This is a genomic window from Humidesulfovibrio mexicanus (assembly GCF_900188225.1).
Lineage (GTDB): Bacteria > Desulfobacterota > Desulfovibrionia > Desulfovibrionales > Desulfovibrionaceae > Humidesulfovibrio > Humidesulfovibrio mexicanus.
On the sequence record NZ_FZOC01000004.1, the window covers coordinates 253,286 to 461,166 of the forward strand.

Here is a 207,881-nt window from a genome sequence, read left to right on the forward strand (position 1 = left end):
GCGTGGATGACGCCAGATTCGTTCCACTAAGGCGTCGGTGTGTGTTTCGCGCTCATGTTTTGCCCCCCTACTCCGCGCTGGCGCGCGGTTTGATGTCCGAAACGTCCACACACACGTCGCCAACATGGCGAAGGCCATCCCAGAGACGCACCTCGTACATTCGGCAAGAGTATTCCCCGAGGACGACAGCCTCGCGGTTGCCGTTGACCTCCACCCTGTCGCCCCGCTTGAACTTGTGCGGGGGGCAATCTGTGCGAGTGCTCATGCGTGCTCCGGCCTCGCGCAACGGGGCAGGAAGCAGTCTTCGAGCTGGCCCGTCTCGCGGTTGAGGTGTCGTCCAATGCCCAAGACATCGTGCATGAAGTCAAAGTCGGGGGCCTTCAGCAGCTTCTGGAGGTCCAGCGGGCAGGCGTGGTTGTGGCAGGCCGTCAGGTCCATGTGCAGGTTGATCTTCTCGCCCGTGGGGATGTCATGCTTGATGGCCAAGTCCCACATACGGTTTACGATCTGCTCTACGGCCAAGAGGTCGTTCGGGTTCAGGTGCCAGTTGAATTCCATCTTATGCCCCCTTCACTTCGCGCACCCTGCGCGGCTCAAAGTGCAGGTCCAGCTCCACGTTGCAGGCGGCCAACTCCGCGATGCTGATGTAGCCCAGCTCCGGCTCGCCACCGTTCAGGCTGGACAGGCCGAACGCCTGGTTCTGGTCCAGCTCCGTGTCCTTCTCGGTGATGTAGAAGTCGGAGCCGCCCCGGAAGTAGTGCAGGGACACCAGGGCATCGTCGCCCTTGCCGTCCTGCTCGTAGGTCTTGGGCATGGCCTGGATGCGCTCCGCGTATTCCTGGAGCTTGGCGAAGAAGAAGTCCTTCTCCGGGCTCCGGCAGCCGTCGACCAGGGCCGACAACTGCGATTGCGGAACGAACGGGCGAATGATTTTGACGTGCTCTACGGCTTGCATCATGCGGCTCATTTCTTCTCTCCACCCTTGCGGTTTAAGGTGCTTCCCTTCTCCATTCCCTCAACACCTAAACCATATACCATCTACACAATTAATGCAACAATTCGTACAAAAAAATGTTCCTCTACCGCTAGTTAGCCAGCACAAGTCCCCATCGACGCAGTCACAACGGGAACACCCCTGGCCATGTACTGGATCAGCAGGTCGGCGTTGTCGATGTGGAAAGCCTTCACCCCACGGCCACGGAATTGTCCTCTCAAAAACTCCTCAAAAGTGAGAGGATAGGGGATGCGGATGCCCCACGCTGCGGCCTTGTCCGCGATGTCCTTGGCCTCCCGCCGCCCAGGGCAGACGATATACCCGCCGTGCTTCCGGCACTCCTCGATGACCTTGGCTGTTTTGCCAGCGCCGCGCTCAAGCATGATGATCTGCATTACAGACCTTCCTTCTCGGCGAACCAGGTGTCTACCTCCAGGGTGACGCCGTCGCCGCGGTCAAGCCCTTTCCAGGCGTCGTCACACACGCTCTTGGGAATCCACACGTCCTCGCCATCGACCTTGACGCAGACGGCCTTGCCGCTCTCACACTGGAAAACGCCATCAACTCTCGTGGTGTCGTCATCGTCGAAGAAACCCATGTTAGCCCCCCGGGTAGGTGAAGATTTCGTGCATAACGCGAGAGTGCAGATAGGACACGGCCCCAGCCGCCGCGTAGATGTTGTCGGGGAATGTCCCGGCCCAGCCGATTCCCGTGTAGTCCTGGGCGCCGCATGTGGCGTAGGCAATGCCGGTGATCCGGCCAGCCTTCGCTTCTTCGAGAAGCTGTTCCAGCAGCTCAACTGTGTCCGGATTCGGCTGGCCCGTTTGTGGAAGCAAGAAAAGCTCGGCCATGGCTAGGAGTCTGCCTTGGCCGCTTCGCGCTCGGCCTTCTTGGCCAGGTACTTCTTGCAGATCGGACAGGTCTTGGGGTTCTTCTCGTCTGCGCAATGGAATGGAAAGCCGGTGCTCCATCTTGCACAGTGCCCGCGCGGGCAGAAATGGCCGTCCAAAAGCTTGATGCAGGTCCAAATAGCATCGCGCAGAGCGGCCTTGTCGCCTCGAGTGCGGCATTTGTCGCCTAGGTGTTGAAACAACCACTTCACCGTCACGTTTGGCTCCGCAGGGTTCAACCGCTTTGGGCGTTGCCTGTTCTGGCTCGCGGCGTACGATCGAACGATGTGCGGGATATCAATGGCGTAATAGGGATCGGACATGGTGCCTCCTACCGGCCCAGCGCGGCCAGGGCTTCGGACTCCTTGCAGGGCACCAGCCAGGGCGGCGGGGTCGGCATGTCCCCGTTCTGGGGGTCGCCGTTGCCCGTGGGCACCTTGACGACGATGACGCCGTCGCGGAAGCCCGCCACGGTGCGCCCAATCACCCTCCCGCAGTAGACCTCGTGCCGCATGTCGAGCTTCTTTACGACGAACTGTCCCCGGTCGATGGAGCTCTTGCTCAACTCGTCTAGGGCCGTGTTCAGTTCCGTCCCCAGCTTGGTCCCTAGGTGCGGGGCGTAGCCGTATCCCTCGGTGACGTAGCAATCCATCTTGAGCCCCTTGGACTTTGCGTCCTTGCCGCTCAACTTCTCCTTGAACACCGGGCCGCCGACGCTGGTCCCGCGCATCCAGATGTTTTCGTAGCCACGCGCCTGTTTGAAGGCATTCGCCGCCTCAATGAACGCGTCGTATTTGGCGTTGGCCTCCGCGATGATGGCCTCGGCCTCCGGCCCCCTGCCGATGAAATGCTGGTAGATGATCTCGCTCACATTGCCTCCTAGATGCGAAATTCGCGGTTGATGGCGGTGAGGGCTTCCAGGTAGCCGTTGACCTTTTCGAGCACGATGGAGGCGGCGTAGACACGGTTCACCGTGATGAACTTGATCTGGTCGCCACCCCTTCGCGTCGCCAACGCGGCCATCTGCGGCGCGTCCTTCACGCCCCAGCTCACGGCCTGAGCGAAGCTGCCAACGACATAGGCGTCGCCGCTCACGACCAAGAACATCCCGTGATTCTCGTCGCAGACCATGATGTTCTGACCGACCAGGGCCCGGCTCTCAAGGATGTCCTCGGCGCGCTCAACGTCCTTCCAGAATCCGGCGACGATGCGCTCCAAAATCTCTTGCCTCGTTTTCATCTCCACCCCCGCTTGTTGATGTTCAACCTCTACTCAACCAACGGCTAAAACATACCACAAACGCTAAAAAAGGTCCACAATAAATACAACAATCACGACACAAAAAAGACCTGGCGAACTACCCTTCTTCATCCGCGAGTCTCCGACCTTCGTTCGCCCGTTCGATCGTGTAGTTGTCCAGAGCGCAACGCAGGGTCATCGCAACCCCTCTGGGGATGGTGAAGTCCCAGCCGTCCATGCTGACGCGCACCTCCTCAACCAAGCGGCTTCCCCGCTGGTCCTGAAGCTCGGTCAAGTGAAAACAGTCGGTCAGGGTGTCGTTGATTTCCTCTTCGGTGATTCCCTCGGGAACAGCCACGCTGGGGTCCGCCGGGCGGTCCGGGTAGCCGTCGATGATCTTGGCGATGCGCTCGGCGCGCTCGATGTTCTCATGGCGCATGGCTAGGCCTCCTCGTCGGGTTCTTTAGCAGTTTCGCGCGGCACCCAAACCCAGGCGCTCACCCAGCAGCCGTCCTCGCCGTCTGAGAAGCATGGCCCGTCGTCGATCTCCAGTTCATCGGTGCAAAGCGCGCGGGCGCTCTCCTCGATGGCGTCGGCGTATTCCGGGCGCTCGGTCATCTGGCGCAGAATCGCTGCGGCTTCTTCCGGCTTGCCCGCGTCCAGCAGGGCCAGGGCGTTGTGTACGGCATTCATGATTTGCTCTCGCTGTCGCTGGTGAATGCTCCCACGATGCCCATATGGCCGCACTCGACGCACGTGCATTGGCTGTCGTCGTCCCACTCCGCGTGCTCCATGTCCCCGCTCCCGTTGTCGTAAACAGTCACGGTGGTCTTGACCTCGATGTCGAAGGGCTCATAGCTGCCGCATTCCGGGCAGCGGAAGCCTTCCAAGCAATTACTGTTGCTCATTCTGGCGCTCCTCTGCTGACTTACCACCAGCTATCGTAATAGACTTCCAGGCCCTCATCCAGAGCCGCCTTGGCCTTGGCGACGAACTCCAGGTGCATCGGCTTGTCCGCCTCGGTGTCGCTGGCCCCGAAGAAGAAGCCCCCGGTCTTGGGCAGACTGTCGGACAAGATGTCCGCCTCCAGGCGCTCAATGTCCTCCATGGTGAGCTGCACCGGAGCGCAGTTGAAGTCTTGGTCCCGCCCTCCCTTCTCCCGGTAAAGCTTCTCCATCCAGCCGTGCAGGTCCGGGCACTTACGCCAGTAGAACAACCCTTGAACGCACTCTCTTGATTCGCGGCACTCGTCCTTGTCCATGACCGTGATGTCATCCACGAAGTCCACAGGCTTTGAAATGGTCCCAGCCGGAACGGTGCAGGCATACATATCGAGTCCCATAGCATTTCCTCCTGGGGGCCTCGCGGCCCCCGGCTGTTGTTGGTTCCTAGTGAATTTCCGCGTTGGACATGGTCCCGCTGGATTCCAAGTACTGCTTGGCCAACGCGCTGTGCAGGCGGGGCAGAAAGGGCTTGTCCAGGCTCATGTCGATGCTGTTGCGCTCGTCCATCATCGGCATGACGATGCCCAAAAATTCAGGATGGGAGCTGACGGTGACGAACACCGGGGATCCGAGACCGGTCGGGTGGAAGGAGACAACGCGGGAGCTACCGTCCCCGAAATCATACTGCCCGACATGGTCCACCGGGAGCATGATGTCCTCCAGTGTGGTTTCCGACGCCATGGCCGACTCGCGCTTTGCCCAAAAGCCCTCAGAGTTCGGCCACTGGAATGATTTCAAGCAATCCTCCGGCCTGGGGTCGATGTAGAGCACCACATTGTGCCCGTTCTCGACGCGCACCGCATGAGAAACATGCTCGACCAGGGGTTCCCAACCTTCGCCGCGCTCCATGATCTTCTCGGCGTGTTCAATGACCAGCTCCGGCTCAACCGTAACCGTCGTGCGCCCGACTTTCATCTTGCTGGGCTTGAAGGCCTTGAGAAGTCCCGGCGTGGGCTTGAACACCGCGCTGGGGATGTCGCACACGCCGTCCTTGTCGTGGAACACCCCGTACTGGTGGCCGTTTAGGGCCTCGATGAGCACCCCCTCGGTGCCTTCGCAGGGGCGGATGTGGAAGCACGCGATGGCGTCCATCGCGTCCTCGTTGGACCGGAAGCGGTTGAGCAACCAAAGGTACTTCGCCTTCACCCGAACCATATTCGTCTCCTTGCTGTTATAATTGACTTTATCCACACCAAAACCAACAAACAAACACTACAATACATACACAATAAATACAACAATTATCTTCAAATTGTTGCCCCCTCCGCTTGCCTGGGCGTTCTTTTCCTGAGCCCAAGACAAATCCCGTCAAGTCCCCCGCTGGCCCCCCACCTGACCCCCTCCTGACCCCGCTTTGACCCGGCGTGCGCGCAGGACCGCTGATACCTTGCGCGCAACTCTGGGGGGACTCCCCCAGGTCGTCGGCGAGAAGCCAAGGCAATGAACCTGGCGAGAAGCCAAAACCTCGAACGGGAGAACCGTGATGAAGCTCAAGCTCGATGAAAAAGGCGCGGTGGTCTTGCAGGACGGGAAACCCGTCTATGTGGCCGCCGATGGCAAGGAAGTGGCCTACGATGTGCCCAAACTCGTGAGCGACCTGGAGCGCGTAAACGGCGAGAGCGCCGGGCGGCGCAAGGAGCTTGAGTCCCTTGAGACCAAGCTCAAGGTGTTTGATGGCCTGGACCCGGAAGAGGCGCGCAAGGCGCTGGAACTGGCCAAGAACCTGAAGGACGGCGACCTCATCAAGGCCGACAAGGCGAAGGAGCTTGAGGCCCAGCTCAAGCGGAGCATCGAGGACGCCTACTCCGCGAAGGAAAAGGGCTATGCGGAGAAAATCTCCGGCCTTGAGCAGTCCCTGGCCGACAAGGACGCCAGCTTCCGCCGCCTGCTCATCAAGAGCGACTTCGGCACCAGCAAATTCCTCGCGGAGAAGACCTTCCTGACGCCGGACATCGCCTACGATTTCCTCGGGAAGTCCTTCGACATCGAGGAGCAGGGCGGAGAGCCGCGCGTCGTCGCCAAGCTCAACGGGCAGCCCATCTTCAGTCGGGCGAACCCTAGCCAGTACGCCACGACCGACGAGGCCATCGAAGTCCTCATCGAGCATTACCCGCTCAAAGACCGCATCCTGAAGTCCGCCCCCGGCGGCGCTGGCTCCCCGCCCAACAACAGCGGTGGTGGCGGCGCTCAGGGCTCCGAGGGCCTTTCCTCCACCCAGAAAATCGCGGCCGGCTTGAAGGCTATGCAGCGGTAAAGCCAACCGCAGAAGGAGTTGCCCATGGCTTCCCAGACTCTCGCTGAAGCGAAAAAGCTCATCAACAACCAGATCGTGGTAGGGATCGTTGAGGACATCATCTCCGTCAACCCCTGGTACGACGTGCTGCCGTTCACGGGCTACGACGGCCAGGGCCTCGTCGTGAACCGCGAGAATGCCCTGGGCGACGCAGGCTTCTACGGCGTGGATGCCACCATTACCCACAAAGCCGCTGCGACCTTCACCCAGGCGACTTTCACCGCGACCAAGATCATCGGCGACGCCGAGATGGACGGCCTGGTCAAGGTGCAGTCGACTTCTGCTGGCGTGGACCAGGTCGCCGTCGAGATCAGCTCCAAGGCCAAGAGCATCGGCCGCCTGTTCCAGACCGGCATGGCCATTGGCGACGGCATCAGCCCCAACATGTACTCCCTGCACTCCCTGTGCGACTCCGGCCAGTACACCGCGGCCAGCGCCGGGCAGGCCATCTCCTTCGCCCTGCTGGATGAGCTTCTGGACCTCGTGAAAGCCAAGGACGGCCAGGTGGACTTTATCCTGATGCCGGAGCGCACCGTCCGCAGTTACAAAACGCTCCTTCGCGCCTTGGGCGGCACCCCCGCGGAGTGGGTGGTCGATTTGCCCGGCGGGCGCAAAACCATCGGCTACGAGAGCATCCCCATCTTCAAGAACGAGTTCCTGTCCACGACCGAGACCGCCAACGGCGCCGCCCTCACCGGCGGCGCGCTGACCTCCGTGTGGGCTGGCTGCTTCGACGACGGCAGCCAGAAAATCGGCGTGTCCGGCATCCACCCGTCCGGCGCTCCGGCTGGCATTGATGTCCGGTTCATCGGCGAGCAGGAGGCCAAGGACTCCGAAATCTGGCGCGTGAAGCAGTACGCGAACTTCGTGAGCTTCAACCGCCGCGGCCTGGCCCGCCTCACCAGCATCAACAACTAACCGCCGCGCAAGATCAGAGGGGGAGTCGACTCCCCCTCTCAGCGCGCAGGAGAAGCCCCATGGCAAAAGTCCGTTTCATCAGCAGCGCCACCGTTCCTGTGGGACAGATCGAGCGCCACTTCGGCCACGACTTCGTGGCTCAGGAGGACGGTACTCTGATCGCCGACATCCTTGACGAACTGTTCGACACCGAGGTCGCTGCTGGCCGCGTCGTGCCCATCGAAGACACGCCGAAGACCCTGGAGGAAATGACCAAGGCGGAACTGCTCAAGTACGCCGAGGTCAAGGCCATTCCCGTGCCCGCTGGCCCGGTTAACAAGCCGGAACTCCTCGCGGTCATCAAGGCCGCTGAGGAAGGCAAGCGCCTGGGCGAATAGGGCGACGCGGCGATGGCACTCACAATCGAAAACGGGGTCGTTGTGCCCAACGCGAACACATACGCGGACCTCGCGACCGTGACGGCCTACCACGCCGCGCGCGGCAATTCCGGCTGGCTGGCCTCAAGCGAGGACGCCGAACCCGCGATCCTGCGCGCCATGAATTACATCGAGTCACGCCCCTGGAAGGGCCAGAAGACGGCCTACAGCAACCCGCTGTGCTGGCCCAGGACCGGAGTTGTGGACCGGGAGCAGTTCGATGTCCCGGCGGACACGGTACCCGCCGGGGTCATCTCCGCCCTGTGCGAGGCCGCGCTGCGCGAGCTGGTCAAGCCCGGCTGCCTTGCCCCGGACCTGGAGCGCGGTGGGCGCATCCTGTCCGACTCCATCGCGGGCGTGAGCACCAGCTACGAGCAAGGCGCTCCGGCCGGAACCACGTTTGCCTCAATCACCAATGCGCTGGCCGGGCTCGTAAAGGGTTCCGCGTGCGTTGAAATCGGGAGGGGGTAGCCCATGGGTGGAGGATACGAACCAACGCTGACCACACTGACGGGCATGTGCCCGAAGGCCACGGAGAAGCTGCTGAATCTGGGCTACATCATGCCCCTGTATCTCCCCGAGGGCGGTGCGGTCATAGGCAGCTACGTGCTCACCAGTGAGGGCCGCACGGCTCTTGGTGGCATGATCTCCAGCATCCCGGCCCGGCAGGAGTAGCCCGCGTGGACTACGCCGCGAAAGCAGCCAGCGCCGAGGCCACGCTGAAGGCCAAAGGCCGCAGCATGACGCTCAAGGTCGTGACTGCCGGGGCCTACGACCCGGAGACGGGAACGGACCCCGGTAGCTCGACGGCCAGCTACCCCTGCTGGGGCATCAAGGGCAGCTTTGCACTCGCGCAGATCGACGGCACGAACATCATCGCCGGGGACTGCCGGGCCACCATCGGCGCGCACAGCCTCCCCGTTGCCCCGCAGCCCGGAAACGGCCTGATGATCGGGGAGGACGAGTGGTCAGTGGTGAACGTCGACACCGTTTCGCCCGCCGACGTGGCCATCCTGCACAACCTGCATCTGCGGAGGGCGTGATGAGCGGGGGCTTCGTCATCGACCTCCGGCGCTTCAAGGCCAAGACGGAAGAGCGCGCGCAATTGATCGTGAAAAAGATCGCCTTCGAGCTGTTCACGCTGGTGGTCCTGCGCTCCCCCGTCGATACTGGCCGCTTCCGGGCGAACAACCAGATTTCCATCAACGAGTTGACGCCAAGCTCCATCATCGAGTTTTCCAGCAGGGGGGGCACAGGCGCCACCGTGGGCATTCCCGGCCGCGAGCGGGGGAAGCTCGAAAGCTATCGTCTGGGCGACATCATCTTCGTCCACAACAACGTGAAATATGGGCTGGAGCTCGAAATGGGCAGCTCTGGGCAGGCCCCGCAGGGCATCTACCGGCTGTCGGTGCAAGACCTCGTCACCCACCTGGATTCGCTCGTCGCCGGGGTGAAGTCGTGAGCCAGCACCTCATCTACCCCTTGCTGGCTGGCCGCCTGAAGGCCTTTGCGGCGGCGCAGTCCCCGGCCCTGCCTGTGGCCTGGACGAACACGCCGTTCAGGCCCCCCTGCGGCGGCACTTATCTGCGCGAGCATCTGATGTTGAGCACGCCGCGTGCGGCCGCAGTTGGCGACGATGCCAAAGACTACCAGCCGGGCATCTACCAGATCGACATCATGAGCGAGGCCGGGAAGGGCCTGAAGCCGACTTCGGACGTTTCCAAAGCGCTCAAGGCGCTGTTCCCTCGCGGGCTCCGGCTGGTCGCCACCGACGTGGCCCTCACGGTCAAGAGCGTGAGCGTCATGCCCGGCGCGACCGACGACACCCGCTACAAAGTCCCCGTCTCCATCAACTTCTACGCCTACGTGAGCCCGGCCTAGCGGCGGGCAAAGGAGAACGCCATGTCGCTTTACGGTTCGGGCAGCAAGAAAGGGTACTCCTACTGCGAGGAGACCTCGTTCGGGGTCACTCCGGCCAGCCCCAGCATGAAGAAGGCCCGCCTTGTCGAGGGCGTGAGTTTCGACTTCAAGCGGGACACCATCGTGAGCAAGGAGCGCTCGGACACCGCGCAGGTCATGGGCATCGGCTACGGCAACGGCAACGGCACCTGCGCGCTCCCCTTCGAGTTCTCCTACGGGAGTTTCGACGACTTCATGGAGGCTGTCCTACGCAGCACGTGGAACTCCCACGCTCTGAAGCTCGGAATCACCGACCGCAGCTTCACTTTCGAGAGCGCTTCGCCGGACGTGCATGTCTACGAGCACAACAAGGGCGTGGTCCTGACCAGCTTTGCGCTGGACATCAAGCCCAACGCGAACATCACCGGCTCGTTCGGCGGTATGTTCCAGGACCAGCGCGTGGCGCAGACCACCGGGGCCACCCTGGCTTTCGACTCTGTGGCCAAGACCATCACGCGCAGCGCCGGTTCCTTCATCGACGACGGCTTCAGGGTCGGCGACCCGGTGCTCATCACCGGGGCCGCTGACGCCGGGAACAACCTTTCCGACATCATCAGCGCCCTGACCGCCACGGTCATCACCGTCGAGGACGGCACGGGCATGGTCACGGAGCCCGCCACAGTCGGGGCCACGGTTGGCCTGGGCTCGTTCGGCACTGCCGCCGTGATTTCCAGCGCGGAAGTCTTCGACGCCTTCACCGGAGAAATTCTCATCGACGGGGCACCGTTCGGAGACCTCTTGGCCCTGAACCTGACGGCGTCCACCACGGGAACCCCGGCCTTTGCGGTCTTTAACCCCCGGATGAAAAACATCACGACCAGCACCCTTGAGATCAAGGGCAGCATGTCCGTCTACTTCGTGAACCAGAACCTGAAGAAGAAGTTCCTGAACGGCATCGGCTCCAGTATCCAGTTCACGCTCGGCGAAGGCTCCGGCAGCTACACGTTCAAGATGGGCTCTCTCAAGTTTTTGAGCAACGGGCGCGACGACGCGGCCACCAGCATCACCGAGAGCATCGAATTCCAGGCGACCTACGACACCACGGACGCCTCCACCCTGAAGATCACCCGCATTCCCTAAGGAGCGAGCAGCATGAGCGAGAAAGAGAAGAAATTCCTGGACCTTTCCGCGCTGGACACCAAGACCATGGCCGACCAGGGCGTGGAAATGGAAATCCTCACCGTTGACAGCGGCAAGCCCACCGGCGTGTTCCTCACCTTGGCCGGGTATGATTCCGACATCTACCGCAACCAAGAACGCGCGACGCTCAACAGGCGCTTGGCGAAGAAGGTGCGGAAGACCCCCACGGCTGAAGACTTCGACGACGATAGCATGGTGACTCTCGTCCGCTGCACCCTTGGCTGGCGCAATGTCGAGGTCGGCGGCAAACCGCTGGAGTTCACCCCGGCGAATGTCCGCATGGTCTACGAGCAGTATCCGGAGATAAAGCGCCAGGCCAACGCCTTCATCCTGGACGGTGCGAACTTCCTCCGGGACTGACCATCGCCCTTTGCGCGGCCGTTGAGCGCTTCATAGAGTTCGACACGCCGAACAAGGACGGAGTGACCAAGCGGGCGCTGGTGGAGAAGGCCGAGGAGCGCTCAGGGCAGCTCATTGAAGAAGACGAAGTGCCGGTCGCGGGGGAACACCTCTGGGCCTGGTTTTGGACGCTGGACGGGGGGCGCGGCTACGGAATCGCGGGGCCGCTCCCGCTCACCTACAGCGACCTTGCCGCATGGGCCAGCCTGCACGGGATAGATATCCAGCCGTCGGAAGTCGAGATCATCAAGGCCATGGACGCTGCGCGCATTCGGGCAACGCACAAGCTGCTGAACAAGCTGAACAAGAAGTGAGGGAACCATGCCCGATCTCGCAACTCTCGACATCGCCATCAAGACCAAGGCCGTCGAAGACGGTGTGAAGCAGCTTGATGGGCTGACAGCGGCTGGCGGGCGAGCCGAAAAGTCTACGCAGGGCCTTGCGTCCAGCATGTCCAACCTCACTGGGATCGCGCAACGCCTCGCGGCCGCCTTCGCCCTGTATAAGCTCGCTGACTTCACTCGTGAGGCCGTGCAAGCCGCAGCCCGCTACGACACGCTGGGCGTGGTGATGAACGTCGTTGGCCGCAACGCCGGATACACCGCGGCCGAAATGCAGAAGTACGCCGACGGAGTTCGGAAGCAGGGCATCACCATGACGGAGTCGCGTGACGCCGTCATCAAACTCGCCCAGGCGAAAATCGACCTATCCAAGGCCGAGGGCTTGGCCCGCATTGCACAGGATGCCGCAGTCATCGGCAACACCAACTCCAGTGACGCCTTCATGCGCCTCATTTACGGCGTGCAGACCGCGCAGACCGAGGTGCTCCGCAGCATCGGCATCAACGTCAGCTTCGAGCAGAGCTACGCCAAACTCGCTCAACAGCTCCACAAGAGCACGAGCGCGCTCTCCGAGCAGGAGAAGATGCAGGCCCGGCTCAACGCCGTCATGGCATCTGGCGACGGCATTGCTGGCACCTACGCGGCCTCCATGGGCACCGTGGGCAAGCTGATGACTTCGCTGCAACGGTTCTGGGACAACCTCAAGGTCCACATCGGCCATGGCGCCCAAGGGCCGCTCGCGGACTTTATCGACGGGCTCATCAAGAAAATCGAGGAGCTTGACCAGGCGTCGCAGGCCCCAGGCTTCCGAGATAGCATGACGAACATCGCTGGCGCCGTGTCCAGCATCGCCAGCATGAGCATGGACGCCGCCGTTGGCGGGGCAAAGACTCTCGTCGGGCTGCTTGGGGAGATTTCCAGTTGGTTCAACAGCATATCTTCGGAAGACAAAGCGATACTGCTCGGCTTAGCCGCGGGAGGGAAGTTTGGGGGGCTCTACGGCGCTGCGGCTGGCGGGCTAGCGGGCTGGGCCGCAGGCAGCACTTCGACTCGCGCCATCATCGGGAATGCGTGGTTTGACCGTCAACCACAGACCTCGGAGGAGGCCCGCGCACTTGCAGACGACGCCAAGAGCTACCTCGACGCCTTCGGCTCCGACCCGGCGTCGGCGTCAATTTTGCGAGTCATGGACTCCTCGTATGCCCGGCAAGAGGAAGCCTACCAAAAATGGAGCGCCCTCGCAGACATCCTGTTGAAGCAGGAGAATGAAGCTGGGCAGAAGGCAAAAGAGTCGGCCCGCGACGCCGACCGCCGCGCCTGGGGCGCGCAGTACCTCGACGAGTCCGGCTACCACAAGCGCAAAGCCGACGAAGAGAAGGCCAGACAGGAAGCGGAAAGCAAACGCCAGCAAGCCGTCAAGGACCGCCCGCAAATTCTCGCCGCGCAGTCCGCCCTGGCTGGTGCGCGCGCGGACAATCGCATTTACGATCTGGAGCGGGCTGGCGAGACCATCGCGGTGGCCCTGGCCCAACTCGACAAGGCATACATGGCATCGGTGGCAAGCCACCAGGCAAAGTTGGCCAACCCCAGCATCTCCGGTGGCGTCGCAAGCGCAGTCCGCCAGCAGATGGCCGAGGAAGAGAAGCTGTACCAGAAGAAGCGGGAGTGGACTCTCCAGAGCGGAAAGCTGGAACAGGCGGTTGAGCAAGACGCCGTCAACCTGAAGATCGCAAACCTCAAGGGTCTCGAAACCTACGACCTTGAGATGAAACAGGCCAGATCACAGCGCGACAAGTCGTTAAGCAGCGATAATTACGTCGAGCGCTCCAACGCCTTGCAGGTCTACGCGGCCACGCTCCAATCCATCAATGAGAAGCAGGAGCAGGCCAACCGACAGGCGCGCGGCGAACTCGCCACGCTCAATCACGACCTGAACGCGAACCTCCAGACCCAGATCGAAGAGCTCCAGGTGCTCCGGGAGAAGACCAAGGAATTCGACAAACAAGCACTCTACGACAAGAAGATCGAGGGCCTTCAGGCTCACCAGAAAGGCGACCTGTGGTACGCGGCGAAGAACTCCCTCGCGGAGTACGCCTCGTCCGCCCAGGATAAGTTTGCGAACATGACCACGTTCGCCACCAACTTTGCTTCCAAGACGGAGGACGCGCTTGTTGGGGCCTTCATGGGCGCTGAAACGGCCTTCAGCGACTTTGCCGAAGGCGTTTTGTCTGACCTCATCCGAATGCAGGTCCGGGCGAGCGTCACCGGCCCGTTGTTCAACATGCTCAGCGGCGGGAGCAACGGCGGGTTGTTCTCCACCATCGGAAGCTGGTTCGGCTTTAACCACGGCGGCGGCATGGTCGGCGAACCGACATTCTACGGCCAAGTGTCCCCGCTGGCCTTCGCTGGCGCCCCGCGCTTCCACGGCGGCGGATGGCCGGGCTTGGCTTCAGACGAAGTCCCAATCATAGCCCAGAGGGGCGAGCGCGTCCTGTCCCGCGAGGAAGTCGCGGCCGGGGTAGGCAGCGGCGGCTCTTCCGTACAGATCGTCATTCAGAATTACACCGGAGCGCAGGTCCAGACCAAGGAAACGGCGGGTTCCGGAGGCCAGCGCCAGCTTCAGGTTGTCATTGGAGAGGTAGTCAAGGGCGCGTTCGACAGCGGGCAGATGGACAACACCATGTCCAAAAACTACGGCCTTCGCCGCAAGGGGTACTAGCCTATGGCGCTCGCTCTTTGGCCGCTTGGCCTGCCCCAGACGCTTCAGCAGGACGGCTTCTCCTTGCAGCCGCCGCAGAACTTCATCGCAACCCCTATGGAAGTAGGGCCGCGCAAAACGCGACGGCGCGATGTCGTCGCCACCTACCCCGTGCAGGGCCAAATTGTCGTCACCTCGGCCCAGCTCGACATCCTCTGGGCGTTCTTCCGCGTGACCATCGCCGATGGGTCGCTCCCGTTCGAGTGGGTCGAGCCCAGAACCGGCGACGCCGCGGAGTTCACGTTCAAAGAGCCCTTCACGGTCTCGGACCTTGGCGGCGGGAACAGCCGCATCAGCCTGTCCTTTGAGGTGACGGCATGAGCCTGAGCCCCGAAGGCATCAAGGCTGTCCTGGCCCAGCATACGGACGAGGTGTTCCTCAACTGCCTGCGCATCTCCCATCCGAACCTCACGGATGACATTCGCCTGGTGTGCAGCAAGCGGAACCTGACACACGCTGGCAAGGAATACATCGCCTACGCTTTCACCGTGCGTCTGCCCAACGACTCTGAAGAGGGCGTGGCGCAGTTTGCTGTGGAGTTAGACAACACGGATCGACGCATCGTGGAAGCCGCACGCAGCATGGCAGGGGGGCAGCCCGCGACGGCGGTGTTTTTCGCGGTTCTGGCCAGCGACCCGGAAAGTGTTGAGGTCGGCCCTTATGAGGCCACAATGCGCGAAATTTCCTACGACTTCCAGAAAGTCACGGCCGCGTGCAACTTCGAGGACCACCTCAACCAGGCCTACCCGGCACACTCTTTCACCCCCAACCGCTTTCCGGGGCTTTTCTGATGCCGCCCGCCTGGGTCAACGGGTACGTCGGCGTGCCCTACCTGGAAGAAGGCCGCACAGCTTCCGGATGCGACTGCTACGGCCTAGTGCGCCTGGTGCAATGGCAAGAGCGGGGCATCGCCATGCCCGAACTTTCGCACTTGGCCTACCGTAAGCGGGCAACGCCAGAAGAGCGCATCGCGCTCGGCGAGAGCATCAAGGCCTACGATGCGGCGGCCGTCGGGTGGACGCTGCTCCAACCCGGCGAACCCATGCGCGAGTTCGATGTGATCTGGCTTCGGCACGGTGGGCCGATCCACTTCGGCGTCGCCATCGACCGCAGAACGATGCTGCACGTTGAAGAAGGCGCGGACGCCGTGCTTGAGCGCCTCGACACCGTGCAGTGGAAGAACCGCATCCTGGGGGTCTACCGACATGCGTAAGCCCCATGAGGCGGAAGCCGAATACCTGCCCCCGGCCCCGGTGCTTTCGATTTGCCCACATCCGCTCAAGGCGGCGGCGACAACGGAAGTGGCCCCAGCGGGCATGACCGTGGCCGAGATGCTGTACCACTTTGGCTACGGCTACGTGCTGCTCCCCTCGTGCCGCGTGAACCTCGTCATCGAGCGGCTTGATGGAAGCTCCGTGGAGCTGTCCAAGGCGCAGGCCTTCGAATTCGCCCCCCTGCCGGGCGATGTCATCGGCGTGCGCGTGCTGCCCGGCAAAGGCGGTGGAAAGAACCCGCTGTCGACGATCATTTCCATCGCTACAATCGCCGCGTCATTCTATATTCCTCCTTCCTGGGGAATGACTGTCGGGGCAGGGATATTCAATACGTTCGGCGGGATGAGCATGGGGACGGCTCTCCTGCTTGGGAATGTCGTTGTTTCCGGCGGCATCATGCTGGCCGGAACCCTGATCAACAGCTTCCTCGTGTCCCCGCCCACCTCGGACATCGCCAGCGCCGGTGGCACAACGACAGAATCCACGAGCACGACGTACTCCATAGCAGGCTCGCAGAACAAGATGAACCGCTGGGGGGTCGTCCCACAGCTTCTGGGCGGCACTTTCCGCATCTACCCGTGCCACGGCGCGGAACCATACACGGAAGTCCGTGGCGAAGACACCTATCTACGCCAATTGTTTGTCATGTACGGCCCGGTCAAGGTCGAAGACATGCGCATCGGCGAGACGCCGCTGACCGACTACACGGACTACAAAATCGAGGTGCGCGAAGGGTGGATGGACGACGCCCCCGTGACGCTCTACAGCGACGGCAAGGACGTGCATCAGGAATCACTTTCTCTGGCCCTGCCCGCATCAGCCGGATGGGTCTCGCGACGCTCCAACCCTGATGCGGACGAACTGATTTTTGATGTAGCCTTCGCCCGTTTCTATCGGGTGAACCAAAGCACCGGAAAGTACGAAGAGCTCACCGTAGACTTTGAGGTCGAAATCAGTCTGGCCGGGGCCGCCGACTGGAAGCCCTGGAACGACGCCGCTACCAACGCCCTATCCATCAGCGGGAAATTCACCAGCGCTTACACCAAGAGCTTCCACATGGCCGTGAAACACGGCCAGTATGATGTACGCTGGCGCCGCATCACCGCTGACGACACGACGAACTATACCTTCGACACCATGACGATCGCGACTCTGCGCACCATCACCTCGCGTGACCCGATTTCCACCACGAGCGACCTCCCGCCGCTGTGCAAGATTGCGCTGGTCATCAAGGGTAGTGGGCAGCTCAACGGAATCATCAACCAATTCAATTTTCTCGGAACGGCCTACCTGCCGGTTTGGAACGAGGCCACGGCCGCCTTTGAGATGAAGACCAGCAACGTGCCCGCCTGGGCCTACGTGAACGTCCTGCGCGGCCCAGCCAACAAGAAGCCCACGCCTGACGCGCTTATCGACACCCAGGCCATGCTGGATTGGGCAGCATGGACGGAAGCCAAGGGGCTACACATCAATGCCATGGTGGACACCGAGACCACCGTGCGGGAAATCCTGCTCAAGATTGCCCGCGTCGGTCGGGCCAGCTCTGGCAAGCGGGACAACCTCTACGCCGTGGTCGTAGATAACGAAAAGACCACCTACGATCAGGTTCTCTCCCCTCGGAACTCCTGGGGCTTTGAAGGCAAGGTGCAGCTCCCGGACATCACGCACGGCGTGCGCTGCGTATTCAACAATAAGGAAAAAAACTACGTCCAGGACGAGAGGTTGGTCTACGCGCCCGGCTACGACGAATCCACGGCCAGCGAGTTCGAGGAATTGCAACTTTGGGGTGTGGACAACGCCGCCGAAGCGTGGATGTCCGGCCAGTTCCACATGGCCAACGTGCGGCTGCGCCCTGAGCAATTCAATGCCTGGATGGATTGGGAATCCCTGCGGTGCAGGCGTGGCAGCCTCATCAAGTGTGTGCACGACGTGCCGATGCTCGGCAACGGGCAGGGGCGCATCAAGGCCCTGGAATACAAAGATGCGGAGGCCAATCCCCCGGACATGCGTGTTACGGCCATCACCATCGACAGCAAGGTGACGATGGAGGCCGGGAAGGTCTATGCCGCAGCCGTGCGCCTGTATACCGGTGCGCTGATGACAACCGCCGTGGTCACGGAGCCCGGCGACGTTTCGCGCTTAGTCATGCCGGGCACCGAGCCCATCCTCGCCAGCGCAGCCCCGGCCGTGGGCGACCTGCTCATCTTCTCCGAGGCCGAACGCCTGGGCGAGGATTTTGTCGTCACCAATATCGAGCGTGGCGACGACTACACCGCGCGGCTCACCTTGCGGCACTATGCTCCGGGCGTCCAGACCGCGGATAGTGGGACGATTCCGGCCTTCAACTCGAACATCACGCGCACTGTGCCCACTGCGCAGGCCGCGCCGGGTGTACCCGTCATAGATGCCGCTGCCTCAGATGAGTCGGCTATGCTGCGCCTGGCCGATGGAACCTACGTGCCGGGCATCGCCGTGAGCGTTCATCCCGGGGACGGGCTGGCCCAGACATCAGCGTACCAAGTCCGAGCCCGCGAGGTCGGAGGGGCATGGGGGCAGCCGTTCTCAATCGGGGGGGACGCCAGGACCATCCACGTCGATAACGTGGCGGAAGGCAACGCCTACGATGTGCATATTCGAGCCGTTTCTGCCGAAGGCATCGCAAGCGCCTGGGCAGAACTCGCGGGGCTCGATGTCGTGGGCAACACCACGCCGCCGCCCGCGCCGCGAGACCTCGCTGTCCAGACGACCCAAACCGGGCTTTCCGCAACCTGGACGGCGGCCCCGGCGCCCTGGGTCAGTGGCTACGACATTGAACTCGACGGGGCGATAATCGAATCCGGCTACGCCGGAGACTCAAAGCCCCTGCCCGCGCAAACCGAAGGGGTTCACGCGGTACGAGTTCGCAGCCGTGATGCGAGCGGGCTTCTGAGCCCCTGGGTGGGCGCGGAAGTAGTTGTCGTTGCCCCCTCGGCCCCGTTGGTGACGGCCAGCATCTCCGGCGGGAACATCCGTCTCGCATGGGAACATCGCTTGGGGAGTTTCGCGTTGGCCAGCTCTGAAATCCTGCACGGCGACTCGCTGGAAACCTCCACCCCGCTGGGTTCCGGGCTTTCGGACACGTCAATTCAGGTGCCCGGCGCGGCTGGCGCGCATAAGTTCTGGGTTCGCGATACCGACACAGCCGGAAACACCGGCCCGGCAGGAATGGTGGAATTGGTCATCAGAGCGCCCGGTGCGGTCGCAATCACGCCCCAGGTCATCGACAACAATGTGCTCTTGGCCTGGACAGAAAACGCGGGCACATTGCCTGTTGTGGACTGTGAACTCCGGCGCGGAGGAACCTATCCGGCCTCGACCCCCATCGGCCGCATCAGCGGTCAGTTCACTACCATCTTCGAAAGCGCTGGCGGCAACTACACCTACTGGATCACCCAGCGGGACAAGGCGGGGAATGACGGCACCCCGGCCAGCATCACCGTGCAGGTGAGCCAGCCGCCGGACTACGTGCTGCACGCGGATACGGCCAGCACTTTCGGCGGAACCCTGGCGAATGCGCTGCTCGACGGCGGCGCGCTGCTCCTGCCGGTGGACACCACATCCACCGTAGCGGCGAAAATGACCGTCGGAGGCTGGGCCAGCAGGCAGGCCAAGGCCGACGCGGGCTTCCCGTACCGCCTGGAGCCGACCCCGGCCGTGGCCAGCTACCAGGAGGTCATCGACTACGGCACCATCCTGGCCGGGACAAAAATCACCGTCACACAGACCTCGCAGGCCATCCACGGCAGCGTGGCTCTTTCGTGCAACCTCAAGGTGCGCGCGAGCGAGGCTGACGCCTGGACGGACCTGGGCGACGTATGGGGCGCCTACGGAACGGCCTTCCGCTATCTCCAGGTGACGATTACGGCCACACCGGACGGCGGTAGCAACGACCTACTCCGACTCACCGAGCTGCGCGTGCGGCTGGACGTGAAGCTCAAAAGCGATGCAGGCTCGGCCATATGCGACGCCAGCGACAGCGGCGGAACGCAGGTCGATTTCAACGTAAGCTTCGTGGACGTGCAGAGCATCACGCTCACGCCGGCTGCGGGGGGGGCTGCGCGCTATGCGCTCTACAACTTCTCCGACGTTGTGAACCCGACCGGGTTCAAGATTTTGCTGTATGACGCCAGCGGCAACCGCGTCTCCGGCACCTGTAGTTGGAGCTCCAAGGGGGTTTAAATGGGCACGCCCGACTTTAATGTTCCACTGTTGACCGCCACGGAGGCAGGTTACGCCGCCGCGCTGTTGGATTTGTTCCGGGGTCTGGCGCTTGGGCTGGACACCTCCGCGAACAACCCGCCCACCGGGGCCATCCGTTGGAACAGCGCCAACGGTAGGTGGGAAAAATTCGACGGAACGAGTTGGGGAGCACTGGCCAGCCGGTACTTCATCGACGTGGATACCTTGGACGGCCTGCACGCCAACGACCTGGCGCTTGCAGGGCACAACCACAGCGGCACTTACCAGCCGCTAGCTTCCGTGCTGACTCTGTTGGGGGGACTCACGCCTGCCGCCGACACCATCGGGTATTTTGCCGGGCCGAGTGCAGCTGCTCGCACGGCGTTCACCGCCCTCGCGCGCACGCTGCTCGGCTGCACGGACACGGCGAACATGCGCGCGACGCTGGGCTTGGTCATCGGGACCAACGTGCAGGCCCAGGATGCGACTCTGGCCGCTCTGGCCGCGCTGACCACGGCGGCGGACAAGCTCATCTACGCGACGGGCTCGGACGCCTTCGCTACCTGCGACTTCCCGGCGGCGGCGCGCACGCTGCTGGCCGCGACTACCGTTGCCTTGCAGCGCAGTGCGCTGGGCTTAGGGGGCGCGGCCTTGCTGACAGCCGGGGCTGCGGCGGGGAACGTGCCCGTCCTTGATGCCAGCGGCAAGTTGTCCAGCGCCCTCATCCCTGGCGGCGTTGGCGGCGTGGACACCCTCGCGCGCGACACAGCCATCCGCAATGCAATACGTCTTGGTGTGCAAATCGCTGATGCGTCCAGCTCTATTCCCTGGGGGTATCTGTTCCTTTTCGCCACTGACGAACTGGCGACCAAAACTGGTGCAACCTATCAAGGCACCAACAAACTTTATGATTACCAAACCACGGCCAACGTAGATAACCCCACGACCCCGACTACCGGTACTCCTTCTCTGAACGGCTATACCTTCGCAGACAGACAAGTTGCGGTGGAGAATGGCGCATACATCACGCATATTCGCATTCGTTCGAGCAGCTCATTCAGCGGAACGGCCTATATATTCAGCCGTTCTGGCACAACGTATACTGTGGTTGCATCTGTGGCGGTCAGCCATACTGGCGGCGGGTGGCAATCATTTGCGCTTGCTAGCGCATACACTGTGCCGACCACTGGGACGTATTTCTTGGGTGCCTATTCCGCGAATTTTGGCAGTGCTCCCGGCTACACGGGCGGCTACCGCTCGTACGTAGGCGGGCAAATCAGTGGATCGGCGACCATGACGGAGGACAGCAATAACGTCATCCCCATGGGCTATACAAAGGGGGCGGCAACCGCAGGCATGACACTCATCTCCGCAGCCATCAGCGTGGGCTCTGCTCCGTCCAGCGTGGACGCCTATTTCCTCCATAGGGCCATTGATTCGGTGACGCTGAATACCGACATCAAGGCGCGCGTGAGCCGCGATGGTGGGTCCACTTGGAGCGGCTATGTCACCCTGGCCGAGGTTTGCGCGGTGGGCGACTACAAGCTCCTCAAGGGTACTGCGGACCTCTCGCCCACAAACAGCGGGGCGTCTCTTACGTGGGAGGCAACAACGCACAATTTCAAGTCGCAACAACTCCGCGCTGCCGCGCTGCAAATCGCCGCCTAGGAGGCACGATGTACGCGAGAATCATTGATGGTCGCGTGGCCGAACGGACTGAGAAAATGCCCGCCCTGGGCGAAACTGAGTGCGCGCTCATCGTGGAGGTGGACGCGGATGTGCAAGTGGGCTGGCTGTGGACACCGGAGGGCTGCGTCGCGCCGACAGCGCCGCCCGCGCCGGATCCCAACGCCGCCATTGACGCTGAAATCCTGGCTCTTGAGGCCACCGTGACACAGCGCCGCCTGCGCGAGGCGCTCCTTACAGACGAAGGCAAGACGTGGTTGGCGGAGGTGGAGGCGCGGATAGCGGCCCTGCGGACTGCGAGGGCGTAGAGAATCTGTAGGCAACTGCCCGGGCGCTGGTCACGCGCGTGGGCCACAGGGGGCGGCATGGGCCGCCCCTTTTCCGTTGTTTCACGGAACCAGAAAAACGACTATGCGCCTACAAATGCGCCTACAAGAAAAAACGGCTTGCAGTTTTTATACTGCAAGCCGTTGTATTTTCTGGTCGGGGCGACTGGATTTGAACCAGCGACATCCTGCTCCCAAAGCAGGCGCGCTACCGAGCTGCGCTACGCCCCGAAAAGGAGGTTCCTTCCCTACGGCAAACCGAGGCCACAGGCAAGCCTTCAGCTCCGGTCCGGCGCGCTCCCCTTCCAGGACGCCACAGGAACGGCCTCCTCGACAAGCATGACGGGGATCTCGTCACGGATGGGATACACGAGCAAACAGGCCGCACAGAGCAGGCCGTCCTGCCCGGTCAGCAGCTCAAGCCCGCCGTGGCATTTGGGACAGGCAAGCAGATCAAGCAATTCCGCATTCAACGCCATGGGCACCTCCGCTCTGTTGGCAGGCACAGCTATACCCGACAGCACGCCGCGGCACAAGGGCCGCCCCCCTTGACGCCGCCATGCCTTTGACGGATAGGTGGAGGTCGATACACACGAATCTCAAGTCCGAGGCCCCCCATGCGCCAACGCATTGACCTGCATACCCATTCCACTGCTTCGGACGGCACCTACACGCCCAAGGAGCTCATGCGCGCGGCCGCAGACATTGGCCTTGCCGCCATCGCCCTCACGGACCACGACACCTTTGACGGATTGCCGGAAGCACGGTGCGAGGCGGAACAACTGGGCCTGGAACTGGTGCCGGGCTGCGAGCTCTCGCTGGATTATGGCGGAATGCCCACGCATTTGCTGGCGCTCTTTGTGGACGAGCGGCCCGGCAATGTGAACGCCGAACTGGAGCGGGTGCGCAGCGCCCGCACCCTGCGCAACGAGCTGATGCTGCAGAAGCTCAAAACCGTGGGCGTGCATCTGCGCATGGAGGACGTGAAACGCCGCGCCGCGGGCGTCGTGGGCCGTCCGCACATGGCCCAGGCCATGTTGGAGGGCGGCGTTGTCCGAAGCTTCGAGGAAGCCTTTGCGCGCTTTCTGGGCGCGGGCGGTCTCGCCTACGTGCCCAAGGCCAAGCTCACCCCGCGCGAGGCCATAGAGGCCATCCACGCGGACAAGGGCCTGGCCGTCCTGGCGCACCCGTACGTGCTCTCGCAGCAACCCGCCCGCATACGCGCCATTCTGGCCGATCTTGCGTCCATGGGCCTGGACGGAGTCGAAGTGTACTACACCGAGCATTCCGACAAATACACGGGGTTGGTGGCTGCGCTGGCGCGGGAGCTGGGCCTGCTCATGAGCGGCGGGTCCGATTTCCACGGGGCTGTGAAGCCCGGCGTGGCCCTTGGGCGCGGGCGCGGCGGACTCTTCGTGGACGGGGAGCTTCTGGACCGCATGAAGGAAACCCTGGCCGCGCGCGCCTGATCCCCATTTTTCCCTTGCCAAGCCTTCGTGCACGTGGCAAACTACGTATCGTAGTGCGTGGTGTCTTTTCCGCACGCGCCAGTCACAAGCACAGGAGCAACTCGGCATGAATGTCCAGGAAGAACCGGTCCAGCCCGCCATGACCGCCGGAGAAGCGGAACACGCGCAGGAGACGGCGGCTGCCGCGGAGGCTCCGCCGGAATCGGCGCGCAGGGTGGAGCGCCTCCCCGGCGTGCATCTCAAGCTCAAGCTGGGCAATCAGCTCATCCTGCGCTTCTTGTGCGTTGACAAGCGCTACGAGGCCAAGGTCGTTGGGTACGAGCCCTACGCCTACAGCATCGCGCAGGTGCGGCTTCCCCAGGAAGTGCTGGCCAAGCTCGGACAAAATCCGGGAGTCGTGGCGCAGTTGAACGCCGGGGGAACCCTGTACGGCTTCAAGACCGAAGTGGTGAACAAGGTGAACGTGCCCGCGCCGCTGGTGTTCCTTTCCCACCCTGCAAGCGTGGAGCGCCTGGTGCTGCGCCGAACCGAACGCCTGGACGTGACGCTTCCGGCAAAAATCCATGGCGCGTACGGCGAGCACGATGTGCTCCTGCTCGACATTGCCCCGAGCGGATGCAGCTTCACGGCGCGCTGCACCCTCAAAAGCCCCCTGCGCGAGGCCAAGCCCGGAGACCGCGTGGTGCTGCACTGCGACCTGGCCTGCGGCCAGCCCCTCATGGCGCCGATACACCTGCGCCGCGTGGCCGAGCACAACGGACGCGTCACCATGGGCGGCCAGTTCGTGGACCTGACCGACGACGCCGCGCAAGTGCTTGCGGAATATCTGGAGCGCCTGCAGCCTCTGATGGGCGAATAGGCCGCCCGGCTAGACAAACACCCGGCGGTTCATGCCCAGCAGGCAGAACACCTCGTAGGAAATGGTCCCCCACCAGCCGGCCAGCTCCTCGGCGGAGATGGCCAACGAGCCGCCACCGCCCAGCAGCACGGCCCAGTCGCCGGGGCGCACGTCGGGAATGCCGGTAACGTCTGCGGCGCACAGCTGCATACACACGCGGCCCACCTGCGGCGCACGACGCCCGGCGATGAGCATCTGCGCGCCCTTGCCGGAAAGCCCCCGGCTGTACGCGTCGGCATAGCCCGCGGCCACGATAGCCACGCGCATGTCGCGCTCCGCGGTGTAGGTTCCGCCGTAGCTGATGCTCTGGCCTTTTTTCAGGGCGTGCACGGCCACGATCTTCGTGCGCACCTCCATGGCCGGGGAAAGCCCGCGGCCCAGATGCTCCCAGGCTGTGCCCGCAAAGGGGTTGGCCCCGTACAGGGCGATGCCGCCGCGCTGGCTCTGGTGGCGCAGTTTCTGATGGGCGAGGATTCCGGCTGAATTGGCCAGGTTGGCCTCCACCTGGAACCCGGCCTCGGCCAAGGCGGCCAGGGCCGCCTCGAAACGTTCGGCCTGGGCCAGCACCTTGTCCACGGAAGCGGGGTCGTCGGCCGTGGCCAGGTGCGAGCTGGCCATGACCGGGCGCACGAGAGGGGCCTCGCGCAGGCGTTCCACAAGGCGGGGCAAATCGTCCTGGGTGAAGCCCAGGCGCGCCATGCCGGTGTCGAACTTCACGGAAACGGGCAGGCCCTTGCCCATGCGCGCAGCGTGCCCGGCCAGGGTCTCCAGCTGGCGAAAACTGCCCACAAACGGAATGATCTCGTACTCCCACAGCAGGGGGTAGTCCTCGCTGTCCACGGGGCCGAGCAGGGACACGATGCGGGCCTTGATCCCCTCCGCGCGCAAAAAACCGCGCAGGGCGGCACCCTCCTCCACCGAGCCGATGGCGAAGGTCTCGCAGCCTTCCTGGGACAAGGCGCGGGCCACTTCGCACAGCCCATGGCCGTAAGCGTCGGCTTTGACAACGCCGATGACGCGGCCGCCGTGGCCGGACAGCAGGCGATAGTTGGCCCGGATGGCCGCAAGATTGACGCGGACTTCCAACTTGTTGTGCACAATGCTCATGGAACTGAATGCTCCTCCATGCTGCCCGCTATAGGGATGGGGCGGCGCGGGGGGAATTTGGCAGACAATGCGCCGCTACGCAAGCTAAGTAATCCCGGCGCGCCCAAATTACGTACCTCGGCCACCCCTTACGTGCGCTTGAACAGCCGCTCCAATTCGCTCTCGCCAAAGCTCGCCACCACAGGGCGTCCGTGGGGGCAATGCTCACGCTCCGGGGCGTCGAGCCAGGCCTCCAGAAGCGCCAACGCCTCGTCCGTCGCCAAGGGCTGCCCGGCCTTGATGGCCGACTTGCACGACAGCAACGTCCACAACGAGGTGAGCCCGTCGGACTGTTCGGCCAGAATCTCGCGCAGGTGCTGCACCGCGCGGCCCGTGGCCAGGGTGGGCGGCACCCCGCTCAGCAGCAGGACATCGCCGTCGCGCTCCAGCAGGTAGCCCACCTCGCGCAGTTCGCCCGCAAGCTCCTCCAGACGCAGGGCCTCCGACGGGTGCAGGGAGAGCGGCAGCGGCACGGCCAGCGGCTGGGTGTGGCCTGCTGCGCGCGCCCGGCGCATCCCCTCCAGAATCACCCGCTCGTGCGCGGCGTGCTGGTCCACGATGACCAGCCGACCATGCGCCCCGCCCTGGCGCAGCACCAGGTAGGTGTCGGCAACCTGCCCCAGGTACTCCAGGTTCTCCCGTTGCAGGGCGCGGGGCGCGGCTGCTCCCAGCGAAGCCGCGGCCTGGTCTGCGGCAGCGCCGGACCGGTCGCTCGGAAAGCGCTCGACAGAAGGCGCGGGCGGGGTCAGGGGCAGGGGCACCTCGCGCTCGGCCTCCGGCGAAAGAAAGCTGGCGTAGGCGCGCAAGCGCGCAGGCGCGGATTCGTCCCCCCGGCCAAGCCAGGGAGACGTTCCGCCCGGTGCGGCGGAAGGCCTGGAAGCGCCTGCCCCTCCCCAGGCCGGGGAAGCCCCTGCGGCCGCATAGCCTCCGCCGGGCTCGGCCAGGGCCGCGGAACCGGCCACGGGCTCCAGCGCCCAGCGCACCAGGGAGAACACCGCGCTCTCGTCGCGGAAGCGCACCTCGGTCTTGGCCGGATGCACGTTCACGTCCACCTCTTCCGGCGGCAATTCCAGAAACAGCGCCAACTGCGGGTATTCGCCGGAGAGCAGGCGGCCTTTGTAGGCCTCGCGCGCGGCGCGCATGAGCAGCCGGTCCTGCACGGGCCGGGAGTTGACATAGAAGAACATGCGGTCGGCGCGGTTCTGGGCGTGGCAGGGACTGCCCGCAAGCCCGTGGGCGGTCATGCCGTCCTTTTCGCGGCGAAACTTCACCAGGCCTTCGGTCACCTGGGGCGGCCAGAAGCGGGCCAGGCGACCGGCAAGGTCCTGCCCGCCGGGCAGGCGGAACAGCTCGCGCCCGCCGCTGACCAGGGAGAAGGCCACGTCCGGACGGGCCAGGGCCATGCGCATGAGGGCTTCCTGGCAGCGCTTGGCCTCGGTGGCCTCGCTGCGCAAGAACTTCAGGCGCGCGGGCGTGCCCGAAAAAAGGCGGCGCATCTCCACGCGGGTGCCGCAGGCCAGGGCCGCAGGGCCTTCGGCCTTCAGCACGCCCTGGTCCACCTCAAGGCTCGCGGCCTCGGCCGCTTCCCGCGCGCGGGAGGTGAGCAGCAGGTGCGACACCGAGGCGATGCTCGGCAACGCCTCACCCCGGAAGCCGAAGCTGGTGACGGTGAAAAGGTCCGCTGCGGTCTTGAGCTTGCTGGTGGCGTGCCGGGTCACGGCAAGGGCCAGCTCCCCGGCCGGGATGCCCTGGCCGTCGTCGGTGACTTGCAGCACGCTCGCCCCGCCGCCCTCGATGACCACGTCGATGCGCGTGGCCCCGGCGTCGAGGCTGTTTTCCACGAGTTCCTTGAGCACGCTGGCCGGGCGCTCCACAACCTCGCCGGCGGCGATCTGGTTGCGCAGGGTATCGGGCAGCAGGGTGATGGGCTGGCGCGTCATGCGCGCAAGGATGCCCCTAGGGCTTGCCGAAATCAAGCAGGTTGAAGCGCAGTTCGATGCTCTGGTCGCTGGGCTTGCGGGAGTACTTGAGCTGGACCTCGTAGCACTGGTCGGTCCACACCAGCCCTGCGCTCTTCTCCAGGTCGGAGTGGGCGGCGATGTCCAGCCGGTAGTCGCTGGTGACCTTGAGCTTGTCGGTGATCTTGTAGTCCGCGCCGATGCGCAGCACCTGCACGTCGCTGGTGCGCGTCCTGGTGTACTCGCTGATGGGGTACAGGTAGTCGTGGCCGAAGCGCAGTTCGCCCAGGTCGTCCTTGTGGAGGGTGAGCAGGTGCTCGTGCTCGGTGGGGCGCTTGAGGTAGGGCGAATAATAAGTGCGCGAGGAGAGGGTCACGAACTTTTCCGGCCGCACGTCGGCTTGCAGCATGATGTCCGAGAAGGGGCGCTTGGGGTACCTGGCCAAATCCTCGGTGCGGGCGGCCTCGTCGCGGTCGAAGGACTGTTCCAGGCGCAGGCTGAGGAAGTCCAGATAATCGGTGCTGACCACGGGCACGGCGGTGTTGCTCCCGGCCGGGCCCGGGGCCGCCACCACGCTGGTGCGCTTGCGGTCCAGGACGTTGGTCACGGAGTAGGTGATCTTGTTCTGCCGGGTGATGCGGTCCAGGGAGTCGAAATACGGCAGGCGCTCCTGCGACTTGGGCGCGGGCACGTAGGCGAACTCCAGCCGGGGCATGACGCTGTGGCGCAGGGCGCCCCACTGGGTCTTGCCGATGTTCTCGGCCGAGGCGGAGAGGGGCGCGGCGTCGAGCTTGAACACGCGGGAGAATTCCGTAAACCCGGTGAAGCCCAGCTCGTACATGGTGCGGGCAGGGGTCTTGTTCGTGGTGGTGCTGCTGGGCTCGTTGGTGTAGCCGCCCACGGTGTAGGCGGTGTTGCGCAGGCCCGCGCTGGGCACCAGGGTCACCGGCCCCCAGTTGAGCGGCAGGCTCACCGTGGGGTGAATGTCCGTCCGTATGCCGCGGGTGCCGAATTCGCGCCAGAAGTAGTTGAAGCGGCCCGCGGCCTCGAAATCCAGGGGGGTGCCGGGGATGGCGTTCTTGAAGGCGAAGGCGTTGATCTCCGGCAAACTTTGGGTGGTTGGGTTCCTGGACGAGGAATTGTTGCCGTTCATGTAAGCCAGGTTCTGCACCCAGGCCACCTTGGCCGTAACGCCGAACGCGTCCCAGCTGCGGGAAAGAAAGGCCGTGCTGGTGCGGGTCAGGGAGTCCGACACCTCGATATCGCGGCCGAAGTCCTTGAGGAAATTCTTGCGGCTGCTCTCGTAGCCCGAAGCGCCGGGGTTGAACTCGCGCAGATAGTTCTGGTCGCTCACCATGTCCAGGTCGATTTTGAGGGCCCATTCGGGCTCGGCAACGAAGCCGTCGTACTTGCTGCGCAACCACCAGCGGTTGCGGTTGGGCCGCAGGAGCCCGTCGCTCTGCTGGTACAGTTCTTCCTGGTGCTGGTTCGCGGCCACCTTGCTGTCGTGCAGGTAGTCGATGCGCCAGTCGCCCTTGGTGCGGCTGTTCTCCGAGTGGCGGTACTCCAGCCCCTGCATGAGCCCGTGCTTGGTCATGTAGTATTCGTAGAAGGTGAGGTCGCGTTCCTCGTCGATGACGTGGTAGTAGGGCTGGTTGATGGTGTAGCCGCGCTGGCTGCTGCGCGAGATGTCCGGAATGAGCAGGCCGCTCTGCCGCTTGCCGCTGCCGGGCAGCAGCAGATAGGGCGAATACAGCACGGGCTGGTCCAACACGTTGAAACGCGTGCCCCACAGCCGGGTGCGGCCGGTAAGGTCCAGGTCGCCTTCCTCGGCGGTGAAGGACCAGGCGGGCTTTTCGCCGTCGCAGGCGGTGAACTTGGCGTTCTGGAACCGGTAGCTGGAGGTCGCGTACTTCTTGGCGTAGGCGGTCTCCACGTGCACATTGCTCTTGGCCACAAAGATCTTGCCGTGCTTGAGCCAGCCCTGCATGTTGGAGAGGTCGAACTCGGCTTCCTGGGCCTCCAGCACGTCGCCCTCCCAGAGCACGCGCACATTGCCGCGCAGCACCACCCAGCGGCTGGCGTTGTAGTAGCGTATGGAGTCGGCGCGCAGGCTGTTGAAGCCGCGCACCAGGGTGGCGGACCCCAGGGCCTCCAGATACTCGCTGCCGTGCTGCCCGATGATGCGGTCCGCGGCCAGGCTCCAGGGCTGCTCGCCGCCCACCGCCGCAGCGCCGCGCGCAGGGGCCGCGCCGCCTGCTCCTGCGGCCTGGGGCGGGGTGACGCCCAGGCGCAACTCGGGCCCGTTGGAGTTCACGCCCGGAAAACTGGGCGGCTGCGGCGGCGCGGCGATCTGCTGCAGCAGCTGCTTTTCGTCGAACACGGGCAGGGCGGGCTGGTTCGCTGTCGGAATCTCGACGGCCTTGAGCGGAGCCGGGGCCGCTGGGCTGGCCGTGACGGGCAGTTCCAGGCGCACCTGCCGCGTCGTTCCGGACGCCTTGGGCGGAGGCGGCGCGGTCACGGGCAGACGCACCTCGTTGCCTCCGCTGGCGGAGTCCTCCGAGGGGGTCTGCGCAAGTCCCGCCAGGGGGCAAAAGAACAGCCCCAAGGCCAGGAACGTGACGAGCCGTTTGCGCTTCAAGCGTTTCTCTTTGTTTACGTTTTCTAGCCGTGCCGCGCGTCGAGGTAGAGGTCGTCCGCAGCCAGGTACCCGGTCACGTAGTCGCGCACGGCGTCCTCCAGGGTGCTGAAGGGGGCCGTGTAGCCAAGGGCCCGGAGCTTGCCCATGTCCGCGCGGGTAAGGTACTGGTACTTGTCGCGGATGCTCTCGGGCATGTCGATGTACTCGATCTCCGGCCGTCTTCCCATCGCCAGGAACACCGCCCTGGCCAAATCATTCCATGTCCGAGCAATTCCGGTGCCAACATTGATGACGCCCCCGGCCTCCGGGTGTTCAAGCAGCCACCACATGATGTCCACGCAGTCCTTCACGTACACGAAATCGCGCATCTGGCCGCCATCGGGAAACTCCGACCGGTAGGAGCGGAACAGGCGCATCCGGCCCTGCTCCGAAATCTGCGCATGGGCCTTGCAGATGACGCTCTTCATGTCGCCCTTGTGGTACTCGTTTGGGCCGAAGACGTTGAAGAACTTGATGCTGGCGATGGAGTCCAGCAGACCGGCGCGCTGGGCCCACAGGTCAAAGAGGTGCTTGGAGTAGCCGTACATGTTGAGCGGCCTGAGCCGCCCCAGCCCGGCATGGTCGTCGCCGAAGCCGAATTCGCCCCCGCCGTAGGTCGCCGCGCTGGAGGCGTTCAGAAAACGGGCCTTGCGTTCAAGGGCGTACCGGCACACCACCTGGGTGTAACGGGTGTTGTTCTCCATCAAGAAGTCGGCATCGCGCTCCGTGGTGCTGGAGCAGGCGCCCATATGCACCACGGCCGTCACCCCGAAGGGATCCTCCCCCCCCGCGATCATCTTGATGAACCGGTCGCGGTGCAGGTAGTCTGTGTAGCGCAGGTTGACGAGATTCTTCCACTTCTCGGTGCTGGCCAGATTGTCCACCACAAGGATGTCGTCGATGCCCATCCGGTTCAGCTTCCAGATCATGGCGCTGCCGATGAAACCCGCGCCGCCTGTGACGATGTACATGAGTCGGCTCCTTGACGGTTGTGCCCGTGGGCTGGCGCGCATCCGCACCCCGGAGATCGGAGGCGGGATGCGCCGTGGAAACTCTAAACAGTATCCAGAGAATGCGCGCTTGGCAACAGCCCGCAAGCCTCCCCGGCAGATTGAAACAAACACGGCGGAATCGGTTGCCAATGCCAGGATATTTTCATACATAGACTGAAAAACACAGTACGATACGCAAAACGGCAGTGTTTCCTTTTCAAATGGTCGAAATCAAAGGAGATCTACAGATGAGCATACGCAAACGCCTTCTGACCGGAACCCTGCTCGCCGCCATGATGGCCCTTGTGCTGGCCGTTGGCGCCCAGGCCGAAACCTTAAGGCCCAAGGTCGACAACTTTATTCTGTTCGTCGACTATTCCGGCTCCATGGCCATGACCAGCGACTCGCTCAACTCTGTGAAAATCAAGCACGCCAAAGAGCTTATCGAGCGCATGAACGCCGAGATTCCCGCCCTTGGCTACAAGAGCAGCGTGGCCACCTTCGCCCCCTACAGCCAGCTCTCGGCTCCGGCCACCTACAACAAGGCCGCCGTGTCCAAGGCCGCCAGCGCCATCAAGACCGACTACGACATCTACGGCCGCAACACCCCCATGGGCATCGGCCTCAAGGATCTGGACCCGACCCTCGCCCAGTTCTCCGGCAAGACCGCGCTGATCATCTTCACCGACGGCGACTCCAACTACGGCGCCGACCCCGTGGCCGAGGCCAAGGCCCTGTACGCCAAGTATCCCAACGTCTGCATCCACGTCGTGTCCTACGCCGACAACGCCCGCGGCCGCGCGGTGGTGGACGAGATTCGCGCCATCAGCAGTTGCACCGTGGTGGGCGACCCCAAGGCCCTTGGCGACGCCGCCGCCCTCAAGAAGTACGTCAAGGACGTGTTCTATGAGGTGGTTCCCGACGCCCCCGTCGCCCGCTCCGTCGAGCCCGTGAAGGACGAATGCGAGACCATCACCTTCGGCAACCTGAACTTCGGCTTCGACAAGTACCAGATCACCAAGGAGATGGAGCCCGCCCTGGAGCAGGCCCTCGTCATCCTCAAGGACTCCAAGTGCAAGCGCTTCACGGTTGAGGGCCACACCGACTCCGTGGGCACCGTGCCTTACAACCAGAAGCTCTCCGAGCGCCGCGCCAACTCCGTGGCCAGCTGGCTGTCCAGCCACGGCTTCAACGCCTCCAAGCTCAACGTGGTCGGCAAGGGCAAGCTTGAGCCCAAGTACGACAACAAGACCGAGGAAGGACGCCACCTGAACCGCCGCGTGGAAATCCGCAGCAACTAGCCACTTGACCCTGGCGGGGCTGCGGGGCACAATGCTCCGCAGCCCCGTATCCCCAGACCCGTCACGCGGAGAATCGCCATGTTCAGCAAAAAAAACCTGTGCTCCCTGGCCCTGGCCTGCCTTTTGCCGCTTTCCCTGGGGGCCACCGGCGCGCAGGCCGAGCACGGAACACAACTCGCCGCCCCGGAAGTGCCCCAGCCCACCCTGGCCGTGGCCCCGGCCCAGGAGCCCACGCCCGTCTACCTGGACCCCGAGGTTATCCGCGAGCACGAAAGCTTTTCCCACTTCGCCCACCGCCGCGTGCGGAGCATGAACGAGGTCATGATCGGCGGCAGGCACAGCATGCAGGTGCACAAGGGGGCCGACGGCCTCTACCGCGCCAGTTTCCGCGCTATCGATCTGGACGGCGTGGTCTGCCAGGTGCGCCGCTCCGAGAGCAACCCGCACTTCTTCGTGGGCAACCTCATCTACAAGGAGCAGGTGCTGCAGAGCGTAGCCAAAAGCGCCGAGGCCTGCCGCCAGGGCCCCTTCGAACCCGTGAGCGAAAAGCCCAACCGCCTGATCTTCACCTCTGGCCGCGGCGGCGGCTGGCGCTAGCCCGGCTGTGTCCGGCGCCCCTCTGCACGACGAGGTGCGCTTCTGGCGCGACAAAGCCCTCCCCGGAGTGGAGGCGCGCAGTTCCACCTACACAAGCAACGCCTTCCGCACCCACACCCACCGCGCCTGCCTCGTTTCCCTGGTGGACAACGGCCGCACCCGCTTCACCCTTGAGGGCCAAACGCGCATCGTACAGGCGGGGCAGATGGCCGTCATCGAGGCCGGACGCCCACACTCCTGCAATCCTGTGTCCGGGTCCGGCTTCTCCTACCGCGTGCTGGCCGTAAGCCCAGGCTGGCTGGCCGGGGCCGCGCAGGAGGCCCAACGCCCCCCCCGCTTCGCCAGCCCGGTGCTGGACGACCCCGAACTCTTCGCCGCCTGGGCGGAGCTGCACGCGGCCTTTGTGCAGTGCGCGCCCGCCACGGACAAAGAGGCCCTGCTCATGGCCTGCCTGCGGGAACTTCTGGCCCGCCACGCCGCGCCGTGCGCCGCCGCCGAGCGGACTGCAAGCCCCGCGGTGGAGGCCGCCCGCCGCCACATGACGGACAACGCCGGAGCCAGGGCGCCTCTGGACGAACTGGCGCGCGCGGCCGGGCTTTCGCCGCATCATTTCCTGCGGGTGTTCAAGGCCGAAACCGGGCTGCCGCCCCATGCCTTCCAGATCCAGCAGGCCATAGAGCACGCCAAGACCCTGCTGGCGGAAGGCGCGCCCATCAGCCAGGCCGCCCTGGACGCGGGCTTCGCCGACCAGAGCCATTTTTCGCGATTGTTCCGCGCGTTCACAGGGGCCACCCCCGGCCAGTACCTCTCCGGCGGCGCGCAAGGCCGCGAGCCGGCCTCCCGCACCTGACACCCCAGCGCCAGCCCCCCGCCAGGCCGCGCAACGGCAATTTCATTCCATACGCGCGCCAGGCGTTGGGGCATTCTGCCGCCATGGACACGCCACGCCTTTCCCTTGCTCCGTATCTGTGCCTGGCCGGAGCCGTGCTCCTCTGGGGCACCAGCTTCACGGCCATGAAGTACGCCCTCATGGGCTTTGCGCCCATGGTGGTGGTCTTTCTGCGCATGGCCCTGGCCTCCCTGCTGCTGCTTCCCGCCTGGGGCCATGTGCCCAAGGCCGGACGCCGCCCCGGAGACCTCAAATGGCTGGCGCTCATGTGCCTGCTGCAGCCCTGCCTGTACTTCCTGCTGGAGGGCTTCGCCATGAGCCTGACCACCTCGGCCCAGGCGGGCATGATCTCCTCCCTGGTGCCGCTGCTGGTGGCGGCCGGGGCGTACGCCTTCCTTGGCGAGCCGCTGGGGCCGCGCATGGTTCTCGGCGTGTGCCTGTCGCTGGGGGGCGTGGTCTGGCTGTCCCTGTGCGGGGCGGCGGAACAGGCCGCGCCCAATCCGCCCCTGGGCAACCTGCTGGAGCTCTTCGCCATGTGCTGCGCCAGCGGCTACATGGTGGTGATCAAGCATCTGTCGCGGCGCTACGATTCCTGGCATCTGACGGAGCTGCAGGTCTTCGCCGGGGCGGTGTTCTTTCTGCCAACGGCGCTGGCCACGGACACCCGCTGGCTGGCCGATCCGGCCGGAGCCCTGGCAGTTGTCCCGCTCGAAGCCTGGTTGGGCGTGGCCTATCTTGGCGGGGTGGTGACCCTGGGCGCCTTCGGCATGTACCACAGGGCCGTGGTCAGCCTGCCCTCGGCCCAGGCGGCGGCCAGCATCAATCTGGTGCCGCTGGTGGCGGTGCTGGCGGGCTGGGCCATGCTGGGCGAGCGCCTGGCCCTGGGGCAGGTCTTGGCTTGCGGGCTGATTCTCTGCGGCGTGCTGCTGGGGCAGACCAGGGGCGGACGCAGGGCACAGGACGCCTCCCCAACCGGCGCGCCAACGGCCGACGCCTGAGCCTGCCCTATTCCGTGCGGGACCGGCGACCCGGCCGTCCGCCCCGCGCAGCGCATTCCCTGCCGCGGCCCATGCAGCCGCGCCGCAGGCCGCCGCCAGGCCCGAAGCCAAGGCCGTCTCCAAGCCCCGAGGGCTCCCGCTCCAGTGTCTCCACAAGCCGCGACAACAACCCGGCAAGCTGTCGGCGCTCGTCCTCGCCAAGGCAGGCAAAGACGGACTCCGCACCCTCCCGGTCCATGTCCGGGCCTGGCGCGACCGCCCCGGCTTCCCCGCCCGCGACGGACACAAGGAAGCCGCGCCGGTCCTGCTCGTTGCGGGTGCGCGTGATGAGCCCGGCCCGCTCCAGCTTGCCCAGAAGCTCGCTCAAGGAGGACGAGCGCACGTCGAGCAGGTCGAGCAGCTCGGCCTGGCTGATGGATCCCCGCTCCCGCACGATGCCCAGCACGCGGGCCTGGGCGTGGTGCGCGTGGTCGCAACGGTGCGAAATCCTGGACATGAACCGCGAGACCCGGCGAAACAGCAGGGCCAGCTCCTGGCCGGAAACCGGCGGCGCGTCCGCGCCGGGCAGGCTCACGATTGCCCCCCTGCCGCGTGGCTGGCGGCGTAGGCCCGGCCCTTGCGGCAGCTGGGCGCGCTGAGCGGGCAGTGCTTGTCGCACAAGGGGCACAGGTCTTCGTCCGGCCGCGCCGCAGCAGTCGAAGAAGCGGCCACGCCCGTTGCCGCGGCGGCAAACTGGGCCGTCGCCATGGTCGGCGCGTTCATGGCGGGCGCGCCTAAGGCGTAGGGATCTGCGACGGCCGCGCCTGGCACGGGAACCCAGGCGACGCCGCCACCCATTCCCCGCCCAAAGCCGCGTCCTGTTCCGCCACCAGCTCCACCACCAGTTCCGCGCCCAGGGCGGCCGCCACGGCCACAGCCCCGGCCAGCTCCACCACGACCGCAATGATTCCGCAATCCGTTCTGTTCTCTCATGATGTCTCCTTTTCTGGCGCCTACATTTATGAAGGCACCTTCCTTTTGTCGAAAAGATACCCACTTCTTCAGCCGTGTCAAGATGCAAAGGTACCTCTATTTATGACGCCCCTTCGTTGGGCTGTGCGGCCTCTGTACGCCGGAACCAAGACGGGCTAGCATGGGCCAAAGACGGAGGACCGCTCCGCCCGCGCCGCAACCCGGAGGCCGCAAGCATGTTCGATTCCCTGCACCGTCGCATCCGCAAAAAGGGGCTGCCGCCCGGCACCGTGGCCTACGTGGGGCCGGAGCAAAGCGCCCAGGTGGCCATCGAGCTCATTCACGCGGACGCTGGCGGCGTGCGCCATGATCGCGCCGCCAGCCCGGAGGACTGCCTGAAGGCCGCGCAGACCCCGGGCCTCACCTGGATCAACGTGGACGGCCTGCATGACCCGGCCTGCGTCACGCGCCTGGGCGAGTTGTTCCACCTGCACCCCCTTGTGCTGGAGGACATCGTCCACACGGGCCAGCGCCCCAAGCTCGACGAACTGGACAGCGCGCTCTTCGCGGTGCTCAAAATGCTGCGCTACAACGAAGACGCGCGCACCATCGCCGACGAACAGGTAAGCTTTGTGCTCATGCCCGGCGTGCTGCTGACTTTTCAGGAAAAGGGCGGCGGCGACGTGTTCGGCGAGGTGCGCAAACGGCTGGTTTCCGGCACGGGCAAGCTGGCGAAAAGCGGGCCGGACTACCTTCTGTACGCCTTGGTGGACGCCATGGTGGACAACTACTTCGTGGTTCTGGAGCGCATGGGCGAGGACATCGAGGAGGTGGAGGAGGCGCTGCTCAGCGCGCCCTCGCCCAGGGACATCGCCACCATCCACGGCCTGCGTCGCGAAGCCCTGTTCCTGCGGCGCTTCGTGTGGCCCCTGCGCGAGGTGCTGGCCCGACTGGAGAAACTCGGCCCGCCGTTGGTGGAGGACGCCACCGTGCTCTACCTGCGCGACCTCTACGACCACACCATCCAGGTGATGGACACGGTGGAGACTTTCCGCGACATGCTCTCCGGAATGCTGGACCTGTACCTCTCCAACGCCAGCCTGAAGCTGAACGAGACCATGAAGGTGCTGACCATGATCAGCACCATCTTCATCCCCTTGAGCTTTCTGGCCTCGCTCTACGGCATGAACTTCCGGCACATGCCGGAACTGGAGACCGCGTACGGCTATTATGTGGTGCTCGCGGTGATGGCGCTCACCGTGGCGGGCATGGTGTTGTTCTTCCGGCGCAAGGGCTGGCTCGGCTCCAGCGCTTCCGGCGCGGACGGCGGGGCCGAAGGCGACCGGGACGGCGGCTAAGGCGCGGCGCGGCGGATGGACCGGGCGGTTCCGCCGCCGTCATGCGGATCGCAATGGGAAATCCCGGCATCGCCCCTTTCATTATCAGGATTCATTCCTATAGTATCGACTGCGCCCAACCGCACCGTTGCCCCTGCCCGTCCGGAGTGCTACCGTTACGGAAACGTACGGCGGGCGGCACGAATATGCCCGGCCACAGCGCCGAACAAGGAGGCTTACGTGTCCACGTTCAAGATCCACCCCATCGTCATGGGCACCAAGATATTCGACCACGGCATGATGACCTACCAGCACGCCTACGGAAAGCCGTACACCATCCCCATCTACTGCTGGTACCTGGAAGGCGGGGACAAGAAGATCCTTGTGGACACGGGCGAAATGAAGCCCATCGTCAGCCAGGAGCGCGAGGCCGCCATCGGCGGCAAGATTTACACCTTCGAGGAAGGGCTGGCCCTGTACGGCCTCAAGCCGGAGGACATCGACATCGTGGTCCATACCCACCTGCACAACGACCATTGCGAAAACGACTACAAGTGCGTCAACGCAACGTTCTACGTGCACGAGGCGGAGCTCAAGCGCATCCACGACCCGCACCCCCTGGATTTCCGCTATCTTGAGGACTACATCACCGACGTGGAGGACAACGGCCAGGTGGTGGCGCTCACGGGGGATGCGGAGATCGTGCCCGGCGTACGCGTGATGCACACCCCGGCCCACACCGAGGGCGGCATGACCGTGCTGGTGGACACCGAAAAGGGCGTGGCCGCCATCACCGGCTTCTGCATCATCATGGAGAACCTCTTTCCCCCCAAGGAAGTGCGCGCCATGGAGATGGAGGTCATCCCCTGCGGGACCGTGGTGAACAGCTACCAGGCTTATGACAACATCCTCAAGGTCAAGAACGCGGCGGACATCCTGCTGCCCCTGCACGAGCCGCGCTTCGCCGCAACCCCGACCATACCGGAATAGCGCGCCCCCGGCGCGGATTCCCAACGACCGCCTCCTCCCCTCGCGCAGGGGAGGGGGCGGCCTATCATTTTCCCCGCGTTGACGGTTTCGTCCAAAAAACATATGTTAGAAAAAACATAGTAACGCCGCCCGGCGACCGGTGCGGCAAAGGAGCCCCCATGTCCACACCCGATTTCGCCGCCATGCAGGAACTGCTCATGCGCGAGCTGCGGCTCATGCACTATCCCGTGGCCGTCACATACTTCTTCGACCAGGCCAATCTGGATGCTTTCCGCAAAAGCCAGCCCCACTACGCGCCGGTAAAGCCCGTGACCTTCTGCCAGGCCGAAATCGGCGCGCGCATGGAGGGCATTCCCGTCCTGGTGGAAAAGGACAAGATGGGCTGCACCAACGCCCAGTTCGTGATGGGCTGGAAGGGGATGGACGAAGCCGAGGTCAAGAGCCACGCCAAGTACTGCGCCGACCTGGAGCAGGCGAAACGCTTCGTGGAGACCAAGCCCAGACTGCCCGAAGGCACGCTTTTGGCCGTGGCCGTAAGCCCGCTTGCATTGGCCGTGGGCGTGCCCGACGTGGTGCATTTCTATTGCGACAACATGCAGGCCTATCACCTTGTCGACGACTGGATGGCCACCCAGAACGTGCATCCCTTCCAGCCGTCTTTCTGCATGAACTCCGCGGCCTGCGGCGGCTGCGTGCAAACCTTCAACTCGAAACTCGCCAACATCTCCCTGGCCTGCAGCGGCAGCTACAACGCGGGCAAGACCGAGCGCGGCGAGATCAACGTGTTCATCCCCGGCGCGCACATCGCGGACATCGCCGCGCGCATCGCCGCGCGCGTGGCCGAAAAGGGCGGAGCGTCCATCACCCGCATCGGCCACCCGTTCCCCGGCGCGGACATCTGCAAGAACTGCCCGCTCATCGTGTTCAAGAAGGAAGGCGAAACGGCCAAGGCCTAGCCGCAAGAAGGAAGAAACCGCCTTGCGCCCCTCCTGCCATGCAGGAGCAAACGCCGCGCGAAAACGAGAGGGAAAATCGCCAGTCACGATGCCAGCGGGGCGACCCGCTGGCCTTGTGGCTGAACGCGCAGGGACGGAGCGGAGGCCAGGGCTGCGCACCGGCCGCATGGCGGTTGGGAATGCGGGAAGCCCCGGCGGCTAGCCTTCGCCCCGCTGCCCCCAGGCCTGTTCGTACGCCGTGCCGCCGCGCTCAAGAATCTCCTCCACGGCCTGGGGCACCAGCATGGCTAGGCTCAGGCGCTCGCGCCAGCGGCGGCGCACGTCCGTGGCGCTCACCTCGAACACCGGCATGGACACCAGACGCAGCTCGGTCCCGGTCGGGAAGCGCATGTGCCCAGGCCCAAGTTCCTGCGTTCCGGGCCAGCGCGTCCGGGCGAAGTCCATGAGGCCCTGCGCATCGACTCCTGGACGCAGGCCAACGGCCACCGAGGCCAGGCCCGGCAATTCGACGCCACGCAGCCAGTTCGGCAAGGCCAGGAAGGATTCGCTGCCCATGATGAAGGTCAGCTCGTCGCCGGGCATCTTCTCGCGCAGGGCGCAGAGCGTCTCCACCGTATAGGAGGGGCCGGGACGGGTGCCTTCCAACCCGCTGGCCGAAAGGCCGCTCACCCCGCGCACGGCAAGCTCCACCAGGCGCAGCCTGTGGGCAAAGGGCAGCATCCCGTCCACGGGCTTGTGCGGCGGCTCGCCCGCCGGCATCAGCAGCACGCGGTCAAGACCCATGGCTTCGCGGGCCTCCACGGCCATGCGCATGTGTCCAGCGTGAATGGGGTTGAAGCTGCCGCCCAGAATTCCGATCCTGCTCACTGGTGAAGTCCTCTTCGCGTGCCGCCCGCAATGGGTGTGAAGCAGTCTCCAGCCGGGCGGCCGCCGGAGAATGCGCGGTGCTATTGCCTGATCTGCCCCTGGCCCAGCGCCACGAACTTGGCGCTCATGAGCTCCAGAATCCCCATGGGGCCGTAAGCGTGCAGCTTGGTGGTGGAGATGCCGATCTCCGCCCCGAGACCCAATTCGCCGCCGTCGTTGAGCCGCGTGCTGGCGTTCACGGCCACCATGCTGGCGTCGGCCTCGCGGGTGAAGCGCATGGCGTTCTTGTGGCTCTCGGTCAGAATGGCCTCGGTGTGGTTGGAGCCGAAGCGGGCGATGTGCTCAAGGGCCTCGTCCAGGTCGGCCACCACCTTCACCGCCAGGGTCAGGGACAAGAACTCGCGGCCCCAGTCGTCGTCCTGGGCGGCCTCCGCAGTGGTGCACCGGGCGGCCAGCAGGGGCAAGGCCTCCGGGCAGCACTTGAAGCGCACCCCTGCGGCACCGAGCCTCTCGGCCACAAGGGGCAGAAAGGTTCCGGCCACGGCCCGGTGGACCAGCAGGCACTCCAGGGCGTTGCAGGTGCCGGGGCGCTGCGCCTTGGCGTTCAGCACAATGTCCACAGCGCGCGCCAAATCGGCGGTCTCGTCCACAAACGTGTGGCACACGCCCTTGTAATGCTTCAAGACCGGCATCTTGGCCTGCTCCACCACGGCGCGGATAAGCCCCTCGCCCCCGCGCGGAATCACCACGTCGATGTACTCGTCGAGCTTGAGGAGTTCCGTCACGGCCTGGCGGTCGGCGGTGGGCGGCGTCTGCACGCACTCGCGCGGCAGTCCGGCGGCCTCAAGGGCGTCGTGGATGGTCGCGGCGAGGGCGGAGAGGGAATGGAAGGCCTCGCTGCCGCCGCGCAGGATTGCCGCGTTGCCGCTCTTGATGCACAGGGCGGCTGCGTCCACCAGGGCGTTGGGCCGCGACTCGAAGATCATGGCCACCACGCCGAGCGGAACGCGCATACGCCCCACCAGCATTCCGTTGGGCCGCTTCTTCATGGATTCGATCTCGCCCACGGGATCGCTCATGGCGGCCACCTCGCGGCACCCCTGAATCATGGAGCCGAGCACGCCCTCGGTGATGGCGAGGCGGTCGAGCCGCGCCTGGTCAAGGCCGCGCGCGCGCGCGGCGTCGACATCGCGGGCGTTGGCGGCAAAAAGGGCCTGGGCGCGCGCGCCAAGCAGGTCGGCCAGGCCCAGCAGGGCCTGCCGCCGGGCGCTGCCCTCCGCCGCGGCCAGACGGCGGGATGCGGCGCGCGCGGCCTGCGCCATGGCGCGCATTTCTGCGGCGATGTCCATAAATCCTCCCAGTGCTGCGAAAAGGGGTCCGGGCCACGGCGAGCGCGGGGCCTTGGATTGGCTACCCTTGAAGCGCACCCAAGTCAACGCGGCCGACGGAGAATCTTCGGCACTGCGCAAAATTGTCAGATTTTATTCCAATTTCCCAAGATTTTACACAGTCTGTCAAGATATTTGCGGCGGCTTCGGGATTGCCCTTTGACCTGATTGACATTTTTGGGTAAACCTCCTGGGTCCGCACGCGCGCGTGCCGACCGCAAGCCGCAGCGCGCGCCACCCATGATTCCAAGGAGCTCCCCCGAATGGACGAGAAGAAGCCCGCAGAGCAGAACGAACCGCACGTCAATCCCCTGGCCGTTGACCAGCTGGAGCAGATCAAGCGGGCCGTGCCCGACACCTCCCAGCGCTTGTTCGACTTCCTGGTCACGAACCTGAAACCCATCGCCATAGGCTGCGGGCTGATCATCCTTGCGGCCGCCGGGTACGCAGGGGTTGAAAAGTGGCGTGCAAGCCAGGTGGCCAAGGCCGGCGACCAGCTCGGCGTCGTCCTCATCGACAAGGACGATGCGGCCGCGCGCACCCAGGCGCTTGAAGAATTCCTGAAGGACGCCCCCGCGGGCCTTGCGCCCACCGCCCAGCTGGAGCTTGCCGCGGCGGCCACCCTGGCCGGGCGGTACGACACGGCGGCCAAGGCCTGGGCCGAACTCGAAGGCTCCGCCTCCGCCGACATGCGCGCCATGGCGGGCATTGGCCACGCCAAGTGCCTGCTGCTTTCCGGCAAAAGCGCGGATGCCCTGGCCAAATTGAACGCCCTCAAGACCAGCGCCCCGGAGGCGTACGCCCAGGCCATTACCCGGCAGATCGCCGTGGCGGCCGAGGCCGCCGGAGACGCCAAGACCGCCAGCGCCGCCTACGCCGAACTGGCCCAAAAGGCCGAAGGCGCGGAAAAGCCTTTCTTCGAGTTCAAGGCCAACCAGTCGCAACCCAAGAGCTAGACAAGGAACCGAATCCATGGCGCATCCCCTCATAGACGGCCAGCCCGGCTCCACGCACCTGCTCCTCGGCAACGAGGCCATCGTGCGCGGCGCGGTCGAGGCCGGAATCCAGTTCGTGAGCTGCTACCCCGGCACGCCCTCCTCCGAGGTGCCGGACACCTTCTTCCGCCTCTCGCCTGAGGGAAGCTACTCCTTCGAGTACTCCGTGAACGAGAAGGTCGCCCTGGAGGTCGCCGGAGGCGCGACCCTGGCGGGTGCGCTCTCGCTTGTGACCATGAAGCATGTGGGCGTGAACGTGGCCGCCGACCCGCTGCTGACCCTGACCTACGTGGGCAGCCCCGGCGGCTTCGTGCTGCTCTCGGCCGACGATCCCGGCTGCCACTCCAGCCAGAACGAGCAGGACAACCGCATCTACGCCCGCATGGCCGGAATGCCCTGCCTGGAGCCGGCAAGCGCCCAGGAGGCCAAGGACATGGCCCGCGCCGCGCTCACCCTGTCGCGCCAGCTGGGGGCCCCGTTCCTGCTGCGCACCACCACCCGCGTGAACCATCTGCGCGGCCCGGTGGTGCTCTCCGAACCCACCGTGCTGCCCAAGCCCGCCGGGTTCCAGAAGAACCCGTCGCGCTTCGTGCCCATTCCGGCCTTTGCCCGGCCCATGCACCTGCGCCTGCTGGAAACCATGGACAAGGCGCGCGCCCTGGCCGAAGCCTCGCCCATGAACGCCGTGTCCGGATCGGGCACGGTGGGCGTCATCGCCTCGGGCATCAGCCGGGCCTACCTGGCGGACGCCCTGCTTGAGGCCGATCTGGCCGGGCAGCCCGTCAAGCTTCTGAACCTGGGCTTCACCAACCCCCTGCCCGAGACCCTTGTGGGCGACTTCATGCAGGGGCTTTCCACCCTGCTGGTGCTGGAGGAACTGGAGCCCGTGCTGGAGACCGAGATCCGCGCCCTGGCCCAGCGGCTCGGCCTTTCGCTGACCATCCTGGGCAAGACGCCCGGCCCCCTGCCGCGCTTCGGCGAGTACGACGTGGCCATGGTGGCCGCCGCCCTGCGCCAGGCCCTGGGCCTGCCCGAACCCGCCAAGGCCGTTTGCTCCTGCGGGACAGACCCGGCGGTTCCCCTTCCAAACAGACCACCCAATCTCTGCGCCGGGTGCCCGCACCGCGCCACCTACTTCGCCGTGCGCAAGATCTTCGGCGACTCGGCCGTGTACTCGTCGGACATCGGCTGCTACACCCTGGGCATCCTGCCGCCGCTCAGGGCCGCGGATTTCCTCCTGTGCATGGGCTCCAGCGTCAGCGCGGGCTGCGGCGCGGCCAAGGCGGCCGGGCAGACGGTGGTGGGCTTCATCGGCGACTCCACCTTCTTCCACTCCGGCATCACAGGCCTTGTGAACGCGGTGTTCAACCGCCACGACATCCTGCTGGTGGTTTTGGACAACCGCACCACGGCCATGACCGGGCACCAGCCCAACCCCGGCGTGGACAAGACCAACCTGGGCGACAACCCCGCCCGCGTGGACATCGAGCCGCTTGTGCGCGGCATCGGCATTGAGCACATCCGCAAGGTGAACCCGCTGAACCAGAAGGCCACGCTCAAGGCCATCGAGGAATTGAAGGCCCTGTCCGGCGTGCGCGTGCTCATCGCCGAGGAGCCCTGCCCGCTCTTCGCGCGGCGCGCCTACGGCAAGAAGCGCACCCAGGTGGCCTATGTGGCCGATGCCGCCGGAACAGACGAGTGCCTGAACTCCCTGGCCTGCCCGGCCTTCTTCGTCGAGGACGGCAAGATGGCCATCGACCCCATCCTGTGCGCGGGCTGTATGCTCTGCCTGCAGGTGTGCACAACCATCAAGGCCCGCAAGGGAGACGCATAATATGAGCGCGAACGCACACACCCGGCTGCGCATCTTCATGACCGGCGTCGGCGGCCAGGGCACCCTCACCGCCACCACCCTGCTGGCCCGCGCGGCCCTTGCCGCGGGGCTGCAGGTCACCTCCGGCGAAATCCACGGCATGGCCCAGCGCGGCGGCGTGGTGGAGTCCACCCTCTTGATCGGCTACATGAGCCCCAAGATCGGGCACGGCGAGGCCGACATCCTGCTGGGATTCGAGCCGCTGGAGACCCTGCGCGCCCTGCCCTATCTCAAGCCCGGCGGACTGGTGCTCTCCAGCACGGAGAGCCTGCCGCCGCTCTCGGTCGCCACCGGCAAGGAGACCGCGCCCGGCGTGGACGAGATCCGCGCCACGGTCACCGCGCGCTGCGCCTCGGCCTGCTTCATGCCCTGCCGCAGCCTGGGGCTGCAAGCCGGGGCCGTGCAAAGCGGCAACATCGCCCTGCTCGGCGCGCTGTGCGCCTTGAACGTTCTGCCCTTCGGCCAGGAGGCCATCGAAATGGCCATCCGCTCCAGCATGAAGCCCAAGGTGGCCGAAATCAACCTGAAGGCCCTGGGCCTTGGCGCGGCCTGCGCGGCCTGAGAACCCCAATCCAGGAGAAGGACAGCCCCACATGCCTGAATCCGAAGCCCAAGCCGGCGCCCCCATGGGCAGCCTCTCCGCCCTGCGGAACATCCTGCGCGAGCTCTCTCCCGGCGCGCCGCTGGAGGAAAGCCTAGGGGGGCTGCTCAAGGTGCTCTCCAACCAGATGGGATACCTGCGGGTGTTCCTGGTCATCATGGACCCGGAATCCGAGAGCCTGCGCCTTTCGCTTGCGCACAGCCCCACGCGCTCCCTGCCCGCCACCTACACGCCGGGCAAGGGCGTGGTGGGCCAAGTGTACGAAACCGGCAAGGCCATGATCATTCCCAAGCTGGCCGACAGCGCCGAGTTCCTGAACAAAGCCTTCGGCCGCACGCCGGAGGAGCTGGAGGGCTTGTCCTTCGTCAGCGTGCCGGTCATCATCGCCCGCCACGGCGTGTCTGAGGTCCTTGGCGCACTCTCCGCAGACATGCCCATCCAGCCCATCGATCGGCTGGAGCGCCAGCGCGAATTCCTGGAGGTGGTGGCCGACCTCATCGCCAACCAGGTGGCCCAGTTGCAGGAGGAAATGGCCCTGCACAAGCACCTCATGGCGCAAGGCATGGTGCCGCCGGGCATGGATTCGCCCCCCCCGCAGAACTTCGTGGCCGCCAGCAAAAGTATGCGCATGGTGCTGCGCCAGTCCCGGCAGGTGGCCCCCAGCCGCGCCACCGTGCTGCTGCGCGGCGAATCCGGCACCGGCAAGGAGCTGCTGGCCGAGGCCATCCACATGGGCAGCCCGCGCGCGGACAAGCAGCTCATCAAGCTCAACTGCGCGGCCCTGCCTTCTGAACTGGTGGAGAGCGAACTCTTCGGCCACCAGAAGGGCGCGTTCACCGGCGCGGTGCAGACCAAGCGCGGCCTTTTCGAGCTGGCGCACAACGGCACGCTCTTTCTCGACGAAATCGGCGAGCTGTCGCTGGACGCCCAGGCCAAGGTGCTGCGCGCCATACAGGAGAAAGAGATCCAGCGCGTGGGCGGCGAACAGACCCTGAGCGTGGACGTGCGGCTCATCTGCGCCACGCACCAGCCCCTGGAAGAGCTTTTGACCCAGGGCCGCTTCCGCGAGGACCTGTTCTACCGCATCAACGTCTTTCCGGTGTTCATCCCGGCTTTGCGGGAACGCCGGGAGGACATTCTGCCCCTATGCGAGCATTTTCTGCAGGACTTCTCCAAGGAGTACGGCAAGAACATCAAGCGCATCTCCACCCCGGCCATAGAGCTGCTCTCCATGTACCACTGGCCGGGCAACGTGCGCGAGCTGCGCAACTGCGTGGAACGCGCGGTGCTGGTGTGCGAGGAGGAGGTCATCCGCACCTACCATCTGCCGCCCACCCTGCAGACGGCGGACAGCTCGGCCACGGGCATCAATCTGTCCTTCGGCGAAGCCGTGGCCAAGTTCGAGCAGGAGCTTTTGGTCGATTCCCTCAAAAAGACGCGCGGCAACATGCTGCAAAGCGCGCGCGATCTTCGGGTCAGCTACCGCATCATCAACTACAAGGTCAAAAAGTACGGCATAGACGTGAAGCGCTTCGCCACGGCCAAGCCCAGGCGGAAGAAGGCCACGGCGTAAGCATCGGACAGACGCAGAAACGACAGGGGGGCCGCAAGGCCCCCCTTCTTGTTTACTCCATTGACATGTACACGTCGCACATATACTCGTGGTGCATGATCGTTTCCTTCCGGTGCAGCGACGCCGAACGACTGTTCAACCGCGAGGGCGTGCGGCGCTTTCCCCCGGACATCCAGCGCGCCGCCCTACGCAAACTGCTCATGCTCCATGCGGCGCAAAGCCTGGACGACCTGCGCGTGCCCCCAGGAAACCGCCTGGAAAGGCTCAAGGGGGACAGGGTCGGCGCGCACAGCATCCGCATCAACGACCAGTGGCGCATCTGCTTCGTGTGGACAAAAGACGGCGCGCAGGATGTGGAAATCGTTGACTACCACTAGGAGCCACCAGTCATGAACACCAACACGCCCGCCCTTCTTCCCGTACATCCGGGAGAAATTTTGCTGGAAGAATTCCTGCTGCCCATGGGGATTTCACAGTCCAGGCTGGCCATCGCCATCCGTGTGCCCTTGCAGCGTGTGCATGATTTGGTGCACGGCAGGCGCGCCGTCACCCTGGACACGGCGGCCCGTCTGGCCCGCTTCTTCGGCACCAGCACGGAATTCTGGCTCAACCTGCAGACGCGCTTCGAACTGGACAAAGCCCACGACGAGGGGCTTTTCGCCAGAATCGCGGACGATGTGCACCCCATGGGCCGAGCCTGAACCGTCAACCTGCGTACCAGCATAACAAAGAGGGGGGCCTTTCGGCCCCCCTTCTCTTTTCCACAGATTCGTTCAAACGACGCTTACGCGGCCTGCTGCAGCCCCTTGGTGAAGGCCAAGCCTTGGGCGAAGTCCAGGGTGCCCGCGTAGATGGCGCGGCCGCTGATGGCCCCTTGCAGGCCCTTGGAGGCCAGCGGCGCAAGGTTCTTGAGGTCGTCCAGGTTGGTGACGCCCCCGGCCGCCACAACGGGCAGTTTGGTGGCCTCGCACAGAGCAGCCAACGCGGGCAGGTTCACCCCGCTCTGCATCCCGTCCCGGGCGATGTCGGTGTAGATGATGAAGGCGGCCCCGGCGGCCTCGATGCGCGGCAGCACGTCCATGACGGTCATGCCCGCATCGGCCACCCAGCCACGGCTTTTCAGTTGCCCGCCCACCGCGTCCAGGCTGACGCCCACCTTGCCGGGAAGCTGTGCGCACATGCTGGCGAAGAGTTCCGGCTGCTCAAGGGCGATGGTGCCGATGATGAGCCGGGTCACCCCGGCCTCCACATAGGCCTTGGCCGTGTCCAGATCGCGAATGCCGCCGCCCAGCTGCACGGGAACGCCCGCCTCGGCGCAGATGCGCTTCACCAGTTCGAAGTTGCGCGGCAATCCGCTGAAGGCGCCGTCCAGGTCCACCACATGCAGCCACTGGGCGCCCTGGCGCACCCAGGAGAGCGCGCTCTCGGCCGGGTCCTCGCCGAACACGGTCACCGCGTCGGCGCGGCCCTGCTCCAGGCGCACGCAGCGCCCGTCCTTGATGTCCACGGCGGGGAACAGAATCACAAGCCCATCTCCCGCAAGCCCGCCTCGACGCCCTCCTTGGCCAGGGTATCGGCGCTGACCCACTCGCCCTTGCGCTTCACGTACTTGCCGAAATCGAGCAGATTGTCGGAAAGCGCCTTCTGGGTCTCGTCGTAGTGGTAGCGCGACACCAGCCGCTCGCCCTTCACGTCGATGAGGTAGAAATCCATGACCACCGATGCGGGCTTGCCGCCACCCTCCAGCTCCTTCCAGTACAGCACCTGCGGCACCAGCAGGAAGTCCGCGGGCAGGCAGCGGCCAACGCCCAGCCAGTAGGACCAGGCGGACTCGCGCGCCTTGCCGGAGCGCTCGAAGGTGACGATCTCCTGGCACTGGCGCACGGCGGCCGGGGTGCCGGTGGTGCTGACGCCGTGGGCGCGCAGGGTTTGGCTCACGGCGGCGTCCAGGGCGGCCAGCACTTCGGGCTTCACCGGGCGGCCTTCCTCGGGCAGGTAGCCTGCGATGAGCTCCCAATTGTACTTGGGCGCGCTGAAGGCCGCCACGGCGATGGAGCCCATGGGCCGAAGCTGCGGGGTGACGGGTTTGGGGGCGCAGGACGCCAGGCCCAGGCACAGGGCGACGATGAAGAACAGCTTGCGTGCGAGCATCAATCCACACTCCCCTTGGTGCTGGGCGCGCCAGTGCGGCTAACCTGAACGGCCTGGCGCAACGCCAAGCCCAGGGCCTTGAAGGCGGCCTCCAGCAGATGATGGCCGTTTTTCCCGTAGGCGAAGCGGATGTGCAGGTTCATGCCCGCCCGCTGCGCAAGGGACTTGAAGAATTCGCGCCAGACGTCCTTTTCCTCCCCGGCGATGACGGCGGGCAAAAGAACGTCGTCGTAGACGAGATAGGGCCGGCCGGACAGGTCGACCACCACTTCGGCCAGGGCTTCGTCCATGGGCACCTTGGCCGAGGCCACGCGGGCGATGCCCGCCTTGTCGCCCAGGGCCTCCGCCAGGGCCTGGCCCAGGGTCAGGCCGATGTCCTCCAGGCTGTGGTGCGCGTCCACCTCCAGGTCGCCCTTGCAGGAAAGCCGCAAGTCGAACCCGGCCCAGAAGCTCATCAAGGTCAGCATGTGGTCGGCGAAGCCCATGCCCGTGGCGATGGTGCTCTCTCCCGCGCCAGCCAGGGCGAGTTCGACGCGGATGTCGGTCTCCCTGGTGGTGCGTACGATGAACGCGGTGCGCTCAGCCACTGTGTCGCTCCTTATCCCCGGCGCACGCCGGGCTTGCGCTACTCCCATGACCGGGGCCGCGCGGCCTTGTCAAGCCGCCGAGGCCTGAACCGTCGAAAGAATCCCCCGGGCCGCAGCCCCTAGGCCGCCGCCGGAGGCGTCTCGCCCTCCTGCTGCGCGGGCTTGCGCTTCTTGCCGAAGAAGAAGGCCAGCCACACGCCCACCTCGTACAGCACGCACAGGGGCACGGCCATCATGGTCTGGCTGATGGCGTCCGGCGGGGTGAGGGCCGCCGCAAGGACGAAGGCCGCGAGGATGGCGTACTTGCGCTTCTTCTTGAGCCCCTCGTGCGTCACCAGGCCCAGGCGGGCCAGGAAGAACAGGAACAGCGGCAGCTCGAACACGATGCCGAAGGCGAAGAGCAGCTTGAGCACGAAGTCCAGGTACTCGTCCAGCTTTGGCGTGAACACCAGCATGTCGTTGGAGTAGCTGGCGAAGAACTCGAAGCCGAAGGGGAAGACCACGAAGTAGCCGAACAGCGCCCCGCAGGTGAAGCACAAAGCCGAGAAAAAGGCGATGGGCATGATCCACTTGCGCTCGTGGGAGTAGAGCCCCGGCGCGATGAACTGCCAGATCTGATAGAAGATGTACGGGCTGGACACGAACATGCCCGCCACGAAGGCCACCTTCATCTCGGTGAAAAAGGCCTCCGTGGGCAGGGTGTAGATGAAGTGGCTCTGCTTGATGGCGTCGAGCATGGGCTGCATGAGCACGGTCAAAATCTTCTGGGCGAAGGCGTAGCAGCCCAGGAAGCCCACAAGAACGGCGATGGCGCTGCGGGTCAGGCGCTTGCGCAGGTCGTTCAGGTGGCCGAAAAGGCTCATGCGCCCGGCCTCCCCCTCGCCCACGGCGTCGTCCCCCTTGGGCGGCGGCGGCGGCGGAACATCGTCCCCTGCTCCGGCTGCCGGCGGCGCGGGCTCCGCAGCTTCTGCTGGCGGCATGGGCTCAGCGGCCTCGGCTGGCGGCATGGGCTCCGCAGCTTCCGCTGGCGGCATGGGCTCAGCGGCCTCTGCTGGCGGCATGGGCTCCGCAGCTTCCGCTGGCGGCATGGGCTCAGCGGCCTCGGCACCGGGGACGGCCTCGGCTGCGGGAGCCTGCGCGGGCTCGACGGGCGCGGCGTCGCCCTGTGCGGGTTCGGCCGGGGCCTCTTCCGCTCCGGCGCGCTCCACCGGCGGCTGCCCGGGCAGGCCGGAGAGGTCCGGCGCGTCCTGGGGCTCGGCGGCAGACCCGGCCACGGTTTCGTCCGCAGGCTGTGTTTCGGGCTCGGACGAAGGTTCGGCCGCGGGTTTGGCTTCGCCCCCGGATGCGGTCTCAGTCGAAGGCTGCGTCTCGGGTTCGGCCGCAGGCGTGGACGCGGAATCCTTGTTGCCGAACAGGTGCTCCTCGGCCTCGGCCTTGCGGCGCTCGAAGTCGGCCATTTCGGTTTCGCGCTCGATGGTGCGCTTGAACTCGCCGCTCATCTGCTTGAATTCGCCGATGGCCTTGCCCACCGACTTCATGAGGTCGGGCAGCTTCTTGGGATCCACCACGAGAATCGCCACAAGGGCGATAAGGAGCATTTCACCGGTGCCGGGCATAGGCCTTCCTGAGTCTTGTCGTCAGCGGCGGGAGCGCCGTTTCGTCGCCTCTGCTACTCCCACTCGATGGTGCTGGGCGGCTTGCTGGAGATGTCGAAAACCACGCGGTTCACGCCCTTGACCTCGTTGATGATGCGGCTCGACATGCGGGCCAGCACCTCGGAGGGCAGGCGCGACCAGTCGGCGGTCATGGCGTCGATGCTGTCCACGATGCGCAGGGCGATGACGTGCTCATAGGTGCGGTCGTCGCCCATCACCCCCACGGTCTTAAGGGGCAAAAGCACGGCGAAACCCTGCCAGACCTTGCGGTACCAGTCCGTGGCAAGCAGTTCGTGCTGCACGATCTTGTCGGCCTGGCGCAGGATCTCCAGCCGCTCCTCGGTGATCTCGCCGATGACGCGGATGGCCAGCCCCGGGCCGGGGAAGGGGTGGCGCCAGATGATGTGCTCGGGCATACCCAGTTCGTAGGCGACCTTGCGCACCTCGTCCTTGAACAGCTCGCGCAGGGGCTCCACCAGCTTCAGGTTCATCTTTTCGGGCAGGCCGCCCACGTTGTGGTGGCTCTTGATGACCGCGCTGGGGCCCTTGAAGGACACGGACTCGATGACGTCCGGGTACAGGGTGCCCTGGCCCAGGAAGCCGACGCCCTCAATGGCCTTGGCCTCGCGGTCGAAGACCTCGATGAAGGTGTAGCCGATGATCTTGCGCTTCTGCTCCGGGTCTTCGACCCCTTTCAATTTGTCGAGGAACTCCTTGCGGGCATCGACGCACTTCACGTTCAGGTCGAAGTGCTCCTCCAGGAAGGCGATGACCTCCTGACGCTCGCCCATGCGGAGCAGGCCGTTGTCCACGAAGATGCAATACAGGCGCTTGCCGATGGCGCGGTTCAAAAGCACGGCGGCCACGGTGGAGTCGATGCCGCCGGAGAGGCCGAGGACCACCTTGCCCTCGCCCACCTGCTCGCTCATGGTCTTAATGGAGGAGTCCACAAAGGAGCTCATGGTCCAGCCGGGCTTGAGGCCCGCGATCTTGAACAGGAAGTTCGACAGGATGCGCTCGCCCTGGTCGGTGTGGGCGACCTCCGGGTGGAACTGCACGGCGTAGATCTTGCGGGCCGGGTCGCACATGGCGGCGTGCTCCAGGCTGCCGGTCCTGCCGATGCAGGCAAAGCCTGTGGGCAGCTGGCCCACATGGTCGCCGTGGCTCATCCACACGGTGAGCTTCTCCTTGCCCTCCACCCCGGCGAAAAGCGGGCAGTCGGCAAAGGCCTCGAACTCGGCGCGGCCGTATTCGCGGTCCTTAGAGCGGGTCACCACGCCATCAAGGGTGTGCGCCAGAATCTGCATTCCGTAGCAGATGCCCAAAATGGGCAGGCCCCAGGAGAGATATTCCTTGGGCAACGGGGGCGCGCCCTCGTCGTGCACGCTGGAGGGCCCGCCGGAAAGCACAAGCGCGCTGGGGTTCATGGCCCGGATGGCGGCCGGGTCGCTGGTGCAGGGGTGGATTTCCGAATACACCCCGGCCTCGCGGATGCGCCGCGCGATGAGCTGGGTGACCTGCGACCCGAAATCGATGATGATGACCTTGTCCTGCTGCTGCATGGAGCGTCCCTTTGCGCGGTCCCTAGGACTCGACGCGGTAGTTGGGGGATTCCTTGGTGATGATGACGTCGTGCACGTGGCTTTCGCGCAGGCCGGCGGCGCTGATCTCCATAAAGCGCGCCTTCTGCTTCAGCTCCTCGATGCTGGCGCAGCCCAGATACCCCATGCCGGAGCGCAGGCCGCCCACCAGCTGGTGCAGGCTTTCGCCCACCTGCCCGCGGAAGGGCACGCGGCCGACGATGCCTTCGGGCACGAGCTTCTTGCTCTTGTCCTGGAAGTAGCGGTCGGAGCTGCCCGCGTTCATGGCGTCTATGCTGCCCATGCCGCGGTAGATCTTGTAGGTGCGGCCCTGGTACAGGATGGTTTCGCCGGGGCTCTCCTCGGTTCCGGCGAAAAGCGAGCCCATCATGCAGGTGTCGGCTCCGGCGGCCAGCGCCTTCACCACGTCGCCGGAGAACTTGATGCCGCCGTCGGCGATGATGCACTTGTTCGCCTCGCGGCAGGCGCGGCCCGCCTCCAGGATGGCGGTGATCTGCGGCACGCCCACGCCGGCCACGATGCGCGTGGTGCAGATGCTTCCCGGACCGATGCCCACCTTCACGGTGTCCACCCCGGCCTCGATGAGGGCCTTGGCCCCGTTGTAAGTGGCCACGTTGCCGCCGATGATCTGGGCGTCGGGGAAGGCGTCGCGCAGGGCGCGGCAGGCCTTGAGGATGTTGGCGGAATGCCCGTGGGCGCTGTCGAGCACGATGAAGTCCACCCCGGCGCGCAAAATCGCCTCGGCCCGGGCGATGCCGTCCTGGCCCACGCCCACGGCCGCGCCCACGCGCAGGCGGCCCTTGTCGTCCTTGCAGGCGTTGGGGTACTTTTTGACCTTCTCGATGTCCTTGATGGTGATGAGGCCTTTCAGCTTGTTCTCGTCGTCCACCACCAGCAGCTTTTCGATGCGGTTCTGGTGCAGGTGGCGCTTGGCCTCCTCGTCGCTGATGCCCTCGGGCACGGTGATGAGGTTGCGGCTGGTCATGACCTCGGAAACCGGGGTGGCGGGATCGGTGACGAAGCGCACGTCGCGGTTGGTGACGATGCCCACGAGCTTGTCGCCCTTGACCACGGGCAGTCCGCTGATGCGGTACTCGCTCATGAGGGAGAGCACCTTGCCCACGTTGTCGTCGGGGTGCACGGTCACGGGATCGTGGATCATGCCCGACTCGCTCTTCTTGACCTTGTCCACCTCGCGCACCTGGTCGCGAATGCTCATGTTCTTGTGGATGACGCCCACGCCGCCCGCGCGCGCCATGCTGATGGCCATGCGCGCCTCGGTCACGGTGTCCATGGCGGCGGACAGAAGCGGGATGTTCAGGCGGATTTCGGGGGTGAGCTGGGTGCCCACGTCAACGCTGTCCGGCAGGACCTCGGAATAATCGGGGACGAGCAGCACGTCGTCGAAGGTGAGCGCCTTTCCGATGATCTTGTCCTGCATGGATTCCTCCGGTTCCGGGCGCACGCGCCCTGTTTCGTGTTCAGCCCGCATGTCGCCGGGCCGTTGCTACAGGCCCAGGTATGCCTTCTTGACCGCATCGTTGGCAAGGAGCTTGTGGCAGGCGTCCTCGAGGGTGATGCGGCCATTTTCCATGACGTACCCGCGGTGCGCCACCTTGAGCGCCTGGTTGGCGTTCTGCTCCACCAGAAAGATGGTGGTGTTGCTCTCGCGGTTGATCTGCTTGATGATGTCGAAGATCTGCCGGATGATGAGCGGGGCCAGGCCAAGGCTCGGCTCGTCGAGGAGCAGCACCTTGGGCCGGGCCATCAGCGCGCGGCTTATGGCCAGCATCTGCTGCTCGCCCCCGGAAAGAGTGCCGCCAAGCTGCCTGCGGCGCTCGCGCAGGATGGGGAACAGGTCGAACACCTGCTCCAGGTCCCGGCCTATGCCGTCCTTGTCCGAGCGCAGAAAGGCGCCCATGTCCAGGTTCTCCTGCACGGTAAGGTCCGGAAAGATGAGGCGGCCTTCCGGCACCTGGCAAATGCCCTGCTGCACGATCTTGTTGGGCGCCACGCCGTTGATCACGCGGCCCTCGAACAGCACTTCGCCCCTGCGGGGGGGCGTCACGCCGCAGATGGTCATGAGCGTGGTGCTTTTCCCCGCGCCGTTGGCGCCGATGAGGGTGATGATCTCGCCCTCGCCCACGGTGATGGACACGTCGCGCAGGGCCTGGATGTTGCCGTAGTAGGTGTCTATGTTCTTAAGCTCAAGCATCGCTTTCCTCGCCCAGGTAGGCCCGGATGACCTGCGGATCGGCGCTGACCTCGGCCGGGGTTCCGGTTGAGATGACGCGGCCGTACTCCATGACGTAGATGCGGTCCGACAGGCTCATGACCATCTTCATGTCGTGCTCGATCAGAAGCACGGACACCTGGAACTCCTCGCGGATCTTGATGACCATCTCCTTGAGCTCCAGGGTCTCCTGGGGATTCATGCCCGCTGCGGGCTCATCCAGAAGCAGCAGGAAGGGGTCCGTGGCCAGGGCGCGCGCAATTTCAAGCCTTCTCTGCGCGCCGTAGGGCAGGTTTCTGGAATACTCCCCCGCCACATCCTCAAGTCCCACCTTCTTGAGCAGCTGGTAGCTGCGGTCCACCACGTCCTGTTCCTCGCGCCGGGTGGCCGGCGGCCGCAAAATCGCGCCCAGAATACCGCTTTTGGTGCGGCAGTGCCGCCCGATCATGACGTTCTCAAGGGCGGTCATGCTGGGGAACAGCCGGATATTCTGGAAGGTGCGCGCCATGCCCAGCTCGCACACGTGGTTGGTGCGCATTCCGTTGATGCGCCGCTCCCCGCCTTCGCGCGGGTAGGCCAGCACATTGCCCTCCGTGGGCACGTAGATGCCGGTGATGCAGTTGAAGAAAGTGGTCTTCCCCGCGCCGTTGGGGCCGATGAGCGCCACCACCTCGCCTTGGCGGACCTCCAGGTCCACATCCGAGAGGGCGCGCAGCCCGCCGAAGTTCATACTTATGTTGCGGACCGAAAGGACCGCCTTTGCGTTGGTATCCATCAGACCGCTTCCGTGTTGATCGTGTAGACCTTGCGCTTGGCGCGGATGAGCCCCTGCGGCCGGAAAACCATCACCAGGATCATGGTGGCCCCGAAGATGAGCATCCGGTACTCGGAGAAGGCGCGCATGTACTCGGGCAACAGGATGAGCAGAAACGCGCCCAGGATGACGCCCAGCACCGAGCCCATGCCGCCCAGCACCACGATGGCCAGGATCATGGCCGACTCCATGAAGGTGAAGCTGGCCGGATTGATGAAGGTGGTCTTGGCCGCGAACACCGCGCCCATGAGCGCCGCAAGGGTGGCCCCAAGGGCGAAGGCCATGAGCTTGGCGCGCGTGTTGTCTATGCCCATGGCCTGGCAGGCGATCTCGTCCTCGCGCAGGGCCAGCCACGCCCGGCCGATGCGCGAATCCTTGAGCCGGGCCGTGACGAAGATGGTCAGCAGGACCAGCACAAGCATGATGTAGTAGATGTAGGTGGTGGCTTGCTCCACCGAGTAGGGCACGCCGAAAAAGCCGGGGCGCGAAATATTGGCGATGCCGCTGGGCCCCTGGGAAAAGTCGCTCCAGTTCTCCAGCACCAGCCGCACAATCTGCCCGAAGCCCAGGGTCACGATGGCCAGGTAGTCGCCCCGCAGCCTGAGCACCGGAAAGCCCAGCAGGATGCCGAAGAAGGCCCCCATGATGCCCGCCAGCGGCAGCACGGCCCAGAAGCCCAGCTGGAAGTGCATGTTCAACAACGCGTAGGCATAGGCGCCAACGGCGTAGAAGGCCACATAGCCCAGGTCCAGCAAGCCGGCCAGCCCCACGGTGATGTTGAGTCCCAGGCCCAGCACCACGTATATCAACGCGCTGATGAGGATGTTGGTCTGGTACATGGAGAACACGAAGGGAAAGGCCACCGCCACCAGGAAGCCCAGGGCCAGAAGCGGCTTCACGATGCGGGGGTTCTCCAGCCAGGCGGACAGGACCGAGACGGCCTGTGCCGCGCCTGCCTGCCGGGCGGCCGCTCCCCGGTCGCGCCGGTCCATGAGGGCGTACCAGAACACGGCCAGCACAAAACTGCCCGCCAGCATGTAGGCCAGGTGCATCCAACGCCAGGTCACGGTCTTCTCCACCGTGTCCACGCGGATGACCATGATGGGCAGGGTCAGAAACGCCAGCCACAGGGCGGCCAGGGCGCTGCGCTTGAGGTTCGAGAGCACTGCGTTCATGGCCTACACCTTTTGCGCCCGCTGCTTGCCCAAAAGGCCGGCCGGGCGGAAGATCAGAATGAGCACCAGAAGCAGGAAGGCGAACACGTCCTCGTAGTCGCTGGAAACATAGCCCGCGGCGAAGCTCTCGGTCCAGCCCAGCACAAGGCCGCCCAGCATGGCGCCGGGAATGCTGCCGATGCCGCCCAGCACCGCCGCCGTGAAGGCCTTGATGCCCGCCAAAAAGCCGATGACGAAGTTGATCTGGCCGATGTGCGAGGCGATGAGCACGCCGCCCACGGCCGCCAGGCCGGACCCGATGACGAAGGTCGCGCTGATGACCTGGTCCACGTTGACGCCCACCAGCATGGCCATTTTGCGGTTCTGCGCCGTGGCGCGCATGGCCTTGCCCATGCGGGTGAACTTGATGAACAGCGTCAAGGCCACCATCACCGCAATGGAGGTGGCGATGATGAACAGGTCGCTGGTGGCCAGGAAATTTGCGTAGGGCTCCATGAACGCAAGGTCCGGAATGAGCCTGGGGAAGGGCAGAAAGTCCGGGGTCTGCGCCAGCATGATGTAATTCTGCAGCAGGATGGACATGCCGATGGCGGAGATGAGCGGCGCCAGCCGGGGCGCGCCGCGCAGGGGCTTGTAGGCGATCTTCTCCACCGTGTAGCCGTACGCCGCGGAGTACAGCACCGCGATGATGAGCGCGATGACCAGGATGGACAGGGCGGGCAGTCCCATGGCCGTAAGCACACCGGCCACAATGAGGCCCATGAACGCGCCGATCATGTAGATCTCGCCGTGGGCGAAGTTGATGAGCTCGATGATGCCGTAGACCATGGTGTAGCCGAGCGCGATGAGCGCGTACACGCTGCCGCGGGAGAGCCCGCCGAAAAAGAGCTGAAGAAAATATTCCATATGACCGTCCTGCCCGGGGAAGGAGCTTCCCGCGCGGCCTTTCACTTACAGAACCAGGGGACGGGCGCTTTTTCGCCCCCGCCCCCTGGCCGGATGTCACCTGCCCGGATGCCGGGCGGCGGAGGCTACTTCAACAGTTCGAACTTGCCGTCCTTCACCTGGTAGACGGAGAAGCTCACGCCCTCGGCGTCGCCTTTGGCGTCGAACTTGATCTTGCCCACCGTGGTCTCCACGTATTCCGCGCGCAGGGCGGCCACAACCTTGTCGTAGTCGGTGCTGCCGGCCTTGGCCACGGCGTTCAGCAGGGCCTGGGCGGCGGCGTAGCCCTGGGCGTAGAAGGAGCCGGGCTTGGAGCCGTAGGCCTTCTCGTGGTCGGCCACGGCCTTCTTGTAGATCTCGTTGTCGGCCGGGATCTGCGGACCGGTGACGTAGACGCCCTCGGCGTCGGGGCCGGCGGTCTTGATGAAGGTGTCGTCCTTCACGCCATCGTCGGAGACGAAGGCAATTTTGAGGCCCTTCTTGTGCATCTGGGTCACGATCTTGGAGGCCTCGGGATGGTAGCCGCCAAAAAGCACGGCGTCCGCGCCGGAGGCCTTGATCTTCTGGATCACGGCGGAGTAGTCCACGCCGCCGGGGGTGATGCCTTCGAACAGCGCCACGGTGGCCTTGCCTTCCTCAAGCGCCTTCTTGGCGCTGTCGGCGAAGCCCTTGCCGTAGTCGCCCTTGTCGTGCAGCACAGCCACCTTCTTGACTTTGAGCTCGGCCAGCGCGAACTCGGCTGCGGCCTTGCCCTGGACCAAGTCGTAGGAAATGGTGCGGAAGAAGTTGGGGTAGGCGCCGTCCTGGGTCAACTCGGTGCTGGTGGCCGAGGGGCTCATGACCACCACCTTGGCGTCCTTGTAGATGGGCAGGGCGGCCTTGGTGGCGCCGGAGCAGATGTGGCCGAGCACGATGCCGACCTTCTCGCTCACAAGCTTGGTGGCCGCGTTGGTGGCCAGCTCGGGCTTGCACTGGTCGTCCATGGGCAGCACTTCCACCTTCTTGCCGTTGATGCCGCCCTTGGCGTTCCACTCATCGGCCACCAGCTTGGCGGCGTTCAGCGTGGGCATCCCGTACGAGGCCAGATCGCCGGAGTGGGCGCCGGCCACGCCGAGCACGATGGTCTCCCCGGTCGGCGCGCCAGCGGTGGCGTTGGCCTCGGCTGCCTGCTCACCCTTCTTTTCGCCGCCGCAGCCAACGGCCAGCAAACCGGCCAGGGCCACACCAAGAACCGTCATCATCCATTTCGATTTCATGCTCCCTGCTCCTCCGAAAAAAAGGTTCGACCGGCCAAGAAATCCAGATATGCCTAGAGGCCGCGAAGTCTGGACCCCGCAGCCTTTTCCCACCTTGAAGGCGGCTATTTTAGTTGAATACCCGCCCGTGTCAATATGCGCAAGCCGTCCGACAGATCGGACAGCTACTGCCCCTTGCCCGCGGCAAGCTCCTCCTGGGCGCTCTTCAGCACATCGGAATCCTTTGGGTTCAGCTGCACGACTCGACGGAAGTGCGCATCGCCCTCGGCCGACTTCTGCATGTAGTGCTTGAGCAGAATGCCCATGTTGTAATGCGCCAGCGCATCGTCCGGCGCGGCCTTGAGCACGATGTCGAAGGATTTCTTCGCCTCCGCGTACTCCTTGCGCTCGAAGCGCACCATGCCCATGGCCCGGTGCGCGTCCGGGTTCCCCGGTTCGGCCTTGGCCGCCATTTGCGCAAATTCAAGCGCCTTGTCCCAGGCCTGCATCATCATGAAGGTGTTGGCCAGTTCCAGCAAAACCTTGGCGTCGTTCGGATTCTGCTCCACGCGGCGCATGAGCTCACGCAGTTGCTCCATGTCCACGCCCATCATCCCGGCCATGGGGCCGCCCATGGCGCTGGCGCCGCCCATGCCGCCCCGCTCCTGGTGCACCTCGACCACAAGCCCGCCGCCCTTCATGCGATAGACGAAGGAGCCCACGAACATCGTCACGATGACCGCAAGAAGCGCAAAAAGGATGAACTTCTGCCCGCCGCTCAAGGGGGCGTGCCTATCTATCGTGTCCGTCACGGAGCGTCTCCAGGTGTTGCAATCTGTTGGATATCGACCTGCCGCGCAGGCACAGGGCGATGGCATAGCCCGCCAAAAAAATCCAGACCGCGGCGTTGGCCGCAACGACATATCCGTTCATTTCCCCTCCCTAGCGCGAGAGCATGAGCGCCTGGGCGCGCTCCTCAGCGCGGCCAAGACGGTAGCGTGCCAAGAGCAACGCCAGCCACAGCACCCCGAAGGCGGCCAGATTGGCCAGCATGGCGTGCCACATCTCCGGCTCCATGCCGCCGCCCTGGCTGGCCAGCACGGCCGGGTGCACGCTGCGCCAAATACGCGCCGAGTAGAACACCAGCGGCACGTCCAGAAACGCCACCACGCCCAGCACCGCGCTGACCACGGCGCGGCGCTCGCCGCCCAGGCCCCCGGCCGCGGCCCCGCGCAGCACCAGATACCCGGCGTACACGAACCACATGACGAGCGTCGTGGTGAGCCGTGGATCCCAGGTCCACCACACGTTCCAGGCCGCGCGGCCCCATATGGACCCGGAAACAAGCGCCAGACCGCTCATGAGCACGCCGAGCTCCGCGGCGGCTCCGGCCAGGATGTCCGAAGCCGCGTCGCGCTTGAGCAAATGGCGCACGCTGGCCAGAAACACCACAAAGAAGCTGACCAGCGACCACCAGGCCAGGGGCATGTGGATGTAGAAGATCTTCTGCACCACGCCCATGGTCTCCTCAAGGGGGGCGTAGCTCCAGATGAACCATTGCCCCACAGCCAGGGCGACGACGGCGAACGCCGCGAGAATTCGAATTGGCATGGTCGCGCTCCAGATTGCGGCCCTCTCGCCGCTAGTCCTCGCCCGTATACAGATACGGGAACAAAAACGCCCCGGCCGCGGTGAACACCGCGTCGAAGGCCACGATGACCCCGGCCCACAGGCCCTGGTCCAGGGCCGTTTCGCCGGAAAAGCAGCCCGCGAAGATGCGGATGCCTCCAAGCAGCACGGGCAATAGCAACGGAAACAGAATCACGGAAAAAAGCGACTCGCGCGCGCCCTGGCCCTGCGCCAGCGCGCCCAAAAGCGCGCCCAGGGCGGCCAGCCCCATGTCCACGCCCACAAGCGCCAGCAACAGAACGCCCCAGTCGCCCTTGACATCCTGCCCAAGGAACACGGCCGAGGCAGGCAGGAACACGGCCTGGGAAAGCAGCAGCAGCAGCAGCCCGGCCAGCCCCTTGCCCAGCCACACGGCGTGCTCAGGCAGCGGGGAGGACAAGAGCCCCAGGCGGCAGCCTTGTCCTTCCTCCAGGCTGAAGAGGTCGTTGAACACAAGCACCAGGCCGAAGGCCGAGGCCAGCCAGAAGATGGCCGCTGCGGCCTGGGGCGACACCAGCTCCGCCGTGGGCCGCGACAACGAGAACAGGAAAATGAGCAAGAGCCCCAGCAGCACGGCCTGCACCAGCCCCTGCCCGCCGCCGACGGCGAGGCGCAGATCCTTTGCCGCGATGAACGCCCCGCGCCTCAGCATGTCAGCCCCTTGGGGTCGAAGCCCGCCGCATCGCCGCAGTAGGCGACGCGGGTGTCCCGCAAATGCAGCACGCGCTCGGCCAAGGGCAGGTCGGCCGCCAGGTGGTGGCTCACCCAGACCACGGCCGCGCCGCGCGCCTTGAGGGCCAGTATCTCCCGCCGGAGCAGATCCTGCGAGGCCGGATCGAGCCCGGTGCCCGGCTCGTCCAGGAACACCAGCGCCGGGTCGATGAGGAACACGCGGGCCAGGTTCAGGCGCTGGGCCATGCCGCGCGAGAACGTGCCCGCAGGCTCGCCCGCCACATGCGCAAGCCCCACGCGGCCAAGCACGGCGTCGATGTCGGCCTGCGCGGGCGAAAGCCCGTACATGCGGCCCCAGAACAGCAGATTGGCCGTGGCGGAAAGGCGCGGGTACAGGAAAGTGGCGTGGCCCAGGTAGGCGCTGCGCTCCGGCGGCACGCGCACGTCCACCGCGCCCGCGCTGGCGCGGCACAGCCCGGCCATAATCTTGAGCAGGGTGGTCTTGCCCGCGCCATTGCCGCCCACCACCAGCAGGGCCTCGCCGGCTCGCGCCTCGGCGCTCACATCGCGCAGCACCAGGCGCGAGCCGAAGAACTTGCCCACGCCGCGCGCCGCAAGCGCCAAAGCGCCGCCCGGCCCATGGCCCGCATGGTGTTCCCCGGCCCCGGACACGGCCCTACTCCCCGTCTCCGCCCTTGCGGTAGCGCAGCAGGAAAAGCGGCGCCACGCAGAAGATCACCCCGCCGATCCATATCCAGTTCACCAGTGGGTTCACGTTCACCTTCACGGTGGTCAACCCGTTCTGCTCCACGCCAAGCAGCACGGCGAAAATCTCGTCCCCCAGGCCGGGAATGACCGACACCTCGGCAAAGGCCTGGTCGTAGCCCCGGTACATGCGCCGTTCGGGCCGCACAACGCCCACGGCCTCGCCGTTCCGGCTCACCTCCATCTCGGCGATGAGCTGGGCCATGTGCGGAGAGCTTTTCTCGTGCACGTCCTTCAGGGTCACGGTGTAGCCCGCCACCTGGAAGCTCTCGCCCGCGTTGATCTCCTTCTCCGCCGTGGTCTGATAGGGACCGGAAAAGGCCACGCCCAAGGCCATGAGCCCCAGGCCCAGGTGCACCACGTAGGCGGCCAGGGACTTGCGGGTGCGGGCTTCCGGCAGCAGCCCCACCGCCAGCAGGGCGGTGACCATGCAGGAAACCGCTCCCGCCGCGCCCACCAGGGCCAAGGGCAGGCGGTAGCCAAGGGCCAGGAACGCCCCTCCGGAGACCACGAAGGCCGCCGCCGCGACGAGCAGCCCGCGCCTGTCGCGCAGGCCCTGCTTCCAGCCCAGCCAGGGGCACGCGGAAAACAGCAGCACAAGCACGGCGAAAAGCGGCAGGCACACGCGGTTGTAGAACCCGGCATCCAGGCCCACGGGCTTGGCGCTCCACAGCTTGCTCACCACCGGCCACATGGTGCCCAGCCCGATGATGGCCCCGAGGGCGATGAGCACCCAGGCCACGATGAGCAGCAGCCCCTCGCGGCTGACAAGATCGCCCAGGGAGCGCTGCTCGCCGGGGCGGGCCACCCAGGCCGCAGCAAAGGAGACGCCGACCAGGAACAGAATGAAGCTCAACAGGGGCGCGGCCACCCCGCCCTCGCCAAAGGCGTGCAGGCTTTCCACCACGCCGCTGCGCACCAGATAGGTGCCGAACACGCACAGCGCGTAGGTTACGGCCATGATGACGATGTTCGTGCGGGCCAGGGCGTTTCTGCGCGCGCCGACAATGGCCGTGTGCAGAAAGGCCGTGCCCGTGCACCAGGGGATGAGCGAGGCGTTCTCCACCGGGTCCCAGGCCCAGTAGCCGCCCCAGCCCAGCTCCATGTACGACCACCAGCCGCCAAGGATGATGCCAGCCGAGAGAAAGGTCCAGGACAGGATGTTCCAGTTGCGCGTGGCGGTGATCCATTCGCGCGTCTGGCCGGAAAGGGCCCCGGCCAGGGCGGCGCAGCCGGGGATGACGTACATGGCGTAGCCCAGCAGCAAAAGCGGCGGATGGAAAATCATGCCCGGATTGCGCAGCAGCGGGTTCATGCCCCGGCCGTCCGGCGGGGTGGGCACGGCCTGCATGAAGGGGTTCACCCAGCAGGTGAGCATGAGCAGGAAGAACCCGTTGACCACAAAGAAGAAGACCCAGAAAAAGGCGCGGGTGCGCTCGGAAAGGGCGCGGTAGCCGGGAGTGAAGGCGAAAACGGCCCCGCACAGTGCCATGCACAGCTCCCAGAACAGCAGCGATCCCTCGCTGCCCGCCCAGAACGCCGTGACCACGTAGGCCAGCTCCAGCCCGTTGTCCACGTGGGCGAAGACGTTATGGAACGAATAGTTCCTGGTCACCAGCGCCCAGAGCATGATCCCCGAGGCGAAGAGCACCAGCAGGGCAACGGCCAGGTGCCCGCGTTCGGAAAAGCTCGCGCGCTCTGGCTTGCCGGCCAGCAGGGCCGCGCCCGTCCAGCCGCCCAGAAACAGCGTGCCGATGAGCGCAAAGAGCATGGCGATGTAGGCGGTCATGTGCATAATGGTTCAGGCTCCTGGGAGTCCGGGCGCAACGCGAGGAAAGGGGGCGCAGGGCGGCCCTTTCGGCGTCGGGCCTAGCCCCGGTTCTGCTTCTCGTACTTGGAGGGGCACTTGGTGATGAGCGTGCTGGCGGTGAAGGTCTTGCCCGCGCTGTCCAGACCGCCTTCGACGATGACCTCCGCCCCGGCCTTGAAGGCGTCCGGAACGGCGCCACGGTAGGTGACGCGCAGGGTCTGGCCGGGGTTGTCCTTGTCCAGCAGGACGAAACTGACGCCCGGGCCGGGCTGGACGGGCTCGATGCCCTCCGCGGCCACGTTGCCGAACAGCCGCGCCTGCTTGAGCTTGGAGGACTCGGTGGCGAGGGCCTCGCCAACGTTGAGAAAATAGACGCTGTTCTCCGTCACGCCGGAACCGACCAGATAGCCGACTCCGCCCAGGAACAGCACGAGTGCCGCGATATAGATGCCTTTGCCGCCTTTCGTGGCCATGGTCTTCCCGCTGTCGGTCCGTTGTTGGCTCTTCACTTCCGAAACAACGCTCGTCACCCTCTACACGTCAAGCGCCCTGCTGTCCACCGCTTCCGACCTTTCCAGTCGGGGCGGCCGCGCTTCTTCTGCGCCGGGCCAGCTCGCGCATATCCACAACCTCGTCTGTTTCATCCACAATTTCGCTGCCAAGCAGCTCTTCAAGCACATCCTCCAGGGTCACCACCCCGGCCACGCCGCCGTATTCGTCCAGCACCACGAACAGATGCTGGCGGCTTTCCAGGAAGCTGCGCAGGGCCTTGTCCAGGGTCAGGTTCTCCCCCACGAAGCGCACCGGGCGCATAAGCGCGCCAAGGGCCGTGCCGCCCCTGTCCTCGGCTGCGGCCTCGTACACCTGCCTGCGGTAGACCACGCCCACAATGTCCTCGGAGTCCTCGCCCTCGTAAACGGGCACGCGGGTGTGCGGCCAGTTCTTGTGGGCTTCCATGGCCTCGTCCACGGTCATTTCCGCGGGCAGGCAAAACACCACCGTGCGCGGGGTCATGATCTCGGCCACGCGCTTGCTGTCCAGGGCGAGGATGCTGCGTATGGCCGATTCCTCGTACGGCTTGAGGATGCCCTGCTGCCGCGTGAGCGAAACCAGGGCGCGGATGTCGTCCTCGTCCGCCTGGGGGGCTTTTTGCCGCTTCCGGATGTATCGCGTGAGGCTGCCCAAGAGCCAGACCACCGGCAGGCAGACGAAGATGAGCCACTTGAGCGGCGTGGCGAGAAACGGCGCCAGTTGGCGCGCATAGGCCACACCTGTGGTCTTGGGCACGATTTCGCCCAGCACCAGCAACAAAAGGGTGAAGGCCGCCGTGAACAGGGCAAGGGATTCGTCGCCGAACACCTTGACCGCTGCCGCGCCCGCCACGGCCGCGCCGGCGGTGTTGGCGGCGGTGTTGAAGGTCAGCACCGCGGTGATGGGCCTTTCCATGTCGCGGCGGAGCTCGGCCAGGATGTCCCCGGCCTTCCTGCCTTCGCGCCGCAGCTGCTCGATGCGGCTCATGGGAAAGGAATAGAACGCCGCCTCGGTAAGGGAGCAGAGGAACGAGACGCCCGTGGCGAGCGCGACGGCCAGTATGAGTTCAAGCATGGTGGGTGCTGCCGCTGCAAAACGACCGCTTGCGCGATCCGGTTAGGGTTGTTCTTCACGTACCAGCATCCGTCCGCAGCCGCAAGCGCCTTGGCCCTTGACTTGCCTTCGGTTCCACGCCATGTTTCACGGGTCCGGGCGTACAGCTTGGCGGCCAAGACGACGGGGTGACGACAATGGTCAGGGACATACCGGACAGATGGGCGGTGTACCGCGCCAGCGCGCTGGGCGACGTCACCCTCATCACCGGGGTGCTGGCCTGGTGGCATAAATCGCGCGACGCCCGCTTCACGGTCATCACCCGGCACACCCTGGCCCCCATCCTCTCCGGTCATCCGGCCGTGGACGAGGTCGTCGGCGTCACCCAGGCCGAGATCAACGGACACGACTGGTGGCGCAAGTCGCGCTCCATCGCCTCCGACTTGGCGGGCATGGGCTTCATCGACCTGCACCGCTCCCTGCGCTCCCTTGCCCTCACCCTGCGCTGGGAGGGTCCTGTGCGCGGCTATCCCAAGTTCGGGATCGCCCGGCGCATCTACAACCGCTTTCCCTTTCCCGCCCTTGAGCGCCGCCTGAGCGCGCTGAACGTTCCGCAGCGGTATGCGCTGGCCCTGGACGCCACGCCTCCCCCGGCGCAGGAACTGCGCCCTGTGATCCACCTCAGCGAAGCGGAACTCGCCGGGGCCGTGCAGCACCTGACGCATGTGGGCCTCACGCGGCCCTTTGTGGCCCTGCACCCCTTCGCCACCCACCCGGACAAGGCCTGGCCCATGGGCTACTGGCTTTCCCTCATTCCGCTCATCGAGCGGCAGGGCCTGGACTGGGTCATCGTGGGCAAGAACCCGGACCATCTGCAGGCGCTGGACGACCCGCGCAACCTCACCGGACGCACGGCCCTGCGTGAAACCTGCGCCATTCTGTCGCGGGCCAGCGCCCTGGTCACGGGAGATTCCGGCCCCATGCACCTGGCCACGGCCGTGGGCACGCCCGTGGTGGCGCTCTTCGGCCCCACCGCCAGGGCCTGGGGGTTTTATCCCAGCGGGCCGTTCGACACTGTTCTTGAACGCGACCTGCCCTGCCGCCCCTGTTCCCTGCATGGCACCGCCCGCTGCAAAACCGGCCGCGAGTGCCTTACGAGCATTGAGCCCGAGGAAGTGGCGGAAAGGCTGTTCGCCACGCTGGAGCGCGCCGGAACCTAGTCCTCCTTGCCTGCATCCACCTTGGGCGCGGGGCGCTGGGGGATGGGACAGGACGCGTCCAGCACGTAGCGTCCGGAAAGGAAGCACGCGGCCATGGCGTCCACGCTGGCCTCGTCCACCATGAGCATGTCCATCTGCCGGGTGAACTGCAGCAGCTTGCCCACGATCCAGAGCTTCTCCAGCACGACATCGGTCTCCCGCTTCTGCAGCCGTCCCACCACACGGTCGCCCTCCACCTCCACGCGGAACCCGTTCGCCTCCAGTATGCGGCCTATGGCCCTGGCCCTGCGCGCGCGCTTCAGGTCGTCGGCCGCGCCGCCCTTGAAGGAGAAGGTGATGTAGTTCTTGCTCACCGTGCTTCCGCAATAGCAGTCAAGCACGCCGTAATGGTACCCCACCCGCGAGCTGAAGTTCACGTACTTGTCCGAGATGATGGCGTAGCTTTTATCGCCGAAGCGCTCTCCGGCCTGGGCCGGACCTGCCACCACCTGCTGGCTCATCACAGACAGGAAGCCCTTCATTTGCAGCGGCCTTGGGGTGGAGAGCTGCGCCTGGTCCAGGGTAAGGCCGTTGAGCAGCGCCTTGAAAGGCGCGCCCACGACATCCGAGGGGTCCAGCCCCCCGCGCGCAGCCGCTCCGGTCGCCACGCCCCCGCCCAGGTCGATGACATGCAGGTCGAGCCCGGTCTGGGCTTTCAGGCGCATGGCCATTCCCGGCCGCGCAGAGGCCATGTCGCTCAAGGCGAACATTTCACCGTAGCAGCGCTCGTGCAGCAGCCGCATCACGTCGTGCACGGTGCGACAGCCCTTGGGCCTGAATTCCTCGGCCTTGGGGTTCACGAGGTTCAAGGGAATGATGTGCCGGGCCACACGGGAGAGCACCCCGTGCACGGGCGTATCGCGCATGTGCGCGGTCCGGGGGGCCTTGAAGGCCATGAGCGCGTCCACCTGGCCCGGGTACACGCGGCGCGAATAGGCGTCCACGGTCAGGATCTCGCCGGTCGTTATGTCTTGCGTGGCGCTTTTGAGCCCAAGAATGGCGGGCACCCCGAACTCTCGCGCCAGGGACGCCATGTGCCCGGTGATGCTGCCGCTGTCGGTGAGGATGGCCTGCGCCTTGCGCATGAGCACCATGAACTTCGGCGACGAGTGCGGGGCCACCAGCACGCCGCCATCGGGAAAGCCGTCCAGGCTGTCCTCGTCCGTCACCACGAATGCCGGACCGGATCCGATGCCGGGCTGGGCCGTCTCGCCTCCCGCAAGCACCGGCTCGCGGTCGTTCACTGAAGGCAGCCCGGCGGGGATGGACGTTTCCCCGGCGACAACGCCAAGCGGGCGCGATTGCAGGATAAGGAGCCTCTCACCCGGGGTCAGCGCCCATTCCACATCCTGGGCGGCGCCATAATGCTCCTCCAGCCGAAGCCCGTACCCACCGAGCTGGCGCAATTGCTCGGCGTTGAGACAGGGCGCGTCGCGACGCTCCGGCGGCACGGGCCGTTCCACCAGCACGCCGCCAGCTCCGCAGGTCAGCATGACCGGCTTCTCGGCCACGCGGAGCTCCTGCGGCTCGAGGGTCTCGCGCAGCAGCGAAACGCTGTCGGGAATCACCACCCCGTCCACGGCGTACACGCCAAGCCCCCATACGGCGTTGATGAGCACCCGGTCGTCCTGCGGGTGGTAGGGGTGCCGCGTGTACATGACCCCGCTCGCCACGGATTCGATCATTTCCAGGCAGGCCACGCTCATGCTCATGTCCTCGTCCACAATGCCCTTGAGCAGGCGGTAGGACATGGCGCGCGCCGTGTACAGGCTGGCCACGACATAGCGGTAGGTCGTGACGAGCCTGCGCCGCGGAACGTTGAGCACGGAAAGGTACTGCCCGGCGAAGGAGTATTCGCTGTCCTCGCCGATGGCGCTGGAGCGCATGGCCACGGGGCACTCGTCTGGATGGCGGCCGCATTCCTTGGCCAGCGCGTCGTGGGCTTCGACGATCGCCTGCTCCAACGCGGTCGGCAGAGGCGCCGTGATGATGAGCCGCTGGATCTCTTCGCTGGCCGCATCCAAGGAGGCCGGCGCATCCGGCGCGATGCCGAGCTTGATGCGCTTGATTTCCTCCCGAAGCCCGGCGTTGGCGAAAAATTCGGTGAAGGCGGTGGTTGTTATGGCAAAACCACGGGGAGTCGGCAGCCCCACCCGGTTGCGCACCTCGCCCAGGTTTGCGCTTTTGCCGCCAACCTGGTCCACCATGTCGCGCGAAATCTCCTCGTAGCCCAAGACCAGGGCCTGGCCATGCGTCGCCGCGCGGTCCTCCAATTCATCCTTGATCTGCTGCTGCAACTCGGCCAGCTTGGCCCTGAGCACAGGCTCCGGCTTGCCGGAAAGGTTCTCGTAGCTGGCCACCATGCGCAAGGCGTGGAACACCGCGCGCGTCGCCTGCGCCCGGATATGCGACATGCCGAAGAGCTGCTCGCCCCGGAGCTTCACTTCCATGTCCGCGACGATCTTCAGCAACTCGGCGTTGGAGTCGAGCAGTTCCTGAAAATGCCTGTAGCGCCGCCGGAATTCCTCCTGCAGCTCCTCGTGCCCGCCTCCGTCCTCGCCGCGTCCGCACAACAGCCGGATCAGGCGTTTCAGGTTGGTCAGAATTTCGCTTTGAACCACCATCTCCGCGCTCCACCCCGCTCGTTCACTCTGGAGTAATCGTGCAATCATTTCGTGCAACAAAAAACATGCAACAGCGCAATTGCGCAAATCTATGCGGACAAGTACCGCGTAGCCGGGCCGTTACCCACTTTTCGCAAGACCCCATTCTTCACCAGCGTCTGCAAATCGTATTGCGCGGTTCGTTGCGAGATATCCGGCCCCACCGCCTTCTGGTACTCCAATCGCGAAAACGCACCACGCTCCCGGGCGAGGCGCAAGGCCACGGATGCCCTCTTTCCATCGAATGGCGCGATCGAAGCCGCGTCGCGAATGCCCGGCTCGCGCCCCTTTGCGCTTGCTGCGTCTGCGGGCGAGGCGTGCGCCGCCTGGCCGTCGGCATCTGGTCCAGAGGCGGTTTCGTTCGCATCGTCCGCGCCGCCCGCGCCGACGGCGCCGCGTGCCCCGGAACCGTTCGGCTCCTGCCGCGCCGGACGTTCCCGAGCCGCGTCAAGCTCCTCCTGGAAGAATGTGGCGGGACTCACCGCCGCATCGTCGAACTGCAGATCCTCGGCATAGAGCACATCCCCCTCGGCGAATGCGATGGCTCTGGTGATGCAGTTCTTGAGTTCACGGACGTTTCCAGGCCAACTGTGGTCCATCAGCTTTTCCAGGGCCCCGCGCGAGAGGCCGAGTTCCGGTCTGCCCCCGGCAGCCGCAAGCTCCTTGATAAAATGGTTGGCCAACACCGGAATGTCCTCCTTGCGCTGGCGCAGGGACGGGGTCTGGATGGAAATGACCTTGAGGCGGTAATACAAGTCATCGCGGAATTCCCCGCGCTGCACCAGCTCCATCAAGTCCACGTTTGTCGCGGCGATGACGCGCACGTTGAACGCAACCTCCTGGTCGCTGCCGAGGGGGCGGATGCGCCGGACCGACAGCGCGCGCAACAGCGCCTTTTGCACCCGGTCCGTGGCGGTGCCGATCTCGTCCAGAAAGAGCGTCCCCCCGTCCGCAGCCAGAAACGCGCCCTTGCGGTCGGTCCGGGCCTCGGTAAAGGCTCCCTTCACATGGCCGAACAAGGTGTCCATGAGCAAATTCTCGTCCAGTCCGCCGCAATTTATGGAAATGAACGGCATCGTGGCGCGCGCGCTGAACTTGTGGATGCCCTCGGCCGTCAGCTCCTTGCCGGTGCCGGTCTCGCCGACGACGAGCACGTCCGCGTCCGCGCCAGCGGCCTTGCGGATCATGCTTTGCAGCGTAACCAGGGGCTGGCTCTGCCCAACCAGGTCCGGGATGTCCCCCACCAGCCGCCAGCCCACGGAGGCCGGGGCCTCGTTGTCGAAGGAGACCTTCTCGCGCTGCTGCACCTGATGGATTTGTTCGTCTCTCCGCCGAATGAGCTCCTGCTTCTCCTGGATGGACGAAATCATGCGGTTGATGGTCCGCGCGAGCAGGTCGGTCTCCTTGTCCACCTTGTCCAGATGAATGGGCCGCAGGGTCCGCGCATCGTACATGCTTCGGATTGCCTCGGCCAGCTGGTGCATGGGTTTGGTGATGACGCGGCTGATGAAGATGGTCACCAGAGCCACAAGTCCCATTCCGGAAAGGGTGATGACGAGCATGGCGTCGAGATGCCGGAACTCTGCGGCGTCGGAAAGGCGGCTGCGGTCCACATAGGCCACGCCGCCGATGATCTCCGGCCCTTTTGCCGGATTCGCGTTGAACAGCACCGGCGCATAGACGACAAAATGGCTTGGGCTCAAGAAGCTTGATGTCTCCTGTGACGCCTCAAGCTCGTCCGCGCCGACCTTTCTGGCTTGCACGTTCACCACCATGCGCCAGTAGGATTCGTGCTTCGGCAGCGGCCGAAAGGCTTTTCCGAACTCCGGGAGCCCATAGTCGCCCATCATGCCCATGCGCGCCGTCTCGGCCGAAAGATCGCGGTCGATGTCCTCCACGTTTTCCGACTGAAACAGAATCCACCCTTGGTCATCGAAGAAATAGCTGAACCGGGTTTCGCTGGTGCGGCTGAAGGCATAGAGGGGCGATTTCGCTGAATTGTACACAGACAGGATGTTGCGCAGGGCGTGGGCGTCCACGCCCACCACAAGCTGCCCCAGAAACTCTCCTCGCGCATCGTGCACCGGGGTTGTCAACCTGTAGAGCACGAAGGTCTGTGCGCCAACCTGGTCGAGAAACGCCGAAGGCGGATACGCCACTTCCGACAGGCGCGAAAGATCCACCACTCCGGGCTCGCGGCCACGCAGCCGCACCGCGTGGGTCACGGGGCTGCCCTTCACGGCATTGTACTGGTCGGGCCGAACCTCGCGCACGCCCGGCGCAGTGCGCACAAGCACAACGCTGCCCGATGCGTTGGCCGCGACGAAAGACAGTTCCCTCACGACATTGGGATGGTGCACGTCCCAGCGCGCAAAGGCGGCGAAAAGCCGTTCCCTATCCGGCCCCTCCTTGACCAGCTCCAGCCCAGCGCGGCGATAGAATTCCAGCAGTTGCTCCATCTCACGCGCCTGCGCGAGGTTTTGCACCTGGGCCGTGCGCTGCAGCGCCTGGTTCAAATAGCGCGAGGAAAACCAGTTGGTGACATACCCGGCCACCACAAGCACCAGCAACACTGCCGGTATGAGCGAGCACAGCAGCTTGCGGCGCACGCTCCAGGTGGCGAAATAGCGGCTGCTTGCCGCGCTTTCCGCCTTGGCTCGATAGGATCCCCAGGCCACGCCCCCTCCCCGCCGCAAACGGCAACGCATATCACGCAAAAACATGGAGAAACGTACCGCGCAAAACACGCAGAAATCATGCAAAGCCTGCTGCACGACTACACCAACCCAAACAAATCCGTCAAGTTTTTTTCTGTGGCACGCCCATTGCTCAACAAAAAGCAAACATTGCGGGATCAAACCGGCCAATCGCGACAGCGAGCAAAGACAGGCCGGATGTGCGGCAAGGGAAGTGAGTGTGCAAACCGTCTTGGAGGAGAAACGCATGAAAAATCGTCTGCTCAAGCTGTTCACCTGGTGCATGACACTGTGCATCGCGCTGCCGGAACTGGCGCTGGCGGCCGGTGGCGGAAAGGTCGCCAACGTGGTCATCGTGGCCGACACCCGCAAGTTCTCGGGCTGGGAAGCCTGGTGGACCAATCTTTACAACGAGAGCCACCTGTATTTCGCCATCCTGACCATGGCCCTCATCCCCACCATCGGCGTGATCTTCGGCGTCCTGGCCGACATGATCATGAGCACCATCGGCATTGACCTGAAGTCCCGCGGCGCGGCTGGCCATTAACCGATTGGCAGACAAAGAGGAGTGCTGAATATGGAATGGTTGTACGTCCTCATGCCCATCGCGGGCGTGAAAATATTCTGGCCCGGACTCATCATCCTGGGCGTCGGCGTCGGCATCATCGGTGGGTTCTTCGGCATGGGCGGCGCCTGGATGGTGACCCCCGGCCTGAACATCCTGGGCTTCCCCATGGCTTTCGCCATCGGCACGGACATCGCCCACATGGCGGGCAAGAGCCTCATCTCCACCATGCGGCACGGCAAGTTCGGCAACGTCGACTACAAACTCGGCCTGATCATGCTCATCGGCACGGTGGGCGGCTTTGAAATCGGCGCGCAAATGATCATGTGGCTGGAACGAATCGGCAACGTTGAAAAATTCGTGCGCTACGGCTACCTCATCCTCCTGGCGGCCATCGCCTGGATGGTCTTCCACGACATCAACGTGAAGAAGCGCAAGGAAGCGGCCATGCGCGCCGCCGGACAGGAAGGCGAGGCCATTGGCGTTGAGTGGCACAAGAAGCTGCACGCCATCAAGATTCCTCCCATGATCCACTTCAACGAGGCCGGCATCTACTGCACCATGTGGCTGCCCGTGTTCGTGAGCTTCCTCACCGGCTGGCTGGCCGGCATCCTGGGCATCGGCGGCGGACTCATCCGTATGCCCTCGCTCATCTACCTCGTCGGCTGCCCGACCCACGTGGCCGTCGGCACCGACCTGTTCGAAGTGGCGATCTCCGGCGTGTACGGCGCTGGCACCTACACCTACAAGGGCCGCACCGAGCTCGTGGCCGCCGTCATCATGCTCGTGGGCGCCTCCATGGGCGCGCAGGTGGGCGCTGTGGCCACCAAGTACATCCAGGGCTACGGCATCCGCTACGCTTTCGGTTTCGCGGTGGTTGGCTGCATGGCCTCCATCATCCTCAAGCTTATGGCCAAGGGCATGGGCCTGCCCATTCTTGACCACATGTCCACCGCCGTGGTGCTGGGCGTCGTATCGAGCCTGTCGCTGTACATCTTCGTCCGCTTCGTGCAGGGCTGCAAGAAGGAACTGGCCGCGAAGAAGGCCAACGCCTAGGCGATGCACGCCAATCGTTGCGAACAACTGAAGGAGACCGCTATGAACATCAAAAGCATCTGGCGCACGCTGCTCGTCGCCCTGCCCGTTGCGCTGCTCTTGGGCTGCTCCGAACCCGGCAAGGTGGACCAGGGCCGCGTCATCAAATTCGACGAGGCCACCAAGACCATCACCATCATCCGCGACAAGGCCAACGACACGCAGAATCCGGACTACACCTATCTGCCGCCCATCACCTACACCCTGCCCAGCAACCCGGCGGAGGTGGGCCCCCTGCCCAAGGCCGGCGGCCGCATGAAGATCGACAACAAGAAGAACCAGGTCACCATCTTCGACCCGGCCACCCAGAACTTCAAGACCATCGACTTCATCATGGTCGACTTCAAGGAGAACATTGACAAGAAGCACCCGCTGGTGTTCGACAAGGAAGCCGACAAGGCCAAGAAGTTCCCCGTGATCGACAAGGAGAAGAAGACCGTGACCATCTACTCCGGCCGCCAGAAGACCCTCTCGGTCATCCAGCTGCCCGAGGAGTACTTCGCCATGCCCGACAGCACCTGGGACGCCGGTGACGAAGCCCGCGTCTATTACAAGGAAGACGGCAAGGCGCTGCGCTTCATGAACATCAGCAAGACCGACATCTACAAGAAGTAGCTTCCCAAAACGCGTCCACGGCGGGCCGGGACTTCCCGGCCCGCCTCTTCCACCCCGCGACAGAGGAGAACGCCATGATCAGCAACGACGCCGCAGAAGCACCGGCAATAGCCATGAACGCCCGCCAGAAACTGTTCATCGGCCTTGTCGACTTGGCCATACTGACCGAGCTGTGCATCGCCATGGCGCGGGCCAGTTCCGTGCAGCCGGAGCTGTTCACCGCGACATTCATGAAGACCTTCTTCCTCATGTTTTTGCCTACCCTGGCGTTGGGCTTTTTCGGGTTCCGCAGACTGCGCCGCCATTCCGAGAATTCCTAAGGCGGCGGAATGGATTTCCGCACGCTCATCAACAGGCGCAAAAGCATAGGGCGCCTTGGCGCACTGGCCATCTGCCTGGCCTTGCTCCTGGCCCTGGACGGAATGGTCGCCGGTGGCCGCAAGGATCCGCACCTCCACGACCTGCTTCCCGGACAATCGCTGAACCTGACCGACCCCCTGCCCCGTGGAGCGGAGCGCCTGGAAGACCTGTCCCTGCGGGCTTCCAGCCCGAACATCTCCGTACGCCTGGTGGAGACCTTCTCCGGCTTCTGGCTTGGCGGCGTGCTGTGGCGCGCCGAGGCGGCAGTGCCGACGGACGCCGCGCCAGGCCGGTACACCGTGGCCATGTACTACGCCCACAACGGCACAGAGGCGGCGCCTCCACAGCGCTATGTCCTGCGCGTCCACCCGGACGCCCGCGCCATGCAGGGCCACGCGCTTTCGCTGGTGCAGAGGACCCTTGGCGTTTCGCCATATTTCCTGGCTGTCTGCCTGTTGCCGCTGGCGCTGCTTTCCATGCTGCTGAGCCTCGTCATTTCCCGCAACATTACCGTGGCGTTGGCGCAGAACGGCCTGAGCGAGATCTTCCGGGCCTTGGCCAGTCCGGAAGGCCAACGCATCAGCTTTGCCCGCCCAAGCGAAGCCCCCTTGCCGGAAGGCGCGCGGGTGGAGGTGCTGGACGAGCGCGCGGAGCGGTCGCTCGGCTGGGCGCTGGTGGTCGCCAATCCGCGCCGCGACGCCGAAGCCCTGATGCAAGACGGCGCGACCGTGCGTCCGGGCACGCTTGCACGGATTACGTAGGATAATATCCCACCGTCCTCCTTTCTTCCCCATCCCCACGCAACATCTTCCCGGAACAGGGAAAGAAAGCACATGTGCGGCAAACAGTCCGCACATTTTTTTTATTTCCCACCGACCTTAGAGATATCAGGCTTGAGGCTTAATTCCTACCAACTGATTTCTGGAAATTCCGCGCCCCCCCCCTTTCAATGCCGGACGTTTTGAGATAATTGGCTCCGTTCATAAAAGTTCATCAAGTTTTTGAGGGGGTTTCAAACATGCTTGATGCGTACATTGGGGTTCTTGTCTTATGGCCCCTGGTGGCCGGTCTCGCCTGTCTGGTGCTGCGAGGCCCAGGCGTGCGTTCGGCACTGGTGTTGGCCACAGCCGCGGCCATGGCCGTGGGCGCCCTGGGCGTTGCCTCCCAGGCGCCTGTGCTTGCCAATCCTGGCTTCCTGTCTTCCGAAACGGCCCTGCACGTGGCCGAGGCGGCGGCCTTCATCCTGCCGGCCTACTTCCTCTTCCGCGGCCTGATGGCCAAACACCTGCTGGTGATCGTGTTCGCCACCGCGCAGCTGGCGCTCGCCGCCTACGGCGCAACCCAGCTTGCTCCGGCCGCGGCCACGCAGTCCGCCGTGGTGGTGGACGGGCTTTCCCTGGCGCTGATGCTGGTGGTGTCCTTCGCGGGTTCGCTCATCTGCGTCTTCGCCCTGCCCTACATGAAGCACCATGAGGAGCATCTGCACCTGAAGACCTCGCGCCAGCCGGTCTTCTTCCTGGTGCTGCTGGCCTTCCTCGGCTTCATGAACGGCCTGGCCCTGGCCAACGACCTGCGCATGTTCGAGGCCTTCTTCGAGGCCACCACCCTGTGCTCGTTCCTGCTCATCGGCCACGACCAGACCGAGGACGCCAAGAAGAGCGCCTTCCGGGCGTTGTGGCTCAACTGCATGGGCGGCGCGGTGCTGCACGCGGGCATTCTGCTCATCCAGAAGCAGTTCGGCGTGGCCGACATCCAGGCCATCGTCAGCCCGGCCATGTGGACCGGGGCAAGCCTGCTGCCCATCGCGCTTTTGGCCATAGCCGGCTGCGTGAAGGCCGCGCAAATGCCCTTCCAGTCCTGGCTGCTGGGCGCCATGGTCGCGCCCACCCCGGTCTCGGCGCTGCTGCACTCCTCCACCATGGTCAAGGCTGGCGTGTTCCTGTGCCTGCGCTTAAGCCCCGTGCTTGCGGGCACCATGACCGGACGGCTGCTGCTTCTGGCCGGAGCCTTCACCTTCTTCGCCGCCTCGGCCCTGGCCCTTGGGCAGAGCAACGCCAAGAAGATCCTGGCGTACTCCACCATCGCCAACCTCGGCCTGATCATCGCCTGCGCGGGCATCGGCACCCCTGTGGCCGTGGCCGCCGGCATCATCCTGCTGGTCATCCACGCCGCCACCAAGGGCCTGCTGTTCCTCTGCGTGGGCGACATGGAACAGACCATCGGCAGCCGCGACCTGGAAGACCTGCGCGGCATCGTGTCCAAGAGCCCGGTCATCGCCCTGGCGGCCGTGGCCGGTTCCATGGCCATGGTGCTGCCCCCGTTGGGTATGCTTGTGGGCAAGTGGGCGGCCCTGGAGGCCGCGGCCCAGTGTCCGGTGTCCATGGTGCTCATGGCCCTGGGCAGCGCCCTTGGCGTGGTGTGCTGGGTGCGCTTTGCGGGCACCCTGCTCTCCGGCAGGTCCGCCGATCCCAAGGCCCCGTCCCGCTCCTCGCTCTCCAGCACGCCCATTCTGGCCATGCTGGCGGGCGCCGTGGGCGTGGCCATGGCCGCACCGTGGATCAACGCCCTGCTGCTGCCCGCGGACATCGCCGCCACCGCCCTTTCCGGCGGCTGGGGGCTGCTGCCCGCCCTGTTCGTCCTGGCCATGCTCTCCTGGATCATCGGCATGAAGGCCTTCTCGCGCCAGAGCGCGGCCACCCTGGCCACGCCCTACATCTGCGGCCTGCCCTCGGCGGAAAAGGGCAGCTTCATCGGCGCCCTGAACCGCAACTGGACCTTGTCCGAGGGCAATGAATACGCCACCGAGATCTTCGGCGAGGCCAAGCTGACCAAACTCCTGGGCGTTCTGGCCGGAGCGCTGCTCATCGCCCTTGTTGGAGGTGCCATCATATGAACTTGACGACATTCTACCTTGCGGCGGCCGCCCTTGTGCTGGCCCCGGTTCTTGGCGGCCTGGTGGCCGGCGTGGACCGCGTGGTGACCGCGCGTCTGCAGTCCCGCATGGGCCCCCCGCTGCTGCAGCCCTTCTACGACGTGGGCAAGCTGTGGTCCAAGGTGATTCCCCCGGCCAGCCACTGGCAGGGCATGTTCGTGCGCTGGGCGCTTGTGGCCTCCCTTGCGTCGGACATTCTGCTGGCCGCCGGGGCCGATGTGCTGATGGCCTTCTTCGTGCAGGCCGCCAGCGCCAGCTTCGTGTGCCTGGGCGCCTTCTGCGGCAATTCGCCCTACAGCAAGCTCGGCGCCCAGCGCGAGCTCTTCCAGCTTCTGGCCTACGAGCCGGTGTTCCTGGTGGCCATTCTGTGCATGGCTCATGTGGCCGGGGCCTTCGACGCCTACAGCTTCATGAACGCCAGCGCGCAGCCGCTGCTGTTCAAGATGCCGCTCATCGTGCCCGCGCTCCTGTTCGTGGTGCTGGTGAAGCTGCGCAAGTCGCCCTTCGACATCTCCGCGTCCCACCACATGCACCAGGAGGTGGTGCGCGGCGTGTACACCGACTACGCCGGACGCGACTTCGCCTTGCTTGAGATCGCCCACTGGGCCGATGTGGTGGTGGTGCTCTGGATCTGCTCCTTCCTCTGGGCCACCAGCGCGGTCACCATGGTCGCCACCGCGGCCGTGTTCCTTCTCGCGGCCCTGGTCATCGACAACATCAGCGCCCGCCTGACTTGGCGGCACATGCTGAAGGTGGCGGCGCCCCTGTGCCTGATCCTGGCCACGGCGAACCTTCTTTGGCTGTACATGGAGTAAGAATATGTCATTCCTCAAAACATCGCAGATCAAGTCGCCCTGGCTCATGCACTTCGACTGCGGCTCGTGCAACGGGTGCGACATTGAGACCCTGGCCTGCCTGACCCCGATGTACGATGTCGAGCGCTTCGGGATCATCAACGTGGGCAACCCGCGCCACGCCGACGTGCTGGTGGTCACAGGCACGGTGAACCCGCGCAATGCGCAGGTCCTCAAGAACATCTACGAACAGATGCCCACGCCCAAGCTGGTCATCGCCGTGGGCGCCTGCGGGTGCTCCGGCGGCGTGTTCCGCGATGCGCCAAACGTCATCGGCGGCGTGGACAAGATCATTCCCGTGGACGTGTACGTGCCCGGCTGCCCGGCCAAGCCCGAGGCCATCATGGACGCGGTTGTCACGGGCCTGGCGAAGCTCAAGGGCATTCTGGAGGCAAGCTGATGAGTATCGAGACCACTGCCGTCACCCCCGCCCAGATCGTGGCCGAGGTGACCAAGCTCAAGGCGGACGGCTACCGCCTGGTGACCATGTCCAGCGTCCTGACCGGGCCTGAGTCCATGGACATCCTGTACCACTTCGACAAGGACCTGAAGCTCGTGCACCTGCGCTTGGCCGCCAAGCCCAACGGCTCCGTGCCGAGCATCTCCGGCGTGCTGTTTGGCGCCTTCCTCATCGAAAACGAGATCCGCGACCAGTTCGGCGTCACCTTCGACGGCCTGGTGGTGGACTATCAGGGCAAACTCCTGAACGACTGCGGCATGGGCGGACCCAGCTCTCCCTTCTGCCGCATGGTCGTCACCAAAGCCGATGCCAAGGAGGTGCGCTAATGGCCCGCACCGTCATTCCCTTCGGCCCCCAGCACCCGGTGCTGCCGGAGCCCATCCACCTCTCCCTCGTGGTCGAGGACGAGAAGGTCGTCGAAGCCCTGCCCACCCTGGGCTACATCCACCGCGGCCTTGAAATGCTGGCCAGCAAGCGCGACTTCCACCAGATGATCCAGGTGGTGGAGCGCGTGTGCGGCATCTGCTCCATGATCCACGCCCAGTGCTATTGCCAGGGCCTGGAGGAGATGATGGGCATCGAGGCTCCCCGCCGCGCCCGGATGCTGCGCATTGTGTGGGGCGAACTGCACAGAATGCACAGCCACCTGCTGTGGCTTGGCCTCTTCGCCGACAGTTTCGGCTTCGAGGCGCTGTTCATGCAGATCTGGAAGATCCGCGAACGCATCATGGACCTGAACGAGGCCACCACCGGCAACCGCGTCATCGTCTCGGTGAATGTGGTGGGCGGCGTGCGCGCCGACCTCGACGAGGGCCAGATCCGCTGGATCAAGGACACGCTGAACGAGGTGGAAGCCGATCTGAAGAAGATCCAGTCCGTCATCATGAGCGATTCCACCGTGTGCCGCCGCACCAAGGGCGTGGGCGTGCTCTCCAAGCAGGCCGCCTACGAGCTGGGCGCCGCCGGTCCCACCCTGCGCGCCAGCGGCATTGCGCAGGACATGCGCCAGCTCAAGTACGCCGGGTTCGACGAGATTCCCTTCGAGCCCATCGTCGAGCAGGACGGCGATTCCTGGGCGCGCGGCGCCGTGCGCTGGCGCGAAACCCTGCAGTCCATCGACCTGGTGCGCCAGGCCCTGGACAAGCTCGACAACTCGCCCCTGGCCGAAAAGGTCAAGGGCAAGCCCGAGGGCGAAGTGGTGACCCGCGTGGAACAGCCGCGCGGCGAGTGCCTCTACTACCTCAAAGGCAACGGCGACAAGTTCATGGAACGCGTTCGCATCCGCACCCCGACATTCGCCAACATTCCGCCCCTGGCCGCCATGCTGCCCGGGCTCGACTTCGCGGACGTCCCGGTTGTGGTCCTGTCCATCGACCCCTGCATCAGCTGCACGGAGAGGTAGCCGCCATGAAAATGCTCCCCACCGTCATATCGAACCTGTTCTCCAAGCCCGCCACGCGCAACTACCCGTTCGAGGTGCGCGAGCCCTTTGAACACGCCCGCGGCGAACTGGTGAACGACATCGACCGCTGCATCTTCTGCGGCATGTGCCAGCGCAAGTGCCCGTCCCTGTGCATCACCGTAAGCAAGGAAGGGACCACCGGCACCTGGACGCTCGACAGCTTCTCCTGCATCGGCTGCGGCATCTGCGTGGACAACTGTCCGGTCAGCTGCCTGAAGCAGCAGCCCAACCACCGTCCGGTCACCGCCGTGCGCGGCGACATCGTGCTGACCGGCAAGCTGCCGGAAAAGCCCGCCAAGAAGACGGAAAAGGCCCCGGCGCAGTAGCCGTCGGACCGGCCACGAAACGAACGCGCCCCGCTGGAGCTTTCCGGCGGGGCGCTCCGTTTTTTTAGGGGAGGGGACGGGCTTGACTGCCGCTTCCCGCCTCCCTACAACGCACTCATCCCGCAACGCCAACTTCGCAGGAGGCAGCCATGAACCGCGGCACCCGCGCCCTTGCGGCGCTCACCCTGACCCTGGCCCTGGCAACGCCCGCATCCTCCGCGCTGGCCAGCGATTTCTACACGCCCTCGCCGGTCCCGTCCTCGCGCGACAAGGTGCAGGTCAAGACGACCGAGACCAAACGGACCAAGACCCGCAACAACACCTATATCCTGAACGAAAAAATCGTGAAGACCACCAAACCGACCGAGGGCACGGACACCTCGGCCCGAAAGGTTCCCGGCGCGCTGTAGCGCCGCACCGGGCCAAACAAAGGAGGCCGCTATGATCCTGGACGCTTTGGAGAATTGGCGGCTGTATGGCGCGGGGCGGGCCTGGGAGCTCGCCTTCGAGCGCCTGCTGTCCCTGGGTCCGGAAGCCGAGCCTGGCGAATACGAGCTCGACGGCCGCGATGTCTTCCTCATCGTGTTCGACACCACCACCAAGGCCCTGCTCGACACCACACTTGAGGCGCACCGCGTGTATGCGGACATCCACCTGCCCCTCACCGGGCCGGAGGTCCACGCCCGCTTCGCCCTCGCCGGTCTTGCGGAGACAAAGCCCTATGACCCGGCTGCGGACGCCGCGCACTACGACCATCCGGACCGCTTCACCGCGCTCTTCACCCTGCACCCCGGCCAATTCGCCCTGTACCTGCCGGGCGAGGCCCACCTCTCCCAGGGCAAGGTGGACCCCAGGCCGCAGCCCCTGCGCAAGGCCGTGGTCAAGGTGCGCGCGGACTTGCTGCGCCCGTAGATAAGGGGGAGATGGCGCGTGCGGCCGTCTCAGTCGGCGCAAAGCTGCAAAGCGTAGAACACGCTGTCCACGGCCATGACCGGGAAGCTGGCGGGCAGGGAGGCCTTGGTCAGGCGCACAAAGCCGTGTTTTTCGTAGAAGCGGTGCGCGGCCAGGAATCGGTCCGTGGTCCCAAGATAGATTTCCAGAACGCCCGCCCTACGGCACCAGCCAAGCAGCGCGTCGAGCAAGGCGGCGGCAAGGCCTGTGCCGCGCATGTCCGCGCGCACGAACATCTTGCGCAGCGCGCCCTGGCCCTCTCCAATGTTCAGCAATGCGGTGCAGCCCGCCACCTCGCCCTTGCCGTCGATGGCCACCAGAAACACGCCCGGCCCCAAGGCCCCGTTTACGTAGAAGCCGGGGATGTCCATGAGGTCAGGCTGGTCCTGCGGGGTGATGGGAAGACGGAACTCCCCGCGCTGAATGCCGGAGATGAGCGAGACGACGCCCGCCTGATGCCCCGTTCCCGCAGCGGGGTCGAAGGGGACGATGCGCCAGCGCACGGGCCCGCCTAGGCGCTCAGGCCGGCCATGAGCTGGCCTATCTGGTCCACCTGGGCGGCGTCGCCAGTGGGGAAAAGCCCCATGACCCGCCCGCGGAACAGCACGGCCACGCGGTCCGCCAGGGCAAGCGCCTCGGAAAGGTCGCCGGTGACAAGGAGCACGCCGCAGGTCGTCCTGGCCTCCAGCAACCGCTGCCACACGGCCTCTGTGGCGGAGATGTCCAGCCCCTGGGTGGGCTGCTCGGCCACAAGGAGCCGGGGACGGCGCAACAGCTCGCGCCCAAGGACGAATTTCTGCAAATTGCCGCCCGAAAGCTGCCAGGCTTGCAAGCCGATGCGGCCAGGCAGCACGTTGTGCTCGCGCACGATGTCCCGCGCGGCCTCCCGGGCCCTGGCGCGGTCCAGCCACACGCCCTTTGAGAACCCCGCCCGCGTGGTCAAAAGCAGGTTGTCCGTCAGGTCGAAGCTGCGGCAGGTGGCCAGCCCGGCGCGGTCCTCCGGCACCCAGGCCAGGGCGCCGTCCCAGTCGTAATGCTTGTAGAATTCGTCCCAGCCGTGGCCCAGCAACTCCACCTGCCCGCCCTGGGGACGCGTAAGTCCGCAGATGGTTTCCACAAGCTGCTGCTGCCCGTTGCCCGCCACGCCCACCACGGCCAGTATCTCGCCCTGGCGCAGGCTTAAGGACACGTCGTCCAGCCCCTCGCCGGAAAGCCCGCGCACGTCCAGCACCAGCGGCCCCGGCGCAACGGCCTCGCGCGGGATGTCCAGCACGACGTCGCGGCCCACCATGCGCCGGGCCAGCTCCGCCGGGCTGGCAACCTCGGAGGCCGTGAACTCGCCCTCGATGCGCCCCTTGCGCAGGATGGCGATCTCGTCGGCCACGGAGAGCACTTCCTCCATCTTGTGGGAGATGAACACCACAGCCTTGCCCTGGGCGCTCATGGACCGCAGGGCGGCGAACAGGGCGTCGGCCTCCGGCGGGGTGAGCACCGCTGTCGGCTCGTCGAAAATCAGCACGCGGCTTTCGCGGTAGAGCAGCTTCAGAATCTCCACGCGCTGGCGCTCGCCCATGGAGAGATCGCCCACGCGGGCGCGCACATCCAGGGCCAGGCCGAAGCGCTCGGCCAGGCCGCCGACGGCCTCGCGCATTTCCTTCGGGCTCAGGAGCAATGCGCCCTCCTGCCCCAGCAGCACGTTCTCGGCAACGGTCATGTTCTCCACCAGCATGAAGTGCTGGTAGACCATGCCAATGCCCATGGCGATGGCCTGGCGCGGGGAGTCGAAATCCACACGCTCCCCGGCGATCTCCAAATGCCCGGCATCGGGCTTAAAGCGGCCCGCCAGCATGGCCATAAGCGTGCTCTTGCCCGCGCCGTTCTCGCCCAGCAGGGCCTTGATGCGCCCGGGCATGATGGACAGGGTGATGGAATCGTTGGCCAGCACCCGGCCATAACGCTTGGTCAGCCCGCACAGGCGCGCCAGGGGCAGGGTGTCGGCGGCGGCGATGTCGGTGCGCGGGAGGGTGGCGTTGGCGCTCATGGCGGGCCTAGTCCTGCGGCTCGATGTTCACGCCCAAGGCGGCCGGGGCAGCGTCCGCGCGGGAGGCGCGCCTGCGCAGCGACGGGGCCACCACCGCCACGATGGTCAGGGCGTAGGGCAGCATCATGAGCAGCGAGGACGGGATGTTGGTGCCCGTGGCCTGCAGCCTGAGCTGAAAGGCCATGACCCCGCCGAAAAGAAAGGCTCCGAGCACGGCGCGGCCCGGCCGCCAGGCGGCGAAGACCACCAGGGCCACGGCCACCCAGCCGCGCCCGCCGGAAAGCCCCGTGGTCCACAAGTGCATGTGCGCCAGGGAGATGTACGCCCCGCCCAGACCGCCCAGAAAACCTCCGGCCACCGAGCCCGCCACGCGAAGGCGTCTGGGTCTCAGACCTGCGGCGGCGGCGGCGGCGGGCATTTCCCCGGCCGCGCGCAGGCGCAGGCCAAGGCTGGTGCGGTTCAGAAAGAACCACAGTCCCAGGGGGAGCAGGTAGCACAGGTACACCAGCGCATCCTGGCGGAAAAACACCGGTCCCAGAATGGGAATGTCGGCGAGCAGCGGCAGGGAAAGCTTGTCGAAGCCTTCGGTGCCCGTGCCGACAAAAGGCGTGCCGAGGAAGGTGGACAGCCCCACGCCGAAAATGGCCAAGGCCAGGCCGGAGACCACCTGGCTGCCCAGAAACACCTGGCAGACCACGGCGTGCAGCAGGCACAAAAACGCTCCGGAAACGCCGCCCGCCAGGAATCCCAGCCAGGCCGAGCCCGTGGCGAAGCAGACATAAAACCCGGCGAAAGAGGCGAAGGCCATGACCCCCTCCACGCCCAGATTCATGACCCCGGACTTCTCCGAGAGGATTTCGCCCAAGGTGGCGAAGAGAATGGGCGTGCCCGCCTGCACGGCGGCGGCCAGAAGCGCGATGACCAGTTCCGGGCTCATGCCTGGGCCTCCTGTGCCCGCGTGGCCGGGCGGTCCAGCCCCACGCGGTAGGCGAGGAAGAACTGTCCGGCGATGACGCAGAGCAGAATGGCCCCCTCCATGATGGAGCCGAAGGCGGCGGGCACCTGCAGCTCCAACTGCACCACCTCCACGCCCACGCGGAAGGCGGCCAGCAGATAGGAGGTGAAGGCGATGGGCCAGGGCTTGAGCCTGGCCAGCCAGGCCACGGTGATGGCGGTGTAGCCGTACCCGGCCATGACCGTTGGCTGCAGCCTGCCCAGGGTGGCCGAGGCCTCAATGCTTCCGGCCAGGCCGGCGGCCGCGCCGCCCAGGCCCATGACCAGCAGGACCAAAAAACCGTAGGGAAGCCTGGCGTAGCGCGCCACGCGCTCGCCCTCTCCGCAGGCCATGAGCTCAAAGCCCAGCCTGGTGCGCGAAAGAAACACGGCATAGGCCAGACCGGCCAGGGGGCAGGCCAGCACGCCCCAGTGCAGCTTGCCCAGCACGCCCGGGGCGATGCGCGCGATCTGCCCGCCGGGGCCGAACTCGGCCGTCATGGGGAAACCGAAGCTGGCCGGGTCCTTCCACACGCCGAACACCAGGAATTCCAGCAGCAGCGCGCCAATGTAGTTGAGCATCAGCGTGGTGATGACCTCGTTGGTGCCCAGGCGCAGCCGCAGCACGCCGGGGATGAGCCCCCAGGCCGCGCCGAACAAAAGCGCGCACACGAACATGGCGGGCATCATCACCCAGGCGGAGTGCCCGGCCAGAGAAAGCGCGGCCCAGGTGGCCCCCACCGCGCCCAGGGCGTACTGCCCCTCGGCCCCGATGTTCCATACCTGCATCCGGAAGGAAAGGGCCACGCCAAGGGAACACAAGAAAATCGGAACGGCCTTCACCAGGCCGTCCAAAAGGGAGTAGCCCTGCCCGAAGGCCCCCCGGAACAGGATGAGCATCCCGTCCAGGCCCGGCTTCCCCGACAAGGTCAGCAGCAGCCCGCACACAAGCATGGCCGTGGCCAGGGCGCCCAGGTAGACCACCAGGACGCCCCAGCCCAAAGGCTCTTCACGTTTGCGGACGGCGAGGCGCATCGGCGGCCTACTGGACGCTGCCCACCACGCCTTCGACGAACCAGGTCATGCCGAGAAGCTCCTTGTCCTCGGCCTTGACCCCGGCGGGAATCTTGACCTGCCCGGCCTGGTCCTTGATGGGGCCGACGAAGATCGTGTCCTCGCCGCGGACGAGTTCGGCCTTCTTGGCCAGCACCTTGTCCTGAACGTCCTTGGGCACCATGGCGCCAAAGGGGGCGATGTCCACCACGCCCTTGTCCATGCCCCACCAGAGGGACCGCTCACCGGTCCACTTGCCCGCGCGCAGTTCCTGCATCATGGCCTCGTACAGCGGGGTCCAGTTCCACACCGCGGCGGTAAGGTGCGCCTTGGGCGCAAAGGCGGACATGTCGGAATTGTAGCCGATGGAGTACTTGCCGCGCTCCTGGGCGGCCTCCTGCGGGCCGGGGGAGTCCTGGTGCTGGGCGATGACGTCGCAGCCCACGTCCAGCAGGCTTACGGCGGCGTCCTTCTCCAGGGCGGGATCGAACCAGGTCTTGGTCCACACCACGCGCACCTGGGCCTTGGGGTTCACGCTGCGCACGCCAAGGGTGAAGGCGTTGATGCCGCGGATGACCTCCGGGATGGGGAAGGCGGCCACATAGCCGATGACGCCGCCCTTGGTCATGAATCCGGCCGTCATGCCGGTGAGATAGCGGGCCTGGTAAATGCGGCCGAAGTAGTTGGACATGTTCGCCGAAGCCTTGAAGCCCGAGCAATGCATGAACTTCACGTTGGGAAAGTCCTTGGCCACCTTCATCATGGGATCCATGAACCCGAAGCTGGTGGCGAAGACCATGTCGTAGCCGCCACGCGCCATGTTCTCGATGACGCGCTCGGCGTCGGCCCCGTCCTTCACGGACTCCACGAACGCGGTCTTGACGCCGCCTTTCGCTTCAAGCGCCTTGCGGGCCTGGTCGTGGGCCCAGGCGTAGCCGGCGTCGCCCACGGGCGAGGGATAGACGAAGCCGATCTTGAGCTCGCCGGTCTTGGGGGCGTCTGCGGCGGGGGCCGCAGCCTTGTCGGACGCGTTGTCGCAGCCGGCCAGGGCCAGCGTCAGGGTCAACGCCAGGGCACCTGCGGTGCGCAGCCAATTCTTCATCTCGTTTCCTCCGGTCGGCCCGGAAGGCGTCCGGGCGGCGTCAAATGGTGCACGTTCAGAGCCGGAGCGATCCGGCTTCGCATTGTCCTGCTCCCCCGCGCGCGGCGGGGCGAAACATCATTCCCCGCGCTTGGCGATGGGCTGCACGAACTGGGGGGTGGAATCCCAGGGAAAAAGAATCCACGTGTCCTGGCTCACCTCGGCCACGCAGTCGTCCACCAGGGGACGGCCCGCGGGCTTTGCATACACTGTGGCGAAAAAGGCCCTGGGGTACAGCGAGCGCACGAGGCGCGCCGTGCTGCCGGTATCCACAAGGTCGTCCACCACGAGCCAGCCCTCGCCGTCGCCCTCCGGGCGCTTGATGGCGCTGGCCTCGCCCTGGCGCTGCCAGTCGTAGCTGGTCACGCAGATGGTGTCGATGAGGCGGATGTCCAGTTCGCGCGCAAGGATGGCTGCGGGCGTAAGCCCGCCGCGCGTCACCGCGTAGATTCCCCGCCAGGGGCCACGGTCCACCAGCCGCAGGGCCAGGGCGCGGCAGTCCGCCTGGAGCTGTTCCCAGCTCACGGGGTGAACCTTGCGGTAGGGATTCGTCTCGTCCACGGATGCCTCGCGCCTGCGACTTGCGTTGGAAGGCAGGTTCCATATCCCAGAGCGCCTTCGGGGGCAAGCCCCGGCCATCTGAGAAAGAAAAAGCCCTTACTGCAATCGTATCAGCACATTGCGCCGAAGCCCTCCAGACGCTGCGCGGCGTATTGCGCCGCGCCGTACAGCCCGGCGTCCTGGTTCAGGTTCAAAAACACCGGCATACGGGCAAGCAGTTCCGAATGCGAGGGCGAAGCGCGAAATTCATCCAAAAAGGCGGGGTGGCGCACCAGCTCCGGGTTGCGGCCGGAGACTCCGCCCGTGATGTACACCCCGCCCGTGGCCAGGACATACAACGCATAGTTGCGCGCCGCCCGGCCATAGAACCGCGCGAACCGCTCCACCACCTCCGGGACCTGGGGCAGGGCGGCTGCGGCCTCGCGCGGGGTGGCCCGGACGCCGGACAGATAGCTGTAAAGCCGCGCCAACCCTCCCCCGGTGACGATGGCGTCGCCATGGCAGTAGGCCAGACCGGTTTCTTCGCGCACCCACAGGCCGTAGGCGTGCTCCCAGTCGTGCACAAAGGGGAAGGCCGCGTGCCCGGCCTCGGAAGGCACGGCCAGCGCGCCACGGCCAAAACGCACCAAAGCGCAGTGCCCCAGGCCGGTGCCCGCCCCGATGACCGCGACCGCCCCTTCCGGGTCCACGTTGCCGGGCTGCAGGGCCTCGACTCCCTCCATGGCCCCGCACCGGCAGGCATGGGCCTGGGCGGCGAAATCGTTTATGAGCTCGCTGTCGCCGAACCCCGCGCGGGCCGCATCGGCCAGGTCGATGCTCCAGGGGATGTTGGGGGGCTGGCAGAACCCCTGGCGCACCGGGCCGGGAACGGCCAGCACGGCCAGATGGCACTCTTGCGGGCCAAAGGGCCGGGGCCGGGAGAAGAGCCGGACGAGCAGCTCCGCAAAGGAGCCGACCTCGGCCGTTTTCAGCCTGGCGATGTCCAACAGGCGCGGGGCGTCCGCGTCCGGGGGAAGCTCGAAAAAGCCCATGCGGCAGTTGGTGCCGCCCATGTCCGCCGCAAGAATCCGCCGCACAGTCCCTCCCCAGCGGTCAGCGCCGCTTGAAAACCCCTACAGCATCGGCGGACAAACGCAACGCCCTAGGGCACATTCTCCCAGCGCACGGCCGCGCCGGACTCCACAAGCGCCAGGGCCTCATCAAGCCCCATGGGCCGGGCGAACAGGTAGCCCTGGCCGTAGCGGCAGCCAAGCTCCCGCAGGAAGCCCAACTGCTCCGGCGTCTCCACGCCCTCGGCCACGACCTTGAGCCCCAGGCCAGCGCCCAGGGTCACCAGGCTGCGCACGATGGCCTCGCTGCCGGGATCCACCTCCGGCAGAGACAGCCCGGCCACAAAGCCCTTGTCGATCTTGATCGTGTCGACGCTGAAGCGCTGGATGTAGGACAGGGAGGCGTAGCCGGTGCCGAAGTCGTCGATGCACAGCCCCAGCCCCAGATCGCGCAGCTTGGCCGCCACCTCGCGGGCGCTGGCGAGGTTGTCCAACAGCACGCTCTCGGTGATCTCCAGCGCAAGGTCCGAGGCCTTGGCTCCGCTGGCGCGGATGCTCTGCTCCAGATGCCCCACCAGCAGCGGATTGCGGAAATGCTTGGCCGAAAGGTTGACGTTGGTGACAAAGGCCGCTCCAGGGGCGACGCGCCGCAAAACGGCCATGAACCGGCGCGAAACCTTGCACGCCTGGGCGAACACCCAGTGGTCCAGGGGGTAGATGATGCCCGTCTCCTCGGCAAGCGGGATGAACTCCGCCGGGGGGATGTGACGGCCGTTGTCGCGCTGCCAGCGCACCAGGGTCTCGAAACCGGCCAGGCGGCGCTCCTGAATGTCCACCAAAGGCTGGAACGCCAGCGTCAGACTGCCCTGCCCCACCGCCCGCCTGAGCTCGATCTCCATCTCCATGAGTTCCTGGGCCTGGTGGTGCATCCGCTTGTTGAACACCTTGAAGCGGCTCTTGCCCTGCGCCTTGGCGTGGTACATGGCGGTGTCGGCGTCGCGCAGCAGGGCTTCGGGCCGTTCGTAAGCCCCGGTATGCAACACGATGCCTAGGCTTCCGGAGGTGGTCACCTCGCGTCCGTCCAGCTCCAGCGGCCGGGCAAGCTCGTCCAGCACGCGGCGCGAAAAGCGGATGGCGTCGCGCGGGGCGGTCAAGTCCTCCAGCAGGATGGCGAACTCGTCGCCGCCGAAGCGGGCCACGGTGTCGGTGCTGCGGGCGCAGGCCACCAGCGCGCCGCTCACGTGGCGCAGCAGCTTGTCGCCGATGTCGTGGCCCAGGCTGTCGTTGATGATCTTGAAGCGGTCCAGGTCCATGTACAGGACGGCGAAGCGGAAGTCCGCGCGGCGCCGGGCGCGGTCCATGGCCATGCGCAGGTGGTCAAGGAACAGCAGCCGATTGGGCAGCCCAGTGAGGGGATCGTGGAAGGCCTGGTGCAGCAGCCGCCCTTCGGCCTCCTTGCGCAGGGTGATGTCCTCAACAAAACCTTCATAGTGCAGGGTCTTTCCGGCCAGGTCCACCACCTTGCGGGCATTTTCGGAAACCCAGATGATCCGGCCGCTCTTGCGGCGCACCTGGGATTCGAAGGCCTTGACCTCGCTGTCGCGCTCCATGGCGTCCAGAAAGGCCTGCCGCCGCCCGGGCTCCAGGTAGGGGCTGTGTTCCGAAAGGTAGACCACCAGCTCCTCTGGCGAGGCGAAGCCCATGATGGCCGCCATGGCCGGGTTCGCCGAAAGATAGCGCCCCTCGGGCGAAATTTGGAAAATCCCCTCCACCGCGTTCTCGAAGATTCCACGGAACTTGGATTCTGCGCGGCGCAGGGCGTCGCCCACCACCTTGCGTTCGGCCACCTCGATCTTGAGCTGGGTGTTGGTGCGCGAAAGCTCGCGGGTGCGTTCGGCCACCATGCGTTCCAAAAGCGCCCGCGACTCCTCGCGCTCGCGCTCCTGCCGACGGGCCTCGGTCACGTCGCGCAGGATGCAGACGCTCGCCGCACCGCCGGTCAGGGGCACGCGGGCCACGGTGATCTCCACCGGGAAGCTCTGGCCGTCGCCCCGGCGCGCCAGCACCTCGGTCAGGCGGGCAGGGGTGGAGTCCAAGACCGCGTCCGCTTCGCCGGGGGCATCGTCCTCCTCGGCCTGCGCGGCCACGCGGCCGACGCCCGCGCCGAACACCTCCTCGCAGACCCGGCCAGTGTAGTCGGCGTTCTCCAGCCCGAAGATGCGCAGCAACGCGGCGTTGTGTTTCAGAATGCGCCCCTTGCGCGCCACCAGCAGGCCATCGCCGATGTTGCCCACGATGGCCGAAAGCGAGCCCAGGGCGTCCTTGAGTTCGCGCGTGGCCTCGGCAACGCTCTGCTCCAGCTGGGTCACATGCCCGGCGATCTGCCCGGCCATGCCGCGCATGGCCTCGGCCAGGGCGCCGATCTCGTCTCCGGAGCGCACCTCACAGTCGCTGGAAAAGTCGTGGGCGGCCACCCGTTGTGCGTACGCAGCCAGGCTGGCCAGCTTTGCGGCGATGTTGCGGATGAACAGAAAGGCCACGGCGAGGCAGACCATGAACACGGCCAGGGTCAGCAGATGCTGCCGCAGGATGGCCGAAGCCATGGCGTCCTTGATGGGCGCGGTGCTCATGCCGATGTGCACGAAGCCCGCGCGGCCGCCCAGCACGGGCTGGACCACGTGAATGACTTCCGCCCCGTCCTCCAGGGCCAGGGTGCGAATCTCCGGCTTGAGGCTTCCGTTCTCCCCGGGCCGCATGGCGGCCATGAGCCCGCGCACCGTGTCGGGCACTCCGGGGGTGAAGGTGTGGGCCACCACGTCGCCCTGGGAATCGACCACGGCGATGTAGGACAGGTCCCCCATCTCCTGGTGCTGGTCGATGGCGGCCTGGATGTTGCCCGCGCTGCGCTCCAGCAAGAGATCGGTATTGCCGTCGGCGATGCTGCGGGCCAGGGCCAGGGCGCGGGCCTTGTATTCATTTTCAAGGGCCTGGGCGATCTCACGCGAGGAGAGCAGGGCCGTGGCCGTGGCCATGACGCCGAACACCACCATGAGGAACAGCAGCAGGCGCGTGAGCAGGCGGCCCTTCATCGCGTGGCTCCCTGCCCGGGGTGGGCGGCGGACCGGGCATCGCCCCCGGCCAGATGCGGAACGGGGACCGGCCCGCGCCAGGCCAGCTTCGGATCAATGCAGTCCACGCCCTTGAAGCGGCCGTCCTGGAAAACCGTCAGGTAGGTGCGCCGGAGCCCCTGCCCCGGACCGGAACGCAGGTCCACCTTCGCGTCCAGGCCCAAATCCACCGGGCCGAGCGACAGGAAGGCCTCGCGCAGACGCTGCCGCGAGGGCGCGTCGCCCATGCGCGCCACGGCCTCGGACAGGGCCATGCCCGCCAGAAACCCCTCAAAGCCGACAAAGCTCAAGCGATGCGGCACATACTCGTCCGGGGTGAGCTGCGGCGGCCGCGTGGCCTTGAGCCGGGACATGGCCTCGCGGTAGGCGCGCGCGGCCGGGAGGCGCGCATCCTCGTAGCAGGGCACGGCCTGCGAGAACACCAACCCGGAGAGCAGATTCCGCCTGGATTGTTTCTCCTGCGAAAGCAAGAATCTGGCTATATTATCGGCATCGGCGAAGGAAAGGGTGGCGGCCACGCCGGAATAGCCCGCGCCGCGCAGATCGCGCACAAAGGCCGCGCAGGCCGGGGCGGTGCCCACGGTGACGACCGCGTCCGGGCGCCCCTTGCGGATCATCTCCACCTCGCGCCGGAAGTCCTGGCCGAAGCCGGCCCCGCGCCTGTAGGTGGCCTCGGAAACGATGCGCAGGCCACGGGCGGCCAAGGCCCGGCGCACCCCGTCCCAGCCGTTGCGGCCGTAAACGTCGGCCTGGTGGAACACGGCCATGCGCCTGCGTCCGCTGGCATACAGCGCCGCCACCAGATTGTGCGTCTCCTCCAGATAGGAGGCGCGCAGATTGTACACGCCCTGGCGGTTGGCCTGGCTGCGCAGCATGTCCGCCCCGGTGAGGGGAAAGAGCAGCAGCATGGACGAGGTCCGGTAGTGCCTGACCAGCGGCAGCACCCGCGCCGTGGTGGGCGTGCCCACATAGCCCAAAAGCGCGAACACGCGGTCCTGCTCCACAAAGGCGATGGTGTTGCGCATGGCCGTGGCAGGATCGTAGGCGTCGTCGCGCGGGGAGAGGGAGAGCCGCCAGCCCCCGGCACCGCCCTGGGCGTTCACCTGCTCGAAAGCGGCCAGAAGTCCCCGGTGATATTCCATGCCAAGCCCCCGCGCCGGGCCGCTGAACGCGGCCGACATGCCGAAGACCAGTTCGCCTCCGGCCAGCGCCGCCTGCGCCCACAGGCACAGGACAAGACAGAGCGCGCCGACGCTTGCCAGGCGAGACCAGACGGTCGCGACCGTCAACCGTTCAGGGCCGGTGCGGCGTGGGGGGATTGGACGCAGTTCGGGCATGGCATCCTGCAGGTACGGCGGCGGCTCGACATCGTTACAATGAACCTGCCTGAATCATGCCCGAATTTCGACAAAAATCAATGCTTCATCACAATTTTTCCCCATTGGCGGCCCGCGCCGCCACCCCGCGCACCTGGCGGCAAATGCCCATGAGCAGGTTGAACTCGTTCCTGCGCAACCGAAAGCGGGAGAAAAAGCGCCGCACCGGCAGCATCCAGTACTCCGGGTTCTGGTCCTTCAGAAAATCTATGGAAACGAGGGCCTCGCGCATGTTGTCAAACAGCGCCTGCCGCTCCTCGAAACTGGCGTCGCGCTCGATGGGCGGCCCCTTGGGCGCAAAGGGCCGGTCCAGGGCCTGCGTGTGGCATTCGTAGAGGAAAACGAGCACCGCCTGGGACAGGTTGAAGGAGGTGCACTCCGGGCTGGCCGGAATCATGGCCAGCTGGTCGCACAGGCGGGTCTCCTCGTTGGTCAGGCCGCGGTCCTCCGGGCCGAAGACGATGGCGGCGGATCCGCCGTCCTCCAGGCGGGCAAGGATTTCCGGCGCGGCCTTGGCCGGGGTGAGCAGCCCCTTGCGCCAGCCGCCGGTGCGCGCCGTGGTGCCGATGACGAGGTTCGTTCCGGCCAGCGCCTCGGCCAGGGTGGGCACGATGCTGGCGCGCTCCAGGATGTGCCTGGCGTGCACCGTGGCCAGGGGGGCCGCGCGGTCGATCTCGTAGCCCTGCGGGTCCACAAGGATCAGTCGGCTGGCCCCCAGGTTCAGCATGGCGCGGGCCACGCTGCCCACGTTCTCGGCGTACTTGGGGCGGAAAAGCACCACTGCAAGCGCATCAAGCGTCATGTCGCCTCCCGGCGGGGCATGGTGCGCGGGGCGGACGACCCTTGACGCGGCCCATGCGGCAATCTAGTGTTCCGGGCCGTGCCGTGCAAGCGGCGCGAACCCCGGATGAACCCTTCAACCCAGACGGAGCATTCCATGGCGCTGTATACCAAAGAAGAGGCCCTCAAGTACCATTCCATGAAACGGAAGGGCAAGCTTGAGGTGATCTCCATGAAGCCCTGCAAAACGCAGAAGCACCTGACCATGGCCTACAGCCCCGGCGTCGCCGAGGCCTGCCGCGCCATCCACGCGGACGTGGAGCAGGTATACGAATACACCAACAAGGGCAACCTGGTGGCCGTGGTCTCCAACGGCACGGCCGTGCTCGGCCTGGGCAACATCGGCCCCGAGGCCGGCAAGCCCGTCATGGAGGGCAAGGGCGTCCTCTTCAAGATCTTCGCCGACATCGACGTTTACGACCTGAACATCCGCGCCCTTGAGCCGGAAAAGGTCATCGACTTCTGCAAGATGCTGGAACCCACCTTCGGCGGCATCAACCTTGAGGACATCAAGGCCCCGGAGTGCTTCAAGATCGAGCAGACGCTCATCGGCGAAATGAACATTCCCGTGTTCCACGACGACCAGCACGGCACGGCCATCATCTCCGGCGCGGGCCTGCTGAACGCCCTGGACATCAGCGGCAAGAGCATCAAGAACATCCGCCTGGTGGTTTCCGGCGCGGGCGCGGCGGCCATCGCCACCAGCCGCTTCTACGAATCCATGGGCCTGGACAAGAGCCAGATCTGGATGTTCGACTCGCGCGGGCTCATCCACAAGGGCCGCACGGACCTGAATCCCGAAAAGACCTACTACGCCCAGGACAAGCCCTGCACGCTCGCCGAGGCCATGAGCGGGGCCGACGTGTTCCTGGGCCTCTCCGCCAAGGACATCCTGTCCCCGGAAATGGTCAAGAGCATGGGCAAGCACCCGGTGATCTTCGCCTGCGCCAACCCGGACCCGGAGATCGACTACGCCGTGGCCAAGGAGGCCCGGCCCGACTGCATCATGGCCACGGGCCGCTCGGACTATCCCAACCAGATCAACAACGTGCTGGGCTTCCCGTACATCTTCCGCGGCGCGCTCGACGTGCGCTCCAAGGTCATCAACGAGCAGATGAAGATCGCCGCCGCCAACGCCCTGGCCAAGCTCGCCAAGGAGCCGGTGCCCGCCGAGGTCTGCGCCGCCTTCGGCGTCAAGGAGCTCACCTACGGGCTCGACTACGTCATCCCCAAGGCCCTGGACCCGCGCGTGCTGGAGTCGGTCTCCCCGGCCGTGGCCGAGGCCGCCATGCGCTCCGGCGTGGCCCAGAACAGCCTGGACCTGGCCCAGTACAAGAAGGATTTGGCCGCCCGCATGACCGAGTCCAAGCGCCGCACCGCGCTTGTGGTCGACAGCTTCGGCTACGACCTCTAGATTCGGGCCACGCACGCCCCCCCCAAGGCCCGGAGGAGACTCCGGGCCTTTTTTGTGGCATACCGCAGCCATGACGCGCACGATCACCCCCGCCGCCCCGGAAGACGCCGCCGAGATTTTGGCCCTGCAGCGCCTGGCCTACCAGTCCGAGGCGCGCCTCTACAACGACTGGAGCATACCCCCCCTGACCCAGACCCTGGAGGAGCTTCGCGCGGACTTCTCCCGCATGACCATCCTCAAGGCCCTGGACGAACACGGGGGCATCGTCGGCTCCGTGCGCGGGGAAATGGACGGCGGCGTATGCCGCATCGGCAGGCTGGTGGTCCGGCCGGACAGGCAGCGCCAGGGGCTTGGCGCGGCGCTGCTGGCGGCCATCGAGGCCGCGCACCCGCAGGCCGCACGCTTCGCCCTGTTCACGGGCTCGCACAGCGTCGGCAACCTGCGGCTTTACGCCCGCGCGGGCTTTGTCGAGACCGACCGGCGGGAGGCCAAGCCTGGGCTCACCCTGGTGTTTCTGGAAAAACCCGGCAAGGCCGCTTCCTAGGGGCGCAAGCGGTGTGCACGCAAACGTCCCGGTGTGGGCGATTCTTGCGCACCCGCCCTGGCACGGCGAACACGATGCAACCGCAACACTCCGTTTTCATGGTTAAAAAAAATTGGCCCAGTGTTTGCTGAAACCAACCGGAAGTGCCCACGTCTTGACGAATGCGCCAGAACGCGTATGTTCAGGCAAGAGCTCGCATTCTTGAGCCAGAGGAATACTACCCCGGAATCATGCGGGTTTCCCCCGCGCCAAGGAGGATACAATGAAACGCTTCATCGCCTCGGCCATGGTTTTAAGTCTGCTCGTGGCCTCGCTGGCCGGCTGCGCCAACAAGGCCCAGACAGGAGCTGGCCTGGGCGCCCTCACTGGCGCCACAGTGGGCGCGCTCACCTCCAAGAACAAGGTCTCCGGCGCGGCCATCGGCGCGGGCATCGGCCTCTTGCTCGGCTACATGGTCGGCAACGAGATGGACAAGTACGACAAGGAGCAGATCAACCACGCCCTGGAAACCCAGCCCTCGGGCAAGCCCATGGCCTGGAAGAACCCCGACTCCGGCGCGCACTACGAGGCCACTCCCAGCCCGGCCTACGTGCAGAACGACAAGATCTACCGCGACATCTACATCAAGGCCAACGTGGACGGCCAGGAAAAGGACGTGAAGGCCAAGGCCTACCGCGGCGAAGACGGCCAGTGGGTGCTGGTGCAGTAGCCCCGGCCCGACCAGCGGCGACACAGGCCCGGAGCGGAAACGCTCCGGGCCTTTTTTGTGCGTCGGCGCCCTGCTGCTGGCAGCCCCCGCGCAAGGGCGGGTCCAGGCTTTCGCCGTGGGAGATGCTGCCGGGCCCGGAACGGTTTCTGATCGGGCGCGCCAGGCAAAAGAAAAGGCCGGGACGAATCCCGGCCTTTTGCGTGCGTCTCAAGTGTGGGGCTAGAAACGCCCTTCCCCGGCGTTGTGGTCGGTGCCGATGGGCTTGGAGGCGTCCAGCGGACCCGGTTGCACCTCCTGGCGCACCTGCGGGGCCTGGGGCGCAGCCGGGGCGGGTCGCGCCGGGACCGCGGCAGCCGGAACCGACGCAGCCGGGGCGGGTCGCGCCGGGACCGCGGCAGCCGGAACCGACGCAGCCGGGGCGGGCGCGGCCGGACGCGGCGCAGCCGGAACCGACGCAGCCGGGGCGGGCGCGGTCGGACGCGGCACAGCCGGGGCAGGCACAGCCGGAACGGCGCGGCGCACCTCGGTGCTTGAGGCGGAGACCTTGTGTTCGCCGGTGTAGTCACGCCCCACCACACGATCGCCCCTGCTGGCCGATCCGCGTGCGGGCTTGCCGGAGGTCGCGGCCTTGTCCACCGTTTTCCGCGCCTCGACGGGAGCAGACCCGGCCTTGGCCGCAACGTCTGCACGGGTCTTTTTCTCCGTCTTGCCGTTCTGCTTCACCGGCTCGGCCTTCCTGGCGTCGGATTTGGCGGTCTTCCTGGCGGCGGATTTGGCCGCCTTTTTGGCAGCGGACTTCTCCGCCTTCTTCGCGTCCTTCTGGACGGCGGGCTTGGCGTCGGAAACGGAGCTCTTGGCCTTCTTGCTTTTGCGGGCCTTGGCCTCCGCCTTCTTGGCGAATTCCTCCACCTTGGAACGGCGATTCTTCTTGACGATACGCTGGGAGGGCTTCACCTCCACCCAGCCGCCCTGGTCGTCGCCGGGGGCCGCCTTGCCGGACTTCTTGGCCTTCTTGCGTTTCTGCTTCTTTTCCTTGAGGGCGGCGGCGCGCTCCGCCGGGGTCATTTTGTAGACCTTGGCCTCCACGGGCTGGGCCAGGGCGAGTCCCAGGGCCAGGACGGCCGCCAGAAGCCCGCTCAACATTTTTCGCATGTCTGCCTCCTTGACGCAGGGGGGAAGGGACGGGGGGAGTGCGCCCGTCCGATTGTCCCACCGTACATGATGACGCGCCGGGGCGTCCAGCGGGCCGAAGCCCGGCTCCGGCGGCTACTGCAAGAGCGCTCCAAGGCGCTTCTGATCAAAGCCTTCCACGCGCGCGCCGTCCACAAAGACCACCGGGGTGCCGGTCACGTCCAGGGCCGCGGCGCGGGCCATGTCCGCCTGCACCGCCGCGCCCCAAGACGAACCGGAAAGGGCGTTCACAATGGCCTCGCCGTTCTCTCCCAGGGCCTTCAGCTCCGGAAAACGCTTGAGAAAGGCGTTCGCAACTTCGACCCAGGCCTTCTTCCGGCTCGCCTCGCTCTTGTCGGCCGGGCGCGGGGCGGCAAGGTCGGAATAGGCGAACTTGGCGAAATCCGCGGCCTTGTCCGGGGCCTTGTCCACGGCCCAGGCCATGAGCGCGCAGGCGATGTCCGCCCCGGAGTGCGAGGACAGGGGGAAATGGGCGAGACGAAGCTCGGCGAAGGCCTGCGGCTTTTCCATGAGAAAGGCGAAGGCCATGCGGCAATACGGGCAGAACGGGTCGGACACGTAGACCACCGTGCGCTGGCCCGTGCCCTTGGCGATGACATGGCCGAGCTGCGCGAGGTCCTCGGCCAGCATTTTGTCGCGCGCGGGCTTGAGGATGCTTTTCCCGGCACCCAGGTCGATGATGTCGGACACGTAGAAGCGGCCGTCCGCGCTGACAAACAGGGTGAAAGGCTGGGCCTGCCCATCGGCCGGAATCAACTCGCCGCGCACGGCGTAGATGTCCGTTCCGGCGAAGGGCACGGCTTTCTCCGTGGACAGGATGCGCACGTTGTCCGGCGAGAGGGCCGGGGCATTGCGCCGCCCGGCCAACCCGGCGACGAAATTCCTGCGGAAGGCCTCCACATCCAGGCCCTGGGCGGCGGGCTGGGCCTTCTCCTCCGCAGCTGGCGTGGGCTTGGCGGCAGCTTGGTTCTTACGGGCGTGGGCGGCCGCCATGGCCTCCGCGCACAGGCCCGACAGCAGCAGGCCCAGGGCCAGGGATACGGACGCAAGACGGAACGAAATGCGACGCATGGAAGCTCCTTGGTGGGTTACAGTCCGGCGGACCAGGCGGAAAGCCGGTCGCAGGCCTCGTTGATTTCGGCCTCGTCGCCGCCGAAGGACAGGCGCACGTGGCCCTCGCCGCCGGGACCGAAGGCCCCGCCGGGGATGGTGATGACGCGCGCCTCGCGGATGAGGCGGATGGCCAGTTCGCGGGAATCGGCCACGGCCCCTTGGGGCAGACCTGGCCGGGCCATGACGTAGAACGCCCCGCCGGGCCGCACATGGGCCATGCCCGGCATGGCCGAAAGCCTGGAGCAGATGAGGTCGCGGCGCTGCTCAAGCTGCGCGCGCATGGCGGCATACGTGTCCTGCGGCCCAGTGAGCGAGGCCAGGGCCGCGATCTGCGCCGGGGTGGGCGCGCAGATGGCCGCGGCGTCGTGGATCTTGAGCATCTGGTTCAGCAGCGGCTCGCGCGCCCAGGCGAACCCCACGCGCCAGCCGGTGAGGGCAAAACGCTTGGAGAAGCTGAACACGCCCACCAGCAGATGGCGCAGTTCCGGCAAGCTGGCCAGGCTGAAGGCGGATGCGCCGTCATAGGCCAGGGCGTCGTAGGTGTCGTCGCAGATGACGAAGACCTTGTTGCGGATGGCCAGCTCGGCCACCCTGCGCAGGTCCCTCTCCGCCCACACCGCGCCCGTGGGGTTGTGCGGGTGGGAAATGACGATGGCCTTGGTGCGCGGGGTCACGGCCGCCTCCACGGCGTCCGGGTCCAGGCTCCAGTCCGCCCGGCGCAGGGGGGCGAACACCGGCGTGCCCTCGGCCATGAGGATCTGCTCCACGTGGGAGGGATAGAAGGGTTCGGGCACGATGACCTCGTCGCCGGGGCCGACCAGGGTGAGCATGGCGCACAAAAGCGCCTCCATGCCGCCCACGGTGATGGCCACCTCGCGCTCCGGGTCGGCGCGCAGGCCCTTCTCGGCCGCAAGCAGCTCGGCCACGGCGCGCCGAAGCTCCGGCATTCCCGGTTGCAGCGAATACTTGCCCGCGCCCGGATCGTCGCGCAGGGCGCGCGCCACCGCGTCCACCACGTGCTCCGGGGTCTTAAAGGAGGGAATGCCCTGGCCCAGGGACACGCAGCCGCCCACGGCCGCGGCGATCATGGGCATCTCCTTGGTGGCGGAAATCTTGATGCGCTTCACGCGACGGGACAGCCGGGACTCAAGCTCCATGGCCCACCTCCTCTGCGTCGTCCGGGAACAGCTTGCCCGGATTCAAGATGTTCTTCGGGTCCAGCAGGCCCTTGATGCCCCGCTGCACGCGCAGGCTTACGGGCTCGATCTCCAGGGGCAGCATGGCCCGCTTGGCCAGGCCCACGCCGTGTTCGCCGCTCATGGTGCCGCCAAGGGCCAGCGCCAGGCGCACGCAGTCCTCGGCCGCGGCTTCCACGCGCGGCCGGGCCGCCTCGTCCGGTGAGGTCAGGTTCAAATGGATGTTCCCATCGCCCGCGTGGCCGAAGGCGAAGATGTCCACGCCGAAGCGCCGCTCCACCTCGGGCAGGGCGGCCACCATGTGCGCGATGCGGCCGATGGGCACGGCGATGTCCTCCGGGACGTACACGGCGCAGGCCTCGTGGATGCGCGTGCTGACGCTGCGGCGCACGGCCCACACGGCCTCGCGCGCGGCCTCGTCCGGCGCGGGCAGAATGGCCAGCGCGCCCAGTTCCCGGCAAATGTCCTCAATGGCGGCCACGCCGCGCGCAGCCTCGTCCGGCGAGCCGTCGCACTCCATGAGCGCCAGGGCCTCGCCGCCGCCGGAAAGCCGCGCGCGCACGTGCTCCGGCAGCAGGTCGCCCACAAGCTTGAGGCAGCGGGCGTCCAGGAACTCCATGGCCGCGGGCAGGTGCCCGCGCGTCATCACGGCAATGACCGCGCCCATGGCCGCGTCCAGGCCGGGAAACACCGCCGCCAGACACCGCTGGGTCTGCGGGTGCGGCAAAAGCTTCAGCGTCAACTGCGTGATGACCCCCAGCGTGCCCTCGCTGCCCACCAAAAGCCGGGTGAGGTCGTAGCCCACCACGCCCTTGCGCGTGGCCGTGCCCGTGCGCACCACCTCGCCCGTGGGCAGAACGGCGGTAAGGCCCAGCACGTAGTCGCGCGTGGTGCCGTACTTGACGCAGGCCGGGCCGCCCGCGTTGGTGGCCGCGTTGCCGCCGATGGTGCTGGTCTCCAGGCTGGCCGGGTCCGGCGGGTAGAAGAGGCCCTTGTCTTTGGCCGCACTGCGCAGCGCGCCGGTCAGCACGCCCGGCTCCACCGTGGCGGTGACCGAGTCGCAGTCGATGGACAGGATGCGGTTCATGGCGCTCAGGTCCAGCACCACGCCGCCGGTCTCGGCCAGGCAGCCGCCGGCCAGGCCCGTGCCCGCCCCGCGCGGGACCACGGCGAACAGGCGCTCGTTGGCCAACGAAAGCAGGCGGGCCACCTGGGCCGTGCTTCTGGCCAGCAGCACGGCTGCGGGCGGCAGACGCACACCGGAATCGTCGCGGCTGCGGGCGTCCAGTTCCTTCGGCGCGGTAAGCAGATCCGCTCCGAATTCGTGCTTGAGCAGTTCCAGGGTTTCGGGGCTGGGCGCGCCAGGGTGCCGCATGGCCGACTCCAGGGGTTGAGGGGGGGCTTACGTTCTGGGCCGCTCGAAGCCGGGCACGCTCATGGCGTCCTCGGCCAGGCGCAGAAGCCAGGAGGCGATGGTCACCAGCACCAGATAGTACACGCCAAGGGTGCAGAACACCTCGATGTTGCGCCAGGTGTTCTTGGCGATGGTGGTGGCCGTGCCGGTGAGTTCGTTGACCGTGATGATGGAGGCGAGCGACGAGTACTTGATGAGGTAGATGATCTCGTTGCCGCAGCCGGGAAGCGCCCGGCGGAAGGCCTGGGGCAGCACGATGCTCATGACCGCCTGCCGGGTGGTCATGCCCAGGGCCAGGGCCGCGCGTATCTGCCCGCGCTTGATGGAGTTCAAGCCGCCCCGGATGTACTCGCTCTGGTAGGCGCCGCTGCACAGGCCGAAGGAGAGCACCGCCGCCTCGATGGGGTCGAGCACGATGCCCGGTCCGTTGAAGCTGATGTAGGGCAGCGCGAAATACCAGAAGAACACCTGCACCACCAGCGGCGTGCCCCGGAACAGCGACACGTAGCCGTTGGCCAGCAGGCGCACGGGCTTGGGCCCGTACACGCGCAGCACGCCGGCGCTGATGCCGATGACGACGCCGAGCAGGGCCGAGGGCACGATGACCAGCACGCTGGTCCACAGGCCCTCCATCAACCCCGGCGCAAGCTCGGTCTTCAGGAACTCCAGATACGGGGTGCTCACAGGCCGCACTCTCCGGCTTCCCCGGTCTCGCCGGTAAGCTCGCTGATCTTGGCGCAGAAGGCCTGGGTGCGCGATCCGGAGCCCTTGCCCAGAAGCTCGGCCGGGGAGCCCTGCTCCACCACGCGGCCCTTTTCCATGAACATGAACTCGTCGGCCAGGCTGGCGGAAAAGCTGATCTGGTGCGTGGCCATGATCATGGTCATGCCGCCTTGGGCCAGGTCGCGGATGACGGAAAGCACCTCGCCGATGAGTTCGGGATCAAGCGCGCTGGTGGGCTCGTCCAGCAGCATGACCTTGGGGTCCATGGCCAGCGCCCGGGCAATGGCCACGCGCTGCTTCTGCCCGCCGGAAAGGTTGGCCGGGTACAACTGGGCCTTGTCCCCCAGGCCCACGCGCCCAAGCTCGGCCACGGCGCGCTCCGTGGCCTCCAGCTTGCCCATGCCCTTCACCTTCATCAGGGCCACGCGCACGTTCTCCAGGGCGCTCAAGTGGTCGAAAAGGTTGAAGTCCTGAAAGATCATGCCCACCTGCTGGCGGAAGGCGCACAGTTCCCGCTTGCTTCTCTTGTCCACCTCGCGGCCCTCAAGCAGGATGTGGCCGGAATCTGGCGGCATGAGGAAGTTGAGGCATTGCAGCAGGGTGCTCTTGCCCGCGCCCGAAGGCCCGATGAGCACCTTGACCCTGCCCCGGCCTATGGCCAGGCTCACGGCGTCGAGGACGCGGTTGCCCCCAAGGGTCTTGAACAGGTTCTGCGCCTCAAGGATCGGGCGCTCGGCGTCGTTCTTGGTGGACATGCGTCAGGCTGCTCCTTGGCGCGTATAGCCCGCGATGCGGACCTTGTTTTCCAGCATTGCCAGGGCCTTCACCCCCACCCAGGTAAGGACGAAGAAGATGATGCCGGCCAAAAAGGCCATGCTCACGGGCTCGCGCGTGGTGGAGGCGATGGCGCGCATACGGGCCATGATCTCCACCACCCCGATGGTGAAGGCCAGCGCGGAATCCTTGAGCAGGATGGAGTATTCGTTGCTCCAGCCGGGGATGGAAAGCCGGAGCGCCTGTGGCAGGATGATGGTCCGGATGGCCTGGGCGTCGGTCATGCCCAGCGCGCGCGCGGCCTTGAGCTGGCCTGCGGGAAGCGATTGGATGGCCCCGCGGAAAATCTGCGACTGGTAGGCGCTGGAGGTGAGGCCAAGCACCAAAACGGCGGCCACGAAGGGGCTGTCGAGCCCGAGGCCCGCAAGGACCGGCAGCTGCGACAGCCAGGCCAGCAGGCCGAAATAAAAGATGTAGAGCTGCACCAGGATGGGCACGCCGCGAAACAGCCAGACATACACCGACACCGCCCGGCGCACGGGTTTCGGCCCGTAGACCTGAAGCACCGAGAGCGGCACGCCCAGGGCCAGGCCCAGCAGCATGGCTCCGACGATGAGCCCCACCGTCCAGCCCACTCCGCCCAGCATGTAGGGCAGGGCATCGGCGGCGGCGTTGAAGGCGATGGAAAAGTTCATTGAGTCCCGCGTGTTGTACCGTCAGCACAGATCCGGCCCTGAAAAGGCCGAAAGGCTCCGGCGTTGGTCCGAAGCCTTTCGGGTGCTTTTCAGGCGGCCGGGCTTCCGGCTACTCGATGTCGTACTTCTTCTTGAGTTCCTGCCAGTAGGGGTCGGCCATGAGGAGCTTCAGGCCCTCGTTGATCTTGGCCAGCAGCTCGGCGTCGTCCTTGCGCACGGCGTAGCCGTAGTTCTCGGGCTCGGCGTCGAAGGTGCCGACGACCTTCAGGTTCTGGTCCTTCTTGAGCACGTCCTTGGCGATGGTGTTGTCCATGCCGGAGCCGTCGATGCGGCCCACGGGCAGGTCCTGCATGGAAAGGTCGGTGGAGTCGTACTGCACCAGCGTGAACTTCATGCCGGGCTTCTTGGAGAGTTCCTCCAGGTACTTGGCGGTGACGGTGCCGCGCTGCACGCCGATCTTCTTGCCGGTGGTGAGCATCTGCTCCAGGGTGGCCTTGTTGTCGCCCTTCACCACCAGCACCTGGGTCACCTGGTAGTAGGGATCGGAAAAGTTCACGCGCTGGGCGCGCTCGGCGGTGGCGCTCATGCCGGAGCAGATCATGTCGATCTTCTTGGCCTCAAGGGCGGGGATGATGGCGCTCCACTCCACGGGCTGGTGCGCGACCTTGAAGCCCATCTTCTTGCCGATCCACTCGATGGCCTCCACGTCGAAGCCCACGGTCTTGCCTTCCTTGTCCACGTAGGCGTAGGGCGGGAAGCCGCCGCCATCGATGCCGTTGACGAGGGTCTTCACCTCGGCGGCGGTGGCGTTCTCCGTGGCGTTGTCGGCGGCCTTCTCGGGCGCCTTCTGGCAGCCCACGAGGGCCAGGCCCAGAACCATGGCGAGAGCGAATGCGAAACGTTTCATGCGCGAACCCCTTTTGCAGTGTTCAGAACGTGCGGATCAACCCACCCAGCCGTGCAAACCCGTCCCCCTGCGCCACGCAAGCGCCCGGACGGCCCATTCGTTTCGGCACCGCTTACCAGACTGCGCCCGCGCAGGCAAGGACCGCGCCCGACCGTGACGTTTCTGCGGGGCTATTGCCCGCCCTCCGGCTCCAGGTAGGGATTGAAATAGCCGAACCGCAGGTGCGGATTGGACTTCCTGAGCCGCTTCATGAAGTTGGCCAGGCCCATGCACGGGCCGGAGTCGAAGCCGCCCAGCAGCCTCATGGCCAGCTCCGGGTCCAGGTTCAGGTTGCGCAGCTGGATGAGGTCGAGGCGTGTCTCCCGCACCACGGCGTCCAGGGCGTCCCACTCGTTCTCGCAGTCGGTGACGCCGGGAAAATACAGCAGGTTCAGCGACACGAACATGCCCAGGCCCTTGGCCGCGCGGATGCTCTCCAGCACGTCCTCGAAGCGGTAGCCGTTGGGGCGGTAGTAGGCCTCGTAGGGGCCCTTGCGCACGCTGTTCAGGCTCACGCGGATGGAGTCCAGCCCGGCGGAGCGGAGTTCCGGCAGCGTACCGGGCAGGCTGGCGTTGGTGTTGATGTTCACCGTGCCCCGGCCGCCCTGCTTGCGGAAGCGCGCAATGGACGCGCCAAGGAGCGCGGCCTCGGTGAGCGGCTCGCCTTCGCAGCCCTGGCCGAAGGAATAAATGGGGCGGCGCTCCTTGCCTTGATGCCGCAGCATCACCTCCACGATCTCGCGCTCCGTGGGCTTGAAGGTGATGCGGTTCTGGTTGGAGGGAAAGCCGGAGTCCTCGGGCTGATGCGAAATGCAGCCCACGCAGCGGGCGTTGCACGTGCGCGAGGTGGGCAGCGGGGCCTCGAAGCGGCCCAGGGCCAGATTCTTGGCCGCCGGGCAGCCGTAGGTCAGGGCGCAGCCGGTCAGATGCCGCACCAGGCGGTTCTTGGGGAATTCGGCCAACAGCTTGCGCGCCCCGGCCTCGATGCGTTCCCTGGGCACGCAGGCGAATTCCTGCCTGCGGTCCTGGTCCACGCGCCGCGCGCAGACGTAGAAGCGCCCCTCGTAAAACCCAACGGCCCCATAGGCAAAGAGCGGCAGCACCGGCGCGCCGGGCCTGGCCTGGTATGCGGCCGAGGCCGAGAGCGTGTGGGCCGGGCTGGCGAACACGGCCACGGCCAGTTCCTCCAGCTCCTCCACCTGTCCGGTGGCCGGGTCCAGCCCCAGCGCCCCCCGGCCGGGCAGCAGAAAGAACTCGCTGTCCTCGGGCAGGGGAATCAGCTCGTCGGGCCGGGGCAGGGTCAGCTCCGACCCGCGGCGGCAAAGCATCAGCAGGTCCGGATGATCGTAGATGTTGCCGCGCTCGTCGGCATAGACCAGACAGGGTTCGATGTGCTTGGCGGTGCTCATGCCCGCCCTCATACGCCGGGCGCGCCCTGGCCGCAAGCCGAAGCCGCGCCCGGACCGGGGCCGCGATGTGAGCGGCCCCGGAGTCCGCGCCGACCCTAAGGCCGGGGCAAGGCGTCCTGGCCGGAGAGCCGGAGGCTGGCCGCAAGCCCGGCCTCAAGCTCCCGCCGCGTCCGGGCGTCGAAGCCGCCAAGTGCCAGCGCGGCCCGGTACTCCCGCGCGGCCACGGCCTGCGGCCCGCGCAGCAGATGAAAACGCGCCAGGCGCGCGTGCTCCTGGGCGGTCATGTCCGCCTTGTGCACGATGCACCGCAGAGGCACGAAGGAGAGGCCCAGCACCAGCGCCCCGAAAAACAGCGCGGCCAGGGCGTGTTTCGGCCGTCCCCCGCGCGCTGCCGACCGCAGAAGCCCCGGCAGCTCCGCGCAGGCCACGCCCGCGAAGACAAGCGCCAGCGGAAGCAGCACGGCCCGGTAGCGCGGCGTCACCTGAAACAACAGCACCAACGCGGCCTGCCCCAGCAGCAGGACAGCCAGGGCGGCGGATTCCGGCCCGCGCCGCCAGCACAGGGCGAGCCCTGCCGCGCCCAGGGCCAGCACAAGCCCGACAGGCAGGGGCAACGCGCCGGGCACGGGCGAGAAGCGCGCGCAAAAGGCCATGTTGGCCGTGGCGTCGTAGCCCGCATTGTTCACCAGCAGCAGGGCCTTGCGGCCCATGAGGCCCACGGCCTCGGCCGGGTGACCGGCGAAGAAGCGCCAGGTCTTGCCGTACCACCAGGCATCGGCCTCGGCCAGGGTCAGCTCCCGCCCTGTCTCGGCCTCGGCTGCCCGCCAGGCCTGCACCACCACCCGGTACGGCGTGTTGTCGAAGCCGGGCAGGGCGTCGCCCACGCCGCTGGCCCCGTGGTGATTGCCGGAATACAGGGTGAACCCGCCCTGGAAGCCGAAGGGCGAGGCGCGCCCGGCCAGGGCCGCGTTGTGCAGCAGGAACGGAGCCAGGGCCAGGACGAATCCGAGCACGCAGCGCAGGACCGCGCCCATGGCCCGGCCGTTGCCGCGCCAGCGGGCGCACAGGGCCCAGGCCGCCACGGCCAGAAGCGCCGCCGGGGCCATGTTGGGCCGCATGAGCGAAGCCAAGGCCAGCAGCGGGCCGGAAAGCCAGGCCGCAAGCGCTCCGCCCGGCTCGGCCGGGGCTTGCTCGGCCAGGGCTTGCTTGGCGACGGTCCGGTCGGCCTGGGCTTGCTTGGCGACGGTCCGGTCGGTCTGGGTCCGGCCGCCATTGGCTGGGACGGCGCCGGAACGCAGCAGCAACGTTACGCCCAAAAGCAGGCAAAACACGGCCGGGCCCTCGCCCAGGGGCAGCAGGGCGTAAAAGAGCAGCGGCCCGCACAGGGCGTACAGGATGCCCGCGGCCAGCCCGGCGCGGCGCACGGTCTGGCGACCATCGAGACCATCGGCCGGGCCTTGCGCGGCCAAGCGCGCGGCCAGCCCGGCGCACAGCGCGGCGGAACCCGCGTCGAGCACGGCGTTGACCAGGACGAAAAAGCCAATGTCCGGCCCGACGAGAAGGTGCAGCGGAGCCAGAAACAGTGCGTAGCCGGGGCTCATGACCATGGGTTCGCGGAACAGATAGGCCCCGTCCAGCAGGCGCGAGGCCGCATACAGGTAGGCCGAGAGGTCGGGCACGTACTGGTCGGCCAAGGGGGTGTCGCGCACGAACCACCAGTGCGCCAGGCGCGGCGGCAAGGCCAGGGCGAAGACCAGGGCGGCCTGACGCCAGGTCCAGGCCCGCGTCTGCACCGCCGCACCGCGCGCCGGAACGGCGGCCTCCGCCAAGGCGTCCGGCATCAGTCCCAGACCCCGGGAATGGCCGCGCCGCAGGCCGGGCACAGGCCGCCGGGCAGCGCCCCGCCAGGCCCGGCCGCCCCGCCAGGCCCGGCCGAAAGGGACGACACGTGGAAGCCCGCGCGGAAGAGCACGGGTTTGCCGCAGGACGGGCACAGGGTGTCGCCGTAGCCCGGCCCGGAGGCGTTGCCGACGTAGACAAAGGACAGCCCGGCCCGGCGTCCGGCCTCGCGCGCGGCCAGCAGGCTCTGCGTTGGCGTCACCGCTCGGTCCAGCAGACGATACTCCGGGTGGAAGCGGGAAATGTGCCAGGGCGTGTTTGTCCCCAATTCGCGGGCGATGAAGCCGGACAGCTCCGCCAGTTCCTCCGTGGAGTCATTGAGGCCGGGGATGAGCAGGGTGGTGACCTCGATCCACCAGCCCAAGGCCCGCATGTGCTTCAGGTTCTCCAGCACCGGAGCCAGACGCGCGCCGCACTGGTCCGCGTAAAACGCCTCGGTGAAGGCCTTGAGGTCCACATTGGCCGCCTGCACGGGTCCGCTGTCCGCCGGGCCAAGGGCGTCCAGGCAGTCCGGGCTCATGAAGCCGTTGGTCACGAGGATGTTCCTGAGGCCGCGCGTGCGCGCAAGCCGGGCCGTGTCCTCCACCAGCTCGAAAAAGATCGTGGGCTCGGAATAGGTGTAGGAAAGGCTGCGGCAGCCGGAATCCAGCGCGGCGGCCACAAGGGCCTCCGGTCCCATGCTGTGGCCCGTGATGGCCATGCCCAGGCGCGGCGACTGGGACAGGGTGGCGTTCTGGCAGAAGGAGCAGGACAGGTTGCAGCCCATGGTGCCCAGGGAAAAGGTGCGCGTGCCGGGCAGGAAATGGTAAAGGGGCTTCTTCTCCATGGGATCGGCGCTGATGGCCGCAGGCAGGGCGTAGACCAGGCTCACCAGCTCGCCATCGCGGTTCTCGCGTACGGCGCACAGGCCGCGGCCGCCGGGCTTGATGGCGCAAAAATGGCTGCACAGGCGGCACTGGACCACGCCCGCCTTGAGCGGCTTCCACAGTCGGGCGGGATGCGCAACACGCGGCATGGCCCCCTCCTTTCGGCTTCCTAGCCGAAGTTCAGGATCACCGAAAACGCGCCGAAGCTGGCCCACACGGGCGAGCCCACGGTCAAACCCAGCCGCCGCACGCTCTCAAGGGTGACCACGGCGGCCAGCCGGGTGCCGTCGGACAGTTCGGCCGTGACTTCGGCCGAAACCTGGTCGCCCTGGCCTTCCCCCGTGAGGACGCGGCGCACCACGGCAGGATAGCTGTTCTCCGCGCTGCACACGGGCTCGTTCTCCCCTGCGCAGAGCTGCACCCAGGGGGCCTTGATGTCCGCCGTGGCCAGCACGCCGGGCCGGATGCCGAGGCGCTCCACGCTCTCGCGGGTGACGACGCTCGTCACCGTGAAGCCGCCCAGGCTGGTGATCTCCACGCTGGCCACCACGGGGCCTTCGACCACCCGGCTGACCGCGCCGAAGAAGCGGTTGCGCGCGCTGGACTTGCGCCGCTCCTCGCGCTTCAGGTAGTCCTCCACGATGCGCCCGGCCTCGTCGTCGGTGTAGTCGGAGAAGGCCGCGGTCAAATCCGCCGAGGACTGGCCGAGCAGGCGCTGCACCACGGGCAGGGGCACGTCCTGGCGCATGAGGTGCCGCGCCCGCGAACGCCTGAGCACGCTGGGGCTGGCCAGCTCGCGCGGGAGCCCGGCCGCCGCGGCGCGCTCGTAGAACTTGCGGCGCACATGGCCCTGGTCCATGTCGAAAAGCCTGGCCGCGTCCAGCGCAAGGGTGGGATCGGCCAGGGCCTCGCGCAGGGCCTTGGCCACGTCCGTGGGCAGGGGCACCTCGCGGCCCTCCCCGTTGGGGCCGAAGCGCGCCACGGGCCGTTCACCGTCAAGCTGCAGGTCGCGGGTCGGATCAAGCCCCAGCACCTCCCCCAGACGCGCGCCGGTAGAGCGCAGAAGCAGAAAGATCAGCCACAGCCGACGGCGCGACACCGCGTCCGCCCTGCGGCGCGAAGACTCCATCCAGGAGCGGAAGGACTGCTCCAGCCGGGCCACCTGGGCCTCGTCGAGGCTGCGGGTCTCGGCCCTGGAAGCGGAATGCGCCGCTTCGTCCCTTTCCGTTCGCGGAGATTTCCGGGGATTCTGCATCAGCACTACATACGGACAAAGCGCCACGCTGCCAAGAGCCGGAACCCGGTATTTCCGTGACAGCGTTTTTGTCTGGCGAAACGTGAAATACTCCGTGACAAATGGGAAGGCGAAACGTATTCTGTAGTCACGAAAACATGTAAATTCGTGACGAGACATCCCTGCAGCCCCAACCCGGCGCGGCACCGCCGCCCGGCCACCCGCAGGAGACGGCCATGCTCTTCGAGGTCGCGGGCGTCGAAGTTTCCCCCTGGGTGCCCCCGCTGGTGTCGCTGGTCATCTCGTTCTTCACCAGCATGGGCGGGGTGTCCGGCGCGTTCCTGCTTCTGCCCTTTCAGATGAGCGTGCTGGGCTATACGGCCCCTTCCGTCAGCGCCACCAACCAGTTCTACAACATTGTGGCCATTCCCAGCGGGGTCTGGCGCTTCCTGCGCGAAGGACGAATGGTCTGGCCGCTCACCTGGGCGGTGGTCGCGGGGACCCTGCCGGGAGTGCTCATCGGCGCCGTGGTGCGGGTGCGCTACCTGCCCGATGCGCGCAATTTCAAGCTCTTCATGGCCTGCGTACTGCTGTACATCGGCGCGCGCATGGCCCTGGACCTGGTGCGGCAGCTGCGCCGCGCGGCAGGCGGAACACCGGCCGCCGGGGAACGCCTCGGACTCCGGCCACAGTCCGGGCGCGAGCCCCATGGGCAAAGGCCCGCCTGCGTGCGGGTGCTGCAACGCGGCCGCTCGCGCATCGCCTACGAATTCCAGGGCGAAACCTACGACGTCTCCGCCTGGGGCATACTGGCCCTGGCCCTGGTGGTGGGCGTCATCGGCGGCACCTACGGCATCGGCGGCGGCGCCATCATCGCGCCCTTCCTCGTGTCCTTCTTCGGTTTGCCGGTCTACACGGTGGCGGGCGCGTCCCTCATGGGCACCTTCATCACCTCCGTGGCCGGGGTGGCCTTCTACCAAGCCATTGCGCCCTTCTACCCGGACATGTCCGTGGCCCCGGACTGGCTGCTCGGCCTGCTCTTCGGCCTGGGCGGCATAGTGGGCATGTACCTGGGCGCGCGCTGCCAAAAGTTCGTGCCCGCGCGCTACATCAAGTGGATGCTCTCAGGCCTGCTGGTTTTCCTGGCGCTCAAGTACGCGGGGGACTCCCTGCGCTAGACGACGCCCCTTGCCCGGCACGCGCTTCTGCCCTAGCATGGCGCATTCCCCCGCAAGGAGGCTCCCCGTGCGCAGACTCCCCGCCGCGCTGCTCGTCTGCCTGTGCCTGGCCGCACAGCCGGCCCTCGCCTCGGAGACCTACCCCGCCCCCGATGCGGGCCTGCGCCTGCCGGACGGCGCGCGGGTTCTTCCCGGCGACCCCGTGTGGCCCCTTGGCGAACGCGCCGCTCCGCACGCCCTGTGCCGCATCGAGGCGGCGGGCGCGGAAGGGTTCCGCCTGAACATCATGCCCCGTCAGGGCGCAACGCCCGCCCCGTCGGCCCCGCGCGCCTGCCTGGGGCTCGCGAGCTCCCGTCGGCTCGACCTGTACAAGACCCGCGCCGTGGAGTTCCGCGTCCGCGCTTCGCGCCCGGTGGCGGGCATCCTGATGGTGACCAGCTCCAATACCCAGGACCGCCTTTCGCGCGACCGCTTTTTCGGCTCCTTCGGCATCGGCACGCGGTGGAAAACCCTGCGGCTGACCTACGGCGCGCTGGCCCCGCTGCCCGGCTGGGACGCGTTCGCCGCGCGAAGCGGCCTGCATCCCGGCGACCATGTGCTCCGGCCGGACAGCGTGGAGGAGCTGTGCATCGGCGTGGAGGCGGGACGCCTGGACCCGGAGGGCGGCGGCCAGGGCGCGCAGGTGGAGATCGACGGGCTGCGCTTCGTGCGCTGAGGCGCAAAACTGGCGAGGCAAAAGCCCCCGGAACGCCGGAGGCCTTTGCCCCGTCCGGAGTCCTCCCGCCTGCTAGCAGCCGTCGCCCGCGCCGCAACAGGGCTTGGACAGCCCCTTGGCCTTAAGCGGCTCCAGCCCAGAAAGCCCGGCCTCGCCGTAGGCGGCGCGCAGGGCGTCCTCGATGAACCCGGAGCAGGCCACCGGCGTCACGCCGCGCTCGGCGAGGATCGTGCGCGGGGTTTCGCCCACTGCGCCCACCAGCACGGCCCGGCAGTCGAAAAGGACCCTGGCCAGCTCCTCCCAGCGGTTCGGGCCGCAGCCTGCCGTGGGCGCCTGGCGCTCCTCCACCAGGCGGAAGCCCGCATCATCCGCCTTGCCCCAGATCTGGAAGCGCCGGGCCTCGCCCAGGTGCTGGTTCACCAGCAGCCCCTCGCGGCTGGCCACGGCGATGTGCGGACGATGGTCCTGCCCCTTGGGCCGCAGCGCGCCGCAGGCGGCCAGCACGCCGCCCAGCTCGCCGGAGCGGTCGCCGCACAAGAGGCCCACCGCGTCCGCCCGGCAGCGGCGGCAATGGGTCATCTGCGGCACCAGGCTCCCGGCCGCCTCGCGCAGGGCGCGCACCTCGTCCTTGCCGGGCTCGGCCAAAACGCCGAAGGGCGTGCCCTCCGTGGGGAACAGGGGCATCATGTTCATGAGGTCCACGCCAAGCTCGCGGGCCTTGGCCGCCACGGCCATGAGGGGCGCTCCGCCGTCCTGGGTGTTCACGCCGGGCATGACGATGGCGTTGACCTTCACGGCCAGGCCGCGCGCCTTCAGCCCCTCGATGGCGGCCAGCTGGCGCGAAAGCAGCAGTTCGGCGGCCGCCTGTCCGCGATAGACGACGTTTCCGTCGCGCACCCAGGCATAAATGCCCGCGCCTATGGCCGGGTCCACTGTGCTCATGGTGATGGTGGCGTGGCTGACGCCCAGCGCGGCCAGGTCGTCCACATATTCCGGCATGGCCAGCCCGTTGGACGACAGGCAGAAGAGCATGTGCGGGAAGGCCTCGCGGATGCGGCGCATGGTCTCCAGGGTCTCGGCCGGGTTGGCCATGGGGTCGCCCGGCCCGGCGATGCCGACCACCGTGATGCGCGGCTCCTTGTCCAGCACCCGCTTCACGTATTCCAGGGCCTGGAAGGGCTTGAGCACCGCGCTGGTCACGCCGGGGCGCGACTCGTTCACGCAGTCGTACTTCCTGTTGCAGTAGTTGCACTGGATGTTGCACTTGGGGGCCACGGGCAGGTGCACGCGCCCGCAGGAGCCGCTGGCCTCCTTGTTGAAGCAGGGGTGCTTGACGCTTCTGGGATCGATGCTTGCGTTCATGTCCGGCTCCTTGCGCAGTGATTTAGAGATACCCGTATCCGATGTCAGAATCGCTCTGCTTCTTTTCCAGCACCATGTTCACCAGGCGGTCGAAAAGCTGCTGCGCCCCCCGGTAGCCCAGGTGCAGCACGCGCTGGCCCCCGAAGCGGTCGTGGATGGGAAAGCCCACGCGCAGAAGGGGCACGCCCCATTCCCGCGCGGCGCGCTGGCCCTTGCTGTGGCCCACCAGCACATCCGGGGACAGGGTGCGCGCCTCCTCCACGATGTCGAAGAAGTCCGCGCCCTCGCGCACCAGGGGCATTTGGCGCAAAACGCCGCCGCAGGCGGCCTCGATGTGCGCGGCGAGGTTGCGGTTTTTCGCGCCGGTGGCCACCAGCACGGGAACCACGCCGATCTCGGCGAGAAAGCTCGTCATGCCGATGCAGAGATCCTCCTCGCCATAGACCACCGCACGCATTCCGGACACGTACTTGTGCCCGTCCACCAGCGCGTCGACGTAGCGGCCGCGTTCCAGGGCCAGTTCACGCGGGGCCTCGCGCCCGGAGATTTCCTTGAGCGCCGCGAAAAAGGCGTCGGTTTCGCGCAGGCCCATGGGCAGGCCCAGGCGGTACAGCGGCACGCCGAAGCGCTCCAGGAGGGAGGTTCCAGCGGTGGGCTGGGCGCTAATGGCCCGGCCAAGCTCCACCGAGGCCAGGCCGCCGCCCATGGCGCGGATGCGGGCCACGGGCGCGCCGCCGGAGGGGATGTTCTCGTAGTCCAGCAGGGCCGGGCCGTCCAAGGTCTCGGAGTAGTCCGGCAGCATGACGGAATCCAGGCCGAAGGCGTGGACGAGCTCCTTCAGGTGGCGCATGTCCGCAGGGGACACGAACCCGGGCATAAGGTTCACGCGGCCGTTGGGCGGCGTCTGCTCCACGCACAGCTGGTCGGCCAGCGCCCGCACGGCGGCGTGGAAGCCGTCCACATGCGTGCCGGAATAGCTGGGCGTGGACACGTGCACGATGTCGGCCAGGGACAGGTCGCCGAACTCGGCCCGGAACTCGGCGACCAGGCGCGGCACGTCGTCGCCGATGGTCTCGGTGAGGCAGGTGGTGGCCACGCCCACCACCGAGGCCCCGTACTTGCGCATGGCGTTCAATAGGCCTTTTTTGAGGTTCGGGCCGCCGCCGTAGATGGCGTTCTTCTCGCCCAAGGACGAGGACGCGATGTCCATGGGCTCGCGGAAATGGCTGATGACGTAGCGGCGCATGTAGGTGGCGCAGCCCTGGGAGCCGTGCAAAAAGGGGATGGCCCCCTCCACCCCCCGAAAGGCCAGGGTGGCCCCCAGCGGGGTGCACAGCTTGCAGGCGTTGGTGGTGGCCGTGTGGCTTGCGCCCCGGTATTCGTGCTCCGGCGCGTCGATGACGGGCTTGGCTTCCATGGCTTAGGCCTCCTCGCTCTTCAGGTTCCGGGCGGCCTCGCGCCGGGGCGCGAAGCGCCACACCGGGCTCATGACCGAAGCGTGTATTTCGCGGGCGAAGTTGAGCATCCCCGCGAAGCCCTCCAGTGCGATCTTGCGCTCGTGGTTGTGGTCGCAGAAGCCCACGCCCAGCTTGAAGGCGATGGGCCGCTCCTTCACGCCGCCCACAAACACGTCCACGTCCTTCTCCCGGATGAAGGCCGAGAGTTCGAGGGGATTGGCGTCGTCCACCACGATGGTTCCGGGGGAGCAGATGGCGGCAAGCTCGCGGTAGTCCTCCTCGGTGCCGGTCTGACTGCCCACGATGACCACCTCCATGCCCAGGTGCCGGAAGGCCTTCACCAAGCTGAAGGCCTTGAAGCTGCCGCCCACGTACACAGCGGCCTTCCGGCCCTCCAGGTCGGCGCGCAGCTCCTTGAGCTTCGGCATGAGGGCGGACAGTTCGCCGCGCACCAGCTCGGCCGTGCGCTCCATGAGCCCGGCGGCCAGCTCCGGCCGCGTTTTCTCGAAATGCTCGGCCACGGCGTACAGGCTCTCGGCCACGTCCTCGATGCCGATCCAGGACACGCGGAGGAAGGGCGTGCCGTAGTCCTCCTTCATCATGCGCGCCAGATCCTGGGTGGCGCCGGAGCACTGCACCAGGTTGAGGCCCGCCCCGTGCGCGCGCCGCAGGTCGTCCACGCGGCCGTCGCCGGTGATGCCCGCCACCACGGCGATGCCCATGCGCGTGAGGTAGTCCTTGATGATCCAGGTTTCCCCGGCAAGGTTGAAGTCGCCCATGATGTTCACCGACAAGGGCGGGATGTCCGACACGTCGGCCGTGCCCACCAGCTGGCGCATGGCCGTGCACGCGGCCAGATAGCCCTCGCGCTTGTTGCCCTTGAAGCCCTCGCTTTGCACGGGCAGCACCGGGATGCCGTGGCGCAGGCTTGCCGCCTTGCACACGGCGGCGATGTCGTCGCCGATAATGCCGACGATACAGGTGGCGTAGACGAAGGCGGCCTTGGGCGCGTGCCGGGCGATGAGCTCGTCCAGGGCCTTGGCCAGCTTCTTTTCGCCGCCGAAGACCACGTCCAGTTCCTGCAGGTCGGTGGAGAAGGACAGCCGGTGCAGTTCCGGGCCGCTGGACAGCGAGCCGCGGATGTCCCAGGTGTAAGCCGCGCAGCCGATGGGCCCGTGCACCAGGTGCAGGGCGTCGGCTATGGGATAGAGCACCACGCGCGAGCCGCAGAACACGCAGGCGCGCTGGCTTACGGCCCCGGCAAGGCTGTCGCGGTTGCAGGCCAGGGAGAATTCGCCCTCGCCGATGCGATGGATCTGGTCTCGGCGCTCCTCGAAGATGGCGCGGCGCTCAGGGGCGGTGCAGGCGGCGGATTCTGTCATATGGTCCTCACTTTCCCGCGGCGGGCAGAACGCGCCGCAGGCACACGAGGTTGGTGGAAGCGTAGCCGCAGGACGCATAAAAGGCGTGTGACGCGGTGTTGTGACGGTCGGCCAGCAGTTGCAGGCGCGTGGCCCCAAGGCCGATCCCCCAGGCCTCGATGCGGGAGAGCAGCGCGCGGCCCACGCCCCGGCCGCGCCACTGCGGCCGGACCACCACGTCCTCCACCAGCAGGGCCGGGCCGCCCTCGGCGGTGCTCACCACCACCTGGGCCGTGGCCATGCCGACCACGCGCTCCGGGTCGCAGTCGGCCACGGGCGCGTCCTGCGGCTGCCCGGAGCGCGCCGTCGCCGCCAGCACCAGGCCCGCGCCCTTGCCCAGCAGAAGCGAAAGGCCCGCGCGTTGCCGCGCCGCGTCCGGCGCGAAGTCGGACTCGATGCCGAAGAGCAGGCCAAGCAGCTCCACAAGCTCGCGCATGTCGGCCTCCCTGGCCTGGCGGATGGTGAACGCGGCGGTCATGTGTCCGTCTCCGTGCCGGGCTAGGAGAGCAGGTACTGGGCGGCGGGCTCGCCGGACTCTATGCCATCCAGGATGGCGTCCACGGCCTCCTCGCTGTTGACGCCCTTGAACCAGAGGTTGTCGGGCTGGACGACCAGCACAGGCCCCTTCTCGCACTGCTTGAGGCAGCCGGTGGTGGCCACCTGCACGTCGAGCCCGCGGTCCAGGATGCCTTCCTCGATGTATTGCAGCAGGCCGTCGGTCTGCTTGTGGCAAATGCCCTTGGGCTCCTTGCCCACGCGGAAGCTCTGGCACACGAGGATGAGTCTTTCGGGAAGGGCCATGTTGCGTTCTCCTTGGGGGTGCTGAAGGGTGACGGAATCAATCCACGATGACGCGTTTGGCGCCCGGCTTCTTCCGGCGGGGGCCGCCGCCGAAAAGCAGGTCCACCGCGCCCTTGACGTCGGTCTCCGCGGCGAGGACGCCCAGGCCCAGGCCGGAGAGCACCTCGCGCGGGCGGGATCCGGCGCTGGCCGCCAAAATGGCGAAGCAATCGGGCAGGGCCGAGGCCAGGGCCTCCCAGCGGGCGTCGCCGCCGCCGGGTCCGGCCGCCTCGGGCAGGTCGCGCAGGCCCAGCAGGCTGGGCAGGCCGTCGTCCGCGCGGGGGCCGAAGATCATGAAGCGCACGGCCTGGCCCAGGTGCAGGTCCACCTCCATGCCGCCGGAGCTGGCCACGGCCACGTTGACCCGCGCGCCGGACGGCCGGGGCAGGCCGGGATTTTCAAGGCAAAGGCCAGCGCCCGGCCCGGCGTTCTCCATCCACTGCACGTCGGCCCGGCAGGGGTCGTCGGCGGGCAGCAGGGCCATGCGCCGGGCCGCCAGGACGCGCAGCTCCTCCAGACGCTCCGGGGAAAGCGGCGCGGGTCGGCCTTCGGCGGATGAATCGGGCTTGGCGGGCTTAGCCCCGCAGGTGCGCGCCTGCCCGCAGGAAGCGCATTCCTCCGGCGCGCAGGCGGCCACGACCGCCGACGCGTCGGGCAGGGCGGCCGGGGCGGCCACGATGTCCAGCAAATCCGCGCCCAGGCTGGCCACCACATGGGCCAGCTCCTCCACATGGCCCTCGTTCACGCCGGGGACCACGGCCATGCGCACGGCCACCAGCATTCCGGCCTCGCGGAAGGCGCGCACGGCCCTGGCCTGGGCGTCCACCAGCAGGGGCGCCGCGGCCTCCAGGGCCATGGTGCGGCGGCCGGGGCGTATCCAGGCGTACAGGCGCTCCACAAGCGCGGGGTCCACGGCGTCCATGAGCACGGTGGCGCGGGTGACGCCCGCCTGGGCCATGTCGCGCGCCACGGCGGAAATGTCGGCCTCCGGCGGGCACAGGCCGTTGGTCAGCAGGTGCAGCTCCAGCTCCGGCCGCTTTTCGTGCACCGCGCGGAACACCGCCGCCACGGGCACGGGGTCGGCCAGGGGCTCGCCCGGGCCGGACACGGACACGGCGCGGATGTTTGGCCCGGCGGCGGGATCGGCCAGCACGCGGTCCAGCCACTGCAGGGCGTCGGCAGCGGGCAGCGCCCGGCCGGGGTTGCCGGGTTCGCCGTGCACGCGGCGGGTGTTGGCGCGCACGGCCACCGGCAGATGGATGCAGCCGGACTGGGGGGGGGATGTTTTTTGGCAGGCCATGCGGGACTCCAGGCGTTTGCCGCCCCGGCCGGGAGGGATGCTCCCGGCCGGGCGCGGGGCAGGTTACAGGGTCAGCTCGAACACGGTCTCCGGGTCGTCGCGGTCCTTGCGGTCCAGCAAAAGCCCCAGAATCTTCTCCAGCAGGCGCAAGCCGCCCTTGTAGCCCACGGTGGGGAAGTACTGGTGCCCCACGCGGTCCAGGATGGGGAAGCCGAAGCGCAGGAAGGGGATGTCCTCGTCCCGTGCGATATACTTGCCGTAGGTGTTGCCGATGAGCAGATCCACGGGCTCGTTCTTGATCCACTGGTGCAGCAGGAACATGTCGCCCCAGGCCTTGACCTTCACCTCGCAGGGCAGATGGGCGGTAAGCTCCTTGATGCGCTTCTCGAACTTGGCGCCGGACGTGCCGGTGACCACGTACACGGGCCACATGTCGATGGAGGTCAAAAACTCCACCATGCTGATGAGCTGGTCCGGGTCGCCGAAGAGGGCGACCTTCTTGTGGTAGTAGTACTGGTGGGTGTCGCTGATCATGTCCACCAACTGGCCGCGCTCGCGGGTGATCTCTTCGGGCACGCTGGTTCCGGCGATGGTGCGCAGGGCGTCGATGAAGGCGTCCGTCGCCTTGAGCCCGAAAGGGATGTCCAGCACGCGACAGGGCACCTTGCACTTGGCGTCCAGGTTGCGGGCGGCATCCGCGCTGCACCACTCGCCCAGGGCCAGGGTGCCGATGGCGTCGCCCGCCTCCTTCAGCTCCTTCATGGTCACGCCGCCCTCGGGGAACATCTTGAACTCGCCGGAGAGCGGGCCGTTCAAGACGCCGGAAGTGTCCGGAAAGAGGGTGATGGGCACATTCATGAGCGCGGCCAGGCGCTTCACTTCCTCCATGTCCGAGGGCTCCACCCAGCCGGGGATGACGTTGACCTTGCCGTTCTTCCTGCCCGTGGACTCGGCGACCTCGGTCATGCCCTTGACCATGTTGGAGAAGCCGGTGACGTGGCTGCCCACATAGGAGGGCGTGTTGCAGTAGATGACGTGCTTGCCCGTGGGGATGAGGCCCTGCTTGTCCGCCTTGTCGCGAATCTGCTTGATGTCGTCGCCAATGGTCTCCGACAGGCAGGTGGTGTGCACGGCAATGACTTCCGGATCGTACACCGTGAAGATGTTCTCTATGGCCTGCAGCAGGTTGGCCTGCCCGCCGAACACGCTGGCGCCCTCGGTGAAGGAGCTGGTGGAGGCGGAGATCGGCTCCTTATAGTGCTTGGTGAGGGCGCTTCTGTGGTAGGCGCAGCAGCCCTGGCTGCCGTGGCTGTGGGGCAGGCAGCCGTGGATGCCGAGCGCCGCGTACATGGCGCCGATGGGCTGGCAGGTCTTGGCCGGATTGATGACCAGGGCGCTGCGCTCCGTGATGTCCTTTGGGGTGTGCTTGAGCAGCATAACTGTGTTCCTCGCTATTCCCAGACGTAGGTGGCCGAGAGTTCGGGGTTCTCCTGCCAGGGGGCCTTCATGTAGCTCCACACCCTGCTGTTCACCATGCGGTCGATCTCGCGGTAGAAGTTCGCCGCACCCTTGAACCCGGCGTAGGGTCCGCCGTAGTCGTAGCTGTGCAGCTGCTTCATGGGGATGCCGAGCTTCTGGATGGAGTACTTTTCCTTGATGCCCGCGCAGAAGATGTCCGGCTTGAAGATTTCCACCAGCTTTTCGGCCTCGTACTGGTTCAGGTCGTCGATGACGAGGCTGCCCTTGTCCATGTCCGGAATCATGCCGTCGTAGTCCTTGAACGCGAAGCCGGACTCCTCAAGGCCCTGCATCTCCCCCGCCGACTTGCGGGGCTTGTAGGCCACGGGGTCGGCCGAAACCTCGATCTCCTCGATGTTGCGGGAGTCGGCGTCGACCTTGAGGTTCGGGATCACCTGGCGGCCTTCGTAGTCGTCGCGGTGGGCGAACTCGTAGCCGGCGGCGATGGTCTTCATGCCCAGTTCGGCGAAGAGCTCCTGGTAGTGGTGGGCGCGGCTGCCGCCCACAAAGAGCATGGCGGTCTTGCCCTGGGTGCGGGGACGGACCTCGGCCTGGGCGGCCTTCACCGGGGCCATCTCCTCGGCGATGACCGCCTCGATGCGGTCTTGCAGCGCCTTGTCGCCGAAGTACTGGCCGATCTTGCGCAAGCTCTTGGCCGTGGCCTCCGCGCCGATGAAGTTCACCTTGATCCAGGGGATGCCGTACTTGGTCTCCAGCATGTCGGCCACGTAGTTGATGGACCGGTGGCACATGACGCAGGAGAGGTCGGCCTTGTGCGCGGTGGCGAACTGGTCGTAGCTGGAGTTGCCCGAGAAGGTGGCGATGTTGGTGATGCCGCAACGCTTGAGCACGCGGTCGATCTCGAACCCGTCGCCGCCGATGTTGTACTCGCCCAGCAGGTTGATCTTGTACTCGCCCTCCTTGGCCCTGTCCTCTGTGCCCACCAGGTGGCGGAACACCTGGTTGTTGGCGATGTGGTGCCCGGCGGACTGGCTGACGCCCTTGTAGCCCTCGCAGGAGAAGGCGAAGACGTTGCAGTCGCCGAGCTTCTCCTTCATCTCGCGGCTGACGGCGTGGATGTCGTCGCCGATGAGGCCGACAGGACAGGTGGCGAACACGCAGATGCCCTTGGGATGGAAGAGGTCGTAGGCCTCCTGGATGGCTGCCTTGAGCTTCTTCTCGCCGCCGAAGATGATGTCCGAGTCCTGCATGTCGGTGGAGAAGGCGTAGGGCATGTAGTTCTGCCCGTCCGGCCCGGGGTCGGTCTGGTTCCTGCGGGTCAGCCAGGCGTAGAAGCTGCACCCGATGGGCCCGTGCACGATGTTCACGATGTCGCGCGTGGGGCCCATGATGACGCCCTTGCACCCGGCGTAGGTGCAGCCGCGCATGGTGATGACGCCGGGGATGGTGCGCACGTTGGCCTGTATCTCGGGCGTGCTGTTCTCCAGCGCCTCGTTGACGAGGATGGAGGCGGCGCGCTTTCTCGCCACCTTGGGAGGATACTTCTTGAGCAGCTCCTCCTTGACCGCGGAGGCGGTCCACGCTGCTGCCGTGTTCTTTGCGGCCATGACGGGCTCCTTTAGCTGATGGACTTCTCGCCGGACTCGGCGGTGCGCACGCGCACGGCGTCGGCCACGGGGAGGACGAAGATCTTGCCGTCGCCGGGCTTGCCGGTCTGGTTGACCTCGATGATGGCGTCGACCACGGCCTTCACGTCGCCGTCTGGCACCACCACGGAGACCATGCGCTTGGGGTAGAGCTTGCCACGCTCGCCGAGCAGGGCCACGGCCTCCTCGTAGCCGCTGGCCGCGCCCGCAAGCACGTGGGGATTGGCCAGGCCAACGCCGCGTCCTTGCGCCTCGTGGGCGAAGTAGGCGTCAATGCCCGCGTCGGTAAGCGCCTGCTTGGTGCGGTTCATCATGTTCATGCGCACCACGGCGATGACTTCCTTCATGGCGCTAGGCCTCCTCTGGCGTGGCCGTTTCGCACACGCCGGAGCTCACGGTGTAGACCTCGTCCACGGGGGAGACGAAGATCTTGCCGTCGCCGAAGGCGCCCTTCTTGCCGCTGCGCGCGGCCGCCATGATGGTCTCGATGACGAAGTCGCGGTCGGCGTTCTTGACCACGCTCATGAGCATGGTCTTGGGAATCTCGTCGTAGGTGACTTCGCCGATCTTGATGCCGCGCTGCTTGCCGCGCCCGGCCACGGAAAACTTGGTCACCGCGGGGAAACCGGCGTCCATGAGGGCCGCCAGAACGTCATCAGCCTTCTCCGGACGGACGATAGCTCTCACCATGATCATGTGTTGTTCCTCCTCTTCGTATGCGGTGGGGGGCTAGCAGGCTTCCATGAGGCCGAAGTCCATGAGCAGCTTCTCCAGGGCCTCGATCTCCAGGGGCTTGGGGATGACGAACATCTCGTTGGTGTCGATGGCCTTGGCGAGGTTGCGGTAGTGGTCGGCCTGCTCGGCCTTGGGATCGAACTCGATGACGGTCTTGCGGTTGATCTCCGCGCGCTGGACCATGTTGTCGCGCGGGACGAAGTAGATCATCTGCGTGCCGATCTGCTTGGCCAGCTGCTCGATCATCTCCTTCTCGTTGTCCACCTTGCGGCTGTTGCAGATGAGCCCGCCCAGGCGAACGGTTCCGGACTGCGCGTACTTCATGATGCCCTTGCAGATGTTGTTGGCCGCGTACATGGCCATCATCTCGCCGGAGCACACGATGTAGATCTCCTCGGCCTTGCCGTCGCGGATGGGCATGGCGAAGCCGCCGCAGACCACGTCGCCCAACACGTCGTAGAAGGCGTAGTCCAGGTCCTCGGACTCGTGGTAGGCGCCCAGGCTCTCCAGCATGTTGATGGAGGTGATGATGCCGCGCCCGGCGCAACCCACGCCCGGCTCTGGCCCGCCGGACTCCACGTTCCAGGTGTCGCCGAAGCCACGCTTGCGGATGTCCTCAAGCTCCACGTTCTCGCCCTCGTCGCGCAGGGTGTCGAGCACGCTCTTCTGCGCCAGGCCGCCCAAGAGCAGGCGCGTGGAGTCGGCCTTGGGGTCGCAGCCCACCACCATGACCTTGCGGCCCATCTCCGCCAGGCCGGCCACGGTGTTCTGCGTTGTGGTGGACTTGCCTATGCCGCCCTTGCCGTAAATGGCCACCTTTCTCATTTTCTTCATCGCTGCATCCTCCGCTCGTTTCGACTTTTGAGGTTGACGGACGAGCGACAGAAGGCAAGGCCCGTGCCAAGGCTCACGAATTCTGGCAACCGCGTGATATGCACTGATTTTTCTGGTCATGGGCGGTGGTGTCAGGCTATGCTGCCGACATTCGCGTACCTACGAGAAATGTAGGAGCAACACTTTTGTATGCACCGGCACGCACACAACGCAGCATGGGCAACAGGCTGATTTCGCGCTCTTTTGTTTTCATGGCGAGCAGCTGGCACCAAGGGTGCACTCTTCCCCAAAACACGAGGAGGAGACCATGCTGATAGACAGCACCCTGCGCGAGGGCGCACAGGCCTACGGCGTGCATTTCGGTCCCGGCGCCAAGCGGCGCGTGGCGGAATTGCTGGCGCAGGCCGGGGCAGAGGAAATCGAGTGCGGCTGGCTGGGACAGGAGGGGCTTGCGGACTTTCTGGCCTGGGCCGCCCAGGCCCTGCCCGAGGCGGCGAAAGGCCGTACGCCCAGCCTTTCCGTGTGGTGCCCCTGCCGCGAGGCCGACGCCCGCGCAGCGGCGGAGCTGGTCCAGGCCGGACTCGCGCAGCGGGTGAACATCGGCGCGCCGTCTTCCGCCGCGCACCGGGAAAAGCGCCTGGGCCTCTCGCGCGCGGACATGGCCGCCCGCGTGCTGCATGTGGTGGACACGGCCAGGCGCCAGGGCGCGGACTATGTGTCCGTAGGCCTGGAGGACATTTCCCGCGCCGATGCGGAGGAGGCGCTGGACCTGGCCCGCGTGGCGGTGGCGGCCGGGGCCGCGCGCGTGCGCCTGTCCGACACGGTGGGGCTGCTCACCCCGGAGTCCACGGTGCGCCTTGTGGAGCGTTTTGCGGCGGATCTGCCCGTGCCCGTGGCCCTGCACGCCCACAACGACCTGGGCATGGCCACGGCCAACGCCATCACGGCCCTTGGACACGGAGCCGCCTTCGTGGACGTTTCCGCCCTGGGCCTGGGGGAGCGCGCGGGCATCGCGGCGCTGGAGCAGGTGGCGGCCTGGGCCAGGACAGCCTGCGGCGCGGCCTACGACCTCACCGTGCTGCGGGCCTTGTGCCTGCTGGCCGGGCAGGCGGCCGAGGTTTCCGTGCCCCGCAACCGCCCCGTGGTGGGGCAGGACATTTTCGCCGCCGAGAGCGGCATCCACGTGCACGGCATCGCGCGCGACCCCTCGCTCTTCGAGCCGTTCGATCCGCGGGCGGTCGGCGCGGAGCGCCGGGTGGGCGTTGGGGCCAAAAGCGGCGCGGCGGCCCTGGCGCAGACGCTCCGGCGGCTGGGCAGGCAGGCGCGGCCGGACGCGGGGCTGCTTGAGCGCGTGCGCGCCCTGGGCGAACGCCTTGGCCGCCCGCTGACGGACAGCGAGATACTGGGCGCGCTGTAGCGCGCCAGGAGGACACCATGACCCTGGCCCCCATGCTGCGGCGCGCGGCCGAAGCCCTGTGGCTTGCGGGCGGCATGTGCGCCCGGGCGGAACTCGGCCTGGCGGATTTCGACCCGCCCCCCGGAACGCCATTTGCCAAACCGGGAAGAATTTCCCATTGTTCACCCCAGGAGACCAACACGTGCCCATACCCTTGCTCGAACTCTTCGCACACGCGGCCGTCCCGCTGAAGCTGACCCTCAAGGTGGCCCTCACCGCCACCACGGGTGCCTGCCTCATGGGCATCGGCGCGGGCTACGCGCTTTCCCGGCGCGGGCTGCCCGGCCGGGAACTGCTGGATTCCCTGTGCACCCTGCCCCTGGTGCTGCCGCCCACGGTCATCGGCTACTACCTGCTGGTGGTGTTCGGCCGCCGGGGCGTGGTGGGCAAATGGCTGGAGGAAACCTTCGACGCCAGCCTGGTGTTCACCTGGCAGGGCGCGGCGCTTGCCGCCAGCGTGGTGGCCTTTCCCCTGGTGTGCAAGGCCGCGCGCACGGCCTTCGAGGGCGTGGACGAGCGCCTGGAGAACGCGGCGCGCACCCTGGGCGCGGGCGAGGCGCGCGTGTTTCTGCGCGTTTCGCTGCCGCTGGCCTGGCGGGGCATTGTGGCCGGAACCATGCTGGCCCTGGCCCGGGCCATGGGCGAATTCGGGGCCACGCTGATGCTGGCGGGCAACCTGCCCGGCCGCACCCAGACGCTTTCCTTGGCCGTGTACGAAGCCGTGCAGGCCGGGCGCGACGACGAGGCCGCCTTCCTGGTGGGGCTTACTTCGCTGGTGTGCGTGACCCTGCTGCTGTCTTCCGGAAAACTGCTCGTGCGCAGCCGGACATAACACAACGCGGCCCCAGGCACAGGCCTCCAACCGGCCGTGCCGCGCGGCCACCAATCGCTGAAGACGTGAAACGGGTGCGCGCACCCAGCGGGAGAGACGCCATGTGCCTGGAATTGGACATCACCAAGACCCTTCGCGGCTGCGGCCGCAGCTTTCACCTCGCGGCCCGGCTTTGCTCGCGGGGACGCTCCACGGTGCTCTTCGGCCCTTCGGGCTCCGGCAAGACCGTGACCATGCGCGCCGTGGCCGGCCTCATGCGGCCCGATTCCGGGAGCATCCTCATGGACGGGACCTCGCTCTTCGACGCCGATGCGCGGGTGGACCTGCCCGCGCGCCAACGCGGCGTGGGCTACGTGTTCCAGGACTACGCGCTGTTTCCGCACTTGACCGTGGCCGAAAACGTCGGCTTCGGACTGCGGCGGGGGCTGCTAGGCGGGCTGGACGCGCAGGCCCGGCGGCGCGTGGCGGACCTGCTGGAGATGGCGGGCCTGGCGGACCTGGCCAAGTCCCGACCGGAGCGCCTTTCCGGCGGGCAGCGGCAGCGCGTGGCCCTGGTGCGCGCCCTGGCCCGCAAACCGCGCCTGCTCCTGCTCGACGAGCCCTTCGCCGCGCTGGACCCGCTCTTGCGGCGAAGAATGCGCCACGAGGTGCGCGGCATATGTGAGGCGGCGGGCGCGCCCACCGTGCTCATCACCCACGATCCGGACGACGTGCAGGAGTTCGGCGGCACGGTGGCGCTCTACGAGGCCGGCCGCGTGCGCCAGGTGATCGAATTCGCCGATGGCCCCGAAGGCGGCGGCAAAGCGCGGGAGCTGCTGCTCGCCACCCGCTTTGGCGAGTACGCCGAGGCGTCTCCGCGGGACGAAGACGGTCAGCGGTTGCCCGATGATTCGCATTCCTGTGAGAGCGCATAAGACTATTCTACATTTTTGCTAAACCACCAGAAGTGAAGCGGCCCACGCCTTCATCGGAAAGAAACCATTTTCTCCTGTTATTTCGAGTACAAACGCCATCTCCGCCACAAGACTGCGCTTCGGCATCGATATTGCTTTAGCCGGGCATGACGCTCGTGCTTGGCAACCTGAAGCTTCAGGTGCTCTCCTCCATCTGCCAGATCATCGATACGGCCCTGGACCTTGAGAAGGCCCTTGGCCAGGTGCTGCGCATCCTTTCGGAAAGCCTGTCCATGAAGCGCGCCACCATCACCCTCATGGACCCGGAAAGCGAACGCTTGGTCATCGCGGCGTCCCACGGCCTCTCGGCCGAAGAGCGGCAACGCGGCGTGTACGAACTGGACGAAGGCGTCACTGGGCTCATCTTCCAGAGCGGCAGGCCTTACGTGGCGCCGGACATCCGCCGCGAACCGCTGTTTTTGGACAAGACCGGCTCGCGCCATTTGGAGCGCGGCCGCGTGTCCTTCATCGGCGTGCCCATCGCCTCCCACGGGCGCTGCCTGGGCGTGCTGCATGTGGACCGCCTGTTCGGCGACGAGGTGGCCTTCGAGGAAGACCTGTCCTTCCTTACGGTCGTGGCCACGCTCATGGGCCAGTTCCTGTCCCTGAACGAGAAGGTCAAGGCGCGGGAGCAGGCCCTAGTGCGCGAGAACCTCACCCTGCGCTCGCAGCTCACGCGCGAACAGCGCGGGCCGTACATCGTGGGCAAAAGCTTGGCCATGCAGGACGTGGAGCACCAGGTCTGCAAGGTGGCCCCCACAAAGGCCACGGTGCTGCTCCTGGGCGAATCCGGCACGGGCAAGACCCTCATCGCGCGGGTCATCCACGAACTCTCCGGCCGCAAGGGCGGGCCCTTCGTGAAGGTCAACTGCGCCAGCATTCCGGAAAACCTGCTGGAGAGCGAGCTCTTCGGCTACGAGCGCGGGGCCTTCACCGGGGCCGTGGGCGCCAAGCCAGGCCGCTTCGAGGACGCCCACGACGGCACCATCTTCCTGGACGAGATCGGCGAGTTGCCCCTGGGCATACAGGCCAAGCTGCTGCGCGTGCTGCAGGACAAGGAGTTCGAGCGGCTGGGCTCCAACACCACGCGCAGGGTGGACGTGCGCGTGGTGGCCGCCACCAACCGCGACCTGGGCGAACTGGCCGAGCGCGGGGCCTTCCGTCCGGACCTGTTCTACCGCCTGTCCGTGTTCCCCATCCAGGTGCCCCCCCTGCGCCAGCGCAAGGAGGACATCCCCGTGCTCCTCAACCACTTCATCGACAAGGTGGCCCGCGAGTACGGCCGCACGGTGCGCTTCAGCCCGCGCGCCCTCTCGGACCTGACCCAGTACGACTGGCCGGGCAACGTGCGCGAGATGGAAAACCTCATGGAGCGGCTGGTGATCATGAGCGACGGCGAACGCGTGGACGCGGCCTTTCTCAAGCCCTATCTGGCGCAGGGGCTGAACGGGCAGACCCCCGCCGGGCTGGAGCGCTCTCCGGCAGTCGGGCGCACCTCCGGCCTGGGCTCGCTCAAGGCGCTGGAGAAAAGCGAAGTGCTGGCGGCCCTCAGGCGCAACGGCTGGGTGCAGTACAAGGCGGCGGAGGATCTGGGCATCACGCCCCGGCAAATCGGCTACCGCATCAAGAAGTACGGGCTCAGCCAAGTCGTGGGGCGGGAAGAGGGCGCGGCCCGCCGCATGGAGCGGCTTTAGGCCCAGCGGCCCTGCCCTCTGGGCGCTACTGCTCCCGCTGCGCGCCGATGGTCTCCTGGGCGCGGTCAACGTCCAGCGGGCGAGAAAAATAGAACCCCTGCACGCATTCGCAGCCGAGGGCCCGCAGCATGGCGGCCTGGCCGCTCTCCTCCACGCCCTCGGCCACCACGTCCAGCCCCAGGCTGTGCGCCAGGGCCACAATGGCGCGCACGATCTCCTGGTTCTCCGGGTCCAGGCCAAGGCGGCCCACGAAACTGCGGTCCACCTTGAGGGTATCCACCGGGAAGCGCTGCAGATAGGAAAGGGACGAATAGCCCGTGCCGAAGTCGTCGATGCTGATCTGCACGCCCAGGGCTTTCAGGCGCTTGAGCATCACCAGCGCGCTCTCGGCGTTGACCATGATGGTGGACTCGGTGATCTCAAGCTTCAGACGGTCCGCGGGCAGGCGCGTGCGGCGCAGAATCTCCGACACCTGCTCCACAAGCGTATGCTGGCAGAACTGCTTGTTGGAAAGGTTCACGGCCACGAAGAGCTTGCGCGCCGCGGGGTCGCGCTCGCGCCATTCGGCCAGGTCCGCGCAGGCGCGGGTAAGCACCACCCGGCCCAGGTCCAGAATGATGCCGGTCTCCTCGGCCAGGGCGATGAACGATCCAGGCCCCACCATGCCGCGCTCCGGGTGGGCCCAGCGCACCAGCGCCTCGAAGCCCACCAGCCGCGTGCTGGAGAGGTCCCAGATGGGTTGGTAGTGCACCACGAATTGCCCCTGCTCCAGAGCCCGGCGCAGTTCCTGCTCCAAGGTCAGGCGCTCCACCGCGTGCAGCAGCATCCTGGGGGTGAAGACCTTGAAGCGGCCGCGCCCGCTCTGCTTCACCGCGTGCAGGGCTATGGCCGCGCTCTGCAACAGGTCTTCCGCGCGTTCGAAGGTGTTGGGCGAAAGCACGATGCCGAAGCTGGCCGAGGTCTGCACCTCGTGCCCGGCCACGGGCACCGGGGCCATGATGACGCCGCGCAGGCGCTTGACGATGCGGATGGCCTCGCCCGGAGTGGCCAGTTCCTCAAGCAGCAGGATGAACTCGTTGCCGCCGAAGCGGGCCACGGTGTCCAGGCCGCGCAGGGTGCCCACGATGCGCCGGGCCACGGCCTCCAGCACCTGGTCGCCCACGCTGTGGCCCAGGCTGTCGTTGATGACCTTGAAGCGGTCCAGGTCCATGATGACCACGGCATAAAACACGTCGTCGCGGCGCTTGCAGCGCGTCAACGCCTGCTGGATGCGGTCCAGGGCCAGGGTGCGGTTGGCCAGCCCGGTCAGGGGATCGTACATGGCCTGGTGGCGGAGCTTGGCCTCGAACTCCACGCGCTCGGCCTCGCGGGTGTCCAGAGCCAGCGCCATGTTGTCGAAGGATTCCGCCAGCTTTCCCAGTTCGCCCTGGTCGTGCCCCAGGCCGGAGCGCGCCGTCAGGTCGCCATGGCCCAGGCGCTCCGCCGCGGCGGTCAGCCGGTCCAGCCTGCGCATGATGAACAAATTGCCCAGCATGACGGCCAGGGCGGCGGCCAGCATGGTGGCCCCCACCATGAGCGCCACGTTGCGCGCCTTGACCCGGCGCACCCCGGCCAGGGCCTTGGCCTCGGGAATGCCCACCCGCAGCAGCAGAAAGCTCGGGTCGTCCTTGTGGATCCGCAGCCGCTTCACGGCGTACAGGCGCTTCACGCCGTCCGCGCCCTGGGCCACGGTCATGCCCTCCTCGCCCAGGTTCAGCAGCCCCAGCCACATGTCCTTGTGCTCCTCGCGGCCAAGCCAGCGCCGGGAGTCCGGATGGCGGAACAGGCGCACTCCGCGCGCATCGGAAAGCGCCATGGCCGAGCCTTCGGGCAGGGAGGCGGAATTGAAGCTCTGGGCCAGGGCGCCCAGATCGTAGCTGGCGGCCAGCACGCCCACCAGGGAGCCGTTGGTCCCGAACACGGGCAGGGCGAAATGGATCACCGACCGGTCCGAGGCGAGGCCGATCTCGTATTCGCCCACGGAAAAGCCCCCCGTGCGCAGCGCGTCCTTGAAATACTTGCGCCCGGAAACATCCACCACGCCCTGGTGCGGGAAGGACAAGGCAAGCACGTGGCCGTTCGGGGCGATGAGGGCGAGGTTGGCGTAGGCGGGGTTCTGCCGGTTCAACTGGACCAGCAAGGCGCGCGCGCCTGCGGCGTCCATCTGGCGGATGGTGGGCGCCTGGGCCAGGGTGGCCAAGAGCACGCGGGCGTATTCCTCCACCTGCTCCAGATCCTGGGCCATGCTTGAGGCCAGGTGCATGGTGGCCTGATTGGCCTTGTCCACGGCCTCGCGCTCCAGCTCCTGGCCGCTCCACCATACCAGGGCCAAAGCCGGAATGGCCGCAGCCAGCACCAAAAGCAGCAGGTGCGTGCGGATGGACCAGGAGAAAAACGACCTCATGCGCCCCCTTGCCGCTGCGAATCACTCCGCGCGGCACGCAACCATCCTGAAACTTTGATTGGGAAGGCTCTGCCTAATGCAGATACAGGCGCAAGTCCAGCCGATTTGCCCCACAAGAGATGCCGGCGCACCAATATACGTAGCAAAGACGCGGCTCCCCCCTGCCGTTCCCGCTGGCCGCAAAGGGAAAATGCGGCGCATTGCCAAAGCCTTGTGCCTGTGGCATAGGGCCGCGGAGAGGCACTTCCCCCCCGCCTCCGCCAGAAACCAACCCACCCAGCGAGAACACATGAAACTGTCAGCAAAGGCGCGCTACGCAGTACGCATCCTCATCGACCTGGCCCGGCACGACGCAGGCGGTCCGGTGCGCACGGCCGACATCTCCACCCGGACCGGCGTCACCGTGCGCTTCATCGAGCAGATCCTGAAGCCGCTCAAGCGCGATGGTTTGGTGCACAGCACGCGCGGCGCGGCCGGCGGCTACACCCTGGCCCGTCTGCCCCAAGACGTCAGCCTGGCAAGCGTCATCCGCACCATTGAAGGAACCTTGAGCCTGACGCGCTGCTGCGAAAATCCGTCCCTGTGCCCCCGCCTGGACGACTGCCCCACGCACCATGCCTGGTTGCGCGTCACCAAGGCCATGGAGGCGGAGTTGGAGCGCATCACCCTGCGCGAGCTGATGGGAGGACAGGAGCGGCCCGAGGGCTGCGCCCTGTAGCCGACGCCGCAAAAACACCGCCGGGGACGAACGCCGCGGCGCGGCGGCTACAATTCGATGGGACGGCGGGGCGGAGGCGCCTCGCCCGAGAGATAGCCCTGGGCCGTGCCGAAGAGGCGCTCGCTGGCGGCCTCTGCGCAGCGCCTGGCGTCGCGTCCGGTGGGATTAAGCTCCAAAGCGGCCTGGGCGCTTGCAAGCGCTTCCTTCCAGGACTTGCGCTTGAGGGCGGACTGGGCCAGGCGCACCAAGAGGCCCTCGTCCGGACCAAAACGCCTCAGGGACGCCTTGATCACCTCTTCGGCCTTGGCTCCCTCGCCCAGGGCCTCCAGGCATTGGGCGAGCAAGGTGTACGCGCGGGGGTCGGTGGGCGCGATCTCGATGCTCTTCTGAAAATATTCCGTGGCCTCCAAGGCCAGCCCCGCAAGCATGAGCCGGTTGCCCAGGTCCACCAGCAGTCCCGGCTCGTCGCCGAAGGAGTCCATGGCGCGGCGGAAAAACTTGCGCGCCTCAAGGGGCTGCTTGTTGTCCAGCTCGGCCTGCCCCCCCAGCACCAGTTCGTCCAGCTCGACCAGACGCTTGCGCCGCTCCTCCAACTGGGCTTTGCCAAGCAGGGCCTCCAGGGCGTCGGCCATGCGGGTAAGCCCGGCGGCAAGCTCCCGCTCCTGGCCTTTCTTGTAGCTCAGTCCTCCGGGCAGGGCGCGCTTCACCACATCGTGCTCGCAAAGCAGACGCACGGCTTCCTCCATGAGGATGCTGATCTCGATGCGCTCGCGGCCAAAGATCTGCGATCCGGCGAGCATGTTCAACGCCTGGCTGAGGGCGCGCAGGCTGCGCAGCACATCCTTGCGCTGCAGGTAGAACTTGGAGCGGGCGATGTGCTCGCGGACATTCTTCGGGCTGGCGTCCATGCGGAACTCCCTCTGCGAAGCCGGGTCCATGCGGCCCGGGCAGGCCCGCCCGGCCGGGCGCAAGGCATACGCATAGCCCAGCTTCCGGGCATGATCAAGCGTTTCGGGAGTCTGGGCGCCGCCTGCGCCCCCTTGCACCCCGGAGCGCGCGCTGCTACGTATCGCAACGGGCACACCCCCGTCCCGACAAGGAGGCCGCATGAAAATCCTCAACATTGAGGGCCGCTACTTTGTGGAAGCCTTCCGAAGCCTCGGGCACGAGGTGCTCACCCTGGGACAGGGGCCGGGCTTCGACGTTCCGCTGGACGAAATGCTCTCCACCCGCGCCCTGTGGGATCTGCTCGCCTCCAAAAACTTCCGCCCGGACCTGGCGCTGTGGTGCGACCACTGCACCCCCCCGGTGGTCCTTGGGCTGGAGACTCTGCCCTGCCTCACCGTGGGCTTTTCCATCGACCAGTACTGCAACCCCTGGCACGTGCCCTTGAGCGCCGGGTTCGACATCCTGCTGGCCGCGCAAAAGGACTATGCGCCCCTGTTCCAGGACGCGCGCCTGCCGCGCCGGGCCGAGTGGTTCCCCCTGTTCTGCGATGCGGACCGCGACCGCGATCCCGGCCTGGAACGCGACATCCCGGTGTGCTTCGTGGGCACGCAGGACCCGCCGCTCAACCCCATGCGCAAGCCCTTCCTGGACGCCTTCCGGCGCGGCGCGCCGCTGCTCGCCCGCACGGGCGATTTCCGCCCGCTGTTCGGCCGCAGCCGCCTGGTGCTGAACCAGTGCGCCGTGGGCGAGCTGAACTTCCGCATCTTCGAGGCCATGGCCTGCGGCGCGGCCCTGCTGACCGAGGACTGCGAAAACGGCCTGCGCGACCTGTTCACCCCGGGCGAGGAGCTCCTCATCTACCGCCGGGGCGACGCCGCCCACGCGGCGGCCACGGCGCGCACGGCGCTGGAGCGGCCGGACCTGGCCCAACTGGCCCGGCGCGGGCGCGACGCCGTGCACGCCCGGCACTCCAGCCTGGTGCGCGCCAAGCGCATCCTCTCCCTGTCCGAAGCCGCCCTGCGCCGGGGCCAGCCGCGCTGGCGGCGCGAAAACGCGAGCCTGGTGCGCGAGGAGACGGCCCGCGCCTACGCCATGTTGGCCACGGACGCCACGCTGCGCCTGCCGGATTCCCTGCGCACGCACTTCGCGGGGCTGGCCCTGCGCATGGAGGCCACAGCGCACGCCGCTTCGGACGAGCCTTGCCCCACCGGGGCTCTTGGGGCATGATGCGGACTTGGCGCCAACACCCGGCGGCGACCTGAACCCTTGACCACGGAGCTGCCCATGGCCCTGCACCCTCTGGCGGGAAAGCCCGCCCCCCAGGAGATACTGGCCGACATTCCCCGTCTGCTGGCGGACTATGCGGCCGTGCGCCCGGACCCGGACAATCCGGCGCACCGCGTGAGCTTCGGCACCTCCGGGCATCGCGGCGTCAGCTCCGACGGCAGCTTCAACGAGGACCACATCCTGGCCATCAGCCAGGCCATCTGCGAGCACCGCGCCGCGGCGGGCGTTCGCGGCCCGCTGTTCATAGGCATGGACACCCACGCCCTGTCGCGCCCGGCCCTGGAAACGGCGCTGGAGGTCTTCGCGGCCAACGGCGTCACGGCGATGGTCCAGGAGGGGCTGGGCTACACGCCCACGCCGGTCATCTCCCACGCCATCCTCACGCACAACCGCCAGGCCAAGGGAGCGGACAGGGCCGACGGCGTGGTGGTCACCCCCTCGCACAACCCCCCTTCCGACGGCGGCTTCAAGTACAACCCGCCCGAGGGCGGCCCGGCCGACACCGCCACCACCAAGGCCATAGAGGACCGCGCCAACGAGATTCTGCGACAGAAGCTCGCCCCGGTGCGGCGCATGGGCTTCGCACGCGCCTTGAGCGCCGACACCACGCACCATTACGACTACGTGCGCCCCTATGTGGACGACCTGGGCGACATCCTGGACATGGAGGCCATCGCCGCAGCCGGACTCAAAATCGGGGCCGACCCGCTTGGCGGCTCGGGCATCGGCTTCCTCGCGCCCATCGCCGAGCGCTGGGGCCTCAACCTCACCGTGGTCAACACCGTGGTGGACCCGACCTTTTCCTTCATGACCGTGGACAAGGACGGCAAGATCCGCATGGACTGCTCCTCGCCCTACGCCATGCGCCCGCTCATCGCCCACAAGGACGGCTTCGACGTGGCTTTCGGCAACGACCCGGACTTCGACCGCCACGGCATCGTCACCCGCAGCCACGGGCTCATGAACCCCAACCACTACCTCGCCGTGGCCGTGGACTATCTGTTCCGCAACCGGCCCGGCTGGCGGGCCGACGCCGCCGTGGGCAAGACCGTGGTCACCAGTTCCATGATCGACCGCGTGGCCGCGAGCCTGGGACGCAAACTCTCGGAAGTGCCCGTGGGCTTCAAATGGTTCGTGGAGGGCCTCATCGACGGCTCCTACGGCTTCGGCGGCGAGGAAAGCGCCGGGGCCAGCTTCCTGCGCAAGGACGGCAGCGTGTGGACCACGGACAAGGACGGCATCATCATGGGCCTGCTCGCCGCGGAGATCACCGCCCGCACCGGCCGCGACCCGGCAGAAGTCTACGCCGAACTCACGGCGCGCCACGGCGACCCGCTGTACGAGCGCCTGGACGCCCCGGCCACGCCCGCGCAGAAGGCCGCCTTCAAGCGCCTCACCCCGAACATGGTCGCGGCCGACACCCTGGCCGGAGAGCCCATCACCGCGCGGCTCACCCACGCGCCCGGCAACGGGGCCGACATCGGCGGCCTCAAGGTGGTGGCCCGGAACGCCTGGTTCGCCGCGCGCCCCTCGGGCACGGAGAACATCTACAAGATCTACGCCGAAAGCTTTCTGGGCCGCGAGCACCTGGAGCGCGTCAAGGCCGAGGCCCAGGCCATGGTCGACACAGCCTTTCGCGCGGCCGGGGCCTAGCGGAGCCTGACCGTGGGCATCGCACCCGACACCACGCGCGCCAGGAAGAGGCCACGGCCATGAACGCCGCGCTGCACGACGCGGCCGCGGCCCTGCGCCGCCTGGCGGGCAATGGCCAGCAGGACGCCGCGCGCGTCCTGACGGACCTTTGCGGACAGGCGCGCCAAGCCATGGAAGCGGCCCTCGATTCGCCCCTGACAGGGGCCGATGCGGCCGCGGCCGGGGAATGCGCGTTCCTGCTCTCCGCCCGCCTGCGCGGCCAACGCGATCCCGCCCTGGCCAACCGGCTTTTCCAGACCATCGCCGCCATGGGCCGAGTGGGACGGATGCAGGCGGTGCAGCACGTCCAGGCCCGCACGCTGCCTTTGTCGCAGGTTTCCGCGCTGCTGCAAACCCTGCCCGGGCGTGACTTTCTGGCCCTTTTGAACGACCTGCTCTTGCAGTGCCCGGCCGAGGACCGGCAGCTGGCCGCCTGGCTGCGCGGCATTTTGCCTGGCCCCGGCAAGATCGACGCGCAGGAGGCGATGCTCTTCCTCAAGGCCCTGGCGCCCTCTCTGGGCGGCGAAGGCCTGCCCCTGGCCCGGCCCCTGCGCGAGGCCCTGCTGGGGGCCGGAATTGCCGAAAGCTTGTCCCAGGCCCTTGCCGGGAATCCCGGCCCGGCCGCTGAGGAAACCCTGCTCCTTGCCGCCGAGGCCCTGGCCTCCCCGTCCGCGCAGGCCGAGGCTCTGGCCCACGCCCTGCGGGCCGCCGGGACGGAAGGCCCCAACCGTCTGCCCTCCCTGCTCGCCGCTCCGCCCGATCTGGAGCCGCGCGACGAGGCCCTGTTCATGGAGATGCGCCGCATGGCCCTGCGCCCAGACGCCCCGGCCCAGCTGCTGGGCGCGGCGCAGACCGAGCCGGAGATGCTGGGGCTGGTGCTTGCGGACCTGCTGGCCGGGGGAGGCCCCAAGGCGGCGTCCGCCCTGCGCGTGCTGCCGCTTTTGCCGCGCCTGGGCCTGGCCTCGGCCCTGGGCGCCCTTGCGCCGGAGGCCCAGGCGCACCTGCGCGCGCGCCTGCTGGCCGTGCTGGCCCTGCTGGAGCCGGACCTGTTGCGCCGGGCGGCCAAGGCCTTCGGAACCAAGGCAGGCCTCTCCGGCCAGGCGACCCAGGCCGTGGTGGGGCTGCTGCGGAACGGAATCAGCGCGGGCGCCTCTGCGTTCTTCAACGCCCAGAACTGGGACATGGCCCCGCCGGAGCCGCGCAAACCCGCCACGCGCCGCACCCCCCTGGCCGAGGCGCTCAAGCACTCCCCGGCAATCCTCAAAGACCAGGCCCTTTCGCATTCGCCCCTGGCGGGCGCGGCCCTGGACACGCTGACCATGACCGGCTGCGATCTCGTCCACTGCCGCTTCAGCGGGGTCAGCTTCCGCAACGTGCGCCTGAGCTCCTGTTCCCTGGTCGGGTGCGTGTTCGAGGACTGCTCCTTCCAGTCCTGCACCTTCGCCGCCACGGATCTGTGCGGCTGCGCCATATCTTCCTGCCGCCTGGACGGCTGTTCCCTGGAAGGCTGCGACCTGTCCCGCGCCGGAGTGGAAAACAGCGCCTTCACCGGCTGCGACCTTTCCGATTGCAGCCTGGCCGGAGCGCACCTGCGCAAGACCCGGCTGGAGTCCGCAAGCCTGCGCGGCTGCGTGCTCTCCGGGGCGCGGTTCACCGAATGCGCGCTGTCCCGCCTGACGCTGCAACGCTGCGACTTGTGCGGCGCGCTTCTGGAACGCTGCGCGTGCAGGGGGCTGGAGCTCGACGCCACCGCCCTGGCCCATGCGCGCGTGGCGGGGAGCGAATGCACGCAGATGCGGCTGTGGCGCTCGCCGTCGCAGGGGCTGGCCGTGCAGGGCGGGCACTCGGACTCCCACCGTCTTGTCCAGGCCTGCTTCGCCACGCGGGCCATGCGCCTGGATGCGGCGGGCGCGCACGACGCCGCGCACGACCCGGAGCTGCTGCACGGTCCAGGCGCAGCCTTCGCCACAGCCTGCGTGGAGGCCTTCCTGCGGGTGGACGAGGCCCGGCGCACGCTCTGCGCCATGCGCGGGCAGGACCACCGGCGGCACGAGCTCGCCCTGGAACGCCTGGACGAAGAACAGGGGCGCGTCCTCGCCCTGCTGCCCGTGCTGCTGGCCAGCCCCGTGTTCGAGCAGGCCCGCGGCCTTGAAGGCGTCCCGGCCTGCGGCGTGGCCGGACGGCCGCGCCTGGGCCTGCCGCGCAGGGAGGAACGCGCCCTGCTGGAGCGTCTGTTCCCAGGTCTCACGCTCCCGGCCTCGGCCAAGGACCTCCGCGAGCCCGTGCTGCTGCTGGAGGCCGTGTACGCCATCGGCTCCCTGGGCTCCGTGGCGCAGCGCGAGCATTCCGACGTGGACTGCTGGGTCTGCGTGCGTCCGGGTCCGGCCTGTCCGAAAGGCGGCTTCGAGGCCGCGCGCGAAGGCCTGGCCCGCAAGCTCTCGGCCCTGGAGGCCTGGCTGTGGGAACAGTTCGCCCTGGAGACGCACTTCTTCCCCATGACCATGCAGGCCGTGCGCCAAAACGACTTCGGCATGAGCGACAAGGAAAGCAGCGGCTCGGCCCAGGCCGCGCTGCTCAAGGAGGAGTTCTACCGCACAGCCCTCAAGCTGACCGGGCGCGACCTCTTGTGGTGGGCCGCGCCGCCGGAGGCCACCCAGGAGGAGGCCCAGGCCCTGCTGGAGGAAATCGCCCTGCTGGCCCCGCGCACCGCGGCCGAGCTGGTGGACCTGGGCCAGCCGCGCCCCATCCCCCCGCAGGAATACTTCGGGGCCTGCCTGTGGCAGATCGTCAAGGCCCTGCACAGCCCGTACAAGTCCGTAATGAAGCTGGGGCTGCTGGAAAAATACGCGGGCCAGGGCGAAAGCACCCGGCTTTTGTGCGACCGCATCAAGGAAGCGGTGCTGCGCGGCCGCAGGCTCGCGGAAGACGTGGATCCCTACCTCTCGCTGTTCACCAGCATCCGCAAGCACTACCGACAGCAGGGGGCGGAGGCCAGCCTCGCGCTCATCGGCGAATGCCTGCGCCTGAAGGCCGATGTGGCCCAGGACGACCTGCCCGCCGAGTTCCACACCCCGGCCCTGCCGCAAGGCGACGGCCAAGGGGGCGGCGCCTTTGGCGCGGCCCTGCGCCTGGGCGTGCTGGTGAACCAGTTCATGATCTCCGCCTACCGGCGCATCCAGGAAGGCCTGCGCGCGCACAAGGAGTCGGCGCAGATAAGCCCGCAGGACCTGACCCGCCTGGGCAGGCGCATCGCTGCGAACTTCGCCCAGCACCCGCATAAGCTTGGCCTGGTGCCCTTCCTCTCCGACGACATCGCCTTCACCGAGCTGTTCTTCTATGCCGAAAAAGCCCCGGGCAAGCGCACGGTGTGGGGGGTCAAGGGCAAGGACAAGAACGCGGGCAAGGCCCCGGTGGAGGCCCTGCCCCCCATCCGGCGCGACACCGACGTGGTGCGGCTCATCGCCTGGATCCTGTTCAACGGGCTCTACGATCCCCGGCAAGCCGTCCACGCGGAGCGCAGTCTCGCACCCATCGCCCTGCTGGACCTGCAAGGCCTGCTGGCCGATCTGCTGGCCTTTTTCCCGCCCAGGACCACCCTGGAGCCGGAACTGGACGAATACCTGAAGCGCGAACGGGTCTGCCAGGCGTACATCATCGCCAATCTCCCCGTTCCCACGGACAAGACCAAGATACTGAGCGTCTCCGTGTTGTACGCCACCAACTGGGGCGAAGTGTTCTGCCAAAGCTTCGACAATCCGCCGCTGACGCTGCAGAAAAGCCCTCTGGCCTTCCTGCGCGAAAGTCTGGCCAAACCCGTGGACGCGGAAACGGAACTCCGGTCCTTCCTGCCGAAAAAATCCGCAGCGCCAAAAATCCGCGTGGTTTAAGCCGCTGGACTGTGGACAAGAGGCCCGGCTCCGGGTACGGGGGGTGCCGCGCGCGACGCGCGCCGCAAGACACAAGCCCTTCAGGAGAAGACCACATGAAGAACGCATACAGGAAAAAGCTCGACAGGGCGGCCACCCTCATCCGCGAAGTCTTCACCGACCTTGAGAGCGACGAGTCCGCGGACTTCGACGCCTACGGCTCGCGCCTGGACGATCTGGCCGGTGAACTCGAAGACCTCCTGCTTGAGGACGAGGACAAGGCCGAAGACGACATGCGCGGCGGAGACGACGACGAGTAGACGCGCGGAGACGGTCCTGCGGGGCCTGGTCCCCCCTGGACCGCGCCCCGTTTTTCCGGGGCCGCCCTGCCTTCCTGCGCCGCCATGCACACGCGTTTTCCGCTCGCGCCCCTTGCGGCCCGTGACCGACACGGCCCGCTCCCTTGGGAAAGCGCACGGCGGTCCAGACGCTTCTTGATACACAAACGGATCACGCACGCCTGAACAGGGCTGGCAGCGGACAAGGGACCGGGCCGCAACGGCCAGGCGGCCGCGCCTGGCCGCGGGGTCGGCTCAGCCCCGGCGGCGGACGGCGGACGGCTTGGGAATAACCGCCGTGGCGAGCCAGTCCAGCACCAGGACTGCCGGGGCCGTGGGCAGCGACAGGGATTCCTGGGCCTTGGCCAACGCCAGGTCCAGCCTGCGCAGGCCCGCCGGGCCAAGGGCGGCCAGTCGGCTGGCGCGTTCCCCCTGGGCGGTGCGCCCGGAAAGCGCCAGCACCAGTTCGCGCGAAAGCCCGCCCACAATGCGCTGGGCCAGGTCGCGGTCAGCCGCGCCCTTGCCCCCCGTGCGCTCGAACCAGCCCTGCCCCGTGTCCCAAAACCGCATGAGCGCGGCGATCCACTCGGCGGCCTCGGCGTCCGGGGCCTGGGCCTCGGGCCAGGGGAGCGTGAGCACGAAGCTGCGCGACACCAGGGTCTGCAGCAGCCGCTCCCGCTGCGGGGTGAGCAGCACGAACAGATTGCCCGGCCGGGGCTCCTCCAGGGTCTTCAGCAGCAGGTTGGCCACGGCGGGGTGCAGGTCGTGGGCCTCGGGGAAGATGGTGACGCGACTGCCCGCGCCGCCGGGCGGCTGGCCCCACACGGGCAGCAGGCGGCGCATGGCCTCCGGCCCGGAGAGGTTCTCCTTCTTGGCGTCCTCGAAAAAGGCCTTGTCCACCACGATGAGGTCGCGGAAGGCGCGCTCGCGTATCTGCACGCAGGCGGAACACCGACCGCAGGGGCGCTCCGGCTCCTGGCCGGTGCAGTTGAGCAGCCCGGCCCAGGCCAGGGCAGCGGCCTCGCGGTCGGCGGCGCAGCCGCCCTCGGCCACCAGACTTTGGGGCGGCCGGGCGGAGAGGGTGCGCAAACGGCGCAACACCACGGCGTCCACCCGCCCCGGCCTTGCGGCCGGGGCCTGGGCGCCGGGTGCGGACTGGACGGGCATGGGTCTAGCCGCGCGCGAAGGTCTGCTCCCGGTCCGGACCCACGGAGATGAGGCCGATGGGTACGCCGGAGAGCTCCTCCATGCGCTTGAGGTAGTTGCGGGCGTTTTCCGGCAGGGCGGAGAAGCTGGTGGCCGTGGTGATGTCCTCGCCCCAGCCGGGCAGGGTCTCGTACACCGGAGTGACGAAGGCCATGGCGTTCTGCTCCTGCGGGGGATAGTCCACGCGCTGGCCCCTGTATTCGTAGGCCACGCAGATTTTCAGCTCCGGCAGGCCGGAAAGCACGTCCAGCTTGGTCACGGCAAGCTCCGTGGGGCCGTTCAGGCGCGCGCTTTCGCGCAGCACCACCATGTCCAGCCAGCCGCAGCGGCGCTTGCGGCCCGTGGTCGCCCCGAACTCGCCGCCCTTATCCTGCAGATACTCGCCGGTGGCGTCAAAAAGCTCCGTGGGGAATGGACCGCCGCCCACGCGCGTGGTATAGGCCTTCACTATGGCGATGATGCGCTCGAGCATTCTGGGCGAACAGCCCGAACCCGAAGCCGCGTTGCCCGAAACCGTGGTGGACGAGGTGACGAAGGGGTACGTGCCATGGTCGATGTCCAGATGCGTGCCCTGCGCACCCTCGAAAAGCACGGATCCGCCGCCAGCCACGGCCTTTTGGATGTCTGTGGACACGTCTGCGAGGTAGGGGACCACGCGTTCGGCCACGGGCGCAAGCTCCTGGAACACGGCCTCGGGATCCATGGGCTCCGCGCCGTACAGATGCTTGAAGAGCACGTTCTTTTCCTCAAGGGCGCTGGCGATCTTGACCTTGAGCAGCTCCGGGTCGGCCAGGTCGGCCGCGCGGATGCCGCAGCGGTGCATCTTGTCCTCGTAGCAGGGGCCGATGCCCCGGCCGGTGGTGCCGATCTTGGCCCCGCCGGACAGAAGGCCCTCGCGGGCCACGTCGAGCGCGCGGTGGTAGGGCATGATGACGTGGGTCTTCTTGCTTATTTTGAGGCGCGCGGGGCTTACGTCCACGCCTTTGGCGGCCAGGGTGTCGGTCTCGCGCAGGAACACCTCGGGGTCGAGCACCACGCCGTTGCCGATGAGGCAGACCTTGCCGGGGTGCAGAATGCCAGAGGGAATGAGGTGCAGGATGCACTTCTCCCCGGCGACGACAAGGGTGTGCCCGGCGTTGTTGCCGCCCTGAAAACGAACAATGGCCGAGGCTTCCCGGGCCAGCATGTCGACGATTTTGCCCTTGCCCTCATCGCCCCACTGGGACCCGAAGACCACGATATTTGACATGGACGCTCCTTATGACTACTTGCCCGTCCACACGGACGCCGTTTTTGCGGCAGACGGCACAATTGCGTAAAAGAGGAATCCACACATGTCAACAACCCTCCCGGACAAGACGCCCCGAGCGGCGCTGACCAGCAGGCGCGAACGCCTGGTGCTGGGCCTGCTCACCGCCGCCCTGGCCGGGCTTGTGGTCCAGCACACATTGACCCTGCCCATGCCCGGAACCCTGGTGGTGGCCGCCCCACGGCAAACGCGCGTCACCGCCGACGCCTCCATGAGCTTCGAGAAGACCCTGCTGGAGCGTTTCGCCCGCGAGCAGGGCGTGGAGCTCACCCTCGTGCTCACCGACACGCCGGAACAGGCCCTGGAGATGGTCGAGGACGGGCGCGCCCAACTGGGCCTGGCCCTGGGGGTGGCCCCGCACGAGCTTTCCGCCCACGAGGCCAAGGCCGCCCGGCGCAAGCTCAAAATTGCCTACGGCCCGGAGTACGACCGGCAACCCATTTATGCCGTGGACTGGGCCGAGGGCTACGCCCCGCCGGAGGACGCCTCCGGCGCGCTGGACGAACTGTTGCGCGTGGCCCAGGCGTTCTCCTCAAGCCCCCGCCAGGCCCCGGCCCTGCCGCTGGACGCCCTGCACCTGCTTTTGCCCTTTGTCTCCGAGGTGCGCGACGCCGCGCCCACCCGGCGCGAGGCCTCCTACCGCTTCGTGTGGCGCACGGACGTGCCCCGCCTGGACGCGGCCATGCGCGCCTTCTGGAACGAAGTCGAAACCGACGGCAGCCTGGCCGCCCTGCAGGAGCGGACCATGGGCTTTTTGCCAGCGGACCCGGACCCCTTTGAGATGGAGATGCTGCGCCGCACCTTGGCCTTCTCCGTGCCGGAGCACAGGAAAATCATCGAGCGCGCGGCGCGCAAGTGGCGGCTCGACCCCTGCCTGCTGACCGCCGTCATCCACCAGGAATCGCGCTTCGACCCCGCCGCCGTGAGCGCAACCGGCGTGCGCGGCCTGATGCAGATGACCACCGCCACCCTTGAGGAACTGGGCGTGCAGGATCCGGAGAACCCCACCGAGACCATTCTGGCCGGCGCCCGCTATCTGAACGCCCTGCGCGCGCAGTTCGTGGACATGGGCTACGGGCCGAACGACGCCATGCTGCTGGCCCTGGCCTCCTTCAATGTGGGCCTGGGCCATGTGCAGGACGCCATCGACCTGATGCGCGAGGACGAGAACGACCTGCCCTCCTGGCTTGGCGTCCGCGCGGCCCTGCCGCTGCTGGCCCGCGCGGATGTGGCCAGCGCCACGCGCCACGGCGCCTGCCGCGGGGCGGAGGCCGTGGATTTCGTGGACAAGGTGCGCTACTTCACCTTCGCAATCAGAGGGCTAGTCCTGGCTTCTGCGCAGGGGAATGAGCTTCCCGGCCTTCGGCTTGCCCTGGCGGACTGAGCCCTTGCCCTCGGGTGCCGGGGCCTTTGCGGACCCGTTGCGGGAGGACTCGCGCTGCTGCCCGCGCGGGGCGGGCTGGGGCGCGGTGAGGTCGAGCATCCCCAGCCCCGGAACATCGGCCCCGGGCTGGCGCGATGCGGCCAGATTGTAGTTGAACAGCTGGTTCTTCATGCGCACGGCCTGAATGAGCCCGAACACAAGGGCAGCCTCCTCCCATCTGCGCGTGGGCTCGAACTGACGCACGCTTTCCGCGTAGCGCTCCCACAGGTCCATGAGCGAGGCCTCGTCAAAGGCCACCAGCTGGCGCGCCAGCTTGGCCAAGGCGTTTTCCAGGTACGATTCGGGCATGGGTGCAAAACCTCCAGAGCGCGCCGGAAAACGGCGCATGTGGGCACCGCTACCAGAATCCGGCCCGGCCGCCAATTCAAATTTGCCCGCCGGGTCCGGCTGTGCTAGGAGTCGGCCACGCCGCGCGCGAGAACGCCATATACGGAACACAAGGGGATCAGGCCATGAGCGACCTCAAAAAGATGTACACCACCCTGCTGCACGACAGCTTTCCCGAGGACCTGCGCATCACCCTGGGCAACCAGGAGCTGGTCTACAAAAAGCGCACCTGGAACATCGGGGGCGAGGTGCGCGGCCTGCGCTACGGCGAAAACCCCGACCAGCCCGCCGCCCTGTACGAGCAGGTGGGCGGCGAGCTGATCCTGGAAGGCGTGGCCTTCCGCGGCCCCGGACAGGGACTGGTGTCCGCCCTCACCGAGGAGCACATGCTGCAGGCGGGCAAGCACCCGGGCAAGACCAACCTCACCGATGTGGACAACGCCCTGAACATTTTGCAGTACCTTTCGGCCAAGCCCTGCGCGGTGATCCTGAAGCACAACAACCCCTGCGGCGCGGCCTGGACCGACGACGGCATCGCCGAGGCCGTGTCCCGCGCCTTCTGGGCCGACCGCATCGCCGCCTTCGGCGGGGCCATCGTGGTCAACCGCCCACTCACCAAAGAGGCCGCGGAGCTCATCAACTCCTTCTATTTCGAGGTGGTGGCCGCGCCGGAGTTCGAACCCGGCGTGGTGGACATCCTCAAGGCCAGAAAGAACCTGCGCATCCTCAAGATCCCCGGCATCGCGCGACTCGACGAACTGGCCCGCTCGCCGTTTCTCGACATCAAGGCGCTCTTCGACGGCGGTCTGGTGCTGCAGACCTCGTTTCAGAGCCGCATCCGCTCCGAGGCCGATTTCCTGCCCGCCACGGCCGAAAAGGACGGCACCATCTACACCGCGCGCAAGCCCAGCCGGAAGGAGATGGACGATCTCATCTTCGCCTGGTCCGTGGAGGCCGGGGTCACGTCCAACTCCGTCATCTTCGTACGCGATGGCGTGACCACGGGCATCGGCACCGGCGAGCAGGACCGCGTGGGCTGCGCGGAGCTGACCATCACCAAGGCCCGCACCAAGTACGCCGACCTGCTCGCCTTCAAGGAGCAGAACATGAGCATCTTCGAGCTCATGCTGGCCGCGCGTTCCGATTCGGCCAAGGCCGCGGCCCTGGCCGACATCCGTCGGCGCGCCGAGGAGGCCCGGGGCGGCCTGCCCGGCTCTGTGCTGGTGAGCGACGGCTTCTTCCCCTTCCGCGACGGCGTGGACCTGTGCATCGCCCAGGGGGTGACGGCAATCGCCCAGCCCGGCGGCTCCCTGCGCGACTTCGAGGTCATCCGCGCGGTGAACGAGGCCACGCCGCAGGTGGCCATGGTCTTCACCGGCCAGCGCTCGTTCAAGCACTAGAACCAAGGACCGCATGACCAAGTCGCTCAAGCTCTCCGGCTTCCCCAGGCCGGGCGCGGTGGTGGAGTTCCTGCAGGACAACGAGGCGCACATCGCCTGGGTCCTGGAGGAATCTCAGGGCCGCCTGCGCCTCTTGACCCGCACCAAGCGCGAGGTCAAACTGCCCGCCGCGCGTCTGCTCCCCTGGCTCGGGCCGGAGTTCCCCCCCGGCGCCACCCGCGAGGAGATCGGCCACCGGCTGGAGGACATCGAGGCCCGCAGGCGCGGCATTTGCGCCGAGGTGAACCCCATGGAGCTGTGGGACATGGCCCAGGGCGAGGTGGAGCACGCCCCGGCCGAGTGGTTCTCCCAGCTTTTGTGGACCGAGCCCGGCGTGGACGAGGTGGCCGGCATGGGCCGCGCCCTTCTGTCCGCCAAGGCGCACTTCAAATTCCAGCCGCCGGACTTCGACATCCACCCCGCCGACAAGGTGGAGGCCCGCCTTGCGCGCGAGCGCGAGGACAAGGACCGCGAGGCCGTGGCCAGCGCCGGGCACGCCATCCTTTCCGCCCTGTGGGCGCGCATCAAGAGCGGCCAGCCGCCCCTTGCGCCGCACATGGTCCTGCGCGAAGCCGAGGGCCTGGACCCGGATGTGGAAGCGCGGCTGCGCGCCATGCTCCTGGCCCAGGTGGCCCAGAAAACCGCCGGGGGGCCCGGCGGCGAATACGACGCCCTGGCCAAGCTGTGGGAGAGCCTCAAAAAGTCCCTGAACATAAAGGGCGAGACCCCGCACCTGGCCCTGCAGCTGGCCCAGGCCTGGGGCGTGCTGCCCCCGCACCACTGCCATCTGCTGGACGAGGCGGGCTACGCCTGGGGCGACGGCTGGTCCGCGGCCTTTGCCGGGGAAATCGCCGCGCAACGGGAGCGCTTCGCCGCGCGCGCCGCAGAGGCGAAGCTGGACCCCACGCCCTACGTCAGCATCGACGCCGCCACCACCCGCGACATCGACGACGCCTTTTTCGTGGCCGAAACCACCCTGCCCGATGGTTCGCCCGGCTTCCTCTGCCGCGTCACCCTGGCCCGGCCCTGCCTCGCCTGGGACTTCGGCGCGCCCCTGGACCGCGAGGTGTTCTCCCGCGCCACCAGCCTGTACCTGCCCGAGGGCTCCGGCCACATGATGCCCGAGGAACTGGGCACGGGCCTCTTCAGCCTCACGGCCGACGGCCCCAAGCCCGCCCTTGTGGCCGAATTCCTGCTGGACGAACGCGCGGAGATCGTGGACACGCGGCCGCGCCTGGCCTGGGTCAAGCTCGCCCGGAACATCGCCTACCCCGACGCCCAGGCCGCCATCGAGGCGGACAATGGCGCGGGAAGCGACCCGCAGCTCTCCCTGGCCCTGCGCATCGCCCGCGAACTGTTCGCCCGCCGCCTGGAGCGCGGGGCCGTGGTCATCGACAAGCCCGAGCCGCAGGTGGAGCTCTCCGGCGAGGCGGAAAGCGTCAGCGTGGACATCGCCCTGCGCCAGACCAGCCCGGACGCCGAGCTGCTGGTGAGCGAGTTCATGATTCTGGCCAACAGCGGCCTGGCCCTGTGGGCGCGGGAGAACGGCGTGCCGCTTTTGTGCCGCACCCAGGACATCGCCCTGCCCAGGGAGGCCACGGGCGTGTTCTCCGACCCCGTTGACATCTTCCGCGTGGTCAAGCTGCTGGCCCCGCCGCTTTTGGAGCGCCAGCCGCGCCGACACGCGGCGCTGGCCTGCGAGGCCTACGCCACCATCACCTCGCCCATCCGCCGCTACGTGGACTTCATCAACATGGCGCAGGTGCAGAGCTTCCTGGAATGCGGCGCGCCCAGGCTCGACGCCGCCGCCGTGGACGCGCTCATCCCGCACCTCTCGGCGCGCATCCAGGAGGTGGGGCAGGTGCAGCGCTTCCGCCCGCGCTACTGGAAGCTGGTGTACCTGGCCCAGCGCAAGCGCCAGCCCTTCCCGGCCGTGGTGGTGGACGACGCGGGCCCCTACCCCACGCTCTCGCTGCCGGAGCTGCAAATCACCACGCGCGTGCCGCGCAACCTGCTGGGCGACCGCGTGCAGCCGGGAATGCGCTTCGACATCGTGTTCGGCCGCATCGACCCGCTGGCCAATGAATTGAAAGTGGTGGAGGCGCTGGAGGCGGAGTAGGCGGGAAAAGCGTCCCCTCCCGCTCCCGCGCCCCCCACCCACCTTTGCAAAATTTTTTGGAGGGGGGGCCTCGCGCTCGAGACGCCATGGACTCTTCCCAAAACACGTCAAGCGTTTTTCACTCGTCTTTTTCCTGCCTGTTTTGCCCTGTCATGCCCATTCTCACCCCTTTTCAGCTGGCCTCCCAAAACCCGTGCTATGCTCTGCGGCAATTCCCGGCAGTCACCGGAACACCCGCAAACCAGAACAGGGAGAACACAACCATGAGCGACGATTGGGGCCAGCACATCGGCGACGACCAGTTGGTTCACGGCCTGCCAAAGCACATGGTGGGCGTTGCCAGCACAGACGCAAACGCATATTGGGAAATCGTTCCAGGCAAGAACGCCTGCTTCGCCTGCCAAGCCATGCGCGGCAAGCGGTTCGTCCACAGGCCCAGCCCGGTCCATCCGAACTGCAACTGCGAAGTGCGGCTGGTAAGCCAGAATGCTCGGCAGCGACAAATCCAAACCGTGGCCACAGGTACGCTTCAGGGATACGGCGACAATGAAACAGAAAAATTTACGGCCGGACAAATTATTACTGCCGAGCTTCATAGTTTGGGGCCTTTCACGGCAGGCGTTTGGCTACGGGTCGACGGAGAGGAGGAGCGCACAACCGGCCTCATGTTGCCGGGGCAGGTCATGAAGCTGGAGTTCTCCAAGTTCCGCGAAGCGCCCGTTCCATGGGTGGTATTCCTTATGTGCATCGGCGGTGACAACTCAACGATCACGTATCGCATCCATGGATGACGCGACATGAAAAACGTGCTGATTCTTCTGCTGCTGCTTGTCCCCTCGGCGGCTTTTGCGGAGCTGACATTCGACATTTCCTGCGACAACGTCGCAAATATCGTCATCATTCGCGGCGAGACGGCGATGCTGGCGCAGCGCGCACCGGATGGCAGCACGCATACTGTAACGTTTATTCTGAAACCGGAGTCCCTGCGCGCGTTCCAGACCTTTATCGAAGCATCGCGGCACGCCCAGTACCCCCGCGTTGCCGAGCCGTACCCCCAGCACCCGGCTCTTGCGATCACTGCGAACGGCAAGCCGTTGCAGTGCGACATGCTGGAGATTCGCGGGTATGGCGGAAAGAAAGTCGTTACGTTCATCTTCGATGAGCAGGACGCCTTCGACGCCGCGCGCGCGGTGTGCCCCACAGCCCCGGTGAAATTCATGGTCGCGCCGCTGCGCGAGCCAGAACCGGCCCAGCAGCCCCAGATAAAGAATTAAGGCCGGAGCCCCCCATCGGAGCCCCGGCCTTTTCATTTCTTGATGCGCTAAGCGGCTAGACCTTGGCGGCCTGCATTTCCTCGGCGGTGAAGTCCCAGGTGAGGTTGTGCGGCGGCAGGGGCTCGTTCTTGAAGAAGTCCGGCAGCTGGTCGTCCTTGTCGGTGAAGCCCGCGGCCTTGTTGAAGGCCAGCTCGTCCTTCAGGCAGTTCACGCCCATGTTCACGATGTCGTCCACGCTGGTGGCCTTGCCCGTGGCGGCGGTGACCATGTCGGCCACCACGGAGAGGGCGTCGGCGGTATCGAGCACGGCGAAGGCCACGAACAGGCACAGGCCGAGCGAGTCCACGGCCGCCGTGGCGATCTGCAGATTCTTGGACACTTCCACCTGCCCGGCCTTGCCGTGGGAGGGCACGTCGCCGCCCACCTTGAGCACGTTCTGACACACGGCGTAGCCAGCGGTGTGGTCCGCGCCCATGGGGGTGGTGCTGTAGGTGACGCCCACACCCTTGACCACGCGCGGGTCATAGGCGGGCAGGGCCTGCTTCTTGACCACGGGCACGCGGTCCACGCCGAAGGCCTGGGCGGTGAAGGCCGTGCCGTTGCCCAAGATGCGGCCCAGGGGATCGCTGGAGCCGACCTTCTTCAGAAGCTCGATGACGCCCTTGCCATCGCCCCACTGCACGACTCCCGCCTCCATGGCCATGGCCATGGTGTTGGCCAGTTCGATGGTGTCCATGCCCTTCTCGTCGCATATGCGGTCCATCATGGCGATGTCGTCCAGGTCGTCCACCAGCAGGTTTGCGCCAAAGCCCCAGATGGTCTCGTACTCGAACCCGGTGGTCAGGTAGTCGCCGTTCTTGTCGTTGTAGACCTGGGAGCACTGGATGACGCAGCCGGTGTGGCAGCCGTGCTTGTACTGGCCCTTTCTGGCCTTGATGGTCTCGGTCATGGTCTCGCCGCTGATCTTGGACGCGCCGTCGAAGCGGCCGGTGCGGAAGTTCTTGGTGGGCAGCGCGCCCGCCTCGTTGATGATGTTCACCAGAATCGCGGTGCCGTAGGTGGGCAGGCCCTGGCTGGTGACCGGGTGGCCCATGAGGATGTCCACCCAGCGCTTGCGGGCGACCTTGAAGGCCTCCGGGTCGGCCATGGCCACCGCGCCCTTGGCGTCCGGGTCCAGGATGACGGCCTTGACCTTCTTGGAGCCCATGACCGCGCCCATGCCGCCGCGCCCGGCGGAACGGCTCGGACGGCCCTCGGGATCGGAAAACTGGATGGTGGCGGCGGAGAGGCACTGCTCCCCGGCCGGGCCGATCATGGCGGTGACGACCTTTTCGCCGAACTTGGCCTTCACCAGCTCGTGCGCGGCGTAGTTGTCCATGCCCACAATGTCGGCGCAGTCTTGGAACTCCACGGAGTCCTGCTTCACCAGGATGTTGCAGAAGCCGGCGCCCGCCTCGGGCTTGTCTTCCAGGATGACGGCGAGAAGGCCGAGCCTGGGCAGCTTGTGCGCGAACTGGCCGCCAACGTTGGATTCCTTGATGCCGCCGGTGAGCGGCGACTTGGCGCCCACGGACGAGCGGCCGGAGTTGGCCGCCGTGCTGCCCGCCAGAATGCCTCCGGCGATGACCAGCTTGTTGGCGGCGGAAAGCGGATGGCAGCTGGCGGGAACCTCTGTCGCCACCACGCGGGAGGTGAGCGCCCGGCCGCCGAGCCCGGCGTACTGGCCCAGCTCCTCGAAACGATACTCCCTGGTGCGGGTGTTGATGCGCAATATCTTCGCCATGGCGTGTGCTCCTTGTGGTTTCCTGTTGCCAAAACAGGGGGGCTGGGCTAGGCACAGGTCTGGCTATCTTTATATCTTTGACAAATTTTATGTCAATGATATTTACGAGTTATGTCATAGCTGACATAGGTTCCCAGTAAAGGAAACAAGGAGTTGCGATGCCTGGACACAGGGAACTCGTCATCCGCGCGGATGAGGACGCGCTGAAAAGCTTGGCGCCGCTCGTGCGCGAGGGGGTGGAGATGCGGGTGTCCGACCAGGCGAGCCTCCGGCGCACCCTTATTGAGGATTTGGGCCTGGACGAACGCTGCGTGGACACGCGCATCCAGGCCGTGTTCCTGGACGGCTCGCCCGTGGACGATATCGACGCGGACCACGCCAGAGAAGGCTGCACCCTGGCCCTGGCCGGGGCCCTGCCAGGTGTGGCGGGCATCTGTATGCAACGGGGCAGCCGCATCGGGGTCTTCCGCGAGGGCATCACCCATGCCGCGGAACACGCCGCCAGCCAGTCCCCCAAGCCGTTGCGCATCACGGTGAAGCTTTTCAACGTCATCGCCGAGGAATGCCTGGCGCAGGTGCTGGCGCGCGGGGCGCAGCTGCGCGCAGGACGCCTGGCGGAACTGCTCGACGCGCGGCCCGACGCCCTGGTTGACGCGGCCTTTGTGTTGGATGGCGCGCCCCTTGACCGCCAGCGGCTTGTGACCACGCTGCGCGGCCAGGACAGCCCCCTGCGCCTTGTGGCGCGCGCCGTGGAGCGCCCATGAACGCGCAGCCCATGGACAGCCTCGCCGCCCTTGCCGCAATCGCCGAGGCCGCAGGCCTGGCCATCCTCGATGTGCGCCGCCAGGGCTTCCAGGTGTCCTACAAGGACGACCGCTCGCCCCTCACCCGGGCGGACCTGGCCGCGCACGAGACCATCATGCGCGGCCTGGAGCGCGCCTTCCCCGAGGTGCCCGTGCTCTCGGAGGAAGGCGCGGACCGGCCCTACTCCGAGCGCGGCGGCTGGGAGCGCCTGTTCATCGTGGATCCGCTGGACGGCACCAAGGAGTTCGTGAAGGACAACGGCGAGTTCTGCGTCTGCATCGCCCTTGCCGAAAACGGCTTTCCCGCCCTCGGCGCGGTGCATGTGCCCACGCGGGGGGCCACCTACGTGGGCGGTCTGGGCCTGGGGGCCTTCCGGCGCGATGTCGCAAACGGCCAGCCCGGCCCCTGGAGGGCCATCGCCGTGCGTCGGCCGGACGCGGGCGGGCTTGTGGTGCTGGCCAGCCGCTCACACCCTTCGCCGGAACTGGAGACGTATCTGACGGGCAAACACGTTCGCGAACGCATCACCGCCGGGAGCGCGCTGAAGTTCTGCCTGGTGGCCGAGGGCGCGGCCGACCTGTACCCGCGCTTCAACCCCACGCGCGAGTGGGACACGGCGGCGGGCCAGGCCGTGCTGGAAGGCGCCGGCGGCAGCGTGCTGCGCTTCGCCGACGGCCGCCCCGGACCCCGTCTGCCCGTGAACAAGCCCGACCTGTTCAACGGTCCCTTCCTGGCCAGCGCCCTGCCCCTTTAGACACGCCCGACAGAGACGGCCGCGGGGGGCCGGAGAAGGAAGGACCGCAGCCCCGGACCATCCCTCTTCCGGCATGGTCCGGGGCGCTGTGCTAGTTTTGATGCTGGCGCAACGGCAACCGCGAGAACCTGCCTCCCGTAAGGATCGGATCGCCCTTGTACCCCAGGGACTTGAAGCCGAGGTAATCCGTCGTGCCGATCAGGTCCGACACGTCCCGCCCGCGCTCAAGCATGGCCTTGAAGTCCGTGCCCTTGGCCACAAGCTCCTTGTAGTTCACGTTGCGGTCGTCCTTGTGGCAGCGGTTGCACGTCTTCTGCCCGGCAAGGCTTTCGTGGCAATGTCGGCAGGACAGGGCCATTTCCTTGGGCGAAACCTCATGGTTGATGGCCCAGTACATGTTCGTGCGCACCCACTTGTACTTTCCACTGTACGGCAGCTTGGCCACCTTCATTCCGTCCTCGAACGCCTTCTGCCAATTCAGGTTCTTCCAATAGGCGGTGGTGTCCTCGGGGCCGCGCGGGTACAAATGCGGCACCAGCAGATAGTTGTTCACGGCGTCCGCAGGCTGCACGCCGTCCATCACCTTGAACGGATAGATGCGCGAGGACGGATCCTTCATGGAGCCCACCGGGCGGGTGATGTACACGGGCTTCATGCGCTTTTTCTGGTCGCGGGGCAGCTGCTCGTCCGAGCCGAAGCTGTCCGGCTGGCCGGGGATGACATCCCCGATGAGCATCCGCTCCATGAAGCCATTGGACCAGGTGTACACGGGCTTCTTGGACTCCTTCCACTCGAACTCGCCCTTCATCCAATCGTAGTCCGAAGACCCGGTCTTGTCCTTCACCGGCGCGCGCTTCTTGTCGCCCGCCATGGACCAGTCCCACCACGTCTTTGTGGCCTTGCACTTGGAATACACAGGGGTATGGCAGGTGTTGCAGGCGACCGTCTCCGAGTGCTTGTTCAGATGATGGTCCAGCAGGCTGCCGCAGGAATGGGGCTTCTTCGAGTGGCAGTCCTCGCAGCTGCGCGAACCCTCGGCCACGGGCAGCGAGCTGCTGCGTCCGAGGATCTTGTGGTTCACGGTCTTGTGGCACTCCGAGCAGGAGAAGCCATAGCCGCCCATGTGGATGTCGCAGTTGCGGTCGGGCCAGCGCAGCACGCCGGACATCTCCGCGTGCTTGACCGCATCGCCGCCGCCGCCCTGGAAGTGGCAGTTGCCGCAGGTATTGCGCGAGGTCTTGCCGACGTTCTTGGCCACGTAGACCAGGTCCACCTTGGGGTCGGGCATTCCGGCTGCGGGCGGGGCCTTCACGTAGCTGTCCGTGGTGTCGTGGCACACCAGGCAGTCAATGCGCGTTTTGTCCGTGAAGTCGAAGTTCTCGTCCTTCCAGCCGTATCCGGCATGGCACGAAGTGCAGCGCGGCCAATTGGAGGGCAGCGCCATGCAGAAGTTGTTGATCGTGTCCGTGGCCTTGCCGCTCATGACCCGCTTCTGCCGCTTGATGGTGTAGGGAGAGGGCCCCTTCCACAACCAGTGTGCGGTTTTCAGCATGTCCTCCCCGGCCTTCGGGTGGCACCGCAGACATTCCTGCGTCACCTGCATGGGCGTGGGGTTGTCCGGCAGCCGCACAAGGTCCTTGTGGTCCTTGGCGTTGGGCGCGTGGCACCCCCGGCAGTCCACGGGCCCCTGGTTCATCTTCTTGTGGCAGCCCATGCATTGCTGGTGATAGGCGGCGGACAACCCAAGGCGCTCCGGATGCTTGGGATTGAAAGCCTCCTGGTGGCAGGCGCGACAGGCCACGGTCTCGGAAAGCCGGTCCCTGGAGGCGTCAGCGCCCTTTGGGCTTGCATGGTGGCACAGCGCGCAATTGCCGTCCACGCTTGCCGCGTGCTTGGAATGTGTGAACCGCACAGGGCGGTATTGGTCCGTGTAGTTGCCGGGAAGCGCATTGCCGAGCAGGGCGTAGCGGTACTTGATGTCCTTCACGCCAAGCTCAAGATCCTTGAAGCGCAATTGCCGCAGCTTGGGATCCTCCTTGGCCACGTCGACCACGAAGGGCCTGGGCTGCGCGGCCCGTTTCTCGGCCTCCGCCTGGTCCGGCGGGGTCCACCCGGCAGGCATGGGATTCTGGACCTCACGCTGTTTCGCAACAGGCCCGGCTGCCGACTGCGGCGCCTCCTTGCCCATTACGGACAGGGGGGCGTACAGCCAGACCAGCACCAACAAAAAGAGGACAGACGCCGCGAAGCCCAGGGCGTACACCGTGCGCGATCTCTTCATTGGGAAGCCTCCTCCAGCTTGCGGGCGGCCAGAACCGGGGCGATGGTGACGAACACCCGGTACAGGAACATGATGGTGGCTGCGGCGCCCAGGGTGACGAGGATTTCACCGACAGCCGGATAATAGGACTGCGTGGCCGTTTGCGGCGTGTAGGCCACCACGAAGACATTGAAGCGGTTCAGCACCACGCCGCCCACAACGAGCAAAGCCGTGACGAACAGCCCCCGGCGGCAGTTCCGCACGGCCTTGAACTGCAGCAGCGCGAACGGAAGGAGGGCTCCCAGCCCGACCTCCGCCAGGAAACTGTTCGCCGCGGCGCTGCCGTCAAAGGCCAGGCCAAGAACCCCGCGCGAGAACAAATCCCCGAACTTGACCAAAAGATACGCGCCAAGGGTGAAGCGCGTGAAGCGCGAAAGCGGACCAAGCACGTCCATCTCCCCGTCCAGCCGCAGCGAGGTCGTGGCGATCGTCGTCTCCACGATGACCATGGGGTAGCCCACCGCAAAGGCCGAAAGCAGGAACAGCAGCGGCAGATAGGGGGTGTGCCAGAGCGGGTGGACCTTGGTCGGCGCGATGACCATGAGGGTGCCGAGGCTCGACTGGTGCATACACGACAGCACCACGCCCAGGATGATGAACACCCACATCACGCGGGCGAGCTTTTTGTCCAGCCAGGCAAGGGCCGGTATCTTGCCGCCGAAGCGCTCGGCCAATATGGGCGTCATCTCGATCCAGAGCACGGTCAAATACGTCATGACGCAGATGGCCACCTCGAACAACGCCGAGTTGTAGTTGTGAAAGAACAAGGGCTTCCAGATGGCCCAGGAGCGGCCGATATCCACCAGGATGGCTATGGCCACGAACGTGTAGCCCAGCGCGGCCGTGAGCAGCGCGGGCCGGGTGACGGCCTCGTAGGCGCGACGCCCGAACACGTGCGCCAGGGCGGCCGTGGTGAAGCCCCCCGCGGCCAGCGCCACGCCGGAGCCCACATCCACGCCGATCCATATGCCCCACGGCGTGGCGTTGGAAAGATTCGTCGCATACCCCAGCCCGCCGATGAAACGGGCCAGCGCGGCAACGCCCCCGGCAAGCATGAAGCCAAGCAGCACAAGAACTCCAGGGGTCCAGAACGGGCGATCAAGAGGACGGGGATGATGACTCATGGCGGATCATTCCTCCTTGTCCGTGTTCTTGGAGTGGGTCAGCCTCATGACCACGGCCAAGGTGCCGAAGAGAAGCGCCGGCGACCAGAGATAGCTGAACAACGCGTGCTGGATGCTCTCCGAGCGCTTGGGCAGCGGCTCCTTGGGCACCTTGAGGAAGCCCAGAAGCTCGAAGGGCTGGTTGCTGATGTACAGCCAGCACGCGCCGCCAGCCTCGTGCTCGCCGTAAATGTGGTCGATGTAGCGGCTGGGCGCGTCGGCGATGCGCTGGCGGGCGAGCTTGAGCAGGGTCTCGCGCTTGCCGAAGGTGATGGCCTCCGTGGGGCAGATGGAGGCGCAGCCCGGCTTCTTGCCTTCCTTCAGGCGGTCGAAGCACAGGGTGCATTTCCGCACCTGCGGCGTCAGCGGGTTGTCATAGTCGTAGGCCGGTATTTCAAACGGACATGCCACCATGCAGTACCGGCAGCCGATGCAGCGCGTGACGTCGTAATGTACCGCCCCGTTCTCCTTCTTTGTCAGCGCCCCGGTAATGCAGGCGGAAACGCACGCGGCGTCCTGGCAATGCATGCACTGGACCTTCACGAACGAAGGGACAAGCTGGTTTCTCTCGTCGAGACTGCCGGTGTAATACCGGTTCACCACCGTGTACGACGTGTTCGTCGGGCGGCGCTTCTCGTCAAGCACGCGGAGGTCGTCAAAGCGGACCGCGGGTTCGGGGAGCGCGTTCACCTGGTTGCAGGCCAACTCGCACTTCCGGCACCCGATGCAGCGCGTTATGTCCACAAGGCAGCAGTAGGGGTCAGGCGGGGCCTTGGACTCCCAAGCGGACGCCGAATCCGGGGATACGGCAGCTCCAGCCAGGCCAAGCCCCACGGACTTGAGAAACTGCCGACGGTCGATGCTCATGCTCACCTCCTATACAGGCTACCGGGGTATCCCCGTGAATGAGGCGCTGGGTGTATTAATCTCAATACTACCCCCCCCTAGTGAAGACATGCAAGAAAAATTTCAACGGTGCCGCCAATGGTCAAAAATCACTGTCTGGGGGGGGGAATTTCTGGGCGTTCTGTGGTGGAGGCGACAATGAGGGAAGGCGGGGACCCGGGCGGGAAGCTGGGCAACCAGCCGCCGTGGGCCCCGCCTTCCGTCGGGGCGGCGCAAGGAGGCCGGGGGCAGCGCCCCGCCCTGCTGCGCCGTTTCGATTTACGACTGGCCTTCGCGCTTGAGTTCGGCCACCAGGTTGCGCAGGGTTTCGGCCTGCTCCGCCAGTTCGCGGATGGCGATGGTGGTCTGCTGCATACTCTGGGCGGTTTCGCCCGCGATGGCGTTGATCTGCTCCACGGCCTGGTTGATCTCCTCGCTGGCCGCGCTCTGCTCCTCCGCCGCGGTGGCGATGCTCTGCACCTGCAGCGCGGTGGACTCGCTCATGCGCAGGATGGCGTCCAGCGAAGCCCCGGACTGGCGCACCAGCTCCGTGGACTCGGCAATGGCGCGGGCGGCCTGCTCCATGCCCTGCACGTTCTTCTGCGACACCTCCTGCACGGCGCGCACGGTCTCGCCCACCTCCTTGGTGGCGTTCATGGTCTTTTCGGCCAGCTTGCGCACCTCGTCGGCCACCACGGCGAAGCCGCGGCCCGCGTCGCCCGCGCGCGCGGCTTCGATGGCGGCATTGAGCGCCAGCAGGTTGGTCTGATCCGCGATGTCGGTGATGACGTTCATGACCTGGCTGATGTCTTGTGCGCGGCGGCCCAGGGTGTCCATGTTGCCCTTGAGCTCCCCGGAGAGCGTGAGCAGGGCGTCCATGGCGGCCACGGACCGGCCCACCACGGCATTGCCCTCGACGGCCGTAGAGCGGGCCCCGTCCGCGCCTTCGGAGGCCTGGGTGGCGTTCTTGGCCACCTCAAGCACGGTGGCGTTCATCTCCTCCATGGCCGTGGCCGTCTCGGTGACGCGCTGCCGCTGCACATCGGTGGAGCGGCCGATGGCGTCCGCCTGGCCGGAAATCTCCTCGGACGCGGACGACAGGCGCTCCACCACGGCCTCCAGCTTCACGGCGGCGGCGAGCAGGCCCTCCTGCCGGGCCCGAATGGCCTGGGCGCGGGCCTCCTCGGCCTGGCGGGTGGCCTCCTCGGCGGCGCGGGCCTTGTCCTCGGCCTCGCGGGTCTTGGCCTCTATGGCGGCCATGTTGGTGCGCAGGGTGCCCACCATGGTGTTCAGCGCCCGCTCCAGGTGCGAGGTCTCGTCCTTTCCGACCACCTCAAGGCTGACGCCCAAATCCCCCCCGGCCACCTGCTCGGCCGCGCGGGTGGCCGCGGTGAGCGGATGCACGATGCTGCGGAAGATGAACAGGGACAACGGCAGCACCACAAGCAGCAGCAGCGCCAGCACCACCACGCCCACCATGGTGACGGCCGAGGCGACCATGCCGCCGATGGCGTCGCTGATGGCGGCCTTGTGCTCGTCGATGTTGTCGATGTACACCCCGGTGCCGATCCAGTATGGCGAGCCGGGAATCATGACAGCATAACTGAGCTTGGGCTGAATGCCCTTGCCGGGCTTTTCGAACACGTACTCCACAAAGCCGCCGCCGCCCGCCGCGGCCTTGGCCAGTTCGCGGATGAGGTACACGCCGTTCTTGTCCACCATGCCGCCCAGGTCCTTGCCCTGGTTCTCCGGCTTGACGGACATGGCCACGTTCACCGTGCCCTCGTAGACGAAGAAGTAGCCGGACTTGTCCGCCTCGAAGAGGATGGGGGCGGTGGCGCGACGGATGAGCGCAACCTTGTCGGCCACGGCCTCCACGCCCTTGAGCTCCTCGCCCAGGGCCAGGGCCAAAGCGTCCACGGAGAGCTTCAGCTTCTCCTTCTGCCCCTCCAACATGGCCTGCTGGGTCTGCTGGATGGCGAAGCCCTTGAGGTCGAGCATCTGGTAGAGGAAGATTCCACCGATGAGGCCGGAAAACAGCACCGAGACGCATATGAGCAAAATGATCCGCGCCCGAATGGTGATGTTGCGCATGGGGCAGCCCTCCTGTGTGCTGTTCAGCGCGTCCCGGTCCACGGCGGCGGGACGGGTTTCCACTGATAGGACTATAGGAGTGAAAGGGGGCAACGGCAACGGCTTTTGGCGGGGATTCGGCGGGCGGCGGAATTCCAACGGTGAGCGGCGCAGGGCCCGCCAATGCCAAGGGGAAACGGCGTTCACGGCGCGGAAATGGGCCGGGAGCCTCCGCGCTGGAAGCGGGAATGGGAGGGGCTGCGCGGGACGCAAGGGGCTTCCGGAAACGCGCACGCGCCGCCGAAAGCCCCTTGCCCGACCTAGGACTGGCCTTCGCGCTTGAGCTGGGCCACCAGGCTGCGCAGGGTCTCGGCCTGTTCGGCAAGCTCCCGGATGGCCTCTCCCGTCTGGCGCATTCCGTCCGAGGTCTCCCCGGCGATGACGTTGACCTGCTCCACGGACTGATTGATCTCCTCGCTGGCCGCGCTCTGCTCCTCCGCCGCGGTGGCGATGCTCTGCACCTGCAGCGCGGTGGTCTGGCTCATGCGCAGAATTTCATCCAGCGACACGCCGGACTTGCGCACCAGCTCGGTGGATTCGGAGATGGCCCTGGCGGCTTGCTCCATTCCGGCCACGTTCTGGCGCGAAACGTCCTGCACGGCGCGCACGGTCTCGCCCACCTCGCGGGTGGCGTTCATGGTCTTTTCGGCCAGCTTGCGCACCTCGTCGGCCACCACGGCGAACCCGCGCCCGGCGTCGCCCGCGCGCGCGGCCTCGATGGCGGCGTTGAGCGCCAGCAGGTTGGTCTGGTCCGCAATGTCGGTGATGACGGTCATGACCTGGCTGATGTCCTGGGCGCGGCGGCCAAGGGCGTCCATGTCGGCCTTGAGCTCCCCGGAGAGCGTCAGCAGGGCGTCCATGGCGGCCACGGACCGCGTGACCACGGCGTTGCCCTCCGTGGCGAGGGAGCGCGTGCCCTCCGCGCCCTCCGCGGCCTGGGTGGCGTTCTTGGCCACCTCAAGCACGGTGGCGTTCATCTCCTCCATGGCCGTGGCCGTCTCGGTGATGCGCTCGCGCTGGACATCGGTGGCGCGGGTTATGGTTTCCGCCTGACCGGAGATCTCCTCGGACGCGGACGACAGGCGCTCCACCACGGCCTCCAGCTTCACGGCGGCGGCGAGCAGGCCCTCCTGCCGGGCGCGAATGGCCTGAGCACGGGCCTCCTGGGCCTCGCGAGTGGCCTCCTCGGCGGCGCGGGCCTTGTCCTCGGCCTCGCGGGTCTTGGCCTCAATGGCGGCCATGTTGGTGCGCAGGGTGCCCACCATGGTGTTCAGCGCCAGCTCCAGGTTCGAGGTCTCGTCCTTTCCGGCCACCGCAAGGCTGACGTTCAGATCCCCTCCGGCCACCTGTTCGGCCGCGCGGGTGGCGGAGGTGAGCGGATGCACGATGCTGCGGAAGATGAGCACGGACAGCGGCAGCACCACAAGCAGCAGCAACGCCAGCACCACACCGCCAACCATGGCGACGGCGGAGGTGACCATGCCGCCGATGGCGCTGCTGATGGCGGCCTTGTGCTCGTCGATATTGTCGATGTACACCCCGGTGCCGATCCAGTACGGCGTGCCGGGAATCTGCTCCGCATAGCTGAGCTTGGGCTGAATGCCCTTGCCGGGCTTGTCGTACACGTACTCCACGAAGCCGCCGCCAGCGCCAGCGGCCTTGGCCAGCTCGGCCACGTAGGCTACGCCGTTCTTGTCCTTCACGCCCGAAAGGTCCTTGCCCGTGACTTCCGGCTTGATGGGCACCGTGACCACTGTGGTGCCCTCATAAATGAAAAAGTAGCCGGACTTGTCCTCCTCGAAGCGGATAGAGGCCACCAGCCTGCGCATGGTGTCGGCCACAAGCGGCTTGTCCTCGCGCAGGTCCTTGGCCACCTCGGAAAGGGTCATGGCCAGGGCGTGCACGGATAGTCTGAGCTTGTCCTTCTCTCCCGCCAGCATCACCTGCTGGGTCTGCCCCACGGCATAGTCGCGCACGCCAAGCAGCTGCTGCGTGAACGCACCGCCCACCAAGGCGGCGAAGAGCACGGCGATGACGATGAGCAGAACGATTCTTGCCTTGATGGTAAAATTGCGCATGAATGCCCCCTCTCCTGTGGTGGACACAAATGAATCCGCCCAAATGGGACGATTTTGCACGGCATAGCAGCGCGCGTCGACCAGCGCAATCGGTGCAGGTTTTTTTTCGGCTTCTGTTCTTGAAAACTATAGGAGGGAGCCGCTATTCACGGCAGTCGATATCGGCGCAGAGAATGCAGGAGCGGTTGTCGCGGTCCTTGTAGGCGGCGGAGATGGTGATGCAGCGGTTGCCAGAGGCCAGGGAGATGTAGGGCGCGGTGGTGTACTTGGGCAGACCCGCGCGCAGGGGCAGGTAGTATTCCTTGAGGGAATGGTCCGCGCCCAGGCGCGCGGGCTCGTAGATGAAGCGCTTGCGCTTGCGCAGCTTGGAGGGATTGCACACCGTGTCGGAGAGCTGCACGCCCCTGGCGCTCAACACGTACAGGCACTCGATGTGCTCATGCTCGTCGATGAAGCAGGTGAGGGCCTGGTCGAGCCCCACGGGGCCCAGCGCGGAGAGCCGCTCGCACATGGCGTGGACCAGGGCGTCGTGCCGGGCGTACAGCGCCTTCTGCGCCGCGAAATGCTCCGTGGCGTTGGCGCGGAACATGCGCGCCAGGTACTCGATGCGCTCGCCCATGGTCTCCGGGCACGGCATCCGCCCGCCCGGGCGGCCGAAGTAGAAGCCCTGGAACACGTCCACCCCGACCTCCAGCAGACGCAGGATGTCCTCCTGGCGCTCCACCCCTTCGGCCAGGGCCAGCGAGCCCAGGCGCGAGGCCATCTGCACGAAGCTCTTGACCACCTCCAGGCGCGTCATGTTGCCGTCCACGCCGGAAACCAGCGAGCGGTCGAGCTTGAGCACATCGGGCTTGAGCAGGGGAATGCGGTCCAGGTTGGAGTGGCCCGCGCCCACATCGTCCAGGGCGATAAGAAAGCCGCTCTTGCGGGAGCGGGTCACGAACTCGGCCAAGGCGGCGGTGTCGCGCGCGCGGGACTCCACGATCTCGATAAGCACGTTGTTCGGGTTGACGCCATGCTCCTTGACCACGCGCAGCAGATAGCTGGAGCGCGCCACCTCGGAGTCGATGGCATGCCCGTCCACGTTGAGGGAAAGGATGAGGTCGCGGTGCTGCCGGTGAATGGGCGCAAAGGCCTCCAAGGCCTTCTTGCGGCACAGGCGGTCCAGCTCCAGAAGCCGCCCGGCCTTGTGGGCCATGCGGAACAGCTCCTGGGGGGGAATGTCCTCGCCCGGGGCGGTGCAGCGGGAAAGCGCCTCCAGCCCGAGCAGGGCCTTGCGCTTGATGGACACCAGGGAGTGGAAGGCCGTTCCCACCCACTCGCGCTCGATGATCTCATGGATCGAGATGGCTTCCGCTGTGTTTTCCATAGTGATGGGCCAGACTAAAGCAAAAGACGGACCACCGCTACAACCGCCTGTTTTGTAAGCAGTTCGCCTCAAGGCCCTTGGCGCATCGCCCGTGATGTGTACATTTTTGTCCACCCGGAACAGCAACCTATACAGAAATGCGCAACACGCGAAATTTGCTGATACGTAAAAAAACCTGTTGACAGGGCGGCCCGGCGCGGGTAGATGCTCACCCCATGAACGCCTCTTCCGCCAATACCACCAGCTTCTCCTTTAGCCAGTACTGGTATTATTGGTTTAGCCGCGCCTGCGGCCTGGGAGAGGTGTGTTGACGGAGACAGGACGTTAACCAAAGCCTCTTCTGGAAGGGCCGCGGGCGAAAGCCGGCGGCCCTTCTTTTGTCTCCACCGCCGGCAACGCTCTACAGGTCTTGATGAACGGGGCGCAACCCAGACGACAAGGAGCAGGCCATGCACATCGGGAAAGCGATCAGGCTGGAGCGCATTTTCAACCGCGACACCAAACGCACCATCATCGTGCCCATGGACCACGGCACCACGGTGGGCCCCATCGCCGGAATCGTGGACATGCGCGAGGCCGTGGGGGCCATTGTGGAAGGCGGGGCCAACGCCGTGCTTATGCACAAGGGCCTTGTGCGCTGCGGCCACCGCAGCCAGGGCAAAGACATCGGCCTCATCGTCCACCTCTCCGCCTCCACCACCCTCTCCCCCTTCCCCAACGCCAAGACCCTCGTCGGAACCGTCGAAGACGCCGTCCGCCTCGGCGCGGACGCCGTGAGCGTGCATGTGAACCTGGGCGACGAGTCCGAGGCCAAGATGCTCACCGATTTCGGCCAGGTGACGAGCACCGCCCAGAGCTGGGGCATCCCGGTGCTGGCCATGGTCTATGCGCGCGGCCCCAAGGTGCGCAGCGAATTCGATCCCGAGATCGTGGCCCACTGCGCCCGCGTGGGCGTGGAGCTTGGCGCGGACGTGGTCAAGGTGCCCTACACCGGCGACGTGGACACCTTCGGCCATGTGGTGGACGCCTGCTGCGTGCCCGTGGTCATTGCCGGCGGGCCCAAGCTCGACAGCACCAGGGCCTTCCTCCAGATGGTGCAGGACTCCATCAAGGCTGGCGGCAGCGGCCTTTCCGTGGGTCGCAACGTGTTCCAGCACAAGAACCCCGCCCTGCTCTGCCAGGCGCTGTCCAAGGTGGTGCACGAGGACGTGGACGTGGACGTGGCGCTTGCCATGCTGGAAGGCAAGGAATAGGCGCGCGGACCATGAAAACCATCATCTTCAAGGCCATACCATTCCAGAAAAAGCTGGTGACCCTGGCGCTGGAAAGCGGGGTGGACGCCGTGCTCACCGAGTCCGCCAAGGCCGACGCCGTGCGTGCGCTCGGCCGGGTCACCGTGCTCACCCCGGACGAGCTGCCCACCTTCGCGCTGGGCTCCAAGGCCGACGAGGAGACCGCAGCAGCAGCCCTGGCCGCAGCGCAGAAAAACGGCGGCATGGTCTCCCTGGCCAAGGGCTGGGAGATCATCCCGGTGGAGAACATCCTGGCCCAGGCTTCCGGCCTGGCGCTGGAGTGCGAGAGCCTGGACCGCGCGATCCTGGCCGCGGGCATCCTGGAGCGCGGGGCCGACGCCGTGGTGGTGCTGCCCGAGGCCGCAGGGGAGCTCAAGGCCATCGTGGCCGAGCTCAAGCTCTCGCAGGGAACGCTGGCCCTCCAGCGCGCCGTGGTGACGGACATCGCCCCGGCCGGCCTGGGCCACCGGGTCTGCGTGGACACCATCTCCATGCTCCGGCGCGGCCAGGGAATGCTGGTGGGCAACTCCAGCGCCTTCACCTTCCTGGTCCACGCGGAGACGGAATCCAATCCCTACGTGGCGGCCCGGCCCTTCCGGGTCAACGCGGGCGCGGTGCACGCCTATGCCGTGCTCCCCGGCGACAAGACCTGCTACCTGGAGGAACTCTCCGCCGGACGCGAGGTACTCATCGTGGGCGCCGACGGCAAGACCAGCCTGGCCACGGTGGGCCGGGTCAAAGTCGAGGTCCGGCCCATGCTCCGGATCACGGCCAAGGTCTCCACGCCCGACGGCGGCGAGGCCACGGGTCAGGTGTTCCTGCAGAACGCGGAGACCATACGCGTCACCGGGGCCGACGGCGCGCCCATCAGCGTGGTGTCGCTCAAGCCCGGCGACGAGATCCTCTGCCGCACCGACGTGGCCGGACGGCACTTCGGAATGCGCATCACAGAAGACATCAAGGAAGGGTAGCGCCATGAGCGACGAGCCACGCGACGGCGCAAACGCGCCCCCCCCGGACCTGGCCGCCCTGCGCGCGGAAATCGACCGCCTGGACGACGGCATCGTGGACCTGCTGAACCGCCGGGCTTCCGTGAGCATCGGCGTGGGCCGGGCCAAGAAGGACTCCCCGGACACCGTGTTCAAGCCCTTCCGCGAGAAGGAAGTGATGGACCGGTTGGCCACGCAGAACCCCGGGCCCCTGCCGGAAAGCCATCTGCAGGCCATCTACCGCGAGATCATGTCCAGCTCGCGCCGACTCCAACGCCCGGAGCGGGTGGTGTACCTGGGGCCGGAGGGCACCTTCAGCTACTTCGCGGGACTGGAGTACATGGGCAGAAGCGCGGAACTTTCGCCCAAGGCCACCTTCGAGGAGATCTTCCGCGCCGTGGCCGACGGCGAGGCCGAACTCGGCGTCATCCCGCTGGAGAACTCGCTGCAGGGCACCGTGGGCCAGGTGGTGGACCTGTTCATGCTCTTCCCGGTGTACATCCAGGCCGAGCTCTTCTGCCGCATCACCCACTGCCTGATGGGCAAGGCCGACTTCCCGGCCGACGTGAAGGAAATCCACTCCCACCCGCAGCCCCTGGACCAATGCCAGAACTGGCTCAAAAACAACATGCCCGGCCGCACCCTGGTGCCGGAAAACAGCACGGCCGCGGCGGCGGAGATCGCCGCCCAGCGCGGACCGGAGGTGGCCACCGTGGGGCACATCCGCCTGGCGGACCGCTACGGCCTGAACATCCTGGCCGCGCACATAGAGGACATGCCCGACAACTGGACGCGGTTTCTGGTCATCGGCCCGCGGGTGAGCGAGGGCGGCAACCGCGACAAGACCTCGCTTCTGTTCACCGTGCCGGACAAGCCCGGCGCCCTGGCCGAGGTGCTGAACACCTTCGCGGGCAGGGCCATCAACATCACCAAGCTGGAAAGCCGCCCCCTGCGCGGCGAGAAGTGGAAGTACGTGTTCTTCACGGACCTGGAGTGCGACCTCTCGCGCATGGAGTATGACAGCTTCCTCACCGACCTGCGGGAGAAGTGCCACACCCTGCGCATCCTGGGCTCCTACCCCACGGGGCCGCACCTGGACGCCGGGGGCCGCCGGTGAGCGCGACAACGCCCATACAGGTGGAGGCGCCCCCCTCCAAGTCCGCCTCGCACCGGGCGCTCATCTGCGCCGCCCTGGCAAGGGGGGAAAGCCGCCTCTCCGGGGTGCTGGAAAGCCAGGACACCACCCGCACCATGGGCTGCCTGGCCGCCTGCGGGGCCGCCTTCCGCCGCGAGGCCCAAGGCGAGTTTTTGGTGCGCGGCATGGCGGACGGCCCGCGCGGCGGAAGCCAGGACGCCCCGGCCGACCTCAATGTCGGGGAGTCCGGCACCACCTGCCGCCTGCTGGCCGGGGTGGCCGCGGCCGGGCGCGGGCATTTCCGCATCCACGGCGAGGGGCGGATGCACCAGCGCCCCCTGGGCGAGCCCGCCCGCGCGCTGGCAGGCCAGGGCGTGAGCTTCCGCTTCGAGGAACAGCAGGGCTTCCCGCCGGTGGTCATCGAAACCTCCGGCCTGCCCGGCGGCCAGGTGGAGGTGCGCCTGGAGGAGAGCAGCCAGTACCTTTCGGGCATCCTGCTGGCCGCGCCGCTGGCCAAAAAACCCATGACCATCGCCCTCGGCGGGACCAAGGCCGTATCCTGGCCGTACGTGTCCCTCACCCTGCAGGCCATGGCCGACTTCGGCGCGCCCGCCGTGGTGGAGGCGCTTGGCGACAACGGCTTCGCCCCGGTGGACCACGCCAGCGTGGCCAGCGCCGAGCCCGGCAGGCTGCGGTTCCGCGTCATGCCCGCCGCCTACAAGCCCCGCGCGCTGCGCGTGGAGGGCGACTGGAGCAACGCCTCCTACTTCCTGGCCGCCGGGGCCGTGGGCAAACGCCCGGTGCGCGTCCGCGGCCTGCGGCGCGACTCCCTCCAGGGCGACCGCGCCATCCTGGACATCCTTCAGGCCATGGGCGCGCGCGTGGAGTGGGACGAGAACGGCGTCACCATCTCGCCCGCGCCGCTTGCGGGCGTCAGCGTGGACATGGGCGCCTGCCCGGACCTTGCGCCCACCGTGGCCGTGGCCGCCTGTTTCGCCACCGGCCCCACCACCATCACCAACGTGGCGCACCTGCGCATCAAGGAAAGCGACCGCCTGGAGGCCCTCGCCCAGGAGATCGCCAAGACCGGCTGCGCCACGGCCACCACGGACGACAGCCTGACCATCACCCCGGCCCCGCTCCAGCAGGGGCAGGCGGTGGAGTTCGCCACACGCTCCGACCACCGGCTGGTCATGGGCCCGGCGCTCTTCTCCCTGGCCGGGCTCAAGGTCTCCTTCGACAATCCGGCGTGCGTGGCCAAGAGCTTCCCCGGCTTCTGGGACGCCTTCGGCCCCGTGCTGGCCGGTCAGGAGGGCTAGGGCGATGGGGTTTGCCGCAATCAAGACCATCGCCATCGTAGGCGCGCGCGGCCAGATGGGCGCGCTCTTCGTGCGCAGCTTCCACAAGGCCGGGTACGCCGTCACCACCCTTGACCGCCCCTACCGGCCCGACGGCACGGACGACGCCATTCGCGCCGCCGTGGCCGGGGCCGACATGGTGCTTATTTCCGTGCCGGTGACCGCCACCCGCGAGGTGGCCCAGGCGCTGGCCCCGCACATGTTGCCCGGCGCCGTGCTCTGCGACGTGTGCTCGGTGAAGGTGAACCCGCTTTCCCAGATGCTGGAGGCGTACCCCGGCCCGGTGGTGGGCACGCATCCGCTCTTCGGCCCGGTGATTCCCGAAGGCTTCGAGCCGCGCGTGGCCGTGTGCCCCGGCCGGGGCCAGGGCGCGGCCGAGGCTGTCGCCGGGGTGTTCGCGCGGGCGGGCTTCGCCCCCTTCGACAGCACGGCCGAGGAACACGACCGGGCCATGGCCGTCATGCAGGGGCTCAACTTCATCACCACCGTGGCCTACCTGGCCGCCGCCCGGCAGACCCCCGGCATCGAGAAATACCGCGTGCCCTCCTTCGAGCGCAGGCTGGAGGCGGCGCGCAAGATGCTCACCCAGGACCGCGAGCTCTTCCAGCTCATCGCCGAGGACAACCCCTTTTTGCAGGAGACCGTGCGCCAGTTCACGGCCTACCTGGACATCGCCGCCGGGGGCGACCTGGACCTGCTCTCCGCCAGGGCCTCCTGGTGGTGGCGCGACACGGCATAGGGACGCGGCTTTCGCCAGACGGCGAGAAGTGACGACGAAGTGTTGGCCGCGTCCCAGGTGGGGAGCGGCCTTTTTTATGCAAGAAAACCGGAGGGATCATGGATATTCGCCTGAAGCATTACGGGAAATGGCTCCCGGCCGATGTGCAGACGCCCATCAGCCTCTACCTGGGCCTGGTGGGCGACGCGCCAGGCATTCTGCTGGAAAGCGCGGAGGTGGACGGCCGCCTGGGCCGCCACAGCCTCATCGCCTGGGACTTCCGCCTTGTGGCGGAGCCCGTGGACGGCAGACTCGGGCTGGACATCCGCGACCCGCGCCTGGAGCCTCTGCGCGCGCTGGAGGGCCTGGACTACATGGAGGGCGTGCGCCAGCTCCTCAAAAGCGTGGACATCGAGCAGCCGCCCTTGAAAGAGCCCCTGCCCGCCCTCACCCGCGCCCTGCTGGGCTACCTGGGCTACAGCGTGGGCGGAATGCTGGAGCCCAAGCTCACCCGCTGCCTGCCCCCGGCCGAGGCCGAGGCGCGGCTGGTGCTGCCCGGCCAGGTGGTGCTCTACGACCACCTGCGCCACCGCTGCTGCTACCTGTCGCTGGACGAACACGGCGGCGACGGCCGCGGCGGCCCCAAGCCCGCCAAGCTGGGCGCGGCCGGAGGCTTCGAACTCTCCGCCCAGGAGCCCACGGCCACGCCCGGGCGCGAGGAATACACGGACATGGTGCGCGAGGCCAAGCGCCTCATCACCGAGGGCGAAGGCATCCAGCTGGTGTTCTCGGTGCGCTTCTCCACGCCCTTTGCGGGCGAGACCTTCGGCGTGTACAGAAGGCTCAGGCAGGCCAACCCCTCGCCCTTCATGTTCTTCATGCGCTTCGAGAACGAGACCGTGCTGGGCAGCTCGCCGGAGATGATGGTCACCTGCCAGGCGGGCAGGCTGGAGGTGCGGCCCATCGCGGGCACGCGGCCGCGCGGCGGCACCGAGGCCCAGGACGCGGCCTTCGAGCAGGAGCTTCTGGCCGATCCCAAGGAGCGGGCCGAGCATGTGATGCTGGTGGACCTGGGCAGGAACGACCTGGGGCGCATCGCCACGCCGGGCAGCGTGGAGGTGGCCAAGTTCATGCGGGTGGAGCGCTTCTCCCACGTCATGCACCTGACCAGCTACGTGGAGGCCGACCTGCGCGAGGGGCTGGACGCCATCGACGTGCTCCAGTCCACCTTCCCGGCGGGCACGGTTGCGGGCGCGCCCAAGATCTGGGCCATGGAGACCATAGCCCGGGTGGAGCAGCAGCCGCGCGGCCCCTACGCCGGGGCCATGGGCTGGCTGGGCCTGGGCCGGGGCACGGTCAACCTGGGCACGGGCATCACCATCCGCAGCATGTGGCTGCGCGACGGGGTGATGCACTGGCAGGCCGGGGCCGGGCTGGTGTACGACTCCGACCCGGAGAAGGAATGGCAGGAATGCAACAACAAGGCCCGCGTGATCAAAGAGATTCTCTCCTCCAAGGGGGTTGGCGATGTTTTTGCTGATCGATAACTTCGACTCCTTCACCTTCAACCTGGTGCAGGCCTTCCAGCAGCTGGGGGCTGATCCCGTGGTGCTGCGCAACGACCGCGACGAACTCCTCGATCCGGCGTTTGTGGCGGGGCTTTCGCGCGTGGTGCTCTCCCCCGGCCCCAGCCGCCCGGAAAACGCTGGCAACAGCCTCAAGTTCCTGGCCCTGCTGGAAAAGACCGGCATGAAGGTGCCGGTGCTGGGCGTGTGCCTGGGCCACCAGACCCTGGGCTGCTTCGCCGGGGCCTCGGTGGTGCGGGCGGAGCGCATCATGCACGGCAAGACGAGCCTGGTGGAACACGACGGCACGGACGTGTTCGCCGGGCTCCCGAACCCCTTCGAGGTCTGCCGCTACCACTCCCTCATCGTGCTGGCCCACGAGGCCCCGGACCGGCTGCGGGTGACGGCCAAGACCGCCGAGGGCGAGGTCATGGGCATGACCTACACCGACCGCCCCTGGAGCGGCGTGCAATTCCACCCGGAATCCATACTCACCCCGGACGGGCCCAAGCTGCTCGCCAACTTCCTGGCCAAGGCCAGGGCCTAAGGGAGGCATGATGACCATGGATCTGCGCGACATTCTGGACGCCCTGGGCAACCGGGCGGACCTCACCGGGGAACAGGCGGCCTTCGCCTTCCAGCAGCTTTTCGAGGGGTTGCTCACACCGGCCCAGGCCGGGGCGCTGCTCATGGGCCTGCGGGCCAAGGGCGAAACCCCGGTGGAGCTGGCGGAGGCCGCCCGCGCCGGGCTGGCCAAGGCCCGACTGGTCACGGGCCTGCCCACGGACAAGCCCGTGCTCGACATCGTGGGCACCGGGGGCGACCGCACCTCCAGCTTCAACTGCTCCACGGCCGTGTCGCTGTACCTGGCGGCCCTGGGCCACCGGGTGGTGAAGCACGGCAACCGGGCGGTGTCGTCCTCCAGCGGCAGCGCCGACGCCCTGGAGGGCCTGGGCCTGCCCCTCTCCACCCCGCCGGACAAGGTGGCGGCGGAGCTGGCGAAATCGAACTTCGTGTTCCTGTTCGCGCCCAACTACCACCCGGCGTTCGCGCACATAGCCCCCGTGCGGCGCGAACTGGGCGTGCGCACGCTCTTCAACATGATGGGCCCGCTGCTGAACCCGGCGCGCCCCAGCCACCAGCTCCTGGGCGTGGGCCAGCCAGCCGCCCTGCCGCTGATGGCCGAGACCCTGGCCCGCACCGCGCCGGAGGTCACGGCGCTGGTGATCCACGGCTCCGCCGGGGCCATGGCCGGCTTCGACGAGCTGACCCCCTTCGGCCCCACCATGGGCTTCGAAGTGGCTGGCGGCAAAACCGCGCCCTTCCGCCTGGACGCGGCGCAGTACGGCCTGGCGGGGTTCTCGCCCCAGGACGTGCGCGTGGCCGACAAGGCCGCCGCCCTGGCCGCCATCAAGGCCGTGCTGACGGGCAAGGGCAACCCGGCCATGCAGGCCATGACCGCGCTGAACCTGGGCGCGGCGCTCATGCTGGCCACGGGCAGGCCCATGGAGTTCTGCATGGCCGAGGCGCGGGCCGCCGTGGCCGACGGCGCGGCCAGGGAGTTCGTCCATGACTAGCCAGGGAACGCGGATGCTGGCCCGCTTCCGCGAGGCGCAGCTGCCGGGCATTGCGCGCCTGCGGGCGCTGGCGGCGGCGGACAAGCTGCCCGAGCCCCTGTCCTTCCCCGACCGGGAGGGGCGGCCCGCCTTCTCCCGCGCCCTGCGCGCGGCCGGAAGCCCCGCCGTCATCGCGGAATACAAGCGCGCCTCGCCTTCGCGCGGGGTCATCCGCCTGGATCTCTCCCCGCAGGACGTGGCGCGCATGTACGCGCAGAACAACGCCGGTGCCATCTCCGTGCTTACGGAGGAAGCCCACTTCCAGGGCAGCCTGGACTCTCTGGCCCGGATGGCCTTTGCCGGGCTTCCCTTGCTGCGCAAGGACTTCCTCATCGACCCCGTGCAGGTGCTGGAGACCGCCGCCACGCCCGCTTCGGCGCTGCTGCTCATCATGCGCATGTTCGAGGGCGCGGACCAGGTGCGCGAGATGCGCGAGCTGGCCCGCGAGCACGGCCTGGAGGCCGTGTGCGAGGTCTTCGACGAGGCCGACCTGGACATGGCGCGCTGGGCGGGCGCGGAAATCATCCAGGTGAACAACCGCGATCTGGACACCCTTGAAACCAGTCTGGACGTGTCGCGGCGGCTGGTGCGCACGCGCGGGGCGGGCGAGCTGTGGATCAGCGCCAGCGGGCTTTCCGCGCCAGAGCAGGTGGCCGAGATGGGCGACCTGGGCTTCGACGCCGTGCTGGTGGGCACCTCGCTCATGAGCCAGGCCGACCCCGGCGCGGCGCTTCGCGCCCTGGCCCAGGTGGGCAGGGACCGCAAGGCCGCCCGCGAGGCCGAGCGCCATGCGCGGCATGAGGCGGCCGGGCGCGGCGGGGGGAACCGCTGATGGACCGCCCGCTGGTCAAGGTCTGCGGCCAGACGAGCCGCGAGGGCGCGGAGCTGTGCGCGCGCCTGGGGGCCCACATGCTGGGCTTCATCTTCCACCCGGCCAGCCCGCGCAACGTGGGCCCGGAACTCCCGGCGTCGCTTTCCCTGCCGGGCGTGCTCAAGGTGGGGGTGTTCGTGCGCCAGACCCTGGCCGAAACCCTGGAGCTGCTGCGGGCCGGGCGGCTGCACGCGGCCCAGCTGCACGGAGGCCAGGATGTGGCCTTCTGCCGCGCCCTGGCCCAGGTGCTGGGGCCGGAACGCGTGCTCAAGGTCGTCTGGCCAGAACGGGCCGCCAACCAGGACGCCTTCCAGGCGGAACTCGACGCCTTCGCCCCGGTCTGCGGCCGCTTCCTGGCCGATGCGGGCGCTGGCGGCGGCGGGCATGGCCGGGGCGTCGACGACCGGGCCGCCGCGCTGCTTGAGGCGGCGCGCTTCCCCAGGCCCTGGCTGCTGGCCGGAGGCCTGGGGCCGGAGAGCATCGGCCCGGCGCTCTTGCGCTTTGGCCCCGGCCACGGCCCCATAGGCATAGACATCAACTCCGGCGTGGAGTCCGCGCCGGGGGTCAAGGACGAAACACTGCTGCGCAGGGCCTTCTCCGCCGTGGACGCCCTGCACGCGGCCCAACAACAATAACGAGGTGATTGCCGTGAAGAAAGGCTATTTCGGCGACTTCGGAGGGCAGTTCGTGCCCGAGCTGCTCATGCCGCCCCTGCTTGAACTTGAGGAGGCCATGGAGCGCATCCTGCCCTCGCCCGAGTTCCAGGACGAACTTGCGGACATTCTGGCAAACTTCGTGGGGCGGCCCACCGCGCTGACCTTCTGCCCCAACCTCTCGGCCAAGCTCGGCCTGAACCTCTGGCTCAAGCGCGAGGACCTGGCCCACGGCGGCGCGCACAAGATCAACAACACCATAGGCCAGGCCCTCTTGGCCAAGAAGCTGGGCAAGACGCGGCTTCTGGCCGAAACCGGCGCGGGCCAACACGGCGTGGCCACGGCCCTGGCCGCAGCGCGCCTGGGGCTTGAGTGCACCATCTACATGGGCGCCACGGACGTGGAGCGCCAGAGCCTCAACGTGCGCCGCATGAAGCTCTTCGGGGCCGAGGTGGTGAGCGTGGAGTCCGGCACCAAGACCCTCAAGGACGCCATCAACGCCGCCCTGCGCGCCTGGATAGCCGACCAGAAAACCACGCACTACAGCTTCGGCACCGCGGCCGGGCCGCACCCCTTCCCCCTGCTCGTGCGCGAGCTGCAGGCCGTCATCAGCCGCGAGGCGCGCGCGCAGTTCCTGGCCCAGGCGGGCAGGCTGCCCGACTGCGTGGTGGCCTGCGTGGGCGGCGGCTCCAACGCCATCGGCGCGTTCCACGAGTTCGTGCCCGACGCGGGCGTCAAACTTGTGGGCGTGGAGGCCGGGGGCTCCGGCGCGCCCGGCGACTGGCACTCCGCCCCGCTCTCCAAGGAGGGCACGCCCGGCGTGCTGCACGGAATGCACACCCAGCTCATCCAGACGCCCGAGGGCCAGATCCTGCCCTCGCACTCCATCGCCCCGGGCCTGGACTACCCCGGCGTGGGGCCGGAGCACGCGGCCTACCAGGCCAGCGGCCGCGCCACCTACGTGTGCGTCAACGACGACGTGGCCCTGGACGCCTTCCTGGAGCTCTCGCGGCACGAGGGCATCATGCCCGCGCTGGAGAGCTCCCACGCCCTGGGCTGGGTGCTCAAGAACGCGCAGGCCCTGCCCCCCGGCTCCCATGTCATGGTCTGCCTGTCCGGACGCGGCGACAAGGACCTGGACATCGTCAACGACTATCTCTCGCGCAAGGCATAGGAACGCACGCCATGAGCACCGACATCCTCACCAAACGCATCGCGGCCGCCCGCGCGGCTGGCCGCCTGGCCCTCGTCCCCTTCCTGCCCGCGGGCTACCCGGACAAACAGCGCTTCTGGGACGAAATCGACGCGCTGGACGCCTCGGGCGCGGACGTCATCGAAATCGGAATGCCCTTCTCCGACCCCGTGGCCGACGGCCCCGTGGTGGAACATGCCTCGCTCCAATGCCTGGAGGCCGGGGTGAATCTCAAGTGGGTCCTGGCCGAACTGGCCGCGCGCAAGGGCCGCTACACGGCCGGGCTGGTCCTGATGGGCTACCTGAACCCGGTGTTGCAGTATGGGCTGGCCGCCTTCGCCCGCGACGCCGCCAGCGCCGGGGTCCACGGCGTCATCCTGGCCGACGTGCCCTTCGAGGAGAGCGGCCTCATCCGCCAGGCCCTGGAGCCGGAAGGGCTGGCGCTCATCCCGCTGGTGGGACTGAACACCCTGCCCGGGCGCATGGCCCTGTACGCAAGCCAGGCGCGCGGCTTCGCCTACTTCGTGTCCGTGCTGGGCACCACGGGTGTGCGCAGCCAATTCGACACCGGCCTGCCGCCGGAGGTGCGCGAAGGCCTGGCTCGCGCCAAAGAGGCCTTCGCCGTGCCCGTGGCCCTGGGCTTCGGCCTCAAGCACCCGGACCAGCTGAAGGAACTCGACGGACTGGTGGACGCGGCCGTGTTCGGCAGCGCCCTCATCCGGCACATCGCCCAGGGCGGCGACTCCGCCGGGTTCATGAAGGTATGGAAATAGGGTGAACCGGGGGAGGCGCAAGAGCCTCCCCCCCTAGCGCCCCCGCGTCACCCACAGGATTGCGCAGCCGCCCAGGGCCATGACCCCGGCGATGAACAGGAAGCCCATGTGGTGGCTGCCGGTGGCGTCGCGCACCACGCCCACCAGGGTCGGGCCCACAAAGCCGCCCGCGTTGCCGATGGAGTTGATGAGCGCCACGCCGCCCGCGGACGCCGCTCCGGAGAGGAATCCCGTGGGAATGGTCCAGAAGGGGCCAAGCATCCCCCACAGGCCCATGGTCGCCAGGGTGAAGCAGCACAGGCTCCACCAGGGCGCGTGGTCCGCCCCCAGCCAGTGGCCCACGGGCAGGAGGCTCAGCGCAAAACCCAATGCGCTGGCCAGAAGCGGCCCGGCCGTGTGCCAGCGGCGCTCGCCCGTGCGGTCCGAGCGCCTGCCCACAAGAATCATGCCCACCACCCCGCCCAGGTAGGGAATGGCCGAAAGCAGCCCCACGCGCACGGGCTGCGCACCGGGGCCAAGGATCTCCGCAATGAGTGTGGGCATCCACATGACCAGCCCGTACATGCCCACGCACAGGGCGAAGTAGGCGGCGGAAAGCAGCCACACGCGCGAATCCAACGCCAGACCGCGCAGCACAGCGCCGAGCCGCCCGCGCTCCTGCTCCGGGGCCTGGGCCAGCTCTGCGGCCAAGGCCTCGCGCTCGGACGGAGAAAGCCAACGGGCGTCGCCAGGGCCATTGGGCAGCAGCCACAGCACGGAGAACCCCAGCAGCACCGCGGGCACGCCCTCCAGCACGAACATCCAGCGCCAGCCCTCCAGCCCCCAGGCTCCGTGCAGGCCCAGCAGCCAGCCCGAGAGCGGCGCGCCCACCATGCCGGCCACTGGCGTTGCGGCCATGAACAGGGCCACGGCCCTGGCGCGGTGCGCAGGCGGATACCAGAGGGTGAGGTAGTAGATGACGCCGGGCAGGAACCCGGCCTCGGCCACGCCCAACAAAAAGCGCAGCAGGTGGAAGGACCAGGCCGCATGCACCAGGGCCATGCAGCAAGCGGCCAGCCCCCAGGTGACCATGATGCGCGCGATCCACAGGCGCGCGCCCACGCGACGCAAAATCAGGTTGCTCGGCACCTCGAACAGCACGTAGCCCGCAAAGAACATGCCCGCGCCCAGGCCGAACACCGAACTGGTGAACCCAAGCGTCTCCGTAAGCCCATGGGCCGCAAAGGAGACGTTGACGCGGTCCAGGTAGGCCACAACGTAAAGCACGAACAAATAGGGCAGAAGCCGCAGGTCGATCTTGCGGCGCAGGCAGGTGTGGGATGGCGTCATGCGCCACGTCTAGCGCAGGCGCGCCGGGATGGGAAGCGCCCCGGCGCCTGGGCTGCGTCCCACGATGCTCCGCACCGCAACGCCCGTGGAACAGGTGGCGGTCGGTGCCATCCCCCGCCGAGGATGCCGCCCGTAAGCTTGGGCCCTCTGCATACAACAGGAAAGAGGGAATAGGCAAATTGGGGAAAAAATGGCGGAGAGGGTGTCAGTCGAATTGATCTCGGTATGCTAAGCGTGGCAACGGTTATCCTGAATGTGGAAAAATGTGTGATACCAATAGTGATACCAACAATTATTGGGCTGTAGCTGGACGCCGGTGGACAATCAGGACTTGCTGGTTTGTATACTCTGGCACTCTGGGAGTGCTCGCCATCTTGTTTCCCGAATCATACCAGGTGCCAGTCTTCGTGCCCCAACGGCACTTCCTTCAGAAGATCCCTGCATTGCCGCCATTGTGGCATGAATTGGTCTAATAGCTCCATGAACCGTTCGTTGTGGTGCCGTTCGAGCAGATGGACGAGTTCATGGACCAGGACGTACTCCAGGCACAGGGTGGGCCGTTTTGCCAATTCCAAGTTGAGCCAGATGCGGCGGGCCTTGATTGAGCAGCTCCCCCATTTGGTCCTCATCTTCTTGATGCCCCAAGAGGATGCCTGCACGCCGATAATGGCCTGCCACTTCTCGAGGAGAGGTGGCAGGAGGAGCTTGAGCTGCTGCCGATACCACCTGAGCAGAATGGCCTCCCGTTGCTCCTGGGAGGACCCTGGACGAGCGAAGATGTCTATGGTGCCGATGCCGCGCAGGCTCACCTGGGATGGACCTGGGCGTTCATGTAAGCGCAGCCGATACCTTTGGCCCAAGAAATAGTGGCTTTCCCCGTTGATCATCTCACGTTGTGACTGCCTGGGCTGGTCCCGGAACCGGGCCTTGTGCTTCTTGACCCATGCCAGCTTTTCGATCACCGCCAAACGCACGGCCTCATCGCTCAGCACTAAGGGTGCCGCAACCCTTACTCTACCGTTGGGCGGATAGACTCCGAGGTGCAGGTTCTTGATGTCCTTGCGAACCACTTCGACCCTGATACCTCCTACCGTGATGTGGTAAGGGCTAGTGGACGGTGCGGTAGTCATTTTGATGCTTCGCGAGCTCAAGTATCTGGTTGGTCAGCTCTTCATCGCCCAGCACAGATCGGATCGCGTTTCGAACTAGCTTGGTCTTGCCAGGGTGATTCCACCAGTCGTCCTGAACCTTGGCAAGGATTGCAGCATTCACTGACAGGGCCTGCCCTTCATGGCGGCCCAGGTTGTTGTAGAGTGCCCTCTGTGCAGCTGTCCTGACCTCTGGGGGGTAGCCGCCTGGCCCCCCTCCCGGAGTGTTTGCATCCCGCGTCAAAGCGGCGATCTTGGCGAGGTATTCCTTGTAGTTCAGCACTCCAGTCCGCCTCTGCTCGATCAGGGCATCCAGCAGCTTGGACATTTGCTCGTAGTATGCCGGGTCCACAGGTGCCTCGTTTGTGATGAGCTTTCGGACGTTGTTTTCGATGGTCTCGGCAACCGCCTCCTCACTCTTCCTGATACTCTTTGGCAACTGCTCTACGGCGTCAGGGCCACGATCCACGATGAGCTGAATCAGGCTCATGTCATCGAAGGCAGAAATCTTTTCGCTCTCTTCAGCGCGGATGTAGGTGTCTATGAGGTGGCGCATGGCTGGCTCGTAAGCCTTCAAGTCGATATAGTCGCTGCTGGCCACCCGAATCATGTCACGGACCTTGACGAAGTGGTCCACTTCATCCTTGATGGTTTGGATTTCCGCCGAGCTATAACCAGCCTCGACTAACTCGTTAGCGATGTTGGCATAGGCCCGCAGCAGGGCGGCCACGAACTTGTAGAGCTTCAGGCGCAGCGCTTCATTGTTCTTGAGCTGCTCGGCATTCCCGGATTCTTTGGCGCAGAAGTAATGCCTGTAAGCGTCCTCGTCTCTTGGGGGAGCCACTGGTTCGCAGAGGGCCTTGACCGCCTCGCGGGCCTCCTCCAGGTCCTCCCGCGCATGTTCCAGGCGGTTCTCCAGCAGGCCCTTCACGTCGTCCTTGTCGTACCCATCCAGCGCTCCGCTGGTGTAGTCCTGCACCGCCCCTTCCAGGCTCTTGAACAGGTCTTTGTAGTCGATAATGTAACCGTATTCCTTGGAATCGCCGTCAAGCCGGTTCACGCGGCAGATGGCTTGAAACAGGCCGTGGTCCCTCATCTGCTTGTCGATGTAGAGGTAGGTGGCCGAGGGCGCATCAAATCCGGTGAGCAGCTTGTCCACCACGATCAACAGCTTCATCTGCCCAGGCTCGTCGATGAACTTCTTCTTCACCTCCAGTTCGAACCGCTCGACCTTGCTGACGGCTTTCTCCACTGGTTCATCGAACCAGTCGGCCAGCATCTGTGAGTAGACCTGGTATTTTAGTAGGTTATCGGTCTCACCCTCGCCTGTGGCCTCGCCCTTCGTGTCGGCCACAGAAGGTGCGTAGCTGGTGATGATGGCACATTTCCCTTTCAGCTCGCCTTTGGCAAACAACTCGTAGAACTTGCACGCTTCGTAGATGCTGCCAGCCACAAGCATGGCATTGCCATGGCCGTCCATCAGGCGTGGCTTTCGATTCATGTCCAGCAGAATGTCGGCAACGATCTTCTCCAACCTGTCCTGGCAGGAGAGCAGCCGCTGCATGGTGCCCCATTTCGTCTTGAGTTGTGCCTTGGCTAGGTCGTTTAGGCCCTGGGTCTTGGCATCAAACCACTGATCGATTTTAGTCGTGTTGGTGAGCGACTGGTCGATGTCCCGAGCCTCATAGCGCAGGTCCAGCACAACGCCTTCACGCACGGCCTGGTCGAACTTGTAGGTGTGGATGTAGCGGCCAAAGACCTCGATACTCTTCTGCTTGTCTGCTTTGAGCAATGGCGTGCCGGTGAAACCGATGAACAGCGCGTTCGGCAGCAGCGTCTTCATGGCCTGGTGCAAGTCACCGGACTGTGTGCGATGGCACTCGTCCACGAACACATGGATGTCACCCTTGGCCTTGAAATCTGGCGGCAAGGACTGGATGGCCTTGATGAAGTCCTTGGTCCCTTCGTCGCTCTCCTCGTTCCCGTTCTGCTTGCCTCCGAACTTGTGGATGAGCGAGCAGAGCAGAGACTTGTCGAGCGCATTGAGCTGGGCCACGAGGTCCGCGCCGCTTGAGGTACGGTAGATGTCCTCATGGACGCCCCGGAAGACCTTCTCGATCTGCTCGTCCAGCTCGGTCCGGTCGGTGATGATGAGCACCCGCGCCGCCGGGTTATTCTCTCGTATCCACTTAGCCAGCCAGACCATAGTGAGCGACTTGCCGCTGCCCTGCGTATGCCAGATGATGCCGCCCTCGCGCTGGTGGAGCGCGTCCTGGGCAGCCTTCACGCCGAAATATTGGTTCTGGCGACAAACCTTTTTGGTCCCGGCGTCGAACACCACAAAGTCGTGGATCAGCTCCAGCAGGCGCGCTTTCTCGCACACCTGTAGCAGGTGCCGGTCCAGCAGATTGGCCTCGCTGGTGTAAGCGCCGGTGTCCTCCACCCAGGTCAGGTAATACTTCTCAGGAGTCTCAATGGTGCCATAACGCAGGCCTTGGGAGTCGTTGCCCGCCATAACCCACTGCATGGTGGAGAAGAAAGGCTGGATGAAGGCCTTCTTTTGGTTGTCCAGGTTCTGGCGGATGCCCTCGGCCATGGATACGGTGGAGCGCTTCAGCTCCAGCACGCCAAGGGCGATGCCGTTGACGTAGAGCACAATGTCGGGCCGCTTGGTGCTGGCCTTGGCGTCCACGCCTGTGATCGTCACCTCTTCGGCAATGGCGAAGTGGTTGTTCTCCGGGTGCTTCCAATCGATGAGCCAGACCGTGACGTGGTTCTCGCCTGCGCCGGGCTGAACATTCACGCCGTAGCGCAGCATCTCGTAGACGGCCTTGTTGCGGTCGTAGAGGTGCTTGCTGGTGTCGCCCGCAACCGTAACCAGCTTGTGCAACGCCCGGCTGATGAGTGTGCCGCTGGTGCCCTGCTGCTCCAGCCAGGCCGTGAGCAAGCCCTGCTCGATGTTGGCGTTGCCGGGCCTGTCGATCCAGTTGCCAAGGTAGGCGTAGCCCAGGCGCTGTTGGAACAGCTTGATGACCCGCTCCTGCGTTTTCTTCTCGATCTGGCCGACGCTGCCCATGGCTTACCCCTTCAGGAGCTTGAAGCTCACCTGATACCGGTAGAAGTCGATGTTCGGGGCCACGGCCAGGGCGCGGCGTATGCGCTGGTCGTCGTCCAGGGCGATGATGACGCCCCGCGTTTCCTGCTCCGGCTCGGCCAGCTCCTGGGCCACAAAGCCCATGTAGCGCAGGGTCTGGCCCACCACCACGTCGCTGGCGCGTCCTTTCTTCAGCTCCACCACCAGCAGTTGCTTCTTGTCCTTGCTGATGGCCAGGATGTCGATGGGGCCGGTGTCCGTGGGGTACTGCTGCCCTACGCGCTCCCCGTCCTCCTGAAAAATCTCAAAGGACTTGCCCAACTCGGTCTGCTCCCAGTTCTGCACCAAGAAGTCCTCCAGGTGCTTCTCCATGGCGAAGGCGACCGGATCGTCCACTGTTTCATCGGTGGAAATGAGCCGAGGCGCAGCCTGGGCAACCAGGAACCGCTCGATCTCGTCCCTATGGCCGGTGACGCTGCTCACGGTGCCGATGGACCCGGTCGAGTTACGCAATCCCTCGCTCATGGCGGCACGGTCAATGACGAGGTCAAGCCAGCGCACGGTCCTGCGGTGGGGCAGGTCCAGGCCTGGGGCGTAGAAATAGTCCCCGATCACCTCGCCGACATGGTACGTGCCTGTGCCGTCCGGGCAGAGCACGATATCGCCCTTGTTGATGCCCTTGGCCACGGTCCAGAGCATCCCACAGGCCAGCCCGGCGGCGATCTTCGACTTGCCGGGAAGCAGCGCTAGGTACTTGGGGATGAACACCTTGTTGAAGGCGCGCCACTCGTCGGGCAGCTGGCCGGTCAGGTCCTCGGCTATGCCGAGGTCCGCACCGATGTAGTTGCCGCTGAAGCACTCGGCAGCGTGCGCGCTCTGCTTGCCCAACATGACCCGGTAGTAGTTCTTCACGTTGCTCTCCCTGCGTCTTGGGGTGGACGGTGGTCGGGACTCTCTGGCTGCTTACACGAGGCGTATGCGCCCGGTCAAAAGCTCCTGCATCATGCCCTGCTTCAGGGCGCGGGTCTTGTCGCGCCGAGTCTCCAGCTCCGCTATCTCGGCGTCCATGTCGGACAAGACGGCGGCGATGGCGGTTTGTTCCGACTCACTCGGCTGGGGTACTTCGAGCTTTGCGAATGCGCTTTTGGCAATGTTATAGCGCGTTGCCCCTTGTGCCAAGATTGCCATGGCTTTGCGGCCCTCACTGCTTCTGAACCAGTAGGCGAAAAATAAACCATTCGCTTTGACTCCTGGATGGAACCGAAAGCCAAAGCAGAAACTATTCAAAAACAGGCTGGGGACTTCGTCTATGAGCACCGAGCAGAACCCAACTTCTTCTGGGGTCTCAGATGAGCCATTGAAGAATAGGTCGCCTTCGAGGGCTTGATTCTGCACTTCTGTTGCCAAGATATTAACAGGTTCAAACCACAAAGGATTGATTACCGTGTTGGTCATTATATTTATGAACGGTATGTAGCGGGCGGTTCCATGTCCAAAGTCCGCCTTTGTTTTCCCCGCCAGTCCACCGTAAGTAGATCCAAGTGCGTTCATTGACCTCCGCGGCCACTCCCCGCTGAACCCCGGCAACCGCCTCTTGCCCGTGAGAAGCTGCTGCATGGCGGCCTGCTTGAGGTCGCGCTTCTTGGCGAGGAGTTGGTCGAGCTTGGCAAGCAGGGCGTCCACGTCCGAGAGCGCTGCGGCGATGGCGCGCTGTTCGGGGAGGGGGGGGCGTGGGACTGGAAGCTGTCCGAGCGAAGTCTTGTTTATGGATGCAAGGTTTGTGGTCTGCCTCCCTGCAAGCAGAAAGTAGCGGCGAGCCTGTGTTGATCCTGTCCAGCAATTCAAAAAATGTGGGATGAGATTTTCCCCACAACGAACGACAAAGACGTGGTTCTGGTGAACACACGGTGTAAGCTCACCGCTCCACAGGGTGCCGCGTCCCAACTTGTCTAAATCGCCACCTTCGTTCATCAGCACATCGCCAGGCAGAACCGCGTAGTGACGAATGTCCTCTTGGCTGACTGTTAACTTCGCCATGTCAGAAAGATCGAGATAGCCATCCTGAACATTGGCAACGCGAAGGTAATGAACCTGAACTGGGTTGGCCGGGACGACTTTCGAGTTCTTTGCAATTCCAGTACGAATCATAGCAAGCGTGTTGAGTGAAGTAACCTCCCATTCCTCCGGGATCACCCCGACCTCGGTGCGTTTGTAGCCCAGCTTCAGTTCCATGCGAACCCCATCTTCTTGAGGTGTTCGCCAACGCGATCGGAGAGGGCTTCAATCTCTTTGGACAGCTGAGGTAGCGGGGAGGCATAGCGTTCGGCCAACTGGCGGATGCGTCCGGTGAGCGCCTGGCTCACGCGGTCCAGTTCGCCCTGCACGGCGGCAGAGAGGCTGGCCAGCCACTTGTCATCCACCACAAGTGCCTTCACCTCGGCCTCGCTCAGTTTCGGGTACTTGGCGAAGACCTTCTCGTCGAGGGCCTTGCGAGCGTCCTTGGCCTGCTTGCTGGCAGCGGCCTCCTGCTCCAGCAGGGCCTGGTAGGCCTCCAACTGGGCGCGCTCATCCGCGAGCGACTTGTCGCGTTTGATCTCCTTGAGCCGGGCGGCCACGCTGCCCTTGGCGATCTTGCCGTCCTCCACCACTTCGGCCAGCAGGCCGTCCTCCCCGCCGTGTTCCTCGCGCATCTCGTCCATCTGCTGCTCCAGGGCGGCGGCTTGGACCTCCAGCGCCTCAATAGCGGCCAGTTCGGCGGAGAAATAGCGGGCGATCATGAGCGCGGGCGGGATGATGTCCGCCTTGTAGCGCACCTTGTTGAACACGAAGTCGTGCGGCTCGTTGTAGGTGGGCTTGTTGTTCTTGTCCTTGCTGGGGATGAGCTGGCGCACCGTGTTCGCCACGGCCCAGCCCTCGGCCACCAGCAGGTACACATCGTCCTGCATGGTGGTTTCCCAGTAGTCCATCAGGTGCTGGTACACGTCATAGGCGTCGATGAGCGGCACGGGCTTGAAGAGTTCCAGCAGCCACTCGGAAAGAGTTTCGATGAAGGCTTTGGGCCGGTCGCCAGTTTTGATGCCCTCGACCAACGGCTTAGAAGGCCGTTGCCATGCCTCAAACTGTTTGGTCACCAGTTGGTTGAAGGCGGTGAACTCGGTATTCTCGAAGATGGCGGTCTTGATGGCGCTGGCCTCCACCGTGAGCTGGCTGTAGCCGGTGCGCCCGGCGTCTTCAAACAGTTCCTTGCGAACGGACGGGAACACGGCCCAGTAAGCGGCCAGGGCGTCGATGTCACTGTTTGGGATGCCGCCCTTGAGGTGCGCTTCGATGTCCTGCAAATCTTCCGGCTCGGTGCTGTCGATGTAGCGCGGCAGGTTCAGGTTGAAGTCGTTGCCCTCAATCTCATCCACAGGCACCATGCGCGAGTATTTAGGCAGCTCCGCCAGCCGGGTGAAGGTGTCCACGATCTTGTGGATGTCCTGAGCGCGCAGGCGGTTTTTGTTGCCGTCTTTGATGAAGCCTTTGCTGGCGTCGATCATGAAGATGCCCTTGCGGGCGGCGGCGTTTTCTTTGTCCAGCACGATGATGCAGGCCGGGATGCCCGTGCCGTAGAACAGGTTCGCGGGCAGGCCGATGATGCCCTTAATGAAGCCCTGCCTGATTATGTTTTTGCGGATGGAGGCCTCGGCCCCGCCACGGAACAGCACGCCGTGGGGCAGAATCACCGCCGCCTTGCCGGTGCTCTTCATGCTCTTCAGCATGTGCAGCAGGAATGCGTAATCGCCGTTCTTGTCCGGTGGGGTGCCGTACTCGAAGCGGTTGTAGGGGTCGTGGGCGGCGTTCAGGCCGTTGGTCCAATTTTTGTTGGAAAATGGCGGGTTGGCCACCACGAAGTCGAAGGTCTTGAGGCTGCCGTCCGGGTTTTTGAAGTACGGGGCAGAGAGTGAGTTGTCCTTCCAGATGACCGCTGTGTCGCAGCCGTGCAGCACCATGTTCATGCGGGCCATGGCGGACGTGGCGTTGTCCATCTCCTGGCCGTAGAGGGCCAGGTTGAAGCCGGTGCGGTTCTGGGCTTCGTCGTGGGCCTTTAAGAGCAGGGAGCCGGAGCCGCAGGTGGGGTCGTAGATGCTCTGGCGGTTATCGCTGGCCGCGCCAAGCTCGATGACCTGGGACATGATGCGCGAGACTTCCGCAGGGGTGTAGAACTGGCCCTTGCTCTTGCCCGATTCCGTGGCGAAGTGGCGCATGAGGTATTCGTAGGCATCCCCAAGCAGGTCATCGCCGTCGGCGCGGTTGCGGCCAAAGTCCAGGCCCTCGAAGATGGCCACCAGCTTGGTGAGCCGTTCCACCATCTCCTTGCCCTTGCCGAGCTTGTCCTCATCGTTAAAGTCCGTGAGGTTGATGGCGCCCTTGAGGTCGTCGTTGGCATCGGCCAGCTTGCCGATGATCTTGTTGATGCGGTCGCCGATCTCGATGTCGTTCTTGGCGGCAACCATGTCGGCAAAGCCACCGCCAGGGGGGATGGTGATGACGGCGTTGGGATCCCCCGCGTACTTGTCGGAGACGTATTTGACGAACATCAGGGCCAGCACATAGTCCTTGTACTGGCTGGCATCCATGCCGCCGCGCAGTTCGTCGCAGGACTTCCAGAGGGAGGAGTAGAGTTCGGATTTCTTGAGAGCCATGGGGGAAGAGTCCTTCTTTGCGTTGGTTCCAGAGGGCGGTAAATATTTCGGTACCAGTAGAATCCGCTGAGTGCTATGTCAAACATGTTAGACCGTTTGAGACGCATTTTGAGGGCTTCTCCAGGTTGGGGAGAGGTGGAAGCCAATTTGGGGGGCTCCTCTTTAGCACGTTGCACTGAGAGCGTTTGGTTGCTAGATGGTGAGGTCCGGCTGGCACACTCTCTCAGGGAGAGGTGGCGGCATAACTAAAACAAAGGGTTATATAATGTTGCGTTCTTCCTTCTTGCACCTCCACGGATTTGGCAAAGCCAAAGAGGAGGCATTGTGGAAGCGTGGCATAAGGACCTGGGACGACTTTCTCGCAGTTTGGCGACGGGACATGCCTTTGCTGGGACCTGAAGCCCGACACCCTGATCTCGAACAATCCTATTCGGCTCTACGAAGACACGATGTTGGCTTCTTTGCGAGTGCTCTTCCCCGGCAGGAACATTACCGGATTGCCCTTGAGTATCCCCAGGATACGCTCTTTCTTGATATAGAGACGACAGGCTTAAGCCATTACTATGACAGGATCACTCTTGTCGGCTGGTCGTTTGGGGAACGGTTTGGGGTATACATTGCCGGACAGGACCGAGTGCCGCTCCTTGAAGCCTTTGCAAGTGCGAAGGCTTTGGTGACTTTCAACGGGACCATGTTCGACCTGAGATTCATTCGAAACGAGTTCCCCGATGCGATCATCCCGCCTGTCCACATTGATCTGCGCTTCCTAGCGAAGAGAGTGGGGCTCACTGGCGGCCAGAAATCCATAGAGCAGCAAATCGGCCTAGTCAGAACAGAGGCCAAGGGGATAAGCGGCGAGGCTGCCCCAGTCCTTTGGCACTGCTACCGACGTGGAGACATCCAGGCCCTTAAGGAGCTGATTCGGTACAATCATGCTGATGTCGAGGGTATGAAAAGTATCTTCGATTATTGCATGAAGTTGCTAGCCAAAAGGGGCAGCTTGCCGGATCGACCAGCTTTGCGTTTTAAAAAGCTGAAGAGCAAAGTTGTGTGGGCCAAGGCCGGTCAGCTGAACCAGCCCTACGCTATTTCTGTTGCCCCATGGCGAGATGACGACACCGCATACTTCTCTTTGTCCGACCTGTCTCGGCAGATCCCTTTTGAAGACGTACCTATCGTCGGCATCGATCTCGTCGCTTCAGAGTCCAAGGGCACAGGTTATGCCCTCGTTAAGGGGCAACACACAACGACACAACGCGTCTTTTCTGATGATGAAATATTAGCTCTGGTGCAGCAGCATAAGGCGCGGCTCGTATCCATCGATTCCCCCTTGAGCCTTCCCTTCGGGCGTATGACCGTATTTGATGATGACCCGAATCGTGAAGAGTTCGGTATTATGCGTATTTGCGAACGCCAGCTGAAGCGGCGGGGCATCAATGTCTACCCCAGTCTCATCAGATGTATGCAGAAACTGACAAGACGGGGAATGGAGCTGGCTCAAAAAATTCGTTCTCTTGGCATCCCTGTGATCGAGAGCTACCCCGGAGCAGCGCAGGACATCATGCGTATTCCCCGCAAGCAAGCTGGGCTCGACTGGCTTCGGCTTGGTTTGGCGGAGTTTGGCCTTACGGGTGAATTCCTGCACGTTGATGTCAGCCATGACGAACTTGACGCCATCACATCTGCCGTCGTGGGGCAGTTCTTTTGGGCAGGGAAATATGAGGGGCTGGGCACAGCGGAAGAGGACTACCTCATCATCCCAGACCAGCATGTGGACAATAGCCGTTGGCTTTCAAGAACAGTCGTTGGTTTCAGCGGCTCCATTGGAGTCGGTAAGACCACAGCCGCCCAGTTTCTTGCGCGAGAAAAAGGGTTCGTGCTCGTTCGGTACAGTGATGTTCTTGTCAACATACTGCGTCAGCGGGGCCAGAAACCTACGAGATCCGCGCTGCAGAAGCTGGGATGGGAAGTGCACACGCAGCACGGGCAGCGTTGGCTTGGACGTCAGCTCGTCGCCTTAGCGGGGGATGCTGAAAAGATCGTCGTCGACGGAGTTCGGTTTCCTGAAGACGCTGCGTACCTTCGTGAGAGCTACGGGCCACGATACCTGCACTGCCACATAGAATGTCCGGCTGAAATTGCCCGTCAACGCACGCAGGATGCCCCGCGTGAGGACATCTCTGCGGCGCAGGCCTTAGAGCATCCGGTCGAACAACGGGTTGACTTTTTGCAGAACCTGGCCAACAAGATCCTAAATAATCAGAGTTCCCTTGGGGAGTTCTACGCCCAGCTCGAATCCCTCTGAAGCGTTGGAGCCCATATGCCTGTTTCTGTGGTAGTTGGCGGCCAGTTTGGCGGTGAAGGCAAGGGCAAGGTTGCCCACTTTTTCGCCAAAGAGCAGGAAGCCACCGCCGTGGTCCGCTGCGGCGGATCGAATTCTGGTCATACCGTCGTGGCCCCTAGCGGCCAAGTACACATTTTCCGACACCTCCCTACAGCCGCAATCCTTCCAGGCGTCCAGCTCTATATGAGCGCTGGTTCCTATATTGACGTCGAGGTCCTGCAAAAGGAAATTGCGTCGATCAACCTCGACCCGAGGCGTTTGATTATTGACGAGAATGCCGTGGTTGTGGGGCCAGAGCATCGGGCCAAGGAACGCGAGGATTTAGTTGCGCGGATATCCTCGACGGGTAGCGGCACAGGGGCGGCGGTCGCGGATCGCGTGATGCGTCGTAAGGATTTGCTATTTGCAAAAGACTGTGCCGCGCTTAAACCGATGGTCGGTAACGTCTCCGGAATGCTTCGGGAGCGTCTGAACGCCAAAGAGCGCGTTTTGATCGAAGGGACTCAAGGCTTTGGGCTCTCGTTGCTTCACTCGCCACACTATCCATTTGTCACTAGTCGTGACACAACCGCAGCCGCTTTTGTCGCAGAAGCTGGTTTGAGCCCGCTGGATGTGGACGACATCATCCTCACGCTGCGGGCCTTCTCTATTCGTGTTGGTGGCGGGTCGGGCCCGTTGCCGAATGAAATAACGTGGGAAGAGCTTGCGAATGAGGCGGGGCGGCCAGATTTGATGGAGTATACTTCGGTAACGAAGAAGCCGAGGAGGGTGGCAAGATTTGACAGCACGCTGCCGAGTCGAGCTGTTGTGGTTAACAATCCCACCAAAATTGTTCTAAATCATCTCGACTACATAAAGTCCGCAGCGTCTGATGTTACAGTCGCAGATGCGGCTGTGAAGCAGTACTCCGCTATGATTCTAAATAAAATTGATTATTTTGGGACCTGTGCAGCATCCGTAAGGAGGATGCATGGATAAGGAACAGATCTTACAGTTGTCGAAAATTGATGTCGCTTGTGACTCTGTTGAGGCGAAGAGACGTTATGAAGAATGGAAACACGTTGACCCATATCCTTTAATTGCGCCTGCACTTTTGAATTCCGCAGACATTGTAAGTTATATTAATGCTGCTTCCCTCGTTTTCCCGTTCACGCCGGAACAATTGAAATCATGTGCTTATGAAATGACTCTTGGCGATACAGTGTTGTATTGGGATGAAACTGGGAAAAGGCGTTATTATAGAGGCCTCAAACGCGGCGCTTCTGTCCGATTCCCGAAGAATTCAATAGTTTATGTTACAACAGCTGAAGAGCTGTATATTCCAGACTACTTGGCTTTGCGCTTCAACATGGTAATTAAACACGTACACAGAGGTATGCTTCTAGGCACTGGGCCTCTCATTAATCCTGGGTATTCGGGGAGAATAATGATCCCGATCCACAACTTTACAAGGAATGAGTACCGTATCAGCGTTGGAGACAGGTTGATATCAATAGAGGTCACAAAAATATCTCGTTACACACAAAGTTTAAAATCTGACGAGCAAGTTGCACCTGCTCCATGTTCCTTGTATGTTCAGAACGATTCAGAATATATTGGTGCAACTTTTAAAAAGTTTCTCCAGCGAGCCGTTGGAGCCGAAGGCCAAGTTCGTAGTGCTATTGAAGAAGTAATTACAGGTGTACACGATCGGTTGGGAAATGTTGAAAAGGAAACACGTGAGTACACTGAAACTCACATTAGAAAGGCTGAAGAAGAAACCAAAAAGTCTATCGAGCTAGTTTGTAAGGCTGTCGATGAAGCAATGTCTGCCAAAGATAGATTAGAAATAAGCATAGATAGGACACGTAGGTGGTCCTTGATCGGTGCAATCGGTATTGTCGTTGGTTTCTGTGCATTGATACTCGCGGCGTACACATATCATGTAAATGTCACTTCAACTCTTAAGCAGCAGATTGAATCTGAAAGAACTATCATTTCTGACTATAAAAATGAACTAGAAGAAAATAGGAAAACGATTGATGGTGCTTTAGTCACAATCAGTGCGAATGTCATAGATGAGATTTCAAGAAGGAATAGTTTAGACAACTCAACGAGGCAAAACAGTGTAGAGAAGGAAAAGGTTAAGCGATGAGAGTCGAAGTGTGTGGCTCAATTGCAACGGGTAAAACGACTTTTGCTTCCTTTGCAAATGTGATCAATCTTGATATGGTTGAAGAACAGTATAAAAAAAATCCTTTCCTTGAAGTTTTTTATGGCGGTGAAATTGAGTGTTCTTTTGAGACGGAGCTATCGTTTTTGTTAATACACTACCACCAGATCAAAGCGAGTTGCAGACCCACATGTCCAAGTTTTGTTTGTGACTTTTCGTTAATCCTCGACAATGCCTATGCCGATGTTACACTATTGGGTCATCGACTCGAGATATTTCAAAATATCTCTGAGGACCTCATGCTTGAGGTCGGTCATCCCAACATCTTGGTCCATTTGGTTTGCCCCGAAGATGTTTTGCTAGAACGCGTTCGCAAACGCGGCAGAGCATCTGAACAAGTTATTACAATGGCCTATCTTAAGAAAGTTGCCGATGCCCTCGAGCGACGCGTTGATGAAGCCTCCAAGTCCGTGCCAGTGCTCCGCATCGACAGCCACGAACATGATTTCCGTGACGGGCTAGAAGGGCACGATTTCTTGGCTACCCTGCTGGAGCATTTGAAGTAGCCAACGGTCGGCTGTTACAAGCACAGGGCTAGCCCCCTGAGCGTTCCCTCCTTCCTTTTCTGCTGTGACTCTGTACCCCTTTGATAAGACGTGAATGCAGTCCCTGGAACCTGGTCGATGATGGTACTGAACCACGCGCTGAAGCTGGCAGTGCCGTGCAAATTTGGCGCACTTTCGGGACCAGACCTGGTGCGACTGTCGGTGTTATTTCAAAACGGCAGCTGGTTACGTTGTGGATGCGGTAGAGGGGATGTCGGTCGAATTTAAGGTGACGAACGGGGTAACTCAATCCCCCCCCTCTTCCCTCATCCTTCTGCGCTGACTAAAATTTAACTCAAACATTGACGATTAACACGTTTTGTCTTAAATGTTAGTCATGAGCTCAATCGGCAAGACTATCATACAGCTTCGGCGCGCCAAGGGCTGGAACCAAACCGAACTCGCAGAGAGGGCCGGGGTGTCTCGTGCGCTCGTAAGTTCATTGGAGCGCGGAGCTGCTACCGGGGCGGGAATGCTCAAGGTGCAACGAATTCTTGCGCTGTTCGGCTATGAACTTGTTGCAACCCCAAAGTCTGGCCCGCCAACTCTGGATGAACTTCAGGCGCTGAACGAGGCCGACAATGCTTGAGGTTAGGGCAGGTAACGATTTGGCTGGGCGGCTGACTCGAACCGCACGGCAACGGTTTGCCTTCACCTACCAGCCGGATGTGTCCAAAGAAGCGGCAGTCTCTTTGACGATGCCGGTGCGTTCTGAAAGCTGGACCTTCGCCTGGGGGTTGCACCCAATCTTTCAGATGAATCTCCCGGAGGGGGCTCTGAAGCTCTACTTGGAGGATATGCTGTCAAAGGCTGTCCCCAATTTTGACGACTTGGAGTTGCTGCGTGTCACCGGCCACTCTCACATCGGTCGACTAAGCTATGGTGAGCCTGGGGGCGATGCTGATGACCTTCCAGGCGCTGTGAGCGTGGAGGAAATACTGACGTATGACGGAGCAGAGGACCTATTCCGTGATCTGTTGAATAGGTATGCACGCTTTTCAGGGGTGTCAGGTGTCCAGCCCAAGGTTCTTGTTCGCGCCACTGAAGGGCTCAAGCTGTCACCGGACCATAAGGTGACGATGCAGGCCGCCACTCATATCGTCAAGACTTGGGACGAGCGGTATCCAGAATTAGCACTCAACGAACATTTTTGCCTACTGGCTGCCAAGAAATGTGGCCTTACTGTTCCCAACTGGGCCGTCTCTGAAAACGGGCGTTTCCTAATTGTGGATCGCTTTGATCTCGACGAGCAGGGGCAATATCTGGGTATTGAGGATTTCTGCGTCCTGCAAGGCCTGGGGACTAGGGATAAATACACTGGGAGCTACGAGCAGCTCGGGAAGATTATTCAGGCCTTCGTGCCCCCAGAGCACCATAAAGACTCAATGCGGGCATTCTTCAAGATGATCGTCTTATCCGTCGGCCTGCGCAATGGTGATGCACACCGGAAGAATTTTTGTCTGCTATATTCTTCACCAGTTGACCGCCAGGGCCGACTTGCTCCGACTTTTGATCAGATCACAACCACGGCATACCTGCCTCATGATTCCATGGCATTGTTGCTGCGTGGTTCCAAGCGTTGGCCAGACAGAGCGGCTATGCTTGATTTTGCGCTAAAGACCTGTTCCATGACAAAACGTGAGGCTGAGGCAGTCATTTGCGAGGTTGAAAGTGGTATCCTGCTGGCGCGTACAGATCTTCAGGACCGAGTTCAAGCTGGGGGGACCTTCGCAAGCACAGGGGCCAAGATGCTCACTGCCTGGGCAGAGGGCCTGCTTGCATTGACCCATTCACAGTAATAGCCCGTTGGTGTCCAGGCGGATGATTTGCCTGAGCCTCCTGCTGCACTATTAGCGAGCATTATTCGAAACTGTCCTTTACCATCTCATCCTTTATCTTTTGCACCTCCAATCTCCTCTCAGGAAGGAATTCTTCACGTTGCTGTTCAATCGCAGCACGTCGATTGGCCGCTCGTTCTGCCATTTCTTCCGGTGAAATCGTAGAATAAGCCGTGTCGGCTGCCTCTTCATTCCCCACGGCATTGACGACACGCGTGTGCGTTTCGATAAGGTTAAGCATTGCTTGGCCCTCACCGGGAGTTATTTCTCCCTTTGCAACTTGTAGTAGAATAGCCTTGCTGGCCTTATGAATGTCCTCATGGTTCTTGAGTGGTGGTAGAGTTACTCTCAAGGGCGAATCTTTTCGGGTTGGACAAAGCCGCTCCAGGCAGAGCTTTAGGCAAGCGACGTCTCCTTCCTTGGCCATTTCGATAACCTTACGGATAATTTCTGTCCCTTCGCCGTCAAGAAGCTCCTGAACAGCCATAGAGGCTTTATTGCGGGCTCCCTTGGGCTTCCCCTTGGGATTGCCCGAGGTCCCCTTAGGAAAGGGCTTCCCCCGCTGCTTTTTTGCTGTATTTTCAGCCATAGCAATTCTCCTTATGTCGCATCGCCATGTGCTCTGAGGACGATACGTAGTCTTTCCTGCGCGTTTCGCAGATAGTGCCGCAGGAAGTGATAGGTCGCGTACTCCGCCCCGGCCCTGTTGCCGCACCAGATGAAGGGGCAGCTGTGGCGGACCTGGAAGGCCAGCACGGATTGCAAAGCCGCGTGGGGCTTCATGCGCGAACGGTAGCGGCCCTCAGCCATGTCCTGCATGGACGCTTCCACGACCACGGCGAAGCATTCCAGGCCAGAGGCACGGGCAAGCTCCCGCTCAAAACGCTCTCGGCCCTCGCCAGTGAGGCAGCCCAGCAGATCGTCCAGGCTCTTGCGCTCCACAGCGCAGCGATCCAACAGCCCGGCCAGTGAATAGTCCCCTGTGGTGAGCGTCCCGGCCACCATTTCGCAGTCATAGCTGACGAAGCCGAACGGTGCTTGCTCTCTAGTGTCGCAGATAATCTTCATTGCAGCACCCTGCGCATGGTGTTGAAGCACCTAGCCCGGCAATAGACCTTGCTCGGGTCGGACGGCGTGAACGTCATGCCACAGCCACGGCAAGCAATTTGTCTCCCAAGTTCTTCCAGTAGCTGCTTCTTGTTCTGGCGGGCGAAGGTCAGCACCTCGGATGCCTTTTCCGGCTCAAGAGCGGCCAGTCCCTCTAGGGTGAGAGCGTCACCCTCTGCCCATACACGGACGCCACGGGATTCAATCCAGCGGGCGACGCTCATATAGTCACCCGGTCAGGGAAGGGTTGCGAAATCGGCGAAGTCTGCTCAACCTTTGTTTTTGGTTCTATACCTTGCGAATTAAGCGAATTATGCGAATTAATGTCGGTAGCCGGTGAGTCGGGGGGCATAATTCGCATAATTCTCTATTTTCGCAGAGAGAGAACACAGTTTTTGAACGGCCCCCTGTCTGCTCGGAGGTGAATCGCACCCGGCCAGAATTTGACAATTCACCCAGAACATCCTTGACGCGTTTGGTGTCGTGGTTGCCTAGAGCTTTGTGAATCTCTGTCAGAGACTTCGCCCCACCCCGCAGCATGGCCAGCACCTTGTCGACCATAGGGTCAGTTTCGCGCCCACCAAAGATCAGCATGGCGGATTCGTGGCAGTACTGCCAAAAGGCCAAAGCAGCGCCGAGGTGTTCTGCGGTGATGATGTTTTGTCCGGCCAGTAGAGTGTAAATCAGTGCCAGCCGCATCACTTGGGCTTCGCCTCGGTTGATGACGCACCCCGCCAATCCTGGGTGTTCCTGAGACAAGTCGAGGTAGACGTACTTCCACATCTCACGGGCTGTTGAATCCATGAGAACGCGCTCTGTGTGCTTGCCTTTATGCAGAAGTGTCAGCAGCTCCCGGCGTATGGCGTCAAGTTCCACATCCGGCATGGGTTCTGGGAATGGCACAACGCCACGGCGTTTTGCGTATACCCACAGGAAGCGATTGGCGAAGCCGTTGAGGCTTTGTACGGCATCAAGCAGTGAAGTGAGTTCGGCCACAGTGATATGCGTCACCAGCGCTAGGTGCGCTCCAGTTGTACGCGTCCGGTTGCTCTTTGTGAGAGGGTTCAAATTTCCGTTGTCCCAAAAACAGCGCATGGCCGTTGAGAGGGTGTTGCCCTGACGATTGGTGCAATTAAGGGCCGCTGCGAGTTCTTCATCCAACACGAACAAGCGCTTGTCGGATACTCCGGGGTCAGTTACCACCCACGCGCCGGTCGGGTTTTGCCTATCCACCTTCCATTCCTTCAACTCATCGCGCACAGCGTACACTAGACCCTCGCCAGTACTTAGCGGTCCAGGTGAGTATTGCGCCGGGATATGCCCGCTTGATTCGCCAAAGGTGAACAGCTTCTTTACTGGTGCGGCGGACGTGCCTTTTCTCGCCTTGGAACTGGCACCACAAATTGCAGCAAATAGACGCGCTTTGTGCGTAGTTTCACCTATTAGAATATGTGGCGAGATAAGTTCGACACCGAAACGGGTGAGGAAGGTTGCCAGCACGGCGGCGGGGTCGGCTTCACTGTTGCGTGTTGCCAATTGTATAAAGTCTCCGACGAAGCCAGGCATGGCCGCCAGCGGCAACGTGGGCCACTTTGTTGCTTCCGGCGTCCACTCCTCATCAATAGACGGAGTGGACTGTATAGCACGGGCCACGGGCTTCGCAGCCGACGCTAGTTGCTCCGGCGCCCTCCTGGGTTCTCTCTCCCCAGCGGCCATTCCACTTGCAATCGTTTTGCGGGCTTCAATCTCCGTCAGGCCAACGGCCAGCGCTGCATCAAGCAAGGTAGCTTCTGCTTTCTGGCGGTCCAGCTCCCCACCTGCTACAAGCTGCCCCAGCGCAAAGGCTGATTCATTCAATGCTTGGTTGCGACCCCCTTGCGCTGTATTCATTACGATGGCAGCCTCGGCTTCCAGGGCCTTGCGGCCGTAAGGCGTAGTGCCCCCGGCAGTCAGCGGTGCGGTCTTGGCAGCTTGCGCCGCCGTGGACAGAGGGGCCACCATGTCCAGAAGCCAAGCTGGGGCCTCAGCCAGTGCAGCCCCGCTGGAAACCCAAGAGTATGTCCCGCCGCTCAGGTGTCCGCTTGGGGGAAGGATTACATATCCGCCTTCACCTCGCACGTCCAAGCTAGGGGCCAGCTTGTTTGCGCTGTTGCGGACCTCCCGCCCCTTAATCCACTTGAAGAACAGTTGCCGCCCGCTTCCTCCAGTGTGTTGCTCAACCGTGGCAGGCAAAGGGCCATGTTCAGCTTCCAGTGCAGCCAGGGATTCAGGGCCTTTTGGCAAGTCTACGTCAAGCACCCACGCGCCGTGCTCCGCCCCCATAGGACATCCCACGCTTGCCGTAGGCCATTGCATCCACCACTTGCGGACTTGTTCCGGGTCCGTGCTGGCGGCTTTGAAGCCATTTTGGATAAGCGGCTTTTTGTTTGCCCTGCAGGGGAACACACGCCAGCCTTTGCTTGTGTAATTCAAGGCGGCGTCCAGCATAGAGCGTTCAGGAGTCATGGCTCACCCCTTCAAGCGCAATGGTAAATCTGTCCGTCCATCGACTACAGGCCATGCCCATTTCAGAGGTGAAGGTGCGTAGCCAGCGCTGGGTCCACAGTTTGACGGCGGGGTTTTGCTTTTTCATGACTCAACCACTCCACTCATGTGCTCCACGAGGGCCAAGAGGTCAGAGCCCCGCCAAAAGGTCATGGAGCCGTTGCGAACAGGTTGCGGGAATCGGCCAGACTTAACCCCCGCCCACCACGTAGCGGCGGCAACGTCTATGAGCGGTGGCGGACCTGACTTCGAGCGGACAATGGATTTGAGGCGGTAGAGACCGTTGGGATCAATGCGGGATGCGTTGGGCATGGTTGGTATCCTCCGTGGTTGAATTTCACCGGATGATACACACGGAAAAAGCTACGTCATTCCGGTTGATTCCGTCGTGCCGTCACTTCTTCAAAGAAAACCCCCTAAAACCGTCCAACGGAGTTAGGGGATCTCTGACATGGAGAAGGGAGGGCGCAGGTTTGCGATTCAGCGTCCCGCAAGGGGGGCAGGATATTAATCTTGCCTCTGAGGACCTGGCTTATTTGACTTGTGTTCATCGGGGAGAGCTTGCCAAAATACCTCAAGTGCCGTTTTGGGTAACGCTTCCCCCAATTTTTTGGCGATTGTCTGAATTTGTGTACGTTTTCTTTCTTTTGGGCCTTGTTGCCCGCAGAACAGAGCAATTGAAACCATTTGTGCTGCAAGCACTTTCCATCTCTGGACGCTATTTTGGCTGGCGGCGATAGTTGCGGAGCTCGTCCTGGGGGGCTTCTCAGTTTTCTTCCGTAACGACTGAAGTTCAGTAAACAGTTGGGTATTTTCTTGTTGGACTTGGGCGAGCTTGTCCCGCAGAGACTGCACGCTATCAAAATTGTCTGGGTTGGCTCCATACTCTGGGATCAGATCACGAAACACCTCAAATTTTCTGATCGCTTGCTTTAAGTCATAGGTGTGAAATTTAACTCTGTCGTTGATGTGTGACGAGTTAAACTCGTGCTTTTTGGGGCTGATCTCGTCGCCATGCACATTGCCATGTGAATCAACGTAATAGTTAATTTCACATTTGTTGACTACATCTATGAACATTTTCGGCGTGATTTTTAGACATTCTAACAGTGTTTTCGCATAAACATACTGTCGGTTATCTAAGAGTTCAATGAGCAAGCTCATATTTTCTTGCCTCTCTGTTTATGGAATTGAAAATCCAAGCATCGCGATGAACAACTGCCATGAAAAGGCCTACTCTCAGACATTACCCTCTTCGGTCGCGCTATGAGCTCTGCCCCTGGTGTGTCTCATGCAGTGAATCGAGGTAATCTGCCCAAGCCTGCATCATTCTCCTCCGCTCTGGCAAGTGCTGCGCAAAGTTATAGCTGGCTCGGACCTTGTTTCTATCGCCGTGGGCAAGCTGGCGTTCCACCACGTCAGAGGGCCAGCCTTGTTCGTGCAGGATGGTGCTTGCCATTGAGCGGAAGCCGTGGCCCGTCATCTCACCCTTCTCGTAACCCATGCGGCGCAGCGCGGCGAGAACGGCATTCTCACTCATGGGACGGTCAGCCGACCTTGCTCCAGGGAATACATAGCGCCCGCCTCCCGTGAGCGGCTGTAGCTCATGGAGCACTTCGAGCGCTTGCCGCGAGAGGGGAACAATGTGCTTCTCCTTCATCTTCATGCGGGCTCCAGGGATGCGCCACTCTCCCGTTTCAAGGTCAAGCTCTGTCCACTCGGCATGGCGAAGCTCCCCAGGCCGCACAAAGGTGAGCGGTGCAAGCTTGAGGGCGCAGCGCGTCACAGGGGAGCCCTGGTAGCTTTCAATGGCCCTCAGAAGCTCGCCTATCTCCTTTGGCTCGTGGATGCTGGCAAAGTGCCGCTTCTTTGGGGGGGCGATTGCGCCGCGAAGGTCTGCGGCAACGTCACGCTCTGCCCGTCCTGTTGCCAGGGCGTAGCGGAATATCTCTCCGCACTTCTGCAAGTCACGGCGGGCGGTTTCCACCGCTCCTCGGCTCTCAATTCGGCGGATGACTGCGAGGAGTTCGGGCGGGGTGATCTCGCGGATCGGGCGCGACCCAATGTAGGGGAAGATGTCCTTTTGAAGGCGGCTGATGATCGTGAGCGCGGTGTTGTCCGTCCATGTGTGCCGGAACTTCGTGTGCCACTCCTCGGCTATGAGCTGAAAGGTTTCACCCGTTGCTCGCTCGACGGCCTTAAGAGCCTGCTTCTCAATGGCAGGGTCAACCCCTCTTTTCAGCTCCGCTTGAAGCCTGTCGCGTTCAAGCCGAGCGGCCCGCAGTGATACCTTCGGGTAGACCCCAAGGGAGGTGCGCCTTTCGACGCCTCCGACGCGGTACTTCCAGCGCCAGAGCTTAGATCCGTTGGGCATTACCAGCAGAAATAAGCCTTCGCTGTCGTAAAGGGTGTACTGCTTTTCTTTGGGAGCGGCGTTCTTGACGGCGGGGTCTGTCAGCTTCATTGGTATCACTTTCCGGCTTGGGGTGGTATCACTGGCTCGTGATACCTAAGGTGATACCAACTAATCCGCGGTTGTCAATGGACGCAAGTAGACCGCCCTGGACGATAATCCGGGGTGATTATGGCGTTTTCATTGACTTTTTGGACTATCTCGGACTTGGCTGGATTATCAAATGGCGGAGAGGGTGGGAAACGGCTCGCTTTATCGTATCTACATGAAATAGCTTGGCTTACTTTGGCGCTGTGTGGCTCCGTGTTATACAGTCGTGTGAGGCAGCCCCGGTGGCCCCTCCTGGTCTGCCATCTGCCGGAAAGTCCTTGTCCTGTCAATGTTTCCTGAAGATAGCGGCCCGCCTTGATCGTCGATGTGGATTCTGTGATGGGACTCGAACCCACGTACGGATTATGGTGATCCAGGCTGCCTGTTGCCCTGTGCTTGACCCCGTGAGGACTTCAGTCCAGTATGTCCCAGTTGGTACACTGGTGGGCTGAAGGGAGCTTGGGGGAAAGGATGTTGATTGGGGGCTATAGGCGTTGGGGTGTGAGCCGCTCGGACAAGGAGCCGCTGTTGCGGTTTATCCTGGCAGGCCTTGAAGATGCGGGGTGCCGTGTCCTCTACCACTCCGACCCTGGCGAGGCCCCCTTCCTGGTGTCCTTCGAGACCCCGAGCGGGGAGCGCCAGAGCATCCTCTGCTACGCCTTCCTGGCGAACTCCAAGCTCACCAAGAACAGGCCTGATGACGAGCACCGCTTCCAGGTGAAACTCGGCTCCGATCCCAAGGCCATCCTTGACCTCTACCAAGACCCGCTTGAAGTTACGACCACCTTGTTCGTGGGCATCGACCCCGAGCGGGGCTTCCTGGTGGCCGCCGATCCCGTCCTCCACAGCCCGACCAAGATGTTCATCTCCATCGAGTTCAAGCGTAGCCATGCCGAGGCCATCGAGAAGGACGGCTGGTGCGCCTGGGAAAGGGCCAGCGCGAGGCGTCCAGGCCAGCCCGTAGAGGTGCTGGTGGGGGCGGTGAGGAGCCGCCTCCTGGACCTCGTCCGCTTCGAGCGGGCTGCCAAGGGGCTTGATCAGGGGCACCGCCAGCTCCTGGCCGAGAAGTTCAAAGGTGGCCTGTTGGACCTGTTGGGCGCCAGGAAGGAGTCGGATCGTCACCGCCTCATCAAGGAACTGGGCTTGAGCGGCCCGGCCCTCTTCGACCTGATAGACGAGACCGCCCGGCTCAAGATGGCCGTGCGTGGCTGGGTGGCCGAGGTCCACCTGGAGAAGCTCCTCCAGGCCGTCCCCGACGTGTCCAGGTGCGCCAGGATCAACGAAGAGGGCAAGCCGGACATCTCCTTGCTGTATCACCACCACGGGCCGATCCTCATCGAGTGCAAGAACGTCCTCCGCACCGTCCACAAGGATGGCTATCCACGGCTGGACTTCCAGAAGACCAGGGCCTCGAAGGCCGACCCGTGCTCCCGCTACTACCGCCCCGAGGACTTCTCCATCGTGGCGGCCTGCCTCCATTCCATCACGGAGGAGTGGGAGTTCCGCTACGCCCTCACGAGGGTTCTGCCGGAGCACCTGAAGTGTCCAGGGCGGATCAAGTCTGCGATCCAGGTCAAGGGCAGGACGTGGTTTGAGAACCCGGCAGAGGTTCTTGAACTCGCCGCGAGGTCCGCATGAGCAAGGGCCTTACCATCTTGAGCCTCTTCACGGGGGCCGGGGGCCTAGACTACGGTTTCGAGGCAGCAGGCTTCGAGACCTGTGTTGCCCTGGAGCTGGACAAGCTGTGCTGCACCAGCCTGGAGGCCAGCCGCAAGTGGCCCGTGATCCCCGAGGACATCCACCAGACCCCGACACGGGCCATCCTGGACAAGGGCGGTCTTCGGGCTGGAGAGCTGGACCTCCTCATCGGTGGGCCTCCCTGTCAGCCATTCTCGAAGTCCGGCTGGTGGGCCAATGGAGACAGCCTCCGTCTGGACGATCCTCGGGCGGACACTCTGGCTGGCTACCTCCGCGTCCTCCGTGAAGCCCGCCCTCGGGCCTTCCTCCTGGAGAACGTGGCGGGCCTAGCCTTCGAGGGCAAGAACGAGGGGCTACGGCTCCTCACCACGACCCTGGAGACCATCAACCAGGAGGCTGGGACCAACTATCGCCCGAAGGTGTTGACCTTGAACGCGGCGAACTTCGGCGTCCCGCAGGCCAGGAGTCGGGTCTTCGTGATCGGCTCCCGTGAGGGGCTGGACTTCACGCCCCCTCGTGAGACCCACGCGGACCCTTCCATGCCCAGCCTGGGCGGCCTGGAGCCGTGGCACACAGCTTGGGATGCCATCGGGGGGCTTGGTGAGCCGAGGGATCTGGGCCTCCAGTTGACCGGGAAGTGGGCGGACCTGTTACCGTCCATCCCCGAGGGCCAGAACTACCTCTGGCACACCAGCCGCATGGGTGGGATGCCCCTGTTTGGCTGGAGGACACGGTACTGGAACTTCCTCCTCAAGCTGGCGAAGGACCGCCCGGCATGGACGATCCAGGCCCAGCCCGGCCCGGCCACGGGGCCGTTCCACTGGGACAACCGGAAGCTCTCCGGGGAGGAGCTGGCCCGCCTCCAGACCTTCCCCAAGGACGCCGTGATCCTGGGGGGGCGGGCGGATGTTCAGCGCCAGCTCGGCAATGCGGTCCCGAGCCTCTTGGCCGAAGTGTTGGGCCGGGAGATCGCCCGGCAGTTCTTCAAGGTGAAGCAGAAGACGAGCAAGCCCAAGCTCCTCCCCAAGCGACGCGATGACCTCCCGCCGCCGGAGCCTGTGGCCTCCGTCCCCGCCAAGTACCACGCGCTGGCCGGGGACCATGCCAGCCATCCCGGCACCGGACAAGGCCCGCTCTACTTGAGGGCGTAGTTCCGGCCTAAATCCAGCCCAAAAGTGTGAGCGTCTTCCTGCTCTCCCGTTCCGCCTAGGTTTCCCCCGGGGGAGGGTAAAAAAAGAGGCCCCGGGTCGCCCCGAGGCCTGCTGTGTAGTTGCGCTAATTGGGTCTAGCCCTTGGGGGGGAAGTCGTCGTTGCCGTGGCTGTCCTTCTGGCCGATCTGGCCGTTCCGGTTGTGGATCACGAACTCGCTCTCGACGTTCCGGCTGTGCTCGCGGCCCCAGTTGACGGCGTCCTGCTTGTTGTCAAACACGCGGGAGGCGCGGTCATTGCCGGTATCCTTGGAAGCCCAGCCGCCCTGGTGGGGCACGATGTGCGTCTGCTTGTTGCTCATGATGTTCTCCTAGGCCACCTTGTGGCCGATGAAGGTGATCGGGGTGGGCGCGTTGGCGGCCTTGGCAGTGCCCTGAAGGACGCCGTTCACAACCTTCGCGTTGAACTGGATGGGGATGACCTTGGCCCCGCTGAACAGCGGATCAGGAGTGCTGAAGTAGTGGGTTGCGGTCATCTGCCCAGCCAGCGAGTCGCCGTTGGGCTGATACGTCCCGACGTAGTAGTACTCGGTGTTGCCACCAGTAACCTTGCCGCCGTTGAAGGTGAGCACCATGGCCGAAGGCCGACCGAAGACGTTCGAGTTGATAGTCCAGAGACCATCCATAATTGTGCCCTCATTCAGGAGGGGAGGGGCTGCCCCCTCCCCGCTAGATGTTAAAGCCCTAGGTCCGCCACAGCCCGAGGAGGCCAGCAAGGCCCAGCCGGTCGCTCTTGCTCCGGTTGTTCTCCCACTGGAGCGGCTCCATGTTGCTCATGGTGTCGCTACCGCCCTTCGCCAGCGGAAAGATGTGGTCAATCTCCCAGCCGGTCGAGCTGTTGGTCTTGCCGTAGTTGCCCCAATGAATCAGGGTGCCGAAGCGGTCGCGCCGCGTCGTGTTGGGGTCGTGGCCGGGCACGATAACGGCCTTGCACCACACGGCAAAACGTTCGATGATGGTTAACTCACGACGAGGACTCGGGGTGCCGTATGAGGGCAGCCCACCAGCAAAGGGGACACGCATATCGGATTCCTCCATATGCAGTCGGTTGTGTCGCAATTTTCCCTTGCAGGTGGGCATGTGGTCGTGTAGAATCCCGATCACCCACTGATCAGGTGCCACTTGGCACCCACCTGGGAGCCCACCCTGCGACAACGGGGTGGTCTCCTTTTCTTGTCTTTCATTTATCGCAAAAAACTCTAGAAATGTCAAGGCGCCGGGATGGTAGGCGCCTCAACGCCTATTGACGGAAACCTTTGTGCCACAACGTCTCCCGGGCGTATGTTTTTTCATGTAAGTGCGTTTTGTAAGCCCTCTTCAGCTATGGTAACCGCAAGAATTTGATGATCCTGTCGGCTCTTACTCGTGGCCTGTTCCGGCGCTATTCAACGTGCGAGTTGGTCGAGCCTTGCTGCATTGGCAGGTAATTTTACCGGCCCCCGCCCTTCTTGTCGCCGCTGGTCAACGACTAATGCAACCCTGCCGAGGAGTGGGAAGGCCTATCCCCCTGTGCAGATAGGCCCCCCACGGATTTTCTGGCCTAGTCGGCGCCCTGAGCCGGAGCCTCTACAGGGGCATCAAGCGGCAGTGCTCCTTGTCCATTGCCTAGGTCCGATTTCAGCCCGATCTCCTGCATGGCTTTCCCCGCCGCCTTGCGTACCGGGGTGGTCTGGGTGATAACGCGCCCTCCCTGGATGATAGTCCCCTCCCAGAATGGAGAGTTCTTTTTCCAGTCCAAAGCCCCGAGCTTGTCGACGAAGGTCTCCCAATCTTTGACATCGTGCGTAAACAGCTCGTGACCGATGGTGCCGATCACGTTCATGCCTGTTGCCGTGAGGCAAACCCAGTCTTCTTCCCTGTACTTTGGGATGAGGCCTTTCTTTGGCGAGTCAGGATCAATCTCTGCGATTTCACGCAGCACCGGAATGGCCTGTGTCACCCTGTTGACAAATGCCACATACCAGTCCAGGTATTTCTTGTATTGGCGCTTCTCGCCCAGAAGCTCGTGCGCACGCTTCTCAAACTCGGAGTCGGCAGGGTTCCCGCGCACAAGCAGGTGCTTGATGAGCTGGCGCACTTGGTTGGCGAGGAATAGGTTTGTGGATTTCTTGCTTAACGTCTTGCTGGTGCTGTCGATTTTTCCGGTAAAGAGGGGGCATTCGGCGACGATGTCGGCGAGAATCCTGTTGGCGGGGTTCCGGGTGTCGAAGACCGAAAGCAGGCTCGGAGGGAGGGCCTTGGTCTTGGAGCAGTCAGCAAAGTCCTGATGAACTTGCGATAGTTCCGACTCGCACATGATCATTACGGAGAGGCTGTCATCGCGGAGCCGATGAGCTGCGTCGGGGTTGGTCTTTTCCAGCGCGATAATCGCCTCGAGGAGACCCTTCATCCTGTGCTGTCCGTCAGTGATGGAGAATGTCACGCCGATCGGCATGGCGAGGAAGCCAAGTTTGAAATTTCCGCCAGAGCTAATGGTGTAAACGTTGACAGGTTCCTGCACATTGAGAGTCAATGAGGGGATGATGTACTTTCCGTCGACGTTTTCCACCAAGTACTTGGCGATGTCTTGGGCATGCTTGGATTCAAGGGGGCGGTTGGTTGCGGACTTTGCATCGGCCATGCTGGCTCCCTTTATCGCAGAGCGTGGGATGAGCCGAGTCTCGATGAACTTGATGGGAAGGGCGCCCGAAAGGAATCTGCGTTCACCTTGCTTGGCGATGACAATTGGGAAGGTGAACCCCCCTGTGCTTGCCGACTCCAGATAGGCTGCCTGTTGAGCTTGGTCAAAGGTCGGGTGCTTGATGATCGTGACCTTGTCGAAGATTTCCTCGTCTGCCTTCATCGTATCCTCCTAGTTGTCTTGGCACTTCACGCAACGTCGTACACCAGGGACCGCAAGAACCCTGTCCGCTGGAATTTGGCTGCCGCACGCCTCACAGTAGGTGACGCCATGGGCCACAGTGGGCATTGAAAACAATGTTCTCTCGAAGCGAAGCTGGCAGAGGACAGTGTCTGGGGGGCCGGATTCCTCGTCCCACTCCTTGGTCGTGGTGACACCAGAGACTGGGCCGAAATCGTTAAGAACTAGGTAGCCGATCAGCCTCTCGGGCTTCAGGATGCTGGCCCAGGTGGTGTTCAACGAGCAGGGCAGGGGGGGCTTCGTCATGAGGGCCGAGGTCATCTCGGTATAGCCCTGCCTGAACCTCGCCTTGGCCATCATACGAGGCACTACTCCATGGAAGCTCACATACAGGTTGGCAACCTCAACCCTACCAATTTCAACGACGATCCCACCGCACACTGCTGCCGCTTGGGTGGCGCTCGCCTCCGCTTCTTTGGCAGAGGAGAAGCACAACAGGTTGACGTTTGTTTCGAACGCTCCGCTCATATCCACCTCCTGCGTGTACGTTTATATATGCGCGTTCGAAATGTCAATAGTGAGCGTAAGGAATGTTAGATGCGCGCGTACAACGTGCTGGCATGTATCGATTAAAATTTTGAGGGGCGGGGGGCTGGAGGCCCTCGGTTGGCGGGTGCTGGTGGTCTGGGAGTGCGAGATCAAGGACCATGTGGCCCTGGTGGACAAGCTCCGGGCCTTCCTGGGCACCACTCCGGCCTAAATCCAACCCAAAAATGTGAGCATCCTTCCCGCTCTCCATCCTTGCACTGGTTCCCCCGTGGGGTGTCCCCGCGCATGTGTGGCCCTGGTGCCCGGTCTCCGCGTTCGGGACGCGGTGCTCTGGTGCCCCACCGAGGCAGCCCCATACTCGTTTAGCAGGTGAGCGCCGGGCACTCCTCTAGGCCAGCCAGGCCGTGTTCTCCCGTTCTTGATATCGCACAAACGATCGTCTAGAAATGCTGTCACCACGTAGGAGGTGTTCAGCATGTGCAAGGTCTACGCGTACTTGAGGGTGTCCACGGACAGGCAGGACTTGGAGAACCAGCGGATGGAGATCACGGCTTACGCCGCACGGCAGGACCTGGTGGTGGACCAGTGGCTGGAGGTGGAGATCAGCAGCCGGAAGGACATCAGCCAGCGCCGGATCGTGGAGCTGCTGGACAGGCTCAAGCGTGGTGATGTGCTGGTGGTGTCCGAGGTCTCCCGGCTGGCCCGGTCCATGCGGGAGGTCCACAACATCATGGGGGACTTGGCCGCCAAGAAGGTGGAGGTCCACATCATCAAGCAGAACGTGGTGGCCCGTGGGGAAGGGGATATGACCACGGACATCCTGATCAACGCCTTCGCTATGGCTGCCCAGATGGAGCGGACCCTCATCAGCCAGAGGACGAAGAACGGCCTCGCCAGGGTGAAGGCCCAGGGGAAGAAGCTGGGCAACCCCAACCTGGAGCGCATCAACGCTGCCCGCCAGGAGAAGGCCGACCAGGGCGTGGAGCGCCTGCGGGCCACCTTGGCCGCGTTCAAGGGTCAGGGCATGACCCAACGGCGCATGGTGGAGGAGCTTAACGGCCTGGGGATCAGGACGGCCCAGGGCTGTGCCTGGAGCCTGTGCGGCGTGCAGAGGGCCTTGAAACGCTTGGGGCTGTAGTGCTGGGATGGCTTGGCCGGGAATTAGTGGTCCCTTCTTTAGGAGAATAGGCAGAGCCTATGGGTTCGGTTGGGGATGATTGCCCCGCGCGATGCCTGTGGGGGTGTGCGCGTAAAACTCGCCAGGATGGCTTTTGGGGCGCCTTTGTCGCATTCTGGCCTCGTAGTGGCCATTGGGGTGCAAAATGCGCTACAGGGCCATTTGTGGCCATTTTGCGCGGCATCCTACTGCCCTGTCCTCCTGGTGGGGTGCTGGCCTCACCCTGAAAGACCTCTCCACTTTTTGAGACCACCCTCCTTGACCTACTCCTCGTTTTGTGCAACGCGCGTGCGCGTAAGAAGAATACCTGTAGAGATTATATAGGGTACGACACTACCCTGGTTGGTCTCCTTCTAGAACTCCTTCTAGGTTTCCTTGTTGAGAAACAGGTAGATAAACAGGAAGAGGAACACCTAGAGTACTCCAATGGGGAGCGACTAGCTCACTTCCTGTGCCTTCTAGTACCCTAGTCGAGTCCATTGGTTGCCGGGCAGTTGGCCCCCCCGCCCCCAGGCACAGCCTCACTACCTCACCAGAGAGGCATGACCTGGCCTGTGAAGAGCAGCCTGGGGCCTGGTGGTGACGGGCGGCCCCTTGGTCATGGACCACCACCAGCCTGGTCCTCGCTTCCTCCCTGCCCAACTCCCTCCCCGTGTTCCAGCAGTGGGCAGCGGTATCCTCTGGACTTCACCCCGGATCGCCAAGGGGGAGGCCCAGAGGCTGTGCCGCTGGCCCCTGCTGTCGGAGGGGGAGGGTGGGGCCTTGGTCCGGGTTCGCCTGTCCACCCATCAATTCCTTTGCCCGGAGGGGGGAACAGGGTGGGTATCCCTGCCAGATCAACGGGGACAAGGTTCGACCACTAGATGTTGCTGTGTGTGTCCAACAAGTTGGAAAAATTGACTATTGAGCGTGATCGTGGCATACGCTTGGGAAAACCCTTTCAGGAGGACCAAGCACCATGACCATGTACAGCGCCCACGACCTGACCGAGACCCCCACCCCAGCCCTGTTCGGCTTCGACCTGTTCCACCTGATCACCTTCCGGCTGTGGCCCCGTGCCCTGGACCTAGCCGTCCTGCCCCAGTGGTTCCTGGCCCTGGAGATCAACTTCTCCCGCCGGGGTAGGGTGGTCGCTGGTCGGGTGCTCGGTAGGGGCATCTACGGGGTGGCTCTCTCCAAGTGGCGGTGGGGCATGACCAGGGAGGAGGATGGCTCCCTGGCCCTCAACCTGGGGAACGTGGCGGTGGTGGTTGATCCCAAGCAGCGGAAGGAGGCCCCCCAGATCGTGTAGCAGGGCCAACCGAGGGGACCAGGAAGCGGGCGGTGGGCGTGGGCTTGCCGCCCGTGTTGCGCCTGGGGTGGGGTTGGTGGACGCTCGGTGGACTTGATCTAGTGGGCGTGGTTGGGCCTGCCCCCTAGACTGTAGGGGCTGCCCGGATAGTGTCCTGCCAGGGCAGGCCACAAGGGGCCGTACACTGTACGAACCCTGCCCGTCCGCCTTACAGCCCCAACGGTTCCAGCAAGCCATTTGAGCGCGTTTTGAGGGCCAGGATGATGTCTAGGTCATCCGGGCCACCTTCAAGGGCTTATACGCGATCCTCGCGAGACGGTTTTCCCCCAAATGGGTGAGAACCTATGGCCTTGGGACCAGATGTTCCAGGTCCAGCCCAGGGAAGCGCAGCTTCGCCATTTCCTCGGCCAGCACCTGGAGGCCCGTTCCCGACCCGTACTCCTCGCCCACGCCGGGAATGGCATGGCCCTGGATCAGGTCGCGGTATTCCTTGGCTACCCTGGAGTTACGGAAGCCGTCCTTAACCGTGTGCCGGAAAGAGTGGAACACCTTGCGCGGGTCCGTGATCCCGTTGTCCCTGGCGTAGCGGCCCCACCACTTGGACCAGCTCTCCGTGGGGCTGTCCTGTGCGGACTTGAGGGCAGGGAACAGCGGTCCACCGCCCGCCTTCCGCCGTTCCTCCAGGTAGTCCAGGAAGCCCAGCCGGACCAGTTCCGGGTGGATGGGGACGTTTCGCTTGGCGCTCTTGGTCTTGGTTCCGGCGGTGGTGAGGTCGAAGAACAGGACACCCCACTCCTCCCTGACATCCTCCACACGGAGCCTACCCAGTTCCTGGAGCCTCGCCCCAGTGAACAGGGCCAGGATGGGCAGCCACTTGGCCGCCTCCCCACCCCCGGCCTTGGGGCGCTGGCACTTGGTGTAGACTGGGAAGCGGAAGATCAGGTTGAGGTCATCGGTGGAGTAGGGGACGCGAGTCTTGGGCTGGGACTTGCTGCCGTCCACCTTGATCCCCGCTGCCGGGTTGGTCTCCATGTAGCCATTCTTCTCGCCCCAGTTCATGACGGCCCCCACGGCCCCCAGAACCTTGTTGTTGACCGTCAGGGGGGACAGGCGTTCCAGCTCCGGGTGATTCTCGGCCAGTTCCAGCAGCTCGGGGACCGTCAGCCCCCGGTACTTGTGCGGGAGCCGGATCACGGACGGGAGCTTGAGCATGGCGGCCTTGAAGTCTCGGACATGGGCCTTGGTGATGGAGGTCAGCGGCAAGTCTCCGTGCAACTCTATGAAGCGCCGGACGTACACCCCGAAATCTTTGAGCGTGGCCTCGGGCTTGCTGCGCTGCTTTTCTTCGACCCACTTGTCGAAGAGGCCGGACAAGGTCAGTCCCCCGTCCGGGGGGGCCGGACTTCTGCTCAAGGCGGGCTTGGCGGGGAGCGGGGGGACTGGCTCCGAGTAGTCCCCCCAGGTCCGCCGCTGCTCCTGGCGCAGGAAGGTGATCCTGGCCTTCAGCAGTTCACGGGCCAGGAGGGAGTAATCCAGGGGGTGGGCCACCATGTCCAGGCCCTCGGCCTTCAGCAGCTCCTTGGCCTCCTGGAGGGCCATGCCGTAGTCATTGAGCGCCAGCCTCTCGGCTGCATCACTCTCCAGGTGTGCAAGGGTCTCCTCCCTGGCCTCCAGCGCCTCCTCGGTGGTGGGGCTGGTAGCCAGTGAGCGGAAGTCCTCGGCCCCTGCCAGAGCACTGTGGAGCCAGCGGAGGGCCAGCGCCTGGGCCTTGTCCTGGGTGAGCTGGGGCGTGGGCTGGGCTGCGGCTCCAGCGGCAAGGCGTTCCCGGACTTGGGCGAACTCCTGGTCCAGGCGGTGGGCCTCGGCCCTGGCCTTGTCGCAGGCTTCCCGGTGGATGCTGGTTCCCAGGCTGTGGGTGAGGAACTTCCGCCCGTAGTGCTGCACCAGATCAAGGGGCACACGGCGGGTGTAGTGCCAGTTGGAAGTCCCCGGACGGCGGTGGACGCCAGGACATTTCGGCATGGTGTTCATGACCCCGTGTATAGCAGCCATGTACAGCAGTCGGCAAGCCGGAAGCCCTTGGTGGGCAACAAGTAGATATGAAATCAGCGAGTTGGGTGTGTGATGGCGGAGAGGGTGGGATTCGAACCCACGTACGGATTATGAGTCCGTAACCCGATTTCGAGTCGGGCGCGGTACGGCCACTTCGCTACCTCTCCGCGCTTGAGAA

General features: G+C 65.4%; 199 protein-coding genes and 2 tRNA genes. 91 read left to right on the plus strand and 110 right to left on the minus strand.

Going from position 1 to position 207,881, the window contains the following annotated elements:
- Positions 1-67: 67 nt before the first annotated feature.
- The 14 genes from CHB73_RS10240 to CHB73_RS10305 all read right to left on the minus strand — a co-directional run bounded on the left by CHB73_RS10240 (position 68) and on the right by CHB73_RS10305 (position 5,282).
- Entirely contained in the window at positions 68-265 is a 198-nt protein-coding gene (locus CHB73_RS10240; protein ID WP_089274472.1) for a hypothetical protein, read from the minus strand.
- Positions 262-558: a DUF6874 family protein gene (locus CHB73_RS10245; RefSeq protein ID WP_089274473.1), complete on the minus strand. Its 297-nt coding sequence runs from the start codon at positions 556-558 to the stop codon at positions 262-264. The genes CHB73_RS10240 and CHB73_RS10245 overlap by 4 nt, the downstream gene beginning before the upstream one ends.
- A 1-nt stretch (position 559) precedes the next feature.
- Positions 560-967: a DUF2958 domain-containing protein gene (locus tag CHB73_RS10250; RefSeq protein ID WP_089274474.1), complete on the minus strand. Its 408-nt coding sequence runs from the start codon at positions 965-967 to the stop codon at positions 560-562.
- 122 nt (positions 968-1,089) lie between these two features.
- Positions 1,090-1,389, minus strand: coding sequence for a hypothetical protein (locus tag CHB73_RS10255; protein WP_089274475.1), 300 nt, complete (start codon positions 1,387-1,389; stop codon positions 1,090-1,092).
- Complete coding sequence (locus CHB73_RS10260; RefSeq protein ID WP_089274476.1) at positions 1,389-1,592, minus strand: hypothetical protein; 204 nt, start codon at positions 1,590-1,592, stop codon at positions 1,389-1,391. The genes CHB73_RS10255 and CHB73_RS10260 overlap by 1 nt, the downstream gene beginning before the upstream one ends.
- 1 nt (position 1,593) lies before the next feature.
- The gene (locus CHB73_RS10265; protein ID WP_089274477.1) at positions 1,594-1,845 is read right to left on the minus strand and encodes a hypothetical protein; all 252 of its coding nucleotides are present in this window, start codon (positions 1,843-1,845) and stop codon (positions 1,594-1,596) included.
- Between the two features lie 2 nt (positions 1,846-1,847).
- A complete protein-coding gene (locus tag CHB73_RS10270; RefSeq protein ID WP_143337366.1) occupies positions 1,848-2,207 on the minus strand; it encodes a hypothetical protein in 360 nt (119 codons plus the stop codon).
- 8 nt (positions 2,208-2,215) lie between these two features.
- Positions 2,216-2,755 (minus strand): DUF5420 family protein, encoded by a 540-nt coding sequence (locus tag CHB73_RS10275; RefSeq protein ID WP_089274479.1) that lies wholly within the window; start codon positions 2,753-2,755, stop codon positions 2,216-2,218.
- 8 nt (positions 2,756-2,763) lie between these two features.
- Positions 2,764-3,123 (minus strand): hypothetical protein, encoded by a 360-nt coding sequence (locus CHB73_RS10280; protein WP_089274480.1) that lies wholly within the window; start codon positions 3,121-3,123, stop codon positions 2,764-2,766.
- 118 nt (positions 3,124-3,241) lie between these two features.
- On the minus strand, positions 3,242-3,562 hold the full coding sequence (locus CHB73_RS10285; protein WP_089274481.1) for a hypothetical protein: 321 nt from the start codon (positions 3,560-3,562) through the stop codon (positions 3,242-3,244).
- Between the two features lie 2 nt (positions 3,563-3,564).
- Positions 3,565-3,816, minus strand: coding sequence for a hypothetical protein (locus CHB73_RS10290; RefSeq protein WP_089274482.1), 252 nt, complete (start codon positions 3,814-3,816; stop codon positions 3,565-3,567).
- On the minus strand, positions 3,813-4,031 hold the full coding sequence (locus CHB73_RS10295) for a hypothetical protein (protein ID WP_089274483.1): 219 nt from the start codon (positions 4,029-4,031) through the stop codon (positions 3,813-3,815). The genes CHB73_RS10290 and CHB73_RS10295 overlap by 4 nt, the downstream gene beginning before the upstream one ends.
- Before the next feature lie 20 nt (positions 4,032-4,051).
- Positions 4,052-4,465, minus strand: a complete 414-nt coding sequence (locus tag CHB73_RS10300; RefSeq protein WP_089274484.1) for a hypothetical protein — start codon at positions 4,463-4,465, stop codon at positions 4,052-4,054.
- A 46-nt stretch (positions 4,466-4,511) separates the two neighbouring features.
- The gene (locus tag CHB73_RS10305) at positions 4,512-5,282 is read right to left on the minus strand and encodes a hypothetical protein (protein ID WP_089274485.1); all 771 of its coding nucleotides are present in this window, start codon (positions 5,280-5,282) and stop codon (positions 4,512-4,514) included.
- 328 nt (positions 5,283-5,610) lie between these two features.
- Here CHB73_RS10305 and CHB73_RS10310 point away from each other — a divergent pair, with 328 nt between their 5' ends.
- The 18 genes from CHB73_RS10310 to CHB73_RS10385 all read left to right on the plus strand — a co-directional run bounded on the left by CHB73_RS10310 (position 5,611) and on the right by CHB73_RS10385 (position 21,837).
- Positions 5,611-6,381, plus strand: coding sequence for a DUF6651 domain-containing protein (locus tag CHB73_RS10310; RefSeq protein WP_089274486.1), 771 nt, complete (start codon positions 5,611-5,613; stop codon positions 6,379-6,381).
- 24 nt (positions 6,382-6,405) lie between these two features.
- The gene (locus tag CHB73_RS10315; protein WP_089274487.1) at positions 6,406-7,338 is read left to right on the plus strand and encodes a hypothetical protein; all 933 of its coding nucleotides are present in this window, start codon (positions 6,406-6,408) and stop codon (positions 7,336-7,338) included.
- A gap of 59 nt (positions 7,339-7,397) precedes the next feature.
- Positions 7,398-7,715, plus strand: a complete 318-nt coding sequence (locus CHB73_RS10320) for a hypothetical protein (RefSeq protein WP_089274488.1) — start codon at positions 7,398-7,400, stop codon at positions 7,713-7,715.
- 12 nt (positions 7,716-7,727) lie between these two features.
- Positions 7,728-8,225: a DnaT-like ssDNA-binding protein gene (locus CHB73_RS10325; protein ID WP_089274489.1), complete on the plus strand. Its 498-nt coding sequence runs from the start codon at positions 7,728-7,730 to the stop codon at positions 8,223-8,225.
- Positions 8,226-8,228: 3 nt separating this feature from the next.
- Positions 8,229-8,429: a hypothetical protein gene (locus tag CHB73_RS16490; RefSeq protein WP_143337367.1), complete on the plus strand. Its 201-nt coding sequence runs from the start codon at positions 8,229-8,231 to the stop codon at positions 8,427-8,429.
- Positions 8,430-8,434: 5 nt separating this feature from the next.
- Entirely contained in the window at positions 8,435-8,797 is a 363-nt protein-coding gene (locus CHB73_RS10330) for a hypothetical protein (protein ID WP_089274490.1), read from the plus strand.
- Positions 8,797-9,216 (plus strand): hypothetical protein, encoded by a 420-nt coding sequence (locus CHB73_RS16825; protein WP_179216992.1) that lies wholly within the window; start codon positions 8,797-8,799, stop codon positions 9,214-9,216. Before CHB73_RS10330 ends, CHB73_RS16825 begins: the two co-directional genes overlap by 1 nt.
- Positions 9,213-9,635: a phage tail terminator-like protein gene (locus CHB73_RS16830; protein ID WP_179216993.1), complete on the plus strand. Its 423-nt coding sequence runs from the start codon at positions 9,213-9,215 to the stop codon at positions 9,633-9,635. The genes CHB73_RS16825 and CHB73_RS16830 overlap by 4 nt, the downstream gene beginning before the upstream one ends.
- 21 nt (positions 9,636-9,656) lie before the next feature.
- The gene (locus CHB73_RS10340) at positions 9,657-10,793 is read left to right on the plus strand and encodes a phage tail tube protein (protein WP_089274492.1); all 1,137 of its coding nucleotides are present in this window, start codon (positions 9,657-9,659) and stop codon (positions 10,791-10,793) included.
- A 12-nt stretch (positions 10,794-10,805) separates the two neighbouring features.
- Positions 10,806-11,213 carry a hypothetical protein gene (locus CHB73_RS10345; RefSeq protein ID WP_089274493.1) on the plus strand — a complete coding sequence of 136 codons (408 nt, stop codon included), beginning with the start codon at positions 10,806-10,808 and terminating at the stop codon, positions 11,211-11,213.
- A gap of 62 nt (positions 11,214-11,275) precedes the next feature.
- On the plus strand, positions 11,276-11,566 hold the full coding sequence (locus CHB73_RS10350) for a phage tail assembly chaperone (RefSeq protein WP_089274494.1): 291 nt from the start codon (positions 11,276-11,278) through the stop codon (positions 11,564-11,566).
- Positions 11,567-11,573: 7 nt separating this feature from the next.
- Entirely contained in the window at positions 11,574-14,312 is a 2,739-nt protein-coding gene (locus CHB73_RS10355; protein ID WP_089274495.1) for a phage tail tape measure C-terminal domain-containing protein, read from the plus strand.
- Between the two features lie 3 nt (positions 14,313-14,315).
- Positions 14,316-14,672 (plus strand): hypothetical protein, encoded by a 357-nt coding sequence (locus CHB73_RS10360; RefSeq protein WP_089274496.1) that lies wholly within the window; start codon positions 14,316-14,318, stop codon positions 14,670-14,672.
- Entirely contained in the window at positions 14,669-15,142 is a 474-nt protein-coding gene (locus CHB73_RS10365; protein WP_089274497.1) for a DUF1833 family protein, read from the plus strand. Before CHB73_RS10360 ends, CHB73_RS10365 begins: the two co-directional genes overlap by 4 nt.
- Complete coding sequence (locus CHB73_RS10370; protein WP_089274498.1) at positions 15,142-15,564, plus strand: C40 family peptidase; 423 nt, start codon at positions 15,142-15,144, stop codon at positions 15,562-15,564. Before CHB73_RS10365 ends, CHB73_RS10370 begins: the two co-directional genes overlap by 1 nt.
- Positions 15,557-19,843 (plus strand): TipJ family phage tail tip protein, encoded by a 4,287-nt coding sequence (gpJ, locus tag CHB73_RS10375; protein ID WP_143337368.1) that lies wholly within the window; start codon positions 15,557-15,559, stop codon positions 19,841-19,843. The genes CHB73_RS10370 and gpJ overlap by 8 nt, the downstream gene beginning before the upstream one ends.
- A complete protein-coding gene (locus CHB73_RS16990) occupies positions 19,844-21,511 on the plus strand; it encodes a hypothetical protein (protein ID WP_089274500.1) in 1,668 nt (555 codons plus the stop codon).
- Positions 21,512-21,519: 8 nt separating this feature from the next.
- Positions 21,520-21,837: a hypothetical protein gene (locus CHB73_RS10385; RefSeq protein ID WP_089274501.1), complete on the plus strand. Its 318-nt coding sequence runs from the start codon at positions 21,520-21,522 to the stop codon at positions 21,835-21,837.
- A 172-nt stretch (positions 21,838-22,009) separates the two neighbouring features.
- On the opposite strand, the gene CHB73_RS10390 is transcribed toward CHB73_RS10385, so the two are convergent.
- Positions 22,010-22,086 (minus strand) — tRNA-Pro (locus tag CHB73_RS10390).
- Positions 22,087-22,133: 47 nt separating this feature from the next.
- The gene (locus tag CHB73_RS10395) at positions 22,134-22,334 is read right to left on the minus strand and encodes a Trm112 family protein (RefSeq protein ID WP_089274502.1); all 201 of its coding nucleotides are present in this window, start codon (positions 22,332-22,334) and stop codon (positions 22,134-22,136) included.
- A gap of 138 nt (positions 22,335-22,472) precedes the next feature.
- On the opposite strand from CHB73_RS10395, the gene CHB73_RS10400 reads away from it, so the two are divergent.
- Together CHB73_RS10400 and CHB73_RS10405 are read left to right on the plus strand one after the other, a co-directional pair.
- On the plus strand, positions 22,473-23,324 hold the full coding sequence (locus CHB73_RS10400; protein WP_089274503.1) for a PHP domain-containing protein: 852 nt from the start codon (positions 22,473-22,475) through the stop codon (positions 23,322-23,324).
- Positions 23,325-23,430: 106 nt separating this feature from the next.
- A complete protein-coding gene (locus tag CHB73_RS10405) occupies positions 23,431-24,183 on the plus strand; it encodes a PilZ domain-containing protein (RefSeq protein ID WP_089274504.1) in 753 nt (250 codons plus the stop codon).
- 9 nt (positions 24,184-24,192) lie between these two features.
- On the opposite strand, the gene alr is transcribed toward CHB73_RS10405, so the two are convergent.
- From alr to rfaD, 4 genes are all read right to left on the minus strand, one after another.
- Positions 24,193-25,329, minus strand: coding sequence for an alanine racemase (gene alr, locus CHB73_RS10410; protein ID WP_089274505.1), 1,137 nt, complete (start codon positions 25,327-25,329; stop codon positions 24,193-24,195).
- A gap of 128 nt (positions 25,330-25,457) precedes the next feature.
- Complete coding sequence (gene mutL, locus CHB73_RS10415; protein WP_089274506.1) at positions 25,458-27,308, minus strand: DNA mismatch repair endonuclease MutL; 1,851 nt, start codon at positions 27,306-27,308, stop codon at positions 25,458-25,460.
- Positions 27,309-27,324: 16 nt separating this feature from the next.
- Positions 27,325-29,967: an LPS-assembly protein LptD gene (locus CHB73_RS10420; protein WP_089274507.1), complete on the minus strand. Its 2,643-nt coding sequence runs from the start codon at positions 29,965-29,967 to the stop codon at positions 27,325-27,327.
- A gap of 23 nt (positions 29,968-29,990) precedes the next feature.
- On the minus strand, positions 29,991-30,977 hold the full coding sequence (gene rfaD, locus CHB73_RS10425) for an ADP-glyceromanno-heptose 6-epimerase (RefSeq protein ID WP_089274508.1): 987 nt from the start codon (positions 30,975-30,977) through the stop codon (positions 29,991-29,993).
- A gap of 269 nt (positions 30,978-31,246) precedes the next feature.
- Here rfaD and CHB73_RS10430 point away from each other — a divergent pair, with 269 nt between their 5' ends.
- The 4 genes from CHB73_RS10430 to CHB73_RS10445 all read left to right on the plus strand — a co-directional run bounded on the left by CHB73_RS10430 (position 31,247) and on the right by CHB73_RS10445 (position 34,783).
- Positions 31,247-32,299, plus strand: coding sequence for an OmpA family protein (locus CHB73_RS10430; protein WP_089274509.1), 1,053 nt, complete (start codon positions 31,247-31,249; stop codon positions 32,297-32,299).
- Positions 32,300-32,377: 78 nt separating this feature from the next.
- The gene (locus CHB73_RS10435; protein WP_089274510.1) at positions 32,378-32,896 is read left to right on the plus strand and encodes a hypothetical protein; all 519 of its coding nucleotides are present in this window, start codon (positions 32,378-32,380) and stop codon (positions 32,894-32,896) included.
- 7 nt (positions 32,897-32,903) lie between these two features.
- A complete protein-coding gene (locus tag CHB73_RS10440) occupies positions 32,904-33,746 on the plus strand; it encodes an AraC family transcriptional regulator (RefSeq protein WP_089274511.1) in 843 nt (280 codons plus the stop codon).
- A gap of 83 nt (positions 33,747-33,829) precedes the next feature.
- The gene (locus CHB73_RS10445) at positions 33,830-34,783 is read left to right on the plus strand and encodes a DMT family transporter (RefSeq protein ID WP_089274512.1); all 954 of its coding nucleotides are present in this window, start codon (positions 33,830-33,832) and stop codon (positions 34,781-34,783) included.
- 7 nt (positions 34,784-34,790) lie between these two features.
- Here CHB73_RS10445 and CHB73_RS10450 read toward each other — a convergent pair whose 3' ends face one another.
- The 3 genes from CHB73_RS10450 to CHB73_RS16835 are packed head-to-tail and all read right to left on the minus strand — an operon-like array spanning position 34,791 to position 35,718.
- A complete protein-coding gene (locus CHB73_RS10450; protein WP_089274513.1) occupies positions 34,791-35,357 on the minus strand; it encodes a MarR family winged helix-turn-helix transcriptional regulator in 567 nt (188 codons plus the stop codon).
- Positions 35,354-35,545 (minus strand): hypothetical protein, encoded by a 192-nt coding sequence (locus CHB73_RS10455; protein ID WP_089274514.1) that lies wholly within the window; start codon positions 35,543-35,545, stop codon positions 35,354-35,356. Before CHB73_RS10455 ends, CHB73_RS10450 begins: the two co-directional genes overlap by 4 nt.
- 11 nt (positions 35,546-35,556) lie before the next feature.
- On the minus strand, positions 35,557-35,718 hold the full coding sequence (locus CHB73_RS16835) for a hypothetical protein (protein ID WP_179216994.1): 162 nt from the start codon (positions 35,716-35,718) through the stop codon (positions 35,557-35,559).
- A 252-nt stretch (positions 35,719-35,970) separates the two neighbouring features.
- Here CHB73_RS16835 and corA point away from each other — a divergent pair, with 252 nt between their 5' ends.
- The 3 genes from corA (at position 35,971) to CHB73_RS10470 (ending at position 39,017) form a co-directional block, all read left to right on the plus strand.
- Positions 35,971-37,092: a magnesium/cobalt transporter CorA gene (gene corA, locus CHB73_RS10460; protein WP_089274515.1), complete on the plus strand. Its 1,122-nt coding sequence runs from the start codon at positions 35,971-35,973 to the stop codon at positions 37,090-37,092.
- Between the two features lie 219 nt (positions 37,093-37,311).
- Entirely contained in the window at positions 37,312-38,061 is a 750-nt protein-coding gene (locus tag CHB73_RS10465) for an N-acyl homoserine lactonase family protein (RefSeq protein WP_179216995.1), read from the plus strand.
- A gap of 158 nt (positions 38,062-38,219) precedes the next feature.
- Entirely contained in the window at positions 38,220-39,017 is a 798-nt protein-coding gene (locus CHB73_RS10470; protein WP_089274516.1) for a DUF169 domain-containing protein, read from the plus strand.
- Between the two features lie 198 nt (positions 39,018-39,215).
- Here the strand turns inward: CHB73_RS10470 and nadD are convergent, their stop codons facing one another.
- Positions 39,216-39,884, minus strand: coding sequence for a nicotinate (nicotinamide) nucleotide adenylyltransferase (gene nadD / locus CHB73_RS10475; protein ID WP_089274517.1), 669 nt, complete (start codon positions 39,882-39,884; stop codon positions 39,216-39,218).
- Between the two features lie 80 nt (positions 39,885-39,964).
- The gene (locus CHB73_RS10480; protein ID WP_089274518.1) at positions 39,965-41,233 is read right to left on the minus strand and encodes a glutamate-5-semialdehyde dehydrogenase; all 1,269 of its coding nucleotides are present in this window, start codon (positions 41,231-41,233) and stop codon (positions 39,965-39,967) included.
- A 302-nt stretch (positions 41,234-41,535) separates the two neighbouring features.
- Between CHB73_RS10480 and CHB73_RS10485 the strand changes: the two genes are divergently transcribed.
- The 6 genes from CHB73_RS10485 (at position 41,536) to CHB73_RS10510 (ending at position 47,015) form a co-directional block, all read left to right on the plus strand.
- Positions 41,536-42,228 (plus strand): tetratricopeptide repeat protein, encoded by a 693-nt coding sequence (locus CHB73_RS10485; RefSeq protein WP_089274519.1) that lies wholly within the window; start codon positions 41,536-41,538, stop codon positions 42,226-42,228.
- 16 nt (positions 42,229-42,244) lie between these two features.
- Positions 42,245-44,101, plus strand: a complete 1,857-nt coding sequence (gene iorA, locus CHB73_RS10490) for an indolepyruvate ferredoxin oxidoreductase subunit alpha (protein WP_089274520.1) — start codon at positions 42,245-42,247, stop codon at positions 44,099-44,101.
- Between the two features lies 1 nt (position 44,102).
- Positions 44,103-44,702, plus strand: a complete 600-nt coding sequence (locus CHB73_RS10495) for a 2-oxoacid:acceptor oxidoreductase family protein (protein ID WP_089274521.1) — start codon at positions 44,103-44,105, stop codon at positions 44,700-44,702.
- Positions 44,703-44,733: 31 nt separating this feature from the next.
- Positions 44,734-46,314: a sigma 54-interacting transcriptional regulator gene (locus CHB73_RS10500; protein WP_407656621.1), complete on the plus strand. Its 1,581-nt coding sequence runs from the start codon at positions 44,734-44,736 to the stop codon at positions 46,312-46,314.
- A 95-nt stretch (positions 46,315-46,409) separates the two neighbouring features.
- On the plus strand, positions 46,410-46,691 hold the full coding sequence (locus CHB73_RS10505) for a type II toxin-antitoxin system RelE/ParE family toxin (RefSeq protein ID WP_089274522.1): 282 nt from the start codon (positions 46,410-46,412) through the stop codon (positions 46,689-46,691).
- Positions 46,692-46,703: 12 nt separating this feature from the next.
- The gene (locus CHB73_RS10510; RefSeq protein ID WP_089274523.1) at positions 46,704-47,015 is read left to right on the plus strand and encodes a HigA family addiction module antitoxin; all 312 of its coding nucleotides are present in this window, start codon (positions 46,704-46,706) and stop codon (positions 47,013-47,015) included.
- 83 nt (positions 47,016-47,098) lie between these two features.
- Here the strand turns inward: CHB73_RS10510 and hisA are convergent, their stop codons facing one another.
- The 19 genes from hisA to CHB73_RS10600 all read right to left on the minus strand — a co-directional run bounded on the left by hisA (position 47,099) and on the right by CHB73_RS10600 (position 65,230).
- A complete protein-coding gene (gene hisA / locus CHB73_RS10515) occupies positions 47,099-47,839 on the minus strand; it encodes a 1-(5-phosphoribosyl)-5-[(5-phosphoribosylamino)methylideneamino]imidazole-4-carboxamide isomerase (protein WP_089274524.1) in 741 nt (246 codons plus the stop codon).
- Positions 47,836-48,465 carry a hypothetical protein gene (locus CHB73_RS10520; protein WP_089274525.1) on the minus strand — a complete coding sequence of 210 codons (630 nt, stop codon included), beginning with the start codon at positions 48,463-48,465 and terminating at the stop codon, positions 47,836-47,838. The genes hisA and CHB73_RS10520 overlap by 4 nt, the downstream gene beginning before the upstream one ends.
- Positions 48,465-49,052: an imidazoleglycerol-phosphate dehydratase HisB gene (gene hisB, locus CHB73_RS10525; RefSeq protein WP_089274526.1), complete on the minus strand. Its 588-nt coding sequence runs from the start codon at positions 49,050-49,052 to the stop codon at positions 48,465-48,467. The genes CHB73_RS10520 and hisB overlap by 1 nt, the downstream gene beginning before the upstream one ends.
- Positions 49,053-49,171: 119 nt before the next feature.
- Entirely contained in the window at positions 49,172-50,668 is a 1,497-nt protein-coding gene (gene tatC / locus CHB73_RS10530; protein ID WP_089274527.1) for a twin-arginine translocase subunit TatC, read from the minus strand.
- 53 nt (positions 50,669-50,721) lie between these two features.
- On the minus strand, positions 50,722-52,269 hold the full coding sequence (gene guaA, locus CHB73_RS10535) for a glutamine-hydrolyzing GMP synthase (RefSeq protein ID WP_089274528.1): 1,548 nt from the start codon (positions 52,267-52,269) through the stop codon (positions 50,722-50,724).
- A gap of 22 nt (positions 52,270-52,291) precedes the next feature.
- Positions 52,292-53,749 (minus strand): IMP dehydrogenase, encoded by a 1,458-nt coding sequence (gene guaB, locus CHB73_RS10540; RefSeq protein ID WP_089274529.1) that lies wholly within the window; start codon positions 53,747-53,749, stop codon positions 52,292-52,294.
- A gap of 66 nt (positions 53,750-53,815) precedes the next feature.
- Positions 53,816-54,523, minus strand: a complete 708-nt coding sequence (locus CHB73_RS10545; RefSeq protein WP_089274530.1) for an ABC transporter ATP-binding protein — start codon at positions 54,521-54,523, stop codon at positions 53,816-53,818.
- Positions 54,516-55,316, minus strand: a complete 801-nt coding sequence (locus CHB73_RS10550; RefSeq protein WP_089274531.1) for an ABC transporter ATP-binding protein — start codon at positions 55,314-55,316, stop codon at positions 54,516-54,518. Before CHB73_RS10550 ends, CHB73_RS10545 begins: the two co-directional genes overlap by 8 nt.
- Positions 55,316-56,530, minus strand: coding sequence for an ABC transporter permease subunit (locus CHB73_RS10555; protein ID WP_089274532.1), 1,215 nt, complete (start codon positions 56,528-56,530; stop codon positions 55,316-55,318). The genes CHB73_RS10550 and CHB73_RS10555 overlap by 1 nt, the downstream gene beginning before the upstream one ends.
- 3 nt (positions 56,531-56,533) lie before the next feature.
- Entirely contained in the window at positions 56,534-57,436 is a 903-nt protein-coding gene (locus CHB73_RS10560; protein WP_089274533.1) for a branched-chain amino acid ABC transporter permease, read from the minus strand.
- Positions 57,437-57,561: 125 nt separating this feature from the next.
- Positions 57,562-58,731 (minus strand): branched-chain amino acid ABC transporter substrate-binding protein, encoded by a 1,170-nt coding sequence (locus CHB73_RS10565; RefSeq protein WP_089274534.1) that lies wholly within the window; start codon positions 58,729-58,731, stop codon positions 57,562-57,564.
- Between the two features lie 164 nt (positions 58,732-58,895).
- Positions 58,896-59,522, minus strand: a complete 627-nt coding sequence (locus CHB73_RS10570; RefSeq protein ID WP_179216996.1) for a tetratricopeptide repeat protein — start codon at positions 59,520-59,522, stop codon at positions 58,896-58,898.
- Positions 59,503-59,643 (minus strand): CcmD family protein, encoded by a 141-nt coding sequence (locus CHB73_RS17350; RefSeq protein WP_179216997.1) that lies wholly within the window; start codon positions 59,641-59,643, stop codon positions 59,503-59,505. The genes CHB73_RS10570 and CHB73_RS17350 overlap by 20 nt, the downstream gene beginning before the upstream one ends.
- Positions 59,644-59,652: 9 nt before the next feature.
- The gene (locus CHB73_RS10575; RefSeq protein ID WP_089274536.1) at positions 59,653-60,321 is read right to left on the minus strand and encodes a cytochrome c biogenesis protein; all 669 of its coding nucleotides are present in this window, start codon (positions 60,319-60,321) and stop codon (positions 59,653-59,655) included.
- A 31-nt stretch (positions 60,322-60,352) separates the two neighbouring features.
- Complete coding sequence (locus CHB73_RS10580) at positions 60,353-61,030, minus strand: heme exporter protein CcmB (RefSeq protein WP_089274537.1); 678 nt, start codon at positions 61,028-61,030, stop codon at positions 60,353-60,355.
- Complete coding sequence (locus tag CHB73_RS10585) at positions 61,024-61,722, minus strand: ABC transporter ATP-binding protein (RefSeq protein WP_407656624.1); 699 nt, start codon at positions 61,720-61,722, stop codon at positions 61,024-61,026. The genes CHB73_RS10580 and CHB73_RS10585 overlap by 7 nt, the downstream gene beginning before the upstream one ends.
- A gap of 4 nt (positions 61,723-61,726) precedes the next feature.
- Entirely contained in the window at positions 61,727-63,604 is a 1,878-nt protein-coding gene (locus tag CHB73_RS10590) for a heme lyase CcmF/NrfE family subunit (RefSeq protein ID WP_327438377.1), read from the minus strand.
- An 80-nt stretch (positions 63,605-63,684) separates the two neighbouring features.
- A complete protein-coding gene (locus tag CHB73_RS10595) occupies positions 63,685-64,098 on the minus strand; it encodes a cytochrome c maturation protein CcmE (RefSeq protein ID WP_089274539.1) in 414 nt (137 codons plus the stop codon).
- Between the two features lie 67 nt (positions 64,099-64,165).
- Complete coding sequence (locus CHB73_RS10600) at positions 64,166-65,230, minus strand: hemolysin family protein (RefSeq protein WP_089274540.1); 1,065 nt, start codon at positions 65,228-65,230, stop codon at positions 64,166-64,168.
- Positions 65,231-65,406: 176 nt separating this feature from the next.
- Between CHB73_RS10600 and CHB73_RS10605 the strand changes: the two genes are divergently transcribed.
- Entirely contained in the window at positions 65,407-66,429 is a 1,023-nt protein-coding gene (locus CHB73_RS10605) for a glycosyltransferase family 9 protein (RefSeq protein ID WP_089274541.1), read from the plus strand.
- Here the strand turns inward: CHB73_RS10605 and CHB73_RS10610 are convergent.
- On the minus strand, positions 66,426-69,092 hold the full coding sequence (locus tag CHB73_RS10610; RefSeq protein ID WP_179216998.1) for a PEP/pyruvate-binding domain-containing protein: 2,667 nt from the start codon (positions 69,090-69,092) through the stop codon (positions 66,426-66,428). The two genes, CHB73_RS10605 and CHB73_RS10610, sit on opposite strands and share 4 nt — an antisense overlap.
- 89 nt (positions 69,093-69,181) lie before the next feature.
- Positions 69,182-71,809, minus strand: a complete 2,628-nt coding sequence (locus CHB73_RS10615) for a sigma 54-interacting transcriptional regulator (protein WP_179216999.1) — start codon at positions 71,807-71,809, stop codon at positions 69,182-69,184.
- 265 nt (positions 71,810-72,074) lie between these two features.
- Between CHB73_RS10615 and CHB73_RS10620 the strand changes: the two genes are divergently transcribed.
- From CHB73_RS10620 to CHB73_RS10680, 13 genes are all read left to right on the plus strand, one after another.
- Positions 72,075-72,374 carry a DVU0150 family protein gene (locus tag CHB73_RS10620; RefSeq protein ID WP_089274544.1) on the plus strand — a complete coding sequence of 100 codons (300 nt, stop codon included), beginning with the start codon at positions 72,075-72,077 and terminating at the stop codon, positions 72,372-72,374.
- 30 nt (positions 72,375-72,404) lie between these two features.
- On the plus strand, positions 72,405-73,448 hold the full coding sequence (locus CHB73_RS10625; protein ID WP_089274545.1) for a sulfite exporter TauE/SafE family protein: 1,044 nt from the start codon (positions 72,405-72,407) through the stop codon (positions 73,446-73,448).
- 42 nt (positions 73,449-73,490) lie between these two features.
- A complete protein-coding gene (locus tag CHB73_RS10630; protein ID WP_089274546.1) occupies positions 73,491-74,102 on the plus strand; it encodes a DUF4881 domain-containing protein in 612 nt (203 codons plus the stop codon).
- 74 nt (positions 74,103-74,176) lie between these two features.
- Complete coding sequence (locus CHB73_RS10635; RefSeq protein WP_089274547.1) at positions 74,177-74,422, plus strand: hypothetical protein; 246 nt, start codon at positions 74,177-74,179, stop codon at positions 74,420-74,422.
- Between the two features lie 9 nt (positions 74,423-74,431).
- Complete coding sequence (locus CHB73_RS10640; RefSeq protein WP_089274548.1) at positions 74,432-75,223, plus strand: hypothetical protein; 792 nt, start codon at positions 74,432-74,434, stop codon at positions 75,221-75,223.
- A 257-nt stretch (positions 75,224-75,480) separates the two neighbouring features.
- The gene (locus tag CHB73_RS10645) at positions 75,481-77,355 is read left to right on the plus strand and encodes an NADH-quinone oxidoreductase subunit 5 family protein (protein ID WP_089274549.1); all 1,875 of its coding nucleotides are present in this window, start codon (positions 75,481-75,483) and stop codon (positions 77,353-77,355) included.
- On the plus strand, positions 77,352-78,209 hold the full coding sequence (locus CHB73_RS10650) for an NADH-quinone oxidoreductase subunit H (RefSeq protein ID WP_089274550.1): 858 nt from the start codon (positions 77,352-77,354) through the stop codon (positions 78,207-78,209). Before CHB73_RS10645 ends, CHB73_RS10650 begins: the two co-directional genes overlap by 4 nt.
- A 4-nt stretch (positions 78,210-78,213) precedes the next feature.
- Complete coding sequence (locus CHB73_RS10655) at positions 78,214-78,648, plus strand: NADH-quinone oxidoreductase subunit B family protein (protein WP_089274551.1); 435 nt, start codon at positions 78,214-78,216, stop codon at positions 78,646-78,648.
- The gene (locus CHB73_RS10660; protein WP_089274552.1) at positions 78,648-79,034 is read left to right on the plus strand and encodes an NADH-quinone oxidoreductase subunit C; all 387 of its coding nucleotides are present in this window, start codon (positions 78,648-78,650) and stop codon (positions 79,032-79,034) included. Before CHB73_RS10655 ends, CHB73_RS10660 begins: the two co-directional genes overlap by 1 nt.
- On the plus strand, positions 79,034-80,110 hold the full coding sequence (locus CHB73_RS10665; RefSeq protein WP_089274553.1) for a hydrogenase large subunit: 1,077 nt from the start codon (positions 79,034-79,036) through the stop codon (positions 80,108-80,110). Before CHB73_RS10660 ends, CHB73_RS10665 begins: the two co-directional genes overlap by 1 nt.
- 5 nt (positions 80,111-80,115) lie before the next feature.
- Positions 80,116-80,496, plus strand: coding sequence for a 4Fe-4S binding protein (locus CHB73_RS10670; RefSeq protein WP_089274554.1), 381 nt, complete (start codon positions 80,116-80,118; stop codon positions 80,494-80,496).
- Between the two features lie 149 nt (positions 80,497-80,645).
- Entirely contained in the window at positions 80,646-80,906 is a 261-nt protein-coding gene (locus tag CHB73_RS10675) for a hypothetical protein (RefSeq protein ID WP_089274555.1), read from the plus strand.
- A 31-nt stretch (positions 80,907-80,937) separates the two neighbouring features.
- The gene (locus CHB73_RS10680; RefSeq protein ID WP_089274556.1) at positions 80,938-81,408 is read left to right on the plus strand and encodes a YhcH/YjgK/YiaL family protein; all 471 of its coding nucleotides are present in this window, start codon (positions 80,938-80,940) and stop codon (positions 81,406-81,408) included.
- 29 nt (positions 81,409-81,437) lie between these two features.
- On the opposite strand, the gene CHB73_RS10685 is transcribed toward CHB73_RS10680, so the two are convergent.
- The 10 genes from CHB73_RS10685 to CHB73_RS10730 form a co-directional block, all read right to left on the minus strand.
- Positions 81,438-81,950, minus strand: a complete 513-nt coding sequence (locus CHB73_RS10685; RefSeq protein ID WP_235641582.1) for a GNAT family N-acetyltransferase — start codon at positions 81,948-81,950, stop codon at positions 81,438-81,440.
- A gap of 8 nt (positions 81,951-81,958) precedes the next feature.
- Positions 81,959-83,488: an ABC transporter ATP-binding protein gene (locus CHB73_RS10690; protein WP_089274557.1), complete on the minus strand. Its 1,530-nt coding sequence runs from the start codon at positions 83,486-83,488 to the stop codon at positions 81,959-81,961.
- A gap of 7 nt (positions 83,489-83,495) precedes the next feature.
- The gene (locus tag CHB73_RS10695) at positions 83,496-84,425 is read right to left on the minus strand and encodes an ABC transporter permease (protein WP_089274558.1); all 930 of its coding nucleotides are present in this window, start codon (positions 84,423-84,425) and stop codon (positions 83,496-83,498) included.
- Entirely contained in the window at positions 84,422-85,516 is a 1,095-nt protein-coding gene (locus CHB73_RS10700) for an ABC transporter permease (protein ID WP_089274559.1), read from the minus strand. Before CHB73_RS10700 ends, CHB73_RS10695 begins: the two co-directional genes overlap by 4 nt.
- Before the next feature lie 7 nt (positions 85,517-85,523).
- The gene (locus CHB73_RS10705; protein ID WP_089274560.1) at positions 85,524-86,636 is read right to left on the minus strand and encodes a BMP family ABC transporter substrate-binding protein; all 1,113 of its coding nucleotides are present in this window, start codon (positions 86,634-86,636) and stop codon (positions 85,524-85,526) included.
- A 117-nt stretch (positions 86,637-86,753) separates the two neighbouring features.
- The gene (gene gpt / locus CHB73_RS10710) at positions 86,754-87,236 is read right to left on the minus strand and encodes a xanthine phosphoribosyltransferase (RefSeq protein WP_179217000.1); all 483 of its coding nucleotides are present in this window, start codon (positions 87,234-87,236) and stop codon (positions 86,754-86,756) included.
- A 110-nt stretch (positions 87,237-87,346) separates the two neighbouring features.
- Entirely contained in the window at positions 87,347-88,312 is a 966-nt protein-coding gene (locus tag CHB73_RS10715; RefSeq protein WP_089274562.1) for a glucokinase, read from the minus strand.
- Positions 88,313-88,377: 65 nt separating this feature from the next.
- Positions 88,378-91,374, minus strand: a complete 2,997-nt coding sequence (locus CHB73_RS10720) for an EAL domain-containing protein (RefSeq protein ID WP_089274563.1) — start codon at positions 91,372-91,374, stop codon at positions 88,378-88,380.
- On the minus strand, positions 91,371-92,750 hold the full coding sequence (locus tag CHB73_RS10725; protein ID WP_089274564.1) for an ABC transporter substrate-binding protein: 1,380 nt from the start codon (positions 92,748-92,750) through the stop codon (positions 91,371-91,373). Before CHB73_RS10725 ends, CHB73_RS10720 begins: the two co-directional genes overlap by 4 nt.
- Before the next feature lie 88 nt (positions 92,751-92,838).
- Positions 92,839-93,591, minus strand: coding sequence for an RNA methyltransferase (locus CHB73_RS10730; RefSeq protein WP_089274565.1), 753 nt, complete (start codon positions 93,589-93,591; stop codon positions 92,839-92,841).
- A 135-nt stretch (positions 93,592-93,726) separates the two neighbouring features.
- Here CHB73_RS10730 and CHB73_RS10735 point away from each other — a divergent pair, with 135 nt between their 5' ends.
- From CHB73_RS10735 to CHB73_RS10745, 3 genes are all read left to right on the plus strand, one after another.
- The gene (locus CHB73_RS10735) at positions 93,727-95,043 is read left to right on the plus strand and encodes a malic enzyme-like NAD(P)-binding protein (RefSeq protein ID WP_089274566.1); all 1,317 of its coding nucleotides are present in this window, start codon (positions 93,727-93,729) and stop codon (positions 95,041-95,043) included.
- Positions 95,044-95,113: 70 nt separating this feature from the next.
- Positions 95,114-95,587: a GNAT family N-acetyltransferase gene (locus CHB73_RS10740; RefSeq protein WP_089274567.1), complete on the plus strand. Its 474-nt coding sequence runs from the start codon at positions 95,114-95,116 to the stop codon at positions 95,585-95,587.
- Between the two features lie 262 nt (positions 95,588-95,849).
- On the plus strand, positions 95,850-96,296 hold the full coding sequence (locus tag CHB73_RS10745) for a glycine zipper domain-containing protein (RefSeq protein WP_089274568.1): 447 nt from the start codon (positions 95,850-95,852) through the stop codon (positions 96,294-96,296).
- Between the two features lie 219 nt (positions 96,297-96,515).
- On the opposite strand, the gene CHB73_RS16845 is transcribed toward CHB73_RS10745, so the two are convergent.
- From CHB73_RS16845 to CHB73_RS10810, 12 genes are all read right to left on the minus strand, one after another.
- On the minus strand, positions 96,516-97,448 hold the full coding sequence (locus CHB73_RS16845) for a hypothetical protein (RefSeq protein ID WP_179217001.1): 933 nt from the start codon (positions 97,446-97,448) through the stop codon (positions 96,516-96,518).
- Between the two features lie 114 nt (positions 97,449-97,562).
- Positions 97,563-98,558, minus strand: a complete 996-nt coding sequence (locus CHB73_RS10760; RefSeq protein ID WP_089274571.1) for a DsbA family protein — start codon at positions 98,556-98,558, stop codon at positions 97,563-97,565.
- 17 nt (positions 98,559-98,575) lie between these two features.
- Entirely contained in the window at positions 98,576-99,757 is a 1,182-nt protein-coding gene (locus tag CHB73_RS10765) for a pyridoxal phosphate-dependent aminotransferase (RefSeq protein ID WP_089274572.1), read from the minus strand.
- Positions 99,747-101,171: an FAD-binding oxidoreductase gene (locus tag CHB73_RS10770; RefSeq protein WP_089274573.1), complete on the minus strand. Its 1,425-nt coding sequence runs from the start codon at positions 101,169-101,171 to the stop codon at positions 99,747-99,749. Before CHB73_RS10770 ends, CHB73_RS10765 begins: the two co-directional genes overlap by 11 nt.
- A 27-nt stretch (positions 101,172-101,198) precedes the next feature.
- On the minus strand, positions 101,199-101,843 hold the full coding sequence (locus CHB73_RS10775; RefSeq protein ID WP_089274678.1) for an amino acid ABC transporter permease: 645 nt from the start codon (positions 101,841-101,843) through the stop codon (positions 101,199-101,201).
- A 47-nt stretch (positions 101,844-101,890) separates the two neighbouring features.
- Positions 101,891-102,688, minus strand: a complete 798-nt coding sequence (locus CHB73_RS10780) for an amino acid ABC transporter ATP-binding protein (RefSeq protein ID WP_089274574.1) — start codon at positions 102,686-102,688, stop codon at positions 101,891-101,893.
- A gap of 3 nt (positions 102,689-102,691) precedes the next feature.
- A complete protein-coding gene (locus CHB73_RS10785) occupies positions 102,692-103,402 on the minus strand; it encodes an amino acid ABC transporter permease (protein WP_089274575.1) in 711 nt (236 codons plus the stop codon).
- Positions 103,403-103,511: 109 nt separating this feature from the next.
- The gene (locus CHB73_RS10790) at positions 103,512-104,309 is read right to left on the minus strand and encodes an ABC transporter substrate-binding protein (RefSeq protein ID WP_089274576.1); all 798 of its coding nucleotides are present in this window, start codon (positions 104,307-104,309) and stop codon (positions 103,512-103,514) included.
- A 170-nt stretch (positions 104,310-104,479) separates the two neighbouring features.
- Complete coding sequence (locus tag CHB73_RS10795; protein ID WP_089274577.1) at positions 104,480-105,757, minus strand: radical SAM protein; 1,278 nt, start codon at positions 105,755-105,757, stop codon at positions 104,480-104,482.
- 95 nt (positions 105,758-105,852) lie between these two features.
- Positions 105,853-107,598 (minus strand): hypothetical protein, encoded by a 1,746-nt coding sequence (locus CHB73_RS10800; protein WP_143337370.1) that lies wholly within the window; start codon positions 107,596-107,598, stop codon positions 105,853-105,855.
- The gene (amrS, locus tag CHB73_RS10805) at positions 107,598-108,671 is read right to left on the minus strand and encodes an AmmeMemoRadiSam system radical SAM enzyme (RefSeq protein ID WP_089274579.1); all 1,074 of its coding nucleotides are present in this window, start codon (positions 108,669-108,671) and stop codon (positions 107,598-107,600) included. Before amrS ends, CHB73_RS10800 begins: the two co-directional genes overlap by 1 nt.
- 20 nt (positions 108,672-108,691) lie before the next feature.
- Positions 108,692-109,777, minus strand: a complete 1,086-nt coding sequence (locus CHB73_RS10810; RefSeq protein ID WP_179217002.1) for a TOBE domain-containing protein — start codon at positions 109,775-109,777, stop codon at positions 108,692-108,694.
- 215 nt (positions 109,778-109,992) lie between these two features.
- Here CHB73_RS10810 and CHB73_RS10815 point away from each other — a divergent pair, with 215 nt between their 5' ends.
- Positions 109,993-110,934, plus strand: a complete 942-nt coding sequence (locus tag CHB73_RS10815) for a sulfite exporter TauE/SafE family protein (protein ID WP_089274581.1) — start codon at positions 109,993-109,995, stop codon at positions 110,932-110,934.
- A gap of 67 nt (positions 110,935-111,001) precedes the next feature.
- The gene (locus tag CHB73_RS10820; protein WP_089274582.1) at positions 111,002-111,649 is read left to right on the plus strand and encodes a hypothetical protein; all 648 of its coding nucleotides are present in this window, start codon (positions 111,002-111,004) and stop codon (positions 111,647-111,649) included.
- Between the two features lie 72 nt (positions 111,650-111,721).
- Here the strand turns inward: CHB73_RS10820 and CHB73_RS10825 are convergent, their stop codons facing one another.
- The 11 genes from CHB73_RS10825 to nifH form a co-directional block, all read right to left on the minus strand.
- Positions 111,722-113,011, minus strand: a complete 1,290-nt coding sequence (locus CHB73_RS10825) for a radical SAM protein (protein WP_089274583.1) — start codon at positions 113,009-113,011, stop codon at positions 111,722-111,724.
- 22 nt (positions 113,012-113,033) lie between these two features.
- Positions 113,034-114,428: a nitrogenase component 1 gene (locus CHB73_RS10830; protein WP_089274584.1), complete on the minus strand. Its 1,395-nt coding sequence runs from the start codon at positions 114,426-114,428 to the stop codon at positions 113,034-113,036.
- A gap of 3 nt (positions 114,429-114,431) precedes the next feature.
- Positions 114,432-115,850, minus strand: a complete 1,419-nt coding sequence (gene nifE / locus CHB73_RS10835; protein ID WP_089274585.1) for a nitrogenase iron-molybdenum cofactor biosynthesis protein NifE — start codon at positions 115,848-115,850, stop codon at positions 114,432-114,434.
- 7 nt (positions 115,851-115,857) lie between these two features.
- Entirely contained in the window at positions 115,858-116,367 is a 510-nt protein-coding gene (locus tag CHB73_RS10840; protein ID WP_089274586.1) for a GNAT family N-acetyltransferase, read from the minus strand.
- Between the two features lie 20 nt (positions 116,368-116,387).
- Entirely contained in the window at positions 116,388-116,690 is a 303-nt protein-coding gene (locus CHB73_RS10845; protein WP_089274587.1) for a (2Fe-2S) ferredoxin domain-containing protein, read from the minus strand.
- Positions 116,691-116,727: 37 nt separating this feature from the next.
- Complete coding sequence (locus tag CHB73_RS10850; RefSeq protein ID WP_089274588.1) at positions 116,728-118,029, minus strand: radical SAM protein; 1,302 nt, start codon at positions 118,027-118,029, stop codon at positions 116,728-116,730.
- Between the two features lie 63 nt (positions 118,030-118,092).
- A complete protein-coding gene (nifK, locus tag CHB73_RS10855; RefSeq protein ID WP_089274589.1) occupies positions 118,093-119,466 on the minus strand; it encodes a nitrogenase molybdenum-iron protein subunit beta in 1,374 nt (457 codons plus the stop codon).
- 14 nt (positions 119,467-119,480) lie between these two features.
- Positions 119,481-121,115 carry a nitrogenase molybdenum-iron protein alpha chain gene (gene nifD, locus CHB73_RS10860; RefSeq protein WP_089274590.1) on the minus strand — a complete coding sequence of 545 codons (1,635 nt, stop codon included), beginning with the start codon at positions 121,113-121,115 and terminating at the stop codon, positions 119,481-119,483.
- Positions 121,116-121,126: 11 nt separating this feature from the next.
- Positions 121,127-121,501 carry a P-II family nitrogen regulator gene (locus CHB73_RS10865; RefSeq protein ID WP_089274591.1) on the minus strand — a complete coding sequence of 125 codons (375 nt, stop codon included), beginning with the start codon at positions 121,499-121,501 and terminating at the stop codon, positions 121,127-121,129.
- A gap of 4 nt (positions 121,502-121,505) precedes the next feature.
- A complete protein-coding gene (locus CHB73_RS10870; RefSeq protein WP_089274592.1) occupies positions 121,506-121,850 on the minus strand; it encodes a P-II family nitrogen regulator in 345 nt (114 codons plus the stop codon).
- 33 nt (positions 121,851-121,883) lie between these two features.
- Positions 121,884-122,714 carry a nitrogenase iron protein gene (gene nifH / locus CHB73_RS10875; RefSeq protein WP_089274679.1) on the minus strand — a complete coding sequence of 277 codons (831 nt, stop codon included), beginning with the start codon at positions 122,712-122,714 and terminating at the stop codon, positions 121,884-121,886.
- Between the two features lie 316 nt (positions 122,715-123,030).
- Between nifH and CHB73_RS10880 the strand changes: the two genes are divergently transcribed.
- The 4 genes from CHB73_RS10880 (at position 123,031) to CHB73_RS10895 (ending at position 127,658) form a co-directional block, all read left to right on the plus strand.
- Positions 123,031-124,140, plus strand: coding sequence for a LeuA family protein (locus CHB73_RS10880; RefSeq protein WP_089274593.1), 1,110 nt, complete (start codon positions 123,031-123,033; stop codon positions 124,138-124,140).
- Positions 124,141-124,321: 181 nt separating this feature from the next.
- Positions 124,322-125,011, plus strand: coding sequence for a molybdate ABC transporter permease subunit (modB, locus tag CHB73_RS10885; RefSeq protein WP_089274594.1), 690 nt, complete (start codon positions 124,322-124,324; stop codon positions 125,009-125,011).
- 101 nt (positions 125,012-125,112) lie between these two features.
- Positions 125,113-125,925, plus strand: a complete 813-nt coding sequence (locus tag CHB73_RS10890) for an ABC transporter ATP-binding protein (protein ID WP_089274595.1) — start codon at positions 125,113-125,115, stop codon at positions 125,923-125,925.
- A gap of 146 nt (positions 125,926-126,071) precedes the next feature.
- Positions 126,072-127,658: a sigma 54-interacting transcriptional regulator gene (locus tag CHB73_RS10895; protein WP_089274596.1), complete on the plus strand. Its 1,587-nt coding sequence runs from the start codon at positions 126,072-126,074 to the stop codon at positions 127,656-127,658.
- Positions 127,659-127,683: 25 nt separating this feature from the next.
- On the opposite strand, the gene CHB73_RS10900 is transcribed toward CHB73_RS10895, so the two are convergent.
- Complete coding sequence (locus CHB73_RS10900) at positions 127,684-130,101, minus strand: bifunctional diguanylate cyclase/phosphodiesterase (protein WP_089274597.1); 2,418 nt, start codon at positions 130,099-130,101, stop codon at positions 127,684-127,686.
- Between the two features lie 289 nt (positions 130,102-130,390).
- Between CHB73_RS10900 and CHB73_RS10905 the strand changes: the two genes are divergently transcribed.
- Positions 130,391-130,819: an RrF2 family transcriptional regulator gene (locus CHB73_RS10905; protein WP_089274598.1), complete on the plus strand. Its 429-nt coding sequence runs from the start codon at positions 130,391-130,393 to the stop codon at positions 130,817-130,819.
- A gap of 47 nt (positions 130,820-130,866) precedes the next feature.
- Here the strand turns inward: CHB73_RS10905 and CHB73_RS10910 are convergent, their stop codons facing one another.
- On the minus strand, positions 130,867-131,727 hold the full coding sequence (locus CHB73_RS10910) for a tetratricopeptide repeat protein (RefSeq protein WP_179217003.1): 861 nt from the start codon (positions 131,725-131,727) through the stop codon (positions 130,867-130,869).
- 199 nt (positions 131,728-131,926) lie between these two features.
- On the opposite strand from CHB73_RS10910, the gene CHB73_RS10915 reads away from it, so the two are divergent.
- The 4 genes from CHB73_RS10915 (at position 131,927) to CHB73_RS10930 (ending at position 138,932) form a co-directional block, all read left to right on the plus strand.
- Positions 131,927-132,994 carry a glycosyltransferase family protein gene (locus tag CHB73_RS10915; protein ID WP_089274599.1) on the plus strand — a complete coding sequence of 356 codons (1,068 nt, stop codon included), beginning with the start codon at positions 131,927-131,929 and terminating at the stop codon, positions 132,992-132,994.
- A gap of 57 nt (positions 132,995-133,051) precedes the next feature.
- Positions 133,052-134,707, plus strand: coding sequence for a phosphoglucomutase (alpha-D-glucose-1,6-bisphosphate-dependent) (pgm, locus tag CHB73_RS10920; protein ID WP_089274600.1), 1,656 nt, complete (start codon positions 133,052-133,054; stop codon positions 134,705-134,707).
- Between the two features lie 59 nt (positions 134,708-134,766).
- On the plus strand, positions 134,767-138,633 hold the full coding sequence (locus CHB73_RS10925; protein WP_089274601.1) for a class I adenylate cyclase: 3,867 nt from the start codon (positions 134,767-134,769) through the stop codon (positions 138,631-138,633).
- 95 nt (positions 138,634-138,728) lie between these two features.
- Positions 138,729-138,932, plus strand: coding sequence for a hypothetical protein (locus CHB73_RS10930; protein ID WP_089274602.1), 204 nt, complete (start codon positions 138,729-138,731; stop codon positions 138,930-138,932).
- Positions 138,933-139,205: 273 nt separating this feature from the next.
- Here CHB73_RS10930 and CHB73_RS10935 read toward each other — a convergent pair whose 3' ends face one another.
- On the minus strand, positions 139,206-140,117 hold the full coding sequence (locus tag CHB73_RS10935; protein WP_089274603.1) for a hypothetical protein: 912 nt from the start codon (positions 140,115-140,117) through the stop codon (positions 139,206-139,208).
- Positions 140,118-140,121: 4 nt separating this feature from the next.
- Entirely contained in the window at positions 140,122-141,405 is a 1,284-nt protein-coding gene (locus CHB73_RS10940; protein ID WP_089274604.1) for an adenylosuccinate synthase, read from the minus strand.
- 85 nt (positions 141,406-141,490) lie between these two features.
- Here CHB73_RS10940 and CHB73_RS10945 point away from each other — a divergent pair, with 85 nt between their 5' ends.
- A complete protein-coding gene (locus CHB73_RS10945; protein ID WP_089274605.1) occupies positions 141,491-142,849 on the plus strand; it encodes a transglycosylase SLT domain-containing protein in 1,359 nt (452 codons plus the stop codon).
- Here CHB73_RS10945 and CHB73_RS10950 read toward each other — a convergent pair.
- Entirely contained in the window at positions 142,787-143,197 is a 411-nt protein-coding gene (locus CHB73_RS10950) for a hypothetical protein (protein ID WP_089274606.1), read from the minus strand. The two genes, CHB73_RS10945 and CHB73_RS10950, sit on opposite strands and share 63 nt — an antisense overlap.
- 164 nt (positions 143,198-143,361) lie before the next feature.
- Between CHB73_RS10950 and CHB73_RS10955 the strand changes: the two genes are divergently transcribed.
- From CHB73_RS10955 to CHB73_RS10970, 4 genes are all read left to right on the plus strand, one after another.
- A complete protein-coding gene (locus CHB73_RS10955) occupies positions 143,362-144,636 on the plus strand; it encodes an IMP cyclohydrolase (RefSeq protein ID WP_089274607.1) in 1,275 nt (424 codons plus the stop codon).
- 13 nt (positions 144,637-144,649) lie between these two features.
- Positions 144,650-146,794 (plus strand): ribonuclease catalytic domain-containing protein, encoded by a 2,145-nt coding sequence (locus tag CHB73_RS10960; RefSeq protein WP_089274608.1) that lies wholly within the window; start codon positions 144,650-144,652, stop codon positions 146,792-146,794.
- Between the two features lie 263 nt (positions 146,795-147,057).
- Positions 147,058-147,585: a hypothetical protein gene (locus CHB73_RS10965; RefSeq protein WP_089274609.1), complete on the plus strand. Its 528-nt coding sequence runs from the start codon at positions 147,058-147,060 to the stop codon at positions 147,583-147,585.
- A 6-nt stretch (positions 147,586-147,591) separates the two neighbouring features.
- Complete coding sequence (locus tag CHB73_RS10970; protein WP_089274610.1) at positions 147,592-148,068, plus strand: hypothetical protein; 477 nt, start codon at positions 147,592-147,594, stop codon at positions 148,066-148,068.
- Positions 148,069-148,123: 55 nt separating this feature from the next.
- On the opposite strand, the gene CHB73_RS10975 is transcribed toward CHB73_RS10970, so the two are convergent.
- The gene (locus CHB73_RS10975) at positions 148,124-149,851 is read right to left on the minus strand and encodes an aldehyde ferredoxin oxidoreductase family protein (protein WP_089274611.1); all 1,728 of its coding nucleotides are present in this window, start codon (positions 149,849-149,851) and stop codon (positions 148,124-148,126) included.
- 158 nt (positions 149,852-150,009) lie between these two features.
- Here CHB73_RS10975 and CHB73_RS10980 point away from each other — a divergent pair, with 158 nt between their 5' ends.
- Positions 150,010-150,615, plus strand: coding sequence for a hypothetical protein (locus tag CHB73_RS10980; protein WP_089274612.1), 606 nt, complete (start codon positions 150,010-150,012; stop codon positions 150,613-150,615).
- On the plus strand, positions 150,612-151,409 hold the full coding sequence (gene cysQ / locus CHB73_RS10985; protein WP_089274613.1) for a 3'(2'),5'-bisphosphate nucleotidase CysQ: 798 nt from the start codon (positions 150,612-150,614) through the stop codon (positions 151,407-151,409). Before CHB73_RS10980 ends, cysQ begins: the two co-directional genes overlap by 4 nt.
- 91 nt (positions 151,410-151,500) lie before the next feature.
- Here the strand turns inward: cysQ and CHB73_RS10990 are convergent, their stop codons facing one another.
- From CHB73_RS10990 to CHB73_RS11015, 6 genes are all read right to left on the minus strand, one after another.
- Entirely contained in the window at positions 151,501-153,690 is a 2,190-nt protein-coding gene (locus CHB73_RS10990) for a tetrathionate reductase family octaheme c-type cytochrome (protein WP_089274614.1), read from the minus strand.
- Positions 153,687-154,853: an NrfD/PsrC family molybdoenzyme membrane anchor subunit gene (nrfD, locus tag CHB73_RS10995; RefSeq protein WP_089274615.1), complete on the minus strand. Its 1,167-nt coding sequence runs from the start codon at positions 154,851-154,853 to the stop codon at positions 153,687-153,689. The genes CHB73_RS10990 and nrfD overlap by 4 nt, the downstream gene beginning before the upstream one ends.
- A gap of 6 nt (positions 154,854-154,859) precedes the next feature.
- Positions 154,860-155,759, minus strand: a complete 900-nt coding sequence (locus CHB73_RS11000) for a 4Fe-4S dicluster domain-containing protein (RefSeq protein ID WP_089274616.1) — start codon at positions 155,757-155,759, stop codon at positions 154,860-154,862.
- Positions 155,760-156,056: 297 nt separating this feature from the next.
- Positions 156,057-157,871: a methyl-accepting chemotaxis protein gene (locus CHB73_RS11005; protein ID WP_089274617.1), complete on the minus strand. Its 1,815-nt coding sequence runs from the start codon at positions 157,869-157,871 to the stop codon at positions 156,057-156,059.
- Between the two features lie 299 nt (positions 157,872-158,170).
- On the minus strand, positions 158,171-159,988 hold the full coding sequence (locus tag CHB73_RS11010) for a methyl-accepting chemotaxis protein (protein WP_089274618.1): 1,818 nt from the start codon (positions 159,986-159,988) through the stop codon (positions 158,171-158,173).
- A gap of 142 nt (positions 159,989-160,130) precedes the next feature.
- Positions 160,131-161,357: an EAL domain-containing protein gene (locus CHB73_RS11015; RefSeq protein WP_089274619.1), complete on the minus strand. Its 1,227-nt coding sequence runs from the start codon at positions 161,355-161,357 to the stop codon at positions 160,131-160,133.
- Positions 161,358-161,806: 449 nt separating this feature from the next.
- On the opposite strand from CHB73_RS11015, the gene CHB73_RS11020 reads away from it, so the two are divergent.
- The 12 genes from CHB73_RS11020 to trpA all read left to right on the plus strand — a co-directional run bounded on the left by CHB73_RS11020 (position 161,807) and on the right by trpA (position 173,519).
- Positions 161,807-162,610 (plus strand): 2-amino-3,7-dideoxy-D-threo-hept-6-ulosonate synthase, encoded by an 804-nt coding sequence (locus CHB73_RS11020; protein ID WP_089274620.1) that lies wholly within the window; start codon positions 161,807-161,809, stop codon positions 162,608-162,610.
- Positions 162,611-162,621: 11 nt separating this feature from the next.
- Complete coding sequence (locus CHB73_RS11025) at positions 162,622-163,620, plus strand: 3-dehydroquinate synthase II family protein (RefSeq protein ID WP_089274621.1); 999 nt, start codon at positions 162,622-162,624, stop codon at positions 163,618-163,620.
- A gap of 4 nt (positions 163,621-163,624) precedes the next feature.
- Positions 163,625-164,755 (plus strand): prephenate dehydratase, encoded by a 1,131-nt coding sequence (gene pheA / locus CHB73_RS11030; RefSeq protein ID WP_089274622.1) that lies wholly within the window; start codon positions 163,625-163,627, stop codon positions 164,753-164,755.
- Positions 164,752-166,092 (plus strand): 3-phosphoshikimate 1-carboxyvinyltransferase, encoded by a 1,341-nt coding sequence (aroA, locus tag CHB73_RS11035; RefSeq protein WP_179217004.1) that lies wholly within the window; start codon positions 164,752-164,754, stop codon positions 166,090-166,092. The genes pheA and aroA overlap by 4 nt, the downstream gene beginning before the upstream one ends.
- A 4-nt stretch (positions 166,093-166,096) precedes the next feature.
- The gene (locus CHB73_RS11040; protein WP_089274623.1) at positions 166,097-166,870 is read left to right on the plus strand and encodes a prephenate dehydrogenase/arogenate dehydrogenase family protein; all 774 of its coding nucleotides are present in this window, start codon (positions 166,097-166,099) and stop codon (positions 166,868-166,870) included.
- Positions 166,871-166,968: 98 nt separating this feature from the next.
- Positions 166,969-168,396, plus strand: a complete 1,428-nt coding sequence (locus CHB73_RS11045) for an anthranilate synthase component I family protein (RefSeq protein WP_089274624.1) — start codon at positions 166,969-166,971, stop codon at positions 168,394-168,396.
- On the plus strand, positions 168,377-168,961 hold the full coding sequence (locus CHB73_RS11050) for an anthranilate synthase component II (protein ID WP_089274682.1): 585 nt from the start codon (positions 168,377-168,379) through the stop codon (positions 168,959-168,961). Before CHB73_RS11045 ends, CHB73_RS11050 begins: the two co-directional genes overlap by 20 nt.
- Positions 168,962-168,968: 7 nt before the next feature.
- The gene (trpD, locus tag CHB73_RS11055; RefSeq protein ID WP_327438378.1) at positions 168,969-169,991 is read left to right on the plus strand and encodes an anthranilate phosphoribosyltransferase; all 1,023 of its coding nucleotides are present in this window, start codon (positions 168,969-168,971) and stop codon (positions 169,989-169,991) included.
- Between the two features lie 13 nt (positions 169,992-170,004).
- On the plus strand, positions 170,005-170,862 hold the full coding sequence (locus CHB73_RS11060; protein WP_089274626.1) for an indole-3-glycerol-phosphate synthase: 858 nt from the start codon (positions 170,005-170,007) through the stop codon (positions 170,860-170,862).
- A complete protein-coding gene (locus tag CHB73_RS11065) occupies positions 170,862-171,536 on the plus strand; it encodes a phosphoribosylanthranilate isomerase (protein ID WP_179217005.1) in 675 nt (224 codons plus the stop codon). Before CHB73_RS11060 ends, CHB73_RS11065 begins: the two co-directional genes overlap by 1 nt.
- A 13-nt stretch (positions 171,537-171,549) precedes the next feature.
- Complete coding sequence (trpB, locus tag CHB73_RS11070; protein ID WP_179217006.1) at positions 171,550-172,728, plus strand: tryptophan synthase subunit beta; 1,179 nt, start codon at positions 171,550-171,552, stop codon at positions 172,726-172,728.
- A gap of 11 nt (positions 172,729-172,739) precedes the next feature.
- Entirely contained in the window at positions 172,740-173,519 is a 780-nt protein-coding gene (gene trpA / locus CHB73_RS11075) for a tryptophan synthase subunit alpha (RefSeq protein ID WP_089274628.1), read from the plus strand.
- 33 nt (positions 173,520-173,552) lie between these two features.
- Here the strand turns inward: trpA and CHB73_RS11080 are convergent, their stop codons facing one another.
- The 6 genes from CHB73_RS11080 to CHB73_RS11105 all read right to left on the minus strand — a co-directional run bounded on the left by CHB73_RS11080 (position 173,553) and on the right by CHB73_RS11105 (position 183,775).
- Entirely contained in the window at positions 173,553-174,848 is a 1,296-nt protein-coding gene (locus CHB73_RS11080; protein ID WP_089274629.1) for an MFS transporter, read from the minus strand.
- A gap of 386 nt (positions 174,849-175,234) precedes the next feature.
- A complete protein-coding gene (locus CHB73_RS11085) occupies positions 175,235-175,918 on the minus strand; it encodes a M48 family metallopeptidase (RefSeq protein ID WP_218819391.1) in 684 nt (227 codons plus the stop codon).
- Between the two features lie 37 nt (positions 175,919-175,955).
- The gene (locus CHB73_RS11090; protein WP_089274631.1) at positions 175,956-179,072 is read right to left on the minus strand and encodes a type I restriction endonuclease subunit R; all 3,117 of its coding nucleotides are present in this window, start codon (positions 179,070-179,072) and stop codon (positions 175,956-175,958) included.
- Positions 179,073-179,075: 3 nt separating this feature from the next.
- Entirely contained in the window at positions 179,076-180,002 is a 927-nt protein-coding gene (locus CHB73_RS11095; protein ID WP_235641583.1) for an endonuclease NucS domain-containing protein, read from the minus strand.
- A gap of 51 nt (positions 180,003-180,053) precedes the next feature.
- Positions 180,054-181,322 (minus strand): restriction endonuclease subunit S, encoded by a 1,269-nt coding sequence (locus CHB73_RS11100; RefSeq protein ID WP_089274632.1) that lies wholly within the window; start codon positions 181,320-181,322, stop codon positions 180,054-180,056.
- Complete coding sequence (locus CHB73_RS11105) at positions 181,313-183,775, minus strand: type I restriction-modification system subunit M (protein WP_089274633.1); 2,463 nt, start codon at positions 183,773-183,775, stop codon at positions 181,313-181,315. Before CHB73_RS11105 ends, CHB73_RS11100 begins: the two co-directional genes overlap by 10 nt.
- A 265-nt stretch (positions 183,776-184,040) precedes the next feature.
- Between CHB73_RS11105 and CHB73_RS11110 the strand changes: the two genes are divergently transcribed.
- From CHB73_RS11110 to CHB73_RS11130, 6 genes are all read left to right on the plus strand, one after another.
- Positions 184,041-186,080 (plus strand): ribonuclease H-like domain-containing protein, encoded by a 2,040-nt coding sequence (locus CHB73_RS11110; RefSeq protein ID WP_179217007.1) that lies wholly within the window; start codon positions 184,041-184,043, stop codon positions 186,078-186,080.
- 15 nt (positions 186,081-186,095) lie between these two features.
- Positions 186,096-187,097, plus strand: a complete 1,002-nt coding sequence (locus CHB73_RS11115; RefSeq protein ID WP_089274635.1) for an adenylosuccinate synthetase — start codon at positions 186,096-186,098, stop codon at positions 187,095-187,097.
- Positions 187,090-188,253 (plus strand): dCTP deaminase/dUTPase family protein, encoded by a 1,164-nt coding sequence (locus CHB73_RS16500; RefSeq protein ID WP_143337372.1) that lies wholly within the window; start codon positions 187,090-187,092, stop codon positions 188,251-188,253. Before CHB73_RS11115 ends, CHB73_RS16500 begins: the two co-directional genes overlap by 8 nt.
- Positions 188,250-188,837 carry a deoxynucleoside kinase gene (locus tag CHB73_RS11120; RefSeq protein ID WP_089274636.1) on the plus strand — a complete coding sequence of 196 codons (588 nt, stop codon included), beginning with the start codon at positions 188,250-188,252 and terminating at the stop codon, positions 188,835-188,837. The genes CHB73_RS16500 and CHB73_RS11120 overlap by 4 nt, the downstream gene beginning before the upstream one ends.
- A 376-nt stretch (positions 188,838-189,213) precedes the next feature.
- On the plus strand, positions 189,214-189,465 hold the full coding sequence (locus tag CHB73_RS11125; RefSeq protein ID WP_179217008.1) for a helix-turn-helix transcriptional regulator: 252 nt from the start codon (positions 189,214-189,216) through the stop codon (positions 189,463-189,465).
- The gene (locus CHB73_RS11130; RefSeq protein WP_089274638.1) at positions 189,458-190,675 is read left to right on the plus strand and encodes a type II toxin-antitoxin system HipA family toxin; all 1,218 of its coding nucleotides are present in this window, start codon (positions 189,458-189,460) and stop codon (positions 190,673-190,675) included. The genes CHB73_RS11125 and CHB73_RS11130 overlap by 8 nt, the downstream gene beginning before the upstream one ends.
- Before the next feature lie 61 nt (positions 190,676-190,736).
- Here CHB73_RS11130 and CHB73_RS11135 read toward each other — a convergent pair whose 3' ends face one another.
- From CHB73_RS11135 to CHB73_RS11160, 6 genes are all read right to left on the minus strand, one after another.
- The gene (locus CHB73_RS11135) at positions 190,737-191,303 is read right to left on the minus strand and encodes a DUF5681 domain-containing protein (RefSeq protein WP_179217009.1); all 567 of its coding nucleotides are present in this window, start codon (positions 191,301-191,303) and stop codon (positions 190,737-190,739) included.
- An 11-nt stretch (positions 191,304-191,314) separates the two neighbouring features.
- A complete protein-coding gene (locus CHB73_RS11140) occupies positions 191,315-191,782 on the minus strand; it encodes an ERCC4 domain-containing protein (protein WP_089274639.1) in 468 nt (155 codons plus the stop codon).
- Complete coding sequence (locus tag CHB73_RS11145; protein WP_089274640.1) at positions 191,779-192,045, minus strand: hypothetical protein; 267 nt, start codon at positions 192,043-192,045, stop codon at positions 191,779-191,781. Before CHB73_RS11145 ends, CHB73_RS11140 begins: the two co-directional genes overlap by 4 nt.
- A gap of 64 nt (positions 192,046-192,109) precedes the next feature.
- Positions 192,110-194,326, minus strand: a complete 2,217-nt coding sequence (locus CHB73_RS11150; RefSeq protein ID WP_089274641.1) for a bifunctional DNA primase/polymerase — start codon at positions 194,324-194,326, stop codon at positions 192,110-192,112.
- A gap of 546 nt (positions 194,327-194,872) precedes the next feature.
- Positions 194,873-195,529, minus strand: coding sequence for a hypothetical protein (locus CHB73_RS16505; protein ID WP_143337373.1), 657 nt, complete (start codon positions 195,527-195,529; stop codon positions 194,873-194,875).
- Between the two features lie 100 nt (positions 195,530-195,629).
- On the minus strand, positions 195,630-196,829 hold the full coding sequence (locus CHB73_RS11160; protein WP_089274643.1) for a tyrosine-type recombinase/integrase: 1,200 nt from the start codon (positions 196,827-196,829) through the stop codon (positions 195,630-195,632).
- A 540-nt stretch (positions 196,830-197,369) separates the two neighbouring features.
- Here CHB73_RS11160 and CHB73_RS11165 point away from each other — a divergent pair.
- Both CHB73_RS11165 and CHB73_RS11170 read left to right on the plus strand, forming a co-directional pair.
- A complete protein-coding gene (locus CHB73_RS11165) occupies positions 197,370-198,506 on the plus strand; it encodes a hypothetical protein (RefSeq protein ID WP_143337374.1) in 1,137 nt (378 codons plus the stop codon).
- Positions 198,503-199,717, plus strand: coding sequence for a DNA cytosine methyltransferase (locus tag CHB73_RS11170; RefSeq protein WP_089274645.1), 1,215 nt, complete (start codon positions 198,503-198,505; stop codon positions 199,715-199,717). Before CHB73_RS11165 ends, CHB73_RS11170 begins: the two co-directional genes overlap by 4 nt.
- 134 nt (positions 199,718-199,851) lie before the next feature.
- Here the strand turns inward: CHB73_RS11170 and CHB73_RS11175 are convergent, their stop codons facing one another.
- From CHB73_RS11175 to CHB73_RS17175, 5 genes are all read right to left on the minus strand, one after another.
- A complete protein-coding gene (locus CHB73_RS11175; RefSeq protein ID WP_089274646.1) occupies positions 199,852-200,076 on the minus strand; it encodes a DUF2188 domain-containing protein in 225 nt (74 codons plus the stop codon).
- 9 nt (positions 200,077-200,085) lie between these two features.
- Positions 200,086-200,400, minus strand: coding sequence for a hypothetical protein (locus CHB73_RS11180; RefSeq protein ID WP_089274647.1), 315 nt, complete (start codon positions 200,398-200,400; stop codon positions 200,086-200,088).
- Between the two features lie 58 nt (positions 200,401-200,458).
- Complete coding sequence (locus CHB73_RS11185; RefSeq protein ID WP_218819393.1) at positions 200,459-200,812, minus strand: HNH endonuclease signature motif containing protein; 354 nt, start codon at positions 200,810-200,812, stop codon at positions 200,459-200,461.
- Between the two features lie 502 nt (positions 200,813-201,314).
- A complete protein-coding gene (locus CHB73_RS11190) occupies positions 201,315-202,616 on the minus strand; it encodes a DNA sulfur modification protein DndB (protein ID WP_089274648.1) in 1,302 nt (433 codons plus the stop codon).
- A gap of 9 nt (positions 202,617-202,625) precedes the next feature.
- Positions 202,626-203,162: a TraR/DksA C4-type zinc finger protein gene (locus CHB73_RS17175; RefSeq protein WP_089274649.1), complete on the minus strand. Its 537-nt coding sequence runs from the start codon at positions 203,160-203,162 to the stop codon at positions 202,626-202,628.
- A 109-nt stretch (positions 203,163-203,271) separates the two neighbouring features.
- Between CHB73_RS17175 and CHB73_RS17245 the strand changes: the two genes are divergently transcribed.
- The 3 genes from CHB73_RS17245 (at position 203,272) to CHB73_RS11205 (ending at position 205,651) form a co-directional block, all read left to right on the plus strand.
- On the plus strand, positions 203,272-203,394 hold the full coding sequence (locus CHB73_RS17245) for a hypothetical protein (protein ID WP_268806911.1): 123 nt from the start codon (positions 203,272-203,274) through the stop codon (positions 203,392-203,394).
- 264 nt (positions 203,395-203,658) lie between these two features.
- On the plus strand, positions 203,659-204,321 hold the full coding sequence (locus tag CHB73_RS11200) for a recombinase family protein (RefSeq protein WP_089274650.1): 663 nt from the start codon (positions 203,659-203,661) through the stop codon (positions 204,319-204,321).
- A gap of 997 nt (positions 204,322-205,318) precedes the next feature.
- A complete protein-coding gene (locus CHB73_RS11205; protein ID WP_089274651.1) occupies positions 205,319-205,651 on the plus strand; it encodes a hypothetical protein in 333 nt (110 codons plus the stop codon).
- A gap of 342 nt (positions 205,652-205,993) precedes the next feature.
- On the opposite strand, the gene CHB73_RS11210 is transcribed toward CHB73_RS11205, so the two are convergent.
- Both CHB73_RS11210 and CHB73_RS11215 read right to left on the minus strand, forming a co-directional pair.
- Positions 205,994-207,703 (minus strand): DUF6538 domain-containing protein, encoded by a 1,710-nt coding sequence (locus CHB73_RS11210; RefSeq protein ID WP_089274652.1) that lies wholly within the window; start codon positions 207,701-207,703, stop codon positions 205,994-205,996.
- Positions 207,704-207,776: 73 nt separating this feature from the next.
- Positions 207,777-207,870 (minus strand) — tRNA-Ser (locus CHB73_RS11215).
- Between the last annotated feature and the right edge of the window lie 11 nt (positions 207,871-207,881).

Excerpts from the sequence above, each read along its gene's own strand:
- CHB73_RS11120 (WP_089274636.1), top strand. The coding sequence starts at position 188,250 with ATGAGAGTCGAAGTGTGTGGCTCAATTGCAACGGGTAAAACGACTTTT.
- CHB73_RS11005 (WP_089274617.1), bottom strand. The coding sequence starts at position 157,871 with ATGCGCAACATCACCATTCGGGCGCGGATCATTTTGCTCATATGCGTC.
- CHB73_RS16500 (WP_143337372.1), top strand. The coding sequence starts at position 187,090 with ATGGATAAGGAACAGATCTTACAGTTGTCGAAAATTGATGTCGCTTGT.
- CHB73_RS10695 (WP_089274558.1), bottom strand. The coding sequence starts at position 84,425 with ATGAGCCCGGAACTGGTCATCGCGCTTCTGGCCGCCGCCGTGCAGGCG.
- CHB73_RS10595 (WP_089274539.1), bottom strand. The coding sequence starts at position 64,098 with ATGGCCACGAAAGGCGGCAAAGGCATCTATATCGCGGCACTCGTGCTG.
- CHB73_RS11000 (WP_089274616.1), bottom strand. The coding sequence starts at position 155,759 with ATGAGCATCGACCGTCGGCAGTTTCTCAAGTCCGTGGGGCTTGGCCTG.
- CHB73_RS10255 (WP_089274475.1), bottom strand. The coding sequence starts at position 1,389 with ATGCAGATCATCATGCTTGAGCGCGGCGCTGGCAAAACAGCCAAGGTC.
- CHB73_RS10925 (WP_089274601.1), top strand. The coding sequence starts at position 134,767 with ATGAACGCCGCGCTGCACGACGCGGCCGCGGCCCTGCGCCGCCTGGCG.
- CHB73_RS10870 (WP_089274592.1), bottom strand. The coding sequence starts at position 121,850 with ATGATCATGGTGAGAGCTATCGTCCGTCCGGAGAAGGCTGATGACGTT.
- CHB73_RS17175 (WP_089274649.1), bottom strand. The coding sequence starts at position 203,162 with ATGAGCGGAGCGTTCGAAACAAACGTCAACCTGTTGTGCTTCTCCTCT.
- CHB73_RS10845 (WP_089274587.1), bottom strand. The coding sequence starts at position 116,690 with ATGGCCCTTCCCGAAAGACTCATCCTCGTGTGCCAGAGCTTCCGCGTG.
- CHB73_RS11045 (WP_089274624.1), top strand. The coding sequence starts at position 166,969 with ATGGATATTCGCCTGAAGCATTACGGGAAATGGCTCCCGGCCGATGTG.
- CHB73_RS10900 (WP_089274597.1), bottom strand. The coding sequence starts at position 130,101 with ATGAGGTCGTTTTTCTCCTGGTCCATCCGCACGCACCTGCTGCTTTTG.
- CHB73_RS11125 (WP_179217008.1), top strand. The coding sequence starts at position 189,214 with ATGAGCTCAATCGGCAAGACTATCATACAGCTTCGGCGCGCCAAGGGC.
- CHB73_RS10300 (WP_089274484.1), bottom strand. The coding sequence starts at position 4,465 with ATGGGACTCGATATGTATGCCTGCACCGTTCCGGCTGGGACCATTTCA.
- CHB73_RS10395 (WP_089274502.1), bottom strand. The coding sequence starts at position 22,334 with ATGGCGTTGAATGCGGAATTGCTTGATCTGCTTGCCTGTCCCAAATGC.
- CHB73_RS11130 (WP_089274638.1), top strand. The coding sequence starts at position 189,458 with ATGCTTGAGGTTAGGGCAGGTAACGATTTGGCTGGGCGGCTGACTCGA.
- CHB73_RS10315 (WP_089274487.1), top strand. The coding sequence starts at position 6,406 with ATGGCTTCCCAGACTCTCGCTGAAGCGAAAAAGCTCATCAACAACCAG.
- CHB73_RS10295 (WP_089274483.1), bottom strand. The coding sequence starts at position 4,031 with ATGAGCAACAGTAATTGCTTGGAAGGCTTCCGCTGCCCGGAATGCGGC.
- CHB73_RS10895 (WP_089274596.1), top strand. The coding sequence starts at position 126,072 with ATGACGCTCGTGCTTGGCAACCTGAAGCTTCAGGTGCTCTCCTCCATC.
- nifD (WP_089274590.1), bottom strand. The coding sequence starts at position 121,115 with ATGGCCGCAAAGAACACGGCAGCAGCGTGGACCGCCTCCGCGGTCAAG.
- CHB73_RS10620 (WP_089274544.1), top strand. The coding sequence starts at position 72,075 with ATGAAAAATCGTCTGCTCAAGCTGTTCACCTGGTGCATGACACTGTGC.
- CHB73_RS11180 (WP_089274647.1), bottom strand. The coding sequence starts at position 200,400 with ATGGATGGTCTCTGGACTATCAACTCGAACGTCTTCGGTCGGCCTTCG.
- iorA (WP_089274520.1), top strand. The coding sequence starts at position 42,245 with ATGGCGCATCCCCTCATAGACGGCCAGCCCGGCTCCACGCACCTGCTC.
- CHB73_RS10795 (WP_089274577.1), bottom strand. The coding sequence starts at position 105,757 with ATGAGCACCGCCAAGCACATCGAACCCTGTCTGGTCTATGCCGACGAG.
- CHB73_RS11060 (WP_089274626.1), top strand. The coding sequence starts at position 170,005 with ATGCTGGCCCGCTTCCGCGAGGCGCAGCTGCCGGGCATTGCGCGCCTG.
- CHB73_RS10480 (WP_089274518.1), bottom strand. The coding sequence starts at position 41,233 with ATGGACATCGCCGCAGAAATGCGCGCCATGGCGCAGGCCGCGCGCGCC.
- CHB73_RS11010 (WP_089274618.1), bottom strand. The coding sequence starts at position 159,988 with ATGCGCAATTTTACCATCAAGGCAAGAATCGTTCTGCTCATCGTCATC.
- CHB73_RS10770 (WP_089274573.1), bottom strand. The coding sequence starts at position 101,171 with ATGCGGCACCCTGGCGCGCCCAGCCCCGAAACCCTGGAACTGCTCAAG.
- CHB73_RS10915 (WP_089274599.1), top strand. The coding sequence starts at position 131,927 with ATGAAAATCCTCAACATTGAGGGCCGCTACTTTGTGGAAGCCTTCCGA.
- CHB73_RS10645 (WP_089274549.1), top strand. The coding sequence starts at position 75,481 with ATGCTTGATGCGTACATTGGGGTTCTTGTCTTATGGCCCCTGGTGGCC.
- CHB73_RS10960 (WP_089274608.1), top strand. The coding sequence starts at position 144,650 with ATGACCAAGTCGCTCAAGCTCTCCGGCTTCCCCAGGCCGGGCGCGGTG.
- CHB73_RS10495 (WP_089274521.1), top strand. The coding sequence starts at position 44,103 with ATGAGCGCGAACGCACACACCCGGCTGCGCATCTTCATGACCGGCGTC.
- CHB73_RS10610 (WP_179216998.1), bottom strand. The coding sequence starts at position 69,092 with ATGGTGGTTCAAAGCGAAATTCTGACCAACCTGAAACGCCTGATCCGG.
- guaA (WP_089274528.1), bottom strand. The coding sequence starts at position 52,269 with ATGCAGCAGCAGGACAAGGTCATCATCATCGATTTCGGGTCGCAGGTC.
- CHB73_RS10880 (WP_089274593.1), top strand. The coding sequence starts at position 123,031 with ATGCTGATAGACAGCACCCTGCGCGAGGGCGCACAGGCCTACGGCGTG.
- CHB73_RS10445 (WP_089274512.1), top strand. The coding sequence starts at position 33,830 with ATGGACACGCCACGCCTTTCCCTTGCTCCGTATCTGTGCCTGGCCGGA.
- CHB73_RS16490 (WP_143337367.1), top strand. The coding sequence starts at position 8,229 with ATGGGTGGAGGATACGAACCAACGCTGACCACACTGACGGGCATGTGC.
- CHB73_RS10355 (WP_089274495.1), top strand. The coding sequence starts at position 11,574 with ATGCCCGATCTCGCAACTCTCGACATCGCCATCAAGACCAAGGCCGTC.
- CHB73_RS10455 (WP_089274514.1), bottom strand. The coding sequence starts at position 35,545 with ATGAACGCGCCGACCATGGCGACGGCCCAGTTTGCCGCCGCGGCAACG.
- CHB73_RS10245 (WP_089274473.1), bottom strand. The coding sequence starts at position 558 with ATGGAATTCAACTGGCACCTGAACCCGAACGACCTCTTGGCCGTAGAG.
- CHB73_RS11040 (WP_089274623.1), top strand. The coding sequence starts at position 166,097 with ATGGGGTTTGCCGCAATCAAGACCATCGCCATCGTAGGCGCGCGCGGC.
- trpA (WP_089274628.1), top strand. The coding sequence starts at position 172,740 with ATGAGCACCGACATCCTCACCAAACGCATCGCGGCCGCCCGCGCGGCT.
- CHB73_RS10945 (WP_089274605.1), top strand. The coding sequence starts at position 141,491 with ATGTCAACAACCCTCCCGGACAAGACGCCCCGAGCGGCGCTGACCAGC.
- CHB73_RS10970 (WP_089274610.1), top strand. The coding sequence starts at position 147,592 with ATGAAAAACGTGCTGATTCTTCTGCTGCTGCTTGTCCCCTCGGCGGCT.
- pgm (WP_089274600.1), top strand. The coding sequence starts at position 133,052 with ATGGCCCTGCACCCTCTGGCGGGAAAGCCCGCCCCCCAGGAGATACTG.
- CHB73_RS10735 (WP_089274566.1), top strand. The coding sequence starts at position 93,727 with ATGGCGCTGTATACCAAAGAAGAGGCCCTCAAGTACCATTCCATGAAA.
- CHB73_RS10345 (WP_089274493.1), top strand. The coding sequence starts at position 10,806 with ATGAGCGAGAAAGAGAAGAAATTCCTGGACCTTTCCGCGCTGGACACC.
- CHB73_RS10840 (WP_089274586.1), bottom strand. The coding sequence starts at position 116,367 with ATGACCGCCGCGTTCACCATCCGCCAGGCCAGGGAGGCCGACATGCGC.
- CHB73_RS10320 (WP_089274488.1), top strand. The coding sequence starts at position 7,398 with ATGGCAAAAGTCCGTTTCATCAGCAGCGCCACCGTTCCTGTGGGACAG.
- CHB73_RS11140 (WP_089274639.1), bottom strand. The coding sequence starts at position 191,782 with ATGAAGATTATCTGCGACACTAGAGAGCAAGCACCGTTCGGCTTCGTC.
- CHB73_RS16505 (WP_143337373.1), bottom strand. The coding sequence starts at position 195,529 with ATGAGCTTGCTCATTGAACTCTTAGATAACCGACAGTATGTTTATGCG.
- CHB73_RS10590 (WP_327438377.1), bottom strand. The coding sequence starts at position 63,604 with ATGACCGCCTACATCGCCATGCTCTTTGCGCTCATCGGCACGCTGTTT.
- CHB73_RS10760 (WP_089274571.1), bottom strand. The coding sequence starts at position 98,558 with ATGCGTCGCATTTCGTTCCGTCTTGCGTCCGTATCCCTGGCCCTGGGC.
- CHB73_RS11170 (WP_089274645.1), top strand. The coding sequence starts at position 198,503 with ATGAGCAAGGGCCTTACCATCTTGAGCCTCTTCACGGGGGCCGGGGGC.
- CHB73_RS10305 (WP_089274485.1), bottom strand. The coding sequence starts at position 5,282 with ATGGTTCGGGTGAAGGCGAAGTACCTTTGGTTGCTCAACCGCTTCCGG.
- CHB73_RS11020 (WP_089274620.1), top strand. The coding sequence starts at position 161,807 with ATGCACATCGGGAAAGCGATCAGGCTGGAGCGCATTTTCAACCGCGAC.
- CHB73_RS10940 (WP_089274604.1), bottom strand. The coding sequence starts at position 141,405 with ATGTCAAATATCGTGGTCTTCGGGTCCCAGTGGGGCGATGAGGGCAAG.
- CHB73_RS10910 (WP_179217003.1), bottom strand. The coding sequence starts at position 131,727 with ATGGACGCCAGCCCGAAGAATGTCCGCGAGCACATCGCCCGCTCCAAG.
- CHB73_RS11190 (WP_089274648.1), bottom strand. The coding sequence starts at position 202,616 with ATGAAGGCAGACGAGGAAATCTTCGACAAGGTCACGATCATCAAGCAC.
- CHB73_RS11050 (WP_089274682.1), top strand. The coding sequence starts at position 168,377 with ATGTTTTTGCTGATCGATAACTTCGACTCCTTCACCTTCAACCTGGTG.
- CHB73_RS10740 (WP_089274567.1), top strand. The coding sequence starts at position 95,114 with ATGACGCGCACGATCACCCCCGCCGCCCCGGAAGACGCCGCCGAGATT.
- CHB73_RS16845 (WP_179217001.1), bottom strand. The coding sequence starts at position 97,448 with ATGCGAAAAATGTTGAGCGGGCTTCTGGCGGCCGTCCTGGCCCTGGGA.
- CHB73_RS10980 (WP_089274612.1), top strand. The coding sequence starts at position 150,010 with ATGCCTGGACACAGGGAACTCGTCATCCGCGCGGATGAGGACGCGCTG.
- CHB73_RS10280 (WP_089274480.1), bottom strand. The coding sequence starts at position 3,123 with ATGAAAACGAGGCAAGAGATTTTGGAGCGCATCGTCGCCGGATTCTGG.
- CHB73_RS10510 (WP_089274523.1), top strand. The coding sequence starts at position 46,704 with ATGAACACCAACACGCCCGCCCTTCTTCCCGTACATCCGGGAGAAATT.
- CHB73_RS10690 (WP_089274557.1), bottom strand. The coding sequence starts at position 83,488 with ATGAGCGCCAACGCCACCCTCCCGCGCACCGACATCGCCGCCGCCGAC.
- CHB73_RS11065 (WP_179217005.1), top strand. The coding sequence starts at position 170,862 with ATGGACCGCCCGCTGGTCAAGGTCTGCGGCCAGACGAGCCGCGAGGGC.
- CHB73_RS17350 (WP_179216997.1), bottom strand. The coding sequence starts at position 59,643 with ATGAACGGATATGTCGTTGCGGCCAACGCCGCGGTCTGGATTTTTTTG.
- CHB73_RS10270 (WP_143337366.1), bottom strand. The coding sequence starts at position 2,207 with ATGTCCGATCCCTATTACGCCATTGATATCCCGCACATCGTTCGATCG.
- CHB73_RS10290 (WP_089274482.1), bottom strand. The coding sequence starts at position 3,816 with ATGAATGCCGTACACAACGCCCTGGCCCTGCTGGACGCGGGCAAGCCG.
- CHB73_RS10545 (WP_089274530.1), bottom strand. The coding sequence starts at position 54,523 with ATGCTTGAGCTTAAGAACATAGACACCTACTACGGCAACATCCAGGCC.
- CHB73_RS10370 (WP_089274498.1), top strand. The coding sequence starts at position 15,142 with ATGCCGCCCGCCTGGGTCAACGGGTACGTCGGCGTGCCCTACCTGGAA.
- CHB73_RS10635 (WP_089274547.1), top strand. The coding sequence starts at position 74,177 with ATGATCAGCAACGACGCCGCAGAAGCACCGGCAATAGCCATGAACGCC.
- CHB73_RS11135 (WP_179217009.1), bottom strand. The coding sequence starts at position 191,303 with ATGGCTGAAAATACAGCAAAAAAGCAGCGGGGGAAGCCCTTTCCTAAG.
- CHB73_RS10955 (WP_089274607.1), top strand. The coding sequence starts at position 143,362 with ATGAGCGACCTCAAAAAGATGTACACCACCCTGCTGCACGACAGCTTT.
- CHB73_RS10430 (WP_089274509.1), top strand. The coding sequence starts at position 31,247 with ATGAGCATACGCAAACGCCTTCTGACCGGAACCCTGCTCGCCGCCATG.
- CHB73_RS10670 (WP_089274554.1), top strand. The coding sequence starts at position 80,116 with ATGAAAATGCTCCCCACCGTCATATCGAACCTGTTCTCCAAGCCCGCC.
- CHB73_RS10660 (WP_089274552.1), top strand. The coding sequence starts at position 78,648 with ATGAGTATCGAGACCACTGCCGTCACCCCCGCCCAGATCGTGGCCGAG.
- CHB73_RS10830 (WP_089274584.1), bottom strand. The coding sequence starts at position 114,428 with ATGGAAGCCAAGCCCGTCATCGACGCGCCGGAGCACGAATACCGGGGC.
- CHB73_RS11080 (WP_089274629.1), bottom strand. The coding sequence starts at position 174,848 with ATGACGCCATCCCACACCTGCCTGCGCCGCAAGATCGACCTGCGGCTT.
- CHB73_RS10790 (WP_089274576.1), bottom strand. The coding sequence starts at position 104,309 with ATGAAACGTTTCGCATTCGCTCTCGCCATGGTTCTGGGCCTGGCCCTC.
- CHB73_RS10325 (WP_089274489.1), top strand. The coding sequence starts at position 7,728 with ATGGCACTCACAATCGAAAACGGGGTCGTTGTGCCCAACGCGAACACA.
- CHB73_RS10730 (WP_089274565.1), bottom strand. The coding sequence starts at position 93,591 with ATGACGCTTGATGCGCTTGCAGTGGTGCTTTTCCGCCCCAAGTACGCC.
- pheA (WP_089274622.1), top strand. The coding sequence starts at position 163,625 with ATGAGCGACGAGCCACGCGACGGCGCAAACGCGCCCCCCCCGGACCTG.
- CHB73_RS10365 (WP_089274497.1), top strand. The coding sequence starts at position 14,669 with ATGAGCCTGAGCCCCGAAGGCATCAAGGCTGTCCTGGCCCAGCATACG.
- CHB73_RS10640 (WP_089274548.1), top strand. The coding sequence starts at position 74,432 with ATGGATTTCCGCACGCTCATCAACAGGCGCAAAAGCATAGGGCGCCTT.
- CHB73_RS10385 (WP_089274501.1), top strand. The coding sequence starts at position 21,520 with ATGTACGCGAGAATCATTGATGGTCGCGTGGCCGAACGGACTGAGAAA.
- CHB73_RS11025 (WP_089274621.1), top strand. The coding sequence starts at position 162,622 with ATGAAAACCATCATCTTCAAGGCCATACCATTCCAGAAAAAGCTGGTG.
- CHB73_RS10965 (WP_089274609.1), top strand. The coding sequence starts at position 147,058 with ATGAGCGACGATTGGGGCCAGCACATCGGCGACGACCAGTTGGTTCAC.
- CHB73_RS10675 (WP_089274555.1), top strand. The coding sequence starts at position 80,646 with ATGAACCGCGGCACCCGCGCCCTTGCGGCGCTCACCCTGACCCTGGCC.
- CHB73_RS10665 (WP_089274553.1), top strand. The coding sequence starts at position 79,034 with ATGGCCCGCACCGTCATTCCCTTCGGCCCCCAGCACCCGGTGCTGCCG.
- CHB73_RS11200 (WP_089274650.1), top strand. The coding sequence starts at position 203,659 with ATGTGCAAGGTCTACGCGTACTTGAGGGTGTCCACGGACAGGCAGGAC.
- CHB73_RS10240 (WP_089274472.1), bottom strand. The coding sequence starts at position 265 with ATGAGCACTCGCACAGATTGCCCCCCGCACAAGTTCAAGCGGGGCGAC.
- CHB73_RS10930 (WP_089274602.1), top strand. The coding sequence starts at position 138,729 with ATGAAGAACGCATACAGGAAAAAGCTCGACAGGGCGGCCACCCTCATC.
- CHB73_RS10250 (WP_089274474.1), bottom strand. The coding sequence starts at position 967 with ATGAGCCGCATGATGCAAGCCGTAGAGCACGTCAAAATCATTCGCCCG.
- CHB73_RS10650 (WP_089274550.1), top strand. The coding sequence starts at position 77,352 with ATGAACTTGACGACATTCTACCTTGCGGCGGCCGCCCTTGTGCTGGCC.
- CHB73_RS11145 (WP_089274640.1), bottom strand. The coding sequence starts at position 192,045 with ATGAGCGTCGCCCGCTGGATTGAATCCCGTGGCGTCCGTGTATGGGCA.
- CHB73_RS11210 (WP_089274652.1), bottom strand. The coding sequence starts at position 207,703 with ATGGCTGCTATACACGGGGTCATGAACACCATGCCGAAATGTCCTGGC.
- CHB73_RS10705 (WP_089274560.1), bottom strand. The coding sequence starts at position 86,636 with ATGAAGAATTGGCTGCGCACCGCAGGTGCCCTGGCGTTGACCCTGACG.
- CHB73_RS10625 (WP_089274545.1), top strand. The coding sequence starts at position 72,405 with ATGGAATGGTTGTACGTCCTCATGCCCATCGCGGGCGTGAAAATATTC.
- CHB73_RS11115 (WP_089274635.1), top strand. The coding sequence starts at position 186,096 with ATGCCTGTTTCTGTGGTAGTTGGCGGCCAGTTTGGCGGTGAAGGCAAG.
- CHB73_RS11160 (WP_089274643.1), bottom strand. The coding sequence starts at position 196,829 with ATGAAGCTGACAGACCCCGCCGTCAAGAACGCCGCTCCCAAAGAAAAG.
- CHB73_RS10865 (WP_089274591.1), bottom strand. The coding sequence starts at position 121,501 with ATGAAGGAAGTCATCGCCGTGGTGCGCATGAACATGATGAACCGCACC.
- CHB73_RS10605 (WP_089274541.1), top strand. The coding sequence starts at position 65,407 with ATGGTCAGGGACATACCGGACAGATGGGCGGTGTACCGCGCCAGCGCG.
- CHB73_RS11015 (WP_089274619.1), bottom strand. The coding sequence starts at position 161,357 with ATGGAAAACACAGCGGAAGCCATCTCGATCCATGAGATCATCGAGCGC.
- CHB73_RS10825 (WP_089274583.1), bottom strand. The coding sequence starts at position 113,011 with ATGAACGCAAGCATCGATCCCAGAAGCGTCAAGCACCCCTGCTTCAAC.
- CHB73_RS10405 (WP_089274504.1), top strand. The coding sequence starts at position 23,431 with ATGAATGTCCAGGAAGAACCGGTCCAGCCCGCCATGACCGCCGGAGAA.
- CHB73_RS10990 (WP_089274614.1), bottom strand. The coding sequence starts at position 153,690 with ATGAAGAGATCGCGCACGGTGTACGCCCTGGGCTTCGCGGCGTCTGTC.
- CHB73_RS10935 (WP_089274603.1), bottom strand. The coding sequence starts at position 140,117 with ATGCCCGTCCAGTCCGCACCCGGCGCCCAGGCCCCGGCCGCAAGGCCG.
- CHB73_RS10850 (WP_089274588.1), bottom strand. The coding sequence starts at position 118,029 with ATGGCCTGCCAAAAAACATCCCCCCCCCAGTCCGGCTGCATCCATCTG.
- CHB73_RS10360 (WP_089274496.1), top strand. The coding sequence starts at position 14,316 with ATGGCGCTCGCTCTTTGGCCGCTTGGCCTGCCCCAGACGCTTCAGCAG.
- CHB73_RS10950 (WP_089274606.1), bottom strand. The coding sequence starts at position 143,197 with ATGCCCGAATCGTACCTGGAAAACGCCTTGGCCAAGCTGGCGCGCCAG.
- CHB73_RS10340 (WP_089274492.1), top strand. The coding sequence starts at position 9,657 with ATGTCGCTTTACGGTTCGGGCAGCAAGAAAGGGTACTCCTACTGCGAG.
- corA (WP_089274515.1), top strand. The coding sequence starts at position 35,971 with ATGTTCGATTCCCTGCACCGTCGCATCCGCAAAAAGGGGCTGCCGCCC.
- alr (WP_089274505.1), bottom strand. The coding sequence starts at position 25,329 with ATGAGCATTGTGCACAACAAGTTGGAAGTCCGCGTCAATCTTGCGGCC.
- CHB73_RS10470 (WP_089274516.1), top strand. The coding sequence starts at position 38,220 with ATGTCCACACCCGATTTCGCCGCCATGCAGGAACTGCTCATGCGCGAG.
- CHB73_RS11090 (WP_089274631.1), bottom strand. The coding sequence starts at position 179,072 with ATGGGCAGCGTCGGCCAGATCGAGAAGAAAACGCAGGAGCGGGTCATC.
- CHB73_RS10575 (WP_089274536.1), bottom strand. The coding sequence starts at position 60,321 with ATGCCAATTCGAATTCTCGCGGCGTTCGCCGTCGTCGCCCTGGCTGTG.
- CHB73_RS11105 (WP_089274633.1), bottom strand. The coding sequence starts at position 183,775 with ATGGCTCTCAAGAAATCCGAACTCTACTCCTCCCTCTGGAAGTCCTGC.
- CHB73_RS10560 (WP_089274533.1), bottom strand. The coding sequence starts at position 57,436 with ATGGAATATTTTCTTCAGCTCTTTTTCGGCGGGCTCTCCCGCGGCAGC.
- CHB73_RS10520 (WP_089274525.1), bottom strand. The coding sequence starts at position 48,465 with ATGCTCGCACGCAAGCTGTTCTTCATCGTCGCCCTGTGCCTGGGCCTG.
- CHB73_RS10435 (WP_089274510.1), top strand. The coding sequence starts at position 32,378 with ATGTTCAGCAAAAAAAACCTGTGCTCCCTGGCCCTGGCCTGCCTTTTG.
- CHB73_RS11205 (WP_089274651.1), top strand. The coding sequence starts at position 205,319 with ATGACCATGTACAGCGCCCACGACCTGACCGAGACCCCCACCCCAGCC.
- CHB73_RS10580 (WP_089274537.1), bottom strand. The coding sequence starts at position 61,030 with ATGCTGAGGCGCGGGGCGTTCATCGCGGCAAAGGATCTGCGCCTCGCC.
- CHB73_RS10260 (WP_089274476.1), bottom strand. The coding sequence starts at position 1,592 with ATGGGTTTCTTCGACGATGACGACACCACGAGAGTTGATGGCGTTTTC.
- CHB73_RS11100 (WP_089274632.1), bottom strand. The coding sequence starts at position 181,322 with ATGGAACTGAAGCTGGGCTACAAACGCACCGAGGTCGGGGTGATCCCG.
- CHB73_RS10565 (WP_089274534.1), bottom strand. The coding sequence starts at position 58,731 with ATGAAATCGAAATGGATGATGACGGTTCTTGGTGTGGCCCTGGCCGGT.
- CHB73_RS10775 (WP_089274678.1), bottom strand. The coding sequence starts at position 101,843 with ATGGAGGGCCTGTGGACCAGCGTGCTGGTCATCGTGCCCTCGGCCCTG.
- CHB73_RS10800 (WP_143337370.1), bottom strand. The coding sequence starts at position 107,598 with ATGCCGGACGCCTTGGCGGAGGCCGCCGTTCCGGCGCGCGGTGCGGCG.
- CHB73_RS10550 (WP_089274531.1), bottom strand. The coding sequence starts at position 55,316 with ATGGATACCAACGCAAAGGCGGTCCTTTCGGTCCGCAACATAAGTATG.
- CHB73_RS16825 (WP_179216992.1), top strand. The coding sequence starts at position 8,797 with ATGAGCGGGGGCTTCGTCATCGACCTCCGGCGCTTCAAGGCCAAGACG.
- CHB73_RS10555 (WP_089274532.1), bottom strand. The coding sequence starts at position 56,530 with ATGAACGCAGTGCTCTCGAACCTCAAGCGCAGCGCCCTGGCCGCCCTG.
- CHB73_RS10785 (WP_089274575.1), bottom strand. The coding sequence starts at position 103,402 with ATGAACTTTTCCATCGCCTTCAACGCCGCCGCCGATGCCCTGCCCTAC.
- mutL (WP_089274506.1), bottom strand. The coding sequence starts at position 27,308 with ATGACGCGCCAGCCCATCACCCTGCTGCCCGATACCCTGCGCAACCAG.
- CHB73_RS10655 (WP_089274551.1), top strand. The coding sequence starts at position 78,214 with ATGTCATTCCTCAAAACATCGCAGATCAAGTCGCCCTGGCTCATGCAC.
- CHB73_RS10505 (WP_089274522.1), top strand. The coding sequence starts at position 46,410 with ATGATCGTTTCCTTCCGGTGCAGCGACGCCGAACGACTGTTCAACCGC.
- nifK (WP_089274589.1), bottom strand. The coding sequence starts at position 119,466 with ATGCTGCTCAAGCACACCCCAAAGGACATCACGGAGCGCAGCGCCCTG.
- CHB73_RS10630 (WP_089274546.1), top strand. The coding sequence starts at position 73,491 with ATGAACATCAAAAGCATCTGGCGCACGCTGCTCGTCGCCCTGCCCGTT.
- CHB73_RS10765 (WP_089274572.1), bottom strand. The coding sequence starts at position 99,757 with ATGGAGCTTGAGTCCCGGCTGTCCCGTCGCGTGAAGCGCATCAAGATT.
- guaB (WP_089274529.1), bottom strand. The coding sequence starts at position 53,749 with ATGCAGGACAAGATCATCGGAAAGGCGCTCACCTTCGACGACGTGCTG.
- amrS (WP_089274579.1), bottom strand. The coding sequence starts at position 108,671 with ATGCCGCGTGTTGCGCATCCCGCCCGACTGTGGAAGCCGCTCAAGGCG.
- nifH (WP_089274679.1), bottom strand. The coding sequence starts at position 122,714 with ATGAGAAAGGTGGCCATTTACGGCAAGGGCGGCATAGGCAAGTCCACC.
- CHB73_RS10815 (WP_089274581.1), top strand. The coding sequence starts at position 109,993 with ATGCTCTTCGAGGTCGCGGGCGTCGAAGTTTCCCCCTGGGTGCCCCCG.
- CHB73_RS10310 (WP_089274486.1), top strand. The coding sequence starts at position 5,611 with ATGAAGCTCAAGCTCGATGAAAAAGGCGCGGTGGTCTTGCAGGACGGG.
- CHB73_RS11175 (WP_089274646.1), bottom strand. The coding sequence starts at position 200,076 with ATGAGCAACAAGCAGACGCACATCGTGCCCCACCAGGGCGGCTGGGCT.
- CHB73_RS11110 (WP_179217007.1), top strand. The coding sequence starts at position 184,041 with ATGTTGCGTTCTTCCTTCTTGCACCTCCACGGATTTGGCAAAGCCAAA.
- CHB73_RS10485 (WP_089274519.1), top strand. The coding sequence starts at position 41,536 with ATGGACGAGAAGAAGCCCGCAGAGCAGAACGAACCGCACGTCAATCCC.
- CHB73_RS10400 (WP_089274503.1), top strand. The coding sequence starts at position 22,473 with ATGCGCCAACGCATTGACCTGCATACCCATTCCACTGCTTCGGACGGC.
- CHB73_RS10720 (WP_089274563.1), bottom strand. The coding sequence starts at position 91,374 with ATGAAGGGCCGCCTGCTCACGCGCCTGCTGCTGTTCCTCATGGTGGTG.
- CHB73_RS10905 (WP_089274598.1), top strand. The coding sequence starts at position 130,391 with ATGAAACTGTCAGCAAAGGCGCGCTACGCAGTACGCATCCTCATCGAC.
- CHB73_RS10600 (WP_089274540.1), bottom strand. The coding sequence starts at position 65,230 with ATGCTTGAACTCATACTGGCCGTCGCGCTCGCCACGGGCGTCTCGTTC.
- gpJ (WP_143337368.1), top strand. The coding sequence starts at position 15,557 with ATGCGTAAGCCCCATGAGGCGGAAGCCGAATACCTGCCCCCGGCCCCG.
- CHB73_RS10700 (WP_089274559.1), bottom strand. The coding sequence starts at position 85,516 with ATGCGCCTCGCCGTCCGCAAACGTGAAGAGCCTTTGGGCTGGGGCGTC.
- tatC (WP_089274527.1), bottom strand. The coding sequence starts at position 50,668 with ATGCCCGGCACCGGTGAAATGCTCCTTATCGCCCTTGTGGCGATTCTC.
- CHB73_RS10975 (WP_089274611.1), bottom strand. The coding sequence starts at position 149,851 with ATGGCGAAGATATTGCGCATCAACACCCGCACCAGGGAGTATCGTTTC.
- CHB73_RS11150 (WP_089274641.1), bottom strand. The coding sequence starts at position 194,326 with ATGACTCCTGAACGCTCTATGCTGGACGCCGCCTTGAATTACACAAGC.
- CHB73_RS10890 (WP_089274595.1), top strand. The coding sequence starts at position 125,113 with ATGTGCCTGGAATTGGACATCACCAAGACCCTTCGCGGCTGCGGCCGC.
- nrfD (WP_089274615.1), bottom strand. The coding sequence starts at position 154,853 with ATGAGTCATCATCCCCGTCCTCTTGATCGCCCGTTCTGGACCCCTGGA.
- CHB73_RS10745 (WP_089274568.1), top strand. The coding sequence starts at position 95,850 with ATGAAACGCTTCATCGCCTCGGCCATGGTTTTAAGTCTGCTCGTGGCC.
- CHB73_RS10265 (WP_089274477.1), bottom strand. The coding sequence starts at position 1,845 with ATGGCCGAGCTTTTCTTGCTTCCACAAACGGGCCAGCCGAATCCGGAC.
- CHB73_RS10285 (WP_089274481.1), bottom strand. The coding sequence starts at position 3,562 with ATGCGCCATGAGAACATCGAGCGCGCCGAGCGCATCGCCAAGATCATC.
- CHB73_RS16990 (WP_089274500.1), top strand. The coding sequence starts at position 19,844 with ATGGGCACGCCCGACTTTAATGTTCCACTGTTGACCGCCACGGAGGCA.
- CHB73_RS11185 (WP_218819393.1), bottom strand. The coding sequence starts at position 200,812 with ATGGAGGAATCCGATATGCGTGTCCCCTTTGCTGGTGGGCTGCCCTCA.
- CHB73_RS10680 (WP_089274556.1), top strand. The coding sequence starts at position 80,938 with ATGATCCTGGACGCTTTGGAGAATTGGCGGCTGTATGGCGCGGGGCGG.
- nifE (WP_089274585.1), bottom strand. The coding sequence starts at position 115,850 with ATGACAGAATCCGCCGCCTGCACCGCCCCTGAGCGCCGCGCCATCTTC.
- trpD (WP_327438378.1), top strand. The coding sequence starts at position 168,969 with ATGATGACCATGGATCTGCGCGACATTCTGGACGCCCTGGGCAACCGG.
- CHB73_RS10780 (WP_089274574.1), bottom strand. The coding sequence starts at position 102,688 with ATGTCCACCAAGAACGACGCCGAGCGCCCGATCCTTGAGGCGCAGAAC.
- rfaD (WP_089274508.1), bottom strand. The coding sequence starts at position 30,977 with ATGTACATCGTCACAGGCGGCGCGGGTTTCATCGGCAGCGCCATGATC.
- CHB73_RS10500 (WP_407656621.1), top strand. The coding sequence starts at position 44,734 with ATGCCTGAATCCGAAGCCCAAGCCGGCGCCCCCATGGGCAGCCTCTCC.
- cysQ (WP_089274613.1), top strand. The coding sequence starts at position 150,612 with ATGAACGCGCAGCCCATGGACAGCCTCGCCGCCCTTGCCGCAATCGCC.
- CHB73_RS10725 (WP_089274564.1), bottom strand. The coding sequence starts at position 92,750 with ATGCCCGAACTGCGTCCAATCCCCCCACGCCGCACCGGCCCTGAACGG.
- CHB73_RS10810 (WP_179217002.1), bottom strand. The coding sequence starts at position 109,777 with ATGCAGAATCCCCGGAAATCTCCGCGAACGGAAAGGGACGAAGCGGCG.